Origin of the sequence: Streptomyces sp. NPDC058145 (assembly GCF_042884245.1) — a bacterium.
Lineage (GTDB): Bacteria > Actinomycetota > Actinomycetes > Streptomycetales > Streptomycetaceae > Streptomyces.
In genome coordinates, this window is the sequence record NZ_JBHVUH010000001.1 from 687013 (window position 1) to 913837 (window position 226825).

At 71.0% G+C, this 226825-nt stretch carries 202 protein-coding genes, 2 tRNA genes, 2 pseudogenes and 1 riboswitch (2 of these 207 running past the window's edge); of the genes and pseudogenes, 123 read left to right on the top strand and 83 right to left on the bottom strand.

Annotated elements, in window-relative coordinates; all coding sequences use genetic code 11:
- On the top strand, window positions 1–545 hold the 3' portion of the coding sequence (gene dapE / locus ACFVVO_RS03200) for a succinyl-diaminopimelate desuccinylase (protein ID WP_390051242.1). The gene continues 535 nt to the left of window position 1, outside the view; 545 of the gene's 1080 nt are visible here — the last part of the coding sequence; its start codon lies beyond the left edge, outside the window; it ends in the stop codon at window positions 543–545.
- A 97-nt stretch (window positions 546–642) separates the two neighbouring features.
- Window positions 643–1401, top strand: a complete 759-nt coding sequence (locus ACFVVO_RS03205) for a TIGR00730 family Rossman fold protein (RefSeq protein WP_390051243.1) — start codon at window positions 643–645, stop codon at window positions 1399–1401.
- Window positions 1402–1517: 116 nt separating this feature from the next.
- Here ACFVVO_RS03205 and folP read toward each other — a convergent pair whose 3' ends face one another.
- Window positions 1518–2378 (bottom strand): dihydropteroate synthase, encoded by an 861-nt coding sequence (gene folP, locus ACFVVO_RS03210; protein WP_390051244.1) that lies wholly within the window; start codon window positions 2376–2378, stop codon window positions 1518–1520.
- A gap of 137 nt (window positions 2379–2515) precedes the next feature.
- Between folP and ACFVVO_RS03215 the strand changes: the two genes are divergently transcribed.
- Both ACFVVO_RS03215 and ACFVVO_RS03220 read left to right on the top strand, forming a co-directional pair.
- A complete protein-coding gene (locus tag ACFVVO_RS03215) occupies window positions 2516–2866 on the top strand; it encodes a DivIVA domain-containing protein (RefSeq protein WP_390051245.1) in 351 nt (116 codons plus the stop codon).
- Window positions 2863–3456 carry a DNA-3-methyladenine glycosylase I gene (locus ACFVVO_RS03220; RefSeq protein ID WP_390051246.1) on the top strand — a complete coding sequence of 198 codons (594 nt, stop codon included), beginning with the start codon at window positions 2863–2865 and terminating at the stop codon, window positions 3454–3456. The genes ACFVVO_RS03215 and ACFVVO_RS03220 overlap by 4 nt, the downstream gene beginning before the upstream one ends.
- Window positions 3457–3523: 67 nt before the next feature.
- On the opposite strand, the gene ACFVVO_RS03225 is transcribed toward ACFVVO_RS03220, so the two are convergent.
- Window positions 3524–4327 carry an enoyl-CoA hydratase/isomerase family protein gene (locus ACFVVO_RS03225; RefSeq protein ID WP_390051247.1) on the bottom strand — a complete coding sequence of 268 codons (804 nt, stop codon included), beginning with the start codon at window positions 4325–4327 and terminating at the stop codon, window positions 3524–3526.
- A gap of 377 nt (window positions 4328–4704) precedes the next feature.
- Here ACFVVO_RS03225 and ACFVVO_RS03230 point away from each other — a divergent pair, with 377 nt between their 5' ends.
- Window positions 4705–4872 (top strand): DUF3117 domain-containing protein, encoded by a 168-nt coding sequence (locus ACFVVO_RS03230; protein WP_018544333.1) that lies wholly within the window; start codon window positions 4705–4707, stop codon window positions 4870–4872.
- An 87-nt stretch (window positions 4873–4959) separates the two neighbouring features.
- On the opposite strand, the gene ACFVVO_RS03235 is transcribed toward ACFVVO_RS03230, so the two are convergent.
- Window positions 4960–5658: an O-methyltransferase gene (locus tag ACFVVO_RS03235; RefSeq protein WP_390051577.1), complete on the bottom strand. Its 699-nt coding sequence runs from the start codon at window positions 5656–5658 to the stop codon at window positions 4960–4962.
- A gap of 225 nt (window positions 5659–5883) precedes the next feature.
- Between ACFVVO_RS03235 and sigE the strand changes: the two genes are divergently transcribed.
- The 4 genes from sigE (at window position 5884) to ACFVVO_RS03255 (ending at window position 8944) form a co-directional block, all read left to right on the top strand.
- Window positions 5884–6588 (top strand): RNA polymerase sigma factor SigE, encoded by a 705-nt coding sequence (gene sigE / locus ACFVVO_RS03240; RefSeq protein ID WP_390051248.1) that lies wholly within the window; start codon window positions 5884–5886, stop codon window positions 6586–6588.
- On the top strand, window positions 6585–7550 hold the full coding sequence (locus ACFVVO_RS03245; RefSeq protein WP_390051249.1) for a zf-HC2 domain-containing protein: 966 nt from the start codon (window positions 6585–6587) through the stop codon (window positions 7548–7550). The genes sigE and ACFVVO_RS03245 overlap by 4 nt, the downstream gene beginning before the upstream one ends.
- Window positions 7551–7632: 82 nt before the next feature.
- Entirely contained in the window at window positions 7633–8064 is a 432-nt protein-coding gene (locus ACFVVO_RS03250) for a sec-independent translocase (protein ID WP_390051250.1), read from the top strand.
- 208 nt (window positions 8065–8272) lie between these two features.
- Window positions 8273–8944: a hypothetical protein gene (locus ACFVVO_RS03255; RefSeq protein ID WP_390051251.1), complete on the top strand. Its 672-nt coding sequence runs from the start codon at window positions 8273–8275 to the stop codon at window positions 8942–8944.
- Window positions 8945–9068: 124 nt separating this feature from the next.
- Here the strand turns inward: ACFVVO_RS03255 and ACFVVO_RS03260 are convergent, their stop codons facing one another.
- From ACFVVO_RS03260 to ACFVVO_RS03270, 3 genes are read right to left on the bottom strand one after another with little or no spacing between them, the layout of a single operon-like run.
- On the bottom strand, window positions 9069–10202 hold the full coding sequence (locus tag ACFVVO_RS03260; protein ID WP_390051252.1) for an Mrp/NBP35 family ATP-binding protein: 1134 nt from the start codon (window positions 10200–10202) through the stop codon (window positions 9069–9071).
- Window positions 10203–10245: 43 nt separating this feature from the next.
- A complete protein-coding gene (locus ACFVVO_RS03265) occupies window positions 10246–10851 on the bottom strand; it encodes a DUF1003 domain-containing protein (protein WP_390051253.1) in 606 nt (201 codons plus the stop codon).
- Window positions 10841–12130: a magnesium transporter MgtE N-terminal domain-containing protein gene (locus tag ACFVVO_RS03270; protein ID WP_390051254.1), complete on the bottom strand. Its 1290-nt coding sequence runs from the start codon at window positions 12128–12130 to the stop codon at window positions 10841–10843. Before ACFVVO_RS03270 ends, ACFVVO_RS03265 begins: the two co-directional genes overlap by 11 nt.
- Window positions 12131–12328: 198 nt before the next feature.
- Between ACFVVO_RS03270 and ACFVVO_RS03275 the strand changes: the two genes are divergently transcribed.
- Window positions 12329–13051, top strand: a complete 723-nt coding sequence (locus ACFVVO_RS03275) for a hypothetical protein (RefSeq protein ID WP_390051579.1) — start codon at window positions 12329–12331, stop codon at window positions 13049–13051.
- A gap of 7 nt (window positions 13052–13058) precedes the next feature.
- Here ACFVVO_RS03275 and ACFVVO_RS03280 read toward each other — a convergent pair whose 3' ends face one another.
- Both ACFVVO_RS03280 and ACFVVO_RS03285 read right to left on the bottom strand, forming a co-directional pair.
- Window positions 13059–13574 carry a hypothetical protein gene (locus tag ACFVVO_RS03280; protein WP_390051255.1) on the bottom strand — a complete coding sequence of 172 codons (516 nt, stop codon included), beginning with the start codon at window positions 13572–13574 and terminating at the stop codon, window positions 13059–13061.
- A 23-nt stretch (window positions 13575–13597) separates the two neighbouring features.
- Window positions 13598–14722 (bottom strand): magnesium and cobalt transport protein CorA, encoded by a 1125-nt coding sequence (locus ACFVVO_RS03285; protein WP_390051256.1) that lies wholly within the window; start codon window positions 14720–14722, stop codon window positions 13598–13600.
- Window positions 14723–15201: 479 nt separating this feature from the next.
- Between ACFVVO_RS03285 and ACFVVO_RS03290 the strand changes: the two genes are divergently transcribed.
- Window positions 15202–15798 (top strand): suppressor of fused domain protein, encoded by a 597-nt coding sequence (locus ACFVVO_RS03290; RefSeq protein WP_390051257.1) that lies wholly within the window; start codon window positions 15202–15204, stop codon window positions 15796–15798.
- A gap of 30 nt (window positions 15799–15828) precedes the next feature.
- Here the strand turns inward: ACFVVO_RS03290 and ACFVVO_RS03295 are convergent, their stop codons facing one another.
- Window positions 15829–17052 carry an MFS transporter gene (locus ACFVVO_RS03295; RefSeq protein ID WP_390051258.1) on the bottom strand — a complete coding sequence of 408 codons (1224 nt, stop codon included), beginning with the start codon at window positions 17050–17052 and terminating at the stop codon, window positions 15829–15831.
- Between the two features lie 168 nt (window positions 17053–17220).
- On the opposite strand from ACFVVO_RS03295, the gene ACFVVO_RS03300 reads away from it, so the two are divergent.
- The 3 genes from ACFVVO_RS03300 (at window position 17221) to ACFVVO_RS03310 (ending at window position 19496) form a co-directional block, all read left to right on the top strand.
- The gene (locus tag ACFVVO_RS03300; RefSeq protein WP_390051259.1) at window positions 17221–17862 is read left to right on the top strand and encodes a DUF6758 family protein; all 642 of its coding nucleotides are present in this window, start codon (window positions 17221–17223) and stop codon (window positions 17860–17862) included.
- Window positions 17863–17967: 105 nt separating this feature from the next.
- On the top strand, window positions 17968–18825 hold the full coding sequence (locus ACFVVO_RS03305) for a PHP domain-containing protein (RefSeq protein ID WP_390051260.1): 858 nt from the start codon (window positions 17968–17970) through the stop codon (window positions 18823–18825).
- Between the two features lie 65 nt (window positions 18826–18890).
- On the top strand, window positions 18891–19496 hold the full coding sequence (locus tag ACFVVO_RS03310; RefSeq protein ID WP_390051261.1) for a MarC family protein: 606 nt from the start codon (window positions 18891–18893) through the stop codon (window positions 19494–19496).
- A 46-nt stretch (window positions 19497–19542) separates the two neighbouring features.
- Here ACFVVO_RS03310 and ACFVVO_RS03315 read toward each other — a convergent pair whose 3' ends face one another.
- Window positions 19543–19695, bottom strand: a complete 153-nt coding sequence (locus ACFVVO_RS03315) for a hypothetical protein (protein WP_390051262.1) — start codon at window positions 19693–19695, stop codon at window positions 19543–19545.
- Window positions 19696–19899: 204 nt separating this feature from the next.
- On the opposite strand from ACFVVO_RS03315, the gene ACFVVO_RS03320 reads away from it, so the two are divergent.
- On the top strand, window positions 19900–20796 hold the full coding sequence (locus ACFVVO_RS03320) for an NYN domain-containing protein (RefSeq protein WP_390051263.1): 897 nt from the start codon (window positions 19900–19902) through the stop codon (window positions 20794–20796).
- Window positions 20797–20819: 23 nt separating this feature from the next.
- Here the strand turns inward: ACFVVO_RS03320 and ACFVVO_RS03325 are convergent, their stop codons facing one another.
- A complete protein-coding gene (locus ACFVVO_RS03325) occupies window positions 20820–21707 on the bottom strand; it encodes an alpha/beta fold hydrolase (RefSeq protein ID WP_390051264.1) in 888 nt (295 codons plus the stop codon).
- A 514-nt stretch (window positions 21708–22221) separates the two neighbouring features.
- Here ACFVVO_RS03325 and ACFVVO_RS03330 point away from each other — a divergent pair.
- Window positions 22222–23370, top strand: a complete 1149-nt coding sequence (locus tag ACFVVO_RS03330) for a hypothetical protein (protein ID WP_390051581.1) — start codon at window positions 22222–22224, stop codon at window positions 23368–23370.
- Here the strand turns inward: ACFVVO_RS03330 and ACFVVO_RS03335 are convergent.
- A pseudogene (locus ACFVVO_RS03335) lies at window positions 23367–24443 on the bottom strand (DEAD/DEAH box helicase); the annotation flags it as partial. The gene ACFVVO_RS03330 and the pseudogene ACFVVO_RS03335 overlap by 4 nt on opposite strands.
- A 331-nt stretch (window positions 24444–24774) precedes the next feature.
- Here ACFVVO_RS03335 and ACFVVO_RS03340 point away from each other — a divergent pair.
- Window positions 24775–25521, top strand: a complete 747-nt coding sequence (locus tag ACFVVO_RS03340) for a ferritin-like domain-containing protein (RefSeq protein WP_390051265.1) — start codon at window positions 24775–24777, stop codon at window positions 25519–25521.
- Window positions 25522–25576: 55 nt separating this feature from the next.
- On the opposite strand, the gene ACFVVO_RS03345 is transcribed toward ACFVVO_RS03340, so the two are convergent.
- From ACFVVO_RS03345 to ACFVVO_RS03360, 4 genes are all read right to left on the bottom strand, one after another.
- Window positions 25577–25849 carry a hypothetical protein gene (locus tag ACFVVO_RS03345; protein WP_390051266.1) on the bottom strand — a complete coding sequence of 91 codons (273 nt, stop codon included), beginning with the start codon at window positions 25847–25849 and terminating at the stop codon, window positions 25577–25579.
- A 219-nt stretch (window positions 25850–26068) separates the two neighbouring features.
- Complete coding sequence (locus tag ACFVVO_RS03350; RefSeq protein ID WP_199211899.1) at window positions 26069–26296, bottom strand: DUF3107 family protein; 228 nt, start codon at window positions 26294–26296, stop codon at window positions 26069–26071.
- 133 nt (window positions 26297–26429) lie between these two features.
- On the bottom strand, window positions 26430–27071 hold the full coding sequence (locus ACFVVO_RS03355; RefSeq protein ID WP_390051267.1) for a TetR/AcrR family transcriptional regulator: 642 nt from the start codon (window positions 27069–27071) through the stop codon (window positions 26430–26432).
- A 168-nt stretch (window positions 27072–27239) separates the two neighbouring features.
- Window positions 27240–27476, bottom strand: a complete 237-nt coding sequence (locus tag ACFVVO_RS03360) for a hypothetical protein (RefSeq protein WP_390051268.1) — start codon at window positions 27474–27476, stop codon at window positions 27240–27242.
- 253 nt (window positions 27477–27729) lie between these two features.
- On the opposite strand from ACFVVO_RS03360, the gene ACFVVO_RS03365 reads away from it, so the two are divergent.
- The 12 genes from ACFVVO_RS03365 (at window position 27730) to moeZ (ending at window position 42527) form a co-directional block, all read left to right on the top strand.
- A complete protein-coding gene (locus ACFVVO_RS03365; RefSeq protein ID WP_390051269.1) occupies window positions 27730–28725 on the top strand; it encodes an alpha/beta fold hydrolase in 996 nt (331 codons plus the stop codon).
- A 6-nt stretch (window positions 28726–28731) separates the two neighbouring features.
- Window positions 28732–30306, top strand: coding sequence for a DUF3152 domain-containing protein (locus ACFVVO_RS03370; protein WP_390051270.1), 1575 nt, complete (start codon window positions 28732–28734; stop codon window positions 30304–30306).
- A 56-nt stretch (window positions 30307–30362) separates the two neighbouring features.
- Window positions 30363–30458, top strand: coding sequence for an Ms4533A family Cys-rich leader peptide (locus ACFVVO_RS03375; RefSeq protein ID WP_358927507.1), 96 nt, complete (start codon window positions 30363–30365; stop codon window positions 30456–30458).
- Between the two features lie 179 nt (window positions 30459–30637).
- The gene (locus ACFVVO_RS03380) at window positions 30638–32356 is read left to right on the top strand and encodes an ABC transporter substrate-binding protein (RefSeq protein ID WP_390051271.1); all 1719 of its coding nucleotides are present in this window, start codon (window positions 30638–30640) and stop codon (window positions 32354–32356) included.
- Between the two features lie 4 nt (window positions 32357–32360).
- Complete coding sequence (locus ACFVVO_RS03385) at window positions 32361–33410, top strand: ABC transporter permease (RefSeq protein ID WP_390051272.1); 1050 nt, start codon at window positions 32361–32363, stop codon at window positions 33408–33410.
- Window positions 33407–34405 carry an ABC transporter permease gene (locus tag ACFVVO_RS03390; protein WP_390051273.1) on the top strand — a complete coding sequence of 333 codons (999 nt, stop codon included), beginning with the start codon at window positions 33407–33409 and terminating at the stop codon, window positions 34403–34405. The genes ACFVVO_RS03385 and ACFVVO_RS03390 overlap by 4 nt, the downstream gene beginning before the upstream one ends.
- Window positions 34402–35994 (top strand): dipeptide ABC transporter ATP-binding protein, encoded by a 1593-nt coding sequence (locus tag ACFVVO_RS03395; protein WP_390051274.1) that lies wholly within the window; start codon window positions 34402–34404, stop codon window positions 35992–35994. Before ACFVVO_RS03390 ends, ACFVVO_RS03395 begins: the two co-directional genes overlap by 4 nt.
- A 202-nt stretch (window positions 35995–36196) precedes the next feature.
- Entirely contained in the window at window positions 36197–37912 is a 1716-nt protein-coding gene (locus tag ACFVVO_RS03400) for a DUF3492 domain-containing protein (RefSeq protein WP_390051275.1), read from the top strand.
- Window positions 37913–38070: 158 nt separating this feature from the next.
- Complete coding sequence (locus ACFVVO_RS03405; RefSeq protein ID WP_390051583.1) at window positions 38071–39378, top strand: hypothetical protein; 1308 nt, start codon at window positions 38071–38073, stop codon at window positions 39376–39378.
- A gap of 210 nt (window positions 39379–39588) precedes the next feature.
- Window positions 39589–40548, top strand: a complete 960-nt coding sequence (locus ACFVVO_RS03410; protein ID WP_390051276.1) for an NAD-dependent epimerase/dehydratase family protein — start codon at window positions 39589–39591, stop codon at window positions 40546–40548.
- Entirely contained in the window at window positions 40536–41285 is a 750-nt protein-coding gene (locus ACFVVO_RS03415; RefSeq protein ID WP_390051277.1) for a spherulation-specific family 4 protein, read from the top strand. Before ACFVVO_RS03410 ends, ACFVVO_RS03415 begins: the two co-directional genes overlap by 13 nt.
- A gap of 63 nt (window positions 41286–41348) precedes the next feature.
- Complete coding sequence (gene moeZ, locus ACFVVO_RS03420) at window positions 41349–42527, top strand: adenylyltransferase/sulfurtransferase MoeZ (RefSeq protein WP_390051278.1); 1179 nt, start codon at window positions 41349–41351, stop codon at window positions 42525–42527.
- A 180-nt stretch (window positions 42528–42707) separates the two neighbouring features.
- On the opposite strand, the gene ACFVVO_RS03425 is transcribed toward moeZ, so the two are convergent.
- From ACFVVO_RS03425 to ACFVVO_RS03440, 4 genes are all read right to left on the bottom strand, one after another.
- Window positions 42708–43223: a lamin tail domain-containing protein gene (locus ACFVVO_RS03425; protein WP_390051279.1), complete on the bottom strand. Its 516-nt coding sequence runs from the start codon at window positions 43221–43223 to the stop codon at window positions 42708–42710.
- Window positions 43224–43672: 449 nt separating this feature from the next.
- Entirely contained in the window at window positions 43673–45232 is a 1560-nt protein-coding gene (locus tag ACFVVO_RS03430; RefSeq protein ID WP_390051280.1) for an alpha/beta hydrolase, read from the bottom strand.
- Window positions 45233–45365: 133 nt separating this feature from the next.
- Complete coding sequence (locus ACFVVO_RS03435; RefSeq protein WP_390051281.1) at window positions 45366–46910, bottom strand: alpha/beta hydrolase; 1545 nt, start codon at window positions 46908–46910, stop codon at window positions 45366–45368.
- Between the two features lie 138 nt (window positions 46911–47048).
- Window positions 47049–49877 (bottom strand): lysylphosphatidylglycerol synthase domain-containing protein, encoded by a 2829-nt coding sequence (locus ACFVVO_RS03440; RefSeq protein WP_390051282.1) that lies wholly within the window; start codon window positions 49875–49877, stop codon window positions 47049–47051.
- 186 nt (window positions 49878–50063) lie between these two features.
- On the opposite strand from ACFVVO_RS03440, the gene ACFVVO_RS03445 reads away from it, so the two are divergent.
- The 5 genes from ACFVVO_RS03445 to nudC all read left to right on the top strand — a co-directional run bounded on the left by ACFVVO_RS03445 (window position 50064) and on the right by nudC (window position 60439).
- Window positions 50064–50450, top strand: coding sequence for an MGMT family protein (locus ACFVVO_RS03445; protein ID WP_390051283.1), 387 nt, complete (start codon window positions 50064–50066; stop codon window positions 50448–50450).
- Window positions 50451–50725: 275 nt separating this feature from the next.
- Entirely contained in the window at window positions 50726–54118 is a 3393-nt protein-coding gene (locus tag ACFVVO_RS03450; RefSeq protein WP_390051285.1) for an ATP-dependent helicase, read from the top strand.
- Window positions 54119–54231: 113 nt separating this feature from the next.
- Window positions 54232–57882: a UvrD-helicase domain-containing protein gene (locus ACFVVO_RS03455; protein WP_390051286.1), complete on the top strand. Its 3651-nt coding sequence runs from the start codon at window positions 54232–54234 to the stop codon at window positions 57880–57882.
- A 47-nt stretch (window positions 57883–57929) separates the two neighbouring features.
- Window positions 57930–59333 carry a dipeptidase gene (locus tag ACFVVO_RS03460; RefSeq protein WP_390051287.1) on the top strand — a complete coding sequence of 468 codons (1404 nt, stop codon included), beginning with the start codon at window positions 57930–57932 and terminating at the stop codon, window positions 59331–59333.
- A 161-nt stretch (window positions 59334–59494) separates the two neighbouring features.
- Window positions 59495–60439: an NAD(+) diphosphatase gene (nudC, locus tag ACFVVO_RS03465; protein ID WP_390051289.1), complete on the top strand. Its 945-nt coding sequence runs from the start codon at window positions 59495–59497 to the stop codon at window positions 60437–60439.
- A gap of 75 nt (window positions 60440–60514) precedes the next feature.
- Here the strand turns inward: nudC and ACFVVO_RS03470 are convergent, their stop codons facing one another.
- Window positions 60515–60757, bottom strand: coding sequence for a mycoredoxin (locus ACFVVO_RS03470; protein ID WP_390051291.1), 243 nt, complete (start codon window positions 60755–60757; stop codon window positions 60515–60517).
- Between the two features lie 214 nt (window positions 60758–60971).
- On the opposite strand from ACFVVO_RS03470, the gene ACFVVO_RS03475 reads away from it, so the two are divergent.
- The 4 genes from ACFVVO_RS03475 to ACFVVO_RS03490 all read left to right on the top strand — a co-directional run bounded on the left by ACFVVO_RS03475 (window position 60972) and on the right by ACFVVO_RS03490 (window position 64513).
- Window positions 60972–63167, top strand: a complete 2196-nt coding sequence (locus ACFVVO_RS03475) for an ATP-dependent DNA helicase UvrD2 (RefSeq protein ID WP_390051293.1) — start codon at window positions 60972–60974, stop codon at window positions 63165–63167.
- 200 nt (window positions 63168–63367) lie between these two features.
- Entirely contained in the window at window positions 63368–63649 is a 282-nt protein-coding gene (locus tag ACFVVO_RS03480) for a hypothetical protein (RefSeq protein WP_390051585.1), read from the top strand.
- A 175-nt stretch (window positions 63650–63824) separates the two neighbouring features.
- Window positions 63825–64193, top strand: a complete 369-nt coding sequence (locus ACFVVO_RS03485; RefSeq protein WP_250403421.1) for a WhiB family transcriptional regulator — start codon at window positions 63825–63827, stop codon at window positions 64191–64193.
- Window positions 64190–64513 carry a hypothetical protein gene (locus ACFVVO_RS03490; protein ID WP_390051295.1) on the top strand — a complete coding sequence of 108 codons (324 nt, stop codon included), beginning with the start codon at window positions 64190–64192 and terminating at the stop codon, window positions 64511–64513. The genes ACFVVO_RS03485 and ACFVVO_RS03490 overlap by 4 nt, the downstream gene beginning before the upstream one ends.
- Window positions 64514–64615: 102 nt before the next feature.
- Here ACFVVO_RS03490 and ACFVVO_RS03495 read toward each other — a convergent pair whose 3' ends face one another.
- Window positions 64616–65986, bottom strand: coding sequence for an ABC1 kinase family protein (locus ACFVVO_RS03495; RefSeq protein WP_390051296.1), 1371 nt, complete (start codon window positions 65984–65986; stop codon window positions 64616–64618).
- Window positions 65979–67208 carry a TOMM precursor leader peptide-binding protein gene (locus ACFVVO_RS03500; protein ID WP_390051297.1) on the bottom strand — a complete coding sequence of 410 codons (1230 nt, stop codon included), beginning with the start codon at window positions 67206–67208 and terminating at the stop codon, window positions 65979–65981. Before ACFVVO_RS03500 ends, ACFVVO_RS03495 begins: the two co-directional genes overlap by 8 nt.
- Before the next feature lie 302 nt (window positions 67209–67510).
- Here ACFVVO_RS03500 and ACFVVO_RS03505 point away from each other — a divergent pair, with 302 nt between their 5' ends.
- From ACFVVO_RS03505 to ACFVVO_RS03520, 4 genes are all read left to right on the top strand, one after another.
- Entirely contained in the window at window positions 67511–68107 is a 597-nt protein-coding gene (locus ACFVVO_RS03505) for a M48 family metallopeptidase (protein ID WP_390051299.1), read from the top strand.
- A gap of 134 nt (window positions 68108–68241) precedes the next feature.
- Window positions 68242–69945, top strand: coding sequence for a TerD family protein (locus ACFVVO_RS03510; RefSeq protein ID WP_390051301.1), 1704 nt, complete (start codon window positions 68242–68244; stop codon window positions 69943–69945).
- An 11-nt stretch (window positions 69946–69956) separates the two neighbouring features.
- Window positions 69957–70637, top strand: a complete 681-nt coding sequence (locus tag ACFVVO_RS03515; protein ID WP_390051302.1) for an AIM24 family protein — start codon at window positions 69957–69959, stop codon at window positions 70635–70637.
- Window positions 70638–70654: 17 nt separating this feature from the next.
- Window positions 70655–71410 (top strand): AIM24 family protein, encoded by a 756-nt coding sequence (locus tag ACFVVO_RS03520; RefSeq protein WP_390051304.1) that lies wholly within the window; start codon window positions 70655–70657, stop codon window positions 71408–71410.
- A gap of 52 nt (window positions 71411–71462) precedes the next feature.
- On the opposite strand, the gene ACFVVO_RS03525 is transcribed toward ACFVVO_RS03520, so the two are convergent.
- Together ACFVVO_RS03525 and ACFVVO_RS03530 are read right to left on the bottom strand one after the other, a co-directional pair.
- The gene (locus ACFVVO_RS03525) at window positions 71463–71984 is read right to left on the bottom strand and encodes an NUDIX hydrolase (RefSeq protein ID WP_390051306.1); all 522 of its coding nucleotides are present in this window, start codon (window positions 71982–71984) and stop codon (window positions 71463–71465) included.
- Window positions 71981–73417, bottom strand: a complete 1437-nt coding sequence (locus ACFVVO_RS03530; RefSeq protein ID WP_390051308.1) for a zinc-dependent metalloprotease — start codon at window positions 73415–73417, stop codon at window positions 71981–71983. The genes ACFVVO_RS03525 and ACFVVO_RS03530 overlap by 4 nt, the downstream gene beginning before the upstream one ends.
- Window positions 73418–73608: 191 nt before the next feature.
- On the opposite strand from ACFVVO_RS03530, the gene ACFVVO_RS03535 reads away from it, so the two are divergent.
- The 4 genes from ACFVVO_RS03535 (at window position 73609) to ACFVVO_RS03550 (ending at window position 76820) form a co-directional block, all read left to right on the top strand.
- Window positions 73609–74769 (top strand): SDR family oxidoreductase, encoded by a 1161-nt coding sequence (locus ACFVVO_RS03535; RefSeq protein ID WP_390051310.1) that lies wholly within the window; start codon window positions 73609–73611, stop codon window positions 74767–74769.
- 135 nt (window positions 74770–74904) lie between these two features.
- Entirely contained in the window at window positions 74905–75366 is a 462-nt protein-coding gene (locus tag ACFVVO_RS03540; protein WP_390051312.1) for a molybdenum cofactor biosynthesis protein MoaE, read from the top strand.
- 128 nt (window positions 75367–75494) lie between these two features.
- Window positions 75495–75671 carry a hypothetical protein gene (locus ACFVVO_RS03545; protein ID WP_359545689.1) on the top strand — a complete coding sequence of 59 codons (177 nt, stop codon included), beginning with the start codon at window positions 75495–75497 and terminating at the stop codon, window positions 75669–75671.
- 51 nt (window positions 75672–75722) lie between these two features.
- Window positions 75723–76820: a PDZ domain-containing protein gene (locus tag ACFVVO_RS03550; protein WP_390051314.1), complete on the top strand. Its 1098-nt coding sequence runs from the start codon at window positions 75723–75725 to the stop codon at window positions 76818–76820.
- A gap of 72 nt (window positions 76821–76892) precedes the next feature.
- Here the strand turns inward: ACFVVO_RS03550 and ACFVVO_RS03555 are convergent, their stop codons facing one another.
- Window positions 76893–77435, bottom strand: coding sequence for a PPA1309 family protein (locus tag ACFVVO_RS03555; protein WP_390051316.1), 543 nt, complete (start codon window positions 77433–77435; stop codon window positions 76893–76895).
- Between the two features lie 163 nt (window positions 77436–77598).
- On the opposite strand from ACFVVO_RS03555, the gene ACFVVO_RS03560 reads away from it, so the two are divergent.
- The 4 genes from ACFVVO_RS03560 to ACFVVO_RS03575 all read left to right on the top strand — a co-directional run bounded on the left by ACFVVO_RS03560 (window position 77599) and on the right by ACFVVO_RS03575 (window position 82781).
- Entirely contained in the window at window positions 77599–80496 is a 2898-nt protein-coding gene (locus ACFVVO_RS03560; protein ID WP_390051587.1) for a UPF0182 family protein, read from the top strand.
- Window positions 80497–80537: 41 nt separating this feature from the next.
- A tRNA-Met gene (locus ACFVVO_RS03565) sits at window positions 80538–80611 on the top strand.
- A 208-nt stretch (window positions 80612–80819) separates the two neighbouring features.
- Entirely contained in the window at window positions 80820–82640 is a 1821-nt protein-coding gene (locus tag ACFVVO_RS03570; protein ID WP_390051318.1) for a tetratricopeptide repeat protein, read from the top strand.
- A gap of 67 nt (window positions 82641–82707) precedes the next feature.
- A tRNA-Met gene (locus ACFVVO_RS03575) sits at window positions 82708–82781 on the top strand.
- Between the two features lie 131 nt (window positions 82782–82912).
- Here ACFVVO_RS03575 and ACFVVO_RS03580 read toward each other — a convergent pair.
- The gene (locus tag ACFVVO_RS03580; RefSeq protein ID WP_390051320.1) at window positions 82913–83329 is read right to left on the bottom strand and encodes a Fur family transcriptional regulator; all 417 of its coding nucleotides are present in this window, start codon (window positions 83327–83329) and stop codon (window positions 82913–82915) included.
- Window positions 83330–83473: 144 nt separating this feature from the next.
- Here ACFVVO_RS03580 and ACFVVO_RS03585 point away from each other — a divergent pair, with 144 nt between their 5' ends.
- Window positions 83474–84928: a catalase gene (locus ACFVVO_RS03585; RefSeq protein ID WP_390051322.1), complete on the top strand. Its 1455-nt coding sequence runs from the start codon at window positions 83474–83476 to the stop codon at window positions 84926–84928.
- 85 nt (window positions 84929–85013) lie between these two features.
- On the opposite strand, the gene ACFVVO_RS03590 is transcribed toward ACFVVO_RS03585, so the two are convergent.
- Together ACFVVO_RS03590 and hisN are read right to left on the bottom strand one after the other, a co-directional pair.
- The gene (locus tag ACFVVO_RS03590) at window positions 85014–85409 is read right to left on the bottom strand and encodes a cyclic nucleotide-binding/CBS domain-containing protein (protein WP_390051323.1); all 396 of its coding nucleotides are present in this window, start codon (window positions 85407–85409) and stop codon (window positions 85014–85016) included.
- Between the two features lie 150 nt (window positions 85410–85559).
- Window positions 85560–86366 (bottom strand): histidinol-phosphatase, encoded by an 807-nt coding sequence (gene hisN / locus ACFVVO_RS03595; protein ID WP_390051325.1) that lies wholly within the window; start codon window positions 86364–86366, stop codon window positions 85560–85562.
- Between the two features lie 144 nt (window positions 86367–86510).
- On the opposite strand from hisN, the gene ACFVVO_RS03600 reads away from it, so the two are divergent.
- Entirely contained in the window at window positions 86511–87116 is a 606-nt protein-coding gene (locus tag ACFVVO_RS03600; RefSeq protein WP_390051588.1) for a TetR/AcrR family transcriptional regulator, read from the top strand.
- A gap of 393 nt (window positions 87117–87509) precedes the next feature.
- Here ACFVVO_RS03600 and ACFVVO_RS03605 read toward each other — a convergent pair whose 3' ends face one another.
- From ACFVVO_RS03605 to ACFVVO_RS03620, 4 genes are all read right to left on the bottom strand, one after another.
- Window positions 87510–87833: a DMT family transporter gene (locus ACFVVO_RS03605; protein WP_385840092.1), complete on the bottom strand. Its 324-nt coding sequence runs from the start codon at window positions 87831–87833 to the stop codon at window positions 87510–87512.
- Between the two features lie 84 nt (window positions 87834–87917).
- On the bottom strand, window positions 87918–88928 hold the full coding sequence (rsgA, locus tag ACFVVO_RS03610) for a ribosome small subunit-dependent GTPase A (protein ID WP_390051327.1): 1011 nt from the start codon (window positions 88926–88928) through the stop codon (window positions 87918–87920).
- A gap of 16 nt (window positions 88929–88944) precedes the next feature.
- Entirely contained in the window at window positions 88945–90261 is a 1317-nt protein-coding gene (aroA, locus tag ACFVVO_RS03615) for a 3-phosphoshikimate 1-carboxyvinyltransferase (protein ID WP_390051329.1), read from the bottom strand.
- 28 nt (window positions 90262–90289) lie between these two features.
- Window positions 90290–91012, bottom strand: a complete 723-nt coding sequence (locus ACFVVO_RS03620) for a M50 family metallopeptidase (RefSeq protein ID WP_390051330.1) — start codon at window positions 91010–91012, stop codon at window positions 90290–90292.
- A gap of 50 nt (window positions 91013–91062) precedes the next feature.
- Here ACFVVO_RS03620 and ACFVVO_RS03625 point away from each other — a divergent pair, with 50 nt between their 5' ends.
- The 10 genes from ACFVVO_RS03625 to ACFVVO_RS03670 all read left to right on the top strand — a co-directional run bounded on the left by ACFVVO_RS03625 (window position 91063) and on the right by ACFVVO_RS03670 (window position 100980).
- Window positions 91063–91878 (top strand): SOS response-associated peptidase, encoded by an 816-nt coding sequence (locus ACFVVO_RS03625; protein WP_390051331.1) that lies wholly within the window; start codon window positions 91063–91065, stop codon window positions 91876–91878.
- A 10-nt stretch (window positions 91879–91888) separates the two neighbouring features.
- Entirely contained in the window at window positions 91889–92518 is a 630-nt protein-coding gene (locus tag ACFVVO_RS03630) for an alpha/beta family hydrolase (RefSeq protein ID WP_390051333.1), read from the top strand.
- Window positions 92519–92772: 254 nt separating this feature from the next.
- The gene (locus ACFVVO_RS03635; protein ID WP_390051334.1) at window positions 92773–93474 is read left to right on the top strand and encodes a sigma-70 family RNA polymerase sigma factor; all 702 of its coding nucleotides are present in this window, start codon (window positions 92773–92775) and stop codon (window positions 93472–93474) included.
- On the top strand, window positions 93471–93791 hold the full coding sequence (rsrA, locus tag ACFVVO_RS03640) for a mycothiol system anti-sigma-R factor (RefSeq protein WP_390051336.1): 321 nt from the start codon (window positions 93471–93473) through the stop codon (window positions 93789–93791). Before ACFVVO_RS03635 ends, rsrA begins: the two co-directional genes overlap by 4 nt.
- 125 nt (window positions 93792–93916) lie before the next feature.
- The gene (locus ACFVVO_RS03645; protein WP_390051338.1) at window positions 93917–95230 is read left to right on the top strand and encodes an HD-GYP domain-containing protein; all 1314 of its coding nucleotides are present in this window, start codon (window positions 93917–93919) and stop codon (window positions 95228–95230) included.
- Window positions 95140–96456, top strand: coding sequence for an HD-GYP domain-containing protein (locus ACFVVO_RS03650; RefSeq protein ID WP_390051590.1), 1317 nt, complete (start codon window positions 95140–95142; stop codon window positions 96454–96456). Before ACFVVO_RS03645 ends, ACFVVO_RS03650 begins: the two co-directional genes overlap by 91 nt.
- A 111-nt stretch (window positions 96457–96567) precedes the next feature.
- Window positions 96568–97548, top strand: coding sequence for a tetratricopeptide repeat protein (locus ACFVVO_RS03655; RefSeq protein WP_390051340.1), 981 nt, complete (start codon window positions 96568–96570; stop codon window positions 97546–97548).
- Between the two features lie 70 nt (window positions 97549–97618).
- Window positions 97619–98269: a peptide deformylase gene (def, locus tag ACFVVO_RS03660; protein ID WP_390051342.1), complete on the top strand. Its 651-nt coding sequence runs from the start codon at window positions 97619–97621 to the stop codon at window positions 98267–98269.
- Window positions 98270–98527: 258 nt separating this feature from the next.
- Window positions 98528–99613, top strand: a complete 1086-nt coding sequence (gene cyc1, locus ACFVVO_RS03665) for an epi-isozizaene synthase (RefSeq protein WP_390051343.1) — start codon at window positions 98528–98530, stop codon at window positions 99611–99613.
- Entirely contained in the window at window positions 99610–100980 is a 1371-nt protein-coding gene (locus tag ACFVVO_RS03670; RefSeq protein ID WP_390051344.1) for a cytochrome P450, read from the top strand. The genes cyc1 and ACFVVO_RS03670 overlap by 4 nt, the downstream gene beginning before the upstream one ends.
- Window positions 100981–100999: 19 nt before the next feature.
- Here the strand turns inward: ACFVVO_RS03670 and ACFVVO_RS03675 are convergent, their stop codons facing one another.
- The gene (locus tag ACFVVO_RS03675) at window positions 101000–101965 is read right to left on the bottom strand and encodes a helix-turn-helix domain-containing protein (RefSeq protein ID WP_390051346.1); all 966 of its coding nucleotides are present in this window, start codon (window positions 101963–101965) and stop codon (window positions 101000–101002) included.
- A 92-nt stretch (window positions 101966–102057) separates the two neighbouring features.
- Here ACFVVO_RS03675 and ACFVVO_RS03680 point away from each other — a divergent pair, with 92 nt between their 5' ends.
- Entirely contained in the window at window positions 102058–102312 is a 255-nt protein-coding gene (locus ACFVVO_RS03680) for a hypothetical protein (RefSeq protein WP_390051347.1), read from the top strand.
- On the opposite strand, the gene ACFVVO_RS03685 is transcribed toward ACFVVO_RS03680, so the two are convergent.
- The 6 genes from ACFVVO_RS03685 to nagB all read right to left on the bottom strand — a co-directional run bounded on the left by ACFVVO_RS03685 (window position 102225) and on the right by nagB (window position 109854).
- Window positions 102225–103235, bottom strand: coding sequence for a ribonucleotide-diphosphate reductase subunit beta (locus ACFVVO_RS03685; protein ID WP_390051348.1), 1011 nt, complete (start codon window positions 103233–103235; stop codon window positions 102225–102227). The two genes, ACFVVO_RS03680 and ACFVVO_RS03685, sit on opposite strands and share 88 nt — an antisense overlap.
- A 56-nt stretch (window positions 103236–103291) precedes the next feature.
- Window positions 103292–105682, bottom strand: a complete 2391-nt coding sequence (locus ACFVVO_RS03690) for a ribonucleoside-diphosphate reductase subunit alpha (protein WP_390051350.1) — start codon at window positions 105680–105682, stop codon at window positions 103292–103294.
- Between the two features lie 123 nt (window positions 105683–105805).
- Window positions 105806–105960, bottom strand: a riboswitch (cobalamin riboswitch).
- Between the two features lie 117 nt (window positions 105961–106077).
- A complete protein-coding gene (gene mctP, locus ACFVVO_RS03695; RefSeq protein WP_390051351.1) occupies window positions 106078–107706 on the bottom strand; it encodes a monocarboxylate uptake permease MctP in 1629 nt (542 codons plus the stop codon).
- A complete protein-coding gene (locus tag ACFVVO_RS03700; RefSeq protein WP_390051353.1) occupies window positions 107703–107966 on the bottom strand; it encodes a DUF3311 domain-containing protein in 264 nt (87 codons plus the stop codon). The genes mctP and ACFVVO_RS03700 overlap by 4 nt, the downstream gene beginning before the upstream one ends.
- Before the next feature lie 137 nt (window positions 107967–108103).
- Window positions 108104–108868, bottom strand: a complete 765-nt coding sequence (locus tag ACFVVO_RS03705) for a GntR family transcriptional regulator (protein ID WP_390051355.1) — start codon at window positions 108866–108868, stop codon at window positions 108104–108106.
- A gap of 200 nt (window positions 108869–109068) precedes the next feature.
- Complete coding sequence (gene nagB / locus ACFVVO_RS03710; RefSeq protein WP_390051357.1) at window positions 109069–109854, bottom strand: glucosamine-6-phosphate deaminase; 786 nt, start codon at window positions 109852–109854, stop codon at window positions 109069–109071.
- A 189-nt stretch (window positions 109855–110043) separates the two neighbouring features.
- Here nagB and ACFVVO_RS03715 point away from each other — a divergent pair, with 189 nt between their 5' ends.
- Both ACFVVO_RS03715 and ACFVVO_RS03720 read left to right on the top strand, forming a co-directional pair.
- A complete protein-coding gene (locus tag ACFVVO_RS03715) occupies window positions 110044–110673 on the top strand; it encodes a TetR/AcrR family transcriptional regulator (protein WP_390051358.1) in 630 nt (209 codons plus the stop codon).
- A 335-nt stretch (window positions 110674–111008) separates the two neighbouring features.
- A complete protein-coding gene (locus ACFVVO_RS03720) occupies window positions 111009–112484 on the top strand; it encodes a sensor histidine kinase (protein ID WP_390051360.1) in 1476 nt (491 codons plus the stop codon).
- Window positions 112485–112648: 164 nt separating this feature from the next.
- Here the strand turns inward: ACFVVO_RS03720 and ACFVVO_RS03725 are convergent, their stop codons facing one another.
- Both ACFVVO_RS03725 and ACFVVO_RS03730 read right to left on the bottom strand, forming a co-directional pair.
- Window positions 112649–112906, bottom strand: coding sequence for a WhiB family transcriptional regulator (locus ACFVVO_RS03725; RefSeq protein ID WP_003992873.1), 258 nt, complete (start codon window positions 112904–112906; stop codon window positions 112649–112651).
- A gap of 320 nt (window positions 112907–113226) precedes the next feature.
- A complete protein-coding gene (locus ACFVVO_RS03730) occupies window positions 113227–114195 on the bottom strand; it encodes a diacylglycerol/lipid kinase family protein (protein ID WP_390051361.1) in 969 nt (322 codons plus the stop codon).
- A 160-nt stretch (window positions 114196–114355) separates the two neighbouring features.
- Between ACFVVO_RS03730 and ACFVVO_RS03735 the strand changes: the two genes are divergently transcribed.
- Window positions 114356–114808: a hypothetical protein gene (locus tag ACFVVO_RS03735; protein ID WP_390051363.1), complete on the top strand. Its 453-nt coding sequence runs from the start codon at window positions 114356–114358 to the stop codon at window positions 114806–114808.
- A 19-nt stretch (window positions 114809–114827) separates the two neighbouring features.
- Here ACFVVO_RS03735 and ACFVVO_RS03740 read toward each other — a convergent pair whose 3' ends face one another.
- From ACFVVO_RS03740 to ACFVVO_RS03750, 3 genes are all read right to left on the bottom strand, one after another.
- Window positions 114828–115925 (bottom strand): RNA polymerase sigma factor SigF, encoded by a 1098-nt coding sequence (locus tag ACFVVO_RS03740; RefSeq protein WP_390051365.1) that lies wholly within the window; start codon window positions 115923–115925, stop codon window positions 114828–114830.
- A complete protein-coding gene (locus ACFVVO_RS03745) occupies window positions 115922–116335 on the bottom strand; it encodes an anti-sigma regulatory factor (RefSeq protein ID WP_019058277.1) in 414 nt (137 codons plus the stop codon). The genes ACFVVO_RS03740 and ACFVVO_RS03745 overlap by 4 nt, the downstream gene beginning before the upstream one ends.
- Before the next feature lie 261 nt (window positions 116336–116596).
- The gene (locus ACFVVO_RS03750) at window positions 116597–116857 is read right to left on the bottom strand and encodes a UBP-type zinc finger domain-containing protein (RefSeq protein WP_390051367.1); all 261 of its coding nucleotides are present in this window, start codon (window positions 116855–116857) and stop codon (window positions 116597–116599) included.
- 62 nt (window positions 116858–116919) lie between these two features.
- Between ACFVVO_RS03750 and ACFVVO_RS03755 the strand changes: the two genes are divergently transcribed.
- Window positions 116920–118515 (top strand): Na+/H+ antiporter, encoded by a 1596-nt coding sequence (locus ACFVVO_RS03755; protein ID WP_390051368.1) that lies wholly within the window; start codon window positions 116920–116922, stop codon window positions 118513–118515.
- 194 nt (window positions 118516–118709) lie between these two features.
- Here the strand turns inward: ACFVVO_RS03755 and ACFVVO_RS03760 are convergent, their stop codons facing one another.
- Window positions 118710–119603: a 1-aminocyclopropane-1-carboxylate deaminase/D-cysteine desulfhydrase gene (locus ACFVVO_RS03760; RefSeq protein WP_390051370.1), complete on the bottom strand. Its 894-nt coding sequence runs from the start codon at window positions 119601–119603 to the stop codon at window positions 118710–118712.
- 34 nt (window positions 119604–119637) lie between these two features.
- Complete coding sequence (locus ACFVVO_RS03765) at window positions 119638–120231, bottom strand: N-acetylmuramoyl-L-alanine amidase (protein WP_390051372.1); 594 nt, start codon at window positions 120229–120231, stop codon at window positions 119638–119640.
- A gap of 290 nt (window positions 120232–120521) precedes the next feature.
- On the opposite strand from ACFVVO_RS03765, the gene ACFVVO_RS03770 reads away from it, so the two are divergent.
- The 4 genes from ACFVVO_RS03770 to ACFVVO_RS03785 all read left to right on the top strand — a co-directional run bounded on the left by ACFVVO_RS03770 (window position 120522) and on the right by ACFVVO_RS03785 (window position 124276).
- A complete protein-coding gene (locus ACFVVO_RS03770; protein WP_390051374.1) occupies window positions 120522–121928 on the top strand; it encodes a family 2B encapsulin nanocompartment shell protein in 1407 nt (468 codons plus the stop codon).
- Window positions 121929–122040: 112 nt separating this feature from the next.
- On the top strand, window positions 122041–123171 hold the full coding sequence (locus ACFVVO_RS03775) for a family 2 encapsulin nanocompartment cargo protein polyprenyl transferase (RefSeq protein WP_390051376.1): 1131 nt from the start codon (window positions 122041–122043) through the stop codon (window positions 123169–123171).
- Window positions 123172–123646: 475 nt separating this feature from the next.
- Window positions 123647–123871 (top strand): hypothetical protein, encoded by a 225-nt coding sequence (locus tag ACFVVO_RS03780; RefSeq protein WP_390051377.1) that lies wholly within the window; start codon window positions 123647–123649, stop codon window positions 123869–123871.
- Between the two features lie 72 nt (window positions 123872–123943).
- On the top strand, window positions 123944–124276 hold the full coding sequence (locus tag ACFVVO_RS03785) for a DUF952 domain-containing protein (protein ID WP_390051379.1): 333 nt from the start codon (window positions 123944–123946) through the stop codon (window positions 124274–124276).
- Between the two features lie 273 nt (window positions 124277–124549).
- On the opposite strand, the gene ACFVVO_RS03790 is transcribed toward ACFVVO_RS03785, so the two are convergent.
- From ACFVVO_RS03790 to ACFVVO_RS03800, 3 genes are all read right to left on the bottom strand, one after another.
- Window positions 124550–125299 (bottom strand): VOC family protein, encoded by a 750-nt coding sequence (locus ACFVVO_RS03790; RefSeq protein ID WP_390051381.1) that lies wholly within the window; start codon window positions 125297–125299, stop codon window positions 124550–124552.
- A 43-nt stretch (window positions 125300–125342) separates the two neighbouring features.
- Window positions 125343–125771, bottom strand: coding sequence for a VOC family protein (locus ACFVVO_RS03795; RefSeq protein WP_390051383.1), 429 nt, complete (start codon window positions 125769–125771; stop codon window positions 125343–125345).
- 80 nt (window positions 125772–125851) lie between these two features.
- A complete protein-coding gene (locus tag ACFVVO_RS03800; RefSeq protein WP_390051385.1) occupies window positions 125852–126250 on the bottom strand; it encodes a helix-turn-helix transcriptional regulator in 399 nt (132 codons plus the stop codon).
- A gap of 39 nt (window positions 126251–126289) precedes the next feature.
- On the opposite strand from ACFVVO_RS03800, the gene ACFVVO_RS03805 reads away from it, so the two are divergent.
- Together ACFVVO_RS03805 and ACFVVO_RS03810 are read left to right on the top strand one after the other, a co-directional pair.
- Window positions 126290–126805 carry a GNAT family N-acetyltransferase gene (locus ACFVVO_RS03805; RefSeq protein ID WP_390051387.1) on the top strand — a complete coding sequence of 172 codons (516 nt, stop codon included), beginning with the start codon at window positions 126290–126292 and terminating at the stop codon, window positions 126803–126805.
- A 47-nt stretch (window positions 126806–126852) separates the two neighbouring features.
- The gene (locus ACFVVO_RS03810) at window positions 126853–127290 is read left to right on the top strand and encodes a VOC family protein (protein ID WP_390051389.1); all 438 of its coding nucleotides are present in this window, start codon (window positions 126853–126855) and stop codon (window positions 127288–127290) included.
- 129 nt (window positions 127291–127419) lie between these two features.
- On the opposite strand, the gene sodN is transcribed toward ACFVVO_RS03810, so the two are convergent.
- A complete protein-coding gene (sodN, locus tag ACFVVO_RS03815) occupies window positions 127420–127815 on the bottom strand; it encodes a superoxide dismutase, Ni (RefSeq protein WP_004983535.1) in 396 nt (131 codons plus the stop codon).
- Window positions 127816–127959: 144 nt separating this feature from the next.
- Here sodN and sodX point away from each other — a divergent pair, with 144 nt between their 5' ends.
- The gene (gene sodX, locus ACFVVO_RS03820; RefSeq protein ID WP_390051391.1) at window positions 127960–128394 is read left to right on the top strand and encodes a nickel-type superoxide dismutase maturation protease; all 435 of its coding nucleotides are present in this window, start codon (window positions 127960–127962) and stop codon (window positions 128392–128394) included.
- Here sodX and ACFVVO_RS03825 read toward each other — a convergent pair.
- Window positions 128298–128927, bottom strand: a complete 630-nt coding sequence (locus ACFVVO_RS03825) for a CGNR zinc finger domain-containing protein (protein ID WP_390051393.1) — start codon at window positions 128925–128927, stop codon at window positions 128298–128300. The two genes, sodX and ACFVVO_RS03825, sit on opposite strands and share 97 nt — an antisense overlap.
- A gap of 100 nt (window positions 128928–129027) precedes the next feature.
- On the opposite strand from ACFVVO_RS03825, the gene ACFVVO_RS03830 reads away from it, so the two are divergent.
- The gene (locus tag ACFVVO_RS03830) at window positions 129028–129792 is read left to right on the top strand and encodes a class I SAM-dependent methyltransferase (RefSeq protein WP_390051395.1); all 765 of its coding nucleotides are present in this window, start codon (window positions 129028–129030) and stop codon (window positions 129790–129792) included.
- A 78-nt stretch (window positions 129793–129870) separates the two neighbouring features.
- On the opposite strand, the gene ACFVVO_RS03835 is transcribed toward ACFVVO_RS03830, so the two are convergent.
- Genes ACFVVO_RS03835 through ACFVVO_RS03845 form a run of 3 tightly spaced genes read right to left on the bottom strand, consistent with a single transcriptional unit; the run spans window position 129871 to window position 132609 of the window.
- Window positions 129871–130674: an amino acid ABC transporter ATP-binding protein gene (locus ACFVVO_RS03835; RefSeq protein ID WP_390051397.1), complete on the bottom strand. Its 804-nt coding sequence runs from the start codon at window positions 130672–130674 to the stop codon at window positions 129871–129873.
- The gene (locus tag ACFVVO_RS03840) at window positions 130671–131612 is read right to left on the bottom strand and encodes an amino acid ABC transporter permease (protein WP_390051398.1); all 942 of its coding nucleotides are present in this window, start codon (window positions 131610–131612) and stop codon (window positions 130671–130673) included. The genes ACFVVO_RS03835 and ACFVVO_RS03840 overlap by 4 nt, the downstream gene beginning before the upstream one ends.
- Before the next feature lie 37 nt (window positions 131613–131649).
- The gene (locus tag ACFVVO_RS03845) at window positions 131650–132609 is read right to left on the bottom strand and encodes an ABC transporter substrate-binding protein (protein WP_390051400.1); all 960 of its coding nucleotides are present in this window, start codon (window positions 132607–132609) and stop codon (window positions 131650–131652) included.
- A gap of 567 nt (window positions 132610–133176) precedes the next feature.
- On the opposite strand from ACFVVO_RS03845, the gene ACFVVO_RS03850 reads away from it, so the two are divergent.
- On the top strand, window positions 133177–134397 hold the full coding sequence (locus ACFVVO_RS03850) for an NADP-dependent malic enzyme (protein WP_390051402.1): 1221 nt from the start codon (window positions 133177–133179) through the stop codon (window positions 134395–134397).
- A gap of 209 nt (window positions 134398–134606) precedes the next feature.
- On the top strand, window positions 134607–135572 hold the full coding sequence (locus ACFVVO_RS03855) for a zinc-binding dehydrogenase (protein ID WP_390051403.1): 966 nt from the start codon (window positions 134607–134609) through the stop codon (window positions 135570–135572).
- Between the two features lie 71 nt (window positions 135573–135643).
- Here ACFVVO_RS03855 and ACFVVO_RS03860 read toward each other — a convergent pair whose 3' ends face one another.
- Window positions 135644–136717, bottom strand: a complete 1074-nt coding sequence (locus ACFVVO_RS03860; RefSeq protein WP_390051404.1) for a PadR family transcriptional regulator — start codon at window positions 136715–136717, stop codon at window positions 135644–135646.
- Between the two features lies 1 nt (window position 136718).
- A complete protein-coding gene (locus ACFVVO_RS03865) occupies window positions 136719–137600 on the bottom strand; it encodes a DUF4097 domain-containing protein (RefSeq protein ID WP_390051405.1) in 882 nt (293 codons plus the stop codon).
- Window positions 137601–137852: 252 nt separating this feature from the next.
- Here ACFVVO_RS03865 and ACFVVO_RS03870 point away from each other — a divergent pair, with 252 nt between their 5' ends.
- From ACFVVO_RS03870 to fxsT, 8 genes are all read left to right on the top strand, one after another.
- Window positions 137853–138032 carry a DUF6104 family protein gene (locus tag ACFVVO_RS03870; protein WP_003992906.1) on the top strand — a complete coding sequence of 60 codons (180 nt, stop codon included), beginning with the start codon at window positions 137853–137855 and terminating at the stop codon, window positions 138030–138032.
- A gap of 78 nt (window positions 138033–138110) precedes the next feature.
- A complete protein-coding gene (locus tag ACFVVO_RS03875) occupies window positions 138111–138521 on the top strand; it encodes a CU044_2847 family protein (protein ID WP_390051406.1) in 411 nt (136 codons plus the stop codon).
- Window positions 138522–138535: 14 nt separating this feature from the next.
- Window positions 138536–140953, top strand: a complete 2418-nt coding sequence (locus ACFVVO_RS03880) for a trypsin-like peptidase domain-containing protein (protein ID WP_390051592.1) — start codon at window positions 138536–138538, stop codon at window positions 140951–140953.
- A 252-nt stretch (window positions 140954–141205) separates the two neighbouring features.
- Entirely contained in the window at window positions 141206–142222 is a 1017-nt protein-coding gene (locus tag ACFVVO_RS03885; RefSeq protein ID WP_390051408.1) for an AAA family ATPase, read from the top strand.
- A gap of 7 nt (window positions 142223–142229) precedes the next feature.
- On the top strand, window positions 142230–145664 hold the full coding sequence (locus ACFVVO_RS03890; RefSeq protein ID WP_390051410.1) for an SAV_2336 N-terminal domain-related protein: 3435 nt from the start codon (window positions 142230–142232) through the stop codon (window positions 145662–145664).
- 91 nt (window positions 145665–145755) lie between these two features.
- On the top strand, window positions 145756–146028 hold the full coding sequence (locus tag ACFVVO_RS03895; protein ID WP_390051412.1) for a hypothetical protein: 273 nt from the start codon (window positions 145756–145758) through the stop codon (window positions 146026–146028).
- Window positions 146025–147314: an aKG-HExxH-type peptide beta-hydroxylase gene (locus ACFVVO_RS03900; RefSeq protein WP_390051413.1), complete on the top strand. Its 1290-nt coding sequence runs from the start codon at window positions 146025–146027 to the stop codon at window positions 147312–147314. The genes ACFVVO_RS03895 and ACFVVO_RS03900 overlap by 4 nt, the downstream gene beginning before the upstream one ends.
- A 74-nt stretch (window positions 147315–147388) precedes the next feature.
- Window positions 147389–150391, top strand: a complete 3003-nt coding sequence (gene fxsT / locus ACFVVO_RS03905) for an FxSxx-COOH system tetratricopeptide repeat protein (RefSeq protein ID WP_390051414.1) — start codon at window positions 147389–147391, stop codon at window positions 150389–150391.
- Between the two features lie 183 nt (window positions 150392–150574).
- Here fxsT and ACFVVO_RS03910 read toward each other — a convergent pair whose 3' ends face one another.
- From ACFVVO_RS03910 to ACFVVO_RS03925, 4 genes are all read right to left on the bottom strand, one after another.
- The gene (locus ACFVVO_RS03910; RefSeq protein WP_390051415.1) at window positions 150575–154402 is read right to left on the bottom strand and encodes a multifunctional oxoglutarate decarboxylase/oxoglutarate dehydrogenase thiamine pyrophosphate-binding subunit/dihydrolipoyllysine-residue succinyltransferase subunit; all 3828 of its coding nucleotides are present in this window, start codon (window positions 154400–154402) and stop codon (window positions 150575–150577) included.
- A gap of 302 nt (window positions 154403–154704) precedes the next feature.
- Complete coding sequence (locus tag ACFVVO_RS03915) at window positions 154705–155820, bottom strand: ATP-binding protein (RefSeq protein ID WP_390051417.1); 1116 nt, start codon at window positions 155818–155820, stop codon at window positions 154705–154707.
- The gene (locus ACFVVO_RS03920) at window positions 155817–156557 is read right to left on the bottom strand and encodes a response regulator transcription factor (protein ID WP_351662751.1); all 741 of its coding nucleotides are present in this window, start codon (window positions 156555–156557) and stop codon (window positions 155817–155819) included. Before ACFVVO_RS03920 ends, ACFVVO_RS03915 begins: the two co-directional genes overlap by 4 nt.
- Window positions 156558–156666: 109 nt before the next feature.
- Window positions 156667–157344: a spermidine synthase gene (locus ACFVVO_RS03925; protein ID WP_390051419.1), complete on the bottom strand. Its 678-nt coding sequence runs from the start codon at window positions 157342–157344 to the stop codon at window positions 156667–156669.
- Window positions 157345–157482: 138 nt separating this feature from the next.
- On the opposite strand from ACFVVO_RS03925, the gene lon reads away from it, so the two are divergent.
- Window positions 157483–159903: an endopeptidase La gene (lon, locus tag ACFVVO_RS03930; protein WP_390051421.1), complete on the top strand. Its 2421-nt coding sequence runs from the start codon at window positions 157483–157485 to the stop codon at window positions 159901–159903.
- Window positions 159904–159985: 82 nt separating this feature from the next.
- On the opposite strand, the gene ACFVVO_RS03935 is transcribed toward lon, so the two are convergent.
- Window positions 159986–162358 carry a SpoIIE family protein phosphatase gene (locus ACFVVO_RS03935; RefSeq protein ID WP_390051423.1) on the bottom strand — a complete coding sequence of 791 codons (2373 nt, stop codon included), beginning with the start codon at window positions 162356–162358 and terminating at the stop codon, window positions 159986–159988.
- Between the two features lie 130 nt (window positions 162359–162488).
- Window positions 162489–163313, bottom strand: coding sequence for a lysozyme (locus tag ACFVVO_RS03940; protein WP_390051424.1), 825 nt, complete (start codon window positions 163311–163313; stop codon window positions 162489–162491).
- A 230-nt stretch (window positions 163314–163543) separates the two neighbouring features.
- Between ACFVVO_RS03940 and ACFVVO_RS03945 the strand changes: the two genes are divergently transcribed.
- The gene (locus tag ACFVVO_RS03945; protein WP_390051425.1) at window positions 163544–164035 is read left to right on the top strand and encodes a MarR family winged helix-turn-helix transcriptional regulator; all 492 of its coding nucleotides are present in this window, start codon (window positions 163544–163546) and stop codon (window positions 164033–164035) included.
- 9 nt (window positions 164036–164044) lie between these two features.
- Here ACFVVO_RS03945 and ACFVVO_RS03950 read toward each other — a convergent pair whose 3' ends face one another.
- Window positions 164045–164833, bottom strand: a complete 789-nt coding sequence (locus ACFVVO_RS03950; protein ID WP_390051427.1) for a hypothetical protein — start codon at window positions 164831–164833, stop codon at window positions 164045–164047.
- A gap of 384 nt (window positions 164834–165217) precedes the next feature.
- On the opposite strand from ACFVVO_RS03950, the gene ACFVVO_RS03955 reads away from it, so the two are divergent.
- The 6 genes from ACFVVO_RS03955 (at window position 165218) to ACFVVO_RS03980 (ending at window position 171704) form a co-directional block, all read left to right on the top strand.
- Complete coding sequence (locus ACFVVO_RS03955; RefSeq protein WP_390051429.1) at window positions 165218–167935, top strand: nitrate- and nitrite sensing domain-containing protein; 2718 nt, start codon at window positions 165218–165220, stop codon at window positions 167933–167935.
- A complete protein-coding gene (locus ACFVVO_RS03960; RefSeq protein WP_390051431.1) occupies window positions 167932–168429 on the top strand; it encodes a roadblock/LC7 domain-containing protein in 498 nt (165 codons plus the stop codon). Before ACFVVO_RS03955 ends, ACFVVO_RS03960 begins: the two co-directional genes overlap by 4 nt.
- The gene (locus ACFVVO_RS03965) at window positions 168426–168836 is read left to right on the top strand and encodes a DUF742 domain-containing protein (RefSeq protein ID WP_390051433.1); all 411 of its coding nucleotides are present in this window, start codon (window positions 168426–168428) and stop codon (window positions 168834–168836) included. The genes ACFVVO_RS03960 and ACFVVO_RS03965 overlap by 4 nt, the downstream gene beginning before the upstream one ends.
- On the top strand, window positions 168817–169464 hold the full coding sequence (locus ACFVVO_RS03970) for an ATP/GTP-binding protein (protein WP_390051435.1): 648 nt from the start codon (window positions 168817–168819) through the stop codon (window positions 169462–169464). Before ACFVVO_RS03965 ends, ACFVVO_RS03970 begins: the two co-directional genes overlap by 20 nt.
- A gap of 24 nt (window positions 169465–169488) precedes the next feature.
- A complete protein-coding gene (locus tag ACFVVO_RS03975) occupies window positions 169489–170742 on the top strand; it encodes a styrene monooxygenase/indole monooxygenase family protein (protein ID WP_390051437.1) in 1254 nt (417 codons plus the stop codon).
- A 650-nt stretch (window positions 170743–171392) separates the two neighbouring features.
- Window positions 171393–171704 (top strand): ArsR/SmtB family transcription factor, encoded by a 312-nt coding sequence (locus ACFVVO_RS03980; protein WP_390051439.1) that lies wholly within the window; start codon window positions 171393–171395, stop codon window positions 171702–171704.
- 76 nt (window positions 171705–171780) lie between these two features.
- Here ACFVVO_RS03980 and ACFVVO_RS03985 read toward each other — a convergent pair whose 3' ends face one another.
- The 4 genes from ACFVVO_RS03985 to ACFVVO_RS04000 form a co-directional block, all read right to left on the bottom strand.
- Window positions 171781–172839, bottom strand: coding sequence for an NlpC/P60 family protein (locus ACFVVO_RS03985; protein WP_390051441.1), 1059 nt, complete (start codon window positions 172837–172839; stop codon window positions 171781–171783).
- Window positions 172840–172950: 111 nt separating this feature from the next.
- Complete coding sequence (locus ACFVVO_RS03990; protein WP_390051443.1) at window positions 172951–173253, bottom strand: hypothetical protein; 303 nt, start codon at window positions 173251–173253, stop codon at window positions 172951–172953.
- 11 nt (window positions 173254–173264) lie between these two features.
- The gene (locus ACFVVO_RS03995) at window positions 173265–173918 is read right to left on the bottom strand and encodes a TetR/AcrR family transcriptional regulator (protein WP_390051445.1); all 654 of its coding nucleotides are present in this window, start codon (window positions 173916–173918) and stop codon (window positions 173265–173267) included.
- Window positions 173919–174656: 738 nt separating this feature from the next.
- Window positions 174657–175595, bottom strand: a complete 939-nt coding sequence (locus ACFVVO_RS04000) for a diiron oxygenase (protein ID WP_390051447.1) — start codon at window positions 175593–175595, stop codon at window positions 174657–174659.
- 120 nt (window positions 175596–175715) lie between these two features.
- Between ACFVVO_RS04000 and ACFVVO_RS04005 the strand changes: the two genes are divergently transcribed.
- Both ACFVVO_RS04005 and ACFVVO_RS04010 read left to right on the top strand, forming a co-directional pair.
- Window positions 175716–176825 (top strand): ferritin-like domain-containing protein, encoded by a 1110-nt coding sequence (locus tag ACFVVO_RS04005; protein ID WP_390051448.1) that lies wholly within the window; start codon window positions 175716–175718, stop codon window positions 176823–176825.
- A gap of 234 nt (window positions 176826–177059) precedes the next feature.
- Window positions 177060–177701 (top strand): hypothetical protein, encoded by a 642-nt coding sequence (locus ACFVVO_RS04010; protein WP_390051449.1) that lies wholly within the window; start codon window positions 177060–177062, stop codon window positions 177699–177701.
- Here the strand turns inward: ACFVVO_RS04010 and ACFVVO_RS04015 are convergent.
- From ACFVVO_RS04015 to ACFVVO_RS04035, 5 genes are all read right to left on the bottom strand, one after another.
- Entirely contained in the window at window positions 177685–178170 is a 486-nt protein-coding gene (locus ACFVVO_RS04015) for a DUF3291 domain-containing protein (protein WP_390051451.1), read from the bottom strand. The two genes, ACFVVO_RS04010 and ACFVVO_RS04015, sit on opposite strands and share 17 nt — an antisense overlap.
- Window positions 178171–178214: 44 nt before the next feature.
- Window positions 178215–179672: a penicillin-binding transpeptidase domain-containing protein gene (locus ACFVVO_RS04020; RefSeq protein ID WP_390051453.1), complete on the bottom strand. Its 1458-nt coding sequence runs from the start codon at window positions 179670–179672 to the stop codon at window positions 178215–178217.
- 52 nt (window positions 179673–179724) lie between these two features.
- A complete protein-coding gene (locus tag ACFVVO_RS04025) occupies window positions 179725–181086 on the bottom strand; it encodes an FtsW/RodA/SpoVE family cell cycle protein (protein WP_390051455.1) in 1362 nt (453 codons plus the stop codon).
- 156 nt (window positions 181087–181242) lie between these two features.
- Window positions 181243–182484 carry an ATP-binding protein gene (locus ACFVVO_RS04030; RefSeq protein WP_390051457.1) on the bottom strand — a complete coding sequence of 414 codons (1242 nt, stop codon included), beginning with the start codon at window positions 182482–182484 and terminating at the stop codon, window positions 181243–181245.
- On the bottom strand, window positions 182481–183254 hold the full coding sequence (locus ACFVVO_RS04035; RefSeq protein ID WP_390051459.1) for a hypothetical protein: 774 nt from the start codon (window positions 183252–183254) through the stop codon (window positions 182481–182483). Before ACFVVO_RS04035 ends, ACFVVO_RS04030 begins: the two co-directional genes overlap by 4 nt.
- 279 nt (window positions 183255–183533) lie before the next feature.
- Here ACFVVO_RS04035 and ACFVVO_RS04040 point away from each other — a divergent pair, with 279 nt between their 5' ends.
- Window positions 183534–184337, top strand: coding sequence for a nuclease-related domain-containing protein (locus tag ACFVVO_RS04040; protein ID WP_390051593.1), 804 nt, complete (start codon window positions 183534–183536; stop codon window positions 184335–184337).
- A 204-nt stretch (window positions 184338–184541) separates the two neighbouring features.
- Here ACFVVO_RS04040 and ligD read toward each other — a convergent pair whose 3' ends face one another.
- Window positions 184542–185423 (bottom strand): non-homologous end-joining DNA ligase, encoded by an 882-nt coding sequence (gene ligD / locus ACFVVO_RS04045; protein WP_390051460.1) that lies wholly within the window; start codon window positions 185421–185423, stop codon window positions 184542–184544.
- Between the two features lie 79 nt (window positions 185424–185502).
- Here ligD and ACFVVO_RS04050 point away from each other — a divergent pair, with 79 nt between their 5' ends.
- From ACFVVO_RS04050 to ACFVVO_RS04070, 5 genes are all read left to right on the top strand, one after another.
- Window positions 185503–186621, top strand: a complete 1119-nt coding sequence (locus ACFVVO_RS04050; protein ID WP_390051462.1) for a Ku protein — start codon at window positions 185503–185505, stop codon at window positions 186619–186621.
- 106 nt (window positions 186622–186727) lie between these two features.
- Window positions 186728–187795, top strand: coding sequence for a hypothetical protein (locus tag ACFVVO_RS04055; protein WP_390051464.1), 1068 nt, complete (start codon window positions 186728–186730; stop codon window positions 187793–187795).
- A gap of 136 nt (window positions 187796–187931) precedes the next feature.
- A complete protein-coding gene (locus ACFVVO_RS04060; protein WP_390051466.1) occupies window positions 187932–188183 on the top strand; it encodes a hypothetical protein in 252 nt (83 codons plus the stop codon).
- 284 nt (window positions 188184–188467) lie between these two features.
- Window positions 188468–190510 (top strand): TerD family protein, encoded by a 2043-nt coding sequence (locus ACFVVO_RS04065; protein WP_390051468.1) that lies wholly within the window; start codon window positions 188468–188470, stop codon window positions 190508–190510.
- Between the two features lie 237 nt (window positions 190511–190747).
- On the top strand, window positions 190748–191101 hold the full coding sequence (locus ACFVVO_RS04070; protein ID WP_390051469.1) for a VOC family protein: 354 nt from the start codon (window positions 190748–190750) through the stop codon (window positions 191099–191101).
- Window positions 191102–191265: 164 nt separating this feature from the next.
- Here the strand turns inward: ACFVVO_RS04070 and ACFVVO_RS04075 are convergent, their stop codons facing one another.
- On the bottom strand, window positions 191266–192018 hold the full coding sequence (locus tag ACFVVO_RS04075; RefSeq protein WP_390051470.1) for a DUF3592 domain-containing protein: 753 nt from the start codon (window positions 192016–192018) through the stop codon (window positions 191266–191268).
- Window positions 192019–192245: 227 nt separating this feature from the next.
- Here ACFVVO_RS04075 and ACFVVO_RS04080 point away from each other — a divergent pair, with 227 nt between their 5' ends.
- A complete protein-coding gene (locus ACFVVO_RS04080) occupies window positions 192246–193175 on the top strand; it encodes a phosphotransferase family protein (RefSeq protein WP_390051472.1) in 930 nt (309 codons plus the stop codon).
- Window positions 193176–193716: 541 nt separating this feature from the next.
- On the opposite strand, the pseudogene ACFVVO_RS04085 reads toward ACFVVO_RS04080, so the two are convergent.
- Window positions 193717–194678: pseudogene (locus ACFVVO_RS04085) on the bottom strand (hypothetical protein).
- A 391-nt stretch (window positions 194679–195069) separates the two neighbouring features.
- Here ACFVVO_RS04085 and ACFVVO_RS04090 point away from each other — a divergent pair.
- The 3 genes from ACFVVO_RS04090 to ACFVVO_RS04100 are packed head-to-tail and all read left to right on the top strand — an operon-like array spanning window position 195070 to window position 196266.
- The gene (locus ACFVVO_RS04090) at window positions 195070–195621 is read left to right on the top strand and encodes a bifunctional DNA primase/polymerase (protein ID WP_390051473.1); all 552 of its coding nucleotides are present in this window, start codon (window positions 195070–195072) and stop codon (window positions 195619–195621) included.
- Entirely contained in the window at window positions 195621–195941 is a 321-nt protein-coding gene (locus ACFVVO_RS04095) for a hypothetical protein (RefSeq protein WP_382031259.1), read from the top strand. Before ACFVVO_RS04090 ends, ACFVVO_RS04095 begins: the two co-directional genes overlap by 1 nt.
- A gap of 4 nt (window positions 195942–195945) precedes the next feature.
- Complete coding sequence (locus ACFVVO_RS04100) at window positions 195946–196266, top strand: hypothetical protein (protein ID WP_390051475.1); 321 nt, start codon at window positions 195946–195948, stop codon at window positions 196264–196266.
- A 516-nt stretch (window positions 196267–196782) separates the two neighbouring features.
- On the opposite strand, the gene ACFVVO_RS04105 is transcribed toward ACFVVO_RS04100, so the two are convergent.
- The 4 genes from ACFVVO_RS04105 to ACFVVO_RS04120 all read right to left on the bottom strand — a co-directional run bounded on the left by ACFVVO_RS04105 (window position 196783) and on the right by ACFVVO_RS04120 (window position 201332).
- Window positions 196783–197202 (bottom strand): roadblock/LC7 domain-containing protein, encoded by a 420-nt coding sequence (locus tag ACFVVO_RS04105; RefSeq protein ID WP_390051477.1) that lies wholly within the window; start codon window positions 197200–197202, stop codon window positions 196783–196785.
- Window positions 197199–199187: a nitrate- and nitrite sensing domain-containing protein gene (locus ACFVVO_RS04110; RefSeq protein ID WP_390051479.1), complete on the bottom strand. Its 1989-nt coding sequence runs from the start codon at window positions 199185–199187 to the stop codon at window positions 197199–197201. The genes ACFVVO_RS04105 and ACFVVO_RS04110 overlap by 4 nt, the downstream gene beginning before the upstream one ends.
- Before the next feature lie 847 nt (window positions 199188–200034).
- Window positions 200035–200457: a DUF4231 domain-containing protein gene (locus ACFVVO_RS04115; RefSeq protein WP_390051481.1), complete on the bottom strand. Its 423-nt coding sequence runs from the start codon at window positions 200455–200457 to the stop codon at window positions 200035–200037.
- A gap of 413 nt (window positions 200458–200870) precedes the next feature.
- The gene (locus ACFVVO_RS04120; protein ID WP_390051483.1) at window positions 200871–201332 is read right to left on the bottom strand and encodes a MarR family winged helix-turn-helix transcriptional regulator; all 462 of its coding nucleotides are present in this window, start codon (window positions 201330–201332) and stop codon (window positions 200871–200873) included.
- A gap of 62 nt (window positions 201333–201394) precedes the next feature.
- Here ACFVVO_RS04120 and ACFVVO_RS04125 point away from each other — a divergent pair, with 62 nt between their 5' ends.
- Window positions 201395–201766: a hypothetical protein gene (locus tag ACFVVO_RS04125; protein ID WP_390051485.1), complete on the top strand. Its 372-nt coding sequence runs from the start codon at window positions 201395–201397 to the stop codon at window positions 201764–201766.
- Between the two features lie 316 nt (window positions 201767–202082).
- Here the strand turns inward: ACFVVO_RS04125 and ACFVVO_RS04130 are convergent, their stop codons facing one another.
- Complete coding sequence (locus ACFVVO_RS04130) at window positions 202083–202625, bottom strand: transposase (protein ID WP_390051487.1); 543 nt, start codon at window positions 202623–202625, stop codon at window positions 202083–202085.
- Window positions 202622–203203, bottom strand: coding sequence for a transposase (locus ACFVVO_RS04135; protein WP_390051595.1), 582 nt, complete (start codon window positions 203201–203203; stop codon window positions 202622–202624). Before ACFVVO_RS04135 ends, ACFVVO_RS04130 begins: the two co-directional genes overlap by 4 nt.
- A 1422-nt stretch (window positions 203204–204625) precedes the next feature.
- Here ACFVVO_RS04135 and ACFVVO_RS04140 point away from each other — a divergent pair.
- The 7 genes from ACFVVO_RS04140 (at window position 204626) to ACFVVO_RS04170 (ending at window position 211865) form a co-directional block, all read left to right on the top strand.
- Window positions 204626–206104, top strand: coding sequence for a hypothetical protein (locus tag ACFVVO_RS04140; RefSeq protein ID WP_390051489.1), 1479 nt, complete (start codon window positions 204626–204628; stop codon window positions 206102–206104).
- A complete protein-coding gene (locus ACFVVO_RS04145; protein WP_390051490.1) occupies window positions 206101–206625 on the top strand; it encodes a hypothetical protein in 525 nt (174 codons plus the stop codon). Before ACFVVO_RS04140 ends, ACFVVO_RS04145 begins: the two co-directional genes overlap by 4 nt.
- A 46-nt stretch (window positions 206626–206671) precedes the next feature.
- The gene (locus tag ACFVVO_RS04150) at window positions 206672–207346 is read left to right on the top strand and encodes a VWA domain-containing protein (protein WP_390051492.1); all 675 of its coding nucleotides are present in this window, start codon (window positions 206672–206674) and stop codon (window positions 207344–207346) included.
- An 8-nt stretch (window positions 207347–207354) separates the two neighbouring features.
- Window positions 207355–208584 carry a protein phosphatase 2C domain-containing protein gene (locus tag ACFVVO_RS04155; RefSeq protein ID WP_390051494.1) on the top strand — a complete coding sequence of 410 codons (1230 nt, stop codon included), beginning with the start codon at window positions 207355–207357 and terminating at the stop codon, window positions 208582–208584.
- Window positions 208581–209525, top strand: coding sequence for a hypothetical protein (locus tag ACFVVO_RS04160; protein ID WP_390051496.1), 945 nt, complete (start codon window positions 208581–208583; stop codon window positions 209523–209525). Before ACFVVO_RS04155 ends, ACFVVO_RS04160 begins: the two co-directional genes overlap by 4 nt.
- Before the next feature lie 139 nt (window positions 209526–209664).
- Complete coding sequence (locus ACFVVO_RS04165) at window positions 209665–210321, top strand: DUF6308 family protein (RefSeq protein WP_390051498.1); 657 nt, start codon at window positions 209665–209667, stop codon at window positions 210319–210321.
- 107 nt (window positions 210322–210428) lie between these two features.
- Entirely contained in the window at window positions 210429–211865 is a 1437-nt protein-coding gene (locus ACFVVO_RS04170) for a DNA phosphorothioation-associated putative methyltransferase (RefSeq protein ID WP_390051499.1), read from the top strand.
- A 6-nt stretch (window positions 211866–211871) separates the two neighbouring features.
- Here the strand turns inward: ACFVVO_RS04170 and dndA are convergent, their stop codons facing one another.
- The gene (gene dndA / locus ACFVVO_RS04175) at window positions 211872–213026 is read right to left on the bottom strand and encodes a cysteine desulfurase DndA (RefSeq protein WP_390051501.1); all 1155 of its coding nucleotides are present in this window, start codon (window positions 213024–213026) and stop codon (window positions 211872–211874) included.
- Window positions 213027–213269: 243 nt separating this feature from the next.
- Between dndA and dndB the strand changes: the two genes are divergently transcribed.
- The 10 genes from dndB to ACFVVO_RS04225 form a co-directional block, all read left to right on the top strand.
- A complete protein-coding gene (gene dndB, locus ACFVVO_RS04180; RefSeq protein WP_390051503.1) occupies window positions 213270–214409 on the top strand; it encodes a DNA sulfur modification protein DndB in 1140 nt (379 codons plus the stop codon).
- The gene (gene dndC, locus ACFVVO_RS04185; protein ID WP_390051504.1) at window positions 214406–215986 is read left to right on the top strand and encodes a DNA phosphorothioation system sulfurtransferase DndC; all 1581 of its coding nucleotides are present in this window, start codon (window positions 214406–214408) and stop codon (window positions 215984–215986) included. The genes dndB and dndC overlap by 4 nt, the downstream gene beginning before the upstream one ends.
- The gene (gene dndD / locus ACFVVO_RS04190; protein ID WP_390051506.1) at window positions 215973–218000 is read left to right on the top strand and encodes a DNA sulfur modification protein DndD; all 2028 of its coding nucleotides are present in this window, start codon (window positions 215973–215975) and stop codon (window positions 217998–218000) included. Before dndC ends, dndD begins: the two co-directional genes overlap by 14 nt.
- Window positions 217990–218367: a DNA sulfur modification protein DndE gene (gene dndE, locus ACFVVO_RS04195; protein WP_390051508.1), complete on the top strand. Its 378-nt coding sequence runs from the start codon at window positions 217990–217992 to the stop codon at window positions 218365–218367. Before dndD ends, dndE begins: the two co-directional genes overlap by 11 nt.
- Before the next feature lie 898 nt (window positions 218368–219265).
- Window positions 219266–219952, top strand: coding sequence for a hypothetical protein (locus tag ACFVVO_RS04200; RefSeq protein ID WP_390051510.1), 687 nt, complete (start codon window positions 219266–219268; stop codon window positions 219950–219952).
- A gap of 7 nt (window positions 219953–219959) precedes the next feature.
- Window positions 219960–222188 carry a hypothetical protein gene (locus ACFVVO_RS04205; protein ID WP_390051512.1) on the top strand — a complete coding sequence of 743 codons (2229 nt, stop codon included), beginning with the start codon at window positions 219960–219962 and terminating at the stop codon, window positions 222186–222188.
- An 83-nt stretch (window positions 222189–222271) separates the two neighbouring features.
- Window positions 222272–224239 carry a hypothetical protein gene (locus ACFVVO_RS04210; RefSeq protein WP_390051514.1) on the top strand — a complete coding sequence of 656 codons (1968 nt, stop codon included), beginning with the start codon at window positions 222272–222274 and terminating at the stop codon, window positions 224237–224239.
- On the top strand, window positions 224239–226383 hold the full coding sequence (locus ACFVVO_RS04215; protein WP_390051515.1) for a DEAD/DEAH box helicase family protein: 2145 nt from the start codon (window positions 224239–224241) through the stop codon (window positions 226381–226383). Before ACFVVO_RS04210 ends, ACFVVO_RS04215 begins: the two co-directional genes overlap by 1 nt.
- Window positions 226384–226429: 46 nt before the next feature.
- A complete protein-coding gene (locus ACFVVO_RS04220) occupies window positions 226430–226594 on the top strand; it encodes a hypothetical protein (protein WP_019524112.1) in 165 nt (54 codons plus the stop codon).
- Window positions 226591–226825 carry the beginning of an AAA family ATPase gene (locus ACFVVO_RS04225; RefSeq protein WP_390051516.1) on the top strand. The gene runs 1823 nt beyond the window's last position, so 235 of the gene's 2058 nt are visible here — the first part of the coding sequence; the start codon lies at window positions 226591–226593; the stop codon falls past the right edge of the window. Before ACFVVO_RS04220 ends, ACFVVO_RS04225 begins: the two co-directional genes overlap by 4 nt.

Here is a 226825-nt window from a genome sequence, read left to right on the forward strand (position 1 = left end):
GGGGCGAGCGGGCGCACTCGGCGCGCGGCTGGATGGGCTCCAACGCCATCCACGCGGCCGCCCCGATCCTGGCCCGGCTCGCCTCCTACGAGCCCCGGTGGCCGGTCATCGACGGCCTGGAGTACCGCGAGGGCCTGAACGCCGTGGGGATCTCCGGGGGAGTGGCGGGCAACGTCATCCCCGACGAGTGCGTGGTGACGGTCAACTTCCGCTACGCCCCCGACCGCACCGAGGAGGAGGCGATCGCGCACGTCCGTGAGGTGTTCGCGGACTGCGGGGTGGAGGAGTTCGTGATCGACGACCACAGCCCCGGCGCGCTGCCCGGCCTCTCCCACCCGGCCGCGGCGGCCTTCATCGAGGCGGTGGGCGGCACCCCGCAGCCGAAGTACGGCTGGACGGACGTCTCCCGCTTCTCCGCGCTCGGCGTGCCCGCCGTCAACTACGGCCCCGGCAACCCGCACCTGGCACACAAGCGGGACGAGCGGGTAGAAGTGGCGAAGATCCTCGCGGGCGAGGAGCGGCTGCGGTCCTGGCTCACCGCATAGCGGGGGCCGCCGGGCGCCGGACATGCTCACGTCCCCCGTCCGAAACCCGCGTGGATCTAGGCTGAGGCCGTACTACCCGCAAGTGGAGGGAGCGCACATGGCGACCGGCAACCCCCTGGGGAAGAAGCAGCCGCCGGACGAGCAGCGGCTCGGACCGGTGCTCCGGCGGCGGGGACAGGTGACGGCCAGCACGACCGACCAGCGGCTGCTGGACGAGCGCGCCCCCACGGACTGGGTCCACACCGACCCCTGGCGGGTCCTGCGGATCCAGTCGGAGTTCATCGAGGGCTTCGGCACCCTGGCCGAGCTCCCGCCCGCGATCAGCGTGTTCGGCTCCGCGCGGACCCCGGCGGACTCCGCGGAGTACGACGCGGGCGTGCGGCTCGGACGCGGGCTGGTCGAGGCCGGCTGGGCCGTGATCACCGGCGGTGGCCCGGGCGCCATGGAGGCGGCCAACAAGGGCGCGTGCGAGGCCGGCGGCACCTCGGTCGGGCTCGGCATCGAGCTGCCCTTCGAGCAGGGGCTGAACCCCTACGTCGACATCGGCCTGAACTTCCGCTACTTCTTCGTCCGCAAGATGATGTTCGTCAAGTACGCGCAGGGGTTCGTGGTGCTGCCGGGCGGCCTCGGCACCCTGGACGAGCTCTTCGAGGCCCTCACCCTGGTCCAGACCCAGAAGGTGACCCGCTTCCCGATCGTCCTGTTCGGCACCGAGTACTGGGGCGGTCTGGTGTCCTGGCTGCAGAACACGCTGGTGGCCCAGGGGAAGGCGACGGAGAAGGACCTGCTGCTGTTCCACGTGACCGACGACGTGGAGGAAGCGGTGGCACTGGTGTCCAAGGAGGCGGGGCGCTAGACGCTCGGGGCCCGGGGCCGCGCCCCGGCCCCCTTTTTCTCACCCGCCCGCCCACCCGTCCCGGTCGGCCGGGAGGCGAGAAGCGGGGGCCGGCGGCGGCATTCCGGTCCGGGTGGTCAGGCCAGGCCGCGGCGGGCCACCGCCGGTGGGCGATGGCCCGCGATGGACGCGACCATGTCCAGCACCTGACGGGTCTCGGCGACCTCGTGCACGCGGTACACCTGTGCCCCGAGCCACGCCGACACCGCGGTCGTCGCCAGCGTGCCGATCAGCCGTTCCTTCACCGGCCGGTCCAGCGTCTCGCCCACGAAGTCCTTGTTGGACAGGGACACCAGCACGGGCCACCCGGTGGCGACCATCTCGTCCAGCCGCCGCGTCGCCTCCAGGCTGTGCCGCGTGTTCTTGCCGAAGTCGTGCCCGGGATCGATCAGCACCGACTCCCGGGGCACCCCCAGGGCGACGGCGCGCTCCGCCAGCCCCACGGTCACCTCCAGGATGTCGGCGACGACGTCGTCGTAGGTCACCCGGTGCGGGCGGGTCCGGGGCTCGGCCCCGCCCGCGTGCGTGCACACCAGCCCCGCCCCGTGACGCGCGGCGACCTCCGCGAGGGCGGGATCGACGCCGCCCCACGCGTCGTTCAGCAGATCCGCGCCCGCCTCGCACACCGCCTCGCCGACCTCGGCCCGCCAGGTGTCCACGCTGATGATCACATCCGGGAAGCGGCGGCGTACCTCGGCGACGAACCCCACCGTCCGCCGTGCCTCCTCCTCCGCCGTGACCTCCTCGCCGGGCCCCGCCTTCACCCCGCCGATGTCGACGATCGCGGCGCCCTCGGCCACCGCCCGCTCCACGCGCGCGAGGGCCGCCTCGTCGTGGAAGGTGGCTCCCTGGTCGTAGAAGGAGTCCGGGGTCCGGTTCACGATCGCCATGATCACGGGCTCGTGCGACCCGAATTCCCGCTTGCCCAGCCTGAGCATCCGCTGTGACCTCTCCTAGTACGTCCCTCGGTACAGCCGCCTGCGACCCTAACCGTCCGACTCGCATGGCACGATCGGAGCCTGACAGTTTCGTCTTCCGGCACAGCGTCCGGTACCGAGCGTGGGGACCCCTGGCGATGGTTATGTTCTTGTTCCTGGTCGTCGCCCTGGCCGTCGTGGTGGCCGCGGTGACCCTCGCCGTGGTGAGCGGCGGTGAGCGCGGCCCGTTGCCGGAGGCCGCCCCGGAGCGGCTGCGCGACCCCCTGCCCCCGGACCGCCCGGTGGGCGGCCAGGACGTGGAGAACCTGCGCTTCCCGCTCGCGCCGCGCGGCTACCGCATGTCCGACGTGGACGACGCCCTCGGCCGGCTCGCCGCCGAACTCGCCGAGCGGGACGCCCGTATCGCCGACCTGGAGTCCGCGCTGGCCGGCGCCCGCGCCGCCGCGCACGCCCGGCTGGACAAGCCGGGCCGGGAGGACCAGCGATGAGCGCCGGAGCCGCCCTCGCCGGTCCCGACGGCAGGGCGCGTTGCCCGTGGGCCCTGTCCGCCGAGGACTACGTCTCGTACCACGACGAGGAGTGGGGCCGACCGGTCCACGGCGACGACGCCCTCTTCGAGCGGGTCAGCCTGGAGGCCTTCCAGTCGGGCCTGTCCTGGATCACGATCCTGCGCCGCCGCCCGGGCTTCCGCGCCGCGTTCGCGGGCTTCCACATCGAGAAGGTCGCCGCGTTCACGGACGAGGACCGCGAGCGGCTGCTGGCCGACCCGGGCATCATCCGCAACCGCGCCAAGGTCGACGCGACCCTCGCCAACGCGCGTGTGCTCGCCGGCTGGGCCGAGGGCGAGCTGGACGAGCTGATCTGGTCGCACGCCCCCGACCCTGCGGGCCGCCCGGTGCCGCGGACCCTGGCCGACGTCGCCGCCGTCACTCCCGAGTCCACGGCCCTGTCCAAGGCGCTGAAGAAGCGGGGCCTGAAGTTCGTCGGCCCCACGACGGCGTACGCGCTGATGCAGGCCTGCGGGCTGGTCGACGACCACCTGGAGGGGTGCGTGAGCCGCACCGCTCCGGCGGTCTAGGGCCTGTCGTCGAGTTCCCGTGATCCGCCCGCGAGGCAGACGGGAATTCGACGACGGACCCAGCGGCTCAGCGGCCCAGGTACTTCGGCTTCTCCTTGTTCACGAAGGCCTGCACCGCGATCGCGTGGTCCTCGGAGCTGCCGGCGCGGGTCTGCAGCTCGTCCTCCTTCTCCAGGGTCTCGGCGAGGGAGTGCGTCAGGCCGTAGGCCACCGCTTCCTTGAGCGCCGAGTACGCCACCGTCGGGCCCTCGGCCAGGGCCCGGGCCACCTTCTCGGCCTCGGCCCGCAGCTCGGCGGCGGGCACGAGCCGGTTGGCGATGCCCAGCTCCAGGGCGTCCTGCGCGCTGATGTTGCGCGGGAAGAGCAGCAGGTCGGCGGCGCGACCCGGGCCGACCACCCGGGGCAGCGTCCAGGAGATGCCGGAGTCGGCGGTCAGCGCGACGCCCGCGAACGAGGTGTTGAAGGCCGCCGTGTCGGCCACCACCCGGTAGTCGGCGGCCAGCGCGAAGCCGAACCCGGCCCCGGCGGCGACCCCGTTCACCGCCGCGACCACCGGCTTCGCCGCTCCGGCCAGCGCCCGCACGATCGGGTTGTAGTGCTCCCTGACCGTGGTCATCGTCTGCCCGGACCCGGTCTCGCGGTCCGACATCAGCAGCCCGATGTGCTCCTTGAGGTCCTGGCCCACGCAGAACGCCCGGTCCCCGGCCGCGGTCAGCAGGATCGCCCGTACGGCGCTGTCCCCGGCCGCGGATTCCGCCGCCTCCCGGAGGGCGACCTTGGTCGCGACGTTCAGCGCGTTCATCGCCTCCGGGCGGTTCAGCGTGATCGTCGCGAGTCCGTCGGTCACCTCGTAGAGAACGGTGTCGGCCATGGGGCATCCCCTCCGGTCAGAAATGGTGACGTACCGCTCGGTACGCCACGGTCCGAAGGACAGCATGGCGGAGATCGCCGCCCGGGGGCCGGACCGGACGTGTGACCTGCGTCAAACGAAAACGGAGCGAGGCCGCTCGCGGGGCCTCCGGGTGGTGGCGCAGTATCGCAGCCACATCGCCGAATTGAGTGGTTTTGCTCGCGCGCGTTGCGCAAGCGATGCCGACTGATGTTGGTCATCGGGTCCTGCGATGCGGGATAATGGCCTGGAAGCAATGTGTTCGATGCCGGTGTCGCGTGTCCGGTACTAGGACCGCGGGGTGCCCTTCGTTGGGGCTTCGGCAGACGATGAGCCTGGTTTCAGGAAGGGGAACGAGCATGGCGGCCATGAAGCCGCGGACGGGTGATGGCCCGCTCGAGGTGACCAAGGAGGGGCGGGGCATCGTCATGCGCGTTCCGCTCGAAGGCGGCGGTCGACTCGTCGTCGAGCTGACCCCTGACGAGGCCGAGGCGCTCGGCGACGCCCTCAAGAAGGTCGTCGTCTGACGAGACGGCGATCCTGTCCTTCCGTCCGCCCCGGCATCGTAAGCGGTGCCGGGGCGGACGTGTGTCCGGGCCCTCCGGGTGCCCGGGTCACCGCTTGACGGCGCACAGCAGTCCGTCGCCCACCGGCAGCAGCGACGTCACCAGCTCCTGGCTCTCCCGCACCGTGCGCAGCAGCTCTCGCAGCCGCAGCACCTCCGAGGGCTGCGGTCCCGAGTCGACCGTACGGCCGTTGGCGAAGACGCCCTCGAAGACCACCAGGCCGCCCGGCCGCAGCAGGCGCAACGATTCACCTAGGTAGTCCGAGTACTCCTGCCGGTCCCCGTCGCAGAAGACGAGGTCGTAGCCGGCGTCCGCGAGACGGGGCAGCACGTCCAGCGCGCGGCCCGGGATGAACCGGGCCCGGTTGCTGGCGAAGCCGCAGGCCCGGAAGGCCTGCCGGGCGAACTGCTGGTGCTCCGGCTCCGGGTCGACCGTGGTGAGCACCCCGTCCGGGCGCATGCCGTGCAGCAGATGGATTCCGGACACCCCGCAGCCGGTGCCGATCTCCGCGACCGCCTTCGCGTCCACGGAGGCGGCGAGCAGGCGGAGCGCGGCACCCGTGCCGGGCGACACCGAGCGCAGCCCTGCCTCGCGGGCCCGGTCACGGGCCCAGTGCAGCGCTTCGTCCTCGGCGACATAGGCGTCGGCGAACGCCCAGCTCGTCTGCCGGTTGCCGGTAATGACGCTCTCCTGTCCCCGTGGGTGCCTGGGCGTGACTGTATCCGTTGGCGTCGGGAACCCGCAGATGGGACCGCGCGTTTACAGGGTTGAGACGAAGGGCCCGGACGCGATGGGGGGCGAGCGGTGGATCGGGACGCCGAGCACATGCTGACGCAGCCGTATCAGCCCAGATCAATTTCTCGTAAAACCGCTTATCCGGTCCTAACGGGCGAGGTGGCTATGGTAGGGGCTCCACTGGACACCACCAGAGCTGACAGGGGAGGTGCGGCTGCGCCTGTTGACCGGAGAGGGATGCTGAGGCGTCTTCTCGGGTCGGTGGGGAAGCCGAAATCCGTGACCGACACTGCTGCTGACCACAGCCGGACCGCCGGCGACGCCCCGACCGCGACCTTCTCCACCGACGCGGACGGGCAGGCGTGGACTCCGCCCACCTGGGAGGAGATCGTCAGCACGCACAGCGGCCGGGTCTACCGCCTGGCCTACCGCCTCACGGGCAACCAGCACGACGCGGAGGACCTCACCCAGGAGGTCTTCGTCCGTGTCTTCCGTTCCCTGTCGACGTACTCGCCGGGCACCTTCGAGGGCTGGCTGCACCGCATCACCACCAACCTGTTCCTGGACATGGTCCGGCGCAAGCAGCGCATCCGCTTCGACGCCCTCGGCGATGACGCGGCCGAGCGCCTGCCCAGCAAGGAGCCGACCCCGCAGCAGGTCTTCAACGACGCGCACTTCGACGCCGACGTGCAGCAGGCGCTGGACACCCTCGCGCCCGAGTTCCGCGCCGCCGTCGTGCTCTGCGACATCGAGGGGCTGTCGTACGAGGAGATCGCCGCGACCCTCGGCGTGAAGCTCGGCACGGTCCGTTCCCGCATCCACCGTGGCCGATCCCAGCTGCGCAAGGCCCTCGCCCACCGGTCGCCCGAGGCCCGCAGGGCCGAGCGGCGCTCCTTCGTGGCCCGTGTCCCCGCTCTGGGGGGAGGGGGCGCGACCGCGTGAACGGATCCCGTCCGAAACCCGCTCAGTCGCACCTCGCCGAGCAGCACCTGGGAGACCGGCTGTCCGCCCTGGTGGACGGGGAGCTGGGTCATGAGTCGCGCGAGCGCGTCCTCGCCCACCTGGCCACCTGCGCCCGGTGCAAGGCGGAGGCGGACGCCCAGCGCCGGCTGAAGAACGTGTTCGCCGAGGCGGCCCCGCCGCCCCCCTCCGAGAGCTTCCTGGCCCGTCTCCAGGGCCTTCCCGGGGGAGGTGACCTCGACGGCGGCGGCACGCCGGCGCCCGGGGGAGGCTTCCTCGGGCGAGGTTCCGACACCGGGGTCTTCGGCGTGAGGCGCGAGGAGCGTTTCGAGTTCGGCTACGAGCGCGGTTTCCGCATCCATCCCGTCGGCCGCCCGGACGCCGACCGCTCCGCCTCGCGCGGACTGCGGTTCGCGGCCGCCGCCGCCGGGGCGGTGTCGCTGGCCGCGGTCGCCCTCGGCGGCGTCACCACCGCCATCCCCGGCGACCTGGCCGCGGACGCCCGCGGCGGCTCCGGCACCGGCAACGTGGTCCCGGCCCGCTCGGCCGGCGCGGCCGCGGGCACGGTCACGGGTGCGGCGACGCCGGACGGGCAGCGCCGCCGTGCGGTGGGACCGCTGCTCGCCCAGGGCAGCAGCCTGCTCGGCCCGAGCCCGGCGGCGCCGACCTCCCTGTCGGCCCCGCTGCTGCCCGGCGCCCAACCGCCCCTCGCCGGGCAGGTCCAGGACGTTATGCGCGACCTGACGACGCCGGTGATGGCCGGCGCGGCCGCCGTCTCCCCGCTGATACGCCCGCTGGACGACATCACGCCGCTGCCCCTGACCTCCTGGCCCGCCCCGCCCCGGCTGAACGGACCGGACACGCTGTCCGCCCCCGTTCCCGACACGCCCTCGGCCTCCAACACCCCCTCGGCCGCCCCTCCGTACCCGTCCGGACGGAACTGACGCAAGTCTCACCACCGGGCGGTACCCGTCCGACAGGTGAGCCGGGTACCGTTGAGCGACCTAGGATCGCAAGGAGCGTCAGGTGTTCAATGACATAGGACCACTCGAGCTGGTGACCATCATTGTTCTCGCCGTGCTCGTCTTCGGTCCGGACAAGCTCCCCAAGGTCATCCAGGACGTGACGCGGACGATCCGGAAGATCCGCGAGTTCTCGGAGAGCGCCAAGCAGGACATCCGCACCGAGCTCGGCCCGGAGTTCAAGGACTTCGAGTTCGAGGACCTCAACCCCAAGACCTTCATGCGCAAGCAGCTGGACAACGAGGACCTGGGGCTGAAGGAGATCCGCAACGGCTTCGACCTGAAGAAGGAGATGGCCGAGGTCACGGACGCGGTCCACCACCGCGACAACCAGGCCTCGTCCTCCTCCTCGTCGGGCGGGCGCATCGACATGACCAAGAAGCCCGGGGATCCCGGCAAGGACGGCCCCCCGCCGTTCGACGCGGACGCCACCTGATCCGAACCGGGCTCGAGTGACGCACCTCACAGCCCGCTCGCGTCGCACAGGCCCCCGGCGGGCCCTCCGCGCGACCCGCGCGCCGGGTGGTTTCCCTGCTGCCCTCACCGGTGTGGATATGCTGCCGAGTTGTTGTGCGGACCGGACGAGTACGCCCGAAGGGGGGCGGGCCTCCCGGTCCGACGAGAACGAGGAGGCGTCCGGGCAGATGGAGACGACAAGTCGGGTGGGCGCGCAGACGCCGGCCGCGGAGAGCGGGCAACGGGCCCCCTCCGCCCCGCGCACCATCGACGGGTACCTGCGGGCGCCCTTCCCCTGGTACGGCCTCGACGAGGCCTTCACGGGGCCGCGTTGGCTGATGCAGGTCGGTACGGCGGCCGACGGCGCCGTCGAGCACGGGTCGATCGGGCACGGTGACGAGCCGTCCGTGCGCAACGAGCACATGGCCGCGGCCACGGACGAGCCGAGGGAGAAGTTCGCGGTCGTCGTCACCGTGGCCGCGAACCCGTCCCGCAGGAGCGCCGACGGCACGGGACTGCTGGAGGCGACGTCGGTCTCCTCGGCGGCCTGGCTGGCGGGCGTGGGACTGCTGTCCTTCACCTGGCCCGGCCAGATGGACCACAGCCTGCGCGACGACTGGCTGGACCAGCAGACCGAGACCGCGTGGGCCTTGGCCGACGATCTCGAGGGACCGGAGTGGTCGAAACTCTCGCTGCCGGTGGACGGGGTGCCCATGCCCTTCTACTACCGGGAGTCCGAGTTCGGCTGGGTGCTGGCCGGCTCCACCGGGTCCGGCGTGCACGTCGGCGCCTACGGGCGGGGGATGAGCGCGTACGGACTCGGCTTCGCGATCGTCAAGGACGTCGCCGCGTACGCCTGAGGACCCCGGCGGCGTACGTACGAGGAATCGCCGCGTACGCCTGACGGACCCCCATGCACATGAGAAAGGGGCGCCAGTACCTCCCGGCGCCCCTTCGTCCCGGGCCGTGCGGCCGCGAGAGCCCTCAGAACTTGTTCCTGGGGGTCAGCCCCAGCGACAGGCCCGACAGGCCACGCTGACGGCCGCCCAGCTTCCCCGCGATCGCCCGCAGGGCCGAACCCGCCGGGGAGGCCGGGTCGGTCAGGACCACCGGCTTGCCCTCGTCGCCGCCCTCGCGCAGCCGGACGTCGATCGGGATGCTGCCGAGCACCGGGACCGTCGCGCCCGTGGTGCGGGTGAGGCCGTCCGCGACCATCTGGCCACCGCCCGTGCCGAAGACGTCGACCATCTCGCCGCAGTGCGGGCAGGGCAGGCCGGACATGTTCTCCACCACGCCGACGATCTTCTGGTGGGTCTGCACGGCGATGGAGCCGGCCCGTTCGGCGACCTCGGCCGCCGCCTGCTGAGGCGTCGTCACGATAAGGATCTCGGCGTTCGGGACAAGCTGCGCGACCGAGATCGCGATGTCACCGGTGCCGGGCGGCAGGTCCAGCAGCAGGACGTCCAGGTCGCCCCAGTACACGTCCGCGAGGAACTGCTGCAGCGCGCGGTGCAGCATCGGGCCACGCCAGACGACCGGCGCGTTGCCCGGGGTGAACATGCCGATGGAGATGACCTTCACGCCGTTCGCGGACGGCGGCATGATCATGTTCTCGACCTGGGTCGGACGGCCGTCGGCGCCCAGCATGCGCGGCACGCTGTGGCCGTAGATGTCGGCGTCCACGACACCGACCTTCATACCGTCGGCCGCCATCGCCGCGGCCAGGTTCACCGTCACCGAGGACTTGCCGACGCCGCCCTTGCCGGAGGCGACCGCGTAGACCCGGGTGAGGCTGCCCGGCTTGGCGAACGGGACCTCACGCTCGGCCTGGCCGCCGCGCAGGGCGTTCGCCAGCTCCTTGCGCTGCTCGTCGCTCATCACGTCCAGCGACACGTCGACGCGGGTGACGCCCTCGAGCCGGGAGACCGCCTCGGTCACCCGCTGGGTGATCGTCTCGCGCATCGGGCAGCCGGAGACCGTCAGGTACACGGTGACCGCAACCGCGCCGTCCTCCCCGATCTCCACCGATTTGACCATCCCCAGCTCGGTGATGGGTCGGTTGATCTCGGGGTCGTTCACCGTCGCCAGTGCCTCGCGCACCGCGTCTTCCGTAGCCATAGAGACGATGGTACGGCGCCCCGAGGGGCCTGCGGGTAGCCCCTCAGCGGTCGTCTGCGTCACGTCCGGGCGACCGTTCCGCCCGCTCTGCCGGGAATAGGACATGCCCGTCGTGGCGCCGCCGTTCCTCCAGTTCCTTCATCACGTCCTGCAGCTCCGAGCGGATCCAGTCGCGGGTGGCCACCTCGCCGAGGCCGGTGCGCAGCGCGGCGACCTCCCTGGTCAGGTACTCGGTGTCGGCGATGGAACGCTCGTTCTGCTTGCGGTCCTGCTCGAGGTTGACCCGGTCGCGGTCGTCCTGCCTGTTCTGCGCCAGCAGGATCAGCGGGGCCGCGTAGGAGGCCTGCAGGGACAGCATCAGGGTCAGGAAGATGAACGGGTACTGGTCGAAGCGCAGCCCCGCGGGCGCGGCGATGTTCCACAGCACCCACAGGATGATGACGATCGTCATCCAGACGATGAAGCGTCCCGTGCCGAGGAAGCGGGCGATCCGCTCCGACAGCCGGCCGAACGCCTCCGGGTCCCACTCGGGCAGGATCCGGCGCCTCGGCGGGCGCGGCTGGTCCAGACGCGGGGCGCGGGGCCGGGTGGCGGCCGTGGCGCCCACCGGGTTGCGCTCGCGGGTCGCGGTGTCGCGCTCAGGAACCATGAGTGGCCGCCTCCTCTCCCTCGTCCAGGTGGAACTCCGTCTCCCGCCAGTCGTCGGGCAGCATGTGGTCGAGGACGTCGTCCACGGTCACCGCGCCGAGGAGCGAGCCGGACTCGTCCACCACGGGAGCGGCCACCATGTCGTACGCGGCGAAGAACCCGGCGACGACCGGCAGGGCGGCGTCGGGCTCCAGGGGCTGCAGGTCGTCGTCGAGCAGCGAGCTGACCAGGGTGTACGGAGGATCGCGCAGCAGCCGCTGGAAGTGGACGGTGCCCAGGTACTTGCCGGTCGGGGTCTCGTCGGGCGGGCGGCAGACGTAGACCTGGGCGGCGAGCGCGGGGGAGAGGTCCTGGTTGCGGACCCGGGCGAGCGCGTCGGCGACGGTGGCGTCCGGGCGCAGCACGATCGGCTCGGTGGTCATCAGACCGCCCGCGGTGTGCTCCTCGTACGACATCAGGCGCCGCATGTCGGCCGCGTCGGCGGGTTTCATCAGGCTCAGCAGCCGTTCCTTGTCCGCCTCCGGCAGCTCGGCCAGCAGGTCGGCCGCGTCGTCCGGGTCCATGGCCTCCAGGACGTCCGCCGCGCGCTCCTCGGCCAGCTTGCCGAGGATCTCGATCTGGTCGTCCTCCGGCAGCTCCTCGAGGACGTCGGCCAGACGGTCGTCGTCCAGGGCCGCGGCGACCTCGGCGCGGCGCTTGGCGGACAGGTGGTGCAGCACGTTGGCCAGGTCCGCGGGGCGCAGTTGCTCGAACGTGGCGAGCAGGCTCTCGGCGCCCTGTCCGTGCTCCTCCAGGGAGAAGCCGGTGACGGCCGACCACTCGACGGTCAGGGTCTCGCCCTTGGCCCGGCGGAAGGCACCGCCCTTCTTCCCCCTGCGGACGAAGACACGGTCGATCTCCCAGTCCCGGCGGGCGGGAAGCTGCTGCACGGACAGGTCGAGGACGGTGACCTCCTCGTCGCTCTCCACCATGTGCACCCGACGGTCCAGCAGCTCGCCGAAGACCAGCCGCTCGGTGGGCCGCTGTTCGAAGCGGCGCACGTTGAGCACGCCGGTGGTGATGACCTGGCCGGACTCGATGCCGGTCACCCGGGTCATGGGCAGGAAGATCCGGCGCCGGGTGGACAGCTCGACGACCAGCCCGAGGACGCGCGGGGGCCGTCGCCCGACGCGCAGCATGACCACCAGGTCGCGGACGCGACCGACCTGGTCGCCGGTCGGATCGAAGACGGGGACCCCGGAGAGGTGCGAGACGAAGATCCGGGGGGCGCCGGCTGCCATGGCTGTGCTTCCTTTGCTCGCCTTGCGTGGGATTGCTGTTCTCTGCCCGCTCGCGTGCGCTTCAGGCTAGCCCGTCCCGATCCGATACGCCCTGGTGGGCGGTCCGGACGGACTGGCTCCGCCGGGCGGGCGGGGCCCCGGTACGCTGCCGTACGCCGCTCGGAAACCGTCAGAAAGGCAGCCCCACCTGTGACTGCTATGCCCCTGGGCCGTGTTCGCCGGGCCGCGCTGGTGACCGCGACATGCGCGCTGGCCGTGACGGGAGCGACGGTGCTGACGGGGTGCAGCGACGATCCGGACGCCGGGACCAACGGGGTGGGCAAGCTGCCCGCCGGCCGGATCCAGGCGAAGACCCGCGCCGCCGCGGACGCCGCCCCCACGGTGCGGCTGGCCGGGACCGTGGTCACCAGCGGCCGTACGTACCGGCTGGACATGCGGCTGAAGGATGACGGCGGCACCGGCTCGGTCACCTCCCAGGGCGCGACCTTCGGACTGCTGCGGATCGGCGCCCAGCTGTATCTGAAGGCAGACGCGGAATTCTGGAACGGCGGCGACAAGTCCGCGGCGGGCAAGCTCGACGGCAAGTACGTGAAGGTGCCCCAAGGAGACCCGGCGTACAAGAAGTTCAGCGGCTTCACGGACAAGGACCTCCTCCTCGACGGTCTGCTGACCCTGCACGGTTCGCTGGCGACCGACGGCCACCACGAGGCGGCGGGTACCCGCACCATCCGGATCACCGGCGACGGCGGCGACGGCGGCACCCTGGAGGTCTCCCTGGAGGGCCGGCCGTACCCGCTCCGCCTGGAGCGCGCCGGTTCCGCGGGCACGCTCACCTTCTCGGACTGGGGCAAGGACTTCACCGTCACCCGGCCCGCGAAGGGTGAGACGGTCGACTACGGCAAGCAGCTTCCGGCGTCGTAGCCGGCCGCTACTTTCTCTTCCGGCGCCGGGCCAGCAGCCGGGGCAGAGCGGCCGGGACCGGCCGGCGCGTGGTCGCCGGGGAGGGCACCGGACGCTCCGCCAGACTCCCGGCGGGCAACGGAAGCGAGGACCCGGCCGGCACCAGACGGAGCACCCTGCACTCGCGGGCCCACCGCGCGGGCATCTCCTCACCGTCGGGGGCGTTCAGCCGCTTGCCCTTCAGCTCGGCCACCGCGGCCTCCCACTCCGGTGAGCCGGAGTTCAGCTCGGACACGGTGGCCCGCCAGGTCACCAGCCGGCCGCCCTTGTCCTTGCTGCGCACGCTCACCTCGGCCGAGCCGCCGTCGGCGAGGCCGGTCAGCGGCTGCTCCCCGGGCCCGTCGCCGACCAGGTACACCGCGCCCTCGTGCCACACGTGCCACAGCGCACGCGCCGCCGGGGCCCCGGCGCCCTTGACCCAGATGAGGCCGGACTTCTTGGTGGCCTCCTCGACGAGGGCCTGGTCGAGCAGCTCGCTTGTCATGCGCCCAGCCTAACCAGGGCGGCCTAGAGCCAGCCGTTGCGCTTCAGGGTGCGGTGGATGCCCAGACAGAGGGCGACCGTGATGCCCATGATCACCGGGTAGCCGTACCGCCAGTGCAGCTCGGGCATGTACTTGAAGTTCATGCCGTACACCCCGCACACCATCGTCGGCACGGCGATGATCGCGGCCCAGGCGGTGATCTTGCGCATGTCCTCGTTCTGCGCGACGGACGCCTGCGCCAGGTTGGCCTGGAGGATGGAGTTGAGCAGTTCGTCGAAGGCCAGCACCTGCTCCTGGACCCGGGCGAGGTGGTCGGCGACGTCCCGGAAGTACTTCTGGATGTCCGGGTCGACCAGCCGCATCGGCCGCTCGCTCAGCAGCTGCATGGGCCGCAGCAGCGGGGCCACCGCCCGCTTGAACTCCAGCACCTCACGCTTGAGCTGGTAGATCCGCGCCGAGTCCACACCACGCGAGACACCGCCCCGGCGGCCCGGCGAGAAGACCTCGGTCTCCACCTCGTCGATGTCGACCTGCACCGCGTCGGCCACCGCGATGTAGCCGTCCACCACGTGGTCGGCGATCGCGTGCAGCACGGCCGAAGGGCCCTTGGCGAGCAGTTCGGGGTCGTCCTGCAGCCGGTGCCGCAGCGCCCGCAGCGAGCCCTGGCCGCCGTGCCGGACGGTGATGAAGAAGTCCCGGCCGGTGAAGCACATGACCTCGCCGGTCTCCACCACCTCGCTGGTCGCGGTGAGCCGGTCGTGCTCGACGTAGTGGATGGTCTTGAAGACGGTGAACAGCGAGTCGTCGTACCGCTCCAGCTTGGGCCGCTGGTGGGCCTGCACCGCGTCCTCCACGGCCAGTGGGTGCAGCCCGAACTCGCGTGCGATACCGGCGAATTCGGACTCGGTCGGCTCGTGCAGGCCCATCCACACGAACCCGCCGTCGCGGCGCACCAGCCGCATCGCCTCCTGCGGGCTCAGCGGCTCCGCGCTGCGCACCCGGGCGCCGTCGCGGTAGACGGCGCAGTCGACGACGGCCGAGGGCGTCGCGGGGTCGCGCGTGGTGTCGTACGGCGCGCTCTGCTCCTTGCGCAGCGAGACACGGGACGACGGGCGGACCACGGCGCGCAGGTCGCGGATCATCGACATGGGCAGGCTCCTTCGCGGGCGGGCAGCGAAAGCGCGCGTCGACGGGTGGAACTACCCGGAATGGGGACGTCCTGCGTAAGTCTTCCCGGCCTCGGGCGGGGAAGGATGTTTGGCACGTCCACAAAGCGGGGAGCACCGCACCGTCGCGGTGGCGACTTCGCTACTGATGCAGAACTGATTCAGGTCAGGCAGATCAGGCAAAGCGAGACGAAGTGCTCTTCCGAACGACGACGCGAAAGGGAAGGCGGCGGCCAGCCGGTAACTAGATCAGCAGCCGGAAGAGCGAGTGGTACTGCACGGTCGACTTCGATCCATGACAGCCCCACCTCCTCCGGCCGGTCCCTCGTAAGGGAGTCTCAGCGTCGGGACTCGATAGCGACGCTTCTGCGTGCTGCCCCGAACCACCGGCTCAGCGTAGCAGCAGCGTGTGGTGTCAAGGCGCCGCTTTGCCCGGTGCTGACGAGTTCTATGCTCACCGCATGGTTGATGTTCTTCCTCTGGTCGAGGCACGGTTGAGCACCGCGCTGGGCGAACCGGACGCACGCGCCGCGGTCACCTTCCTCGGTACCGACCGCATCGAGGTGCTCCGGTTCCACGAGGGGGACGTGGTCCGTTACGCCACGCTCGGCATGTCCGCGCACCCCATGACCGACCCGACGGCGATGCTCGCCGACCCCGTCAAGGGCCCGCGCGTCGAGCTGGTCCTGTCGGTCCGCGCCGGCCTCGCCGACACCGACAAGGTGCTCCGTCCGCTCGCCGTGCTCGCCGCGTCCCCACAGGTGGAGGGTGTGGTCGTGGCACCCGGCGCCTCCCTGGACGTCGGTGAGCCGCTGTGGCCCGGCGCCCCGTTCAGCTCCGTGCTGGTGGGTGAGCCGGGCGGACTCGTCGAGGACCTGGCGCTCGACGACCCGATGGACCCGGTGCGGTTCCTGCCGCTGCTGCCGATGACCCCCAACGAGGCCGCCTGGAAGCGGGTGCACGGCGCCCAGGCCCTTCAGGAGCGCTGGCTGGCGAACGGGACGGACCTGAGGGATCCCGCCCGCAGGTCCGTCCCGCTGGATGCCGCACCCGAGTGAGCAAGCTCACCAAGGCCCTTTCCTGAACGGTCAGTTGGCGAAGACGCCGACACCGTCCTCGGTGGCGTGCCGCGGCTCGAGTTCCTCGGCCTCGTTGGTGAGGGCCTTGCGCCGGACGAGCACCACGACCGCGCCGAGCACGGCGGTGACCGCCGCGACCACGAACGGGATGTGGATGTCGGTCCACTCCTCGATCTTCGGCGCGAAGTAGGGCGCGGCGGCGGCCGCGAACCAGCGGACGAAGTTGTAGCCCGCGCTCGCCACCGGGCGCGGTGCGTCCGACACGCCGAGGGCCAGTTCGGTGTAGACCGTGTTGTTCACGCCGATGAAGGCGCCGGACAGGATCGTGCAGACGACGGCCGTGGTGTGGTCGCCGTAGCCGAGCACGAGCACGTCCACAGCGAGCAGCACCAGCGAGCCGCCGAGCACCTTCAGGGAACCGAACCGCTTCTGCATGCGCGGGGCCACGATCACCGAGAAGACCGCGAGCAGCAGGCCCCAGGCGAAGAACACCGCGCCGGAGCGGTACGGGGTCATGTTCAGCACGAACGGCGTGAAGGCCAGCACGGTGAAGAACGTGTAGTTGTAGAAGAACGCCGAGACGGCCGCCGAGGCCAGGCCGCCGTGGCCGAGCGCCTTGATCGGGTCCAGTATCGAGGTCTTCCGGGCCGGCTTCGGCTGTTCCTTCAGGAACGCCGTGATGCACAGGAAGCCGATCGCCATCAGCGAGGCCGTGCCGAAGAAGGGGTAGCGCCAGCTCGCGTTGCCGAGGAGCGCGCCGAGCAGCGGGCCGCAGGCCATGCCGAGGCCGAGGGCGGACTCGTAGAGCAGGATCGCCGCCGCGCTGCCGCCGGCCGCCGCGCCCACGATCACCGCGAGCGCGGTGGAGACGAACAGCGCGTTGCCGAGGCCCCAGCCCGCGCGGAAGCCGACGAGCTGGCCGACCGATCCTGAGGTGCCGGCCAGGCCCGCGAAGACGACCACGAACGCGAGGCCGAGCAGCAGGGTCCGGCGGCCGCCGATGCGGCTGGAGATGAAGCCGGTCAGCAGCATCGCCACCGCGGTGATCAGGAAGTACGAGGTGAAGAGCAGGGACACCTGGCTGGGTGTGGCACGCAGGCCCTGTGCGATGGACGGCAGGATCGGGTCGACCAGGCCGATGCCCATGAAGGCGACGACCGAGGCGCCCGCCGTGGCCCACACCGCCCTGGGCTGTCGCAGGATGCCACCGGCTCCCGCGTCGAAGGGGTCCATGCGCTGCTCCCGTCTGCGTAGATAGTTGGTTTATGCACATACTAAGTTAGCGGAGCTAATTAATGCAAGATGCATCTAATTCCTCCTGGTGGGGCGGGCCGCGCGACTTCCGCCCGGACGGGTGATCGTCCTTGACGCGGGCCGGTCGGGGTAGGACCGTGGAGCCCTATGAGGGGCGAACCCAGTTGCCCGAAGTGTGGTGGCCGGGTCAGGGCTCCCGGCCTCTTCGCCGATTCCTGGCAGTGCGACGCGCACGGGACGGTGTATCCGCTGCAGCCCGTGATCCCGCCCAGCGTCGAGGCGCTCAACGTCGTCGTGCATCGCACGCAGGTCCCGGTGTGGATGCCGTGGCCGCTGCCGGTCGGGTGGCTGTTCACGGGCGTGGTCTACGCGGGGGACGACCGCAGCGGCGGCCGTGCCACCGCCGTGGCGTGTTCCGGTCCCGGCCCGCTGGGCGGCGTGGGCGAGCTGATCCTCGTCGCCGAGGAGCTGGGTGTCGGTCTCGGCGCGCACTACGCGGGCCTCGACGGCCCGGACCCGGGGCCGTACATGAACGTCGAGAAGCCGCCCCAGGCCAAGGTTCTGGCCGCCGGGCGACCCACCCCGCTCTGGCATGTCTCCGGCGGTCCCGACGACCGCGCGGTCTTCGCCGGCGAGGCGCTGGGGCTGTGGCTGTGGGCGGTGGTGTGGCCCGAGCAGTCCGGTCTGCTCATGTACGACGAGCTGGTGCTGGCCGATCTGCGGGACGCGGGCGCCGAGATAGACCTGGTGCCGTGCGGCGCGCTGTCGCCGAGGCTGTTGAAACCCTGAGTGCCGGCTGTAGGGGGCGCTGGGCGGTTGCGGGTGTGACAGGGCATCCGGTTCCTGCCGCTATCCTTAGGTGTCCCCACCGTCCCGTCACCGCCTGGAGCAGCCGTGCGCATCGACCTGCACTGTCACTCCACGGCCTCCGACGGTACGGACACCCCGGCCGAGCTGGTGCGCAACGCCGCCGCGGCCGGTCTGGACGTCGTCGCGCTGACCGACCACGACACGACCCGTGGATACGCCGAGGCGATCGCCGCGCTGCCCGAGGGGCTGACCCTGGTCACCGGCGCCGAGCTGTCCTGCCGTGTCGACGGCATCTCCATGCACATGCTGGCCTACCTCTTCGACCCCGAGGAGCCCGCGCTGCTCGCCGAGCGCGAGCTGGTCCGGGACGACCGGGTGCCGCGGGCCCAGGGCATGGTCGCCAAGCTGAACGGGCTGGGTGTGCCGGTCACCTGGGAACAGGTGGAGCGGATCGCCGCCGGCGGTTCCGTGGGGCGGCCGCACGTCGCCACCGCACTCGTCGAGCTGGGCGTGGTGCCGACCGTCGGTGACGCGTTCACCGAGGAGTGGCTTGCCGACGGCGGCCGGGCGTTCGTGGAGAAGCACGAGACCGACCCCTTCGAGGCGATCCGGCTGGTCAAGGGCGCGGGCGGGGTGACCGTCTTCGCGCACCCGGCCGCCGCCAAGCGCGGCCGCACGGTGCCGGAGTCCGTGATCGCCGAGCTGGCCGCGGCCGGTCTGGACGGCATCGAGGTCGACCACATGGACCACGACGCCGACGCGCGGGCCCGGCTGCGCGGCCTCGCCGGGGATCTGGGGCTGCTGGTCACGGGGTCCTCGGACTACCACGGCAGCCGCAAGACCGTCTCGCTGGGCGCGTACACGACCGACCCCGAGGTCTACGGCGAGATCACCCGGCGGGCCACCGGGGCGTTCCCGGTGCCGGGGACCGGCGGAGCCTGAGGCGGCCGGCCCGCCTCACCCGATCGTCCCCGTATCTCTCTCCCAGCAAGGCCTGTAGCACCACCATGTTCGACCTCGCCGTCTTCGGCTCTCTGTTCCTGACCCTTTTTGTCATCATGGATCCCCCCGGGATCACCCCGATCTTCCTCGCCCTGACCGCCGGCCGTCCGGCCAAGGTGCAGAAGCGCATGGCCTTCCAGGCCGTGTGCGTGGCGGGCGGGGTCATCGCCACCTTCGGCGTCCTGGGCCACCAGATCCTCGACTACCTGCACGTCTCCGTCCCCCCGCTGATGATCGCGGGCGGTCTGCTGCTTCTGCTGATCGCGCTGGACCTGCTCACCGGCAAGACCGACGAGCCGAAGCAGACCAAGGACGTGAACGTCGCCCTCGTGCCGCTGGGCATGCCGCTGCTGGCGGGGCCTGGTGCCATCGTGTCCGTGATCCTCGCCGTACAGAAGGCCGGCAGTGTGGCCACGCAGGTCTCGGTGTGGGCCGCGATCGTCGCGATCCATGTCGTGCTGTGGCTGGTGATGCGTTACTCGCTGCTGATCATCCGGGTGATCAAGGACGGCGGCGTGGTCCTGGTGACACGGCTCGCGGGCATGATGCTCTCCGCGATCGCCGTGCAGCAGATCATCAACGGGGTCACTCAGGTGATCCGGGGGAGCTGAGAAGCGGGCCTCGGCTCCCCCGGAAAGCTTGAGTGAGCGCCGGGTGTTACGAGGCCCGGCTCTCGGCCGGGCGGATCCAGAGGCGCTGTCCTACGGCTGCGGCCTGCTGAACGATCCGGTTGACGGAGGCGGCGTCCACGACAGTGCTGTCCACGGTGGTGCCGTCGACCTCGTCGAGTCGCATGATTTCGAAGCGCATGGCTTCTCCCTTCGTCTGGTCATCCTCCTGCGGAGAACTACTGGTGTGACGTGCTGTCGTAGGTATCCAACGAGCTGCGTGTTACAAACATTCCCTACGCTAAATAAATTTTTCGAACGGCTAAATACTGACCGGTAAGCGGCATCCGTGGGACTGACCGAGAGCGGTTGTGTTCGCAGCGTGATCGCCAGGACAATGAAGGCGATGAACGACGACCTGGCGGCCCTCGCCGCCCGCATCGACCACACCAACGAGCTGCTGCAGCGCATGCTCGCCGAGGTGGCGAAGACGCCCTCGACCCACGCGATCTTCGTCGACGCGGGGTACCTCTACGCGGCCGCGGGCCGGCTCGTCGCCGGGACGGAGGACCGGCGCGCATTCGACCTCGACGCCGAGGGCCTGATCGACGCACTCATCGACAAGGCCCGCACGATCTTCGCCGACAGCCGGCTGCTGCGCGTCTACTGGTACGACGGCGCCCGCCGCCGCATCCACACCGCCGAGCAGCAGACCATCGCCGAGCTGCCCGACGTCAAGGTCCGCCTCGGCAACCTCAACGCCAACAACCAGCAGAAGGGCGTCGATTCCCTCATCCGCAGCGACCTGGAGTCACTGGCCCGGCACCGTGCCATCAGCGACGCGGCCCTGCTGGGTGGCGACGAGGACCTGGTGTCGGCGGTGGAGGCGGCCCAGGGCTACGGCGCCCGCGTCCACCTCTGGGGCATCGAGGCGGCCGAGGGCCGCAACCAGGCCGAGCCGCTGCTCTGGGAGGTCGACAGCCAGCGCACCCTCGACCTGGAGTTCTTCAAGCCCTACGTCTCCCGGCGCACGGCCGCCGCCTACGAGCCCGCCGCCGGGACCCGGCCCACCCGCGAGGACGTCCGCTTCGTCGGCGCCCGGATCGCGGCCAAGTGGCTCTCCGCGCGGGGCCGCGAGGCACTGGTCGAGCTGCTGCCCGGCCACCCCTACCTCCCCGGCTCCGTCGACCAGGACCTGCTGATCGAGGCCGAGGGCATGCTCCAGTACTCCCTACGCGGCCAGGCCGACCTCCGCCGCGCCCTCAGAGACGGCTTCTGGGAGCACCTGCGGACGCAGTACTAGAACCGGCCGGGGCGCCTGACCCGTCAGTCGGTGGGCGCGGGGTGGGCGTCCCAGAAGTCGGCGAGGGCACGGGCCGTGGCGAGGGGCCGGTCGGTGTTGGGGGAGTGCTCGGCGCCCTCGACTACCGTCCGCCGGGCCCCCAGCCGCGCCGCCATGTCGTCGAGCAGCGCCAGCGGCCAGGTGTCGTCCAGCGCGCCCGACAGCACGTGGAACGGCAGCGGCACGGCGGCGAGGCCGGCGACGCGGTCCGGCTCCGAGCACAACTGGCGTCCAGTGGCCAGGAGTTGGGCGGGCCTGTTGCCCATCCAGCGGCGCCGCAGGTCGTCCCGGTTGTCGAGGCCGCCGTCCAGCCCGCCGGTGGCGGTCTCCTCCGGTGCCTCCATCGCCTGGATCGCGTCCCACACCTCGGCCATCGTCATCACCGCGAGCGCGTCCCGCAGCAGCTTCACGCGCTGCTGCTGGGAGACCGAGATCTGCGCCGGGCCCGAGGCCATCAGGGTGAGCGACGCGAAGGGGGAGTGGTCGAGCAGTACGGCCGCGCGCGAGACCTGCCCGCCCAGCGAGTGTCCCAGCAGATGCACCCGCGCCGTCTCGACGGCCGCCACCTGCGCGAGCACGTCCCTGGCCAACTCCTCCTGAGCGTAGGCGGATTCGTCGTGCTCGGGCCCATCCGACTCGAACTGCCCACGCCCGTCCACGGCCACGGTCCGGTATCCGCGCTCGGCCAGCGGCACGTGCAGCGGGTTGAAGTCCTCCTTGCTGCCCGTGAATCCCGGCAGCAGCAGCGCGACCCCTCTGGGCTCGACCCCGTCGGCGACGGGCGCGTCGACCACGGCGAACTCACCGCGCGCGGTCCGCAGGGAGTACGCACGGGCACCGGCGGGCGGAACGAAGGTGGCAGGCCTGCTCATGGGGAGAGGCTATCGGGCGTGGCCGGGCGGCGGGTGACGGGCCGTGCACCGGGCGGAGACGGGGAGGGAACGCCGATGGCCCGGCCCACCGAGGTGGGCCGGGCCATCAGGTTGACGCCGTCGTGCTGTCCGGCTGATACGCCGATGCGCCGATCAGGCTTCGGGAGCCTCCACGGACGCCGTCGCCTTCCGGGTACGGCGTGCCTTCGGAGCCGCCTCGGCGGACTCGGCGGCGGGCGCCGTCGCCTTGCGGGTGGTCCGGCGGCGCGGCTTGGCCTCCGGCTCCTCGGTGGCCTGCGCCGGAATCTCCGGGACGACCGCCTCGGCGACGGCCTTACGGGTCCGCCGTGCCTTGGGCGCGGCCACCTCGGCCCCGTCCACGGCGGCCTCGGCGGCGGCAGCGGTCTTGCGGGTGCGACGCGGCTTGGCCTCGGCCTCGGGTGCCTCGACGGTCTCCGGTGCGGCGACGGCCTTCTTGCGGGTGCGGCGGGGCTTGGCCTCGGTGGCTTCCGCGGTGTCCACGGCGGCCTCGGCTGCCTCGGCGGCGGCAGCGGTCTTCCGGGTCCGGCGCGGCTTGGCCTCGGCCTCCGCCTCCGTCGCCTCCGGGGCGGCGGCGGCCTTCTTGCGGGTGCGGCGGGGCTTGGCCTCGGTGGCTTCCGCGGTGTCCACGGCGGCCTCGGCGGCGGCAGCGGTCTTCCGGGTCCGGCGCGGCTTGGCCTCGGCCTCCGCCTCCGTCGCCTCCGGGGCGGCGGCGGTCTTGCGGGTCCGGCGCGGCTTGGTCTCCGTGGCTTCCGCGGTGTCGACCGAGGCCTCGGCGGCCGGTTCGGCCGTCTTGCGGGTCCGGCGGCGCGGCTTCGGCTCGACGGCCTCCACCACGGCCTCGGGCGCTGCCGCCACGGGCACGGACTCGGCCACGGGTGCCTCGGCCACGGGTGCCTCGGTCACCGGTGCCTCGGCCACGGCGGTCTCGGCCGGCTGGGCCTCGGGGGCCTGGGCCGCCTTCCGCGTGCGGCGGCGGCGCGGCTTCTCCGGAGTGTCCAGCGTGGCCGGGCCCTCCGCCGTGTCCACCGTCTCCACGGCCGCCGTCTCGACGGTCACCGGCGCGGCAGCGGCCGTCACCGGCTCAGCCGCGGCCCCGCCGCGCGTGCGGCGGCGACGGCGCGGGGTACGGGTCCCCGTGGGCTCCTCGGCGGTGCCGGACTCGGCGGCCGGCGCCGGGGCGGTGGAGGCGTCCATCCCGGCCCCGCCGCGCGTGCGGCGGCGACGGCGCGAGGTGCCGGCCGGGCGCTCACGCTCGGCCGACGGGGCGGCACCGGACTCGGCGCGGCCACCATGGCCGCCCCGGCCACGGCCGCGTGCTCCGCGGCCACCGGTCTCGCCCAGGTCCTCCACTTCCTCCGCGTCGAGCCCGGCGCGGGTCCGCTCCGAGCGCGGCAGTATGCCCTTGGTGCCCTCGGGGATGCCGAGGTCGGAGAACAGGTGCGGGGACGTGGAGTACGTCTCCACCGGGTCGCCGAAGTTCAGCTCCAGCGCCTTGTTGATCAGCTGCCAGCGCGGGATGTCGTCCCAGTCGACGAACGTGATCGCCGTACCCTTGGCGCCCGCGCGGCCGGTGCGGCCGACGCGGTGCAGGTACGTCTTCTCGTCCTCGGGGGACTGGTAGTTGATGACGTGGGTCACGCCCTCGACGTCGATGCCGCGCGCGGCGACGTCGGTGCACACGAGGACATCGACCTTGCCGTTGCGGAAGGCCCGCAGGGCCTGCTCGCGGGCGCCCTGGCCCAGGTCGCCGTGGACCGCGCCGGAGGCGAAGCCGCGCCGCTCGAGCTGCTCGGCGATGTCGGCGGCGGTGCGCTTGGTGCGGCAGAAGATCATCGCGAGCCCGCGGCCGTCGGCCTGCAGGATGCGGGCGATCATCTCCGGCTTGTCCATCGAGTGACCGCGGTAGACGAACTGCTTGATGTTCGCGACCGTCGCGCCCTCGTCGTCCGGCGCGGTGGCGCGGATGTGCGTGGGCCGCGACATGTAGCGGCGCGCGAGGCCGATGACCGCGCCCGGCATGGTCGCCGAGAACAGCATGGTCTGGCGGCTCACCGGGAGCATGGCGATGATCTTCTCGACGTCGGGCAGGAAGCCCAGGTCGAGCATCTCGTCGGCCTCGTCGAGGACCAGGGACTTGATGTGCTTCAGGTTCAGCTTCTTCTGGCCCGCGAGGTCGAGCAGTCGGCCCGGGGTGCCGACGACCACGTCGACGCCCTTCTTGAGGGTCTCGACCTGGGGCTCGTAGGCCCGGCCGCCGTAGATCGCGGTGACGCGCACGTTGCGCACCTTGCCCGCGGTCAGCAGGTCGTTGGTGACCTGCTGGCACAGCTCGCGCGTGGGGACGACGACGAGCGCCTGCGGGGCGTCGGTCAGGGCCTCGGGGGCGGCGCGGCCGGCCTCCACGTCGGCGGGGACCGTCACGCGCTCGAGGAGCGGGAGGCCGAAGCCCAGCGTCTTGCCGGTGCCGGTCTTGGCCTGGCCGATGACATCCGTGCCGGAAAGGGCGACGGGGAGCGTCATCTCCTGGATGGGGAAGGGGGTGACGATGCCGACGGCCTCCAGGGCCTCGGCCGTCTCGGGAAGGATTCCGAGGTCTCGAAACGTCGTAGTCAGGGTGCTGCCTCTTCTGTGTGGCGCGGCGCGAGGCGAGCGCGGGGGTCTTTGACGGACCGTGCCGGGGACGTCGGCTGCCATACGGGCGAACCACTCGGGTCAGCCGTAAAGCACGGGACCTCTGCCGACGCTCTAGCGCTCGTACCGCTGAGGGTGTCCCTCCGGTCGACGTACGTATGTGCCGTACGGCCGGGGAGGGCTGTCGGGTCGGAGCCGATCGGGCCACCGACCGGGCATCCTCATGCGTGCGGCCTGTCGGGACGCGTCGATCACCGTCGACGCACTCAGCCAGGCGCATTACCACCATACCCCGGATTCGCGCACATGCGATGGCCGATTTGCTCACGTAGTCGTGGTCACACTGGTTGGCCAGGGGCTTCCGGGGCAGGGTGAGCGGACTATTGTGCGCCTCATGACTAGCTCTGACAAGCCTGAGAACGCGCCCGCCGCCGCTGCCGGACCCACCGGTGTCGCTGCCCAGGACTGGACCCGGGCCTCCGCCGACCCGCAGTACCGCGCCGCGGTCGTGGACCTGCTCGGAGCGCTCGCGTACGGCGAGCTCGCGGCGTTCGAGCGGCTCGCGGAGGACGCCAAGCTGGCGCCGACGCTCGCGGACAAGGCGGAGCTGGCCAAGATGGCCTCGGCCGAGTTCCACCACTTCGAGCGGCTGCGCGACCGGCTGACCGAGATCGGTGAGGAGCCGACCGCGGCGATGGAGCCGTTCGTCGCGGCCCTGGACGGCTTCCACAAGCAGACGGCGCCCTCGGACTGGCTGGAGGGCCTGGTCAAGGCGTACGTCGGCGACTCGATCGCCAGCGACTTCTACCGGGAGGTCGCGGCCCGCCTGGACGCCGACACACGCGAGCTGGTCCTGGCCGTTCTCGACGACACCGGGCACGCCGGCTTCGCGGTGGAGAAGGTGCGCGCGGCGATCGACGCGGACCCGCGCGTGGGCGGGCGGCTGGCGCTGTGGGCGCGGCGGCTGATGGGCGAGGCGCTGTCGCAGTCGCAGCGCGTGGTCGCCGACCGGGACGCGCTGTCCACGATGCTCGTGGGCGGTGTGGCCGACGGGTTCGACCTCGCCGAGGTGGGCCGGATGTTCTCCCGCATCACCGAGGCGCACACCAAGCGGATGGCCGCGCTGGGCCTCGCGGCCTGAGGCCGAGGCCCCGGCGTCCGGGGGGCGATACGCGCCCCCTTGACGGCGTCGCTCGCTACGCCGGGATCGATCGTCGGCGCAGCCGGCGGCCGGCCGGGCGGAGCAGCAGGGACAGGGAGGCCGCCGAGACGACCGCGGCGCCCAGCAGGCTCAGCAGTGCGGTGCCGGGACCGAGTGCGCTGTGGGTGACGAAGTCACCGAAGAGGGCACCGGCGACGCCCGTCGCGAAGACCAGGGCAGGGGTGGGCAGGCGGTGTGCCAGCCGCTGTGTCGCCGCCCAGGCGAGGAGCAGACCGACCAATGCGGATCCGAGTGCTTCCAGGATCATGTCGGGGTCCCTCCCACGGCCGGCCGGTGCTTCACGGTCGTAGCCCGTCCTACCCGTGACCTGCGGAGTGCAATCCTCCCCTGTGGACGACTTGTGCCGCGTCTGTGCGCGTGCGCCGACGGACACCACGCAGGCACGGGCACCTCGGCAGCACGGGCGCGGAAGACGGAAGGGGCCCGGCGGCACAGTGCCGCCGGGCCCCTTCCGTTGAAGCGGGACCTACAGAGTGCCGAAGCCGACCTTGCGGACGGTCGGCTCGCCGATCTCCACGTACGCCAGACGGTCCGCCGGCACCAGGATCTTGCGACCCTTCTCATCCTCGAGGCTGAGCAGCGGCGTCTTTCCGGCCAGGGCCTCAGCCACCACGCGCTCGACCTCGGCGACGCTCTGACCGCTCTCCAGAACGATCTCGCGGGGCGCGTGCTGCACGCCGATCTTGACCTCCACGGCTATGTCCCTCCGACGGTCAGTGCTGTGCGCGATCTTCCGCGCCGTACCAGCACACATTAGCCCGGTGAGGGGACGTACACGTTGCGGGCCGGAACGCCATCAGCGAACACCGCGGGGGAACAAATGACCGTCAGTGGTGGTCGATGCCGTGCAGCGGGAAGCCGGCGATGCCCCGCCAGGCCAGCGAGGTCAGCAGCTGCACCGCCTGGTCGCGCGGCACGCTGCGGTCGCTGTGCAGCCAGGAGCGCGCCACCACCTGGGCGAGACCGCCGAGGCCGGAGGCGAGCAGCATCGACTCCGCGCGCGAGAGACCGGTGTCCTCGGCGATGACGTCGCAGATGGCCTCGGCGCATTCGTTGGTGACCTTGTCGACGCGCTCGCGCACCGCGGGCTCGTTCGTCAGGTCGGACTCGAAGACCAGACGGAAGGCGCCGCCGTCGTCCTCCACGTAGGCGAAGTAGGCGTCCATGGTGGCGCGGACGCGCTGCTTGTTGTCGGTCGTCGAGGCGAGCGCGTTGCGCACCGAGTGGATCAGCGCCTCGCAGTGCTGGTCCAGCAACGCGAGGTAGAGGTCCAGCTTGCCGGGGAAGTGCTGGTAGAGCACCGGCTTGCTGACCCCGGCCCGTTCGGCGATGTCGTCCATCGCCGCGGCGTGATAGCCCTGTGCGACGAAGACCTCCTGGGCGGCGCCCAGAAGCTGGTTCCGTCGGGCTCGGCGTGGCAGCCGTGTGCCACGCGGGCGTGCTGCCTCAGTCTGCTCGATGGCTGTCACGCCGCCTCCCAAAGTCGTCCACGTGCGGTGTAGGCCGCGCGGCCATCGTACTTTTCGGTAACCGTGCTGTGCGCGGTGCGAGCGCAGAATTTCACGTACCGGACGGCGATGAAAGCGGTTGACGCCCCCCTGGCGCGGCCGAACGGGTTCCGCGTGGTGGCCGCGAGTTCAGCGGTAGTCGTCCTCGTCGAGGGAGACGACGCGCCTCTGTTCGAGGAGATCGGCCTCGTTGCCGCGGGCCGGGTCCACGTTCGTCAGGGGCTCGTCGCGCTCCGGGGTGACGTCCGTGTGCTGCTCGGTGGTGTCCGCCTCGGGGGCCTCGACGTCGATCTCCGGGGCGCTGTCGTTCTCCCGGTCCTCGATCGCGTCGGGTTCGATGGGGTCCTCGATGGAGTCGTGGGTCATGGTGGGCTCCCTTCCTACGAACGTCCCTGGAACCAGCAGGGGCCACATTCGGGTGCCCTCTGTATGAGCCTAGGAGACACCCGGTCCCGGTGCCATGCCATGGACGCCCGCCGGCCTTGTGGTTGCGCGGTTCGCGGGGGGCGCGGCCCCGTCCGTCCGCGCCGCGTTCCCGGTCCTGTGTCCGTCACGGACCGACGCAATCTGTGACGGCGAACACATGAGCCGCTACGTGATCGTCTCGTAACATTGCCGCATGTCTTCGACCGAGTCCCCGTCCGTACCGGCCGCAAGTGTCCTTCCCAGGGTCGCGCCCGTCCGGGTCGGTGAGGGCGAGCGGCTGAGGACGGTGGGGCTGCCGGGGGTCACCCTGTCGCTGCGTTCGCGGCCTCCCGCGCGCGAGGGGCTGCCGCCCGCGTTCTACGTCCACGGGCTCGGCGGTTCCTCGCAGAACTGGTCGTCGTTGATGGCGGAACTGGACGGCGTCGTCGACGGTGAGGCGGTGGACCTGCCCGGCTTCGGCGACTCCCCGCCGCCGGACGACGGTGACTACTCCATCACCGGGCACGCGCGCGCGGTCATCCGCTGTCTCGACGCGGCCGATCGCGGCCCGGTGCACCTCTTCGGAAACTCCCTCGGCGGCGCGGTCGCCACGCGCGTGGCCGCCGTTCGGCCGGATCTCGTCCGGACGCTCACCCTGGTGTCGCCCGCCCTGCCCGAGCTGCGGATCCAGCGGACCGCGGTGCCGACGGGGCTGCTGGGCGTCCCCGGCATCGCCGCGCTGTTCACCCGGCTCACCCGGGAGTGGACGGCCGAACAGCGGGTGCGTGGGGTCATGGCGCTCTGCTACGGCGACCCGGGACGCGTGTCGGCCGAGGCGTTGGGGCACGCCGTGGAGGAGCTGGAGCGCCGGCAGCAACTGCCGTACTTCTGGGACGCGATGGCACGCTCCGCGCGCGGTATCGTCAACGCCTACACCTTGGGCGGACAGCACGGGCTGTGGCGCCAGGCCGAGCGCGTGCTCGCCCCGACCCTCCTGATCTACGGCGGTCGCGACCAGCTGGTCGGCTTCCGCATGGCCCGCAAGGCCGCCCGCTCCTTCCGCGACTCGCGTCTGCTGTCGCTGCCGGAGGCGGGGCACGTGGCGATGATGGAGTACCCGGAGGTGGTGGCGGGGGCGTTCCGGGAACTCCTCGCGCAGGCCGGGACGCCGGACGGCGATCCGGACGCGGACACGGACACGGAGAGCTGAGGGCCGGTGGGACGCCACAGTCGCCGAGGGGCCGCCCCCAAGGGCGACTCCGCGGACATAAACGCACAGGGAGAGGCACGGGGCGCGGCCCCCGGGGCCGGACGCGAGACCGCCGGACGCGAGGTCCGGCTGCCCGGCCAGCGGCAGGCCCCGGCGGGCGGCCCGGGTACCCAGGGGACGGCGCCGCGCCCGGCGCCGGGGGTACCCGGCTTCCCGCCCGGCACGCCGGCTCGTGGGGTGCCGCGTTTTCTGGGCGGCACGCCGGCTCCTGGGGTGCCCAGGCTTCCGGACGGCACGCCCGCTCGTGGTGTGCCGGGTCTCGCGAACGGCACGCCGGCTCGTGGCGTTCCACGACTGCCCGACGGCACGCCCGCGCAGGGTGTGCCGCGGGTCGGTGGTGGTGCCTCCAGGGCCCGTGGCGGGCATCCCGAGCAGCGTGAGGCCGGGGGCGGCTGGGGTGAGTTCAAGGGGGCGGCCGGCGGCGGCGCCGGGATCGCTCCCAGTGGGCCCGGGGCGCCCGGGGGACCGGCGGCGCCCGCGGCTCCCGGTGCCAGGCAGGGCGCGGGCGGCCCGGGCACGGCCCTCCCGCGGCAGCGCCGGCGGCGGCAGGGCGGCCCCCGGCAGGACTACCTGGACGCCTTCGACGAGGACATCGACGTCTTCGAGCCCGGCTCCGGCCGCCGCGCCGAACCAGGCGGCGGGCAGGAGCCGCACAACCCCGACGCGGACTCGGCCGCCACCGGAGCCGGTTCCGGGCTCGGCGGCGACGGGCCCGAGGCCGCTGTGCCCGCACAGCGCTCCGGCGGCAGGAGCCGGGCCTTCACCGGTATCGCGGCCGCCGCCGTGACCACCGCCCTGGCGATCGTCGTCGCCGGGCAGGTCGCCGACGGCCACGACGGCAGCGGCGTCCAGGCGCAGTCCGCCCCCGGCCGGGCGGGCGACGCCCTCGCCCCCGGCGGCACCGCACCCAGCGTGGCGGCGCTGACGTACGACCAGAAGATGGCTCGGACGTACCCGCTCGGCGCCGAACTGAAGGGCTCCGGGAAGTTCGACGCGGTTCCGGGCCTCGACAAGGCGCCCGGCAAGGGGCAGAAGTACACCTACCGGGTGGACGTCGAGCAGGGACTCGGCCTGGACGGCGAGCTGTTCGCCGAAGCCGTGCAGAAGACGCTGAACGACGACCGCAGTTGGGCCCATGACGACGCCCGTACCTTCGAGCGGATCTCCTCCGGCAAGCCGGACTTCGTGATCACGCTCGCCAGTCCGGGCACCACCGCCAAGTGGTGTGCCAAGTCCGGCCTGGACACCACGGAGGACAACGTCTCCTGCGACTCGGCGGCCACCGAACGCGTGATGATCAACGCCTACCGGTGGGCGCAGGGCAGCGAGACATACGGCGACAAAATCCATGCGTACCGGCAAATGCTGATCAATCACGAAGTGGGTCACCGGCTCGGCCACGGCCATGTGACCTGTGACAAGGACGGCGAACTCGCCCCGGTCATGCAGCAGCAGACCAAGTTCCTCGACCACGACGGAATCCACTGCCGGCCCAACCCCTGGCCGTATCCCAGGAGTTGACAGGTGGCGCTTATGTCACATTGACATGAGTCGTATGTTCGTTCATATTTCTCAGCATGTGGTCCCGTCATACCGTCTCGCACAGCGCCGCCATCGAGCTGGCGCTGTTCGGTGTGACCGCGCTCTGCGTGGCCGACATCCACTGTCGCTGACGCCGCCTCCCTGGCGTTCGCGTCGCGACTTCTTCCCTCTTTTTCGTCCGTGACCGTGTCACGGGTGTTTTCGACGACCCGACGCCGGGGCCGACGTCTGTCCGCAGCCGTCTCACTCCTCGTCCATCTGTCTCACTTGTCGAGAAATCCTCGATCAGTCCCGAGAGGTCGTCATTCCGATGCGTCAACCGTCCGTCATAGCGCGCCGCGTGGCAGCGGCATCCGTCAGCCTGGTCGTGGCAGCGGGCGCCGCCGCCTGCGGTCCGAAGGACAACGATGCCAAGGGCTCAGCCGGCGACTCCGCGCCGCACAAGGGCGGCACGCTCACGGTGCTGAACTCCAACCCGCAGCAGGACTTCGACCCCGCCCGCCTGTACACCTCCGGCGGCGGCAACGTCCCCTCGCTCGTCTTCCGCACCCTCACCACCCGCAACCGCGAGAACGGAGCGGCCGGCGCCGAGGTCGTCCCCGACCTCGCCACCGACACCGGGCGTCCCAGCAAGGACGCGACCGTATGGACGTACACCCTGCGCAAGGGCCTCAAGTACGAGGAGGGCACCCCGATCACGTCCGCCGACATCAAGTACGGCATCGAGCGCTCCTTCGCGCCCGAACTGTCGGGCGGTGCGCCCTACCTGCGGGACTGGCTGGTCGGCGCCGCCGACTACCAGGGTCCGTACAAGGACAAGAAGGGCCTGTCGGCGATCGAGACGCCGGACGAGCGGACCATCGTCTTCCATCTGAACAAGCCCGAGGGCGAGTTCCCGTACCTGGCCACCCAGACCCAGTTCGCGCCCGTGCCCAAGGCCAAGGACACGGGCACGAAGTACGAGGAGCATCCGGTCTCGTCCGGCCCCTACAAGGTGGTCGGCAACGAGAACGACGGCGAGCACCTCGTCCTGAAGCGCAACACGTACTGGTCCACGGCCGTCGACGCCGAGCGCAGGGCCTACCCGGACACCATCGACGTCCGCTCCGGCCTCGACTCCTCCGTGATCAACCAGCGGCTGTCCGCGTCCCAGGGAGCGGACGCCGCCGCGGTCACCACGGACACCAACCTCGGCCCGGCCGAACTCGCCAAGGTCACCGGTGACAAGGAGCTGGCCGCGCGCGTGGGCACCGGCCACTTCGGCTACACGAACTACATCGCCTTCAACCCGAAGGTGAAGCCGTTCGACGATCCCAAGGTCCGGCAGGCGATCTCCTACGCCGTCGACCGGTCCTCGGTGGTCAACGCGGCCGGCGGCAGCGCGCTCGCCGAACCCGCCACCACCTTCCTGCCCGACCAGAAGTCCTTTGGACACACGCCCTACGACCCGTTCCCGGCGGGCAGGTCCGGCAACGCGGCCAAGGCCAGGGAACTGCTGGCGCGGGCCGGCCACAGGAACGGCCTCACCGTCACGCTGACCCACTCCAACAGCAAGGACTTCGAGACCAGCCCCGAGATCGCGACCGCGGTCCAGGACGCCCTCAAGAAGGCCGGCATCACGGTCAAGCTGCAGGGCCTGGAGGAGAACGACTACTCGGACAAGATCCACGATGTGAAGACCGAGCCCGGTTTCTTCCTCGCCCACTGGGGTGCCGACTGGCCCTCCGGCGGCCCCTTCCTCGCCCCGATCTTCGACGGCCGGCAGATCGTCAAGGACGGCGCGAACTTCAACACGGGCCTGCTCGACGACAAGTCGGTCAATGACGAGATTGACGCGATCAACAAGTTGACCGACCTCGACGCGGCCGCCGAGCGCTGGGGCGCGCTGGACAAGAAGATCGGCGAGCAGGCCCTCGTGGTCCCGCTGTTCCACCCGGTCTACAAGCGCCTGTACGGCGAGGACGTCCGGAACATCGTCATCAGCGACTGGACCGGCGTTCTCGACATCTCCCAGGTCGCGGTGAAGTAAGGCCGTGAGCGAGGCACTTGTCGCCACCCAGGCCCCCGGGACGGACACCACCGTCCCGGGGGCGTCGGGGGCCCGTCAGTTCTGGCGGCGGCTGCGGGCGCAGCGCGCCGCCCTGGTCGCCGCGGCCGTCGTCGCGCTGCTCGTCCTGGTCGCGCTCGCCGCGCCGCTGCTCACCGCCCTGGAGGGCCAGGACCCCACCACCTACCACCCGTCCCTGATCGACTCCGCGCGCGGGGGCGTCCCCATCGGCTCGTTCGGCGGCGCCGGCGGCGGCCACTGGCTGGGCGTCGAGCCGCAGACCGGGCGCGACCTGTTCGCCCGGCTGGTGTACGGGGCGCGGGTGTCGCTGGGGGTCGCGCTGGCCGCGACCGCGATCCAGGTGACCCTCGGCGTGCTGATCGGAGTCGCCTCGGCGCTCGGCACCCGGCTCATTGATCAACTGTTGAGCCGGATCACGGACATCATCATCGCCCTGCCCCTGATGATCATGGCGCTGGCGCTGCTCGCCATCGTTCCCACGAGCTTTCCCCGGCCCGTCCTGGTCACCTTCGTGATCGGCCTGATCGCCTGGGGCAACATCGCCAAGATCACGCGCGCGCAGACGCTCACCCTCAAGGGGCTCGACCACGTGGCCGCCGCCCGGCTCAGCGGCTGGGGCACCTGGCGGATCGCCCGCCGTGAGCTGCTGCCCGGGCTCGCCGCACCCGTCATCACCTACGCCGCCCTGCTCGTCCCCATCAACATCTCGATCGAGGCGGCCCTGTCGTTCCTCGGCGTGGGCGTGAAGCCGCCCACGCCGTCCTGGGGACAGATGCTCACCGCCGCCGACGTCTGGTACCAGGCGGCGCCGCAGTACCTGCTGCTGCCCGCCGGAGCCCTCTTCGTCACCGTCGTCGCGCTGACCGTCCTCGGCGACGGGGTGCGCACCGCACTGGACCCGCGCGCGGCCTCGCGGCTGCGCGTCGGCACGGGCGCCAAGGGCGAGGGCAGGGCGGCCGGGGCCGCCAAGGGCGACGACGGCACGCCCGGAGCCGGCAAGGAGGGCGCCGCATGAGCGGGTTCGGCGGTTTCGTGCTGCGCCGCACCGTCGGCGCCCTGGTCACCCTGCTCGCCATCTCGGTGATCATCTACGTCGTCTTCTACGTCACCCCCGGCAACGTCGCCCAGATCAGCTGCGGCCCGCGCTGCTCGCCGGCCCAGGTCCACCAGGTCGCCCAGCAACTCCACCTGGACGACCCCCTGTACCAGCGCTACTGGCACTTCCTGGAAGGCCTCTTCGCCGGCCAGGACTACTCGACCGGCACCTCGGTGGCACACTGCCCGGCGCCCTGCCTCGGGCTCTCCTACCAGAGCGACCGGCAGGTGACGGACATCATCCTGACCAAGCTCCCGGTCAGCCTGTCGCTGGTGTCCGGCGCGATGGTGATCTGGCTGGTCCTCGGCGTCGGCACCGGAGTGCTCTCCGCCTGGCGGCGCGGCCGGTTCACCGAGCGGGCGCTGACCGCGGTCACCCTCGCGGGCACGGCCACGCCCGTCTTCGTCATCGGCCTGGTCCTGATGATCGTGGTCTGCGGGGAGCTGCGGCTGCTGCCCTTCCCGCAGTACGTGAAGTTCACCGACGATCCCGAGCAGTGGGCGTGGAACCTGCTGCTGCCCTGGCTCTCGCTCGCCCTCATCGAGGCGGCCGCGTTCGCCCGCCTGACCCGGGCGGCCATGCTGGAGACCCTCGCCGAGGACCACGTACGGACGTTCCGCGCCTACGGCGTCTCCGAACGCTCGGTCGTCGGGCGGCACGCCCTGCGCGGGGCGCTCGCGCCGGTCATCGCGCTGAACGCCAACAACTTCGGCGGAGCCGTCGGCGGGGCCGTCCTCACCGAGACCCTCTTCGGCCTCCCCGGCATCGGACAGGAACTGGTCCACGCGGTCAAGGTGGTCGACCTGCCGGTCGTCGTCGGCATGGTCCTGGTCATCGGCTTCTTCGTGGTCATCGCCAACGCCGTCGCGGACGTCCTGTACGCGGTGGCCGACCGACGGGTGGTACTCGCATGAGCCTGGTCGAAGTCACGGACCTGACCGTGGAGTTCGGGTCCCTGCGCGCCGTGGACGGCCTCTCCTTCCGGCTGGCGCGGGGCGAGGCCCTCGCGCTGGTCGGCGAGTCCGGTTCCGGCAAGTCCACCGTCGCCGGCGCCCTGCTGGGTCTGCACCGGGGCACCGGGGCGCGGGTCGGCGGCTCGGTCCGCGTCGCGGGCACCGATGTACGGCAGGCCTCGGACGAGGAGCTGCGCAGGCTGCGCGGCGCCAAGGCGGCCATGGTCTTCCAGGACCCGCTGTCCTCGCTCGACCCGTACTACGCGATCGGCGACCAGATCGCCGAGGTGCACCGCGTGCACACACGCGTGTCGCGCCGCGCCGCACGCGTGCGGGCCGTCGAGGTACTGGAGCGGGTCGGCATCCCGGACGCCGTGCGGCGGTCCCGCTCCCGCCCGCACGAGTTCAGCGGCGGCATGCGCCAGCGCGCCCTGATCGCCATGGCGCTCGCCTGCGAGCCGGACCTGCTGATCGCCGACGAGCCCACCACGGCCCTCGACGTCACCGTCCAGGCCCAGATCCTCGACCTGCTGCACACGCTGCGCGAGGAGACCGGCATGGGCCTGCTGCTCGTCACCCACGACGTCGGGGTCGCCGCCGAGAGCGTCGACGAGGTGCTGGTCATGCGGCACGGCAGGGCCGTCGAACACGGCCCGGTCGGCACGGTCCTGGCGTCGCCCGGGCAGGCGTACACCCGCGAGCTGCTCGACGCCGTCCCGCGCGTGGACGCGCCACGAGCCGCCGCACGGGCGTCCGAGGAGGCCGTGCTGGAGGCCACCGGCCTTCGCCGCGAGTTCGGGCGCGGCAAAAGCGCGTTCAGGGCCGTAGACGACGTCTCGCTGACCGTCAACCGGGGCGAGACCCTGGGCGTCGTGGGGGAGAGCGGCAGCGGCAAGACGACGCTGGGCCGCATGCTGGTCGGGCTGCTGGAGCCGACCGCCGGCGGGATCCGCTACGCGGGACGCCCGCACACCGGCGTGGACCGGGCCGTCCAGATGGTCTTCCAGGACCCGGTCTCCTCCCTCAACCCCCGCCGCAGCGTGGGCGAGTCCATCGCCGACCCGCTCCGCGCGCGCGGAGAGCGCGACGAGCGGCGCATCCGGGGGCGGGTGAGCGAACTGCTGAAGCGCGTGGGGCTCGAGGCGGCGCACTACGACCGCTACCCGCACGAGTTCAGCGGTGGCCAGCGCCAGCGCGTGGGCATCGCACGGGCGCTCGCCGCCGACCCGCGGGTCATCGTCCTGGACGAGCCGGTCTCCGCGCTCGACGTCACCACGCAGGCGCAGGTGGTCGCGCTGCTCGGCGAACTGCAGCGGGAACTCGGCCTCGCGCTCGTGTTCATCGCGCACGACCTCGCCGTGGTCCGCCAGGTCAGCGATCGGGTCGCGGTGATGCGCCGCGGACGGATCGTGGAGTCCGGTCCGGTGGACGAGGTCTACGACGCCCCGCGCGAGCCGTACACGAAGCAGCTCCTGGCCGCCGTGCCCGCGCTCGATCCGCAGCTCGCGGCCCGGCGACGGGCCGCCCGGCGGGAGCTGGCCGCGGCGTAACGTTTCACGCGTGGAGGATCACCTTCCGCAGTCATAGCGCGACAGAACGCTACCCGCACCGGAAAGTCACGCCCGTTCACCCCTTTTGGTGGCGCGATGGACAACCGTCCATCGCGCCACCGCTCTGTCCGCATACGTTCGTCCCGCTGCGAGCCGCCGGGACGAAGGCGGCTTCCCACTCACGGAGATCGGGGGTGCACACGTGCGCATCGGATTGCTTACGGAGGGTGGCTACCCGTATGTGGGCGGTGACGCCGGGCTCTGGTGCGACCGGCTCGTGCGAGGGCTCGCCCAGCACGAGTTCGACGTCTACGCGCTCAGCCGCGGCCGACAGGAGGAGGACGCGGGCTGGGTCCCGCTTCCGCCGCAGGTCGGCCAGGTGCGTACCGCTTCGCTGTGGACGGCCGAGCACGACGGGGTCACCTATGGCCGGCGCGCGCGCCGGCGCTTCAGCGAGTCTTACGGCGAACTGATCGAGGCCCTGAGCAGTGGGCCCGGCGCCGCCTCCGGCTCATCCGCCGGAACCGAGCCCGCTCACCAGGCGGACCGTTTCGGCAGCGCGCTGTACGGCCTCGCCGAACTCGCCCGTGACGAGGGCGGACTGGTCGGCGCACTCCGCTCCGACACCGCCCTGCGTACCCTGGAGCGCGCCTGCCGCGCCCCCGGCGCGCCGCGCACGGCGCGCGGGGCGCGCGTGGCCGATCTGCTCACGGTCACCGCCCACCTCGAACGCGCCCTGCGCCCCCTCTCCCTGGACTGGTACGGCGACGACGGCCTCGGCGCCGCCGACCTCTGCCACGCCACCGCAGGCGGCACGGCCGCCCTGCCCGGACTGCTCGCCCGGCACCTGTGCGAAGTGCCCCTGCTGGTCACCGAGTACGGCGTACAGCTCCGTTCGCACTACCTGGCCCTCGGCCCCGACGCCGCCGCCCCCGCCGTACGCGCCCTGCTCGCCGCCTTCCACGGTCTGCTCGCCACCGAGGTCTACCGGCACGCCACCCTCCTCACGCCCGGCAACGCGCACGCCCGCCGCTGGCAGGAACGGTGCGGCGCCGACCGCGCCCGGATCCGCACCGTGCACCCCGGCATGGACGCCTCCTGCTTCACCGAGGTCGGCGAGTCCCCGGACCACGCCGATCCGTACACGCTCGGCTGGGTGGGGCGCGTCGAACCCGCCAAGGACCTCGTGTCGCTGCTGCACGCCTTCGCCGAGGTCCGGAAAGAGGAGCCGAAGGCCCGGCTGCGGATCGTCGGCACGCCCGTGGGCCCCGAGGGCGAGGCCTACCTGGGCCACTGCCGGGTGCTCGCCGCGCAGCTCTTCCCGGACGAGGCGGAGGGCGTGCACGCGGTCGGCGACAACCCGGTGTCCTTCGAGGAGATCGGGGGCCCCGAGGTGCCGACCCTGCCCGACGCGTACGCGGGCGGCGCCGTCATCGTCCTCTCCAGCGTCGTGGAGGGCTTCCCGAACACCCTGGTGGAGGCCATGTTCAGCGGCCGAGCCACGGTGTCCACCGACGTCGGCGCGGTGGTGGAGGTCATCGGCGGCACCGGCCTCGTCGTACCGCCGCGCAACCCCCGGGCGCTCGCCGAAGCGTGCGTGGCGCTGCTGCGCGACCCCGAGCGCCGTGAGCGCCTCGGCGCCGCCGCACGCGCCCGCGCACTCGAACTGTTCACCGTCGAGCAGAACATCGCGGCGTTCAACGGCATCTACCTGGAGATCGTCTCGCGCTGCCCGGTGCGCCGGGTCGTCCTCGACGAGGCCGGCGACCCGCTGCCGTTCGCCGCCCCGGCCGAGACCCATGTGCCCGTCCACTGGACCGGCCCCACGGCCCGGGAACGCACCCGGGAAGCATCCGGCCGGGAACCCGGCGACCCGGTCCGCGCGACCTCGGGAGCGGCATCGGAGGGGGCGCTGTGAGCGGCACGGAGGGCGGAGCCCCGAGTGGTTCCAGCCGGGCGGAGGGCATCGACGGTGACAGGGACATCATCCACGAACCGCACGGCACGGACGCGCTGAGCGGTATGGACGGGTCGAACGGAACGGACGTCCTGAGCGGCACGGACGCGCTGAACGTCATGGACCGGCTGAGCGAACTCGACCGCCCCGGGATGCCGACCGGTGGCACGGCCTGGGACGAGCGGTCGCGGGAATGGCTCACCGGTGCCGTGGCGCACGCCGGAGCGGCCGCCGGGGGCCCCGCGGACGCGGGCGCCGCCGGTTCCGCGCCCCGGGCCCGGACGGGCGCGGACACCGCGCCCGGCGGGACCCGTACGACCCCGTTCCGGCGCGGAACCGCCGACCCCGTCAAGACCCTGTTGCACCGTCACCGGGAGCTGTGCGAGCGGGCCGTGGACCCGCTGGAGATCGCCGCCGGACTGGAGGCGCACGGCATCACCGACCGGACCGCCGCCCGGTTCCGCCACCGCGACGTCTTCTCGCTCGCCGAGGAGCTGTACGCGCGCGTGCCCCGCGACGGCGCCCCGCACCCCCGTCCCGAGCCGGGGCGGGGACCCCGTATCCGGGCCGGCTGGGTCCTGCTCACCATCCTTCCCGGAGCGCTCGCTGCGGCCGCCCTGACCGGACTGCGCCTCACCCACGGCCAGTCCCGCCCGCTGGTGGCCGCCGCCGGCCTTCTCACCCTGGCCGCCGCGACGCGCGCCGCCCTGCGGCGCGGCCCCCTCGCAGCCGAGCCCGGCACGGTCCCGTGGCACAGGGCGGCCGGCACCCGCGTGTGGACCCTCTGGCTGCTCGGCTACGCGCTGCTGGGCGACGGACTCCTGGAAGCCGTCATCGCGGGCGGCCCCGACGCCCTGCCCACCGGCGCTCCCGACGGCCCCTGGCCGATGACCGCCGCACCCGCCCTGGCGCTCACCCTGGCCTGCGCCCCGGCCGCCTGGTGCGCCCACCTCCTCGCCGCCGGCGCCCGCCGCAGGCTCGCCGGAAGCCGGGGACTCGAGGACTTCACCAGCGCCGCCCGGCCACTGCTGGCCGGTGTCCTCGTCCTGTTCCTGGGCGCCCTCACCGGCCTGCTCGCCCTGTGCGGCACGGTTCTGCACGAGAGCGCGGCCTACCCGCAGGGTGTGGCCCTGGGCGCCCTCCTGCTGCTCGCCCGCCTCCTCGTCGCGCACCGCCGGCGGCACGCCCCCGCGCTCGCCCTGGGAGCCGCCGCGGTCGCCGAGGCGGCGGCGCTCGCCCTGCTGCTGGCCGCCCGGCTGCCCGGCTGCGCCTTCCTCGCCGCGCCCGTCCAGACCCTGGTGGACGTCTGGGGCCCCGCCACCGTGCCGACGCTCGCCTGCGGCGCCGCCGCGCTCGCCCTGCTGGTCCACGCGCTGCGCACCCTCACCCGGGCCTCGGCCCACGCCCCGGCGGGAGCACCTGAGTGAACCTTCCGCCACCGGCCCCGGCCGCGTCCGCCGCCACTCGCCCCGAGCGCGCGGCGCCACCCGGCCAAGGCCACGGCGTCCGGCCCCCCACCGTAGGCCACCGCATCACCCCTTCGAAGGAGAAGACCAGATGACCACCTCCCGACACGGAGCGCCCGGAGCGTCCGGAGCCTTGGGAGCCGCCGGAGCGCACACCCCGGGAGGCGCCCGATGAGGGTCCTGCTGATCGGAGCCAACGGATACATCGGCCGCTTCGTCGCCGACCGCCTGCTCGCCGACCCGGCCGTCCAGCTCACCGTGCTCGGCCGCGGTGACGACGCCGACGTCCGCTTCGACCTCGCCTCGGGCAGCCCCGGAGCGCTCACCCGCTTCCTGGACGCGGTCCACCCCGGAGTGGTCGTCAACTGCGCCGGCGCCACCCGGGGCGGCGCCCGCGACCTCGTCCGGCACAACACCGTCGCCGTCGCCACCGTCTGCGAGGCCCTGCGGCGCAGCGGCTGCGGGGCCCGGCTGGTGCAGGTCGGCTGCGGCTCCGAGTACGGCCCCAGCCAGCCCGGCTCCTCCACGGCCGAGGACGCCGTGCCCCGCCCCGGCGGCCCCTACGGCGTCAGCAAACTCGCCGCCACCGAACTGGTCCTCGGCTCCGGCCTCGACGCCGTCGTGCTCCGCGTCTTCTCGCCCGCCGGACCCGGTACCCCGGCCGGCTCCCCGCTCGGCCGGCTCGCCGAGGCCATGCGCCGCGCCATGCAGTCCGGCGACGGCGAACTCAAGCTCGGCGGACTCGGCGTCCAGCGCGACTTCATCGACGTGCGCGACGTCGCACGCGCCGTGCACGCCGCCTCGCTCTCCGCCGCGCAGGGCGTCATCAACATCGGCTCCGGCCGCGCCGTCCGCCTCCGCGACGCCGCCGCCGTCCTCGCCCGGGTCGCCGGATACGGCGGCGCCCTGCACGAACTCGACGCGCCCCCCGGTCCGCTGCGCAGCGCCATCGGCCACCCCCGCGTCGACTCCGAGCACGCGGCCCCGGTCGCCTACCCGTACCCGGACGGCTGCGGCAGCTGGCAGCAGGCCGATGTGCGCACCGCCCGCGACCGGCTCGGCTGGCGCCCCCGGATCAACCTCGAGGAATCCCTCGCCGACATCTGGATGGAGGCGGCATGCCGCATCTGACCAGCACCACAGCGAGCACCACCGGCACCGGCGTCCGCACCGGCCTCGGCATCCCCGGTTACGCCCATCCGCTGGTCGCCCCGGCCCAGTGGACCGAACTCGCCCGCCCCGGCACGCCCCTCGACTGGGTGGTGCTCAACGTCGCCGCCGGGCCCGGCAGCTGTCCCGACCCGCACTGCCTGGAGGCCGCGGACCGGCTGCGCAACGGGGGCGTGCGGGTCCTCGGACACCTGGACCTCGCCCATGGCGTCCGCACCTTCGGTGACCTGCTCTCCGACGCGCACCGCCACCTCGAGTGGTACCGCGTCGACGGCTTCCTGCTGGACCGGTGCCCCACCGAACGCGGCGCGCTGCCCGAGGTCCGCCGGGCGATCACCACCCTGCGGGCGATCAGTGACACCGCCCACATCGTCCTGGGCCACGGCAGCCACCCGTACCCGGGATACGCGGAGAACGCCGACCAACTGGTGACGTTCTCGGGTTCCTGGTCCGACTACCGCTTCTCGCAGGCCGCCGAGTGGACCGCCGACTATCCGCCCGACCGTTTCTGCCACTTCGTGCACGGCGTGCCGCGCGGCCACCTGGAGGAGGCGCTGCGCATCGCCCGCTGGCAGGGTGCGGGCACGATCTACCTCACCGATCGCACCGACCGCGGCGGCCGGGCCGACCCCTGGGAGACGATGCCCGGCTACTGGGACGAGATCGTCTCGCGGATCGGAACAGGTGTCTCGGAATGAAGAAGCCCGTGGCAGTGTTACAGGGAGAACAACCGTAGTGATCGACCGACCAACGGAGTCCCCGTGTCGCTGCCACCCCTGGTCGAGCCAGCCTCTGAGCTCACCGTAGACGAGGTCCGCCGGTACTCCCGCCACCTGATCATCCCCGACGTGGGGATGGACGGGCAGAAGCGGCTGAAGAACGCCAAGGTGCTCTGTGTGGGCGCCGGCGGCCTGGGCTCGCCGGCGCTGATGTACCTGGCCGCTGCGGGCGTCGGCACGCTCGGCATCGTGGAGTTCGACGAGGTCGACGAGTCGAACCTGCAGCGCCAGATCATCCACAGCCAGGCGGACATCGGCCGCTCCAAGGCCGAGTCCGCGCGTGACAGCGTCAAGGGCATCAACCCGTACGTGAACGTGATCCTTCACGAGGAGCGGCTCGAGGCCGACAACGTGATGGACATCTTCAGCCAGTACGACCTGATCGTCGACGGCACGGACAACTTCGCGACCCGCTACCTGGTCAACGACGCGTGCGTGCTGCTCAACAAGCCGTACGTGTGGGGTTCGATCTACCGCTTCGACGGCCAGGCCTCCGTCTTCTGGTCCGAGCACGGCCCCTGCTACCGCTGCCTCTACCCGGAGCCCCCGCCCCCCGGCATGGTCCCCTCCTGCGCCGAGGGCGGCGTGCTGGGCGTGCTGTGCGCGTCCATCGGCTCCATCCAGGTCAACGAGGCCATCAAGCTCCTCGCCGGCATCGGCGAGCCGCTAGTCGGCCGCCTGATGATCTACGACGCCCTGGAGATGCAGTACCGCCAGGTCAAGGTCCGCAAGGACCCGGACTGCGCGGTCTGCGGCGACAACCCGACCGTCACCGAACTCATCGACTACGAGGCCTTCTGCGGCGTCGTCTCCGAGGAGGCCCAGGCGGCGGCGGCCGACTCGACGATCACTCCCAAGCAGCTCAAGGAGTGGATCGACGACGGCGAGAGCATCGAGATCATCGACGTCCGCGAGCCGAACGAGTACGAGATCGTCTCCATCCCCGGCGCCCGTCTGGTCCCGAAGAACGAGTTCCTCATGGGCACCGCCCTGGAGAGCCTCCCGCAGGACAAGAAGATCGTCCTGCACTGCAAGACGGGCGTCCGCAGTGCGGAAGTCCTCGCGGTCCTGAAGTCCGCGGGCTTCTCCGACGCGGTCCACGTCGGCGGCGGCGTGATCGGCTGGGTCAACCAGATCGAACCGGACAAGCCGGTGTACTGAGCACCCCTTTCGCCGATCGGCGACCACACCCGAAGCCCACGGCTCTGACCAGCTCAGATGCCGTGGGCTTCGGGGGTTTTCGGGCGGTGTGCGGTGGGCGTGGCACTCTCCCGGGGGCGAGTGCCACGCCCACCTGTTCAGCGGGAACGCGAGTCAGCGTTCACCGGCTTGGGGAGATGGTCAGCGGTCGCCGCGGTGGTCACGGTCGCGGTGGTCGCGGTCGCCGCGGTGGTCACGGTCGCGGTGGTCGCGGTCGCCGCGGTGGTCGCGGCCCCAGGAGGCGTCGTCGACGAAGCGGCCGTGGTCGTTGCGCAGGGTCGCCGTGTCGGAGCGGTCCCAGACGGACCGGTTGCGGTCCTGGAACACGTCGCTGCGGGTGTCGTGGCCGTAGCCGGTGTGGACGCGGACGGTGCCGCGTCCGGCCAGCCGGTAGTGGTGGAAGGTGTAGGTGTGGCCGTCCCTGTCGGCCAGGGTCCAGCCGCTGAGGTTGACCGGGCGGCGCGAGTTGTTGGTGACGTCGACCCACTCCCGGTTCAGGGCGCGGTTGGAGCGGTCGTCGCGTCCCGGGGCGTCGTACCGCACGCTGCTGATGTAGACGGCGTCACGGTGATGCCGGCCGGGGTGGTGGTCGGCGGCCGAGGCCGGCAGGGCCACGGCTCCCACGGCGGCGGCCGACACGGCGGCGACAGCGGTCATGCGACGCACGGATGCGGAAACGGTCACGAGGATCCCCCTACAGGAGTCCATAGCACCCCCCTTACGGGTCTGCGGACGCAAGAACGCCGCAGGCCAGTGGTGGTGCGTTGTACGAGTGGCGACCGGCTGGCCGCGCACTCACACTGTGCAAGCCGTGCGCCCGGTTTGTGGGGGAGATGTGCGTGGCATTACGGGTTCAACATATTCCTGTGACTCTCTGCTGCAACGTCCATGTATGACTCCAACACACCGAATTGAACTTTCGTCAGGAAAACGGCCGCTTCAGTACTGGCCTGTCCGGCTCGCGATGCCGGCCCGCCGTCCTGCCGCACCACGCCTGGGTCACCCGAAAGTGAGTAACAGGAACCACCCCGACCGATCGGACTAGTCCGTTCCGGCACGGTCGTGTCCCGTGCCGGAACGCCTCTTCCCGGCTCCGCCGGCCGTCGTCAGGAACAGACCTTGCCGTCCTTCGGCACCCTTCCGTCGAGCAGGTAGGCGTTCACCGTCGAGTCGACGCAGTCGCTGCCGTTGCCGTACGCCCCGTGGCCCTCGCCCTTCCAGGTGAGCTCGACACCGACGCCCTTGCCCAGCTCGTCGGCCATCCTGCGGGCGCCCTCGTAGGGGGTCGCCGGGTCCCTGGTGTTGCCGACGAGCAGGATCGGCGCCGCACCCGGTGCGCTCACAAGCGGGGTGTCGTACTGCCCGGCCACCGGCCAGTCGTGGCACCAGCCGGCCGTGTCCCAGCCGAGGTAGTCCCCGAAGACCGGCGATATCCGCTCGAACTCGGGCAGTAGCCTCTTCGTCCGGGCGAGCGTGGGCCGCTGCTTGTCGTCCAGGCACGATATGACCCGCTGGGCGTGGCTCCTGGTGCCGTAACGCCCGGAGGAGCCCCGCTCGTTGTACTGGTCCGCGAGTGCGAGGAGCTTCGAGCCGTCGCCCTGCTCGGCCGACTTCAGCGCACTGGTCAGTCTGGGCCAGCCGGCCTCGCTGTACAGCGGCAGGATGATGCCGGTGAGGGCGAGCGTCTGGGTCAGCTTCCGTCCGGACGCGGTCGGCAGGGGTCGGGCGTCGATGCTCTTCAGCAAGGCCGCGATCTTCCGTGTGCCCTGTTCCGGGTCCTGACCGGTGGACCTCAGGTAGTCCTCCAGCGCCCGCTGGAAGCCTCGCGTCTGGTTCTTCGCGTGGCCCACCGTGTCCGCGGTCGCATCCACCACCGCGTCGAGGATCATCCGGCCGACGCGCTTGGGGAACAGGTGGGCGTAGACGCCGCCGAGTTCGGTGCCGTAGGAGATGCCGAAGTAGTGCATCGTCCGGTCGCCCAGCACCTGCCGGAGCAGATCCATGTCACGTGCGGTGTCGGTGGTCGAGACGTGCGCCAGCAGCCGGCCCGCGGCCCGTTGGCATCCCTTCCCGAAGTCGGCGGCGTCCTGGAAGTACGCCTTCTCCTCGGCCGGACCGTCCGGCGTGGCGTCCACGGCCTCGGCGGCCTCGATGTCCCGGTCGCTGCGGCAGCGCACGCCCTCACTGGCGCCGACCCCGCGCGGATCGAAGCTCACCAGGTCGTAGCGCTCGCGCAGCGTGGGGACGGTGGCGCCGTAATACGGCATCATCGGCACGCCCGAGCCGCCGGGGCCGCCGAAATTGAACAGCAGAGAACCGATCCGGTCGTTTCCGGTCGCCCGCGCCCGGATCAGCGCGAGGCCGATCGTCGGACCGCCGGGCTTGGACCAGTCCAGCGGCACCTTGAGCGTGGCGCACCGCCATTCGTCGCCCGGCGCCGCGGAGTTTTCGGTGGCCCCGCACCGGTGCCAGTCGGGCTGTTGCGAGGTGAGCGAGGCGGGCGGGTTCGCCGGGGACGGCGCCGCCGTTGCCGAAGCCGGGCCGTTCCGTCCGGCCGGGTCCGTCCCCTTGCCCTCGTCATGGCTCCCGCCCGAGCCACCGCCACCGCACCCCGCCACCAGCAGCGCCGCGGCCACCCCGGCCGTCCACCGCAGAACCCGAAGCATGCGCACCCCCCTCGCAGGCCCTCCGCGTCGTGCCGCGGCAGGCGTTCACGTCATGGTAGGCGGCTGGCCGCAAGCCCGTGACGGGCTGTGGATAACCGCCTGACCTGCATGTTCGTCGAGGTGTGCGGGTTCTTCAGGAACAGACCGTGCCGGCCTTCGGTACCTTCCCGTCCAGGAGGTATCCGTTCACCGCGCTCTGCACGCACTTGTTCTTGCTGTCGTACGCCCCGTGCCCCTGGCCCTTGTACGTCAGCTCGACACCGACGCCCTTGCCGAGCGCGTCCACCATCTTCTTCGCGCCCTCGTACGGGGTGGCCGGGTCGCCGGTGTTGCCGACGACGAGGATCGGCGCCGACCCCGGTGCGCTGACGTCGGGATGGTCGGCGGCGCCCGGTACCGCCCAGTCGGTGCAGCTGAGCATGCCCCAGGCCAGGTAGTCCCCGAACAGCGGGGAGACGGCCCGGAACTGCGGCACCCTCTGCCGGACCTCGTCAGCGGTGTAGCGCGGTTTCTCGTCGGCGCAGTTGATGGCGATGTTCGCCGCGGTGATGTTGCTGTACTCGCCGTTCTCGCTGCGCCCGTTCATCGAGTCGGAGAGCAGCATCAGGATCCTGCCGTCGCCCTCGTACGCCTGCTGCAGCCCCTCGGTGAGGTACTCCCAGAAGTCCTTCGAGTACAGGGCCTGCGCGATGCCGTTGGTCGCCGCGGTCTGGGTGAGCTGCCGCGGGAACGCACCGGGGATCGGCTTCTTCTCCAGGTCCTTGAGCAGTTTGGCGATGCGGTCCTTGACGTCTTGCGCGGTGTCGCCGATCGGGCAGTCCTCGGTCTTCGACGTGCAGTCCTCGGCGAAGTTGTCGAGCGCCAGCTGGAACCCCTGGGCCTGGCCGAGCGCGCTCTGTTCGGGGTCCTTGGTGGGGTCGACGACCGCGTCCAGGACCGCGCGGCCGACGTGCTTGGGGAACAGGTGGGCGTAGACGCCGCCGAGTTCGGTTCCGTAGGAGATGCCGAAGTAGTACAGCTTGTCGTCGCCGAGTACCTGGCGCATCAGGTCCATGTCGCGGGCCGCGTCGGTGGTGCGCACGTGCGGCAGGATCCTCTTGGAGTGCTTCTCGCAGTTCGCGTTGAACTCCTTGGTGCGGTCGACGAGCTGGGTCTGCTCGGCGCTGTCGTCGGGTGTGGCGTCCTGCTGGAAGTACTGGTCGAGCTGGGCGTCGCTCTCGCACTCCACCGGCACGCTCCGGCCGACTCCGCGCGGGTCGAAGCTCACCAGGTCGTACCGGGTGTTCAGGGTGGCGTAGTCCTGGCCGAACGCGGGGAGCGTGGTGACGCCGCTGCCGCCGGGGCCGCCGAAGTTGAAGATCAGCGAGCCGATCCGCTTGCTCGCGTCGCCGCTCGCCTTGGCGCGGATCAGGGCGATGCCGAAGGTGTTGCCCTTGGGCTTGCTCCAGTCCACGGGCACCTTCATGGTGGCGCACTGCCACTGGGTGCCGTCCGGCAGCGGGGACGGGGAGGAGCCCCCGCCCTCCGCGGCGGACGGGGTCGGGCAGTCCTTCCAGTCCAGCTTCTGCGCCGTCAGGTCCCCGTTCCCGGCTCCGTCGCCGCACCCGGCCAGCAGGGCGGCCAGCAGCACGGCGCTGGTGGTCAGGGCAGCGGCACGCAGCCTGGAGGGGTTCGCCATGCTCCCATCGTGCGCGCGTGCGGGCCGGGGCGCGCGGGGCACGGGCCGTACGAGCTACGGTCGGCCCCGATCCGTAGAGCTACGACCGACCCCCGCTCCGTACGAGCTACGACCGGGCCCCGGTCCGCGGGAGAGCGCCTACAAGGCGCCCTTGCGGGTGAGCTGGTTGAAGGCGAGCCAGCCGGGCAGCACCGGCAGCCACAGCGTGAGCAGCCGGAACAGCAGGACGGCCGGTGCGGCGACCTCCTTGGGGAGGCCGACGGCGATCAGGCCGAGCGTGAGGCTCGCCTCGACCGCGCCGACGCCGCCAGGGGTGGGCGCCGCGGAGCCGAGCGCGTTGCCGGCGAGGAAGACCACGGCCACGCTGGCGATGCTCAGCGAGGTCGATCCGTCGCCGAAGGCACGGATGGAGGCGTCCAGGCACATCACGAAGCAGGCGGTCAGCAGCAGCATGCCGCCGATGCCGGTGACGAGTTTCTGCGGCCGCTGGAGCACGTCGAGCATGCGCGGTACGACACCGGCGAACAGCGACCTCACGCGCGTGACGACGAACTTCCGCAGGAACGGCACCGAGGTGGCCACCAGCACCAGCACCGCCACCGTCAGCAGGCCGGCGATGACCGTCCGGGACGGCGACAGCGACGGCGTCTTCTCGGTGCCCGTCAGGTAGCCGAAGGACAGCAGCATCAGGATGTGGCAGCCGAGCCCGAACAGCTGCGAGGCACCGACGCTGGCGACCGCGAGCCCCGGGCGCACCCCGGCGCGCTGCAGGAAACGCGTGTTGAGGGCCACCCCGCCGACCGCCGCCGGCGCCACGATCTTCACGAACGATCCCGCGACCTGGGCCCCCACGGTCCTCGGGAACGGCACCCGCTCCGGTACGAATCCCAGCAGCGCCATCGCGGCGGCCACATAGCTGAGCGCGGAGAAGAGCACCGCCGCCAGCACCCAGCCCCACTGGGCGTTGGCGATCAGCGGACCGAACTCGATGTGGGTGAGCTGCGTCAGCAGGAAGTACGCGCCGATCGCGCCGGCGATGAAGCTGATCAGCGTGCGCGGCCGCACCCGCTCCAGGCGGGCCGGCTCCACAGGAGCCTGGGGCCTGATCCGGAGCACCTCGTGCCGGATCTGGGTGAGCAGGTCCTCCTCGCGGGCCTCGTCCAGGGCCTCGTCGATGGCCCGCTTCTCGGCCCGCTGTTCGGCCCGGACCGTCTTCTTGTCGGGCTTTCCGGGTGCGGGGCCGGCCGTCGCTGAGGCCTCCTCCGCCCGGGCCTGCTTGGCCTGCCGGGAGGCCTCGAGCACCGCCTCGCGTTCGCGCTGGGCCCGCTCCCGGCCGAGGCGGCGCAGCGTCGCGCGCGTGGAGCGCGTCAGGGCGATGGGCTGCAGCATCGGCAGGCAGTCCGCGACCGCGTCCGGGCCGAGCACACCGACGGCCGAGGCCACCGCCCGTTCGGCGCCCGCCCGCAGGCCGAGCGTGGTGATCAGCTGGGCGACGTCCATGCGCAGCAGCAGGTCACCGGCCGCGATCTCGCCGCCGCGCAGCTCGGTGAGGATCACCCTGCCGGAACGATCCACCAGAATCGCGTCACCGGCCAGCCTGCGGTGTGCGATCCGCCGGGACTGCAGCGCCTGCGCCTGACGCCAGGTGTTGCGCAGCAGCTCGTCCGTGATCTCCTCGTCCGCCAGGGAGTCCAGCGTGCGCCCGCCGGTGTGCTCGTAGACGAGCATGACCGCGTCCGGACCGAGCTCGGAGGTGGCGATCAGCTTGGGCGCGTTGGCGCCCGCCGCGATCGCCGCGTACGCCAGCAGTGCCTCCTGCTCCAGGGCCTGGCGCAGCGACTGCAGGCTGGAGCGGGTGGCGAAACCACGCAGGGTCAGGTTGCGCCAGGCCCGGTAGAAGAAGCCCTGGGCCTGCTGCTCCCGGTCGACGACCGTGACGTCCAGCGGACGGCCGTCCTCCAGGGTGACGAAGTAGCGCCGGCCGCGGTCGCCGTTCTCCGACTCCACCGTCTCCTCGCGGGCCGCGGCGACCGGGTGGAAGCCGACGTGCCTGAGGCCCGCCATCAGCGTCTGCCCGGTGGGGCGGACGTTCGGCGAGCCGACCGCGTACAGCGTGCCGTAGGCGACGGTCCAGCCGATCAGCACGGTCAGGATGATCGAGAAGGGCGTCGTGTAGCCGGTGACGAGCATCGAGAACGCGTCGAGCAGCAGCACGATCCACAGCACCGCGCGCCACCGGGGTCTGCGCGACATCCCGACGGCCGTCATGTAGGCGATGACGGGCGCGAGATAGCCGTGCACCGGGTCGGTCAGGGCGTGGATGTCGCCGGGCGAGGGCTGGGTGAGCGCCTCCTGGATGGAGCCGGGTGCGGCCCGGGCCACCCACAGGTCCGTGGCGAGGGTCACTCCGTGCGCGAGGACGGCCGCGAGCACGCCGTCGGCGATCCGCAGCCCGTCCCGTTTGATCAGCCGTTCGATCGCGAAGGCGACCGGGACCAGCAGGATCGCGATGCTGGAGGCCAGCCCCGCGATCTTGATCAGCAGGTCCGGGGCCTGCCCGGTGCCCTTGTTGATGTCCTGTTCGAGGCCCGAGGTGGTGCCGTGCGCGAACGCGGCGACCGCGAGCAGCACGACGATGGCGAGCACGCCCACGAGCAGCCGCATGAGGTCGGAGGGACGGTGCACGCGCGCGGGAAGCAGCGGTTCGTCACCCTCCACCTCCTCCGGGTGGGCACCGTCACCGGAGCCCTCGCCCGGCTGCGGGGCACCGGGGGACGTCCCCTCGGCGGCCTCCGCGTCGTTCTCACGCGCGCGTGTGGCGTCCTCGCGCGTGCCCTCGTCGGGCACGGCGCCGCCGTCCTGGGCCGCCGCGCCGGTCCCCTCCTGGCCGGAGGTGGCGGCGTCGGGACGCGCGGACGCGTCAGGGGTGCCCGCCGCGCCTTCGGGGTGCACACCCTGCTGCTTCATCGTCTCTTCTTGGTCTCGTATCACCGGTCACCGCCCGCACGATGGTGGCATGCCCCACCGGCACTCGCGGGCATCAGGGTGCAGATGCGGGGTCGGACAGTCTGCCGGAAGCGCCGCCCGAGGGCGAGAGGCCCGCCCCCGGCCTTCCGCGCCGCGTTGTCGGTGGGGTGCGGCAGGATGGGGCGAATGAGCGAGCGGAGCCCTGCCGAGGACACCCGGGACGGATGCGAGGACGCGCTGCCGGAATACGCGGAGCGGGTCCTCGAGGTCGCCGAGCTGATCCCGCCGGGGCGGGTCATGACATACGGCGATGTCGCCGAGTGGCTGGAGGAGGGGGGACCGCGCCAGGTCGGCCGGGTGATGTCCCTCTACGGGGGCACCGTCCCGTGGTGGCGCGTGGTCCGCGCCGACGGCGTGCTGCTGCCCGGCCACGAGCTCGGCGCGCTCGCCCACTACCGGGCGGAGGGCACCCCGCTCAAGGCGGCGGGCAGGAGCGCCGAGGGCCATCTGCCGCGTCTCGACATGAGACGGGCGCGATGGGACGGCGGTACGGGCACGGACGGTCACACCTGACAGCTTCCGCCATCGGATGCCCCCGAGGGGAATCGGTGGCCCGTACGAGGGACACGGGGGACGTCCGTTGCATGACGTACGTTCGTTAGCCGAGGGACGCGCGTGACATCGGGGCCCCGAGGGGCCCGGGTGCCACGAGGGAAGAAGCGGAAGCCCTGCTTCAGTCCGATGGGGCGGCGTAGCGTCGCCTGCACGTGTCCCCCTCCCCCCGCGGCCACCGCCTCGCACGCGTGACCGCCCGCCCACCAGCACAACCACCAGGACCGGCGAACCACGTGAGCTCCTCCTCCACCACCAGCCGTCTGCCGCACCCTCCGGTGCGGCAGGGGAACCGTGGCGCCTACCGGCTGGTCCGTATCCCGCCTGCCGAGCCCGATCCCCCTCGTCTGGACGCCGCCCAGCGCGCCGTGGTTGACCATGGCACCGGACCGTTGCTCGTCCTCGCCGGACCCGGCACCGGGAAGACCACCACCCTCGTGGAGTCCGTGGCCGCGCGCATCGCCCGCGGCGCCGACCCCGAACGCATCCTGGTGCTGACGTTCAGCCGCAGGGCCGCCGTCGACCTGCGCGACCGCATGGCCCTGCGCATCGGCGCGGCTCGCGCGCCCCGGGCGACCACCTTCCACTCGTACTGCTACGCCCTGCTCCGCGCCCATCAGGACAGCGGTCTGTTCGCGGAGCCGCTGCGCCTGCTCTCCGGACCCGAGCAGGACGTCACCGTCCGCGGGATGCTCGCCGGGCAGCCCGATCTGGAGCGGCTCGGCCTGAACCACGTGCGCTGGCCCGACGAGCTGCGCGCCTGCCTGACCACCCGCGGCTTCGCCGACGAGGTCCGCGCCGTCCTCGCCCGCAGCCGTGAGCTGGGCCTCGGCCCCGGCGCCCTGGACGCCTTCGCCCGCCGCATCGGCCGCCCCGACTGGCGTGCCGCCGCCGCGTTCCTCGCCGAGTACCTCGACGTCCTCGACCTCCAGGGCGTCATCGACTACGCCGAACTCGTCCACCGCGCGGTGCTGCTCGCCCACCGCCCCGAGGTCGCGGCCCGGCTCGCCGCCCAGTACGACGCCGTGTACGTCGACGAGTACCAGGACACCGACCCGGCCCAGGTACGCCTCCTGCACGCCCTGGCCGGCGGCGGCCGCACCCTGGTGGCCTTGGGCGACCCCGACCAGTCGATCTACACGTTCCGGGGCGCCGACGTGAACGGCATCCTGGACTTCCCGGCGGGCTTCCCGCGCGCGGACGGCCGACCCGCACCCGTCGAGGTGCTGCGCACCGCCCGTCGCTCCGGCGCCGCCCTGCTGGCCGCCACCCGCCTGATCACCCGGCGCATGCCGCTGACCCGGCTGCCCGCCGAGAAGGTGCGCGCCCACCGGGAGCCCGAGGCCGTACGCGACGGCGGCCGGGTCGAGGTCCACACCTACCCGACACCCGGCACGGAGACGGACAACATCGCCGACATCCTGCGCCGCGCGCACCTGGAGGACGGCGTCCCCTGGAGCGACATGGCCGTTCTCGTACGCGCCGGCTCCCGGAGTATCCCGACGCTCCGCCGGGCCCTGACCGCGGCGGGCGTCCCCCTGGACGTCGACGGCGACGACCTGCCGCTGCGCCACGAGCCCGCGGTGGCACCCCTGCTCACCGCCCTCAGGACGGTGGCCACGGCCGAGTCACGGCCCCCGGGGCAGGAAGCCGAGGCAGGGCCCGCGGGAGAGGCAGCCGAGGCAGGGCCCCCAGGGGAGGAAGACGAGTCACGGTCTCCGGGAGAGGGAGCGGCCGACGAGGAGCGCGACGTCCGCTGGCTCGACGCCGAGACCGCGCTCACCCTGCTCGCCTCCCCGCTCGCAGGCATGGACACCGCCGACCTCCGCCGCCTCGGGCGCGCCCTGCGCGAGGAGGAACGGGCCGCCGGGAACCCGCTGCCGGCGCCCTCCGACGAACTGCTCGCGCGGGCGCTCGCCGAACCCGAGCGTCTCGTCGTCCACGATCCGGCCTACGCGCGCGGGGCACAGCGTCTGGGCGCGCTGCTCCGCACGGCCCGCGAGCGCCTCGCCGCCGGCGGTACGGCCGAGGAGGCGCTGTGGGACCTGTGGCAGGGCACGCCCTGGCCCAGTCGGCTGGAACGCGCCGCCCGGCGCGGCGGCGCGGCCGGCCGCAACGCCGACCGCGACCTGGACGCGGTGTGCGCGCTGTTCGCCACCGCCGCGCGCGCGGAGGAGCGCATCGGCGGCCGCGGCGCCCTGAACTTCCTGGAGGAGATCGAGGCCCAGGACATCGCCGCCGACACCCTCACCCGCCGGGCCGTCCGCCCCGACGCCGTCCGCCTGATGACCGCGCACCGCGCCAAGGGCCTGGAGTGGCGGCTCGTCGTCGTGGCGGGCGTCCAGGAGGGACTGTGGCCCGATCTGCGCCGCCGCGGCTCCCTGCTGGAGGCCGACCGCATCGGCCGCGACGGCCTCGCCGAACCGCTCACCCCGGGCGCGCTCCTCGCCGAGGAACGCCGCCTGTTCTACGTGGCCGCCACGCGCGCGCGTGAACGTCTCGTCGTCACCGCCGTGAAGGCACCGGCCGACGACGGTGACCAACCCTCCCGATTCCTGACCGAGCTGGGCGTCGAACCGCGGGACGTCACCGGCCGCCCCCGCCGGCCGCTGTCCGTGGCCGCGCTCGTCGCCGAGCTGCGCGCCACCACCGTCGATCCGGGCGCGTCGGCCGCGCTGCGGGAAGCGGCCGCGCGCCGCCTGGCCAGGCTCGCCGCCCTCGCCGACGAGGACGGCCGGCCCCTGGTGCCGTCCGCCCACCCCGACCGCTGGTGGGGCATGTTCGAGCCGACCGAGAGCAAGGCGCCGCTGCGCGACCGCGACCAGCCCGTCGTGCTCTCCGGCAGCGCTCTCGACCAGCTCGCCAACACCTGCGCCCTGCAGTGGTTCCTGGGCCGCGAGGTGAAGGCCGACGCGCCCGCCACCGCCGCCCAGGGCTTCGGCAACGTCGTCCACGTCCTGGCCGACGAGGTCGCCTCCGGCCGCAGCCCCGCCGACCTCGACGTCCTGATGGAACGCCTGGACTCGGTGTGGAACGCGCTCGCCTTCGACGCGCCCTGGAAGTCGGCCCAGGAGAAGGACAACGCGCGCGCGGCCCTCGAACGCCTCCTGAACTGGCACGTCCTGGACCGCACCGGCCGCACCCCGGTGGCGAGCGAGCAGGACTTCGACATCACCCTCGCGGCGGGCGACTACCAGGTCCGCATCCGCGGCCAGATGGACCGGGTCGAGGCGGACGGCGAGGGCCGCGCCTACGTAGTGGACTTCAAGACCGGCAAGCAGGCACCCAGCGCCGCCGATGTGGCCCGCCACCCGCAGCTCGCCGTCTATCAGCTCGCCATCCGCGAGGGCGCCGCCGACGGCGCCTTCGACGGCGTACGCCCCGAGGCCGGCGGCGCCGAACTGGTGCACCTGCGACAGGGCGCAGCCAAACGCGACGGCGGCGAGACCCTGCCCAAGGTGCAGACCCAGGAGCCGCCCGCGGGGGAGTGGGTCGGCGACCTGCTGGCCACCGCCGCCGGGAAGGTCCTCGACGAACGCTTCACGCCCACCACCGGCCAGCACTGCACCCACTGCGCGTTCCGCGCCTCGTGCAGCGCCCGTCCGGAGGGGCGGCACGTGGTGGAATGACCTCTCACGAGGCAGCGTGACGCACGGCACCACACGCGCTGACCTGCTGTTCTTCCTGTCCGGGTGGCCGAGGCGTCCGCAGTTGTCAGTGCCCGCCGCTAGCCTCTGACGACATGCCCGCCCGTATCACCGACCCCGAGCAGCTCAAAGAGCTCCTCGGCATCCCGTTCACCCCGGAGCAGACGGCCTGCATCACCGCGCCGCCCGCCCCGCAGGTGATCGTGGCCGGAGCCGGCTCGGGCAAGACCACGGTGATGGCTGCCCGCGTCGTCTGGCTGGTCGGCACCGGCCAGGTCGCCCCCGAACAGGTGCTCGGCCTGACCTTCACCAACAAGGCCGCGGGCGAACTCGCCGAACGCGTCCGCACGGCGCTGATCAAGGCCGGTGTCACCGACCCCGACGCCCTCCCGTCGCCCGGCCGGCTCCCCTCGCCGACGGCGCCGCCCGCCGATCCCGCGTGGCCGGACCCGGACAACCCACCGGGCGAGCCCGTCATCTCGACCTACCACGCCTTCGCCGGCCGGCTGCTGACCGACCACGGCCTGCGCATCGGGCTCGAACCCACCTCCCGGCTGCTCGCCGACGCCACCCGCTACCAGCTCGCCGCGCGCGTACTGCGCGAGGCCCCCGGCGCCTACCCCGCGCTCACCCGCTCCTTCGCCGACCTCGTCAGCGACCTGCTCACCCTCGACTCCGAACTCGCCGAACACCTCGTCGACCCCGAGGAACTGCGCGCCTGGGACGCCGGCCTGCTGCACACCCTGGCCGACGCCAAGCTGACCAACGCCGAGCTGCGCAAGGTCCCCGAAACCGCGGCCGCCCGCCGCGAACTGGCCGGCCTCGTCCTGCGCTACCGGGCCGCCAAACGCGAACGCGACCTGCTCGACTTCGGCGACCAGATCGCGCTGTCCGCCCGCCTCGCCGGCGTCCCCGAGGTGGGACGCCTGCTGCGCGAGGAGTTCCGCGTCGTGCTCCTGGACGAGTACCAGGACACCTCCGTCGCCCAGCGCGTCCTGCTGTCGGGCCTGTTCGGCGGCGGCACCGGCCACCCCGTGACCGCCGTCGGCGACCCCTGCCAGGCCATCTACGGCTGGCGCGGCGCCTCCGTCGCCAACCTCGACGACTTCCCCGAGCACTTCGCCCACCGCGACGGCCACCCCGCCACCCGCCAGGCGCTCAGCGAGAACCGCCGCAGCGGTGGCCGCCTCCTCGACCTCGCCAACGGCCTCGCCGAACCGCTCCGTGCCATGCACGCGGGCGTGGAGGCCCTCCGCCCCGCCCCCGGTGCCGAGCACGACGGCACGGTCCGCTGCGCCCTGCTGCGCACCCACGCCGAGGAGACCGAATGGATCGCCGACTCCATCGCCCACCTCGTCCGCACCGGTAGGGCGCCCGGCGAGATCGCCGTGCTGTGCCGCACGGCCACCGACTTCGCCGAGATCCAGGGCGCCCTCGTCGCCCGTGACATCCCCGTGGAGGTGGTCGGCCTCTCCGGGCTGCTGCACCTGCCCGAGATCGCCGACCTCGTCGCCGTCTGCGAAGTCCTCCAGGACCCCGGAGCGAACGCCTCCCTCGTCCGCCTCCTCACCGGCCCGCGCTGGCGCATCGGCCCCCGCGACCTCGCCCTCCTCGGCCGCCGCGCCCGTCTGCTCGTCGCCCACGCGCGTGCGGACGGCACCGACGACCCCGACCGCAGGCTCGCCGAGGCCGTCGAGGGAACCGACCCCTCCGAGGTGATATCGCTCGCGGACGCCCTGGACACGTTCCTGGAGTCACCTCTGCACGAGGACGGGCGGGACGACGACGCACTGCCCTTCTCCCCGGACGCGCGCGTGCGCTTCGCCTACCTCGCCAGAGAGCTTCGTGATCTGCGCCGCTCCCTGTCCGACCCGCTCATGGACGTCCTGCACCGTGTCCTCGCCGTCACCGGCCTGGAGGTGGAACTGTCCGCCTCCCCGAACGCGCTCGCCGCGCGCCGCCGCGAGACCCTGTCCAACTTCCTCGACATCGCCGCCTCCTTCGCGGCCGGCGACGGCGAGGCCACCCTGCTGGCCTTCCTCGGCTACCTGCGCACCGCCGCCCAGTACGAGAAGGGCCTCGACAACGCCCTGCCCGGCGGTGAGAACACCGTCAAGGTGCTCACCGCGCACAAGTCCAAGGGCCTGGAGTGGGACGTCGTGGTGGTCCCCGGACTGGTGAGCGGCACCTTCCCGAGCGCCCAGGGCCGCGAGAAGTGGACCGCGCAGGCCAAGGTGCTGCCGCACGTCCTGCGCGGTGACACCGACACCCTGCCCGACATCGGCTCCTGGGACTCCCGGGGCATGAAGGCCTTCCACGAGGCCATGAAGGAACACCAGCACACCGAGGAACTCCGCCTCGGATACGTCACCTTCACGCGCCCCCGCTCCCTGCTCCTCGGCTCCGGCCACTGGTGGGGGCCCAGCCAGAAGAAGCCACGCGGGCCCTCCGACTTCCTCCAGGCCCTGCACGACCACTGCGCCGCCGGCCACGGCGAGATCGAGGCCTGGGCCGACGAGCCCGCCGAGGACGAGGAGAACCCCGCGCTGCACACGGCCGGCGCCGAACAGGCGTGGCCGCTGCCGCTGGACGACACCGCCCTGGCCCGGCGCCGCGCGGCCGCCGAGACCGTCCGCGCCCACCTGGACGCCCTGGCCACCCGGCAGCACACCCGGCCGCCCGCCGACCACGACCCCGGCACCTTCGACGACCCGGACTGGCCGACGCCACCGGACGACGAGGACTTCCCGTACCCGGACGACGAGGACTTCCCGTACGAGGAGGAGATCCGGTACGGCGAGGACCCGTACGACGACGACCTGCCCTACGAGGCGGAGTCCCCGTACGACGAGCACGCACCCTCCCCGGAGGAGCCCGGCGGCCGGGACTCCTGGACCGCCGAGCGGCCGGCCGTCCCCCACCAGGCGTCCGCCCCCGACGAGCGGACCCACCGCCGCGGGCACGCGCACCCCGCCGAACCGGCGCATCCCGCGTCCCGCATCCCGGACGAGACTCGCGTCACACCCGAGGAATCCCGCGCCATCGCGTCCTGGGACCGCGACCTCGACGCGCTCACCGGCGAGCTGCTGCGTGCCCGCCGCGGCATCACCGACGTCCCCCTGCCGGCCACCCTCACCGCGACCCAGCTGATGCGCCTCGCCCAGGACCCCGACGGGCTCGCACAGGAACTCGCGCGCCCCATGCCACACCCCCCGCAACCCGCCGCACGCCGAGGCACCCGCTTCCACGCATGGGTCGAAGCCCGTTTCGAGGAACTCACCCTGCCCATCCTCGAACCGGACGAGCTGCCCGGCGGCGAGGCCGAGATCACCGACGAACGCGACCTCGAAGCCCTCAAGGAGGCCTTCGAACGCACCGAGTACGCCCACCGCACCCCCTGCCGGATCGAGGCCCCCTTCCAGCTCACGCTCGCCGGCCGAGTCGTACGCGGCCGCATCGACGCCGTCTACAAGAACGGCGACGGCGACCGGGCCACCTACGAGATCGTCGACTGGAAGACCAACCGCGCCCACACCGCCGACCCCCTCCAGCTCGCCGTGTACCGGCTCGCCTGGGCCGAGCAACAGGGCGTGCCGCCCGATTCCGTCACGGCCGCCTTCCTGTACGTGCGCACCGGCGAGGTGGTACGCCCCGAGGCCCTGCCGGACCGCGCCGCCCTGGAACGGCTGCTCACCGACGATCAACCGGACCACCCGCGAGAGGCAGCCGAGGGCACCCGAGTGTGACGTACGGCCCGCCGAGGATGCCCCCGCGGGCCGATAGGCTCGTGAGCATGAGCCAGACCCCGGACAGCGCCGTCCGCACGTACATCGAAGAGCACCGCGCCGCCTTCCTCGACGACCTCACCGCATGGCTGCGCATCCCCTCCGTGTCGGCCCAGCCCGACCACGCCCCCGATGTACGGCGCAGCGCCGACTGGCTCGCCGCCAAGCTCAAGGCCACCGGCTTCCCGACCGCCGAGGTCTGGCCGACCCCGGGCGCCCCGGCCGTCTTCGCCGAATGGCCCTCCGGCGACCCCCAGGCGCCCACCGTCCTCGTCTACGGCCACCACGACGTGCAGCCCGCCGCCCTCGAGGACGGCTGGGACAGCGAGCCCTTCGAGCCCGTCGTCCGGGGAAACCGCCTCCACGCGCGCGGGGCCGCCGACGACAAGGGCCAGGTGTTCTTCCACACACTCGGTGTCCGCGCCCACCTCGCCGCCACCGGCCGCACCGCCCCCGCGGTCAACCTCAAGCTGCTGATCGAGGGCGAGGAGGAGTCCGGCTCCCCGCACTTCCGCGACCTCGTGGAGGAGCGCGCCGAACGGCTCGCCGCCGACGCCGTCATCGTCTCCGACACCGGCATGTGGTCCGAGGACACCCCGACCGTCTGCACCGGCATGCGCGGCCTCGCCGAGTGCGAGATCCGCCTGTACGGCCCCGACCAGGACATTCACTCCGGTTCCTTCGGCGGTGCCGTACCCAACCCGGCCACCGCCGCGGCCCGACTGGTCACCGCCCTGCACGACGAGCACGCGCGCGTGGCCGTCCCCGGCTTCTACGACGGCATCGTCGAGCTGACCGACCGCGAACGCGAGCTGTTCGCCCAGCTGCCCTTCGACGAGGCGACGTGGCTGCGCACCGCCAAGTCACGCGCCACCCACGGCGAGGCCGGGCACACCACCCTGGAACGCATCTGGGCCCGCCCCACCGCTGAGGTCAACGGCATCGGCGGCGGCTACCAGGGCCCCGGCAGCAAGACGATCATCCCGTCCTCCGCCACGGTGAAGCTCTCCTTCCGCCTGGTCGCGGGCCAGGACCCCGACCACATCGAGAAGGCCGTCCGCGTCTGGGTTGCCGAGCAGCTGCCCGCCGGCATCCGGCACGAGATCGACTTCGGCTCCGCCACCCGCCCGTGTCTGACCCCCCTCGACCACCCCGCACTGCAGTCCGTGGTCCGCGCCATGAGCCGCGCCTTCCAGGGGCCGGTCCGCTACACCCGCGAGGGCGGCTCCGGCCCCGCCGCCGACCTCCAGGAGGTCCTCGGCGCCCCCGTCCTCTTCCTCGGCATCTCCGTCCCCTCCGACGGCTGGCACGCCCCCAACGAGAAGGTCGAGCTCGACCTCCTCCTCAAGGGCGTCGAGACCAGCGCCTACCTGTGGGGCGACCTCGCCGAGAACTGGCGGCACGCCCCCTGACCGGCAAGCGCCGTACGGGACGGCACCGCGCGCGGGGCACACTGGAAGAACCGCCCGCACGCCCCGCCCGCGCCCGGCCCGGTGCCCTCACGCCCCACGCCCGCCGAACCGCCCGCCGAAACGAACCGTTGCACCTTGCACTGGGGGAGTTGGAAGCACCCGTGACCACCTGGACCGACCAGACCGCCGACCGCCCCATCTCGCTGACCGCCCCGAGCGGCATCGACCGCGCCGCCCACCACCGGCTCGACGAAGCCTGGCTCGCGGCGGCGTGGAGCCACCCCACGACCCGCTGCTTCGTGGTCTCCGGCGGCCAGGTGCTCATCGACGAGACGCCCGACGGCCGCACCGAACTCGTCATGACCCCCTCCTTCGAGGCGCCGCTCACCGAAGCCCACCGCTACTTCCTCGGCAACGACGAGGAAGGCGTCAGCTACTTCGCGCTCCAGAAGGACGCCCTGCCCGGCCGTATCGACCAGTCCGCGCGTCCGGCGGGCCTGCGCGAGGCCGGACTTCTGCTGTCGCCGAGGGACGCGGGCCTCATGGTGCACGCCGTCGGCCTGGAGAACTGGCAGCGCACCCACCGCTTCTGCTCCCGCTGCGGCGAGCGCACGGTCATCGCCGCCGCCGGCCACATCCGCCGCTGCCAGGCCTGCGGCGCCGAGCACTACCCGCGCACCGACCCGGCGGTGATCATGGCCGTCACCGACGAGGAGGACCGGATCCTGCTCGGCCGGCAGGTCCACTGGCCCGAGGGCCGCTTCTCCACGCTCGCCGGTTTCGTCGAGCCCGGCGAGTCCATCGAGCAGTCCGTGCGCCGCGAGGTCTTCGAGGAGGCCGGCGTCAACGTCGGCCCGGTCGAGTACGTGGCCAGCCAGCCCTGGCCCTTCCCGTCCAGCCTCATGCTGGGCTTCATGGCCCGTGCCACCTCCACCGACATCACCGTCGACGGCGACGAGATCCACGAGGCCCGCTGGTTCTCCCGCGAGGATCTGCGCACGGCCTTCGAGACCGGCGAGGTGCTGCCGCCCTACGGCATCTCCATCGCCGCCCGCCTGATCGAGATGTGGTACGGCAAGCCGTTGCCGACGCGGAGCGTCATCTGAGACATGAGACAGGGCGGCCCCCGAGTGATCGGGGGCCGCCCTGCTGTGTGTCTCACCGCGGAAACCCGCGGAGCGTCACGCCGCCAGCTTCTGCTTCACCTGGGCCAGCGACGGGTTCGTCAGCGTCGAGCCGTCAGCGAAGCGCACGGTCGGGACCGTCTGGTTTCCGCCGTTCGCCTTCTCCACGAAGGCGGCGGACTCCGGGTCCTGCTCGATGTTGATCTCGGTGTACGCGATGCCCTCGCGCTCCATCTGGCTCTTCAGTCGACGGCAGTAGCCACACCAAGTCGTGCTGTACATCGTCACAGTGCCCTGCATGTCTCTCGCGCTCCTCAGGCAGCTCGGGGAAGGACGTCCAGGGGAAGAACGTAAGGGATGGGGCGGGCATTCCCCGCCCGGGGTCCCGGTCGCGGTGCGCCGGGGGCCGCCGCTCCCGCCCTCGCCTGTGACGCCTGCCGCATTGGTACGACCGCGGGCCCCCGCCTGTGGACAACCGGCACAGTGGTCCCGGGCGACCTGGCAGCATGGCCATGTGACAGCAGCAACGCACTCCACCCTCTTCCCGCAGGTACCGGGCACAGCCGACGCGGTGCTCGAAGGGCTCGACCCCGAGCAGCGCGAGGTGGCCACCGCCCTGCACGGCCCGGTGTGCGTCCTGGCCGGAGCGGGCACCGGCAAGACCCGGGCGATCACCCACCGCATCGCCTACGGGGTCCGGGCAGGCATCCTCCAGCCGTCCAGCGTGCTCGCCGTCACCTTCACCAACCGCGCCGCGGGAGAGATGCGCGGGCGCCTGCGACAGCTCGGCGCCCAGGGTGTCCAGGCCCGCACCTTCCACTCCGCGGCACTGCGGCAGCTCCAGTACTTCTGGCCGAAAGCCGTCGGCGGCTCCTTGCCCCGGCTCGTCGACCGCAAGATCCAGCTCGTCGCCGAAGCGGCCGCCGCCTGCAACCTCCGCCTCGACCGGGGCGAGCTGCGGGACGTCACCGCCGAGATCGAATGGTCCAAGGTCACCCAGACCGTTCCCGCCGACTACGCGTACGCGGCTGCGAAGGCAGGCCGGGAGGTCCCGCGCGACCAGGCGGAGATCGCCCACATCTACGCGGCCTACGAGGACCTCAAGCGGAACCGCGCGGTCATCGACTTCGAGGACGTCCTGCTGCTGACCGTCGCCGTCCTCCAGGACCGGCACGACATCGCCGAACAGGTACGCGCCCAGTACCAGCACTTCGTGGTCGACGAGTACCAGGACGTCAGCCCCCTCCAGCAGCGGCTCCTGGAACTCTGGCTCGGCGACCGCGACAGCCTCTGCGTCGTCGGGGACGCCAGTCAGACGATCTACTCGTTCACCGGAGCAACGCCCGACCACCTCCTCGACTTCCGTGCCCGCCATCCACGCGCCACGGTCGTCAAGCTGATCCGTGACTACCGCTCCACCCCGCAGGTCGTCCACCTCGCCAACGGCCTGCTCACCCAGGCCCGCGGCCGCGCCGCCGACCACCGGCTGGAACTGGTCTCCCAGCGCGCCCCCGGTCCCGAGCCCGTCTACAGCGAGTACACCGACGAGCCCGCCGAGGCCGAAGGCGCCGCCCGGCGTATCCGGGAGCTCATCGACGCCGGCGTCCCGGCCTCCGAGATCGCCGTCCTGTTCCGTACGAACTCCCAGTCCGAGACCTACGAGCAGGCCCTCGCCGACGCGGGAGTCCCCTACCAGCTGCGCGGCGCCGAACGCTTCTTCGACCGGCCCGAGGTCCGCAAGGCGGGCGTCGCCCTGCGCGGCGCGGCCCGCTTCGGCGGCAACGACTCCCTGCTGGACGACGTCGTCGACCTGCCCTCACAGGTACGCGCCGTGCTGTCCGGAGAGGGCTGGACCAGCACACCCCCGGCCGGGTCCGGTGCCGTCCGGGAGCGCTGGGAATCCCTGGCCGCCCTGGTCAACCTCGCCCACGACTTCTCCGCCGCCCGCCCCGGTGCCACCCTCGGCGACCTCGTCGCCGAACTCGACGAGCGGGCGGGTGCCCAGCACGCCCCGACCGTCCAGGGCGTCACCCTGGCCTCCCTGCACGCGGCCAAGGGCCTTGAGTGGGACGTGGTCTTCCTCGTCGGCATCGCCGAGGGCATGGTGCCGATCACCTATGCCAGGACCGACGAACAGATCGAGGAGGAGCGCCGCCTCCTCTACGTCGGTGTGACCCGTGCCAGAGAACGGCTCCACCTCTCCTGGGCCCTGTCCCGCGCACCGGGCGGACGGCCCAGCCGCAGGCCCAGCCGCTTTCTCGACGGCCTGCGCTCCGGAACAGCCGCCACCGCCGGCCGCACCGGCTCCGGCGCCGGCGGAGGCATCGAGCGGGGCGCGGCGGTCCGCACCCCGGCCGTCCCCCGGCGCACCCAGCGAACCGTGGCCCGCTGCCGGGTCTGCGGCCGCACCCTCACCGACGCCGGTGAGATGAAGCTGATGCGCTGCGAGGACTGCCCCTCGGACATGGACGAAGGCCTCTACGAGCGGCTGCGCGAATGGCGTGCGGTCCAGGCGGAGCGCAGCGGGCAGCCGGACTTCTGCGTCTTCACCGACCGCACCCTGATGGCCATCGCCGAGGCACGGCCCGAGGACCCCGCGGGACTCTCCCGCATCCCCGGTGTCCGCGCCCGCAAGCTGCAGCGCTACGGAGCCGATGTTCTGGCCATCTGCGCAGGCCAGGAGGTCGGGACGGACGAGGGGCGTGACTGATGCGAACTCGTCGGAAAAATAGTTTGCGCATGCCCCGGCAATCCCCATAGGTTCTAGGCACGGAAGCGGCGGCCTTCTCCAAGGCCCTGACTCCGTGTTGTACTTGCATATCCGAATGGATCGGTTCACCCCGGTCCTCAAGACGCCGAGAGGAGGCGAGTCCAGTGATCAGCATCGAAACCAACATCAGCACGGCCAAAATGACCGATCGCTCGGCCGTCTCCACGTGCATGCTCGGCGCCTCGAACCAGGGCACCGGTCTGTCCGGCATTCGTGCCGTCCGTCCGGCGTCCTCCCCTGCTCTCGCGGTCCTTCCCGTCCGTGAGCGCAATGAGCGACCGACGAAGGCACTGGAAGCGGTAGTGGCACAGGCACATGCCTATGCCTTTGCGGCGGCCGGTGCCGGATTCCGGAAGCAGACGACGCAGCACCACCTGATGTGGGCCTTCCGTGGGCCAGAACCCTGGAGTGATCCAGCCTGATCGCCGATCAGGCCGGCGCCTTCAGGGCCGCGGAACCCCACCCGGGATCCGCGGCCCTTCTGTTTTCCCCGAACGGGGACGACGGAGCGAAGGGGCCTCGGGACAGGAACTGAACCCGGTACCAAGCCGACGCCCGGTCAACCGGCCGGAACGACCAGACGAGGAAGACCGAATCGTGCAACTCGAAGCGCACGCCCCGTCCGTACCGCCTTCACGAACGATCCCCCCGCCCGGCCTCACGGAGGACTCCACCTTGATCCCGCTCACCGCGCTCACCGCGCTCGACGACGCCATCGAGAACCTCGGCGTACCCGTCCCCTGCCGTTCCTACGACCCCGAGGTCTTCTTCGCCGAGTCGCCGGCCGACGTCGAGTACGCCAAGTCCCTCTGCCGCACCTGCCCGCTGATGGAGGCGTGCCTCGCCGGTGCGAAGGAGCGGCGTGAGCCCTGGGGCGTCTGGGGTGGCGAGCTGTTCGTCCAGGGTGTCGTCGTCGCCCGGAAGCGGCCGCGTGGCCGCCCGCGGAAGAACCCGGTCACAGCATGAACACCGCCGGAACCATCGACCGTCCCCTCACGCACGACCCCAAGAAGCAGGCCCCGATGAAGCCGTCCGCCAGCGAGCCCGCAGGCTCCGCGACCCCAGACTTCACCACCACCGGCGCGAACGACTCGCGTCAGAACAGGACCCGAGAGATGCAACTCATCCCAGAAGCCCTGGCTCGTGCGCATATGCACGACCTGCTGCACGGCGCCGAGCAGGAACGCCGGGCCGTGCGCCTGGCGACCGCCCGCCGTATGCAGCGCCGGGCGGAGCGCGCCTCCATGCGCGCTCGCCGTGCGCTGGCCATGGCCGTCATGCAGTGATCCAGCACACCTGAAGCGGTGGCCTCCCGGTACCGGGAGGCGAAGCCTTCACCGGGGGCCGGTCCGTCCGAACGGACCGGCCCCCGCGGTGCGTTGCGGCCATCACGCCTCCGCCGCCGACTCCTCCTCGTCCAGTTCGTCCGCGGGGACGAAGCCGGGCAGCCACTCCTCCAGCTCCTCACGCAGCCGCACCGTGGCTCCCAGCTGGCAGAGCACACCGATGGTGCTCAGCGTCACCCGGTGGATCAGCAGGTAGGCCGGTGGCAGGTTGAGCTGCTTGCCCAGTTGGTAGGCGGGGGAGCGGACGTCGGCGATGCGGGCGGCCTGGCTGCGCATCCACGAGCGGGTGAAGGTGAACGCCTCGACCCGGGCCGGTTCGATGATCGGCAGCAGGTAGCCGAGGACCGCGTCGGGGTCCAGCTCTATGGACTCCTTGACGAACCCCTCGGTGCACAGCAGCTCGTAGACCGGATCCGCCTCGCCGTCCAGGGTCATCCGCAACGAGACGCCTATCGGCTCCGGCAGGCCGCCCGGGAGCCGGTCGACGGTGCCGAAGTCCAGAACGCCCAGGCGCCACTCGCCGTCACCGTCCGGGTCGCCGGGCAGCAGACGGAAGTTGCCAGGGTGCGGATCGGCGTGCAGCAGACCGGTGCGGGCCGGGCCGGAGAACAGGAAGCGGGCCAGGAGCTGGCCGGCCCGGTCGCGCTGCTCCTCGGTGCCGTCGTTGATGATCTCCGACAGCGGGATCCCGTCGATCCACTCCGTGACCAGGATCTGATCGCACTGGTGCACCACCGCCGGGACCACCACGTCCGGGTCGTCCGCGAACTCCTCCGCGTGCGCCTGCTGGGCCTGCGCCTCCAGCGCGTAGTCCAGCTCCTCGGAGACCCGGTCCCGCATCTCCGCGATCAGCGGCTTGATGTCCATGCCGGGGATCAGCGGCCCCAGCAGCCGAGCGAAGCGGCTGAGTTGGGTCAAATCGGACAGTAGGGCCTCGCCCGCCCCCGGGTACTGCACCTTGACCGCCACCTCACGGCCGTCGTGCCACACCGCGCGATGGACCTGCCCGATGGAGGCCGCGGCCGCCGGCTTGTCCTCGAACTCCAGGAACAGCTCCCGCCACTCCGCGCCCAGCCGCTCCTCGAGCACCGCGTGGACCGTGCGGGTCGGCATCGGCGGCGCCGCGTCCTGGAGCTTGGTGAGCGCCGCGCGGTAGGGGCCGGCGATCTCCTCGGGCAGGGCGGACTCGAAGACGGACATCGCCTGCCCGAACTTCATGGCACCGCCCTTGAGCTCGCCGAGGACCTTGAACAACTGCTCAGCCGTGCGCTGTTGCAGCTCCCGGCCGACGATTTCCGCGGACTCGCCCACTATCCGTTTGCCCAGCCCCCAGGTCGCCCGGCCGGCGAAGCCGAGCGGGAGCGCGGCGAGCTTGGCGGTTCGGGTGACCGCCTTCCGGGGAAGATCAGACATGCGCCCTCCAGGTCCCAGTTGGCCGCAACGCGCCTGCCTCGCGTCGTTGCTCCGGCGACGGCCGTCGCACCGCCATTGTCGCGCGTGGCTCCCCGTTCATGGAGGAGTGCTCCCCCTTACCTCTCTCCGCTGCCCCGCATCCGCATGCCGGGTGCGGCCAGATCGGCCGGGAATGCCAGGTCAGGCCGGGTAGGGACGTCTCCCAGCGGGTGCCGGCGCTGGACGGCGACTCCCCGTCGAGGAAGGCGAGGGCGTGGGCTGCGGCCAGTCCGGCGACGGCCGTGGCGAGAGCCAGATCACAGGCCCCCACCCGGCGGGCGTTGCCGGAGCGCCACTGGGCGACCAGCCGGGGCCAGGCCGGATCGCGGTCCGTGCGGTCCTGCTGCAGACAGCCCGCACAGCTCGTGCCACCCGGCAGGACGAGGGGCCCGACGACGCCCGTCCCCTCCACGACGCCCGCGTACAGATGGGGCGTGCCGGAGGCCATGAGCGGTTCGGCGGCGAACGGGTCCGGCGCGTGCACGGCGACGTCGTCCCGCGGGGCGAGGATCACGAGGGAGAGGCCAGGCTCGTCGGTTCCGGCGCCGGTGCCTGCGGCGGCCGCGGCGCGGGTGCGGCGCGCGGGTCGGCCCGGGGCCGCGCGGCGGACCGCCGCCCGTGCCGCGTCCTGCCGGCGTTCACGCAGCGAGTCGGCGGGGAGCCCGGCCGGGGCCACGTCCCACGGTTCGACACGTCCCACATCGCGCACGTCGACCTCCCCGACCCCGGCCCCGGACAGCACCGACGCCAGCACGGCCCCGACCCGTCCCGCCCCCCGCACCTGCACGCGCAGCGAGCCGCGGGCGGCGAGCCGGCCGAGCGCGTCGCCCGGTTCCGGAGTGGTCAGGGACAGCGAGGCGAGGTCGGGGCGCAGCCGCTCCAGGACGTCCGTCCGCTCCCGCAGGGCGTCGGCGGCGGGGCCGCCGCCGCGTGTGTCGTCGAGCAGGCCCGCGCGGGCCAGCCGTTCGAGCAGCGCGTCGACCTGGCCGTCCGGCAGGTCCATGCGCCGGCCCTCGTCCCGCAGCAGAGGCAGGCCGCGGGTGCCGTTGAGCAGGTCCAGGAAGCTGCCGGTCGCCGTATCCATCGGTCCCAGTGTCATGGCGTGCGCCGGGGTCATCCCGAACTGCACGGTGTTGAGGTCGCGCCAGCCGCGCCGCAGCGCGGGTTTCACCATCGGATGCATGACAGCCCCCGTGTCCGTCGTATTCTCCTGAATTGTTCCCCGGGTGGGCAAACATCCCGTGGCCGGGTCGTCCCTTGTCCCGTGGGCCGGTGGAGCCGGTCACGCTCTGCCGACCTCCGCCAGCATCCCGGTTGCTGCCGGATCGGTGCCCGAAGTTGTCCACAGGCTGTGGGTGTTCGTCGTACTAACCGACGGTGCCTCTCGGGCATATCGGTCGTACAAATCAAACGCATGGTGGGGCATCAACATCCGAGCGCCCCGGAGCCGGGACTTCGGGCCGCCCCAGCGGGTAACGTCGGGGCGTGCCCGCCGACCCCCTGCACCGCGCCGGACAACCACAGCGCAGCACGACGAGCCAGCCGCCGAGCGGCTCGGGGGCGAGCGCGATCGAGGTCCGCAGGAGTACCCGGCGCCGCCGGACGGTCTCCGCGTACCGCGAGGGCGATCGCACCGTCGTGCTGATCCCCGCCCGGATGTCCGAGGCGGAGGAGCAGCGCTGGGTGACCCTCATGCTCGACAAGCTCGCCGCCCAGGAGAGCAAACGGGTGCTGGGCGACGCCGAACTGACCGGGCGTGCCGAGCGGCTGTCGGCCCAGTACTTCGACGGCCGGGCGCGCCCCGCGTCCGTGCGCTGGGTCACCAACCAGAACACCCGCTGGGGCTCGTGCACTCCGGCCGAGGGCAGCATCCGCCTCTCGCACCGGCTGCAGGGGATGCCGGAGTACGTCATCGACTACGTCCTCTGCCATGAGCTGGCGCATCTGCTGGTGCCCGGTCACGGGGCCGACTTCTGGCGGCTGCTGGAGTCCTACCCGCGCACCGAGCGGGCCCGCGGCTATCTCGAAGGGGTGGTGGCGGCCGAGCGGCTGCCGCACGTGCCCGGCGCCCGAGGCGAGTGACGGACCGCCAGCGGGGCGCGCGGCCGGTTGTGTACCGGGTCTGTACCGACTCGTACCGGCCGCGTCCTTTGCCGAAGTTTGCGGTTAGCCTGGCGCGACGCACTCGCATTCGGGATGGGGGACGGTCGTAACGCATGGCCAGGGAATTCCAACGCGGCCACAAGGCCAGGATCAGTGACCTCACGGCGGGCACCGATCTGTACGTAGGCGTGCAGATCTCCGCCCCCGGACTGACCTTCGACATCAGCTGCTTCGGTCTGGACGCCGACGAGCGCCTCTCGGACGACCGGTACTTCATCTTCTTCAACCAGCCGAAGTCACCGGAGGAGTCCGTCCAGCTGCTGGGCGCCCAGGCCGGCGACACGGAGTCGTTCCGCGTCACCCTGGACCGCGTCCCGGAGGGCATCCGGAAGCTGTCCTTCACGGCGACCGTGGACGGCGCCGGGCAGATGTCGCAGATCGGCCCCGGATATCTGCGCATCGTGGCCGGCGGCGAGGAGGTCGCGCGGTACTCGTTCGACGGCTCGGAGTTCTCCACCGAGCGGGCCGTCATGCTCGGTGACATCTACTTCAAGGACGTCTGGCGGTTCGCCGCGGTCGGACAGGGCTTCGACGGCGGTCTCGATGCGCTGCTGAAGAACTTCGGCGGCGAGGTGCTGGAGGAGGAGGCGCCGGCCGCCCCGCAGCAGCCGCAGTCCACGGCCGCCCCCGGTTTCGCCCCGCCCGCCCAGGCCGTCGCCCCGCCCGCGTTCGGCGGCCCCGCCGCCCCGGCACCCGCCCCCGCGTCCGCTCCGGCCCCGCAGGGATTCACCCCGCCCCCGGCCCCGGCGCCCGCCCCGAACGTGCACGGCGCGCCGACGGTCATCGCACCCCTGACCCCGCCCGCCGGCGGCACCGTCCCGCCCCCGGCCCCGGCGCCCGCGCCCTTCGGCCAGCCGCCGCAACCGCCTTACGGTGGCCGGCCCGGCGCACCGATGCCTCCGGGTTACGGCCAGCAGCCTGCCCACGGCGGCCAGCCCGGCGCACCGATGCCCCCGGGCTACGGGCAGCAGCCCTCCCACGGCGGGCAGCCCGGCGCGCCCATGCCTCCGGGTTACGGGCAGCAGCCGCCGTACGGCCAGGTCCCCGGCCAGCAGGCCGCCGGTTACGGCGTCCCGCAGGGCGCCCCCCAGGGCGGTGTCGGAGTGACGGCCGCGCTGCAGAAGTTCAAGGAGACGCCCACCGGGCAGCGCTGGACGCCGCAGAACTCCAAGCTCATCCGCGTCGACCTCGGCATCGGCGGCCAGCCCGTGCTGGCCCGGCAGGGCAGCATGGTGCTCTACCAGGGCAAGGTCGACTTCAGCTACAAGGGCGCCGGGTTCGCCGGGCGGATCGTGGGCAACGCGACCGGCCAGGAGATGCAGCTGATGCGCTGCACCGGTCAGGGCCAGGTGTTCCTCGCCGAGAACTCCACCCATGTGCATCCCGTCGAGCTCCAGGGCGACGCGATCTGCGTCTCGGCGGAGAACGTCCTCGCCTTCGACGAGAGCCTCCAGTACGAGGTCCGGCGTATCGAGGGCCACGGCATCCCCGGCGGCGCGCTGTTCACGATGCAGTTCCAGGGCACCGGCACGATCGTCGTCAAGACGCACGGCACCCCCGTGGTGCTGCCCGTGACGCCGACGACGTTCGCCGACTGCCACGCGGTGGTCGCCTGGTCGGCAGCCTCCCAGGTGATCGTCTCCAGCCAGGTCCGGATGCGCCGCAACGCCTACCCGGGCGACACCGGGGAGAGCGTCAACCTGCAGTTCCGGGGCGCTCCCGGCAACTTCATCGTCGTCCAGCCGTACGAGGTCTGAGGGAGCCCGTCATGAACCAGCCGCTCGCGGGCTACGCCCCCGCACCCGTCACCGCCCGCATGGAGAACCACGGCAACCACATGCTGAAGGTCGCCATGCAGACCGGCAGCGACCTCCTCGCGCGCGTGGGGTCGATGGTCGCCTACGAGGGCTTCATCCAGTACGAGCCCAACCCGCCCGCCGTCCGCCAGATCGCCCGCGACTGGATGACCGGTGAGGGGGCCCCGCTGATGAAGTGCTCCGGCGACGGACTGCTCTACCTCGCCGACTACGGCGCCGACGTCGTCGTGCTCAACCTCAACGGCGACGGCATCTCGGTCAACGCCACCAACCTGCTCGCCTTCGACGCCCACCTCAGCTGGGGCGTGGAGCGGGTGAAGGGGCTCGCCAAATTCGCCGGGCAGGGCCTGTGGAACACCAAGATCTCCGGGCAGGGCTGGGTCGCGCTGACCTCGCGGGGCAAGCCGATCGTCGTCGACTGCGGCGGCGGTGAGGACGAGACGTACGTCGACCCGGACGCGCTCGTCGCCTGGTCCCCGAACCTGAAGGTGAAGGGCAAGCGCAGCTTCAAGGCGCAGTCGCTGATCGGCCGGGGCAGCGGTGAGGCCTACCAGATGGCCTTCTCCGGCCAGGGCATCGTCGTCGTCCAGCCCAGCGAGGACAGCACCGACCGCCTTCGGTTCCGGGGCTGAGGGGGAGTCAGAACATCATGCAGAGCCCGCTTTTCGCCCACAACGACCAGCAGACCCAGGAGCGCTGGAGCCTGCAGAACAAGCAGATGCTCCGCGTCACCCTGGAGGGCCACGACGACCTCCTCGCCCGCAAGGGGACCATGGTCGCCTACCAGGGCCTGGTCGAGTTCGACGCCGAGTACCGCAGCAACGGCCAGGCACGCGCGCGCAGGCACACCGGTGAGGGCGTGGACCTGATGCGCTGTCACGGGCAGGGCACCGTCTACCTCGCCAACCTCGCCCAGTACGTGCACGTCATGGACGTCGAGCAGGACGGGCTGACCGTGGACAGCTCCTACGTCCTCGCCATGGACTCCTCGCTGCACCACGAGGTCATCGCCGTCGACAGCCTGTACGGCATCTCCGGCTCCGGGAAGTACCAGCTGAACATCACCGGGCGCGGCAAGGTCGCCCTGATGACCTCGGGCGCGCCGCTGCTGATGCAGGTCACGCCCGACAAGTACGTCAACTGCGACGCCGACGCGATCGTCGCCTGGTCCACCGGGCTGCGGGTGCAGATGCAGGCCCAGACGCACTCCTCCGGCGTCTGGCGGCGGCGCGGCAGCACCGGTGAGGGCTGGGAGCTGAGCTTCATGGGCGCCGGCTTCGCGCTGGTGCAGCCCAGCGAGCTGCTGCCGCCGCAGAACGCGCAGATCGGGCAGGGGCTCGCCGCGCAGTTCGGCATGGGACAGCAGGGGGCGCGCGGACAGAACCAGGGCAACGTCTGGAGCTGAGCGCGGGCGAACCGGCAAGGGGTGACCGCCCGGGGCGGTCACCCTTGTGCGTTCACAGCCTGGCGCGCGCCGCCTCCAGCAGGCGTACGACGGACTCGTCGGCCACGCCGGCCACCTCGTCGTACCCGAACCAGCGCAGGTCCAGTGACTCGTCGCTGATCTCCTGGACGGCTCCGGGCGGGGCCAGTACCGCGTACTGGACGTCGAAGTGCCAGTGGCAGGGCGGCGGGATCGGATGCCGGTCCAGGCGGACCGGGCCGCCGGGCACCAGGGACAGCCCCGCGATCCCCGACTCCTCCGTGGCCTCCCGCAGGGCGGCGTCCCGCAGGGTGGCGTCGCCGGGCTCGCAGTGGCCGCCCATCTGCAGCCACATCCGCAGCTTTCTGTGCAGGGTCAGCAGGACCCGGCCGCGCTCGGGGTCGATCACCAGCGCGCTCGCCGTGATGTGACCGTCCCCGCAGGCCTTCCACATGCCGTCCGGATGGGCCGCCAGATGATCCAGGTAGGCCTGGCGCAGCTCCGCCTGGCCCTCGTACCCCTTCAGCACGAGGACCGCGTCGTCGTACAGGCTCACTCGGTGTCGTCGCCCTCGGCCTCGTCGTCCTTCTTCAGGTTCGGCTTCTCGCCGGCGCCGCCCGCCGCCTCGCCGAGCATCTTGTCCAGCTCGGAGAAGTCGAGCTGCTCGCGGTGCACAAAACCGTCGGGGTCGTCCAGGTCGGTGGCCGTCGGCAGCATGTCCGGGTGGGCCCACAGGGCGTCCCGGCCGTCCACGCCGCGCGCGTCCGTGAGCGAGGCCCACAGCCGGGAGGCGTCCCGCAGCCGGCGCGGGCGCAGCTCCAGGCCGATCAGCGTGGCGAACGTCTGCTCCGCCGGGCCACCGGTTGCCCGGCGCCGGCGCAGGGTCTCGCGCAGGGCGTCGGCCGACGACAGACGCGGTTTCGCGGCCGCGTGCACCACCGCGTCCACCCAGCCCTCGACGAGCGCCAGAGCGGTCTCCAGACGGGCCAGCGCCGCCTTCTGCTCGGGCGTGTCCTCCGGCTGGAACATGCCCTGCTGAAGGGCGTCCTGCAGCTGCTCGGGGTTCTGCGGGTCGAACTGCCCGACCACGTCCTCAAGCTTGGCCGTGTCGACCTTGATGCCGCGCGCGTAGCCGTCGACCGCGCCGAACAGGTGCGAGCGCAGCCACGGCACGTGCGCGAACAGGCGCTGGTGAGCCGCCTCGCGCAGGGCCAGGTAGAGCCGGACCTCCTCCTGCGGCACGCCGAGGTCCTTGCCGAACGCCTCCACGTTGGCGGGGAGCAGCGCGGCCTTGCCGGCCGGGCCCAGCGGCAGGCCGATGTCGGTGGAACCGACGACCTCGCCCGCGAGCACGCCCACTGCCTGCCCGATCTGCGTGCCGAACATGGCGCCGCCCATCGAGCGCATCATGCCGATCAGCGGGCCGGCCATGGCCTGCATCTCCTCCGGCAGGACGTCACCCATGGCCGCGCCGACCCGCTCGGCGACCGGGTCGACCAGCTCCTGCCACGCGGGCAGGGTCGCCTCGACCCACTCCGCGCGGGACCAGGCCACCGCCGAGGCGGCGCCCGACGGCAGGGACGTCGCGTCGTCCAGCCACAGGTCGGCCAGACGGACGGCGTCCTGGACCGCGGAGCGCTCGGCACCGCCGACGCTCTCGTCCTTCACGCCGTCCGGGGTGCCCTGGGAGACCGTCTGGCGGGCGATCTGCTTGGCCATGTCCCAGTTCACCGGGCCGCCCTCGTAGGAGAGCATCTGGCCGAGCTGCTGGAACGCGGCGCCCAGGTCGGTGGGGTTCAGGGATCCGAACATCGCTGCGAGCGGGTTGTCGGCGCCGGGGCCGCCAAAGCCTCCGGCTCCGGGCCGCCCGAAACCGAACGGGTTGGCCGGTCCCTCCTCACCACCGCCCTGCTGGTCCCTCTTCTTGCCCTCGTCGCCGTCTTCCGGCTCCTCCGGCGGAAGGCCGAATCCGAATGGGGTGTCACTCACGGGATTCCTCGGCTGGTAAGGCCACCGGTTCTCTCCGGCGGCGCGGCTGCCCGACGTCACCACCCAGCGTAGACACCCGGACCCGATCGGGCCTCGGTGCTTCGCCCACGGAAAGCCTGCGGCAGGATGGATGCACCTGGTACGTGCGCCTCACTCGCGCCCGTACCGAAGACAACCACTGGAGACGCCCGGTGAGTTCCCCAGATCCGCAGGTTCGCGCAGCGCGAAACCATTCAGACCGCCCGTCGCCCGACCATCGCCCCTCGACCACGGCGCTGGGCGCCGGCGGGACGACCGCCGTGCACGGGCCCGTCGTCGCGGTCACCGGCGCGGCCGCCGGGGTCGGCGCGATGCTCACCGAGCGGCTCGCGACCGCCGAGGAGATCAAGCAGGTCATCGCCATCGACGAGCGGCGCGGGGAGTGTGCTGCCGCACAGTGGCACATCCTTGACGTGCGCGACCCGGCGATCGCGGACAAGCTGCGGGGCGCGGACGTGGTGGTGCACCTCGCGCTCGACCTCGACCTGGAGACCGATCCGGCGGCCCGCACGGCCTACAACGTCCGGGGGACGCAGACCGTGCTGACCGCCGCAGCGGCGGCCGGAGTGCACCGGGTGGTGCTGTGCACCTCCGCGATGGTCTACGGGGCGCTGCCGGAGAACGAGCTTCCCCTGTCGGAGGACGCCGAGCTGCGGGCGACGGCCGAGGCCACCGGCGTCGGGGACCTGCTGGAGATCGAGCGGCTGGCGCGGCGCGCCCCGCGCGCGCACCCGGGGCTGAACGTGACCGTGGTGCGGCCCGCGGTGCTGGTGGGAGGCACCGACACCGCGCTGACCCGGTACTTCGAGTCGCCCCGGCTGCTCGTGGTCGCCGGGTCGCGGCCCGCCTGGCAGTTCTGCCATGTCGAGGACCTGTGCGCCGCTCTGGAGTACGCCGTCCTGGAGAAGGTCGACGGGGAGCTGGCCGTCGGCTGCGACGGGTGGCTGGAGCAGGAGGAGGTCGAGGAGCTGACCGGGATCCGGCGGATGGAGCTGCCGTCGGCGGTCGCCCTGGGCGCCGCCGCCCGGCTGCACCGGATCGGCCTCACCCCGTCCCCGGCGGGTGACCTGGCGTACACGATGTACCCCTGGGTGGTCAGCGGGAGCCGGCTGCACGACGCCGGATGGCGGCCCCGCTGGACCAACGAGGAGGTGCTGGCGGAGCTGCTGGAGGAGGTCTCCGGGCGGCACACGGTCGCCGGACGCCGGCTGGGACGCAAGGACGCCACGGCCGCGGGCGCGGCGGGGGCGACGGTGGCGCTGCTGGGCGCCGCAGCGGTGGTACGGCGGGCCCGCAAGGCCCGCCGGCGGTGAGGCGAGGAGCTTCGGCGAGGATCTCCGCGAGGGGCCGCGCCCCGCGCACCCTGTAGGAGGCTCCAAGGCACCCCGCGCGCGTGCCTGGTGAAAGTCGTATTCCGGGATGCCGGAGGTGTGCGGCACGATGGGGGCATGGCACCCACGAACGATCACCCCGGTGAGCAGGCGGCGCAGGACCCCATCAAGCTGATCGGCGTCCGGGAGACCCCGCTCTCCGTGGACGAGGTGTTCGCCGCCGTCGGGGACGACGCCGCCGGCGGCGTCGCGCTCTTCGTGGGGACGGTGCGCAACCACGACGAGGGCGCCGACGTCGACGCGCTCGGGTACTCCTGCCACCCCAGCGCCGAGGCCGAGATGCGGCGGATCGCCGAGAAGGTCGCCGCCGAGTTCCCGGTGCGGGCGCTGGCCGCCGTCCACCGGGTGGGGGACCTCCGGGTCGGGGACCTCGCCGTCGTCGTCGGCGTGTCGTGCCCCCATCGGGGTGAGGCGTTCGAGGCCTGCCGCAGGCTCATCGACGACCTGAAGCACGAGGTGCCCATCTGGAAGCACCAGCGGTTCTCCGACGGGACCGAGGAATGGGTCGGCGCCTGCTGACCGACGTCACCGCCGGCGCACCGGCCCGTCCGGTTGCGTAACCACCCCCCTCGCGTGAGCGTTGTCAGTGCGGATGGTTAATCTGCTGATCAGTCAGTCGCGGACGCTCATGGGGTTGGGAGGTCGGCATGGCGGCGCTCGCCTGGTTGCTGATTCCGCTCGTTGCCGCGGTCGCGGCTGGACTGTGGGGTGGTTGGGCCAATCGGACCCGGAGAATCCGCAGCGACGGTCCCGAACTGGACGGATACGCCCGGTTCCGCGAGGCCATGGAGAAGAAGTCCCACTCCGGCGCCCCCGGCGCCTGAGGAGAGGTGCCCTGACGGTGCGCTGACAGAGGCGTCCCGTACTGTCGTGGCATGCCACGCCGCACCGCGACGATGCTCGCCTCCACCCTGATGCTGATCGCGCTCCTGTGCGCGGGAGTGCTCATCCCCGTGCCGTACGCGGAGATGTCCCCCGGGCCGACCGTGAACACGCTCGGGGAGCACGACGGCGAGCCGGTGCTGCAGATCTCCGGCCACAAGACGTACGCGACGGACGGTCACCTGAACATGACCACCGTCCGGGTCACCAGCGCCGACTTCCGGATGAACCTGGTGGAGGCTGTCTACGGCTGGCTGGCGCACGACAGCAAGATCGTGCCGCACGACACCCTCTACCCGGACGGCAAGACCGAGCAGCAGTCCACCCAGGAGAACGCCGAGGAGTTCAGCCAGTCCCAGGAGAGCGCCAAGGTCGCCGCCCTGAAGGAACTGGGCGTCCCGGTGACGTCCTGGGTGATCGTCTCCACCGTCGTCAAGGGCTCCCCGGCCGAGGGCCGGCTGCACGCCGGGGACGTGATCAAGGCCGTGGACGGGACGGCCGTCAAGCAGCCGTCCGACGTCGCCGAGTTCGTCACCCGGCACAAGCCCGGCCAGAAGGTCGTCTTCACCGTCGTCCCGGCCAAGGAGCAGGCAGCGGCCGCGAAGCAGCGCAAGACGGCGACGAAGACCCGGGACGTCGGCATCACGACGGCGACCTCCCACGACAGCGGCGCCCGGCGCGCCATCGTCGGGATCTCCGCCGGGACCGACCACACCTTCCCGTTCAGCATCGACATCAAGCTCGCCGACGTCGGCGGGCCCAGCGCCGGACTGATGTTCGCGCTCGGCATCTACGACAAGCTCACCCCGGGCAGCCTCACCGGCGGCAACTTCGTCGCCGGCACCGGCACCATCGACGACAAGGGGACGATCGGACCGATCGGCGGCATCGAGATGAAGACCGTCGGCGCACGCGGCAAGGGCGCCCGGTACTTCCTCACCCCCGCCGACAACTGTGCGGCAGCCGCCAAGGACACCCCGAGCGGGCTCACGCTCGTCAAGGTGAAGACCATCGGCGACGCACTCGACGCCCTGAAGGACATCCGCGGCGGCGACACAGCCGCTCTGCCGAAGTGCACCACCAAGAGCTGACCGGCGGTCCCGAAGACGCGGCTGGGGGCGCTCCCGATCACCGGGAGCGCCCCCACGCCGTACCGGAGGGAATCAGTCCGCGAAGGTCGCCGCCAGCGCCTCGGCCAGGCCCGGCACCAGCTCCGGCCCCGTCAGGACCTCCGTCGCGGAGTCCTTCTCGCGCAGGCGCAGCGCCGACTCGCGGCCGCCTTCGCGCAGCACCGCGACCGTCATGCGGACCTCCTGGCGCTCGGGGTGCTCCGCCACCCACTTGGCCAGCTTGGCCTCGCTCAGGCCCTGCGGCACCTGCGCCTCGGCGGACGGCGGCAGCATCAGGCGCTCCACGGTGAGCGCGCAGCCCACCACCGCGTCCGGCCAGGCGATGGTGCCGAGGAACTCGTCGAGCGGCTTGTCCGTCGGAACCTCGTCCTGCTCGATCGGGGTGAGACCGGCCGTCTCGGACTCCTCGTCGAGGCCGAGCTGGGTGGCGAGCGAGGGTTCCTGAACCCGCAGTCGTGCGGTGTCTACGAGGGCGAAGAGGCGGGCGGGCTGGTCCCAGCCGAGGCCGGAGGTGTACTCGTCGATCTCGAGTACGGCCCGGGTGAGCGGGCTCGCTGCCATGGGAGTGTTGGACATGGTCACAATCCTGCCTCGTTCCCGGCCGGAATCGGGAACCGAGTGAACCGTGAGTAAGTTGCATAGGTGTGGCCCGCGATCACGGGGGGCCTCGGCCGGCCCGTGAAAACGGGGGCCTGACGTATCGACAGCGAACTTCGAGGTGCGCACCTTGGCTTTCCAGATGCCGGACCGCGGCGGAGGCCCGACGGGGCCACGGATCAGAGCGGGACGCCCGTCCCGGCGGGCCCGGGCCCTGCTCATGACACTGGGCGTCCTCGCCGTCCTCGGCATGGTGTTCACCATGTTCGCGGGCTTCTGGACGGACTGGCTGTGGTACCGGTCGGTGCACTACTCGTCCGTGTTCACCACCATGCTGTGGACCAAGATCGGGCTGTTCTTCGTCTTCGGTCTGCTGATGGCCGTCGCCGTCGGCCTCAACATCTGGCTGGCGCACCGGCTGCGGCCCCCGCTGAGCGCCATGTCCATGGAGCAGCAGAGCCTGGACCGCTACCGGATGGGCATCGCGCCGTACAAGACCTGGCTGCTGCTCGCCGTCGCCTGCCTCGTCGGTCTGATCGCCGGCGCCTCCGCGGCCGGCCAGTGGCGCACCTGGCTGATGTGGGTCAACGGCGTGCCCTTCCAGCAGAAGGACCCGCAGTTCCACCTCGACGTCTCCTTCTACGCCTTCGACCTGCCCTGGTACCGGTTCCTGCTGGGCTTCGGCTTCGCCACCGCGATCCTGTGCCTGATCGCCGCCGCGCTCACCCACTACCTGTACGGCGGGCTGCGCGTCACCAGCCCGGGCGCGCGCGCCACCGCCGCCGCGACCGGGCATCTGTCGGTGCTCCTCGGCATCTTCGTGGCGCTGAAGGCGGTCGCCTACTGGCTCGACCGGTACGGGCTCGCCGTCAAGTCCAGCGACTTCAAGGCGACCGGCAACTGGACCGGCCTGCGCTACGTCGACGCCAACGCCTACCTGCCGGCCAAGACGATCCTGTTCTGCATCGCCGTCATCTGCGCGCTGCTGTTCTTCGCCACCCTGTGGCGGCGCACCTGGCAGCTGCCCGTGATCGGCTTCGGCCTGATGGTCCTCTCCGCGATCCTGATCGGCGGCCTGTACCCGGCCATCGTGCAGAAGTTCCAGGTGCAGCCCAACGAGCAGGCCAAGGAAGCCCCGTACGTCCAGAAGAACCTCAAGGCGACCCGTGAGGCGTACGGCATCGACGACACCAAGGTCACCGAGTACGCCGGCAAGTCCACCACCGCGGACAAGACCAAGCTGCGTGACAAGGTCGGCGACACGGCGAGCATCCGCATCATGGACCCGAACGTCGTCTCGCCGACGTTCCAGCAACTGCAGCAGATCAAGGGCTACTACGGGTTCCCGGCCAACCTGGACGTCGACCGGTACGCCAAGGACGGCAAGGAGCAGGACACCGTCCTCGGACTGCGCGAGCTGAACCTGGCCGGCATTCCGAAGAACAACTGGATCAACGACCACTTCCGCTACACGCACGGCTACGGCGCGGTCGCCGCCAAGGGCACCGAGGCCGACGCCGAGGGCCGCCCGGTCTTCACCGAGAAGAACCTGCCGTCCGAGGGCTCCCTCGGCAGCTACAAGCAGCAGATCTACTACGGCGAGAAGACCACCACGTACTCGATCGTCGGCGGCCCGCAGAAGGAGGTCGACTACTCCGACAACGAGCGCGAGAAGACCACCAGCTACCAGGGCAAGAGCGGGGTCAACCTCGACAACCCGGTCAACCGGGCCGCGTACGCGGTGGCGTTCAACGAGCCGCAGATCCTCTACTCCGGTGCGATCGGCAAGGGGTCGCGGATCCTGTACAACCGCACCCCCAAGGAGCGCGTCGAGGCGGTCGCTCCCTGGCTGACCATCGACGGCGACGCCTATCCGGCCGTCGTGAACCACCGCATCCAGTGGATCGTCGACGCGTACACGACCACCAACGGCTATCCGTACGCCTCCCGTACCACGCTCGGTGACACGACGGCCGACTCGCAGACCGCGACGAACAACTCCCGCGCGGTGGTGGCCCAGCAGAACCAGGTCAACTACATCCGCAACTCGGTGAAGGCGACCGTCGACGCGTACACCGGCGAGGTCAAGCTCTATCAGTGGGACACCGCGGACCCCGTGCTGAAGACCTGGATGAAGGCCTTCCCCGGTACGGTCCAGCCGCGCGCGGACATCTCCGCCGACCTGACGGAGCATCTGCGCTACCCGCAGGACCTGTTCAAGGTCCAGCGCGAGCTGCTCACCCGCTACCACGTGACCGACGCGCAGACCTTCCTCAGCGGCAGCGAGGTGTGGGAGGTGCCCGACGACCCGTCCAACGACTCCGGCAACGCCGTGCCGCCGTACTACCTGAGCATGAAGATGCCGGACCAGAGTGCCCAGGCGTTCTCGCTGACGACGACGTTCACGCCGAACGGGCGGGACAACCTCAGCGCCTTCATGGCCGTCGACTCCGACCCGGGCACAAGCGACTACGGCAAGATCAGAGTCCTGAAACTGCCGGCGAGCACCACCGTTTACGGCCCCAAGCAGGTCCAGAGCCAGTTCAACTCCGAGTCGGACATCGCCGAGACCATCAGCCTGCTGAGCAGAGGCCACTCCAAGGTCGAGTACGGCAACCTGCTGACCGTGCCCCTGGACGGAGGACTGCTCTACGCGGAGCCCGTCTACGTCCGTGGTGGTTCGCTGAAGTACCCCTTGCTGCGCAAGGTGCTGGTCACCTATGAGGGCAGGACCGCCTTCGAGGACACCCTGGACGAGGCGCTCAACAAGGTGTTCGGCGTACAGGGTTCGACCACACCGCCGAAGACCGGGAACAACCCGCCCGACACGAGCAACCCGACGGTCAGGCAGGCGCTCGACGACGCCCAGAAGGCGTTCGGGGCCGGGCAGGAGGCCCTGCAGAAGCCGAAGCCCGACTGGTCCGCGTACGCCAAGGCGCAGGACGATCTCGAGGCGGCGCTGAAGCGGGCCGAAGAGGCGCAGGCCAAGGCTGACAAGGCCGCCGGCGGTGACAAGACCGGCGGCGGCGACAAGAGCTGATCAAGACCGCCCCGCGCCGTGATACGGTTGCTGAACAACGGCGCGGGGTGGAGCAGCTCGGTAGCTCGCTGGGCTCATAACCCAGAGGTCGCAGGTTCAAATCCTGTCCCCGCTACTGATGACGAAGGCCCGGATTCCTTACAGGGATCCGGGCCTTCGTGGTGTGCGAACTCATGTACAGATCGGGAGGGACGGCCGCGCCGCCGTGGGGAGTTGGGCTGTCTGTGTTTGACTTGTCTCTCTGTGGGCAAGTCGACAAAACGCTGAAGTGACCTCACGGGCTGCGGTATACCGGGTGTACCCAGGTTGCAGGTGGTGCGACGATGGACGTTATGGGGGACAAGGCGACTCTGTTCGGGACAGGGCGATTTGTGCAGTCTCCGGGTGATGGACCGGCCCGGGACGAAATGGGCGACATGGGGGATGTCGCCGAGGACGTACGCCTCCGGCTCGCCGCGCGGACCGGCGACACCGAGGCGATGAGCGTCCTCGGCGCCATGCTCCTGCGCAGCGGAGACCTCGACGAGGCCGAGCCCCACCTGCGTGCCGCCACCGCGGCCGGCGACCGCGCCGCCGCCAACAATCTCGGTGTCCTCCTGCACCAGCGCGGCTATGCCGAGGAGGCCGCCGGCTGGTGGCGGATCGCCGCCGTGGCCGGCTCGGCCGCCGCCGCACACGCGCTGGGCCGCCACCACCGAGAGCGCGGGGACGAGCCCGCCGCCGAGTACTGGCTGCGCCAGTCCGCCGAGCAGGGCCACGCCCTGGGCGCCTACGCGCTCGCCGATCTGCTGGAGCACCGCGGGGACGCCGCGGCCGGGGACTGGATGCGGGCCGCCGCCGAACGCGGGCACCGTGAGGCCGCCTACCGGCTGGCGCGCGCGCTCGACCGGAAGGCCGCCGCCGAGGACGAGGCCGGGTCCGACAACGCTGTCGAGGAGACCGAGCAGTGGTACCGGCAGGCCGCCGCGCGCGGTCACCGGCGGGCCGCGCTGCACCTCGGGGCGATCCTGGAGAAGCGCGGAGACCTCAAGGAGGCCGGACGCTGGTACCTGACCTCCGCCAAGGACGGGGAGGCCCGGGCCGCCTGCGCGCTGGGATTCCTGCTGCGCGACGCCGGGGACACCGAGAGCGCCGCCGTGTGGTGGCTCAGGGCCGCCCAGGACGGCGACGGCAACGCGGCCAACGCGCTGGGCGCGCTGCACGCCGAGCGCGGCGAGACGCAGACCGCCGAGCGCTGGTACCGGGCCGCGCTGGACGCCGGGGACGACAACGGGGCCTACAACCTCGGGCTGCTCTGCGCCGAGCAGGGCCGGACCGTGCAGGCCGAGCAGTGGTACCGGCGGGCGGCGTACGCCGGGCACCGGGAGGCGGCGAACGCGCTGGCCATCCTGCTGCTCCAGGGCGATGACCCGGCCGGTGCGGAGCCCTGGTTCTCCAAGGCTGCCGAGGCCGGCAGCGTGGACGCCGCGTTCAACCTGGGCATCCTGCACGCCGGGCGGGGCACCGAGGAGGACGCCGGGATCGCGCTGCGCTGGTACGAGCGCGCGGCCGCCGCCGGGCACACCGAGGCCGCCCTGCAGGTCGGGATCGCCCGGCTGCGCGAGGGCGACGAGCAGGGGGCCGAGCGGCACCTGCGCTGCGCGGCCGGCGGCGGCAACCCGGAGGCGGCGTACCGGCTCGCGACCCTGCTGGACGCGCGGCGGCCCCCGGAACCGGCGCATGAGCTGGGCGAGATCGTGCACGAGAAGACCGAGTGCGAGGAGTGGTACGAGCGGGCGGCCTCCCAGGGGCACCGCCGTGCCCAGGTGCGGGTGGGCATGCTCGCCGCGGCCCGGGGCGACGTGGTCGAGGCCGCGCGGTGGTACCGGGCGGCGGCCGAGGCCGGATCGCGCAACGGGGCGTTCAACCTCGGCCTGCTGCTGGCCCGGGAGGGCAGCGAGCCCGAGGCGGCGGTGTGGTGGACACGGGCCGCCGACGCCGGGCACGGGCGGGCGGCGCTCCGGCTGGCCCTGGTCTACGCGCGTCGCGGTGAGCTGGCGGAAGGCCAGCGATGGGCCGACCGCGCGGTGGCGCTGGGGCCGGCGGAGGTGTCCGAGCGGGCGGGCCGGCTGCGGGACGCCCTGCGGGAGGAGCTCTCGGCGTGACCCCGGCCACTCACCGGTAATGGATTTGCTTCCGCGGGCTTGCCTCCCGTAGTGTCGTGTTCACCGACGCGGGGTGGAGCAGCTCGGTAGCTCGCTGGGCTCATAACCCAGAGGTCGCAGGTTCAAATCCTGTCCCCGCTACTGAAGGCCGAGGGCCGGAATCCAGAAATGGGTTCCGGCCCTCGGTCGTTTTCGCTTCCCAGGGGTGGGCGCGCAAAAAGAAGAGGGGCCGCAGCCCCTCTCCTCGTATGCCTCGCGTCACATGCCCTGTGTCACGCGCCCGCGCAGTTCGGGCAGAGTCCCCGGTACGTCACCTCGACGTCCGACACCGTGAAGCCGAAGCGCTCGGTGTCGGGGAGGTCGGCGAGCGGGTTGCCCGTGGGGTGCACGTCACGGATGGCGCCGCACTGGGCGCAGACCAGGTGGTGGTGCGGCTGGTGCGCGTTCGGGTCGTACCGCTTGGCGCGCTTGTCCGTCGTGACCTCGATCACCTCGCCGAGGGTCACCAGCTCGCCCAGCGTGTTGTAGACGGTCGCCCGGGAGATCTCCGGCAGCTTCGTGACGGCCCGCGCATGGACCTCGTCGGCCGTCATATGGACGTGCTCGCCGTCGAGAACCTCGGCCACCACGCGTCGCTGTGAGGTCATCCGCCATCCGCGTCCGCGCAGCCGTTCCAGTAGGTCGCTCATGGAAGCAGCGTAACAGCAAGAGGACCAGATCCCGAATAGGTGTGACTTTGGAACGACATTTGACTTGGACAATGTCCAATGTAGGATCGAAGCCGGGCTTTGAACAATGGACAGGACTGGTCGGTAATGACGCAGGAGGCGTACGTGACGCAGGGACCGCTCACCACGGAGGCCGGTGCACCGGTGGCCGACAACCAGAACAGCGAGACCGCAGGCGTCGGGGGCCCGGTGCTCGTGCAGGACCAGCTGCTCCTGGAGAAGCTGGCCCACTTCAACCGTGAGCGCATCCCGGAGCGCGTCGTGCACGCCCGGGGCGCGGGGGCGTACGGCACCTTCACGGTGACCGCCGACGTCACCCCGTACACGCGCGCCGCCTTCCTCTCCGAGGTCGGCAAGGAGACCGAGACCTTCCTGCGCTTCTCGACCGTGGCCGGCAACCTGGGTGCGGCGGACGCGGTCCGTGACCCGCGCGGCTTCGCGCTGAAGTTCTACACCGAGGAGGGCAACTACGACCTCGTCGGGAACAACACGCCGGTGTTCTTCATCCGCGACGCGATCAAGTTCCCGGACTTCATCCACACCCAGAAGCGCGACCCGTACACCGGTTCCACGGAGGCGGACAACGTCTGGGACTTCTGGAGCCTGAGCCCGGAGAGCACCCACCAGGTCACCTGGCTGTTCGGCGACCGGGGCATCCCGGCGTCGTATCGGCACATGGACGGCTTCGGCTCGCACACCTACCAGTGGAACAACGAGGCCGGCGAGGTCTTCTGGGTGAAGTACCACTTCAAGACCGACCAGGGGATCAGGAACCTCAACGCCGCGGAGGCCGAGGCCCTCGCGAGCAAGGACCCCGACTCCCACCAGCGCGACCTGCGCGAGGCGATCGAGCGCGGCGAGTTCCCGAGCTGGACCGTGGGCGTGCAGATCATGCCCGCGGCGGACGCGGCGACGTACCGCTTCAACCCGTTCGACCTGACCAAGGTGTGGCCGCACGCGGACTACCCGGTCATGGAGATCGGCAGGCTGGAGCTGAACCGCAACCCGCGGAACGTCTTCGCCGAGGTCGAGCAGTCGATCTTCTCGCCCGCGCACTTCGTGCCCGGTATCGGCCCCTCGCCCGACAAGATGCTCCAGGGCCGCCTGTTCGCGTACGGCGACGCGCACCGCTACCGCGTCGGCATCAACGCCGACCACCTGCCGGTGAACCGGCCGCACGCCGCCGAGGCGCGCACCAACTCCCGGGACGGCTACCTCTACGACGGCCGGCACGGCGGTGCGAAGAACTACGAGCCGAACAGCTTCGGGGGTCCGCGGCAGACCGGCCGGCCGCTGTGGCAGCAGTTCGACGGCTTCACCGCCGGCACCGGCAGCCACCCGACGCCACTGCACGCCGAGGACGACGACTTCGTGCAGGCGGGCAACCTCTACCGGCTGATGTCCGAGGAGGAGAAGGAGCGCCTGGTCGCCAATCTGGCCGGGGCGATCTCCCAGGTCTCGCGCGAGGACATCGCCGAGCGTGCGATCGGCAACTTCCGCGACGCCGACGCCGACTTCGGCAAACGGCTGGAGGCCGCGGTGCAGGCGCTGCGCGGCTGAGCCGCGCGGGCCGAGTCACTTGTGCTGACGTGAGCAGCGATCAGGGCGGGCCGGATCCCGAGGGGTCCGGCCCGCCCCTGTGTGCTCAGAGCGCCGGTGCCGGCTCCCGGGCCGGGACCCAGCAGCGGATGATGTCGCGGACCGACACGATGCCGACGGGCTCGCCGCGGTCGAGGACCACCAGGTGCCGGAAGCCGCCGCGGGTCATGGCCCGGGCCGCCTCCTGGAGGGTCCAGGTCGGGGTGGCGAAGACGACGTCGGTGGTGGTGTGGGCGTGGGTGCGTTCCGTGTCCGGGTTCTGGCCGAGGCCGACGGAGTTGAGGATGTCGCGTTCGGTGAGGATGCCGACGCCGCCGGCGTCCGGGTCTAGGACCACGGCCGCGCCGACGTGACGGGCGGACATCAGGGCGGCTGCCTGACGGAGGGTGTGGGCGGGGCCGACGGTGAGGACCACCGTGCTCATGGCGTCTCGGACGAGCATGGGATGAGGCCACCTCCTAGGAATCCATGACGTTGTGCATGGATTCACAAATTCACAAGTGAGGGTCGACCTCAGAGTGCCCGGTAAAGAGCGGGTCAACAAGAGGGCGCGCGCGGCCAGTTGAGGGCGCGCGCGGAACTCGCTGGGTACTCAGGGGCGCCGGCGCCGGTCGAGATGGTCCAGCAGGACGTCGTGCAGCAGGCCGTTGGAGGCCGCCGCGTTGCCGCTGTGCGGGCCCGGACGGCCGTCGAGCCCGGTGAAGGTGCCGCCGGCCTCGGTGACGATGATCGCGTTCGCCGCCATGTCCCACAGGGACAGCTCCGGCTCGGCGCAGATGTCGACGGAGCCCTCCGCGACCATCATGTAGGGCCAGAAGTCGCCGTACGCGCGCGTGCGCCACACGTCGCGGGTCAGGTCGAGGAAGCCGTCCAGACGGCCCTGCTCCTCCCAGCCGGAGAGCGAGGAGTACGCGAAGGACGCGTCCGCCAGATCGCCGACCTGGGAGACGTGGATGCGGGACGCGGAGGTGAGACTGCGGCCGGTGAAGGCGCCGTGGTCCTTGGCGGCCCACCAGCGGCGGCCGAGGGCGGGGGCGGAGACGAGGCCGACGACCGGGTGGTAGCCGCCCTCGCCCGCCTCCATCAGCGAGATGAGGGTGGCCCAGACCGGAACGCCCCGGACGTAGTTCTTGGTGCCGTCGATCGGGTCGATCACCCAGCGGCGGGGCCCCGTGCCCTCGACGCCGTACTCCTCCCCGAGGACCGCGTCCCGTGGTCGGGCGCGCTTGAGGTGGCCGCGGATGAGTTCCTCCGCCGCCTTGTCCGCCTCGCTCACCGGGGTCATGTCCGGCTTCGTCTCCACCTTCAGGTCGAGAGCCTTGAAACGGTCCATGGTGGTGGCGTCGGCCGCGTCCGCGAGTACGTGGGCGAAGCGGAGGTCGTCGAGGTAGTCCGGCATGCCTTGAACCGTATCCGCCATGGACGCCGCGGGGCCACAAGGGGCCGGGGCCGGGCAGCGCGGAACGGTGGCCCGCGCACCCTTGACAGTGCATGGGAGCGCGTCAAATCTGGGCGCAGAGTTGTCCGCCCCAGGGAGGCGATGATGCCTGCGGCCCGGGAATCCCTACTGGACGCCGCCGCCATGGCGCTCGCGCGCCGGCCGTGGTCCGCGGTGCGGATGGTCGATGTGGCCGCGGCGGCCGGGGTGTCCCGGCAGACGCTGTACAACGAGTTCGGGAGCAAGGAAGGGCTCGCCAGGGCGCTGGTGCGGCGGGAGGCCGACGGATATCTCGCCGGGGTGGAACGGGCCCTCGCCGCGCACACCGACCCGCGCGACCGGCTCACCGCCACCGCCGAGTGGATGGCGTCGGCGGCCCGGGACAGCGCGCTGGTACGGGCCCTGCTCACCGGATGCTGGAGCGAGAGCCTCCCGGCGCCGGCGCTCGCCGCGGTGCGGTCCTCCTCCGTCGTACCCGCGCAGCGCCGGGCGGACGGGCCGCTGCCCTCGCCCGGCGACTTCGTGCGGCTGGTGCGGGACCGGGCGGTGACCGTGCTGGCCGGACCCGCCGCGGCCGCGGAGGACACCGCCGACCTGACCCGCTCCTGCGAACTGGCCGTACGCCTCGCCCTGTCCTGCGTCGCGGCACCACCGGGGGAGGACGGCGTGGCGGAACTGGTGCGCGGCGTCCTGATCCGGCACCTGGTGTGACCTTCGGCCTCCCGGCCGGGGGCGCGGGAGAACTCCCCGACAGGGGCCCGAGCGGCGACACGGCCGAGGGACGTGAACGGCGGGGCGGCCAGGGGCCGTCGGCGATGGCCGGCCCAAGGGTGCGAGCGGGTGGCCAGGGGACGTCAGCGGCGGCGGGCCGGCGTCTGGGGAGGACATTGGCCGGACGGCTGGAGGATGTCGGCGGCGGCTCGGCCCGAGAAGTGGGCGCTGGTCGAAGGACGGCGGACCGAGCAGAGGGGTCGGCGCGACCACGACGAATCAGCCGGGGCCGGCCAGAAAAGGTGTCAGCGGCGGCCCCGTCGGCGAATTCGGCCGAGGCCGCCCACAGGGTGCCGGCGGCGCCCCGGCCCGCACACGCGAGCCGTCGCTCCCCTAGTGCGCCGAGCCCGACAGTTGGAGGCCGATCACGCCCATGATGACCAGGGTGATCGAGACGATCTTCAGGGTCGACACCAGGTCGCCGAGGAAGACCATGCCGTAGATCGCGGTGCCCGCCGCGCCGATCCCGGTCCACACGGCGTACGCGGGGCCGACGTCGAGCTTCTTCAGGGACAGGGTCAGCAGGCCGAAGCTGCCCAGGGCGAAGGAGGCGAAGGCGATCGTCGGCCACAGCCGGGTGAACCCGTGCGAGAGCTTGAGGCACACGGCGAAACCGGTCTCCAGAATCCCGGCCACTATGACCAGCAGCCACGCCATGTGCGGTCCTCCCGTAGGTCCGGATCTCCGGCTCGGTGCGATTATGCACTTACCGAACGCGACCCCCGGCAAACCCCGCGGCGCTCAGTCGCCCTCCCTGCGGTCCCGCGTGGCCAGCAGCCGGCGCAGCGAGTACAGCCGCGCCGGGTCGGCGTGGCCCTCCGCCACGTACGCGTCCAGCGCGCAGTCCGGCTCGTCGTGGCTGCACGCGCGCGGGCAGCCCTCGGTGCCCGGCTCCAGGTCCGGGAAGGCGTGGATCACCCGGGAGGGATCGATGTGCGCCAGGCCGAAGGAGCGCACGCCCGGGGTGTCGATGACCCAGTCGGCCGCCCCGGTGAGGGGCAGCGCGAGGGCGGAGGTGGTGGTGTGGCGGCCGCGGCCCGTCACTGCGTTGACATGGCCGGTCGTACGCCGCAGGTCCGCCGGGACGAGCGCGTTGACCAGGGTCGTCTTGCCCACGCCCGAGTGGCCCACGAACGCGGTGACCCGGCCGGCCAGGTACTCGCGCACCCGGTCGGCGGCGTCCTCGTTCCGCAGTTCCTCCCGGCTGGTGACGACGTACGGGATGTCGAGCGCGCCGTACAGCTCCAGCAGCTTGTCCGGCGGGGCCAGGTCGGACTTCGTCATCACCAGCAGCGGCTCCAGGCCGCCGGCGTAGGCCGCCACCAGGCAGCGGTCGATCAGGCGCGGGCGCGGCTCGGGGTCGGCGAGGGCCGTGACGATCGCCAGCTGGTCGGCGTTGGCCACGACCACCCGCTCGAAGGGGTCGTCGTCGTCCGCGGTGCGGCGCAGCACCGAGGTGCGCTCCTCGATGCGCACGATCCGCGCGAGGGTGTCCTTGTTGCCGGACAGATCGCCGACCAGGGCCACCCGGTCGCCCACGACGGCCGCCTTGCGGCCCAGTTCCCGGGCCTTCATGGCCATCACGGTCCGGTCCTCGACCAGGCAGGTCAGCCGGCCCCGGTCGACGGTGAGGACCATGCCCTCGGCGGCGTCCTCGTGCTTGGGCCTGATGTTGGTACGCGGCCGGTTGCCCTTGCGGTTGGGACGGCTGCGGATGTCGTCCTCGTCTGTGTGCTTGCCGTAGCGGCGCATGATCCCAGTCCGCCCGTCAGTTCCCCAGCATCCCGGTCCACAACTCGGGGAAGTCCGGCAGGGTCTTCGCCGTCGTCGCCACGTTCTCGATCCGCACGCCCTCGATGACGAGGCCGATGATCGCACCGGCGGTGGCCATGCGGTGGTCCTCGTAGGTGTGGAACACCCCGCCGTGCAGCGGGCGCGGGCGGATGTGCAGGCCGTCGGCCGTCTCGGCGACGTCGCCGCCGAGTTCGTTGATCTCCTTGGTGAGCGCGGCCAGCCGGTCCGTCTCGTGCAGCCGCAGATGGGCCACGCCCCGCAGGGTCGAGGGGGAGTCGGCGAGCGCGGCGACCGCGGCGATGCCCGGGGTCAGCTCACCGACGTCGCTCAGGTCGACGTCGATGCCGTGCACGGCGCCCGAGCCGGTGAACACCAGCCCGAACTCGGTCAGCTCGCAGGAGCCGCCCATCTCGGTGAAGATCTCGCGCAGTCGGTCACCGGGCTGGGTGGTCCGCTCCGGCCAGTCCGGGATCAGCACCTTGCCACCGGTGACCAGGGCCGCCGCCAGGAACGGCTGGGCGTTGGACAGGTCCGGCTCGATCGTGAGGTCCCGCCCGAGCAGGGCACCCGGCGTCACTCGCCACACGTTCGGCTCGCCGCCCGACTCCGGGGTGTCCACCTGGGCGCCTACCGCGCGCAGCATGTCCACGGTCATCCGGATGTGCGGCACGGAGGGCAGGGAGGCCCCGGTGTGGCGGACCTCGACACCCTGGTTGAAGCGCGGGCCGGACAGCAGCAGCGCCGAGACGAACTGGGACGACGAGGAGGCGTCGATCGACACCGGACCACCGTCCAGCGCCCCGGCGCCGTGCACGGTCAGCGGCAGCGCGCCCCGGCCGTCGTCGTCGATCCGGGCGCCGAGCACCCGCAGCGCGTCGATCACGCCGTTGAGGGGACGCTCGTACGACCGCGGGTCCCCGTCGAACCGGATCGGGCCGTCGGCCAGCGTGGCCACCGGCGGCAGGAAGCGCATCACCGTGCCGGCGTTGCCGACGTCGACCGTGGCCGGACCGTGCAGGCCGGTGGGCAGCACGCGCCAGGCCTCACCGGAGCCGTCCGGGCCGACCCCCTCCTCGATCTCCACGCCCATGGCCCGCAGGGCGCCGGCCATCAGCAGGGTGTCGCGGGAGCGCAGTGGACGGCGCAGCCAGCCGGGCTCGGAGGCGAGGGCGGCCAGCACGAGGGCTCGGTTGGTCACCGACTTGGACCCGGGCACGTGGACCGTCGCGTCGACGGCTCCGCTCGCGTGCGGGGCGGGCCAGAGGGCGGGGTGGGCGGTGTTCGGGGCCATGGGGCCACTTTATAAGGAGGGCCCGGTATCAACCTTCCAGCAGCCAGCGGCCCCCGCCGATCAAGGAGCACAGGGACACCGCGTGGAACAGGAACAGCCACAGGCCGGCCGGTACGTGCGTCAGGCGGGACAGCTGGTCGGCGTCGGAGTCGCCCGCGCCTCCGCGCATCCGCTTGGCCTGCAGCTCGAACGGCGGCCGTACCCCGCCGAGCAGCAGGAACCACACCACCGCGTACGCGAACGCCGCCTGCACCTGCGGCCCCGCGAGCCACGACACCAGCAGGAAGGCACCGCCTGTCAGCACCACGGTCAGTACCCCGTAAGCGTTGCGGATCATCACCAGCATGACGACCAGCAGGGCGGTCGCCGCCCACAGCAGCAGGGTGATGCGGCCGGCGGCCAGCAGCGCGGCACCGCCCAGGCCCAGCAGCGAGGGCGCCGTGTACCCCGCCGCCGCGGTGAGGATCATGCCCAGGCCGTACGGCCTGCCCCGGCTGACCGTGAGGCCGCTGGTGTCGGAGTGCAGGCGGATGCCGGTGAGCTGCCGGCCGGTGACCAGCGCCACCAGACCGTGTCCGCCCTCGTGCGCGATGGTGATGGCGTTGCGCGCTATGCGCCACAGAGTGTGCGGTACGACGACGGCGAGCGCGGCGACGCCTGTGGCCAGCACCACCCACAGGTCGGGATCGGGCTGGGTGCCGGTGAGCCGGTCCCAGAGGCCGGGCAGCGCGAGGGCGGCGAGGCTGTCCATGTGACTGAGTGGCTCCCTGTAGTGGTACGGAGTCTGGCAGTGTGGCACGTATGTGCGGACGGTATGCATCCAGTCGTGGGCCCGAGGATCTCGCGGGAATCTTTGAGATCGAGAAGTGGGAGCCGAAGGAGACCCTGGAGCCGGACTACAACGTGGCTCCCACCAAGGAGGTCTACGCCGTCCTGGACCGTCCGTTGAAAGACGCCGCGGACCCGCGTCCGGTTCGGCAGCTGCGCAGGCTGAAGTGGGGCCTGGTGCCCTCCTGGTCCAAGACGCCCGAGGGCGGCGCCCGGATGATCAACGCGCGCGCCGAGACCGTGCACGAGAAGCCCGCCTACCGCCGCGCCTTCGCCGCCCGGCGCTGCATCCTGCCCGCCGACGGCTACTACGAGTGGGTCACCGGCACCCAGGAGCGCGAACTGGAGGTCGAGGGGAAGAAGAAGCGGCCGCGCAAGCAGCCGTACTTCGTGCTGCCCGCCGACGGCTCGGTCTTCGCGATGGCCGGCCTGTACGAGTTCTGGCGGGATGGGACCCTGCCCGACGACCACCCGCGCGCCTGGTGGGTCACCTGCTCGGTGATCACCACGGAGGCGGAGCGGACCCCGCTGGCCGTCGCCCCCGCCGAAGGACCGCACTCCCTGGCCGACATCCACCCCCGCATGCCGCTCATGCTCACCCCGGACCGCTGGGACGCCTGGCTCGACCCCTCCCGCACGGACCCGGACCGCCTGCGCGAGCTGCTCGACCCGCCCCCGCACGGCCTGATGCGCGCCTATCCGGTCTCCACCGCCGTCAGCAACGTCCGCAACGGCGGCCCGGAGCTGCTGAAGGAGCTGGAGGCCCCGGAAGTCGGCACACTCTTCTGACGTGACCACCATGACCACACAGACCGTCCCCACAGCCGCCGGCGACGCCCGGATCACCTGGCACCGGGCGGACGGGCCCCGGCTCGTCCTCGCGGTGAGCCATGGCGCCGGGGGCGGCATCGAGGCCCGCGACCTCCAGGCGCTCGCCCGGGTGCTCCCCGGGCACGGAGTGACCGTGGCCCTCGTCGAGCAGCCCTGGCGGGTGGCCGGCAAGAAGCTCGCGCCCGCACCGAAGACCCTGGACACCGGCTGGCGCGGCCTGTGGCCCGCGCTGGCGGCGCCAGGACTGCCCGTCGTCTCCGGCGGCCGCAGCGCGGGCGCCCGGGTCGCCTGCCGCACCGCCGCCGAGCTGGGCGCGCACGCCGTGCTCGCGCTGAGCTTCCCGCTGCACCCGCCGGGCAGGCCGGAGAAGTCCCGCGCCGCGGAACTGCTCGGCGCCGGGGTGCCCACCCTGGTCGTGCAGGGCGGGAACGATCCCTTCGGCAGGCCGGCGGAGTTCCCCGAGGGAGCCCATCGGTTGATCGAGGTGCCCCGCGGCGATCACGGGTTCGCCGTCCCCAAGCACGCGGAGATCACCCAGGAGCGGGCGCTGGAGATCATCACCGACGGCGTCGTGGAGTGGGTCGGCTCACTCAGGTGACCCGGGAATGCCCGGCGACGGGGCGCTGTTGAGGCGGACAGAAGTGCTGAGGGATCAGCGCCGACGTCGTAGGAGAGGAAGTCCGCCGCATGGGTTCGACGTACTGCCCGAGCCGCAGCAGCCGCGCTGACCTGGACTGGACGGTGCTGCACGCGGCCAGGACCGCTCCTATTCGAGCGGCGGCAGGTACGGGTCGTGTTCTATCCTCCGAAACAGGTGGGACCGGTTTCGGTCCCGCCCGGGAACTTGAGGAGGTGGGTCCGGTCACCGGTACCGACGCAGGGACCGACAACGGCCAGGCGGAGCAGCCCGAGGGCCAGGGCATGAGCGCGGCCTCGGAGACCGGCTCCGAGTCGACCGCGGAGCGCAGCGCGCGCTTCGAGCGGGACGCGCTCGAATACCTCGACCAGATGTACTCGGCCGCCCTGCGCATGACGCGCAACCCGGCCGACGCCGAGGACCTGGTGCAGGAGACCTACGCCAAGGCGTACGGGTCCTTCCACCAGTTCCGCGAGGGCACCAACCTCAAGGCGTGGCTGTACCGGATCCTGACCAACACCTTCATCAACTCGTACCGCAAGAAGCAGCGCGAGCCCCAGCGCAGCGCGGCCGAGGAGATCGAGGACTGGCAGCTCGCCCGCGCCGAGTCGCACATGTCGACGGGTCTGCGCTCCGCCGAGTCGCAGGCGCTCGACCACCTCCCCGATTCGGACGTGAAGGAAGCGCTGCAGGCGATCCCCGAGGAGTTCCGCATCGCCGTCTACCTCGCGGACGTGGAGGGCTTTGCGTACAAGGAGATCGCGGACATCATGGGGACACCCATCGGTACGGTGATGTCCCGGCTGCACCGGGGCCGCCGTCAGCTGCGCGGCATGCTGGAGGACTACGCCCGCGAACGCGGACTGGTCCCGGCGGGCGCCGGAGAGTCGAACGAAGCGAAAGGCTCGGGCTCATGAGCTGCGGAGAGCCGCACGAGACGGACTGCAGTGAGGTCCTCGACCACCTCTACGAGTTCCTCGACAGCGAGATGCCGGACATCGATCGCGACAAGTTCCAGCACCACTTCGAGGAATGCTCGCCGTGCCTGGAGAAGTACGGCCTGGAGCAGGCCGTGAAGAAGCTCGTCAAGCGGTGCTGCGGCCATGACGACGTGCCCGCCGACCTGCGCGCCAAGGTCATGGGGCGGATCGACCTGATCCGCTCCGGGCAGACCGTCCCCGAGCACGACGTCACCAAGGCGCCCGCCACCCCGGTGACACCGCAGGAGTCCTGACCCGCGCCCTCCGGCCGGTCGCCCTTGTCACCCGAACGTGCTAATCCTCGGGTCATGGGCCCCCGGACCCCCCGAATCCCGCCCTAGGCTCCGAGCCTGCACCGGCACGGTCGGGGGAGGGCGCGATGGAGGCGGCGGTTCCGGCGAGAGCGCAAGGCTATGTGGCCTGTGTCGCCCTGCTCGCCGCGCTCTGTGTCCTGCCCCTGCACGCCACCCGCACGCCCTGGTGGGCGCTGGCCCTGCTCGCCGCGCTGTACGCGGCCTGCGAGCACGTCGTACGGCGCCGCTTCGGCGGAACGTTCTACCCGGTGCTGCTCGCCGGCGCCTTCCTGCTGCCGCCGACCGCCGCCGCGCTGGTCCCGCTGCCGGCCGCCCTGCTCGCCCATGTCGAGCACCGGCCGGTGCTGCCCCGGCGCGTCTGGCGGGCCGCGCAGCCGGTGCTCGCCGTGTGGGCCGCGGCCCAGGTCCACTGGGCGCTCGGCGGCCGGGACGCCGTCGTGGCCCACGCCTTCCCCTACGCCCTCGTACCCGCGGGGGCGGCCGTGCTCGCCTTCTGCGTGGTGCTCACCACGCTCGACGGCGGCGTCCTCGTCGTGGCCGAGCGGGTGCCGGCGCGCAGGGCCTGGCGCGGGCTGCTGTCCCGCTCGCTGGCACCGGTCGCGGTGCACGGGCTCGCCGGGCTGATGATGGCCGTGCTGTGGCGCAGCCGGTACGGCCCCGTCTCCGCGCTGCTCGTGCTGCTGCCGATGTGCGTCTCCTGCTGGGTCTTCGCCCAGTACCACCGGGAGCGGGCCGCCCACCAGGCCACCATCCGCGCCCTGGTGCAGGCCGTCGACATCAAGGACGGCTACACCCGCGGCCACAGCGAGCGGGTCGGCCGGGCCTCGGTGCTGATCGCCCGCGAACTCGGCCTGGACGACGAACGCGTCGAGGTGCTGCGCTTCGCCGGCATCCTGCACGACGTCGGCAAACTCGGCGTCCCCACCCGGCTGCTGCGCAAGGACGGCCCGCTGACCCCCGAGGAGCGGCGGATCATCGAGCTGCACCCGGAGTACGGCCACGAGATGGTCCGCGGGATCTCCTTCCTCGGCGAGGCCCGCGCGGCGATCCTGCACCACCACGAACGGCTCGACGGCAGCGGCTACCCGTACGGGCTGGCGGGCGGTCAGATCCCCGAGTGCGCCCGTGTGGTCGCCGTCGCCGACGCCTTCGACGCGATGACCTCCACCCGGTCCTACAGCAGGGCCCGCCCGGTGGAGGCGGCGGTCAAGGAGCTGGAGCGCTGCGCGGGCACCCACTTCGATCCGCGCATGGTCACGGCGCTCGTCCGGGCACTGCGCCGGCACGGCTGGCACCCGGCCGTCACCGCCGACGACGCCCCGCACACGGTCCCGGCCCAGCAGCGGGCCGCCGGCCGCCGCAGCGGGGCACACCGGTGACCGCCCTCCGGCTCATCCACGCCTGCGCCGCCCTCACCGCCGCCGTCTGTCTCGCCCTCACCCTGTGGACCGGCATCGACGACCCGGGCGTCGCGCTGGCCTTCGGCGTGCTCATAGCCGTCGGCGAGCTGACCCGGTGGTCCGGCACCGGGGCGCGCCGGACCGCGCCGCTGGGCACCGCCGGGTCGCTGTCGTACGCCCTGCTGGGGCCCGACGCCGGGCATCCCACCGGGCACGGCGCCGCGCAGGTCGTCACCGTCGTCCTCGCCGCCTCCCTGCTCGGCGGCGTCCCGCACATCTGGTGCGGCCGCACTCCCACCCTCGACCACCTCGCCCGCCGCGTCCTCACCGCCGGCTTCGCCGCCGTCTGCTTCCAACCCCTCTTCAACAGGGGTGCGTTCCGGAGCTGGGACGGTCCCGCCTACGCCCTGCTGCTCGTCGCGCTGCTCGTCCTCACCGCGCTCTGCGACGCCGTCCTCGCCGCCGCCCTCGCCCACTCCCGCACCCGCTGGCGCTTCGGCCCGCTGCTGCGTGAGGAACTGCGCGGACTGCTCGGCATCGGCTCCGCCGTGTGCGCGACCGGCGCGGTGATGGCGCTCGCGGTCGCCGTCGCCGGGCTGTGGGCGCTGCCCGTGTTCTGCCTGCCGCTGCTGCTGACCCAGCTCTCGGTCCGCCGCTACGCCGCCGTGCGGGCCACCTACCGGCAGACCATCGCCTCCCTCGCCCGGGCCACCGAGGTGGCCGGCTGCACCCCCGCCGGGCACGCCCGCCGGGTCGCCACGCTCAGCCGGGCCGTCGGCCGCGACCTGGGCCTGTCCCGGCCCGAGCTGACCGTGCTCGAGTACGCGGCGCTGATGCACGACATCGGCCAGCTCAGCCTCGTCGACCCGGTCCCGGCCGGAGCCACCGCCACACTTCCCCGCGAGGCGCAGCGGCGCATCGCGCTGCTCGGCGGCGCCGTCGTGCGGCAGACCGGGGTGGACGCGGCGGTCGCCACGGTCGTGGAGCGGCAGGCCGACCCGTACGCGGAGCAGCCGCTCGCCGCGCGGATCGTACGGGCCGTGAACGCCTACGAGGAGAAGGCCCGCGACGCCGGACCCGAGGGGCCGCTCATGGCCCTGGAGGAGCTGCGCCTGGCCACCGCCGGGGATTACGCTCCCGAGGTTGTCGAATCCCTTGCCCGGGTACTCTCCCAGGCGCTGTCTGACCCTGCGCGTGATGGGTAACCCATGGGTAATGAGCGCCTTTGAGGCCGTACGTGGTTGGATGCGATGGAGAGGGTGTCCGGGGGCACAAGCCAGCCCACTGTGCGGAACTGGAACTGGCAGGCGGGAATCGTGAGGATCTTCGGAAAGGGACGGCACCGGCCCTCCGCCTCCTGGCGGCAGGCCACCGACCGGGCGTTCACGCTCATCGGCGACGGCCGGTACGAGGACGCGGGCGAGCTGCTGACACGCGCCGCCGACCTGGAACCCTGGCTGGCGGAGTCCTGGTTCAACCTCGCCCTGCTGCACAAGTTCCGGCACGACTGGGAGCAGGCCCGCGCCGCCGGTCTGCGGGCGGTGGCGCTGCTGGACCGGGAGAGCGGCGCCCCGGACTGGTGGAACGTCGGCATCGCCGCGACCGCCCTGCAGGACTGGCCGCTGGCCCGCCGCGCCTGGCAGGCCTACGGGCTGCGGGTGCCCGGGGGCGCCACCGCCGCCGGCGAGCCGCTCGGCATGGACCTGGGCAGCGCGGCCGTACGGCTCTCCCCGGAGGGCGAGGCCGAGGTCGTGTGGGGCCGCAGGCTGGACCCGGCGCGGATCGAGGTGCTGTCCATTCCGCTGCCCTCGTCCGGACGGCGCTGGGGGGAGGTCGTGCTGCACGACGGCGTCCCGCACGGCGAGCGCACCACGTCCGCCGGGCATTCCTTCCCGGTGTTCGACGAGATCGAGCTGTGGGCGCCCTCGCCCGTGCCCACCTGGGTGGTGCTGCTGGAGGCGGCCACGGAGGCCGACCGGGACGCCCTGGAACAACTGGCGGCGGATGCCGGGTTCGCCGCGGAGGACTGGTCCTCCTCGGTGCGGCTGCTGTGCCGGATGTGCTCGGAGTCGCGGATGCCGTCGGACGAGGGCGACGGCGTGCACCTGGATCCCCACGACCACAGTGAACCCGGTCACCCCGGGCCGCTCGGGCACCGTACCGACGGTCAGCTCTGGGTCCCGGAGCGGGAGTGCGGGGTCGCCGCGCCGGCGCCCCTCGTCCGGGGGCTGCTCGACGGGTGGGTCGCGGACAGCCCGGACTCCAGGGACTGGCGCGATCTCGAAGAGGTGTGCTGACCACCGGTGACCGGCCACCTTTAGGCTGTACCCAGGATTTCCAAGGCTTGCAGGAAGGCATACGTCGGTCATGGCGCAGCAGGACACCGATCAGCAGCACGCGGGCGTGCTCCCCGTCGACGACGAGGGCTACGTCGTCGACACGGGGGACTGCGAGGAGCGCGAGGGGACCTGGCACGAGCGCGGCACCTCGCGGCCGATCACGGTCGTCGGCAACCCGGTGCTGCACAAGGAGTGCAAGGACGTCACCGAGTTCGGCGCGGAGCTGGACCAGCTGGTCGCCGACATGTTCGCCAGCCAGCGCACCGCCGAGGGCGTGGGCCTGGCCGCCAACCAGATCGGCGTCGACCTGAAGGTCTTCGTGTACGACTGCCAGGACGACGAGGGTGTCCGGCACGTCGGCGTGGTGTGCAACCCGAAGCTGGTCGACCTGCCCGCCGACCGGCGCAGGCTGGACGACAGCAACGAGGGCTGCCTGTCCGTGCCCACGGCGTACGCGGCGCTCGCGCGTCCCGACTACGCCGAGGTGACCGGCCAGGACGAGAAGGGCAACCCGATCAAGGTCCGCGGCACCGGCTACTTCGCACGCTGTTTGCAGCACGAGACCGATCACCTCTACGGCTACCTCTACATCGACCGCCTGTCCAAGCGTGACCGCAAGGACGCGCTGCGGCAGATGGCCGAGAACGAGCCACGCTACCCCGTGGTCGCCAACGACTGAGCCGGTCGGCCGGAACCCCGGCCACCGCGCAGAGCAGCGACGACGTCCGTCACGACGCCCGTTCGGGATCCGTCCCGAACGGGCGTCGTTCATTTGTTCGTCGTACGAATCCCGGCAACCTGGGGTGGTGATTGAAGCAAATCCGTTCCCTCGACGGTCAGTTGTGGTGCTGAATGGGAAGTGCGGGGATACGCAACGGCGCACGCCCGGCACGACAAGGAGGGCTGTGCGCGCCTGGCGGCTGAGAGGGGACAGTTCGTGCACGCTTTCTCACGCGGCACCACATCGACGACCTCGGTGGCGGTACCGCCGTCTCTCGCACTTCCGGTGATCGAGGACTCCTTTCCACGACAACTCCACCCGTATTGGCCGAAGCTCCAGGAGAAGACCCGGCAGTGGCTGCTCGAAAAGCGGCTCATGCCGGCGGACAAGGTGCGGGAATATGCCGATGGCCTGTGCTACACCGACCTCATGGCGGGGTACTACACCGACGCCCCCGACGAGGTCCTGCAGGCCATCACCGACTACAGCGCCTGGTTCTTCGTCTGGGACGACCGCCACGACCGTGACATCGTCCACGGCCGGGCCGCCGACTGGCGGCGCCTGCGCCACCGGCTGCACGCGGCCCTCGACGCGCCCCGGCAGCACCTGGGCCATCCCGACCCGGTGGTCGCGGGACTCGCGGACAGCGTGCTGCGGCTGTTCTCGTTCCTGCCGCACACCTGGAACCAGCGCTTCACCCGGCACTTCCACACGGTGATCGACGCCTACGACCGCGAGTTCCACAACCGCACCCGGGCATATGTCCCGCAGGTCGAGGAGTACCTCGCCCTGCGGCGGCTCACCTTCGCCCACTGGATATGGACGGACCTCCTGGAACCGAGCGCCGGACTCGAACTCCCTGACACCGTACGGAAAAACCCGTCCTATCGCCGTCCGGCACTGCTGAGCCAGGAATTCGCCGCCTGGTACAACGACCTCTGCTCACTGCCCAAGGAAATCGCGGGCGACGAGGTGCACAATCTCGGAATCAGTCTCGTCACACATCAGGGGCTGACCCTCGAGGAGGCGGTGGAGGAAATCAGGCGGCGCGTCGAGGAATGCATCGACGAATTCCTCGGCGCCGAACGCGAGGCACTGCGGTTCGCCGACGAACTCGCCGACGACGGCACGGTCTCCGGAAAGGAACTCGGCGCCGCCGTCCGCGCCTGTGTCGGCAATATGCGGAACTGGTTCAGCTCCGTCTACTGGTTCCACCACGAGTCGGGCCGGTACCGGGTCGACAGCTGGGAGGACCGGTCCACGCCCCCGTACGTCAACAACGAAGCGGCAGGTGAGAAATGACCGTCGAGTCCGTGAAGCCCCAGACAGTCGAGACGGCGGAACCGCGCGAGGCGCCCCTGGCCGGCGGCGCCGTCCCGGTCCTCGGCCACGGCCTGAAACTGGTCCGCGACCCGCTCGCCTTCATGTCCGGGTTGCGCGCGCACGGTGACGTGGTGCGTCTGAAGCTCGGCCCCAAGACGGTGTACGCCGTCACCACCCCCGCGCTCACCGGCGCGCTCGCGCTCAGCACCGACTACCGGATCGACGGGCCGCTGTGGGAGTCCCTGGAGGGCCTGCTCGGCAAGGAGGGCGTGGCCACCGCCAACGGCCCCCGGCACCGGCGCCAGCGGCGCACGATCCAGCCCGCGTTCCGGCTCGACGCGATCCCCGCGTACGGGCCGGTCATGGAGGAGGAGGCGCACGCGCTGACCGAGCGCTGGCGGCCCGGCGAGACCGTCGACTGCACCTCGGAGTCCTTCCGGGTCGCGGTGCGCGTCGCCGCCCGCTGCCTGCTGCGCGGCGAGTACATGGACGAGCGCGCCGAGCGGCTGAGCGCCGACCTCGCCACCGTCTTCCGCGGTATGTACCGCAGGATGGCCGTCCCGCTCGGACCGCTGTACCGGCTGCCGTTCCCGGCCAACCGTGAATTCAACCGGGCATTGGCCGATTTGCATCTCCTGGTCGACGAGATCGTCGCCGAGCGGAGGGCATCTGGTCAAAAGCCGGACGATTTGCTGACGGCATTGCTGGAGGCGAAGGACGACAATGGCGAGCCCATCGGGGAACAGGAGATCCACGACCAGGTGGTGGCGATAGTCACCCCGGGCAGCGAAACGGTCGCCTCCACGATCATGTGGCTGCTCCAGGTGCTCGCGGAACACCCGGAACACGCGGAGCAGGTGCGCGCCGAGGTCGAATCCGTGACCGGAGGCCGACCCGTCGGATTCGAGCACGTCCGCCGGCTCACGCACACCAACAATGTCGTCGTCGAGGCCATGCGGCTGCGGCCCGCCGTATGGATTCTGACGCGGCGCGCGATCACCGACACCACGCTCGGCGGCTATTCGATTCCGGCGGGCGCGGACATCGTCTACAGCCCGTACGCCATCCAGCGTGACGCCCGCTCCTACGGCGACCACCTCGACTTCGACCCCGACCGCTGGCTGCCGGAGCGGGTCAAGGAGGTGCCGAAGTACGCGATGAGCCCCTTCAGCGTCGGCAACCGCAAGTGCCCGAGCGACCACTTCTCCATGGCCCAGCTGACCCTGATCACCGCGGCGATCTCGGCGAAGTACCGCTTCGAGCAGGTCGGTGGGTCGAACGACACCACCCGGGTGGGCATCACGCTCCGGCCGCAGAAGCTGCTGCTGAAGCCGGTGCCCTGGTAGGCCGCCGCTGCCGGCGCGCTCAGGCGGCCTCGGGGCCGCGGAACGCGCGCCGGTAGGCGTTCGGGGTCGTGCCGAGGGCGCGGACGAACTGGTGGCGCAGCGCCGCGGCCGTACCGAAGCCGGTGCGGTAGGCGATGGCGTCCATGGTCTCGTCGGTGCCCTCCAGCAACTCCTGTGCCAGCAGCACCCGCTGGCGCAGCAGCCAGCGGTAGGGGGTCGTCCCCGTCTCCTGCTGGAAGCGGCGGGCGAAGGTGCGCGGGGCCATGTGGGCGCGGGCGGCGAGCTGTTCGACGGTCACCTCCTGGTCGAGGTGCTCCTCCATCCACACCAGCACCTCGCCCACCGTGTCGCACGGGGTCTCGGGCAGCGGCCGCTCGATGTACTGCGCCTGTCCGCCGTCCCGGTGCGGTGGCACCACCATCCGCCGGGCGATCTTCTTCGCCACCTCCGGGCCCTGCTCCTTGCGCACGAGGTGCAGACAGGCGTCGATGCCGGCCGCGGTGCCGGCGGAGGTGATCACCGGGTCCTCGTCGACGTAGAGGACGTCGGGTTCGATGAGCGCCCGGGGGTTGCGCAGCGCCAGCTCCCTCGCCTGCCGCCAGTGCACACTGCACCGCCGCCCGTCGAGCAGTCCGGCGGCGCCGAGAACGAACACGCCCGAGCACACGCTGAGCACCCGGGTGCCCCGCTCCACGGCCCGCACCAGGGCGTCGAGCAGGGCGGGCGGGTACTCCCGGGTCACGTAGTCGCTCCCGGCCGGCACCGCGATCAGGTCGGCCTCCTCCAGCCGCTCCAGACCGTACGGCGTCGACACGGTGAGCCCGCCGACATGGGTGCTCAGCGCCGGGCCCTCCGCGGAGACCACGGCGAAGTCGTACACCGGCAGCCCCTCGTCACTGCGGTCGATGCCGAACACCTCGCACACCACCCCCAGCTCGAAGGGATGCACGCCGTCCAGCAGCACTGCCGCCACGTTCCTCAGCATGCCGCCAGTGTGCCCCGAAGCTGGCAGTAAATCGAGGGTGTGCGGCAGTCCTGCCACTGTCGGTAAGGAGCATCACGCGTGACAGTGGTGTCATGACCGGAAACCAGATCGAAGGCCTGATCGGAATGCTCACCACCCTCGGCATCCTGGTCCTCCTGATCCTCCCGTCCGTCCTCGGCATCGCCCGCGACAGGCGAGTCGACCGACAGCTCAGGGAGGCTCAGGAGGCCCGGGGTGCGAAGAGCCGGGAGAAGGAGGCTCAGAAGTCCTCGTCCAGGTCGACCGTGCCCTCCACGGCCACCTGGTACGCCGACGGGCGGCGCTCGAAGAAGTTCGTCAGTTCCTGAACGCCCTGCAACTCCATGAACGAGAACGGGTTCTCCGAGCCGTACACCGGAGCGAAGCCCAGGCGCGTCAGGCGCTGGTCGGCGACGCACTCCAGGTACTGCCGCATCGACTCGGTGTTCATGCCCGGGAGGCCGTCACCGCACAGGTCGCGCGCGAACTGCAGCTCGGCCTCGACGGCCTCCCGCAGCATGTCTGTGACCTGCCCGCGCAGCTCGTCGTCGAACAGGTCCGGCTCCTCCTTGCGGACGGTGTCGACCACTTCGAAGGCGAACGACATGTGCATCGTCTCGTCGCGGAACACCCAGTTGGTGCCGGTGGCCAGACCGTGCAGCAGACCCCGGCTGCGGAACCAGTAGACGTACGCGAAGGCGCCGTAGAAGAACAGGCCCTCGATGCACGCGGCGAAGCAGATGAGGTTCAGCAGGAAGCGGCGGCGGTCGGCCCTGGACTCCAGCCGGTCCAGCTTCTCGACCTCGTTGATCCACTTGAAGCAGAACTCGGCCTTCTCCCGGATGGAGGGGATGTTCTCCACCGCCGCGAACGCCGCCGTCCGGTCGTCCGGGTCGGGCAGATAGGTGTCCAGCAGCGTCAGGTAGAACTGGACGTGGACGGCCTCCTCGAAGAGCTGGCGGCTCAGGTAGAGCCGGGCCTCGGGGGAGTTGATGTGCTTGTAGAGGGTCAGCACCAGGTTGTTCGCGACGATCGAGTCGCCCGTCGCGAAGAAGGCGACCAGACGGCCGATCAGATGCTGCTCGGCCGGCGTCAGCTTCGCCAGGTCGGCGACGTCCGAGTGGAGGTCGACCTCCTCGACGGTCCAGGTGTTCTTGATGGCGTCCCGGTAGCGCTCGTAGAAGTCCGGGTAGCGCATCGGGCGGAGAGTCAGCTCGAAGCCGGGGTCGAGCAGGTTGGTGTTACGAGTCATCACAGTCGGCGCGGAGCGCCGTCCTCCGGGGGTGGTGGTCGGGTGGTGGGCGGGAACTACTGGCAGGCCTCGCAGGACTCGGGGTTCTCGAGGGAGCAGGCGACCGCGTCGGGGTCGGTGACCTGCTGGACGGGGAGGGACGCCTGGGGCCGCGCCTGTCCCTGGGCGGCGCGGGCGATCCGGGTCGCCGGGCGGGAGCGCAGGTAGTACGTCGTCTTCAGGCCCGACTTCCAGGCGTACGAGTACATCGAGGAGAGCTTGCCGATGGTCGGCGTCTCCAGGAACAGGTTCAGCGACTGCGCCTGGTCGAGGAACGGGGTCCGCGCCGCCGCCATGTCGATCAGACCGCGCTGCGGGATCTCCCACGCCGTGCGGTACAGGGCCCGTACGTCCGCCGGGATCCAGGCGAAGTCCTGCACCGAGCCGTTGGAGTCGCGCAGCGCCTCGCGGGTGCGGGCGTCCCACACGCCCAGCTCCTTCAGGTCCTTCACCAGGTATGAGTTGACCTGCAGGAACTCGCCGGACAGCGTCTCGCGCTTGAACAGGTTGGACACCTGCGGCTCGATGCACTCGTACACGCCCGCGATGGACGCGATGGTGGCCGTGGGCGCGATGGCCAGGAGCAGCGAGTTGCGCATGCCGACCTCGGCGATCCGCTCGCGCAGGGCCGCCCAGCGCTCCGGCCAGGTGAACTCGACGCCGTAGTGGTCGGGGTGCAGGACGCCCTGGGCGGTACGGGTCTTCCGCCAGGCCGGCAGCGGGCCGTTGCGCTCGGCGAGGTTCGCGGAGGTCTCGTACGCGGCGAGCATGATCCGCTCGGCGATCCGGCAGGACAGGGCCCTGGCCTCGGGGGAGTCGAAGGGCAGCCGCAGCTTGAAGAAGACGTCCTGCAGGCCCATCGCGCCCAGGCCCACTGGACGCCAGTTGGCGTTCGACCGGCCCGCCTGCTCGGTCGGGTAGAAGTTGATGTCGACCACGCGGTCGAGGAAGGTGACGGCCGTGCGGACGGTCTCGTCGAGCCGCTCCCAGTCGAGGTCGCCGGTCGCCGTGTCCACGAAGGCGCCGAGGTTGACCGACCCCAGGTTGCAGACCGCGGTCTCGCCGTCGTCGGTGACCTCCAGGATCTCGGTGCACAGGTTGGAGGAGTGCACGACATGGCCCGCGGTCGCCGTCTGGTTGGCGGTGCGGTTGGCGGCGTCCTTGAAGGTCATCCAGCCGTTGCCGGTCTGCGCGAGGGTGCGCATCATGCGGCCGTACAGGTCCCGGGCGGGCATCGTCTTCTTCGCGAGCCCGGCGGCCTCCGCCCTGCGGTACGCGGCGTCGAACTCCTCGCCCCACAGGTCGACCAGCTCCGGCACGTCCGCCGGGGAGAACAGCGACCACCGCTCGTCGGCGTTGACCCGGCGCATGAACTCGTCCGGGATCCAGTGCGCGAGGTTCAGGTTGTGCGTACGGCGGGCGTCCTCACCGGTGTTGTCGCGCAGCTCCAGGAACTCCTCGATGTCGGAGTGCCAGGTCTCCAGGTACACCGCGGCCGCGCCCTTGCGCCGGCCGCCCTGGTTCACCGCGGCCACCGAGGCGTCCAGCGTCTTCAGGAACGGCACGATCCCGTTGGAGTGCCCGTTGGTGCCCCGGATCAGCGAACCGCGGCTGCGGATACGGGAGTACGAGAGGCCGATGCCGCCGGCGTGCTTGGAGAGGCGGGCTACCTGGTGGTAGCGGTCGTAGATGGAGTCCAGCTCGTCCAGCGGGGAGTCGAGGAGGTAGCAGGACGACATCTGCGGATGCCGGGTGCCGGAGTTGAAGAGGGTGGGGGAGGAGGGCAGGTAGTCGAGCCGGCTCATCAGCCCGTACAGCGCGGCGACTTCGTCCACGGAGCGGGCGGTGTCGTCCTCGGCCAGTCCGGCGGCGACGCGCAGCAGGAAGTACTGGGGCGTCTCGATCACCTCGCGGGTGATGGGGTGGCGGAGGAGGTAGCGGCTGTGCAGCGTGCGCAGGCCGAAGTAGCCGAAGCGGTCGTCGGCCGCCGTGTCGACCAGCGTGTCGAGCCGTTCGGCGTGCAGCCGTACGAACTCCGCGGTCCGGTCGGCGACAAGGCCCTCACGGTGGCCCACGGCGACGGACCCGGTGAAGGACGTGACGCCCTGCGAGGCGGCCTCGGCGCGGATGGAGATGGTCAGCAGCCGGGCGGCCAGCCGGGAGTAGGCGGGGTCCTCGGAGATGAGGCCGGCGGCCGCCTCGGTGGCCAGCTCGCGCAACTCCGCCTCGTCGGCCCGGGCGGACCGGCCGCGCAGCGCGGCCGCGGCGACCCGGCCGGGGTCGGCGTGGGGGAGGTCGGCGGTCAGCTCGGTCAGGGTCCGCAGCAGCGCGGCACCGGGACCGTCGGTCTCCACCGGGGCTCCGCTCGCCGGGATGACTGAAGCCGGGTCGGCTGGCGCGATGGTCACGTGGGGCTCTCCCTCGCTCGGCACGGGGCCTTGCGGAGAGCAGGGGGCAGCGCGAGCGCGCACGGCGTCGCGTCCCCGGCCCATTCCGCGAGGCCCGGACGTCGATGAGCACCCGGACCGGACGGCCGGGCGCGCGCTGCCGACAGGTCCTCGGACTGAAACAGGCGTGCGGAAACACGCGAGTACACCGTTGCGGGACAGTTCCGGATTCGCACCGGATTCCCCTGGGCGACAGCGAGGATGAGCATACATCTTGTGCCAGCCTGCCGTGTCACCCCCACATGTTGTGCCTGTTGCGTGTTGTGGTGGCTCCGCAGGGTCAACTCGCATGACAGCGGGCCGCCGGGGGTCGTGCCCTCGGCGGCCCGCTGTCGGGTGGTTCGTGACCGGTCGCGCTAGTGGGTGCTTCCCGCGGTGGCGGGCGGGAGTTCCACCTCGACCCCCGGGTCGCCCGCGTCCGCCGTGTAGTCCTCCGGCCTGGTCTCGTCGAGGCCCTCCGGGGCCTTCACGGCCTTCAGGACGAAGGTGAGCACCACGGTGACCACGACGTTGAGCACGAACGCCGTGAGGCCGATGTAGCCGATCTCCCCGATGCCCGGGATCTCCTTCGCGGAGCCGCCGAAGTGCTTCTGGGTCGGCGAGGCCACCCCGTACGCGGCGAGCGTGCCGTACACCATGCCGACCGCCCAGCCGGCGAGCAGTGCCCAGCGGTGGAACCAGCGGGTGAACAGGCCGCCGACCAGGGCCGGGAAGGTCTGCAGGATCCAGATGCCGCCCAGCAGCTGGAAGTTGATGGCGACCGTCTTGTCCATCGTCAGGACGAAGACCAGCGCGCCCACCTTCACCAGCAGCGACACGATCTTGGAGACCCGGGTCTCCTCCTTCGGCGTGGCGTCCGGCTTGATGAAGTCCTTGTAGATGTTGCGGGTGAACAGGTTCGCCGCCGCGATGGACATGATGGCCGCGGGCACCAGGGCGCCGATGCCGATCGCCGCGAAGGCCACACCCGCGAACCAGTCCGGGAACATGTCCTCGAAGAGCTGCGGGATCGCCAGCTGACCGTTGGTGACCTTGACCCCGGCCGCGATCGCCATGAAGCCGAGCAGGGCCAGCAGACCCAGCATCAGCGAGTACAGCGGCAGGAGTGTGGTGTTGCGGCGGATCACCTCACGACTCCTGGACGACAGGGTCGCGGTGATCGAGTGCGGGTACATGAACAGGGCGAGCGCGGAACCGAGCGCCAGGGTGGCGTACGTCCACTGGCCCGCCTCCGGCGGGGCGAGCGCGCCGCGCGGCTTGCCGGTCGCCGGGTTGACCTGGCTGAAGGCGTCGCCCGCCTTGGCGAAGACGTCGTCGAACCCGCCCAGCTTGATCGGGATGTAGATGATCGCCACCGCGATGACGATGTAGATCAGCGTGTCCTTCACGAACGCGATCAGGGCGGGGGCACGCAGCCCGGACGAGTAGGTGTACGCGGCCAGCACGCCGAAGGCGATGAGCAGCGGCAGGTCCTTCACGAACCAGTTGGTGCTCTCGCCGCCGCCGACGCCCATCACGTCCAGCACCGCCTGGATGCCCACGAGCTGCAACGCGATGTACGGCATCGTCGCGAGGATGCCGGTGACCGCCACGGCCAGCGACAGGCCCTTGGAGCCGAACCGGCCGCGCACGAAGTCCGAGGTCGTGACGTAGCCGTGGCGGTGCGAGACCGACCACAGGCGGGGCAGGAACGTGAAGATCAGCGGGTAGACGAGGATCGTGTACGGGACCGCGAAGAAGCCGGCCGCGCCCGCCGCGTAGATCGCCGCCGGTACGGCGACGAAGGTGTACGCCGTGTACAGGTCGCCGCCGAGCAGGAACCAGGTGATCCAGGTGCCGAACGACCTTCCGCCCAGGCCCCATTCGTCCAGGGAGTGCTCGTTGTCGGCCCTGCGCCAGCGTGCGGCCAGGAAGCCCATGACCGTGACGGCCAGGAAGAAGAAGATGAAGACGCCGAGCGCGACGCCGTTGACGCCGTCCTTCACTTCGCCGCACCCCCGTTCCGGGCACCGCGGCTGCGCTGGTCACGCTGCCACAGCTGGTACGCCAGCATCGTGAGCGCGGTGGAGATGACCACCCACAGCATCTGGTACCAGTAGAAGAACGGGATCCCGATGAACGTGGGGTCCGTCTTGGAGTACGAGCCGACCCACAGCATCGCCACGAAGGGCGCGACGAGGCACAGGCCGATGATCACCCGGACCGGTGTCACGACCGGTGGTCTCACTTCTTGCGTTTCGGACATGCCACGGCTCCGTCCCCTCGCTGATCACCTGTGTAATGCGCAGGCAATCTAGGTGACGCCGTCCCGGCAGCGGAAGACCTCGTCCGCATATCGGCATATCGATTTCGCGTGCGGAGCGTGAAGGTTTCCGGCGCCGGTCAGTCCTGGGGGCGCTTCAGGCGGGCGACGAACTTGTACCGGTCACCCCGGTAGACGGACCGAACCCACTCCACCGGCTGGCCGTCGCGGTCCAGGGAGTGGCGGGAGAGCATCAGCATCGGCAGACCCACGTCGGTACCGAGCAGACCCGCCTCGCGCGGGGTGGCCAGCGAGGTCTCGATGGTCTCCTCGGCCTCGGCGAGATGGACGCCGTAGACCTCGGCGAGCGCGGTGTACAGGGACGTGTACTTCACCAGCGACCGCCGGAGCGCGGGGAAGCGCTTGGCCGACAGATGGGTGGTCTCGATGGCCATGGGTTCGGCGTTGGCCATACGCAGCCGCTCGATGCGCAGCACCCGGCCGCCGGCCGTTATGTCGAGCAGCTCGGCGAGCCGGTCGTCGGCCGTGATGTACCCGATGTCCAGCAGCTGCGAGGTGGGCTCCAGGCCCTGGGCGCGCATGTCCTCGGTGTAGGAGGTCAGTTGCAGCGCCTGGGACACCTTCGGCTTGGCGACGAACGTGCCCTTACCCTGGATGCGCTCCAGCCGGCCCTCGACGACGAGCTCCTGCAGGGCCTGCCGGACGGTGGTGCGGGAGGTGTCGAACTCGGCCGCCAGCGTGCGCTCCGGCGGGACCGGCGTGCCCGGCGCCTGCGTCTCCGTCATGTCGAGCAGGTGCTTCTTCAAGCGGTAGTACTTGGGCACGCGCGCGGTACGGACGGTCGTGCCGGCCTCGTGCTCCGCACTGCTGACGTCGGTGCTCATGCTCTGCCTTCCCGGCTCCGGATGCCGAAAGCGACCGACCGACCGTCGGCCACGGCTCACATCGTGGCACGGCTTCGTGTGTCAGGCTCCACCCGCACGCTCCGTGATCCCCTTTGTATACCGGCGCGCCCTCTGCTGGTCTAGTCCAGCGGCCCCGGCGTCACGCCCCGGCGCGCCGGGGCAGGCGCGCCGGACGTCCCCTATATGCCCTGCCAGTCCGGCTTGTGGGCGTAGGTGTGGCGGAAGTAGTCGGCCAGCTTGAGCTTGGACGCGGCGGCCTCGTCGACGACCACCGTGGCGTGCGGGTGCAGCTGGAGCGCCGAGGCCGGGCAGACGGCCGCGACCGGCCCCTCGACGGTGGCGGCGACCGCGTCCGCCTTGCCCTCGCCGGTGGCGAGCAGCACCAGGTGGCGGGCCTCCAGGATGGTGCCGATGCCCTGGGTGATCACGTGGTGCGGCACCTGCTCGATGTCACCGTCGAAGAAGCGCGCGTTGTCGATCCGGGTCTGCTCGGTCAGTGTCTTGATCCGGGTGCGCGAGGCGAGCGAGGAGCACGGCTCGTTGAACCCGATGTGCCCGTCCGTCCCGATCCCAAGGAGCTGCAGGTCCACCCCGCCGGCCTCGGTGAGCGCGCGGTCGTAGGCCTCGCAGGCCGCCTGGACGTCCTCGGCGGTGCCGTCCGGTCCGATGAAGGCCTCCATCCCGATGCCGAGCGGCTCCAGCACCTCCCGGCGCAGCACCGAGCGGTAGGACTCGGGGTGGTCGGCGGGCAGCCCCACGTATTCGTCGAGCTGGGCTATGCGCGCCCCGGAGGTGTCCACCGCACCGGAGCGCCACTTGAGGGCCAGTGCCTGGTAGATGGGCAGCGGAGTGGAACCGGTGGCCATACCGAGCAGCGCGTCGGGCTTGCGTCGCAGCAGTTCGGCCATGGCCTCGGCGATCAGCTCGCCGCCCGCCGCGGCGTCCGGAACGATGACAACTTCCACGCTGGGCCTGCCGTTCTCAAGAGGGCTTGAAGTCTGGGAAACTTGCCATGTGGTTTAGACCAATCTAACAGAACGAGGGGCCGAGAGCAGGGGTGCGTAAGTCGCTCGCCCTGTTGTCTAGCGATCGCTACATTAAAAATGTACTACGCGAGGGCCGCATTCTCTAGGGGTCGCTATAGAATGCCCTCCATGGTGACCGGTCAGGAGACGAACCCGCAGGCCAGGCCGTTGCGATCGCGAGGGCGCCCGCGCTCCTTCGACCGGACGACCGCCCTGGAGAAGGCGCTGACGGCCTTCTGGCAGCACGGCTACGAGGCCACCTCGGTCTCCGACCTCACCCGGATCATGGGCATCGGCGCCCCGAGCCTCTACGCGGCCTTCGGTGACAAGCGGACCCTGTTCGAGGAGGTCGTCCGGGTCTACGTCGGCACCCACGGCGCCTTCGCCGACCGGGCCCTGGCCGAGGAGCCCACCGCCCGGGCCGCCGTCGGGCGCACGCTGCGCGAGGCCGCCGCCCGGTACACCGACCCCGAGCACCCCTACGGCTGCCTGGTCGCGCACGCGGCCACCAACTGCACGAGTCCCGAGGTCGAGCGGCTGCTGCGGGACCGGCGCGACGCGTCCCTGGCCGCCCTGGAGTCCCGGATCCGGGCCGACGCGGCGGCCGGCCCGCTGCCCGCCGGTACCGACGCCGCGGCCCTGGCCCGGCATGCGACCGCGGTGCTCCACGGCATGTCCCAGCAGGCCCGGGACGGCGCGACCCGGGCGGAGCTGGAGGCGCTCGCCGAAATTGCCATGGCCATCTGGCCCCGCGGCTGAGCCGGGCGGGCTAGGCTGCGTGGCATCGCGTGCCGTCTCAACGCATGCCCTCACGCGCATGGACACACCCTCGTGGTCTAGTCCACAATGCGTAAGAGGATCTCATAGGGAAAAATGCACAGCTTCCGTCTTCCCCGCACAGGAAGGCGGACCGAGGACCCGGCGCTCTCTGCCCTGACTGCCCCGGCTCCTCGACCTTCGGCCGACCGGGACCGCACACCCCGCGGCCGATGATGCTCCGGGCTGCGGTGCCGGAAGGGCTGAGGGTCCCTTCCAGGCGCCGCGGCCCGCGGGTGTTTTTCGGTCACCCGTGCGGCCCCGGGTACGCTCGCATCGTGCCCTCCATGAACGAACTCGTACGCCAGCACACGGCCCTCGACGACTCCGACCTCGAGTGGCTCCACCTGCTGGTCTCGGAGTGGCAGCTGCTCTCCGACCTCTCCTTCGCCGACCTGGTCCTGTGGGTCCCGACCAGCGACGGCACCCGGTACGTCTCGATCGCCCAGATGCGCCCCAACACCGGCCCGACCTCGTACCAGGACGACATGGTCGGCCATCTGGTCCCGCGCGGCCGGCGGCCCATGCTGGACGCGGCGCTGGACGAGGGCCGGATCGTGCGCGAGGGCGACCCGGAGTGGCGCGAGGAGGTTCCCGTCCGGGTCGAGTCCATCCCCGTACGGCGGGCCGGCCGCGTCCTCGGCGTCATCGCCCGCAACACCAACCTGCTCACCGTCCGCACCCCGAGCCGGCTGGAGCTGACCTATCTGCAGAGCGCCTCGGACCTCGCGCAGATGATCGCGGCCGGCTCCTTCCCCTTCCCCGACCAGCAGGTCGACATGGACGCCTCGCCGCGGGTCGGCGACGGACTCATCCGGCTGGACGCGGACGGCATCGTCCAGTACGCCTCACCGAACGCCCTGTCCGCCTACCACCGGCTCGGCCTCGCCGCCGACCTGGTCGGTCACCACCTGGGGCGGACCACCGCCGAACTCGCGCCCACCCGGGGTCCGGTGGACGAGGCGCTCGCCAAGGTGGCGAGCGGCTGGGCGCCGCGTGAGTTCGAGATCGAGGCACACGACGGGGTCATCCAGTTCCGGGCCATTCCGCTCAAACCCAAGGGCACCCGCATCGGTTCGCTGGTGCTGTGCCGGGACGTCACCGAACTGCGCCGTCGCGAACGTGAGTTGATTACCAAGGACGCGACGATCCGGGAGATCCACCACCGGGTGAAGAACAACCTGCAGACCGTCGCGGCCCTGCTCAGGCTGCAGGCCCGGCGCATTGGTTCCGAGCGTGGCCGGGAGGCCCTGGAGGAGGCCGTCCGCCGGGTCGGCTCGATCGCGATCGTGCACGAGACGCTCTCTCAGAACCTCGACGAGCGCGTTGAGTTCGACGACATCGCCGACCGCGTGCTCGCGATGGTCGCCGAGATCTCACCGGGCAAGGTGGCCGGCCGGCGCAGCGGGCGCTTCGGCATACTCGACGCCGAGGTCGCCACCCCGCTGTCGATGGTGCTCACCGAGGTGCTGCAGAACGCCCTGGAACACGGCTTCCGCGAGGGCGACACCGGCACGGTCGAGGTCTCCGCGGTCCGCGGCGGCACCACCAAGGAGGCCCGCCTGCTGGTCACGGTCCAGGACGACGGCGTCGGCCTGCCCGAGGGATTCGACCCGCACCGCTCGGGCAACCTCGGCCTGCAGATCGTACGGACGCTGGTGGAGGGCGAGTTGGGCGGCACCTTCGACATGGTCCCGGCGCCGGAGCGGGGGACCCGGGTGATCCTCGACATCCCGGTGCGCGCGCAGAAGTGAGCCCGCCCGGCCCCGAACAGCATTGAGCCCCGGACCACTTGGTGATCCGGGGCTAAAGCTCGAAGCTATGCGCATCGGGGGTACTGCGCGCTGCGGCTCGGGGGCGGGAGATGCGTACGCGGTGTACGCGCCGCCAAGCTCAGGCTGTCAGCAGGGGTGGGGTGTCAGGCGGAGGCCTGACGGGCCCGGTTGCGGGCGGCGCGGCGCTTCATGGCGCGGCGCTCGTCCTCGCTGAGACCACCCCAGACGCCGGAGTCCTGACCGGACTCGAGCGCCCACTGCAGGCACTGCTCGATAACCGGGCAGCGACGGCAGACGGCCTTGGCTTCCTCGATCTGCAGCAGCGCAGGACCGGTGTTGCCGATGGGGAAGAAGAGCTCGGGGTCTTCCTCGCGGCAAACGGCGTTGTGACGCCAGTCCATGGCTGCTACCTCTCCTTGGTATTACATGCAAGTTGCTTGTGAATGTGAACGCTTTCACGAATCCCTCAACAAGTGAAGGGCCGATCGCCGAGTCTTCCCCGGCGTGGTCCTTGGTTTGAAGAGGGGTTCCGGTGATCAGTGGAGGCCGGTGTTGCGGGCCGTCCCGATCGCCACGTAGAGACTCGCAAACCTCAGCGGCGGATACAACCCCTTCAGGAAAGTTTTTTTTGATTCCTCGGTGTCGACTAGGTCACAGCCGTACTTCCATGGGGTGGACCCTGGTCTAAACGTTCGAGTGAAAGGACTTTTGCGTTTTCCGCTCACACAATCACACGCAGTGCACGGCGTACGCCTGTGAACGTCACGCTCGTACGCAGCCCCAGGTGGTCACCGTCCATCTGAAGGGGCAGGGGCACCTTCGAATGCAAGGTGAACCGGTCCAGATCATGGAGTGAGACGGCATGCTTCCCATGAGGTCCCCGCTCGGGGGACGAAGTGAGCAACTGGGTGCCATACCGGGCAACGGCGGCCGTGGACAGACGGCTGAGACCGAGTACGTCGAGGCCCGTGTCGAACGAGGCCTTGGGTGACGTGTACATAGGGCGATTGCCGAGATACGTCCAGGGGGACGTGTTCGAGGCTATGGCGACCACCAGATCGGTGACCGAGGCCTCGCCGGCCCGTTCGAGCGTGATCGTGCCGTGCCGTCGGTGCTGCTCGCCGAGGAACTGGCGCATCACCTGACGTACGTACAGCGCGTGCGTCGACTTCTTCCCGCGCTCGCGCTGCTGCTCCACCCGGCCGACCACACCCGCGTCGAAGCCCAGCCCCGCGTTGAACGTGAACCAGCGCGCCGGCACCGACTCGTCCTCGGTGCCGGGCGTGCCCGAGGTCAGGCCCAGGCCGACGACCCGCTCGCTGCTCTCGCGCAGGGCGTCCAGCAGGGCGCCGGTGGCCTCGACCGGATCGTTGGGCAGGCCGAGCGCACGGGCGAAGACATTGGTGGAGCCGCCCGGCACCACGGCGAGACCGGGCAGCCGGTCCGGGTCGGGGCCCGCGTGCAGCAGGCCGTTGACCACCTCGTTGACGGTGCCGTCGCCGCCGAGGGCCACGACCATGTCGATGTCCGAGCTCTGCGCGGCCTGCCGGCCCAGGTCGCGGGCGTGGCCGCGGTACTCGGTGGTGACCGCCTCGAGCTTCATCTCGCTCGCCAGCGCGTGGATCAGCACGTCACGTCTGCGTGCGCTTGTGGTGGTTGCCGCCGGATTGACCACGAGAAGTGCACGCATGGATGGCAGCGTACCTACTGGGGGGTACCCGGCCCAGACCGAGGTAGGGATCCGGTAAGAGGAGGGGGCGTGACCCTGCCCACGCGGGCCCTCGGAGCGGCGGACCGCGCGCGGTACCTCCCCGCGGCCGCCCCGAGCGGCCGGCCGATACCCTTCAGGGGTGAGCAGTGAGCAGAACCCCGCCCCGGACACCGCCGAAGCCCCCGCGAGTGCCGAGCCGCGCCCGCGCCGGCTGACGTACGCGGCGGCGCTGGCCGCGCTGGAGGGGGTCGCCCTCGTGATCGGCGGCGTGTGGATCCTGGTCCTCGGGCTCACCGGCGCCCCGGACGACCGTCAGCAGGCCGTGACCGGCGGGATCACCCTGCTGGTGCTGGCACTGCTGCCGCTGCTCGCCGCGCGCGGCCTGCTGCTGCGGCGCGGCTGGAGCCGTGGCCCCGCGGTGATCACCCAGCTCATGGCCCTGCCGGTGGCCTACAACCTGCTCCAGGCCGACAGCATGGCCATTCCGGGCGGCATCGCCCTGGCCGTCGTGGCGGTCGCCGCTCTGGTGCTGCTGGTGAGCCCCGCGACGACCCGGGCGCTCGGGATCAAGGGTCCGGGCCGGGCCGAGTAGGCGGCCCGCCCGGGTCCGGTCACTCCTCCACCAGCAGCTTCTCCCGCAACTGGGCCAGGGTGCGGGCCAGCAGCCGGGAGACGTGCATCTGGGAGATGCCGACCTCCTGCGCGATCTGCGACTGGGTCATGTTCCCGAAGAAGCGCAGCAGCAGAATCCGCTTCTCGCGGGGCGGCAGGTCCTCCAGCAGGGGCTTGAGGGACTCCCGGTACTCCACGCCCTCCAGCGCCTCGTCCTCGGCGCCGAGGGTGTCGGCCACCGCGGGGGACTCGTCGTCGGTGTCGGGGACGTCCAGCGACAGCGTGGAGTACGCGTTGGCGGACTCCAGGCCCTCCAGGACCTCCTCCTCGGAGATGGCCAGCTTCTCGGCCAGCTCGTGAACGGTGGGCGAGCGGCCGTGCAGCTGGGACAGCTCGGCCGTGGCCGTCGTCAGCGCCAGGCGCAGCTCCTGCAGCCGTCGCGGCACCCGGACCGCCCAGCCCTTGTCGCGGAAGTGCCGCTTGATCTCGCCGACGACGGTCGGGGTGGCGTACGTGGAGAACTCCACGCCGCGCTCCGGGTCGAAGCGGTCGACGGACTTGATCAGGCCGATGGTGGCGACCTGGGTGAGGTCGTCCAGCGGCTCGCCCCGGTTGCGGAAGCGGCGCGCGAGATGCTCGACGAGCGGCAGATGCATACGGACCAGCTGGTTGCGCAGTTCCGCGTACTCCGCGCTGCCCGCGTTCAGCCGGCGCAGTTCGAGGAACATCGCACGCGCCCCACTGCGGTCGTGGGGAGCGTGATGGGTGGCCTGCTGCACGGCCTCGGCGCCCACCGCGTCGTCCTCCGCGTTTCGCTCGTGCTCGCTCATCGTCCCGCCCGTTGCCCTTCCCCGAGCCCTCGCCTCCTCGCGGGCGGCGGACCCGGATCCGCCGCGTGCCTTCGGAGGCGCGCTCTGCACGGCACCGTCGCCGGCGGCCTCGGCGGAGTCGTCCTCCGGGTGCGGCCTGGCCTGCTCGGGGATGCCGTCGATGCCGTCCGCCATGCGTCGGGCGCCGTCCGTGGGGCCTCCGCCCTCCGCCGGCAGCTCCCGTGTGCCGCGCTCTTCGTCCCGCACCGGCCCGTCCCCGTTCCTCACGCCGGCCCGGGGCCCGCGCCGCGCTGCTTGTAGAGGCTGATCGACACGGTCTTGTCCTCGTCGACGGCGGACGAGACCTTCCCCGCCAGTGCCGAGAGCACCGTCCAGGCGAAGGTGTCCCGGGCGGGGGCGTGGCCGTCGGTGGTCGGCGCCGACACCGTGACCTCGAGCGAGTCGTCGACCAGCCGGAAGACACAGCTGAGCACGGAGCCGGGCACGGCCTGCTGCAGCAGGATCGCGCAGGCCTCGTCCACGGCGATCCGCAGATCCTCGATCTCGTCCAGGGTGAAGTCCAAGCGGGCCGCCAGACCGGCCGTGGCCGTCCGCAGCACCGACAGGTAGGCACCCGCAGCCGGCAGCCGGACTTCCACGAAGTCCTGGGTCGCGGGCTCGCCTGCGATCTGGGACACCCTCACCTCCATGGTGGTACAAGCTTTACGGGGCCGAGGGTCGCCCCCCGGGGTAACGCATACGTGGTTCCGCGGTGACGCTATCGCGCTCCGAACGTTTCTGTCCCCGGGGCCCCAACCCCCTGGCGTCACTCACAGTAAAGCTGCGGATACGCTCCGTGTCTAGAGGGTTAGCGGGCCCAAATGGGAAGAGCGCGCGCCGGGTTGACGTACCCCGGCGTCACACGCCCGAACCGTCGGCGGTGGCCGCTCCCTGAAGTGTCACACGAGTACGTGGTCGATGAAGCACCAGCGCCAGTCCTCGCCGGGCTCGAAGGTCCGCATCACCGGGTGGCCGGTCTCCGTGTGGTGCCCCGTGGCGTGCCGTCCCGGCGAGGAGTCGCAGCAGCCGATGTGGCCACAGGTAAGACAGAGTCGCAGCTGCACCGGATGCGTGCCCTGCGCGAGACACTCCGGGCACGTCTCGCTGAGCGGCTCGGGTTGGGGGTGCGGCAGCGCGTCGGAGTGCGTGCACTGTTTCATGATTGCCAGGTTACGACGGCTGTGCGGGTGGCCGCGCGGAAAAACGAGGGTGGGCGAGGACCATGGACGTGATGCCGCTGCTCCTGCTGGTGGCGGGGAGCGCCGCGGTCGCGGGGGCGGCCCGGCGTACCCCGCTGCCGGCGCCACTGCTGCTGGTCGCGGTCGGCCTTGCGGTCTCCTACACCCCGGGCGTGCCGGACTACCGGCTCGACCCCGAGGTGGTCCTGCCGCTCGTGCTGCCGCCGCTGCTGTACACCTCGGCGAGCGACAGCTCCTACCTCGACCTGCGGGCCCAGCTCAGGCCGGTGGCGCTGCTGTCGGTGGGGTACGTGCTGTTCGCGACCGTCGTCGTCGGCTGGGCCGCCTATCTGGTCATCCCCGGGATGCCGCTGCCCGCCGCCCTGGTGCTGGGCGCGGTGGTGGCGCCGCCCGACGCGGTCGCCGCCACGGCGGTCGCCCGCCGGGTCGGGCTGCCGTCCCGGATCACCACGATCCTGCAGGGGGAGTCCCTGCTGAACGACGCCACCGCGATCACCGCCTACAAGGTGGCGCTGGCCGCCGCCATCGGCGAGGGCGCCACCTGGGCGGGCGGCATCGAGGAGTTCCTGATCGCGTCCGTCGGCGGTGTCGGTGTCGGCCTCCTGCTCATGGCGCCCCTGCACTGGCTGCGCACGCACCTGAGGGAACCGCTGCTGCAGAACACGCTGTCCCTGCTGATCCCGTTCGTCGCCTACAGCGTCGCCGAGCAGGTGCACGCCTCCGGCGTCCTCGCGGTCGTGGTCGTCGCCCTCTACCTCGGGCACCGCGCGTGGGAGGTCGACTTCGCCACCCGCCTCCAGGAGGAGGCGGTGTGGAAGATGGTCGCCTTCATCCTGGAGTCCGCGGTCTTCGCCCTGATCGGCCTGCAGCTTCCGGTCGTCCTGAGGGGCCTCGGCGAGTACGAGGGCGTCACGGCCGCCTGGTACGCGATCGCGGTCTTCGTGGTCGTCGTGCTGGCCCGGTTCGTCTGGGTCTACCCGGCGGCCTTCGTGCCCCGCCTGCTGTCGGAGCGGATCAGGACACGTGAGGAGAACCCCACCTGGCGGGGGGCGATGGTCACCTCGTGGGCCGGGATGCGCGGAGTGGTCTCCCTCGCCATCGCCTTCTCCATCCCGCTGACCGTGCACGGCGGCCACCCCTTCCCGCAGCGCAACCTGATCCTCTTCCTGACCTTCACCACCGTCATCGGCACGCTGGTACTCCAGGGGGTGACCCTGCCGCCGCTGATCCGCCTGCTGAAATTCCCCGGCCGCGACCGGCGGGCCGAGACGCTGGCCGAGGCCAACGCCCAGGCGCAGGCCTCCCTGGCCGCGGAGAGCCGCCTCGAGGAACTGCTCTCCGACGAGCGCAACGCCCTGCCGCCGCCGCTCGCGGACCGCCTGCGCTCGGTGCTGGAGCGCCGCCGCAACGCCGTCTGGGAGCGGCTCGGCCAGGTCAACCAGGTCACCGGTGAGTCCGTCGACGACACCTACCGCCGTCTGGCGCGCGAGATGATCAGCGCCGAGCGCGAGGTGTTCGTCAGGCTCCGCGACCACCGCTACATCGACGACGAGATGCTCCGCGTGCTGCTGCGCAGGCTCGACCTGGAGGAGGCGGCCGCCTACCGGGAGGCCGCCTAGTGCTGCGACCGGAAAGGTGCACCGGCTCGCGACGCCCGGCACGGCACCTCGCCGCGTTGTCGCATCACCCGAGTACATCCAGTACCCGGTGCGATGCTTCGCCTTGCGACGCACCGCACCGGACGCCGCGGGCTTCCCGGCAGACCGTTCCGGCCACAGCACCAGCCCGGGCCTCTCGTTCGGATCATGCCGGGCTACGGGAAGGGCCGCCCGGTGACCACCGCCGTGACCGTCGTCCCGCGCGCGAAGGCGCCCTCCTCGGCCAGGGAGGCGAGTCCGTAGAGCATCTTGGCGACATATAGACGCTCCACGGGCAGGGAATGCCGCTGCTCGAAGTCCTGTGCGAAGGCGTCGAGCGCGGGCGTCGTGCGGGCGTAGCCGCCGAAGTGGAAGCGGTCGTCCACGGACCAGCTGCCGCTGCGGGTACCGAAGGCCGCTTCCTGCAGGGCCTGTACGTCGGCTGCCAGGAAGCCGCCCTTGAGCACCGGTATGCCGAGCGCCCGGCTGCCGTGGGGCAGCCCGGCGGCGAGTCCGGCGAGCGTGCCGCCGGTGCCGCAGGCCACCGCGACGACATCGGTGTGTCCGCCCAGCTCCTCACCCAGGGCCCGGCAGCCGCGCACGGCCGCGGCGTTGCTGCCCCCCTCGGGGACGACGTACGCGTCCTCGGCGCCGGCGGCGCGCAGGATCGCGGCCCGGGTCTCCGGCTCGTGCTTGTGCCGGTATGTCGATCTGTCGACGAAGTGCAGCCGCATGCCGTCGGCCGCGCACCGGGCCAGCGACGGGTTGAGCGGCCGGCCGGCCAGCTCCTGGCCCCGGACCACGCCGGTGGTCGGCAACCCCAGCAGCCGGCCCGCCGCGGCGGTCGCGCGCAGATGGTTGGAGTAGGCCCCGCCGAAGGTGACCAGGGCCCGGCCTCGTGCCGCCTCGATGTTGGGGGCCAGTTTGCGCCACTTGTTGCCGATCAGCTCCGGGTGGATCAGGTCGTCCCGCTTGAGGAGCAGGCGCAGGCCGCGCCGGCCGAACCGGTCGTCCCGTACCTCCCGCAGGGGCGAGGGCAGGCGCGGGGCGAGCGGGCCGGTGCTGGTCACGCCCTCATTGTCGCCCGGTGGCGGCCGCGGACGGCTACGACTTCAGGCGATCCCCCACCCGCTCCCGCAGCCACGCCATCGAGAAGCCGCGCGGGTCCACCTTGCCCGGCTGCCACTCCAGGTGGCCGATGACCGACCTTTCCGTCCAGCCGTGATGGCGGCACACGGCCGCCGCGGCCCGTGCGATCGCGTCCAGCTGCGCCTCGGGCCACGGGTCGTCGCCGTCGCCCAGGTTCTCGCACTCGAAGCCGTAGAAGTGCCGGTTGCCGTCGGTGTTCGCCTCGTTGTCCGGCGGCAGCCGTTTCTCCGCGATCACGGCCCGCAGCACCTCGTCGTCGCCGAGACCGGCGTGGTTGGCGCGGCCGTGGCCGACCAGGTGGATCATGCCGTCCTTGGTGATCACGCCGTGGCACAACGGGCCGGGGAGCCCCGCGTGTCCGTCGCGGCAGATCTCGACGGTGTGGGCGCTGCCCCGGGTCACCGTGTGGTGGATCATCACGCCGTGGACGGGGCCCCACGGGCCCTTGTGGTTGCGGTTGTGGTGCTGCCAGTCGCCGACCTCGACGACCGTCGCGCCCTCCGCTCGCAGCGCGGCCAGAAACCCGCTCGCGGACATGGGTGGGGCCATGGCCGCCTCCTTCGTGCTGTGCCCGGTCGGCCGCCGGTCGCGGCCCACTCGTACAGCTGCTTCTACCGAAACCGGACGTCCCGGACTACCTCGCTCGCACATTGTGCGAGCCGATCCGGACAGGCGGCACATCCCGGGTGGCGCTGGACAAGGTCCCACTTTCTGCCCAGTAGTGCGATGATCCATTCCCGCTCTTTCGGGTAATGGCACGGCCACGTTACGTGATGGAAGCTTGCTCGTGAGACCGGTGTGCGATTCGGCGCCGGGCATACATGAGAGGGCATAGCCATATGTCGGTAGGCGAAGAGGTCCGCACGGAGCAGGGCAAGCCGCAGCAGTCTCTCGGCACGGCGGCAGCGCGGAACCTGGCCACCACCACCAAGTCCGTTCCGCAGATGCAGGAGATCAGCTCCCGCTGGCTGCTGCGCACGCTGCCCTGGGTGGACGTCCAGGGTGGCACGTACCGGGTGAACCGGCGGCTGACGTACGCCGTCGGCGACGGCCGCATCACCTTCGTGAAGACCGGGGACCAGGTGGAGGTCGTCCCGGCCGAACTCGGCGAGCTGCCGGCGCTGCGGTCGTACGAGGACGACGAGGTCCTCACCGAGCTGGCCCGGCGCTGCCGCCAGCGGAACTTCGCGCCGGGAGAGGTCATCGCCTCCTTCGGCGCCCGGACCGAGAAGGTCTACCTGCTGGCCCACGGCAGGGTCGCGAAGATCGGCTCGGGCCCGTACGGCGACGACGCGGTCCTCGGCGTCCTCGCCGACGGCGCCTACTTCGGCGAGGCGGCGCTGCTGGACCCGGACGTCATCTGGGAGTACACCGCCCGCGCGGACACCGCGTGCACGGTGCTGGTCCTCGGCCGCGAGGACTTCGAGCAGGTCGCCGAGCGCTCCGACTCGCTGCGGGAGCACCTTCGGCGGCTGCGCTCCATCCCCGAGCAGCGGACCAACAAGTTCGGCGAGAAGGAGGTCGAGCTGGCGGCCGGCCACAGCGGCGAGCCGGACATCCCGCACACCTTCGTCGACTACGAGGCCCAGCCGCGCGAGTACGAACTGAGCATCGCCCAGACCGTGCTGCGCATCCACTCCCGCGTGGCCGACCTGTACAACCAGCCGATGAACCAGACCGAGCAGCAGCTGCGGCTGACGGTCGAGGCGCTGAAGGAGCGTCAGGAGCACGAGCTGGTCAACAACCGGGACTTCGGGCTGCTGCACAACTGCGAGTACGACCAGCGGATCCAGCCGCACGACGGCGTACCCGGCCCGGACGACATGGACGAGCTGCTCAGCCGCCGGCGGGGCACCAAGCTGTTCCTCGCCCACCCGCGTGCGATCGCCGCGTTCGGGCGTGAGCTGAACAAGCGCGGACTGGTCCCGGAGACCATCGACCTCGGCGGCAACCGCATCCCCACCTGGCGTGGTGTGCCGATCTATCCGTGCAGCAAGATCCCCGTCACCCCCGAGCGCACGACCTCGATCATCGCCATGCGAACCGGAGAGGCCGACCAGGGCGTCGTCGGGCTGAGGCAGTCCGGCATCCCGGACGAGATCGAGCCGAGCCTGTCCGTCCGGTTCATGGGCATCAACGAACAGGCGGTCATCAAGTACCTGGTGACGGCGTACTACTCGGCCGCGGTCCTGGTGCCCGACGCGCTCGGCGTCCTGGAGAACGTCGAGATCGGCCGGTGGAGGTGACGTCCGCGCACCGCGCACCCGTGTCCCCGCCCCCCGGGGCGGGTACATCCTCGGGGTACGCGTTCACCCCGGGTGGAAGCGCCGCCGTCCGCGGGCATCGCGAGGGGGAGCCATGGCCGATTTCATGACGGAGACCAGACAGCGCGCACCCGGACCGCGTGAGCCACGCGAGTCCACCGGTGGCGCCGCGGCCGGCCCGCCGGACGGGCAGGAGGCGACGGTGCTGCTGGAGCGGACCCGGGCCGTCGTGGACCCGGAACTGCGCGCGGCCGTCGACTCGCTGCCCGGTTCGATGCGCCGGATCGCCCGTTACCACTTCGGCTGGGAGCAGGCGGACGGCACCGCGGCGGCGGGCAACGCGGGCAAGGCGATCAGGCCGGCGCTCGTCCTCGCCGCGGCCGCGGCGCTCGGCGGCCCGAGAGCGAGGGCGGCGGCCGTCCGGGCCGCCGTGGCGGTCGAACTGGTCCACAACTTCACGCTGTTGCACGACGACGTGATGGACCGGGACACCACCCGAAGACACCGGCCCACGGCCTGGACCGTGTTCGGCGACGCCGACGCGATCCTCGCCGGGGACGCGCTGCAGGCGCTGGCCCTGCGGCTGCTCGCCGCGGATCCGCACCCGGTCTCCGGACAGGCCGTCGCCCGGCTCGCCGACTGTGTCGTCGAGCTGTGCGCAGGACAGCACACCGACACGGCACTGGAGCGGCGCGCTCCCGGGGAGGTGACCCTGGACGCGGTGCTGGCCATGGCCGAGGCGAAGACCGGCGCGCTGCTGGGCTGCGCCTGTGCGCTCGGTGCGCTGTACGCGGGCGCCGGGGAGGAGGACGTGGCGGCGCTGGACGGCTTCGGACGCCAGGCCGGGCTCGCCTTCCAGCTGATCGACGACGTGATCGGCATATGGGGCGATCCGCTGCGCACCGGCAAGCCGGCCGGCGCGGATCTCGCCGCCCGCAAGAAGTCCCTGCCGGTGGTGGCGGCCCTGACCTCCGGTACCCCGGCGGGAGCCGAACTCGCCGCGCTGTACGGGAAGCCGTACGCCGAGGGGGAGGACGGGGACTGCGGGGAGATCGCGCGTACGGCCCTGGCGGTCGAGCGGGCCGGCGGCCGGGACTGGGCGCAGGCCGAGGCGGCCGACCGGATGGCCCGGGCGGTACAGGAACTGGCCCGCGCCGTCCCCGCGCCGGAGACGGCGGGCGGACTGCTGGCCCTGGCCGAGTTCGTGACCCGGCGCAGCAGCTGAGCCGGCCGTCGTCCGACGGCCGGCCGAGGAACCCGGAGCCACCGGGACCGTGCGGCTCCTGACCCCGCACGGTCACCGGGGCTCCGGCCTCGGGCGGGCCCCGCGCACCCCCACCGCGCGCGGGACCCGCCGCTTGTCCGTGAGGGGTGCTCTGCCTGCCCGCGGGTGAGTGGGCCGCCGGAAGGGGCTACGCCTCCGGCACGACCGTCCTCACGGTCCTCTCGACGGGCCCTCCGGCACGGCCACGCCCTCCAGGGCTCCGTTCAGGACGGCGGGGAGGGTGGCTCCGTCCAGGACCGCCGGGGAGGGTGAGGTGCTCCGGGAGGAGGCCGAGCGAGGAGGCCGAGTATCGCGAGGTGGAGCACGGCGACGGCACGGAGTTCGCCCTGGACTCGGTCCGCGCCTTCGGCAACGGGGGGATCGTGCGGACGTACCGCGGGGAGCGCTGAGCCCCCGCCCGCCCTACCCTGAGGACATGGGCAGCGAGAGCCACGTCTGTCCCGTCTGCGGGCAGCCCGTCGAAACGGTCGTCGGCCGGTACAAGACGCTGGGCGCCTGGGTGCCGAAGTGGGGTCCCGGCCCCTGCCACAACCCCGACTGCGCATCCCGCGGGGAGCACACCGAGCCCGCCGTACCGGCCACCCCGGACACCGGGACCGAGCCCGGGCGGCCCGCTGGGCCCTCCGCGCCACAGCCCTGAACCCGCGCCGAGCCTGCGCACCGGCTGCTTTCCCCGGTGTGCGCGGCCCGGCGGGCGCCGTAGCGTGGCCGCATGCCGAAGCTTCCGCACATCGTCCACATCACCGAACGCGCGCTGTGGGACGAGGCCCGCGCACGCGGCGCCTACGAGGTGTCCACCCGTGGCCGCACCCTCCAGGAGGAGGGATTCGTGCACTTCTCCACCCGCGAGCAGCTCCCGCGCATCGCGGCCTTCCTGTACGGCGAGTACGAGGGCCCGGACGAGCTGGTCGTGCTGGTCGTGGACCCGGCCCGGCTCGGCGTGCCGGTGAGGTACGAGGCCATGCCGCCGAACGGCGAGGAGTTCCCGCACGTGTACGGGCCCGTCCCGGTCGACGCCGTGGTGGACGTCGAGCCCTGGGGGTGACCGGAGAGGGGGTCGCGCCGTCGACACCGGTGGGGCCGGGCCGTGACGGTGGCCGCGGGGGGCCAAATCGCATGGTGGTCGCAGGACTCGATCCGGCCGCAGGAGCCGTACGTCTGGCGCGACGGGGACGGGACGGAGCCGGGCAGCGAGCACGGGGGCATGTCCGGCCGACCTGCCCGGCCTCCGGGGCCGGACGACGGCGACTGCCCGCCGGTTTCGGAGCCCGGTCCGGAGCGGTCGGCGGGCACGGTGATGTTCGTCTGCGCGTATCGACTACGGCTCCCTGACCGCCGTCGGTAGCCCGCCCGTGCCGGGGTCGCGGCCGGTCAGGCAGTATGTGCCGCCGGCCGGGTCGCGCATCACCGTCCAGTGCGGCCCGTCCTGGACATGGGTGGCGCCCAGCCGCTCGTGCCGAGTCCGGACCGCCGCGATGTCCGCGCAGGCGAGGTCCAGGTGGGCGGAGGCCGGGCCGTCGTCGTCGAGCCGCTGGAGCAGGATCCGTACCGGCTGACCGGCCGGCGGCCTGAGCACCCGGAACTCCGGCCTGGACCCCGTCAGCAGGTCCCAGCCGGTCAGCGCCGCCCAGAAGGCGCTCTCGGTGTCGTACCCGGAGGGCGGGATGTCCAGGCACACCTGGTCCAGACGGCTGCCCGCGACCACCGGCGGCCGCACCTTCTCTCCCTGCCAGACCCCGGCACAGAACGGCTGCCCGCCCGGCGAGCGCAGCACGGCCCAGTCCGAGTGATCGGCGGCCGTCACCGCGCCGAGTCCGGCGGCCGTCGCCATGAACGCCCGCACGTCGTCGACGAAGAAGTCGAGATGGGCCCCGCCGTCCCCGTCGAGGACCCCTTGCAGCTTCAGGCAGGGATCCGCGCCGTCCGGCAGTAGCGTCACGAACTCCTGCCGTACGCCCCGGAATTCGGAGAGGCGGGTGCCCGTGACGGCCGTCCAGAAGGCATGGGCCTCGGCGAGGCGTCCGAAGGGGCGATCGGCGAATGCGTACGTCCAGCGGATGGTGTCCATGGCCGGGATCGTAGGGCGACGGCCGCGGCGAACGCGGGGAGTCTCAGCCCGCGTCCGGGTCCGCGGGCCGCTGGAGGAACCGCAGCATGTTCCCGGCCGGGTCCCGGAACGCGCAGTCCCGTACCCCGTACGGCTGGTCCGTCGGCTCCTGCAGCACATCACCGCCGGCCTCCCGGACCCGCTCGTACAGCGCGTCGCAGTCGGCGGTGGTGAAGATGACGCCGCGCAGCAGCCCCTTGGCGAGCAGTTCGGCGATCGCCTGCTTGTCGGCCCGGGAGATGTCCGGGCTCGCGCCCGGCGGCTCCAGCACGATCTCCACGTCCGGCTGCAGCGGCGAACCCACGGTGACCCACCGCATCCCCTCGAAGCCCACGTCGTTGCGGACCTCCATACCGAGCACGTCACAGTAGAAATGGAGCGCCTTGTCGTGGTCGTCCACGGCGATGAAGCACTGCTTGAGTTTCAGGTCCATGGCCTCACGCTAGGCGCCGCCGGACCGCCGTGCGCGGAAGTCCCGGCCGAAGCGATCGCCGAAGTGCGGGCCGGAGCGGTTCAGTACGGCCGGCGGCGCGGCCTGGTGAACGAGCGGGCCACGCAGGACGGGATCACCGCGCTCTCCTCGTGGGAGCCGGCCCGGTAGGCGCTCGGTGTCTGCCCGACCAGCTCGGTGAACCGGGAGCTGAAGGAGCCGAGAGAGGTGCAGCCGACGGCGAAGCACACCTCGGTCACCGTCAGATCGCCGCGCCGCAGCAGCTCCTTGGCCCGCTCCACCCGGCGGGTCATCAGATAGCTGTACGGAGTCTCCCCGTACGCCTTGCGGAAGCTGCGCTGGAAATGGCCGGGCGACATGTGGGCGCCACGGGCCAGCTCGGTCATGTCGAGCGGCTCGGCGTACTCACGGTCCATGCGGTCGCGCACCCGCCGCAGCCGTACCAGATCCTCCAGGCTCACCCCGACAGCTTGGCACGGCGCGACTGCGATACTCCAGCCATGAACACCGGGGCGACAGTGGGCCATCCGCGGGCGGACACGGCCGAGCGGGAGGGGTCCGCGGGCTGGTCGACGCGGCCCGCGACGACCGCCGACATCGAGACCATCGCCGAGCTGCGGGCCGAGGTGATGCGCCCGGACCTGGAACGCCTCGGACGCTACGACGAGCACCGGGTCCGGCAGCGGCTGCGGGACTCCTTCTCCACCCGGTACACGTCGGTAGTCATGAGCGGCGGCGAACTCGCCGGATGCGTCACTGTCCGGCCCGACGGGGACGGACAGTGGCTGGAGCACTTCTACCTCGCCCCGCACCATCAGGGCCGGGGGCTGGGCTCCGCCGTCCTGCGCACCGTACTGGAGCGCACCGACGACCAGGGGGCGACCGTCGCCCTGAACGTCCTGCGGGGCAGCGCCGCCCGCAGGCTCTACGAGCGCCACGGCTTCGTCGTGGAAGCCCAGGACCCGGTCGACGTGTTCATGGTCCGCCCGCCCGGCGGTATCGGTCTCCCGCTGTAGGTCCGCGGCCCGATCCGTCTTCCGCCGGCGCGTGCCAGCCTCGTCCCATGACACACTCCTGGCCCGGTCACCTCGATGTGGGAGCGGTCCGGTTCGCCCGGCCGACCGCGCACTACGAAGACGTCGTGGTCTTCTACCGCGACGTCCTCGGCCTGCCCGTGCTCGCCCAGTGGCGCGGCCACGCGGGCTACGACGGCATCGTCCTCGGCCTGCCCGGCACCCCGGTGCACATGGAACTCCTCCAGCACGGCGATCCGCCCCGCATCCCCGAGCCGCACCCGGAGAACCAGCTCGTGCTCTACCTGCGCGGCCCCGAGGCCGTCACCGTCGCCGCCCGCCGGCTGGCCGGGCACGGCCACAGCCCGGTCCCCGCCGCGAACCCCTACTGGACCGAACGCGGCGCCGTCCTCTTCGAGGACCCGGACGGCTGGCAGGTCGTGCTGGCACCCTGGGTCTTCGGCGAAGATCCGCCACCGGCGGGCTGACAGCGCGACCGGCGCGCGAAAGACCGCACCCGAACCGTTTGGACGCCCTCGCGGGCATGCTGACGATCCGGGTGCGGGGAGGCGGACCTGGCGACCTGGAAAAGCGGGTCACAGGGCGTGATCGTGAGATCAGGCCTTCTTGGTCTCCCAGAAGATCTTGTCGATCTGCGCGATGTAGTCCAGCGCCTTCTGGCCCGTGGCCGGGTCGGTGGACGCCTTGGCGGCCGAGAGGGCCTTCAGGGTGTCGTTGACCAGCTGGTGCAGCTCCGGGTACTTCTCGAAGTGCGGGGGCTTGAAGTAGTCGCTCCACAGCACGGAGACGTGGTGCTTCGCAAGCTCGGCGCGCTGCTCCTTGATGACGGTGGCACGCGCCTGGAAGTGCGGGTCGTCATTGCCGGCCATCTTCTCCTGGACGGCCTTCACCGACTCCGCCTCGATGCGGGCCTGGGCCGGGTCGTACACACCGCAGGGCAGGTCGCAGTGCGCGCTGACCTTGACCTTGGGGGCAAACAGGCGGGAAAGCATGGAGCATTCCTTCCTCGTGATCGTCTTCTCAGGTGCGACATTACTCCCTGGGGGACCTGTTTTCGTGAGTGCCCCCTAGGGCTTAGGACAAAAGTCCAGGGTCACACTGAGACTGGTGGAGGAACGGACCGGGGAGGTGCCGGGATGCCGGAGCTGTCGCAGGAGGGCGAGCGGGGGAGAACCGGGGCGCCCTTCGGGCTGGCCGAGGTGACGGGTCCGTCCATGTTGCCCACGCTGCACCACGGGGACCGGCTGCTCCTGCGATACGGGGCCGCGGTCCGGCCGGGGGACGTCGTGGTGCTGCGGCATCCCTTCCAGCAGGACCTGCTCGTCGTCAAGCGTGCCGTGGAGCGGCGCGAGGGCGGCTGGTGGGTGCTCGGGGACAACCCGTACGCCGGCGGCGACAGCACCGACTACGGGGTGGTGCCCGACGAGCTGGTCCTGGGGAGGGCGTGGCTGCGCTACCGGCCGCTGCGGCCCGGTCAGCGGTCGCCGCTGGCGCTCGCGCGCTGGGTGTTCTCGGCGGCGAGGCCGCTGCTCACCGACCGGTCGGCCTCCAGGCGTTTGCGGGCCCGGTAGGCGGCCACGTTGGCGCGGGTCGCGCAGCGGTCGGAGCAGTAGCGCCGGGAGCGGTTCGTGGACGTGTCGAGGTAGGCGTTGCGGCACGGGGCCGCCTCGCACAGGCCCAGCCGGTCGACGCCGTGCTCGGTCAGGTGGAAGGCCAGGCCCATCGCCGCGATGGCCGCGTAGCCGGCGGTGGCGTTGGAGGGGTGGTCGGCCAGGTGCATGTGCCACAGCGGGCGGCCGTCCTCGTCGCGGTGGTCGTGACCGGAGATCTGCGGGCTGACCGGGAACTCCAGCAGCAGTGAGTTGAGGAGGTCGACGGCGAGGGTCTCGTCGCCCTTGTCGGCCGCCTCGAAGACCGAGCGCAGGCGGGACCGCACCGAGCGGAAGCGGGTCACGTCGGCGTCGGTGGCGCGGCGGGCCGCCGAGGCGTTGGCGCCGAACAGGTCGCGGACGGCCTCGACCGAGGTCAGGGAGTCCTTGCCCCGGACCGGCTCCTCGCTGTTGACGAGGCGTACGGCGTAATCCGAGTAATAGGCCAGTTCCACTTGTAGTCCTTACAGAGGCGCTCTATGGTCGTGTCTGCGGTCGGGTAACAGCCGGTCGTGCTTCCAGGGTATTACGCGTGTGTGAGGAGACGGGGTTTCCATGACCACCAGTACCAGCACCGGAACCGACTGGGCCGCCTGGCAGGAGAGCTGGGACCGGCAGCAGGAGTGGTACATGCCGGACCGCGAGGAGCGGTTCCGGATCATGCTCGACATGGTCGAGGCGCTCGTCGGCCCGGCACCGCGCGTGCTCGACCTCGCCTGCGGCACCGGCACCATCACCGCCCGGCTGCTGGCCCGGTTCCCCGACGCCACCAGCACCGGGGTCGACCTCGACCCGGCCCTGCTCGCGATCGCCCGCGGCACCTTCGAGGGCGACGACCGCGTCTCCTTCGTCACCGCCGACCTCAAGAACCCCGACTGGCCGGCGCGGCTGCCGTACGACTCCTACGACGCGGTGCTGACCGCCACCGCCCTGCACTGGCTGCACAGCGAACCCCTCGCGGCACTCTACGGACGGCTCGCGGAGCTGGTGCGCGCCGGCGGTGTGTTCATGAACGCGGACCACATGATCGACGAGAGCACCCCGCGGATCAACGCGGCCGAACGCGCCCAGCGGCACGCCCGCATGGATCAGGCCAAGCGGGACGGCGCGCCGGACTGGGCCGAGTGGTGGCGGGTGGCCGCCGAGGACCCGGTCCTGGCCGAGCCGACGGCCCGCCGCTTCGAGATCTACGGCGAGCACGCCGACGGCGACATGCCGTCCCCGGAGTGGCACGCGCACGTACTGCGTGAAAAGGGCTTTGGGGAGGCACGGCCGGTGTGGTGCTCGCCCTCGGACACGCTGCTGCTCGCGCTGAGGTGAGCCGACGCCGGACGACGGAAGAGGGGCGGTACGGAGAAGTCCGTACCGCCCCTCTTCCTGTCGAGGCTCCGCGGAGTCTCAGAGCACCTTGGACAGGAACGACTGGGTCCGCTCGTGCTGGGGATCGGTCAGGACGTCGCGGGGATGGCCGGATTCGACCACCACGCCTTCGTCCATGAACACCAGGCTGTCTCCCACCTCGCGGGCGAAGCCCATCTCGTGGGTGACGACGACCATCGTCATGCCGGACTCGGCGAGGTCGCGCATGACGTCCAGGACGTCACCGACCAACTCCGGGTCCAGGGCCGAGGTCGGCTCGTCGAACAGCATCAGCTTCGGGTCCATCGCCAGCGCCCGGGCGATCGCCACCCGCTGCTGCTGGCCACCGGAGAGCTGCGAGGGGTAGTTCCCGGCCTTGTCGGCGAGGCCCACCCGCTCCAGGAGCTGCATCGCGCGCTCCTTGGCCTGGGCCCTGCCGACGCCCTTGACCTGGACCGGCGCCTCGATGACGTTCTCCGCGGCCGTCATGTGCGGGAACAGGTTGAAGCGCTGGAAGACCATGCCGATGTCCCGGCGCTTGAGCGCGACCTCGCTGTCCTTCAGCTCGTACAGCTTCTCGCCCTTCTGGCGGTAGCCGACCAGCTCGCCGTCCACGTAGAGACGGCCGGCGTTGACCTTCTCGAGGTGGTTGATGCACCTCAGGAAGGTCGACTTGCCGGAGCCGGAGGGGCCGATGAGGCAGAACACCTCACCCTGCTTGACCTCCAGGTCGATGCCCCTGAGCACCTCGACATGGCCGAAGGACTTGTGAACGCCCTCCGCCTTGACCATCGGGGCCGTCCCCGTGCGGACGGCGTCGCTCTTGCTCAGCTTGTCGGTCATGCGCCCACCGCTCCCCTCGGGCCACCCAGCGACAGCACGTTCGCCTTCACCTTCTGCCACGGCGTCGGCGGCAGCTGGCGGCTGGAGCCGCGGGCGTAGTAGCGCTCGATGTAGTACTGGCCCACGCTCAGCACCGAGGTCATGATCAGGTACCAGGCCGCGGCGAGGAAGTACATCTCCACCGGGGCGCCGGAGTTCTGGCCGATGTCCTGGGCGAAGCGGAACAGCTCGGGATACTGGACGGCCGCCACGAGCGAGGTCGTCTTCAGCATGTTGATCACTTCGTTGCCCGTCGGCGGCACGATCACGCGCATCGCCTGAGGGATGACGATCCGCCGCAGGGTCTTGCTGTGGCTCATGCCGAGGGCGTGCGCCGCCTCGGTCTGGCCCTCGTCCACCGCGAGCAGACCGGCCCGGCAGATCTCCGCCATGTACGCCGCCTCGTTCAGACCCAGGCCGAGCAGCGCCGTCAGCAGCGGCGTCATGAAGTTCGACCAGTGGTCCTTGTAGAACGGCATCAGGTTGATGTACTCGAAGACCAGGCCCAGGTTGAACCAGAGGAAGAGCTGGACCAGGACCGGGGTGCCGCGGAAGAACCAGATGTAGAACCAGGCGATCGACGAGGTCACCGGGTTCTTCGACAGCCGCATCACCGCGAGGGCGATGCCGCCCACGATGCCGATCAGCATCGACAGGACCGTCAGCAGAAGGGTCTTGCCGACACCCTTCATGATCCGGTCGTCGAAGAAGTAGTCCGGTACCGCGTGCCAGTTGATCTGGCCCTGGCTGAACGCGTAGATGATCGCGACGAGTAGCGCGATGGCGATGACGGCGGTGACGTACCGCCCGTAGTGCCGGACCGGGATCGCCTTGATGGCCTCCGGGCCGGCCGGGGGAGTGCGCTGCTCCCCGGCCGCCGACTTGTCGATGTCAGTCACGGGTGTTGCCTCTCAGTGGCCGCTTCGGGTCCGCGGGTCACTTGCCGCCGTTGATCACGGACTGCTTGACGGCGCCGTCCTGCGCGCCCCACTTCTCCAGGATCTTGCCGTACTCGCCGTTCTTGATGATGGCGTCCATCGCGGCCTGGAGGGCGTCCCGCAGCTGGGTGTCCTTCTTGGCCACGGCGATGCCGTACGGCGCGGCCTCGACCTGGTCACCGACGACCTCGAAGTCCTTGCCGCCGCCGGAGGTCTTCACCGCGTACGCGGCGACCGGGAAGTCGGCGGACACCGCGTCCGCGCCGCCCGAGCGCAGACGGGTCTGGGCCTGCTGGTTGTCGTCGAAGGCCTCGATGGCGAGCTTCTTGCCGCTCGGACACTTCTTGGCCTGCTGCTTGGCCAGGTCCTCCGAAGTGGTGCCGCGCTGGACGGCGAGCTTCTTGCCGCAGAGGTCTTCCCAGGTCGTGATGGACTTGGTGTCGCCCTTGCGGGTGTAGATGGAGACACCGGCGGTCAGGTAGTCCACGAAGTCGACGCCCTCGCCGACCTTCTTGCCGGTGTCGGGGTCGACGCCCTCCTGACGGTTCTTGTTGTCCGTCATGGCCGACATCGCCATGTCGTAGCGGTCCGAGCGCAGACCGGTGAGCAGGCCGTCGAAGGTGCCGTTCTCGAACTGGAACTTCACCCCGAGCTGCTTGCCCAGGGCCGCCGCCAGGTCGGGGTCGAGACCGACGACGTTGCCGGAGTTGTCCTTGTACTCGACCGGGGCGTACGCGATGTCCGACCCGACCCTGACGACGCCGCTGCTGCGGATGTCCTTGGGCAGCTTGCCGGCCAGCGGGGCGCTGCCGGCGGACGAGCTGCCGGAGTCGTTGCCGCTGTCCTTGGTCTGGTCACCGCAGCCGGTGAGCAGCAGGGCGCCTGCGACCGCGATCGCACCGACCGCAGCTAGCCGGGAGCGCGCGGCGGTCGTACGACGGGTGGAGCTTGCGGTCATGGTGGTTCCTCCGGCGGGTGGAAAGAGGTGCCGATGGGTCGACGGAAACACACAGCTTCGGGTGTCGCGACCTCGTGGGTTTACGGCATCTTGCCATTCGGGTTAGCCCATCCAGGGGAGTCGCAATGTCAAAATCGGATAACGGGTGATCCTCCAACCCCGTCAGGACAACCCCTCCCCGGCCCAACACCCCGGACCATCTGCGGGGATCCCGGCCTCCGGCCGCAAGAATTTCTATCCGTCTCACCATGTGGTCGGCGAAGATCGTGGCATTTCCCATCCAGCAGGGCTCTTGCCAACGGCGTGACCGTCCTGTCAGCGGCGTGTCACCCCCGTGTGGCTTTCTGGTTCCCAGATGTGACCTTGCACCTAATGGACTCGTCGTCAGCACCGTCCGTCCGGTAAGAAGGTTCTTTACACCCCTCATCCGGGGCTCAGGGCGCGTGTGCGGCGCGCCCGTCGCGCAGCCGCTCGTACGTATCGGTAACCGGGCCTGCGCGGTGCCCGCCCACCCCTCACCAGGAGTGGTCGACCCTCAAACCATGCATACCTAAGGGGTAAGACAAAGTGGCAGCGGAGATCGTCAATCCTCGCAGCGACAACACAACGGATCAGGACGGGGCCGAGCCCCTCGATTCCTTCGATCCGGCGTTCGCGCTCCATCGCGGCGGCAAGATGGCCGTGCAGGCCACCGTTCCGGTCCGCGACAAGGACGACCTTTCCCTCGCGTACACGCCCGGCGTCGCGCGCGTGTGCACCGCGATCGCGGAGCAGCCGGAACTGGTCAACGACTACACATGGAAGTCCTCGGTGGTCGCCGTCGTGACCGACGGCACGGCCGTGCTCGGCCTCGGGGACATCGGTCCCGAGGCGTCCCTCCCCGTGATGGAGGGCAAGGCGATCCTGTTCAAGCAGTTCGGCGGAGTCGACGCGGTGCCCATCGCGCTCGCCTGCACGGACGTCGACGACATCGTCGAGACCGTGGTCCGGCTCGCTCCCTCGTTCGGCGGAGTGAACCTCGAGGACATCTCGGCGCCCCGGTGCTTCGAGATCGAGCGCCGGCTGCAGGAACGCCTGGACATCCCGGTCTTCCACGACGACCAGCACGGCACGGCCGTCGTGACACTCGCGGCGCTGCGCAACGCGGCCCGGCTGAGCGGCCGCGAGATCGGGCAGCTTCGGGCCGTCATCTCGGGCGCCGGCGCGGCCGGTGTCGCCATCGCCAAGATGCTGGTCGAGGCCGGCATCGGGGACGTGGCGGTGGCGGACCGCAAGGGCGTCGTGTCGGCCGGCCGGGAGGACCTGACGCCGGTCAAGCGCGAGCTCGCCTCCTTCACCAACAAGGCCGGTGTCACCGGGTCGCTGGAGGACGCCCTGGCGGGTGCGGACGTGTTCATCGGCGTCTCCGGCGGTACGGTCGCGGAGGCGGCGGTCGCCTCCATGGCCGAGGGTGCCTTCGTGTTCGCGATGGCCAACCCGAACCCGGAGGTGCACCCGGAGGTGGCGCACAAGTACGCGGCGGTCGTCGCGACCGGGCGCTCGGACTTCCCGAACCAGATCAACAACGTGCTGGCGTTCCCCGGGATCTTCGCGGGCGCGCTGCAGGTGCGGGCCACGCGGATCACGGAGGGCATGAAGATCGCCGCCGCGGAGGCGCTGGCCGCCGTCGTGGGCGATGATCTCGCCGCCGACTACGTCATCCCGTCGCCGTTCGACGAGCGGGTCGCTCCCGCGGTGACGGCGGCGGTGGCGGCCGCCGCCCGGGCCGCGGGCGTCGCCCGTCGCTGACGTCGCGTCGGATGGCCCCGTCCGTTCGGGCGGGGCCATTCTTCTGCCCGGCCTCCGGGCCTCCGGCCGGGTGCTCTTCAGGGCGGTGCCGGTGGTGCTGCCCGTAGCCGCGCGCCGGGCTGCGCCGGTCGGGTGCCCTTGCGCAAGAGGGCATGTGTCACAGCCCCCCGCGGTTCCGCCGGCTGCACGGCGCACCTATCGTCGAGCCCATGTTCGCTGCCTACGCCGCCCGAATCGACCGCGACCAGCCGCTCACCGGACTCGAGTTGGGGGAGCGTCCGGCCCCCGAGGCCCGGCCCGGCTGGAGCACCGTGAACGTCCGCGCCGCCTCCCTCAACCACCACGACCTCTGGTCCCTGCGCGGTGTGGGCCTCGTCGAGGACAAGCTGCCGATGATCCTCGGCTGCGACGCCGCCGGGATCGACGAGGACGGCAACGAGGTCGTCCTGCACTCCGTCATCGGGCAGAGCGGCCACGGGGTCGGCCCCAAGGAGCCCCGCTCCATCCTCACCGAGCGCTACCAGGGCACGTTCGCCGAGCAGGTCGCCGTGCCGACCTGGAACATCCTGCCCAAGCCGAAGGAGCTGTCCTTCGCCGAGGCCGCGTGTCTGCCGACGGCCTGGCTGACGGCCTACCGGATGCTGTTCACCAACGCCGGGGTACGGCCCGGTGACTCGGTCCTCGTGCAGGGCGCCGGCGGTGGTGTCGCCACGGCCGCGATCGTGCTGGGCAAGGCAGCGGGACTGCGGGTCTTCGCGACCAGCCGGGACGAGGCCAAGCGGAAGCGGGCGCTGGAGCTCGGCGCGGTCGAGGCGGTGGAGTCGGGAGCCCGGCTGCCGCATCGCGTGGACGCCGTCATCGAGACCGTGGGCGCCGCCACCTGGTCCCACTCGGTGAAGTCCCTGCGGCCCGGGGGCACGCTCGTGATCTCCGGCGCCACCAGCGGTGACCGTCCCTCGCACGCCGAACTGACCCGGATCTTCTTCCTCGAGCTGAAGGTCGTCGGCTCCACCATGGGGACCAAGGACGAGCTGGAGGACCTGCTCTCCTTCTGCGCCGCCACCGGCGTACGCCCCGTCATCGACGAGATCCTGCCGTTGGACCGGGCCCGTGAGGGCTTCGAACGGCTGGCGTCGGGAGAGCAGTTCGGGAAGATCGTCCTGACGAACGAGTGATCGTGCCCGCCGGCGGCGTGGCCCGGTGAGGGCCGGGGCACGCCACCGTGCGGGCCCCGGCCGCCGGCGGGTCAGACCCTCGGGCGGCGCAGTATCGCGCCGATGCGGGCCGCCGCCGCCGACAGGTGCCGGCGGGCGTCCTGGAGCTGGTCTGCGGTGACGCCGTGGTCGCGGGCCGCGTCGCGGATGTCGTCGCGGAAGCGGTCCAGCAGGCGGTCCAGGTCGCGGGCCGGGTCGCCGGTGGGGGCCTCGTGCGCCCAGGACGGTTCGTACTCGGCCGGGAAGTCCTCCGGGGGCATGGAGTACTCCGGCGCCGCGGCGGCCGACTTGCGCGGACCGGTGCCCGCGCCCTCCGCGGTGCGGCCGAAGCCCCGGTCCTTGCCGAACTCCTTGCCGTACTCCTTCCCGAACTCACCGAACTCCTTGGCGAGTTCGGTCAGGCCCTCGCGTACACCGGTCGGCCAGTCGCCGCGGGTGAAGTGGTCCTGCACGCGCTCCTGGACCCGGTGAGCGATGCGCTGCACCTCCTCCTGCGCCTGGGCCCGCGCCCGCGCCTGGGCCTCCTGGGCCTGGTGGCGGGCCCGCTGGGCCTCCTCGCGGGCCCGGCGGCTCTCGTCCTTGGCGCGGCGGGCCTGTTCCTTCCACTCCTGCTTGACCCGGCGCATCTCCTCCTTGGCGGCCCGCCAGGCCTCCTTGTCACCGAGGTCGCCGCTCTCTCCGAGGGGCCCCGCCTCGCCGCCGTTCTGCCCGGGGCCCCGGCGGGCCTCGGAGGCGGCGGCGCGCATCTCGCGCCGCAGATCGCCGGCCGCGCCGCGCACGTCGGCCTTTATCTCGGCGGCGAGCTCCGCCACCGATTCACGGATCTCCAGCTCCAGGTCGGCCAGCTCGCCGCTGCGGTCGGCGAGTTCGGCGCGGCCGGCGTCCGTGATGGCGTACACCTTGCGGCCGCCCTCCGTGGTGTGCGTGACCAGGCCCTCGGCCTCCAGCTTGGCCAGCCGGGGGTAGACCGTGCCCGCCGAAGGGGCGTACAGGCCCTGGAAACGCTCCTCGAGGAGCCTGATCACCTCGTAGCCGTGGCGCGGGGCCTCGTCGAGCAGCTTGAGCAGATACAGGCGCAGGCGGCCGTGGGCGAAGACGGGAGGCATGTCAGAGCACCTTCTTGTCGGTCGTGCCGTCGGCCGGGGAGCCGGTGCCGGCCTCGCGGCGGGTGTCGGGCTCGTCCTCGCCCGGTGGGCGGCGCAGCAGGGCGATGGAGCCGGACACCGTCGTGGCCCTGAGCTTGCCGTTGCCCGCGCCGAGCCGGCCGGTGATCTTGTGGGCGCCCCACTGGCCGTGCACGCGCAGCCCGTCGAAGGAGTTGGAGATCGTGCCGCTCGCGGTGTTGGCCTCCACCTCCGCGTCCGCCGGGTGCGGCAGGCGGATCGCGATCTCGCCGGAGACGCTGGTCAGGCCGATGTCGGTGGGGCCGTCCGGGTCCAGGTCGATGATCATGGAGCCGCTGACCGAGTCGGCCCGCACGGAGGAGCCCGAGCCCTCGACCACGGTCAGGTCGCCCGAGACGGAGTTGAACCGCAGGTCGCCCGTGACGGCCTGGGCCTCCAGGTTGCCGGACACGGTGTCGGCGCGGACCTGGCCGGAGAGACCGACCAGGGTGGTGTCGCCGGTGACGCCCTTGATCACCGAGGGGCCGCTTATCCCGGAGACGACCGCGCCGGCGCCGACCACGCCCACCTCCACCCGCGTGTCGGCGGGGACCGCGAGGGAGACGACCGCGCTGCGGCGCCAGCCCTTGCGGTCGAGCCACTTGAGGAAGCCCTTCCATGGCAGGTCGTCGTAGGCGACGGTGAGGGTGCCGCCCTGGTGGGTGACGATCAGGGGTGGGCCCTCGATGTCCGTGACTTCCAGGCGGGCGGAACCTTCGTCCGTGCCGACGACGTTCACCGTTCCGTTGACGATGCGGACGTGCAGGTCGCGTACCGGGGTGTCGAAGGTCAGCTTCTGGGGGTCGGCGATGGACCACTCGGACATGGGGCCTCCTTGGCCGGACACGGACACGCCATATCGCGTCTTCCGTGAAACACGATATATCGTGGATGGGGAAAGTCAAGACGCCTTTTGGCGTCAGGCGGGGCCTGCTGGGCGGGGGCTCGTGAGCCGCCCAAGGGGTCCCCCAGGCCCGTGAGGCGCTGGGGGAGGCGCGCATGCCGGCAGCCACCGCGGCATTGCATAGGCTGTAGGTGGACCCACAGGGGCTGGGTGGATTTGCAGGAGAGGTAGTTCATGTACTTCACCGACCGCGGGATCGAGGAACTGGAGAAGCGGCGCGGCGAGGAAGAGGTCACCTTCGAGTGGCTCGCCGAGCAACTGCGCACGTTCGTGGACCTCAACCCGGACTTCGAGGTGCCCGTGGAGCGGCTCGCGACCTGGCTCGCCCGGCTCGACGACGAGGACGACGAGTAACCCGTATCGTCCATTGCCCCTCCCCCTCACCTGTCACCGGCGTTAGCCTTCTTCTCCCATTCGGTGAACGGGGGCGTCATGGGTGGAGGAGTCGAACGCATACGGCTCGACGACGGAACGGTCGTCTGGGCCAGGATCGGCGGGCGTGACGAGGGAGCGCTCGACGAGGGCGGCTACTGGGACACGGGGCTCGGTGACCGTGTCGTCGACATGGCGGGCGGGCTGGCCGGCACGGTCGGTGGCGTCGTGCGCTCCTTGCGCGCCGGTCTGGACACGCCCGCCGCGGTCGAGGTGTCCGTCAGCTTCGGAATCGAACTGACGGCGCAGTCCGGCAGGATCGTGAGCGCCATAGCGCAGGGCGGCGGCACGTCCTCCCTGACGGTGTCCCTGACCTGGACCGAACCGGCGACGGCCGCGGACGGCGCGGATCCCGCGGCACCCGGCGACGGAGCGGTACCGCCGCACCCGCCGGCCTCCGGCTCCGTATGAGCGCCTTCGACGAGATGGTGCGCCCCTCGCTCGCGCGCATCGACGCAGCGGGTGACGGGTATGCAACGGACCGTGACCCGTACTGGGGATCGGGGTTCTTCATAGCCCCGGGCTGGCTGTTGACCTGTGCCCATGTCGTGGGGAAGGGGGGAGCCGCGGTGTGCCGAGGGGAGAGCGCCTTACGCGTGACCTGGCAGGAACGCACCACCGAACCCACCGCCACCGACGCCTGGGAGGAACGCTCGGGCCCCGGGACCGCCGTACTCCTGGCACCCCGGCCCGAGGAACCGGAGTCGCTCCGTGACCCCTGGCCGTTCCCCGACCTCGCGCTCGTCCGGGTCGAGGGCGCGGACGACGTGCGGTGTCTCTGGCTGGGCGACCGGGAGCCCGGTGCCCGCGCCCCGATCGGGCTGTACGGCTGGTCCCTGCAGACCGGCGAGCTGGGCGTCCGCCACGGCACCGGCGAACTCGCGGGTTCCGACGCCCGCGCGCTGCTGCTCGGCGGCAGCCTGCCGATCGGCGGACTGTCCGGCGGACCCGTGCTCGACCTGCGGCACGGCTCGGTCGTCGGCGTCATCAAGGGCCGCCGGCGGGAGGAGGGCGTCGCCGTCCCGGTCACCGCGCTGCACGAGCTGCTGGACCGGCGCGACACGTCCGGGGTCCTGCGCGAGGTACTGCGCGCACACGACCGGCATCATCTCCGGCTCCTCGACGACCCGTCGCCGTACGCGAACTGGACCACGCTCCAGGCCGCGCTGCCCGCACTGGCGCCGCCCGTCTCCGGGATCACCGCCGAACTCCGCGCCCGGCTCTACGGCCACCTCGCCGAGCTGCCGCCGCCCGCCGGAGCGGGCGAGATCGTCCACCTGGTGGAGGAGGTCAAGGAGCGGGTGCGCGGCGAACGGCTGCGCTCGCTCGTGCCGCGGAACGTGCGGACCTGGCGTGAGGGCGCGGCCCTGCTGTACGGACTGCGCACCCTGGACGCGGAGGGTGGCGGGTCGCTGGTCGATCTCGACGCCGTCCTGCTGTACGCGGCGAAGGTGGTGCGGAAGACCGCGCGGGAGCGCCCCGGTGAGATCGATCCGGCCCGGCTCGGCGCGTTCACCGAATGGCTCGGCGCACAGGCCGGGCGGCATCGGCACTGGGCGGTGAGCGGGGCCATCCGGGGACTGCTGAACGGGATCGACGGCCGCGGGCCGGACGGAGGACCCGACGGAGTGACGGGCCGAGTGACGGGTGGAGGTCCGGACGCCGGCCGCACCGCCGCGATCACGCCCGTGACCGCTGCCGCGACCACGGCCGCACCCGCTCCCGTAACCGTGCCTCTCCCCGCCTCCGAGCTCCAGGGCCCGTCCGGGCTCCCGATCTCGCCCGTGCTCCCCACCGCGTCCGAGCTCAGGGCCCCGCCCGAGCCGCCGATCATCCCCGAGCCCCGGGTCGCCCCCGGGCCTCCGGCCGTGACCGCCGAGGCGGTGACCACCGCCCGTACCGACGTCCTCGTCAGGGTCGGCGCGTCCATGTACGGCGGGCTGCACCCCTGGAGCGTGGAGCTGATCCACGACGGCCTCGACGTCACCCCGGTCGCCGCCGACGACCGGGGGGTGCGCGTCGACGAGCTCGCGGCGGTGCTGCGCGCGCCGCTGGACCGTGCGCTGAACCTCGGGGACCACGGCGAGCATCTGGCCGGGATCGAGGTCTTCCTGCCCCGCAAGCTGTTCGACCTGCCGGTGGACGAATGGCAGTTGCTGCCCGACCACGCGGGCGCCTTCCGCGACGACCACGGCGACCGTGACCGCGACCATGGCGACGGGGACGGCGAGGACCACGATGACGACGAGGACGACGACGACTTCGTGGACGAGCGCTCCATGCCGCTCGGCATGCGCCGCACCGTCGTCATCCGGGACCTGCGGCGCAACGAGCGGCCGCCCTCCCCGGAGTGGCGCAGGCGCTGGCGGGGCGTGGCCCGCGGGCCGCTCACGCACGAGCCGCTGCACGGCCGGGCCCCGGCCGACGGCCACGTCGCCATGTCCCGCTCCGGGAGCCGCTACCTGTACTACGGCACCCTGTCGGCGCTGGACGACACCTGTGTTCCGGTCTATTGCGGTCCGGTCACGAGCGGGGAGGGGCAGGCGGCGATGAGGGACGCGCTGATGGCGGGCCATCCGGTGGTGCTGTGGCGCCGGGACCGACACGACCACGACGAGTGCAAGGACTTCTATGAGCAGGCCGCCCATGCGGTGGGCGCCGCCCCGCACGCCGAGGGCCTGCATGAACCGGTACGTGATCTGCGTATCCGGCTGCACGACCCCGAGTCGGCCCGGGCCCAGGGCCTGCGCGGGAAACTGGCCGTGCTGTTCGATCCGCCGGACCGCCCACCGCGCGCCGCCGGGACGATGCGGCCGCCACCACTGGCCGCTCCCGACGGCTGATCCGGCGGATGGACCGGCGGCCGGCCCGATCGCCCGCCCGAACCGATCGCCGATCCGACGGCCGCTCCCGCGGCCGATCCGTCCGCCACGCCCGGACGCCCCGTCAAACCCAGCCCGATACAAGGCTGTTAGGAGGTCCGGAAGTGAACGCCGGGCCGTTCGAACCTCGGCAGACACGGCCGCCTGACGGTAGCCTCGTAGGTCAAATGGCCGGGCCCGCTGCATGATCACCGGATTTGGGAGGAGCCCAAGGTGAACGACTGGCGGATCTACTGCGGAGTGGGTCAGCCGCACGACGGCATGCGGCGGTTGCCGCCCCCGCCGCCCTGGCGCGACTTCACGGCCTCCCGGGGTGACGATGCGGAGGCCGGCCCCGAGGACCCCAGCAGCGCCCGCCGGCTCGGCGTCCGCCGCCGTCTGGTGGAGAGCTACGCGCCCCGGCCGGCCGAGGTGGACGCGGTCAACGCGGCCCTGTATCTGCGCCGGCCGCTCCTGGTCACCGGCAACCCGGGCACGGGCAAGTCGACCCTGGCGTACGCCATCGCCCATGAACTCGGGCTTGGCAAGGTGCTGCGCTGGCCCATCGTCAGCCGCACCAGCCTCCAGGACGGGCTGTACCGGTACGACGCCATAGGCCGTCTCCAGGACGTCCAGCTCGAGCGGGCCCGCGGCGGCGAGGGCGACACGGCCGCGCCCGGTATCGGTTCCTACGTCCGGCTCGGCCCGCTCGGCACCGCCCTGCTGCCCGCCGAGCAGCCCCGCGTGCTGCTCATCGACGAACTCGACAAGAGCGACCTCGACCTGCCCAACGACCTGCTCAACACCCTGGAGGAAGGCGAGTTCTCCATCCCCGAGCTGGAGCGGCTGGCCGACCGCGAACCCGTCGTCGAGGTGCTCACCCACGACGGCGACCGGGTCGCCGTGCACGGCGGACGGATCGCCTGCACCGCCTTCCCGGTGATCGTCCTGACCTCCAACGGCGAACGCGACTTCCCCGCCCCGCTGCTGCGGCGCTGCGTCCAGCTCGAGCTCGACCCGCCCGGCGAGGAGCAGCTCACCGCGATGGTCGAGGCACACCTCGGCACGGACGGTGTCGTCGGCGGAGCCGATCTCATCCGCAGGTTCCTGGAGCGCGAACCCGGCGAGGTGCTCGCCGCCGACCAGCTCCTCAACGCCCTCTTCCTCACCCGTCACGACCCTCGCGCGCAGAGCCTCACCAGGGAGCGGATCGCCGAGATGCTCATGCAGCCGCTCGACCGTACGAGGTGAGGGACGGATGCCCGGGATGCGCCTGGACGAGCTGATCGGCAAGCTGCGCCAGGGCGGGCTCGACCTCACCGCGGAGGACGTGGCCGACGCGGTCTGGCTGGCCCGGCGGCTCGGCGCGGCCCCGCCCCGCGACGCGCCCGGACAGCAGTCCGGCACCGGCACGACGGACCCGCCCGCCGCGGGACCGGACGCACCACCCGCCGGTGCCGACGCGGCGACGCCGGCCGCCGAACCGCCCCGGCCCCGGGCGGACGCCCCCGCCGCCCCGGTGCCACTGCTCACCCCCGGCCTCCCGGCGCGCCCGCACGGCGACGCCGGCACCCCCACCGCCTTTCCGGTCCGGGCGCCCGCCGCCGGCGCCCTGCCCGGGCTGCTCGGCCTGGAGAAGGCGCTGCGCGCCCTGGGCCGCTACCAGGTCGCCGCCGCCCCGCCCCGGGACGAGCGGATCGACGAGGAGGCCACCGCCGAGCGTGCCGCCGCCAGCGGCATCATGCTCCCGGTCACCCGGCCCGGCCGCCGCCGGCGCTGCGACGTCCAGCTCCTCATGGACACCGGGCCCAACATGGCCGTCTGGGGGCAACTGGTCGAGGAACTGCGGCAGGCCTGCCAGCAGTCCGGCGCGTTCGCCTCCGTCCGCGTCCACCACCTGTACGCCGACGACTCCGGCGCCCTCCTCGTCGGTACGACCACCGGTCCCGGACGGCACACCCGGCTGCGTCCGGCCGACGAACTGCACGATCCCACCGGCCGCCGGCTCACCTTCGTCATCAGCGACTGCGTGGGCCCGCTGTGGCAGAGCGGCAGCGCGCAGCGGCTGCTGCACCAGTGGCCGCGCACCGCCCCGCTGGCCGTCGTCCAGCCGCTGCCGCCCCGGCTGTGGGGCCGTACCGAGCTGCCCGCCGAGCCGGGCCTGCTGGTGCGCCCCTACGGGGTGGCCGGGCGACTGGCCTTCGAGCCCGACGACGAGCCCTGGGAGGAACCGGCGCCGCACGCCCGGCCGGTGCCGGTGCTGCAGCCCACCCCGGAGGCCTTCGAGGCCTTCGCCCGGCTGCTCGGCGGCAGCGGTCCCGTCACCGAGCGGGCCTGGGCGGCGCTCACTCATCCGGGTACGGCTCCGGCGCCCCCGGGTTCCGCCGGCGCGGCCCCGCACGGCGCCGGTCCATCGCACGGCGACGGCCAACCGCACGGCGACGACCGATCGCACGTCCACGACGAGCCGCGCAGCGACGACGAGCTGCTGCGGGCCTTCCGCGCCGGAGCCTCGCCCGGCGCCGTACGGCTGGCGGTCTATCTGGCCGCGGCCCCGCTCACCCTGCCCGTGATGCAACTGGTCCAGCGGGCGATGCTGCCGGACACCGGTCCCATGGAACTGGCCGAAGTGCTGCTCGGCGGGCTGCTCAGGCAGCTCCCCGGCACGGGGGAACAGCCCTGCTTCGCCTACTCGGGCCGGGTGCAGAACCTGCTGCTGTCCTCCCTCGACCAGGACACCGCCGGGCTCGTCCTCAAACACTGCTCGGCCTACGTCGAACGGCACTTCGGCCGGGGCACCCGCAACTTCGCCGCCCTCGCCGCGGCCCGGCTCGCCGACCACGACCCGTCCGCCGGCGCCGGTCGCCTCCCGCCGGACGGCGTCCCGCCGGAGGACGGCGGCAGTGTCGAAGCCGAGCTGTTCGCCCGTATCCCGGCCCGCGTCCTGCGCTTCTACCTGCCGGACCTCGTCACGCCCGACCCGCTCACCGAGGCCGAGCGCCTGCTCGACCAGTGGCACCACCTGGCCGACCCGGAGGTACTGCGCCGCGCCCGTGAACAGGCCCGCGCGGCGAGCGCCCCGGCCCCCACCGTCCTCCCGGGCGCCGGCGCCGCCGCCCGGCCACACCTGGTCCTCGGCCGTATCCTGCGCGCCGAGGCGGGCACGGCGGCCGCGCGCACGGCGGGACGCCGCGCCGAGCTGCTGCGCGAGGCGGCGGCCGAACTCGCCGCCGCGTACGCCGTGGCCGGCGTCGGTAGCCGCGAACGCGTCGACGCCGCCCTGGAACTCGCCGCCTGTAAACGGGAGTTGTGGCACCTGACGGCGGAGAGCGACCAACTCGGCGCCGCCCTGGACGTCCTGGACGCCGAGACCGCCCCCTGGCCGTCCCTGACCGAACGGGCACGGGCCTGGTCCCGCGCCGGGCACCGGGACGACCAGGACACCTCCGCACGGCTCGACGACACCGGGGAGAGCGCCCGGCCCGGTCCGGACAACGGCGACGGGACGGCCGGCGGGACGGCGCCGGCTGCCGAGGCCGGGGCGGACGAGACGGCTCGCGGCGGAACCGCGGCACAGCACCGCGTGCCGACCGATGTCGACCAGGTGCCCTGGCCCGTCACCGCCCACCGGTCCCGGCTGCTGCTGCGCGGCCGGATCCTGCTCGACCTGCGGCACCCCGCCGCCGCCATCGGTGAACTCCGCGAGGCCTGCGCGACGCTGGACCTGGAGGGGGCCCCCGACGCCGTACGCGGGCCCGCCCTGCTCGACCTGGCGCGGGCGCTGCGGGAGGCCGGGGCCGAGGACGGCGAGACCCGGCAGGCGCTGCTGCGGGCCCGCCGGGCCGCCGGGGACGACCCCGGACTGCTGCTGCCCAGCCTGGCCGCGCTGGCCGCCTTCCACGACACGGCGGGCGAGGCCCCGGAGGCCGACGAGGCCTACGAGCGGGCCGCGCTGCTCGCCCCCGCCGACGGCGCCCTGCGCTGTCAACTCCTCACCTCCTGGGGCGAGTCACTGCTGCGGCGGGCCTCGACGGGGGACGGCGCGAGAATCGTGGACCGGGCCGAGTACGTACTGCGTGAGGCGCTGCAGGCGCTGCCCGCCCGGTCCGCGCACCGCGGGCGGTTGCAGGGCCTGGTCGGCAGCGCGCTCGCCCAGCGTTTCCGTCACCTCGGTTTCCTGCCCGACCTGTACGAGAGCCGGCACCTGCTCGGCCAGGCGGTCCGCGCGGCCGCCGACGCGGCCGTACGGGCCGAGGTCTGGCTGCAGTTGGGACGGGTGCGGCTGGAGGGCTGGCGCCGGGCCGGGGCGCCGGTGCTGGTGGACGCCCTGCAGGCGTACGAGAACGCGGATCGGGAGGCGCGGGCCGCGCACGGGGAGGACCCGGGCTCGGTGACCTCCGCCCGGGCGCGGCACGGCAGCGGGGTGGTGCTGGCCCTGATGGGCCGGCCCGCCGCGGCGCACGGGGCCTACCGGGCGGCCCGGGAGCAGTGGCAGCGGCTGGTCGGGGCGCTGCGCCAGGTCGACTGGGCGGACGTCGAGCTGACACGGCGGGCGGAGACGGAGCTGGTGACGGGGGAGGGACAGACGCGTGCGGTACGGGGACTGCCCGACGAGGAATGGGAGCAGATCGCTCCGCCTTGGTGGCCGTGGACCGGAGAGTGGGCGAACTGGTCAGAACTTGACCGGAGTTGATCTGGTCAGGGTTTCCACTTCCGGGCTGTCGGGAAGAACTGGGCAGCCATGGCGACGGAGCGGGCCGTTCGCGGGCAGGGAGGAGCCGAGTGTGGCGGAGCAGTGGAGCGGGGTGGCCGCCCCCGGTCGGGACGCCGGGCGTGCCACGCGCCTGCCCGACCTCACCGACGTCGACCTGCGTACCCTGCGGCTTCTCGATGATCCCGCCCTGACCGCCGCCGTCGACCGTGTCCTGCGGGATGCCACCGAGTGCCAGCAGGTCTGGCAGAGCGGAGAGGGCGAGGGCGAGGTGCAGCCGTCCACCGTGGATATGTTTTCGGCCGGACTCGCCGAACCCGGCCGGCTCCCGGACGAGCGGAGATGACCTCGGGGCCGATACCCGCCGAGGTCTTCGGGGCGCTCGCCGGCACCCGCCCCACACCCCGGGGTACGCAGACACTGCGTGCCGCGATCCACGCGCGTCGCATGCTGCTCCTCAAAACCCTCCTGGTGCGCACCGACCGGCAGCGCCAACTCATGGGTCCCGCCGCGCGCCGGGACTTCGAGCGGGCCTGGGCGCTGCTGACGGCCGCGGAACGGACCGGCCCCGCCGCGGTCCGTGAGGTGCTCGACTACCCGACGACCGGCGCCTGGCTGGCCGCCGCGCTCGCCGCGCCCCAGGGTGCCGCGTTCGAACGGCAACTGGCCCACCTGGCCGGCGTCGCCGTCGCCGCGGCCGTCCGCGCGGGCCACCCGGTGACCGGGACCCTGACCGTGCCCACCGGCCTGCTGGTGCTGCCCGGCCTCGGCGTGCTGCGCTGCCCGTCGGGCCGGGTCCGGCTGGGCGGCGGACCCGGCGGGGCGCGGATCGCGGACGACGGCGGACACACCGAGGCGGTCCTGCCGCACCCGGTGGCGCGGGGCGGGCCCGGCGCGTCCCGGTGGACCGACGAGGGGACCGGCTGGAGCGCGCTGCGCACGCTGCCCGGCGGCACCGTCCGCCTCGACGACCTCGATCCGTACCGGACACCCTCGCCCGGCACCGGCCCGGGATCGCTGCGTGCCGCCGACCGTCCCGACTGCCCCTGGGGCACCTGGGCCCGGCGCTGGCGCCGCACCCGCGAGCTGCTGACCGCGGTCGACGGGCGGCGCGCCGCCGAGACCGGCGCCGTGCTGCGCGCCGTCGTCCCGCTGGCCGCCGCGGATACCGGTGCCACCCCGATGGGAGCCACGCTCAGGTCAGCGCCCGGCGCCGCGCTCATCCAGCTCCCGGCCACCGCGCGGGAACTCGCCGAATCACTGGTGCACGAGACCCACCACACCAAGCTGGCGGCCCTGGACGAGCTGGTCCCGCTGTGCGGGCCGGGCGGGAGCACGGTGCACCGGGTCGGCTGGCGCCCAGACCCCCGTCCGGTACCGGCCGTGCTGCAGGGCGCCTACGCCCATCTGGCGCTCACCGACCTGTGGTGGAGGGTGCGCACCGGCGCCGGGGCCGCCCCGGCGTGGCGGCGCCGGGCCGGCGAGCGGTTCGAGGCGTTCCGCGAGGAGGTGGGGCAGGCCTTGTCCCTCCTCCTGGAATCCGATGAACTGACCCCAGCGGGAAGGGAGTTCGTTCAGGGCATGGAACGCCACCACGCCGGCCTCGGCGTGACGGCCCAAAATGTACTGTGACGCTCCGCAGGGGCGTAATTTCTGTGCGTTAGCGTGTGCCGTGAGAGTGCGGTGGCGGGAACAGGGAGCGTGCGATGGCGGAACAGCGGCGGTCGGGCGGGGACGGGGCCCCGGCATCCGAACGCGTCCTGGTGGTCTTCCCCGGCTACCACCGGGCCTGGGCGGCCTGGATCGCCCAGTGTCTGGAGAGCCACGGGCACCAGGCCACACTGCAACGCTGGGACCCCCCGCGCGAGACCCCGCTGGAGGACTCCCTCGCCGACCTGCTGCTGGCCTCCGGCCCGGTGCTGCTCGTCCTGGACGACTGGTTCTTCGAACTCGGACCGCGCCCGGCGGGGGAGTGGAACGACGCCCTGCGCGGTTTCGTCGCGGCGAACGCCGACCGGTTCGCCGCCGTCAACCTCACCAACCGCTCACTGCTGCCGGCCACCGCGGTCCTCGAACCGGCCAGCCTGTGGGGCCTGAGCGAGGAGGCCGCCGAGGAGCGGCTGCTGCGCCGGCTGGGACTGGAGCGCCGCCGGGTGCCGCGGCCGACCGCCCACCGGGCCCGCTACCCGGAGAACCGGTGCGAGATCTGGGGCGAGATCCCGCGCCGCAACCCGCGCTTCACCGGCCGGGACGACCTGCTCACCAGCCTCCACCAGCAACTCGCAGACGCCGATCGGGGCGCCGCCGTCTGCACGCTGCTCGGCATGTCCGGCATCGGCAAGACCCAGCTCGCCGCCGAGTACGCGCACCGGTTCAGCACCGACTACGACGTGGTGTGGTGGGTCAACTCCGACGACCGCAACATCCAGCGCGACCGGCTCGGCGAACTCGCCGTCGAACTGGGCCTGCGGGTCGGCAACGAGCCCGGCGAGCGCATCCGGGCCGTCCGGGAGGCCCTGCGCCGCGGCGAGCCCTACGGCCGCTGGCTGCTGATCTTCGACGGCTGGGACGACACCGAGGGCATCGACACCCTGCTCCCGCAGGGCGCGGGCCACGTCCTCGTCACCTCCCGCAACCGCGGCTGGGGCGAGCACACCGACATCCTCGAGATCCCCGCCTTCCTGCGCGCCGAGTCCACCGCCTACCTGCTGCGCCGCGCACCGCACATCAGCGCCGCCGAGGCCGACGAGGTCGCCGCCGAGTTCGGCGACGTGGCACTGCCGCTCGTCCAGGCCGCCTCCTGGCTCGGCGAGTCACGCATGGAGGTGCCCGAGTACCTGCGCATGGTCCGCGAGCGCCGGCTGTCCACCGTGGACGAGCCCGCCACCGGCGAGGGCTTCCCGCGATCGTCCATGACGTCCTGGTCGATACTGCTCAACCGGCTGCGCGGCGCCCAGCCGCAGACCATCGACATCCTCGGCCTGTGCACCTCGTTCGCGCCCGGACGCATCCCGCTCGGCCTCATCCGCGCCTACCCGCACGCCGACCTGCCCGAGCAGCTGCGCTGGATGTCCAGCGACCTGACCGCCTGGACCCGGGCCCTGGACACGCTGGTCAACTACTCGGTGCTGACCCGGGAGACCCGCGGGCCGGTGGGCGTCGAGATGGGCCCGCACCAGGAGTCGGTCCACATGCACCGGCTGGTCCACGACATCGTCTCCAAGCTGACCAGCGAGGACAGCCGGGTCGTGCACCGCCAGGCGGTCCGCACCCTGCTGGCCCAGGCCGACCCCGGCAACCCGCTGGACAGCCGCAACTGGCCCCGGTACGCGGAACTGCTGCCCCACCTGGAACCCTCGGGCGCCCTCAGCAGCGCCCAGCCGCGCGTCCAGGAGACCGTGCTGAACTGCCTGCGCTACTGCTACCGCAGCGGTGAGTACAAGGGCGGCCTCGACCTCGCCCGGCGGATCCGCGACCACTGGTCCCGGATCATGGACCCGCTGGCCCAGCCCATGCTCGACCTCACCACGCAGGAGAGCAACATCCTGCGGGCCAGCGGCCGGTTCCGCGACGCCTACGAGCTCGACCGCGCCGTCCACCAGCGCCTCGGCGCCGCCGAGTCGCGCTCCGAGCTGGCCGAGCTGTCCACCAAGGGCGCCATGGCCGCCAGCCTGCGCCACCTGGGCCGCTACGACGAGGCGCACGACCTGCAGAGCGAGGTCCTCGACGGCTACGGCAGACTGCTCGGCCCGGACGAGGGCCCCGCCCTGATCGCCCGGCACAACCACGGCGTCGGACTGCGGCTGCTCGGCCACTACCAGGAGGCGTACGAACTCGACCTGGACACGCTCGCCAGACGGGACAACGTACTGCGCGCCCGGCACATCAGCACCCTCAACTCGGGCGGCGCCGTCGCCCACGACCTGCGGCTGCTGGGCCGGTACCGGGACGCGCTGGCCCGCCAGGAGACCGTGGTGCGGCTGAGCCTGCAGGTGCTCGGCGCACGGCATCCGCAGACCCTCTCGGCCCGCGGCCAGCTGGTCATGTGCCGCCGCCGGGAAGGCGGCCACATCCAGGACCTGGGCCCCGAGATGGCGAACCTCCTCGAGCAGCTGGCGCAGGTGCACGGCCGTGAGCACTACCGGACCCTGGCCTTCACCACCAACTTCGGCAACTACCTGCGGGAGCACGGCGACCTCGCCCAGGCCCGGGAGCTGATCGACCGGGCCGAGGCCGGCTACCGCGCGCTGCTCGGCCCGGCCCACCCGGTCGCCACCGGCATGCTCTCCAACACCGGCCTCGTCATGCAGGCCGCCGGTGAACGCGCCGAGGCCCTGGCCATGTTCGAGGCGTCCTTCGCGGGCCTCACCGCCACCCTCGGCGCCGACCACCCCTGGGTCCTCGGCTGCGCCCTCAACGCGGCCAGCGCCCGCAACCTGGGCGACCGGATCGCCGACGCCGTGGAGCTGAGCCGGGAGACCCTGCGCCGGGCCCGGCACACGCTGGGGCACGAGCATCCGCTCACGCTCTCCTGCCAGGTGGCGCTGGCCGCCGATCTGCGGGCCGCGCGGGAGCACGAGGAGGCCGGAAAGCTGGAGGAGGACGGCCTCCTGGGCCTCACCCGCACCCTGGGCGCCCAACACCCCCACACCATCTCGGCCCGCCAACGAACCCGCCCCTACTGGGACTTCGAGCCCTACCTCGGCTGACCAGTGGCGTCCCGCTCACCCGCACCCGGGAGCGCCCCCAAGGGGCGCGGGGAACTGCGCGACCAGCCCCCACACACCCGCAGCCGCACACACTCTCAACAACCCCACCCCATAGGCGAAGGGCCCGGCTCCGAGTCACAGTGACTCGGAGCCGGGCCCGACATCCGGCTGACCGCCAAAGGCCTACGCCTCGAACACCTCACGCATCAGCTGCTCCTGCTCAGCCTGGTGACGCTTCGCGGAGCCCACCGCCGGGGACGAGCCGTGCGGACGCGAGATGCGCCGCAGCCGCTCGCCGGCCGGGATGTCCGCGCCGACCGCCAGATCCAGGTGGTCGATCAGGTTGAGCGCGATGAACGGCCAGGCGCCCTGGTTCGCCGGCTCCTCCTGCGTCCACAGGTACTTCTCGGCGTTCGGGTACTTGTTGACCTCCGCCTGGAGCTCCGCACCCGGCAGCGGGTACAGGCGCTCGATGCGGATGATCGCCGTGTCCGTGGCGCCGCGCTTCTTACGCTCGGCCTCCAGGTCGTAGTAGACCTTGCCGGTGCAGAAGACGACCTTGCGGACCGCCGCCGGGTCGGCCGTGCTGTCGCCGATGACCGGACGGAACTCGCCCGAGGTGAACTCCTCCGCCTTCGAGGCCGCCGCCTTCAGGCGCAGCATCGACTTCGGGGTGAAGACGACCAGCGGCTTGTGGTGCGGGTTGTGCACCTGCCACCGCAGGAGGTGGAAGTAGTTCGCCGGCGAGGTCGGCATCGCGACCGTCATGTTGTTCTGCGCGCAGAGCTGCAGGAACCGCTCCGGGCGGGCCGAGGAGTGGTCCGGGCCCTGGCCCTCGTAGCCGTGCGGCAGCAGCAGGGTGACGCCGGAGGTCTGGCCCCACTTCTGCTCGGCCGAGGAGATGAACTCGTCCACGACCGTCTGGGCGCCGTTGACGAAGTCGCCGAACTGGGCCTCCCACATCACCAGCGCGTCGGGACGGGCCAGCGAGTAGCCGTACTCGAAGCCCATCGCCGCGTACTCGGAGAGCAGCGAGTTGTAGACGTTCAGGCGGGCCTGGTCCTCGGAGAGGTACTGCAGCGGCGTGTACTCCTCGCCGGTGCTGCGGTCGATCAGGACCGCGTGGCGCTGGCCGAAGGTGCCGCGCTGGGAGTCCTGGCCCGCGAGGCGGACCGGGGTGCCCTCCAGCAGCAGCGAGCCGACGGCGAGCGTCTCGCCCATGCCCCAGTCGATGGTGCCGTCCTCGACCATCGCCGCCCGGCGCTGCAGCTGCGGCTGCAGACGCGGGTGCACGGTGATGTGGTCGGGGACGTTGACCTGGGACTCGGCGATCCGCTTCACGACCTCCGAGGAGATCGCGGTCGGGACCGCGACCGGGAAGCCGTCCTGCGGCGCCTGGACGTCACCGGCGGCCGGCTGCGAGGTGGCCTCGCGGACCTCGGTGAAGACCTTCTCGAGCTGGCCCTGGTAGTCCTGCAGCGCCTGCTCGGCCTCCTCCAGGGTGATGTCGCCGCGACCGATCAGGGACTCGGTGTAGAGCTTGCGCACCGAGCGCTTCTTGTCGATCAGGTCGTACATCAGCGGCTGGGTGAAGGCCGGGTTGTCCGACTCGTTGTGACCGCGGCGGCGGTAGCAGATGAGGTCGATCACCACGTCCTTGTTGAACGCCTGGCGGAACTCGAAGGCGAGCCGCGCCACGCGCACGACGGCCTCCGGGTCGTCGCCGTTCACGTGGAAGATCGGGGCCTCGATCATGCGGGCCACGTCCGTCGCGTACATGGAGGAACGCGAGGACTCGGGGGCCGCGGTGAAGCCGACCTGGTTGTTGATGACGATGTGGACCGTGCCGCCGGTGCGGTAGCCGCGCAGCTGCGACATGTTCAGGGTCTCGGCCACCACGCCCTGGCCCGCGAAGGCCGCGTCGCCGTGGATCGCCACCGGCAGAACGGTGAAGTCCGTGCCGCCCTTGTTGATGATGTCCTGCTTGGCGCGGGAGACGCCCTCCAGGACCGGGTCGACGGCCTCCAGGTGCGAGGGGTTCGCGACCAGCGACACCTTGATCTGCTCGCCGTCCAGGCCGGTGAAGGTGCCCTCGGCGCCCAGGTGGTACTTCACGTCGCCGGAGCCGTGCATCGACTTCGGGTCGAGGTTGCCCTCGAACTCGCGGAAGATCTGCGCGTACGACTTGCCGACGATGTTGGCGAGGACGTTCAGGCGGCCGCGGTGGGCCATGCCGATGACGACCTCGTCCAGGCGGGACTCGGCCGCCGAGTCGATGACCGCGTCCAGCAGCGGGATGACGGACTCGCCGCCCTCCAGCGAGAAGCGCTTCTGGCCGACGTACTTCGTCTGCAGGAACGTCTCGAAGGCCTCCGCCGCGTTCAGCCGGCGCAGGATGCGAAGCTGCTCCTCGCGCTCCGGCTTGGAGTGCGGGCGCTCGACGCGGTCCTGGATCCACTTGCGCTGCTTGGGGTCCTGGATGTGCATGAACTCGATGCCGGTGGTGCGGCAGTACGAGTCGCGCAGCACGCCGAGGATGTCGCGCAGCTTCATCATCGACTTGCCGGCGAAGCCGCCGACGGCGAACTCGCGCTCCAGGTCCCACAGGGTGAGGCCGTGCTCGGTGATGTCCAGGTCGGGGTGCTTGCGCTGCTGGTACTCCAGCGGGTCGGTGTCGGCCATGACGTGGCCGCGGACCCGGTAGGAGTGGATCAGCTCGAAGACCCGGGCGGCCTTGGTGACGTCGTCGTCGTGCGAGGCGTCGATGTCCTTGAGCCAGCGGACCGGCTCGTAGGGGATGCGCAGCGCCTCGAAGATGCCGTCGTAGAAGCCGTTCTCGCCGAGCAGCAGGTTCGCGACCTGGCGGAGGAACTCGCCGGAGGCGGCGCCCTGGATCACCCGGTGGTCGTAGGTCGACGTGAGCGTCATGACCTTCGAGATGCCGAGCTTGTTGAGCGTGTCCTGGCTGGTGCCCTGGAACTCGGCCGGGTAGTCCATGGAGCCGACGCCCATGATCACGGACTGGCCGGGCATCAGACGCGGCACGGAGTGCACGGTGCCGAGACCACCGGGGTTGGTCAGCGAGACCGTCACGCCGGTGAAGTCGTCCATCGTCAGCTTGCCGTCACGGGCGCGGCGGACGATGTCCTCGTAGGCCTGCCAGAACTCGAAGAAGTTCAGCGTCTCGGCCTTCTTGATGGCGGCCACGACGAGCTGGCGGTCGCCGTTGGGCTTCACCAGGTCGATGGCCAGGCCGAGGTTGACGTGCGGCGGCTTGACGAGGGTCGGCTTGCCGTCCTTCTCGCCGAACGCGTAGTTCATCGACGGCATGGCCTTGATGGCCTGCACCATCGCGAAGCCGATCAGGTGCGTGAAGGAGATCTTCCCGCCCCGGGCGCGCTTCAGGTGGTTGTTGATGACGATCCGGTTGTCGAACAGCAGCTTCACCGGGACCGCGCGGACCGAGGTGGCCGTCGGCAGCTCCAGCGAGGCGTTCATGTTCTTCACGACGGCGGCGGACGGACCGCGCAGCGTCACGTACTCCGGGCCCTCGGGGGCCTCCGCGGCCGGGGCGGCCTTGGGCTTGGGCTGGGCCGGCGCCTGTGCGGGCGTCGCCGGCCTGGCCGGAGCGGGGGCCGGCGCCTTCGCCGCGGGGGCGGCCGCGGGAGCCGGAGCGGCGGCCGGGGCCGCGGCGGGCTTCGGAGCGGCCGCCGGCGCCGGTGCGGGAGCGGCCTGGGCCGGAGCGGCCGGCTGGGCCTGGGGAGCCGGAGTGGTGGTCCCTGCGGCCCCCGCGGCCGCAGTACCCGCCGGAGCCGACGCGGCAGGCGCGCCCGGCTTGTAGTCGGCGAAGAAGTCCCACCAGGCACGGTCTACCGAATTCGGGTCCTGGAGGTACTGCTGATAGATCTCGTCGACGAGCCACTCGTTGGGACCGAACGCGGCAGCGGGGTTGTTCCCCGCTTGGTCGGTGTCGGTCGAGATGCTCGAGTTACTGGGGGACTGTGGCGACACGGCGGCAACCGCCCTCTTCCGCTTCACAAGGTGATGGACAGCGGGAATCAAGGCTACGCCTCCAAGACCGTGAAGGTCAGGTCGGGCCCGTCCAACGTCGCGTAAGTCACATCAGAAATCTTGTTTCAGGGCTTGATATGGCGGGAAACAAGTGTGGTTCCGGATGCGTGAGTGGATGTGCGGGATCGCCGGGCGGGGCCCTGCGCCGCTCGCCGGCACGCGTCTTCGGGGCCCGCCCCTGATCACACGTGTCCGGCAGCGCGGACGCTCGTGGATCTTGAGGTTCCGATTCGGACCCTACGTCAACTTCGGACGGAAGTCTCTCCCGGAAGAGTGACGATGATCCGGCAGCCCCGCTCGGATTCGGCCACACCGATCCGGCCGCCGTGCAGATCGACGGCCCACCGGGCGATCGCCAGGCCGAGGCCCGTGCCGCCGTCGCTGCCCGGACCGTGCGGCCGGGTCATCGCGCCGCGGTTGAACCGCTCGAACACGCGGTGCCACTCCGACCGCGGGATGCCCGGGCCCTCGTCCAGGATCTCCAGCTCCAGCGAGTCCGGCTGCGCCCCGCGCCGCGCCTTCACGGTCACCCGCCCGTGCGCCGGGCTGTGCTTGACCGCGTTGTCGATCAGATTGGCGACCACCTGGTGGATGCGCTCGGGGTCCGCGTGCGCGGTCAGCTCCGGCGGGGAGACGTCGAGGTGCAGATGTACGTCCGTCCGGGTGTGGCTGCCGGAGCCCGAGGCGATGCCCGCGCGCGCGGAGGCGACCATGTTGGCCTCCTTCAGCACGCCCGACAGGTACGGCCACACCTCGAAGCGCCGCATCTTCAGCGGTACGACGCCGTTGTCCAGCCGGGAGAGGTCCAGCAGGGTCTCCACGAGCCGGCCGAGCCGCTCGGTCTGCTTCAGGGCCGTCCGCATGGTCTCCGGATCGGCCTCGGTGACCCCGTCGACGATGTTCTCCAGCACCGCGCGCAGGCCCGCGATCGGGGTGCGCAGCTCGTGCGAGACGTTCGCCACCAGCTCCTTGCGCTGGCGGTCCTGGGCCTCCAGCTCGTCCGCCATGACGTTGATCGTCACGGCGAGGTCGCCCAGCTCGTCCCGGCGGCCCTCACTCACCCGGCGGGTGTAGTCGCCCTGCGCGATCGAGCGGGCGACCGTGTTCATCTCGTCCAGCGGAGCGGTGAGCGAATGGGCCACGAACTGCGTTATCAGCAGTGTGGCGATCATCGAGAAGACCGTGATGAAGCGCAGCTCCGTCTTGGTGTGCACCGCGATCATCGACAGACCGGTGGTGATCAGCACCGAGATGACGACCAGCGCGCCCAGCTTGGTCTTGATCGAGAAGGGGCGTACGCCGCCCCAGGGCTCCTCCGTCCCGGGGCTCCTCCGTGCGGCCTCCCGCCCTTCGCTCATGGCGTCGGGGTCTCCAGCGCGTATCCGACTCCGTGCACCGTGCGGATCCGCTCGGCGCCGATCTTCCGGCGCAGCGCCTTGATGTGGCTGTCCACGGTCCGGGTGCCGGAGGCGTCCGCCCAGTCCCACACCTCGGCCAGCAGCTGCTCCCGGGAGAGCACCGCGCGCGGGGTGTTCGCCAGGCACACCAGCAGGTCGAACTCGGTGGGCGTGAGGTGGACGTCCTCGGACCGCACCCGTACCCGGCGCTGCGCGTGGTCGATCTCCAGCTCGCCGAGCCGCAGGATGCCGGAGCGGGGCGTGGAGGCGGCGACGGCCGCCCGCTCCACCCGCCGCAGCAGGACGTGCACCCGCGCGGCCAGCTCCCGCATCGAGAACGGCTTGGTCATGTAGTCGTCGGCGCCGACCCCGAGCCCGACCAGCATGTCGGTCTCGTCGTCGCGCGCGGTGAGCATCAGCACCGGCACCGGGCGCTGGGCCTGCACGCGGCGGCAGACCTCCAGGCCGTCGAAGCCGGGCAGCATGATGTCGAGGATCAGCAGGTCGGGCTGCCAGGCCTCGGCCGTGTCCACCGCGGCCGGCCCGTCGGCCGCGGTCTGCACGAGGAATCCCTCCGCGCGAAGCCGGGCCGCGATGGCGTCGACGATCGTGGGATCGTCCTCGACCACCAGCACCCGGCGCTGTGCGCCGGGGGTGGTCGTGGCCGCGCCGGTCTGGGAGGTGTGTGTCTGCTCCATCGCCCGCCCCTGTTGCTTTCCGGAATCAGTGGGGTGATCCCATGACTGCGATTGACGCTTGAATGATCCGCGTCAGGGCAGCACATTACGGGGACAGGCCGCGCCGTCGCTATCCAGGGCGGACGGCGAGGTGTACGGCGTCCGGAACGCCCCGGGCAACGGGGACCTCTTCGGTACGCACCTGACGGAACCCGGCATTCCGCAAGGTTCCTTCAAATTCCGGAGAGGGCTCGGCCGACCATACTGCAAACACCCCGTCCGGCTTCAACACCCGTGCGCACGCGGCGAGTCCGGCCGGGGAGTAGAGACCGCCGTTGTCCTCGGTGACGGTCCAGCCCGGCCCGTTGTCGATGTCGAGGCACAGGGCGTCGAACGTGTCCGATGTCTCCTTGAGGTAAGTGAGGAGATCCGCCTCGACGATCCGGGTGCGCGGATCGGCGAGCGCCTCGGCGGACAACTCCGCCAAGGGTCCGTCGCGATGCCAGTCGATGACGGCGGGCTCCCGTTCGGCGACCGTGATCCGCCCCCACCGTCCGTCGGCCGCGGCGTGCGCGAGCGAGAATCCCACGCCCAGCCCGCCGATGAGTACCTCGGGCGCCGCGCGCCCGTCCAGCGCGTCGTACGCGGCGTCCACCAGCAGCCGCTCCGAGCGGCCGTCGGAGGTGTCCATCAGGAAGCAGCCGTTGGCGATGATCTGCAGCAGCGCGCCGTGCCTGCGCAGCACCACCTCGCCGTAAGGGCCTTCGCGTCGGTCCAGGACCACGGGGGAGTCATGCACGGCAGTCATGCGCCCATCCTGCTCTGATCGGGCGTCAGGGGCACCCCGATTCTGGTGATCGCTCACAGCGAACAGCGAGCCGGGAACAACAGCGAGGCGTCGGACATTGAGTCGGCATAGCTCAAGTTGACTGCCTAAGGGGAGATCATGGCTGCTGAGTCCACGGCGTTCACGCTCGTACTGCCGGTGCTGCCGCTCGACGACGAGGTCGTGCTGCCCGGCATGGTGGTCCCGCTGGACCTGAGCGACGCCGAGGTGCGGGCCGCGGTGGAGGCGGCGCAGGCCGCCGCCCGTTCGGAGCCCGGCAAGCCCAGGGTCCTGCTGGTGCCGCGCGTCGACGGCACGTATGCCAGGACAGGTGTGCTCGGTACCGTCGAGCAGGTCGGCCGGCTGGCCGACGGCGACCCGGGCGCGCTGATCCGGGGCCGCGGCAGGGTGCGCATCGGTGCCGGTACGACGGGCCCGGGCGCGGCCCTGTGGGTGGAGGGTGCGCGGATCGACGAGACCGTGCCGGAACCCCTGCCCGGCCAGGTCGCCGACCTGGTCAAGGAGTACAAGGCCCTGGCCACCGCGTGGCTGCGCAAGCGCGGCGCCTGGCAGGTCGTGGACCGGGTCCAGGCCATCGACGACGTCTCCGCGCTCGCCGACAACTCCGGGTACTCGCCCTTCCTGACCATCGAGCAGAAGGTCGAGCTGCTGGAGACCTCCGATCCGGTGGCCCGGCTGAAGCTCGCCACCCAGCAACTGCGCGACCACCTCGCCGAGCAGGACGTGGCCGAGACCATCGCCAAGGACGTCCAGGAGGGTGTCGACAAGCAGCAGCGCGAGTTCCTGCTCCGCCGCCAGCTCGAGGCCGTCCGCAAGGAGCTGCGCGAGCTGAACGGCGAGAGCGACGGCGAGGAGTCGGACGACTACCGCGCCCGCGTCGAGGCCGCCGACCTGCCGGAGAAGGTCCGCGAGGCCGCCCTGAAGGAGGTCGACAAGCTGGAGCGGTCCAGCGACCAGTCGCCCGAGGGCTCGTGGATCAGGACCTGGCTGGACACGGTCCTGGAGATGCCGTGGAACGAGCGCACCGAGGACGCCTACGACATCCAGGGTGCCAAGGCCGTGCTCGACGCCGAGCACGCGGGGCTCGAGGACGTCAAGGAACGCATCACCGAGTACCTGGCCGTGCGCAAGCGGCGCGGTGAGCGCGGCCTGGGCGTGATCGGCGGGCGGCGCGGGGGTGCCGTGCTGGCGCTCGTGGGCCCGCCCGGCGTCGGCAAGACCAGCCTCGGCGAGTCCGTCGCGCACGCCATGGGACGGAAGTTCGTCCGGGTCGCCCTCGGCGGCGTACGCGACGAGGCCGAGGTCCGCGGTCACCGGCGCACGTACGTCGGCGCGCTGCCCGGCCGGATCGTCCGGGCCGTCAAGGAGGCCGGGTCCATGAACCCGGTGGTGCTGCTCGACGAGATCGACAAGGTGGGCTCCGACTTCCGGGGCGACCCGGCGGCGGCCCTGCTGGAGGTCCTCGACCCCGCGCAGAACCACACCTTCCGGGACCACTACCTGGAGGTCGAACTCGACCTGTCCGACGTGGTCTTCCTCGCCACCGCGAACGTCCTGGAGGCCATCCCGGAGGCGCTCGCGGACCGTATGGAGATCGTCCGCCTGGACGGCTACACCGAGGACGAGAAGGTCGTCATCGCCCGTGACCACCTGCTCCCGCGCCAGCTGGAGCGGGCCGGCCTGGACCGGGACGAGGTCACGATCGACGAGAGCGCGCTGCGCAGGCTCGCCGGTGAGTACACCCGCGAGGCGGGCGTGCGGACCCTCGAGCGGTCCCTCGCCCGGCTGCTGCGCAAGGTCGCGGCCCAGCACGAACTCGGCGAGCGCGAGCTGCCGTACACCGTCCGGGACGAGGACCTGCGCGCGCTGATCGGGCGCCCGCACCACGTGCCCGAGTCCGCCCAGGACCCGGCCGAGCGCCGTACCTCCGTCCCGGGCGTGGCGACCGGCCTCGCGGTCACCGGCGCCGGCGGGGACGTGCTCTTCGTGGAGGCGTCCCTCGCCGACCCGGAGACCGGCGCGGCCGGGCTGGCCCTGACCGGTCAGCTGGGCGACGTGATGAAGGAGTCGGCGCAGATCGCGCTGAGCTTCCTGCGCAGCCACGGCGCCGAACTGGAGCTGCCGGTGGGCGACCTGAAGGACCGGGGTGTGCACATCCACTTCCCGGCGGGCGCGGTCCCGAAGGACGGGCCGAGCGCGGGCATCACCATGACCACCGCCCTCGCGTCCCTGCTCTCAGGCCGGCTGGTCCGCACCGACGTGGCGATGACCGGCGAGGTCTCGCTGACCGGCCGGGTGCTGCCCATCGGCGGGGTGAAGCAGAAGCTGCTCGCCGCCCATCGCGCCGGGGTGACCACCGTGATCATCCCCAAGCGCAACCAGCCCGACCTGGACGACGTCCCGGCCGAGGTGCTGGACAGGCTCGACGTCCACACCGTGACCGACGTCCGCCAGGTCCTGGAGCTGGCCCTCGCGCCCGCCGCGAACGGCGCGGAGCCGGAGGTTCCGGTGGCGGCGTGACGGACGCCCCCGGATGAGGGAGGGCCCGGGCCCCGCAGGGGGCCCGGGCCCTCACCGCGCCCGGAGGCGGGGCGGCGCCGTCTCAGCCCGATGCGAGCGACTGCTCCGCCCACACGGTCTTGCCCACCCTGTCGTGCCGGGTGCCCCAGCGTTCGGAGAGCTGGGCGACCAGCAGCAGGCCCCGGCCCCCCTCGTCGTAGATCCGGGCGCGCCGCATGTGCGGGGTGGAGCCGCTGGCGTCGTAGACCTCGCAGATCAGGGTGGAGTCATGGTGGATCAGCCGCAGCCGGATGGGCGGCCGGCCGTAGCGGATGGCGTTGGTGACCAGCTCGCTGACCATCAGCTCGGTGGTGAAGACGGCCTCCTCCAGCCGCCATGCGGAGAGCTGGTCGCTCGCGTACCTGCGGGCCTGGGCCACCACCGTGGGATCGCTCGTCAGCTCCCAGGAGGCCACCCGGTCGGTGTGCAGCGCCCGGGTGCGGGCGACGAGCAGGGCCACGTCGTCGTCGGGGTGGTGGCTGAGCAGTTCGGTCAGGACCCGGTCGCAGACCGCGTCCAGCGTCGGCGCGGGCCGGACGAGAGCGTCGAACATCTTGTCCAGCGCCTCGTCGATGTCGTGGTCGCGGGCCTCGAGCAGTCCGTCGGTGTAGAGGGCGAGCAGGCTGCCCTCGGGCAGCTCGGTCTCCAGGGCCTCGAAGGGCAGCCCGCCGAGGCCGAGCGGCGGACCGGCGGGCACGTCGAGAAAGCGGACGGCGCCGTCCGGGGTGACCACGGCGGGCGGGGGGTGACCGGCCCGGGCGAGGGTGCAGTGGCGCGAGACCGGGTCGTAGACCGCGTACAGACACGTGGTCCCGATGCCTCCCGCCGTCTCGGCGGCCGGGGCCGCGCTGCCCTCGTCCGCGGCCAGACGCAGCACGAGGTCGTCGAGATGGGTGAGCAGTTCGTCCGCCGGGAGGTCGACGTCGGCCAGGGTGCGCACCGCCGTGCGCAGCCGGCCCATGGTGGCGGAGGCACGCATCCCGTGGCCGACGACGTCGCCGACGACCAGGGCGACCCGTGCCCCGGACAGCGGGATCACGTCGAACCAGTCACCGCCCACCCCGGCCCGGGTGGCGGCGGGCAGATAGTGGCCGGCGATGTCCAGTGCCGCCTGGCCGGGCAGCGTGTGCGGCAGCAGGGTGCGCTGCACGGCCATGGTGGTGATGTGTGTCCGGGAGTACCGCCGCTCGTTGTGCAGGCCGGTGGCCGCCCGGGCGGTCAGCTCCTCGGCGAGCCGCAGATCCTCGGGGCCGAACGGCTCCGTGCGCCGGTCGCGGCCGAAGAGGGCGACGCCGAGCGTGCTGCCCTCGGCGAGCAGCGGCACCACGATCAGCGAGTGCGTGTCGGACGCGCTCAGCCACGCGGCGCCCGGGTCCACAGCCGCCCACCCCGAGATCACCGGGTCCGAGGCGTCGTGCAGGACGGACCGGCCGGTGGTCAGGGACTCGGCGGGAGGCGACCCCGGCTCGTAGGCGACCGTCCCGCCCACCCCGGGCCCGGCCCGGGGCCCGCCGTTGTCGGACTCGGCCCGCACCGCGGCGCGGCGCAGGACCACCGGCCGGGTGCCGGTGCCGGACGTGTCCTCCGGCCCGCCGGAGCCGCGCGGGGAGTCGAACAGGTCCACGGCCATGAAGTCCGCGAGCCGGGGGACCGTGGCGTCGGCCAGTTCCCGCGCGGTGCGCTCGAGGCCGGGGGCGAGGGGATCGTGCGCGGCGGTCTCGTCCGGGGCGCGCTGCCGGGCCGCGGGGTCGGGGGCGTGCCGGTGGGTCGCGAGACAGACGGCGCGCACCGCGCCGGTCCCGTCCTTGAGCGGGGTGAGGACGGTGGGCCGGTCCAGGTCGGGGCCGAGGACGGCCAGCACCTCGCGCGGCTCCCCGGTCTCCAGCACCTGGCGCATGGTCCGCTCGGCCTCGTCCCGCGTCGGCCCGGGCGCGATGTGCGTCAGCCGCAGCCCGCGCATCGCCGCCTCGGGCAGGGACAGCGCCCGTTCCAGACGGCGGTTGGCGCGCATCAGCCGCAGCTCGGTGTCGAAGATCGCCAGCGGGAAGGGGGACTGGATGAAGGTCCACTCCTCCAGCGGCTCACCGCGCGGCGGCTGCGGCCGGTCCGCCACGGCGGTGACCACGAGCCAGTCGGACTCCCCGGCCCGCGAGGTCCGGCGGTGGGCGAGCAGCCCCTGATCCAGCCGCCGGCCGTCCTGGTGCCGCAACGGAACCGTGCCGTGCCAGCGGTCCCGCCCGGCCAGGGTGCGCCGGACCGCCGGTCCGTCTCCGGTGGCGAGCAGCGCGGCGGCCGGCCGGCCGACGACCGCCGCGGCCTCGTGGCCGAGCAACCGGCGGGCACCCTCGCTCCAGCCGGTGAGGATGCCCTGCTCATCGATGGTGGCCGTGGCCGTGTACGTCGACTGTCGCTCCATCGCCGCTCATCTCGCCCTTGTCCGGCAGGCTCTCCCTGACCAGCATGATCCCGGGCGGCGCGGAGCACCAACGCAGCGAGACGGCGGCCGTCCGGGGGGACGGCCGCCGTCTCGGAACACGGGGAGAGGATCAGCCGTTGGCCAGCGCCTGCACCCGGTCCAGTGCGCCGTTGAACTTGTCGTGGTCCCCGACCGTCGGACCGGACGAGGTGTACTGCCACATCGTGTAGTACGACCATCCCGCCGGCAGCGTCCCCACGGTCGAGGCGTAGCGGGCGATCCACAGCGGGTTGTTGGCGGCGAAGCCGCCGTAGTTGCCGGTGCAGTCGGTCCACCAGCTCGTCGCCGTGTAGATCACGGCGTCCCGGCCGGTGCGCGCCTTGTAGGTGTTGAGGAAGTCGGCGATCCAGCTGACCATCCCGCCGGCGGTCTTGCCGTAGCAGGCGGCGCCGTACGGGTTCCACTCGATGTCGAGCACGCCGGGCAGGGTCTTGCCGTCCCGCGACCAGCCGCCGCCGTGGTCCACGAAGTAGTTGGCCTGGGTGGCGCCGCTCGTGGTGTCCGGGGTGGCGAAGTGGTAGGCGCCGCGGATCATGCCGACGTTGTACGAGCCGTTGTACTGCTGGGCGAAGTACGGGTTCGTGTAGTACGTGCCCTCCGTGGCCTTGGTGTAGGCCCAGCGGACCCCGCTGCTCCACAGGGTGGACCAGGCGACGTTGCCCTGGTAGCCGGAGACGTCGACACCCTCGGTCTGGGTGGCGTCACCGGTGCTGGGGGTGCCGTGCTGGCCGTCGTGGGCGGCCACCCCCATGCCCATGGACGCCGAGCCGCGGCTGGGGGTGGTCGCCGCCTGGGCGGAGGTGAGCGGAAGGGCGAGGCCGAGCGCCACGAGGAGGGCCGTGACGAGGACGGCGAGCGGGTGCGGACGGAGGGAACCAGGTCTGTGCACGGGCATGACGTGCCTCCGGGGGAGTGAGGTGGGGGGATCGTGGGGTGACCGCTGAACCACTGGCGTGGGCATGTCATCGGTTGCCTGATAAAGAAGCTACGCACGTAGATGACACCGTGGGAAGGGGATCCGGATGCTGCCGTTGGTCTAAGCCTGCGAAATACTTGAAGAGCTGCGGCTATGACGGCGGTTGGCAAAAACTTTCAGGACCGCGAAACCGGATCAGGGGTACTGACGTGCACGAGGACGCAAACGGCGACGGACGCCGTGTCACCGGACAGGTGACGCCCAGTGGTGCAGACCAGGAATTCCTGGCACTGGAACGTGAGTTGACCGTGCTACTCAGGCGGGCCCGGGCCAATCAGGGCGAGATGGCCCGCGAGGTCCATCCCGACCTGGAGTCCTCCGCGTACGGGCTGCTCATCCGCCTCGACGAGCTCGGCGGCCAGCGCGCCACCGAGCTCGCCGCCTACATCGGCGTCGGCAAGGCCACCATGTCCCGCCAGCTGCGCGCCCTGGAGGAACTGGGGCTGATCGCCCGCGCGCCCGACCCGGCCGACGGCCGCGCCTGGCTGGTCACCCTGACCGACGAGGGCCGCGGCCGCGTCGGCACGGTCCGCGAGGCCCGCCGCGCCCGCTACGTCAGCCAGCTCACCCACTGGGACCGCCGCGAGGTGGCGGAACTGGCGCGACTCCTTCACGAGCTGAACGGCGTCATGGAGCGCTGAGCGCCGCGCTCACAGCTCGGCGTACACCACCGTCGCGTCGTCGTGCGTCTTGCCGCGGCCCAGGAACGCCCGCTCCTCCCGGTCCGCCGACTCCAGCCCGCGCACCCGGTCCACCAGCGAGCGGGCGCCCTCCTTGGCGAGGAGGGCGAACAGGTCCGCCCAGTCGCCCTCCCGGAACCGCTCCGTCCAGCGGGCCGCGCCGTCCGACAGCGCCGCCAGCGCGCGGACCCGGCCGCGCGGGAGGGTGCCGGCGACCGCGCGGGCGGCGACCGAGGGGTCGGCGGCGGCCGTGAAGAAACCGCCCTCCCGGTTGCGGAGATTGGCGTCGACCAGCGCGTCGGTGGCCAGGGCGGAGCGGGGCAGCCGGGCCAGCCGGTCGTCCAGCACCGCGGTGACCGTGCCGTCGGGGGCCTGCAGGAGCAGTGCCGCGTCGGACAGCACCAGGTACTCCACCAGATCGGCGGACCAGCGGGTCAGGGCCACGGTTGCCTGCGGAGTGCGCGGGTGAGAAAGGTCACAGGTGCCCGCGTGGGCCCCGGCGGTCCGGGCGATACCCCGCGACAGGATCTCCGGCAGCGTCAGATCTCGGCCGGAAACAGCCAGTTCGGTCAGTGCGCCGCCGAGCCGTGAGGTGAACCAGGGGACGGAGTGTGTACAGCCTGTGGCGCCGCGCGGCGGTGTCACTCCGTCCAGCAAGATCACACAACCACCCTGACCGGAGGCGGGTAGTCCGACGCCCGCGAAGTCCTCGTTGGGGCGGTTCGCGTCGCCGGGTTCCGAGACGAGATCGGTTCGCATTCGGCCAGTCTGCACCAGCCCTTCACAGCCTCCGCCAAAGGCTGGCAACCATCGCCGAATTGCCACGGTCTCGCAGGTCAGGCGCCTGCTTTGGGAGAAAATGACTTACTCGGGCAACGCGTGGTGGCGAATACTGCCAAAGCCTGCCGCGCGCGTCCAACCGGCCCGCCGCGCCCGCGTGGCGCAAGCGCCGCCGGAACTTGCCCGCCAACTCCCCTCCGATGTTCACTCCTTCGAGTGGCGGGTCAGGTGATGCGCGACCCCTGCCCACCGGCGCTGGGAGGGTCGGGAACCGTATGAACCGGGTGTACGCACCACTTGGCCCCGAGACAACGGGGCGCCACCCGGGCCCTTGAGCAGACGAGTTCAGGAATGCGAGCACCGGTGCAGAAGAAGTGGCCTCGGCGCACAGGCAGGCAGACGGCTCCCGAAGGAGGCGTCGAACAGACCCCCGTGGGCACCGGCCGCCGCCGTCACGTGCGGACCCGGCTGATCGTGGCCGTGGCCGTGGTGGCCGCCGCCATCGCCGGGGCGGGAGCACCCTCGCTGCTCACCGCCTCCCAGGACGTCAGCGACTCCCAGGACCTGGTCACCCTGTCCGTCCGCACCCAGGACGCGCTCGCGCTCGCCCACTCGCTGGCCGACGAACGCGACGAGGTCACCTCCTACATAGCCGCGGGCCGCCCCAAGTCCAAGGCCCCCACCGAGCAGCGCAGCGCCCGCGTCGACCGGCAGGCCGAGGACCTGCGCGCCGACCCCGACACCCCGGCCGCCCTGCGCACCGCCCTCGACCGGATCGCCGCCGTCCGGCACGCCGCGCTCACCGGCAAGTCCGACGCGCTCGAGACCCACCAGGCGTACTCGGGAATCATCACGGAACTGCACCGGCTCGCCGGTGAACTGGCCGAGCGGATGCCGCCGCGGGCCGGCTCCGGCGGCCACGCGCTCGCCGAACTGGACTCCGCCACCCAGCAGTCCGCCGCCGCCCGGGGACTGCTGCTGGCCGCGCTCGGCATCCCGTCCACCACCCGGACGGTGATCGACCCCGCCACCGGCCTGCCCACCACGACCAGCGCGCCCACCGAGGACGGCCGCAAGCAGCGCGACGCGCTCACAGCCGCCGCCCAGCAGGCCCGGCTGCGCGCCGACGCGGCCCTCGCCGACTTCCGGGAGACCGCCCCCAAGGCGTCCGTCGCCTCCTACGACTCCACGGTCACCGGCCCCGAGGTCAACTCCGCCGACAAGTACCTGGCCACCCTCACCGACCAGCCCGCCCTCACCGGCAGCGAGCCCGCGACCAGCACCAGGAAGCTGGACGCGGCCCTGTCCGCCCGGGTGGACCTGATGCGGGGTGCCGAGTCGGCCCTCTACGACCACCGCACCAAGGACCTCGAAAAGCTCCGGGACGACGACGTCACCGCGCTGGAGATCCGCATCGCCGTCCTCGGCGCCCTGATGCTGCTCACCGTCGGCATCGCCACGGCCATGGCCCGCACCCTCACCCGCCCGCTGTCGGTGCTGCGCCGCGGCTCGGCCCGGCTGGCCGAGGCGGAGGACCCGGTCGGCCAGGAGCCGGTCGCCTTCACCGGCCGCAACGACGAGTTCGCCCAGGTCGTCCGCTCGGTCAACGCGCTGCACGCGCGCGCCGCCGTCCTGCAGGAGCGGGTGGCCACCCTGGAGGCCGACCGCAAGCACCTGGTCGGGCAGCGGCAGAAGATGGCCGACGCCCGCGAGGAACTGCGCGCCGAACTCGACGCCTCCGCCGCCCAGCTGGAGCGGCTGCGCACCAGCATCGGCGGCACCTTCGTCAGCCTCGCCCTGCGCACCCTCGGCCTGGTCGAGCGGCAACTGGCCGTGATCGAGGGCCTGGAGGAGCGCGAGCAGGACCCGGACCGGCTCGCCACCCTCTTCAAGCTCGACCACTTCGCCACGGTCATGCGCCGGCACAGCGAGAACCTGCTGGTCCTGGCCGGCACCGAGCACGTCCAGCAGTCCCACGGCCCGGTCCCGCTGGTGGACGTGGTCCGCGCGGCGGTCAGCGAGATCGAACGCTACGAGCGCGTCGGCATCGCCGCCCTGCCCCCGCACGCCCATGTGGTCGGCTTCGTCGCCGACGACCTCTCCCACCTGCTCGCCGAAGTCATGGAGAACGCGGCCTCGTTCTCCCCGCCGGACCTGCCCGTCGAGGTCTCCGGCTGGCTGCTGGAGTCCGGCGAGGTGATGCTGTCCGTCCAGGACGAGGGCATCGGCATGACCACCGACCGCCTGGACCGCCTCAACTCCCGCCTCGCCGCATTCGACCCCGAGTCGCCGTACGACCAGGAGGGCGACGACGGCCTCGGCCTCGGCCTGTACGTCGTGGCCCGCCTCGCCCACCGGCACGGCATCCGCGTGCAACTGCGCGAGCAGAAGCAGGGCGGGGTGGCGGCGGTCGTCGTCCTGCCCCGGACGCTGCTCGCCGAGGCCCCCGCGGCAGCGGCCCCGCGCCCGGCCACCCTCTCGGACACCCAGAGCTTCTCCCTCCCCGGCGCCAACGCCGAGGTCAACTCCAACGTCCTGCACGCCCGCACCAAGGACGCCGACCCCCTGGTCGCCCTCGCCGAGAAGGCGGCCCGGGAGGCCGAGGCCGGTCCGGCGGAGGACTCCGAGGTCCACGCGCGGGCAGAGGCGCGGGAGACGACCGCCGAAGAGACCATGACCCGGCCGAAGGAGCCCGCGGAGACCTTCGCCGAGACGACGATGGAGCTGCTGCTCCCGGAGGTCGCCACGCAGTCGGCGGCCGCCGACGGCGAGGACGCCCCACCGGTGCCGCCCGCACCCGACGACGAGAACCGCCCGGGCGGTGCGGGTGAAGACGAATCCGCCGATGCCGAAGGTGAGGCGCTCACCAGCAAGGGCCTCCCCAAGCGCACACCCAAGATCACCGCTCCCGCCGCCGACCAGCCCCGCCGGCGCGGCACGTCCGTCGACGCCGACGCCCTCCGCCGCAGGCTCGGCGGCTTCCGCCAGGGAGCGCAGGCCGGCTACCGGGACGTGGCGGCGGAGATCACAGAACGAACCGAAGACACCACGGGGGGCACCGTCGAGGAGGCAAGCAGTTGACCGCGCCCAGTACCTTCGGACTGAGCAGTGAGGCCCGCAACCTGCACTGGCTGCTGACCAACCTGGTCGAGGAGGTCCCCGGCATCCAGTCCGTCGCCGTGGTCTCCTCGGACGGCCTGCTGCTCCTGTCGTCCGACCCCGGCCACGCCGAGCAGTCCCGCAGGTCCCGCCCGGCGAAGGGCCCCAAGGGCTCCGCCGCCGACCTCGCGACCATCGTCTCCGGCATCGGCAGCCTCACCGTCGGCGCCGCCAAGCTGATGCAGTTCGGCGGGGTCAAGCACACGATGGTCGCGATGGAAGACGGCAGCCTGTTCGTGATGTCCATCAGCGACGGCTCGCTGCTCGGCGTGCACGGCTCCGCGGAGTGCGACATGAGCGTCGTGGCGTACCACATGGCGCTCTTCGTCGGCCGGGCCGGCCATGTCCTGACCCCCGAACTCCGCAGCGAGCTGCGCAAATCACTGGAAGCCGAGTCGACGGGGAGCGCCCGATGAACGGCACACCGAGGAAACTTCCCGTGCGCGGCGGCGAGCGCAAACCCGCCCGCGTCCGCCCCTACTCGCTCACCGGCGGGCGCACCCGCTTCGGCCACGTCCTCCTCGTGGAGACCTTCGTGGCCGCGCTGGAGGCCCCCGAGGAGCGCAAGGAACTGACGAATGGTTCCCTCGCCACCCGGGTCATGCCCGAGCTGCGGGCCATCGTCGAACTGTGCCGCCGTATGCGCACGGTGGCCGAGATCGCCGCGCTGCTGAAGATGCCGCTCGGCGTGGTCCGCGTGTTGCTGAGCGACCTCGCGGACCAGGGAAAGATCCGTGTGTACGGCACCGGAACCGGTCACGGCACCGGCCGCCCGGACCGCGCTCTGCTGGAAAGGGTGCTGAGTGGACTCCGCCGTCTCTGACGCCACGGGCGTCGCCCCCCTCGTCGCCGGGTTCAGCGAACCCGACGAGGACCTGAAGGCCTGGCAGCAGGACCGCACGCAGGCCCCGGTAGCCACGAAGATAGTGGTGGCGGGCGGCTTCGGCGTCGGCAAGACCACGCTGGTCACGGCCGTCTCGGAGATCACGCCGCTGCAGACCGAGGCCCTGATGACCGAGGCGAGCGAGGGCACCGACGACCTCACCGCCACACCGGGCAAGTCGACCACCACCGTGGCCATGGACTTCGGCCGCCTCACGCTCGACGACGACCTGGTGCTCTACCTGTTCGGCACGCCGGGCCAGCAGCGGTTCTGGTTCATGTGGGACGACCTGGTACGCGGCGCGATAGGCGCCGTCGTGCTGGCCGACACCCGCCGCCTGAAGGACTGTTTCCCCGCACTGGACTACTTCGAGAGCTGCGGACTGCCGTACGTCGTCGCGGTCAACCACTTCGACGACAGCGAGCTGTTCGAGCCGGATGACGTACGCGAGGCGCTGACCATACCCGCGCACATCCCTGTCATGATCATGGACGCGCGGCGCCGGATCTCGGCGATCGAGACCCTTCTGGCCCTCGTGGGCCACGCGCTGGACGAAACCCCCGAGTAGTCCCGACCTAGGAGCACCACCCGCATGCGGAAGATACTCGTCGTCGGAGCCGGCCAGTCCGGACTCCAGCTCGCCCTCGGCCTGCAGTCGCACGGTTACGAGGTCACCCTGATGTCGAACCGGACCGCGGACGAGATCCGCTCCGGCCGGGTCATGTCGACGCAGTGCATGTTCGACACGGCCCTGGGACACGAGCGCGACCTCCAGCTCAACTTCTGGGAGTCCCAGGCTCCGAAGATCGAGGGCCTCGGCGTCTCGGTGGCGGCCCCCGGCTCCTTCGACCCGGGCCCCTCCCAGCGCGCGATCGACTGGGTGGGCAAGCTGAACGGGTACGCGCAGTCCGTCGACCAGCGGGTGAAGATGGCCGGCTGGATGGAGACCTTCGCCCAGCGCGGCGGTCAGCTCGTCATCCACGGCGCGGCCGTCGGCGACCTCGACTACTTCTCCCGCACCTACGACCTCGTGCTGGTCTCCGCCGGCAAGGGCGAGCTGGTGTCGATGTTCGGCCGCGACCCCGAGCGCTCCCCGTACAGCGAGCCGCAGCGCGCCCTCGCGGTGGCCTACGTGCACGGACTCGGCCCGCGCCCGGAGCACCCGGACTTCGACGCGGTCCGCTGCAACCTCGTCCCCGGGGTCGGCGAGCTGTTCATCATGCCGACCCTCACCACCTCGGGCCGCGCCGACATCCTGTTCTGGGAGGGCGTCCCCGGCGGCCCGCTGGACGTCTTCAACGGCGTCAAGGACCCGGCCGAGCACCTCTCCCTGACCCTCAAGCTCATGGAGAAGTTCACGCCCTGGGAGTACGCGCGGGCGACGAAGGCCGAGCTGACGGACGCGGGCGGCACCCTGGCCGGCCGCTACGCCCCGACCGTGCGCAACCCCGTCGGGCGCCTCCCCTCGGGCGGTCTGGTCCTGGGCGTCGCCGACGTGGTCGTGGCCAACGACCCGATCACCGGGCAGGGGTCCAACTCCGCGTCCAAGTGCGCCGCCGCGTACCTCGCCTCGATCCTCGAACAGGGCGACAAGCCGTTCGACGAGGACTGGATGCGCGCCACCTTCGACCGTTACTGGGCCACGGCCCAGCACGTCACCAAGTGGACGAACGCCATGCTGGCGCCGCCGCCGGAGCACATCCTGAACCTCATCGGCGCGGCCGGCCAGCTCCAGCCGGTCGCCGACCGGTTCGCCAACGCGTTCAACGACCCGGCCGACTTCGAGAACTTCTTCTACGAGCCCGAGAAGACGGCCGCCTACCTGGCCTCGGTCGCCGGAGCATGACGGGCCTCTGACCTGGGATCCGGCCGTCGTCGTCTGTCGTCGTCGGCCACCCTCGGACGGCCCGCTGACGGCCCCGGCTCACCGGGGCCGTCTCTGGTTGGTCGGCGGTGTCTCACGAGCCCAGTCGAAAGGCATCGGCGCGCCCTGCGGGATCACCCACGGGTGGCGATAGCGAGCCTTGCAACCGGTGCAGCGCGCGACGAACGGACCGGCCTCCGGGTTCGTGAGAACGCTGTAGTGGCTGGAGGGCTGAGCCGGGAGTGTGTACCCGTTCGCCGCCGTCTCCAGGCCGGGCCACTGCGGCGAGCATCGGCATGGGCGCTCCACCGCGAACGGCTCGCCGTCAGGAGTCTTGGCCGTGCTCCTGAAGAGCTTGGCGAAGTTCTCGCGTATCGACACGGCGGCGGCCTCCCCTTCGCTGCGCCCGTCTCTTGGGCTCCCAGACAGTATCCGGGGCCGGCGGAGTCAGAGAGTCATGAACGGTGAGTGCTCGGCGAGAAGGAGCTTGCGTAGCGTCGAGCGAATGCGTGACAGGACGCGACGACGTGGCGATGCGGGTGCGGGCATGGCTCCCCCGGGAGTAAGGTACGCACAGTCGCGTACCTCCAGGAAGGTACGCGCCCTTGCGTACCTTGTCGAGAGGTGGAGTGATGGACGCTGGTGAGTTGGTGCACCCTGGCGTCGAGGAGCTGGAGGTGGGTCCCATCCTTCTGGCGCTTGCGGACGAGAACCGCCGTCGGGTCGTAGCCGAACTGTCCGCACGACCCGACGATGAGCGGCTCTGCGCCTCGTTCGACCTGCCGCTGAGCAAATCCAGTCGCACACGGCATTGGCGAGTGCTGCGTGAGGCAGGCCTGGTCTACCAGCGCAACGCTGGAAACGGGCTGTACATGCGCCTGCGCAAGGAGGACTTGGAGCGCCGGTTCCCGGGCCTGATCCAAGCCGTTGTAGCTGCTGGCTAGATCCCCCTCCCAGCCGGCGCTCCCTCACATCGGGAAGCGCCCGCTCGGATCGTTCGAGGCCCGAGAAGACGGCCGCCTACCTGGCCTCGGTCGCCTGGTCCCGCGGGGGATCGTCCGGGCGTACGGCACCCAGGACCGGGGCGGACGCCAGCGGGGAGACCTCGATCCGCCGGCCGGGCCTCGGTGCCTGCACGACCCGGCCGCCCCCGACGTACAACGCCACATGGGTCGCCCCGGGGAAGTAGACGACCAGGTCACCGGGGCGCAGCCCGTTCAGCGGGACCTTCCGCAGCCGGGCCCACTGCTCCTGGCTGGTGCGCGGGATCGGGGTGCCGGCGTGGTCCCAGGCCTGCGAGGTGAGTCCCGAGCAGTCGTACGACGCCGGGCCCTGCGCTCCCCACTGGTACGGCTTGCCGACCTGGGACAGGGCGTAGCGGACGGCCCGGTCGCCCTCGTCGGACGGCGGCTTGTCGTCGCCGAGGGCGCCGGAGGTCGTGAGCCGCTGCTGGGCCTCGGCGACCCCGGTCCGCTCCAGCGCGGCCACCGAGGCAAGCTGCTGCGGGGTCAGTGAGGCGAGGAGCCGCTCGACGTCGCCGAGCCTGGCCGTGACGTCGTCGCGCTGCTTGCGCTGCTTCCCGGTGAGGGTGAGCTGCTCGTCCAGGGCCTTGCGGGCCGCCCTGGCGAGCGCGTTCCGCTTCCGCTCGGTGCCGGTGAGCCGGTCCACCGTCTCGGCGCGCTCGTGGGCGAGCCGGCCGATGACATGGCCCTCGTCCAGCGCGTGCTGCGGGTCGCGGGCGAGCAGCAGACGGACGTAGGGGGAGAGGTCGCTGCTGTTCTGGTACTGCTGCCGGGCCAGGCGCCCGGCGTCGCTTCTGCCGCCCTGCAGCGCGAGCCGGGCGCGGGCCAGTTCGCCGTCGAGGCGGGTCACCTCGGCGCGCTGCCGCTTCAGCCGCTCCGCGGTCGCGTTGTAGGACTCGGTGGCCTCCTCCGTCTGCCGGTACACCCGCTGAAGGTCCGTCAGCAGTTGGGAGACGGACCGTGGCGGTGCGGGTTCGGCCACCGCTGGCACAGGCGCGAGGACGGCCTGGGCCGCCACCGCGGCCGTACAGGCCAGGCGCAGGAACACTGCTGACACGTCATCACCTCCGGTACGGGGCGGACGGTCCCTCCGTCCGCATCCGCACGGTGATATTCAGACGTGTTCATGGGCTTGTGTGCCGATTGTGGGCGAGACGGCCCAACGCTCTCACCCGGTCGTGTCATCCGGCTTGCGGGACTGCGCGCTGTCCGGCTTGGACCACGGCCACCTGAGCCGCTCACCGGCCCCGCCCTCCGGGTCGTACCGGTACTTCCAGCCCCGCACCAGACCGAGCCGTTTGCTGTGCCCCCTCGGCACGCGCCGGTAGACGTGCACGGTGGGCGGGCCGCCGGCCGCGTCCGGCACCGGAACGCTGTACGTCTTCGGGGGATGGCCGGTCAGGCCCAGCAGCACCGGCAGCACGCGCCCGTCCAGGGGCCCGCCCTCGAACGGGGTGTCCTCACTCTTCACGGGTCGGTTCCTCAGCCTTCCTCGGCGAGCGCGCCGACCACGCCCGCCGTCTGCGGGTCACGCCCGGCGGTCACGGTCAGGACGGCCACGAACTGCTCGACCAGCCAGTCGCGCAGCTCCTCGACCGGCGGCTGCTTGTCCTCGTCCAGCCAGATCAACGAGGCCGCCTCCACCGCCGTGATCCACGTCCGGACCGTCATGCGCAGACGCGGCCCCGGCGTGGATACGCCGAGGTGGCTGTAGATGTGCTCGGCCGCGGCCCGCCGCACGCCGTCCACGATGGCCGTCGTGCGGGAGGTCTCCACCACGCTGCCGCCCTGCAGCAGTGCGCTGAAGCCGGTGTCGTGCAGGTCGACGAAGGCCAGATAGCGGTCGAGCGCGCGGGACAGGCGGGGCAGCAGGGGACCGAGCCGGGGCTCGTCGAAGCACTGCTGGAGCTCCTCGCCGGCCGACCTGAGCGCGGCCTCGTAGAGCTGCTGCTTTCCGCCGGGGAAGTACCGGTACACCAGCGGGCGGGAGACCCCGGCCGCCTCGGCCACGTCGTCCAGCGACACGTCCTCCGGCGCACGGTGTGCGAAGAGCGAGAGCGCGGCGTCGAGGAGCTGACTGCGCCGCTCCTCGACACTGAGACGGCGATAGGCGGGGGTGGCGGCCTGCGGGGTCATGCCAAGCAGCGTAATCGGACCGTGAAGAAGCCGCGCAGGCACGGCCACACCCGGCCGTGCCCGCACCCCGCGCGCGAGCGGGCGCGGCCCGCCCCGGCGCCCGCTTCCCGCCTAGGCCAGCAGCCCCGACGACTTCCACAGCCGCCGGCCCACGCCCCGCAGCACGCCGATGTCGTCGAGGCTGTGTCGATGTGCGGCTCCGCCGCGTGGCGGTGAGCCGCTTCGCGGTCGGTCCCGGGCGGGGAGGGCTGCCGGGGCGGCGGGTCGCGACTTCGGCACTTCGGCCTTGGACCCCCGACGACTGCCCGGTCGCTCAGACGTCAGGCCAGCAGCCCGGACGACTTCCACAGCCGCCGGCCCACGCCCCGCAGCACGCCGATGTCGTCGAGGCTGTGTCGATGTGCGGCTCCGCCGCGTGGGGGTGAGCCGCTTCGCGGTCGGTCCCGGGCGGGGAGGGCTGCCGGGGCGGCGGGTCGCGACTTCGGCACTTCGGCCTTGGACCCCCGACGACTGCCCGGTCGCTCAGACGTCAGGCCAGCAGCCCCGACGACTTCCACAGCCGCCGGCCCACGCCCCGCAGCACGCCGATGTCGTCGAGGCTGTGTCGATGTGCGGCTCCGCCGCGTGGCGGTGAGCCGCTTCGCGGTCGGTCCCGGGCGGGGAGGGCTGCCGGGGCGGCAGGTCGCGACTTCGGCACTTCGGCCTTGGACCCCCGACGACTGCCCGGTCGCTCAGACGTCAGGCCAGCAGCCCGGACGACTTCCACAGCCGCCGGCCCACGCCCCGCAGCACGCCGATGTCGTCGAGGAAGTCGGTGAGCCGCTTGGCGCCGGTCTGCATGACCTCCCGCCGGTGCCCGCTCGCCTTCACCTGCGCCATCGCCTCCCGCTTGTCCAGTCCCACGTTCGTGTAGACCTCGGGGTTGATGAACGCCACCGAGAACACCCGCGCGAACTCGCCGGACGTGACCCGGGTGAACTCCTGCGACCACTTCGGCGCCGTCAGCATCTGGCGCCTCAGCTCCTCACGCGCGTACCGCACGTGCCGGGCCTCCTCCACCACGTGGATGCGCGTGACGCCCCGGATCAGCGGCTGCACCCGCTCGTCCGGGAAGGTCAGCCGCTGCATCCAGTCCAGCACCTCCTCGCCGAGCAGCGTGGCCGTGAAGGAGCCGGGCGTGGTGGAGACGGTCTTGAACAGCCGGCCCAGGTTCTGGTGGGCCCGGCTCACCGGGTACCAGGGCGTGTCGCCGTGCGAGATCAGCCGCGCGAACATCTTCGAGTGCCGGCACTCGTCCTCGATCTCGGTGAGGGCGTACCGCACGTGCGCGCTCGTCGCCGCCTTGTCGTAGATGTGCCGGACGAGGAGCTGCATAAGGATCAGCTCGAACCAGATGCCGAGCGAGGCCAGCGCCGCGGCCTCGTGCTGGGAGAGCAGGATCCGCTGCTCCTCGCTCATCCGCCGCCACATCGGGGTGCCGTACAGCGAGACGAGCTCCGGCGGCCAGAACCACTTGCCCTCCTCGAAGGGCGCGTCCCAGTCCAGCTCCTTGTCCGGGTCGAAGGAGTGCTTGGCGGAAGAGACGAGCAGCCGTTCGGCCACCTGTTCACGGTCCTTGAGCAGGCCGAGCGCGTCGCGCAGTCCGTCCAGCGCGTCCGCTTCCGTCAGGGTCGTCATGGCTCCCTCACCTCGTTACCCGGGGGTAGTTCCGCTTCTTATGAGACTGCCTGTCAGCAAGCCCGTCAATCCCCCGCGCATGACTTGTTGACTCGGCGTCTACGTGTGAGCCTGCGAAGTATGCCGACGCATGACCTGTACACCAACGAGCCGGGAGACTCCCCCTGGCAGGTGCCCGCGAGCGGGGCGGCCAGGTTCAGCTGGGAGTACGACGAGGGCCGTGACCGCCTGCTCGCCCTGTACCAGAAGGGCAAGGACAAGCAGTGGGACGGGCAGCGGCGCATCGACTGGGAACTGGAGGTCGATCCGTACGACCCGCTCGGCACCCCCGAGGAGGCGATGTCCCTGTACGGCACCCCTCACTGGGCCAAGCTCACCGACCGGGACAAGGGCGAACTGCGCAAGCACTACGCCTCCTGGCAGTTCAGCCAGTTCCTGCACGGCGAGCAGGGCGCGATGATCTGCGCGGCGCGGATCGTGGAGTCCGTGCCCGACATGGACGCCAAGTTCTACTCGGCGACCCAGACCATGGACGAGGCCCGGCACGCCGAGATCTACGGCCGCTTCCTGCACGAGAAGATCGGGATGCTCTACCCGATCAACGACAACCTCCAGTCCCTGCTCGGCGACACTCTCCGCGACAGCCGCTGGGACATGCCCTACCTCGGTATGCAGGTCCTGATCGAAGGGCTGGCGCTCGCCGCCTTCGGCATGATCCGGGACACCACGAACAAGCCGCTGCCCAAGCAGATCCTCGCCTACGTCATGCAGGACGAGGCCCGGCACGTGGCCTTCGGCCGCATGGCCCTGCGGGACTACTACAAGCAGCTCACCGACGCCGAACTGCGCGAACGCGAGGAGTTCGTCATCGAGGGCTGCTATCTGATGCGGGACCGGCTGCGCGGCGTCGAGGTGCTGGAGAACTTCGGCATCCCGCGCGCCGAGGCCGAGCGGATCAGCGAGGACTCCGAGTTCCTCCAGCTCTTCCGCAAACTGCTGTTCAGCCGCATCGTGCCCTGCGTGAAGGACATCGGCCTGTGGGGCAGGCGGCTCCAGCAGGCCTATGTCGACATGGGCGTCCTCGAGATGGGCGACTCGAGCCTGGACCTGCTGATGGCGCAGGACGAGGAGATCGCCGAGCGGCTGGACGCCGAGCGCTTCGCCGCGGAGGAGCGGGAGCGGGTGGCCGAGGTGGGGGAGGCGATCGAGACGGGGGCGGCCGAGGCCTGAGCCCCACCTCCTGTGCAGTACGGTTCTGGCGTGTCCATGCCTCCGCCGCCTCAGCAGCCGCAGTACCCGTACGGTCAGCAGCCCCCGGGGCCTTACGGGCAGCAGCCTCCGGGGCCCTACGGCCAGCAGGCTCCGCCGGCCCCGGGCCCTTACGGCCCCCCGTACCCGCAGCAGCAGCCGTACCCTCCCCAGCCCCACCCCCAGCAGCCGTACCCCGCCTGGGGTGTGCCGCCGATGGGTCCGCCCCCGAAGAAGCGCGGGGCCGGTCTGGCGCTGGGGATCGTGGGCGGGGTCATCGGTCTGGTCGTGCTCGGCTCCGTCGGCGTCGGGACGGTGCTCCAGACCGGCTTTCCCGCCGCCGAGCACGAACTGGCCCTGCCCCACAAGCTGCTGGACGAGAAGTACGAACTCGCCGAGGACCTCTCCGACACCGAGGGGCAGAAGGTCGAGGACGAGGCCGACGGCGCCTGGGACGCCAAGGACATCAACGCCGTGGTCGGCCGCTACAGCCCGGGCGGCGACGACACCAAGGGCATGCTGCTGGTCTCCGGCATGTACGGCCGGTTCAAGAACGAGTCCGACGTCCGGAGCGGCATGCTCAAGGGCGCCGGCGGGGCCGACGGCGTGACGGTGGCCGAGCCCGCGCGGGACGTCACCCCGGCGGGCGCGGACGTCACCGTCTCCTGCGAGGTGCTCACCCAGAAGCAGGCCCTGGTGACGATCACCTACCCGGTCTGCACCTGGGCGGACGGCAACACGGCGGCCGTGGTGGGCGAGGTCGACCTGCAGCGGAAGGACTCCGCCGACATCGACCTCGACACCGCCGCGCGCAACACCCTGAAGATCCGCTCCGAGATGATCAGGCCGATCGGCTGACCGCCACCCCCTCCTGCGCGGGGAACGAGGTCCGCAGCGTGAAGGCGTACGGCGTCGGGCCGTGCGCCCTCAGGTGCAGCAGCCGCTCCTCCGCCTCCGCGACATCGGGCCGGTGCCCCGCCGGCACCCACCACAGGGCGGTCACCGCGTCCCCGGGACGCTCGAACCATTCGCGGCGCCGGGCCAGCAACTCCCGGTGCCGCCCTCGGTACATGAACGCGGTGAGCGCGTCGATGTCCCGCCACACCGACATGTTGACGATCAGCCAGGCGTCCCCGAGGAAGGGGATGTCGGTCGCGTTGCCGGAGTCGCTCTGCAGCCGCCAGACGAAGCCGTCCGAGGCGTCCGCCACGGCGTTCACCGGGTCGAGACCGTCGACGAAGGCCTTCAACCGGGGTGAGTCCAGCGGGTACTTGAGGCGGGCGATGTTCACCTGGGCGAGGTGGTGCACGGTCTCCGAATCCGTCATGACCGGACGTTAGGTCGGCCGGTGGCGCTCCCGGTACCCCCGTCTCACAGGCCGAGAACCGCCCGCATCACGTCCTTCGCGATCGGTGCCGCGTCCCCGCCGCCGCTGATCTCCCCCCGGTCCGCCGAGGCGTTCTCGACCACCACCGCGACCGCGACCTTCGGCTCCAGGTCGTCGTCGGCCTGCGCCCAGGAGACGAACCAGGCGTACGGCACACCGGCGTTGCCGAGGCCGTGCTGGGCGGTGCCGGTCTTGCCGCCGACCGCGGCGCCGGGAATGGCCGCGTTGGTGCCGGTGCCCTCCCGGACCACGTCGGTCATCAGCTCCTTCAGCCGCGCGGCCGTCGACGGGCGCATCACCTGCCGGTCCGGCCGCATCCCACCGCCCGTGAGCGTCTCACCGCCCCGGCGCGTGGTCGACTCCACCAGATACGGCGTCCGCAGCCGGCCTCCGTTGGCGACGGCCGCCGCCACCATCGCCATCTGCAGCGGGGTCGCCCGGGTGTTGTACTGCCCGATCGAGGACAGTGCCAGTTGCGCCTTGTCCACACGGGTGTCGAAGGTGCTGGGGGAGACGGCGAAGGGGACGCGCAGCCGGGTGTCGTTGAAGCCGAACGCCTGCGCGGTGGCCGACATGCCCGGCACCCCGACGTCCACGCCCAGCTTGGCGAACACCGTATTGCACGACCACTCGAACGCCTCCCGCAACGAGGCGTCCTTGCAGCCGTCGCCCTCGTTGGTCAGCCGGGTCCTGGTGCCGGGCAGCCGATAGGGGTCGGGGGAGCGGGTGAGCGCGTCCAGGTCCCTGACCACCCCCGCGTCCAGCGCCGCCGCCGCGGTGACCACCTTGAACGTCGACCCGGGCGGATAGGTCTGCCGCACCGCCCGGTTGAGCATCGGCTTCTCCGGGTCGTGGTCGAGCCGGGCCCACGCCGAGGCCGCCGCCTCACTGTTTCCGGACAGCTCGGCGGGGTCGTACGACGGCGTCGACACCAGTGCCAGGACGCGGCCCGTGGCCGGCTCGATCGCGGCCACCGCGCCCTTGCGCCCGTGCAGTCCGTCGTACGCCGCCCGCTGCGCCTCCCGGTCGAGGGTGGTGACGACGTTGCCGCCCGGACTGGCGCCCCGCGTCACGTCGTTCCACAGCGGCAGCGGCGCCAGCATCGGGTCGGCGCCGGAGAGCACCCCGTCCTCGGCGTCCTCCAGGAACGTGGTGCCGTAGAGCTGCGAGGCGTGCCCGGTGACCGGGGCGTACAACGGGCCGTCGCGGTAGGTGCGTTCGTAGCGCAGTTGCTCACCGGTGTCGGTGGAGCCGGTGACCGGCTCGCCGCCGACCAGGATGTCACCGCGCGGCTGCTGGTAACGGGCGATCGTGGCACGGCGGTTGGCCGGGTTGGCCTCGTAGGAACCCGCCTGGATCACCTGCACCCGGGCGGCGTTGACCAGCAGCGCCGTCAGCAGCAGGGCGCAGAACCCGGAGGCGTGCCGGATGTACCTGGTCATGGACCGCCCACCGCCGTACTCGGTCACGACGTCTCCTGCTCTTCGTGTCCGGTCACGACGCCTCCTGGCCGTCGTACTGGCTGCGGGCCGAGTCGCTGACCCGGATCAGCAGCGCCACGATCGCCCAGTTGGTGACGACCGAGGAGCCGCCCTGGGCGAGGAACGGCATCGCCATGCCGGTCAGCGGGATCAACCCGGTGACCCCGCCCGCGATCACGAACACCTGCAGCGCCAGGATCGAGGCCAGCCCGACCGCGAGGAGCCGCCCGAACGGCTCGCGCAGGGCGAGACCGGCCCGGTAGCCGCGCTCCACGAGCAGGGCGTACAGCAGGAAGATCGCCGCGAGGCCGGCGAGGCCCAGCTCCTCCCCGGCCGTCGCCAGGATGAAGTCCGACTTGACGGCGAAGCCGATGAGCACGGAGTGGCCGAGCCCCAGCCCGGTGCCGAGGACCCCGCCCGCCGCGAAGGCGAACAGGGACTGCGAGAGCTGGTTGGGCCCCTGCCCGGCCTCGATGGTGGCGAACGGGTGCAGCCAGTCCTGGATCCGGCCGCCCACATGCGGTTCGAGCCGGCCGACGGCGACCGCGCCGAGCACGGCGAGCAGCAGGCCCACCGCGATCCAGCCGGTGCGGCCGGTGGCGACGTACAGCAGGACGACGAACAGACCGAAGAAGAGCAGCGAGGTACCGAGGTCCCGCTCCAGGATCAGCACGCCGACGCTCAGCAGCCAGATCGCCACGATCGGGCCGAGCACCCGCCCGGTCGGGAACTGCATCCGCCACAGCCGCCGGCCCGTGAAGGCGAGCGCGTTGCGGTTGGCGGCCAGATAGGCGGCGAAGAACACCGCGAGCAGCACCTTCGCGAACTCGCCCGGCTGGATGGAGAATCCGCCGATCCTGATCCAGATGCGCGCGCCGTTCACCGCGGGGAAGAGGATCGGCAGCAGCAGCGCGACGAGGGCGGCGACCACGCACACGTAGGAGTACCGCTGCAGCACCCGGTGGTCGCGCAGCATCAGCACGACGAGGATGAACAGCCCCACCCCGAGCGTCGACCACACCAGTTGGGCCGGTGCCGCCCGGTCGCCCGGGGTCTCCAGGTCCAGCCGGTAGATCAGCACCAGGCCCAGCCCGTTGAGCAGCACACCGATGGGCAGCGGGAGCGGATCGGCGTACGGCGCCCGCTTGCGGACCACGAAGTGCGCGAACAGGGCGAGCACGCAGAGCCCGGCACCGTAGCCGGCGGCCCCCGGCGGGACGGTGCCGCTCCTGGCCAGACCGACCGCGCAGTAGCCGTACACGGACAGCAGGACGGCCAGCACGATCAGCGCGAGCTCGACGCCACGGCGCCGGGGCAGGCGTACGCCGTGCGCGGATGCCCGCGGCTCGGCCACGGCGGTTCCGGCCTTGGTCATGTCCGGAACTTACCCAAACAGGACAGTCCGGCTGGGCAGGCGCCCCGGGCCGCGGAGCGCCCCAGGGGCGCGGGGCCGTGACATCAGCGGCTCCGCCGCGTGGGCGCGGACGACCCGCGGCCCGCGGAATCCCGCGGTCCAGAGCTCCCATCGGCCCTACGACTCAGGCAACGTCAGCCTCGCCGCCGCGCCCCCGTCCACCGCGTTGCCGAACGTCAGCCGGGCGCCCAGCACCTCCGCCTGCCCGGCCGCGATCGTCAGCCCCAGCCCGTGGCCCTTGGCGCCGCCCTCGGTCCGGAACCGCTGCGGGCCGTGCGCCACCAGGTACTCCGGATAGCCGTCCCCGTGGTCCCGCACCGTCACCACCGGACCGTCCACCGTCAGTACCACCGGCGCCCGCCCGTGCTTGTGCGCGTTCGCCACCAGGTTGCCCAGCACCCGCTCCAGGCGCCGCCGGTCCGTCTCCACCCGGGCGTCCCGCACGATCCGCACCTCGGTGTCCGTCCTCGAGGCCCGCACCACCCGCCCGGCCAGCGCGCCCAGCTCCTCGAAGTCCAGCTCACGACGCTCCCGCCGGGTGTCCAGGCGGGAGATCTCCAGCAGGTCCTCGGTGAGCGTGCGCAGCGCCGCCACCCGGTCCCGGACCAGCTCGGTCGGCCGGCCCGGCGGCAGCAGCTCGGCCGCCGCGTGCAGCCCGGTCAGCGGAGTGCGCAGCTCGTGCGCCACGTCCGCGGTGAACCGCTGCTCGCTCAGCAGCTTGCCCTGCAGCGACGACGCCATGGAGTCCAGCGCGGCGGCGACCACGGCCACCTCGTCCTGCGGCCGCGTCGGATCCTTGGCACGCGGGTCGTTCACCCGGGCATCCAGATCGCCCGCGCTGATCCGCCGGGCCACCCGCGCGGTGCCGTGCAGCCGCCGTGTCACCCGGGTCACCGCGAACGCGCCCACCAGCACAGTCGCCCCGATCGCCAGCGCCGACGACCACAGGATGGACCGGTCGAGATCGGCGATCGTCCGGGCCTGCTGCGAGTAGTCGACCGCCACCGTGAGCGCCCGGTGGCCGTTGGCCGGACCCGCCGCCCACATCGTCGGCCGCCCCTGGTGCGAGGAGACCATCGTGCCGCGCTTCCCGGCCACCGCCAGCGCCCGCAACCGCCCGGGCAGCCCCTCGGGATCCAGTCCCGCTCCCGGCAGCAGCGCGTCCCCGGCCTCGTACGCCGCCGTGGCGTCGTCCAGCCGGGACAGCGCCAGGTCACGGGCTCGGCCGACCGTCTGATTGGTGACCGACACATGCACCAGAACCCCGAGCAGCGCGGCCAGCGCACAGCTCATCACCGTGATGAACGCGGCCGTCTTCACCGCCAGCGCCCCGGCCCACCGGGGCAGCGCGAGCCTCATGAGCCGCTCGCGGACGCGCCGGGGGACGCCGTCGCGGACACCGGCGGGGCCGCCGATCCGGACGCCGACGGGGACGGCTTACGGCCGTGCGGGCCCCTGCCGGTACGCAGGAACTCGTCCCGGGAGAGCACCATGGCGCGCCGGTCCGGATCCCAGATCCAGGTGGTCCGGTACTCGTACCCGGCGATCCCGGCCGGAGAGCGCTCGATCAGGGCCCGGCCGGCCAGCTCCACCCCGATGATCGCGTCGTTGTCGGCCAGCACCTGCACGAGCCGGTGCTTCTCGACCGTGTAGACCCGCACCGCCGTCTGGTTGGTCGGGTACAGCCGGAAACCGAGCGTCATGTCGTCCCGGCCGTCCCCGGTCAGATCCCGGTGGTACGCCCTCAGCAGCGGACACCGCGCCCGAACCCCGCCCGGCTCGCACTCCCGCACCCGGTCCACGGTCGCGTGGTACGCACCCTTCGACCCGTAGTCGTCCGGGTGCGCGGCGATCTCCGCCCGCACGACGTCCACCGGATCGACCTTCCGGATGTCGTCGCCGGGCACCGTGACGCCCTTGACGGTCACCCGGGTCGCCACGGCGTACGGGTACGCGGGGCTGGACGCCGGCCGCAGATCCGGCCAGAGCCGCGCCGGACTGACCGCGGTCGGTGTCGCCCCGGCGCCCTCGAGCCCGCCGCGGTCCCCGCAGCCCACCGCCGCCACCGACAGCAGGGCGACGACGGCCGCGGCGCGGGCGCTGCGACGGGCTGGCCTGCGGGCTGACACGGGGCTCCTGGTGCTTCAGGGGACAGTGAGGGCGACGGTGACGATCGGGGCCGGTACACCCTATGCGCAACTCGTAGGAAGGTCCTTTTTGCACACCTGGGGCCCCCGACCGGCCACAGACGCCGTCCACCCCCGGAACCGAAGCCTTCCCGCCTGCCCCGACCGGGCCCCGCCCTCCGAGGCCGACCTTGTCCTTGCCGTCACCGCGCCCGCCTGTTCCCATGGTCAGGGGGTGATGCACGCATGAGCGGCACGAGCGGCATGGGCGGCGAGGGCGGCATGAACGGACTGCGCGTGGTGCCGGCCCGGCAGCAGGGCCACGAACGCCTGTACGTGTGCGGCCCGGACGGAACGAACGCCGCCTGGTACGACCGTGACACCGGCCGGGTGAACCTGATCGCGGCGGACCGCGAGGCGGACGTGATGGACGCCCTCAAGCCGTTCCTGGCCGGCCCGGTGACCGTGGGCCCGCCCCCGGTGCCCACCCCCGCCGAACTGGCCCGGCTCACCCTCCACCCCGACGACGACCTCGCCCCCAACCGCCCCGGCGAGGCCCTGCTCGTCGCCCTCGACCGCGACCCCGGCCCCGCCCGCCGCCTCCGCCCCGACCCGCGCCGCCGCGCCCTGACCGCCGAGCAGACCACCGGCGAGGCACTGGACCGCCTGGAGGGGGCCGGCTGGCACACCCTGCACTCCCTCCCGCTCCCCGGCGGCGACCGCATCCACCACCTGCTCATCGGCCCCGGCGGCCTCTTCGCCGTACACGCCCTGTACGCCCGCAAGCGGCGGGTTCTGGTCGCCGACCCGATGATCACCCTGGGCCGCAACGACCCCGAGCCGGTCCTCCGCCGCCTCCGCGCCGACGCCGACCGCGCCTCCTACGCCCTGACCGCCGAGGTCCACCCCCTCCTGGCCCTCCTGGACCCCACCGACATACGCACCCCCACCCCACCCCGAGGTGTCCACATCCTCCGCACCACCGACCTCCCGACCCTGGCCCACCTGGGCGCCGTACTGAAGCCGGCGGACGCCGAGGCCCTCCACGCGATGGCCCGCGACAGGAGAACGTGGGCGGCGTTGTAACCGGCGGAGGACACAACAGCCCGTCCGGCGTTCGAGGACAAGGCCCGCGAGACCGAAGCGGGGGCCCGGGGGCGGCAGCCCCCAGCAGGGGTCACAGGGGACGGAGGCCCCTCCCGGGGACGGGAAGGGGCGGTGCCGGGGGATGCGGGGGATGCGGGCGCGAAAGAACCCGCCAAGCCACCCCCGCATCCCCCGGCACCGCCGCTAGGGCAACTCCCCAACCCCCCGCCCCTCCACCAGCCCCCTCATCAGATCCCCCGACTCCCGCACCCGTCCCACGACATCCCCCGCCAAGAACTCCAACTCCTCCGCCCCCCGGCACCCCTCCACCTCCCCCCACGTCACCGGCGCGGAAACCAGCGGAGCGACCCGGGCCCGAACCGTGTACGGCGCCGCCGTCGTCTTCCGCCCCGCGTTCTGACTCCAGTCCACGAACACCTTCCCCGGCCGCAGACTCTTCGTCATCCGGTGCACCACCAGCCGCGGCATGGCCCGCTCCGCCTCCACCGCCAGCGCCTTCGCGTACTCACTCGTCCGCTCCGACGAACTCCCCCGTACCGCGGCCAGCAGATGCAGCCCCTTCGACCCGGCCGTCTTCGCGTACGCCTCGATCCCGTCCGCCGCCAGCCGCTCCCGCAGCCACAGCGCGACCTCGCAGCACTGGACGATCGTCGCCGGCGCCCCGGGATCCAGGTCGAAGACCAGCCGGTCGGCCTCCTCGGGCGACCGCACCAGCCACTGGTGCGTATGGAACTCGGCGACCAGGTTCGCCGCCCACACCAGGCTCGGCAGGTCCCGCACCACCACCATCCGCGCCGGCCCCTCCGACCGGGGCACCTCGGCGGTCATGACCCAGTCGGGGGTACCCGGCGGAACGTTCTTGGTGAAGAACACCTGCCCGTCCGGCCCGTCCGGATAGCGCAGCAGGGACACCGCCCGGTCCCGCAGATGCGGCAGCATCACGTCGGCGACGCTCGCGTAGTAGTGCAGCAGCTCCCCCTTGGTGAAGCCGGTCTCCGGATACAGCACCTTGTCCAGGTTGCTGAGCGCGACCCTCCGGCCCTCCACCTCTGTGATTGGAGTCATAGGATGACAATCCCAGACAAACACCCGCATATCGCAATGCAGCACACGTAACGCCCAAACGGAACGGAGGCCGCGGCACGTGCGATCCATCTGGAACGGCGCCATCTCCTTCGGGCTCGTCAGCATCCCGATCAAGCTGGTGAACGCCACCGAGAGCCACTCGATCTCCTTCCGCCAGATCCACACCGAGGACAGCGGCCGCATCCGCTACCGCAAGGTGTGCGAGCTGGAGGACCGCGAGGTCAGCCAGGCGGAGATCGGCAAGGCGTACGAGGACGCCGACGGCACGATCATCCCGATCTCCGACGAGGACCTCTCCCACCTCCCGATCCCGACCGCCCGGACGATGGAGATCGTCGCCTTCGTGCCGGCCGACCTGATCGACCCGCTCCAGATGGACGCGGCGTACTACCTCGCCGCGAGCGGAGCCCCCGCCGCCAAGCCGTACACCCTGCTGCGCGAGGCCCTCAAGCGCAGCAACAAGGTCGCCATCGCCAAGTACGCCCTGCGCGGCCGCGAACGTCTGGGGATGCTGCGCGTGGTGGGCGAGGCCATCGCCATGCACGGACTGCTCTGGCCGGACGAGGTACGCGCCCCCGAGGGCGTCGCCCCGGACGGCGACGTCACCGTCCGGGACAAGGAACTCGACCTCGCGGACGCCCTGATGGACACCCTGGGCGAAGTCGACCTGGAGGACCTGCACGACGAGTACCGCGAGGCGCTGGAGGAGGTCATCGCGGCCAAGGCGGCAGGCGAAACCCCGCCCGAGGCCCCCGAGCCCGCCCAGGGCGGCAAGGTGCTGGACCTGATGGCGGCCCTGGAGAACAGCGTCCGCGCCGCCCGCGAGTCCCGGGGCGAGCGACCGGCCACCGAGGAGACGGAGGAGGCCGAGGTCAGGTCCCTCACCCGCCGCCGCTCCGCCCCGAAGGAGACGGGCGGCAAGAAGTCCACGGCCACGACCTCGAAGAAGGCCCCCGCCAAGAAGACCGCGGACTCGAAGAAGTCGACGGCCAAGTCCACCCAGAGCGCGAAGAAGGCCACGCCGGCGAGGACGACGTCCAGGTCCACCGCCGGATCCACGTCCGGGTCCACCGCCAAGTCCACCGCCAAGTCCACTGCCAAGTCCGCCACTTCGGCCGGACAGACGGCGAAGAAGACCACGGCGAAGAAGACGGCGTCCCGCAAGCGCTCGGCCTGACGGCGGGGCGGGCGCGGGGCCGGAGCAGGCCCGGAGCAGGGCCCAGGACAGGGAATGGACCGGTATTCCCGCCCCCGAGGTGGGACGACTCGGGCACGATGTGGGCGTGACTTACGTGGTGACCGTGACCATGGCCCCTGCCAAGGGCGCTCCGGAACTCGACACGCTGCAGCGGGAGGGCGTGATCTTCCTGCTGCGGAAGGGCTTCGACTCGCTCGAAGCGGTCGAGGGACCGGACGGCATGGAGATCGAGCTGATGGACGACGTCATAGCCGCCCATCCCGGAGGTGCCCTGCTCAAACTCTTCGTGGACGCACCGGCGCTGGAGTTCGCGGAGGACGCCGCGCGCGAGGTCGTGGCAGAACTCCTGGAACGCACCGAACCGCTCGCCGACTGGCAGATCGCCCGCTGCGCGGTGGAACTGAACTCCGCGCTCCTGCAGGAGAGCCTCGACGCCGCCGACGGCCCCGACGCCCCGCCCGCCGACCCGGCGGAACGCGCCCGCCGCCACGCGGCGGCCGAACCCGCACCGGCGCAGGGCCGCCTCGACCGGGCCGAGGTCGAGGCCATGCGCACCAGACTCCGCACCCTGGCCCCGGCCCTGAGGGCCTTCCCCCTCGACCTCTTCGGCTTCTCCGACGACGAGGACGAGCGCACCGTGTCCCGCGAAGCAGCCGAAATCGCCGCGGGCGCGCTCGTCTTCGCCATCGACCTCCTGGTGGACGAACTCTTCACCGACCTGGCCGGCCTGGAGGAGGACGGCCCCACGGTGGCCGAGAGCGACGCCACCTTCATGCTCCTGGACGACCTGCCCTCGCAGTACGCCGACGAGTACACCGTCCTCTTCGCCCGCCGCCTCACCGTCACGGCGGTCACCCTGACGGCCCGCCTCACCCAGCCCCACTTCACCGGCCCCCACTGCGTGGCCGAGGACATCCTGCTGAGAGTCCTGCTCACCCAGGCCGAGGTCGCGGCCGACCTCTACGACCTCCTCACCGACGAGGTCACCACAGCCTTCGAGACCCTCACTGACACTCTCGACGAGGACCCCACCCACGACCCCCTGGACCACGCCCCACCCGGAGTGGAGAACTGGTTCACGCCCTTCGACGCCGAGAGCCCCGTCCACCCGTACGCCACCAACGACGACGAGGAGTCCCTGCAGGGCCGGTGACCGCAGCCGAGTGAGGGACTGGACCCCCCGGATGGCTTTCCCGATGAGCGCCGCGCGGAAAGTCGATCTAGCTTCGAAACGAGCGCCGAGTGGATCTTCTGATGGTGCGCTCTTCTGATTCGAAGGAGGACGACGAATGCGCAAGCTCCGAACGGCCGTTGCCGCGGCCGCCATCATCGGTGGCGTCGGCTTCATGGGAGCCGTCCCGGCCACCGCCCAGCCCATGGGAGGAGGAGGTCATGGCGGCGGTTGCAAGTCCCACGACTTCAACATCGACATCCTCGGCAATGTGAACGTCGGCGGCGGCGCGCTCGGCAACCTGTTCAACGGTGAGGGCAGCCCGGGCGCCCAGTACACCGATGTCGGCTCCGACTGCGGAGGCTGGTAAGACCACCTCCAAGCGCACCCGAATAGGTCCGGGCATCCGGCTGACGAAGCCCACGCCCACTCCACCATCTGTGGCAGAGAGTCTCATCTCAAGGTGGATACCAAAGGCCCCGCACCGTCACCGGTCCGGGGCCTTTGGGTTGGTGTACCGAGATTCCGGATCCAGGAGTCCGCCGACTCCATGGGCACTACAGTCACATGTGTGCGACGCGTCACGTTGCGTCGTACGTCGGGCGGTTGGGGCCAGCCACCTTCGCGCCTGACTCGCGCCGGTTGGGGGGCAGCATGAATGAAATGATCAAGGGCTCGAATGTGGCTCTTGCATCCCTGAGCGAGAACGTCGGATCGGTCATCGTCAGTCTGGGCTGGGGGAGCCCGACCGGCGAAGGCGACGCGGATGTCTCCGTCCTGTTGCTGGACGTGAACGGCAAGGTCCGCGGCGACACCGACTTCTACTTCTACAACAACCCGGTCGCCGCCGACGGGAGCGTGCAGCTACTGGGCAAAACCCCGACGGCGGACGGAAACGAGGACCGGATCGGCTTCGACCTCGCCGCGGTCCCGGCCGACGTCGACCGCATAGTCGTCGCCGCCAGCCGCTACAACGGAGCGCGCTTCGGCGAACTCGAGGACGTCCACCTGTCATTGGCCGACGGGGCCGGTGACGGCCTCCTCCGCTTTCCCATCGACGGTGTCGACTCGATGAGCGCGATCATCTTCGGCGAGCTGTACCGGCGCGGAGAGGAGTGGAAGTTCCGCGCTGTCGGTCAGGGCTACGACACCGGTCTCGCCGGCCTGGCCACGGACTTCGGCGTCGACATCGAGGACGACGCGGAAGCGGTGGAGGCACGGGACGACGCGGCGGCCGACGACCAGGAGGCCATGACCGCACCGGCCCCCGCCGACGAACCGGGCCCGCGAAGCACGCCGGAAGCCGTCCCGTCTCCCCGCCGGCCCTCCGAAGCCGACGAGTCACGGAAACCGGCCACTCGGCCGCGTACCGCCAAGAAGAAGATCACCCTGCCCAAGGTGGCCAGGAAGACGCTGGCGGAGAACGAGTCCTGGAGAGAGGCCCGGCTCTTCCCGGTGTCGGCGCTCAAGAGCGACCGGGAGCGGGAAACGCGAGCCACCTCGGTGCTGCTGTCGGTGATGGCACAGGTACCGGAGTTCGGCAGGAGACTGACCGCGGCGTTCGGAGCGCCAGCGGGCCGCATGGAGACCTTCGCCGAGGTCACCCTGCCGCACGGCGACTCACCGCGACGCCCCGACGGAGTGATCCGCGTCGAGCGGGCCGGCAAACTGTGGACGGCCCTGGTCGAGACGAAGACCAACGGCAACGCCCTCAAGGCCGATCAGGTGCAGGCGTACATGGACATCGCCGCACGCCGCGGGTACGAAGCCGTGATCACGCTCTCGAACGACGTCGCGCTGGAGGGCAGCCCGCTCGTCGACGTCAAGATCGACCGACGGCGCAAGCACAAGGTGGCGCTCCGGCACCTCTCCTGGGCGGAGGTCACCCACCAGGCCCAGCTGCTGATCCGCCACGAGGGCGTCGGGAACGCGGCACACGCCTGGCTCCTCCAGGAACTGCTGCACTACCTCCAGCACGACAACTCCGGCTGCCACGGCTTCCAGAACATGGGGCCGGCCTGGGTCCCCGTACGCAACGGAATCGACGACGAGACCCTGTGCCAGGGAGACGGGCGCGCCTTGGAGGTCGTCGAGAGCTGGGAGCGGCTCATCCGGCAGGTGTGTCTCGGCCTGGGCGGCGAACTGGGCCAGAAGGTCCTGCCCGTCCAGCGCGCCAGGCGGGGAACGGACCCGGGCGAACGCCGCAGCCGCCTCGCCGATCAACTCTGCCAGGACGGCAGGCTGGACGCGGAACTGCGCATCGACGGAACGCCCGGCGTCCTGGCGGTCAGCGCGGACCTCCGCACAGGCAAACTGCGCACCTCCATCGAAGTTCCGGCACCCGAACAGGGCTACCCCCTGTCATGGGCGAAGCGGCTCGTACGCCGCCTGGCCGACGCCCCCGCGGACCTCCACATCGAAACCCTCGTCGAGGGTGAGACAGGCGGCCCCCGCGGCACCCTGGAACGGCTTCGCCCCGAGCCCGCGGACCTCCTCCCCAAGGACGGCGGCACCCGCATCACCGGCTTCCGCCTGACCTTGCTCAAGGGCATGGGAAGCGGCCGCGGCAACGCGGAGACCGGCTTCATCCGCAGCGTCGACGAAGCGGTACACCGTTTCCACAAGTCCGTGGTGATCCACCTGGACCGCCCGGCACCCCGCCGAGCCCCGTCCGGGGAACCGGTCACGACGAGTTGAGGGCGGGCGCACGCCTCAACCGTCCCGCCGGACTGCGCCAGCCGATGCCACGAGGCCCCGGGTACTGCCCGGGGCCTCGTGTGCCGGCCGCCGGGCCCATGGACGCGAGCTCTCCACCCGAGCCGGAACGAATCGGCGGGCAGCGCAATCCGCCCACGCCGTGCCGCCTTGAACACGGCCGAATCGGGCGATCACATATCGCCCGTGCTTCGATCGCCGTCCTGGCAGGATGGCGCCATGGAACGTGTGCTTGGAATCGGTGGGTACTTCCTGCGGGCCGCCGACCCGGCAGCCCTGAGTGCGTGGTACCGCGACTGCCTGGGCCTGGACGCGGATGAGCACGGTATGTGGCGCCAGTCAGCCGGCCCAACGGTGTTCGCGACGTTCGAGCCCGAGACCGACTACTTCGGCTCCCGCGCCCAGCGAACCATGCTCAACTTCCGGGTCCGCGACCTGGACGCCATGCTCGCCCAATTGCGCGCCGGGGGCGCTGACGTGGCAGACGAGACACAGGACATGGAGGGCGTCGGCCGATTCGGCTGGGTCACCGATCCCGAGGGCAACCGCATCGAACTGTGGCAGCCCGCCTGACCTTGCCCTCGGCGGAGCCGTGCTGGTGGCCTACCAACTGGCCAAGAAGCGAGCCTCGGCCAGGTCCGCGCGGTCACGTCGGAGCGTCGGCGTCGAGGCCGTGCCGATCGCTGCGCACGGTGCCTGGACGGACGACAAAACGTCGCCGGCCGGAGTACCGAGGACTACTCGGCGAGCCCGGTGTCCTGCACCTCTTCCGTTCGCCGCCCGGCACGGAACACCTCCGTGGCCGTCCCCACCAGAAAACCCGCGGCGAGCAACCCGATCACGATCGCCCCCTGCCGTGCTCCGTCGGCGTCACGTCCGTCGAGGTAAGCAACGTTGCGCACCTCGGTGGGGCGGGCCGGGTTGTATGCGACGGGTATGTTCGCCCCGGGCTTCGCGTCGTTTGCCGAGCCAGACGGGACATCGACATCCGCGCGCACGGAACCGGACGGCGTACCGAAGCGCACGGTCACCGAGGTCACCCAGCCCTCCTCCGACCGGCCGGTGATCTCGACTACGGTCGCGTCGGTCCTGAGGCCCTGGGCCCGGAGACCCGCCAGCACCTGGTACTCCTGAGCGGCTCGCCACCCCATGACTCCAGCAATGGTGGAGAACACCAGGAAACCCGCGGCGGCCAACCGAACTTTGGCCCAGCGGGGCGCCACCAGCCAGGACTCCGGTCCGAGCCGCAGCAGCCCAGCCATCAGCCGACCCGGCGAAGGAACGTCCAGGCCCTGGTGTCGCACCAGCCTGAAAACACCGTCCGCTGCAGCCAGTGCGGCCGCCCAGCCGAGAAGGTAGACCCACAAGGGCCCAAGCGGCCCGAAGACCACCCACACCACGAAGGCAACCACAACCGCGAGCACTCTCCACCCAACGGCAGAGCCGTACTCGTCCCGGCCGTCGCCCAGTACGGATTCGCGCTCGTCCATCTGAGCCTCCACACCCCGTCACGACAAGAGACTCATCGGTTGCCGTACCGGTTGTAGGAGCACCTGGCTGTCCCATGTCGGCAGCCTCGCTCGCTTGCGGGATTCCCCCTGCGCGGAAGCCCTCACATCCCGTCCACAGCCGCCCGCGAACCCTGACAAGGCCGCCCTACGCCCCTATTACGTGGGCGCTCTGTCCGGCGGTGGGGCTGCGCCGTATCGTCGGAGACATGATCTCGGGCAGCGGCGGGGAAGTGCACGGCGGCGGTACGGAGTTCACGGCAGAGGGGATGGAAGTCGTCCTCCGCGAGGCGTGCGAGGCGGCCGGACTGGATTCGACCGGGGCAGAGCTGCTGCGTCTGGGATCCAATGCGGTCTACCGGCTGGAGTCCTTACCGGTCATCGTCCGCATCGCGCGTGACCCGGCCGTTCTTGCCGAGATGGAACGGGCCGTGGACGTCGCCCGGTGGCTGGAGACGGTCGACTTCCCGGCAACACGTGTCCTGGCCAGCGTCGCTCAGCCCATTGCCGTGCGCGGACTGGTGGTGACCTTCTGGGAGAGCGTCCAGGAGCGCGAGGAGTACGCGACGATTGGAGAGCTGGCCGACCTGCTCCGCCGGTTCCACTGGCTCGAAGAACCCGAGTCGCTGCGCCTCCCGTACTTCGACCCCTTGGCCAAGCTGTCGGCCTCGCTGGACGGTCTGACTGATGTCTCCGAGGAGGATCGGTCCTTCCTGGACGAGCGGGCGGCCAAGCTCGCTAAGGAGTACGACAGATTGGACTTCGTCCTTCCCTTCGGCCTGATCCACGGGGACGCCAACATCGGGAACCTCCTCCGCCACCGGGACGGCCACGCGGTCCTGATCGACCTCGACGGCCTCGCTCTCGCCCCGCGCGAATGGGACCTGATCCTGACCGCGATCTACTACGAACGGTACGGCTGGCACACCAAGGCGCAGTACGCCGAGTTCGTCCATCGGTACGGCTTCGACCTCATGAACTGGCCCGGATACGAGACCTTGGCCGACCTGCGAGAACTGATGATGGTCGCGTGGATCGGCCACCGGGTGGGCACGAGTGAGCGTTTTGCCGCCGAGTTCGCGCGACGCATGCGGTCTCTGCGAACGGGCGAGGGCCGCGACACTTGGGGTGCTTTCTAGCGGCTCCTCTTGGCAGAGGGTGATCCGAGCTGCGTCGCACTGCCCTGAGGCTGCGGAGCAGTCCGCGCCTGCTTCTTTCGCCGTCGCAGACTAAGGAGGTGCTGGGTGTCTATGAGGAGGGGAAGGGGTCCCTGGCGACGGGGGACGCACCAGGGAACCCCCCTGATCAGCGCCTGCGCCTCACCTCGTCCTTGACGGCACGAACCGAGCGCACAGCTTTGATCATTTTGTTCGACAGTCCTGGGACTTGATCGGCGAGGTAGCCGAGAACGGTCACACCTCCCGCGATCGAGCCGACAGCCACTGCCGCCCAACCCGCCACTTCCATATGCCCTCCGAGGGTGTCGTGATGACGGGCCGGAAGACCGGAGCCTTCCGACGCCCCCGAGAGCCCTCGACTATGAGGACTACGGACGTAACAGGAGAATCCACTGTAGCCACTGGAATGGTGACGGCATAGACCGTCAGACAAGCCATAGGCGCGGCGGGTAGTACAACCCTCAGCACTGCACCAATGGGCTCCAGGGGCCTGCTGGAAGAACTACGCTCCCGCGGCAACCCACAACCGGTGCTCTCGCGCCTCTTCTGCAAGGTCACGCGCTGCTGCACTGGGGCCGGCCGCGGTCAGGTTCTGGCGAAACTCGGCGAGATAGCTGATGCACCGCGCAGACTTCAGCTGCTCGCCGAGATCCATGGCGTCGAGAGCGACGCGGCAAGCCTCCTCGACGTCACCGGCGCGCAAGTGAGCGTCGGCGAGAACCATGGTCGCGAAGAAGTCGCTTCGTACGTGGCTGCCACTCATGGCGTTCTCGGCATGGGCTACCGCCTGGCGGGCCCTGTTGACGTCTCGGAAGCAGTGGGCGGCTTCTGCGGCAAGCTCTGCCTCATCGAAGTAGCTGATCCACTCAGGTTCGTCCTCGCTGTTCCGACTCTCAAGCGCCTTGGTTGCCGCGCTCAGGGCGGCCTCGCAGGCGGCGACATCCCCGGTGCGGGCAAGGGCGCGGGCATCCATCGCATGGAACTGGGCTCGCAAAGTCGGCGTGGCTACGGGGGAAATGCCCATGAGCGCTGCGCGGGCGAGAGTGGCGGCCTGGGTGTATCGGCCGAGGAAGGTTGCTTGATGACTCATCGCTGACAGGATGCTGCCCGCTAACCGTCGGTCGTTGGCGTCCTGAGCGAGGCGGAGCGCCTGGAGGAAGTATCGCTGGGCGAGCCCAAGACCAGCCAACGAAGGGACGCTTCGTTCCACGCAGGCTCGGACGGCTCTGCCCTGAGCAGCGGGTCGTACTGATTCAGATCCGCGCGCCACAGCTGGCTGACCGTCTGAATGGCGTCATCGGGGCTGGCGGGATACGCGGCGTCGAGCACGGGAGCGTCTTTCGCCTCTCCGTGATTGAGTCCGAGTTCTGCCGCACTTACGTCGAAGGCATCGCAGAGCAGCGGGCCGTAGAAGTCGTCGGGGGCGCTGTGGTCGTTCTCCCAACTGGCAATGCGGCGCTTCACGCTGGTGTCCGACGGGAGCTGATGTCCACGCTGTGTGGCCGCCTGGCGTAATTCCCTCACCAGCCGCGGCTGGCTCCAGCCCCGGCTGATACGAGCCTCGCGTAGGCGGGCACTGGTCGGCTTCATGAAGACGTGACCCTTCACTCCCGTGCGCATGCGCCGGCGTGGCAACTCGGCCTGTCCGATCGAATGTACGCGCTGGTGATTGCTTCTTGCAGTCAGTAATCGGAGATCGTCCACGCATTGGGGGTGACGAAGGATGACGTGGCGCGCGTGGACGCGTCATCCCCCGTCACCCGTCGTCATCTGCCCTGGGCAGGGGCTGGACCGTGAGTCTGGATTCACGGCGGCACCGGGGCCGCACGGTATCTCCGACTGAGGGTGAGACGACGTGCAGAGGATGACGAGGCGGGGCATCGAATGGCTGTCCGCGGCGGCGCACAACCCGGCTGAGTGCCGACAGGTCTGGGCGGACGACCCGCGGAGGCCCAGCCTGCTGCCGACCGGCCGCTTCTTCGACGTGCTGAGCGTGGAACAGCGCCTCGGGATGGAGATGTTCGACCGCCTCCAGCGCAGCGGAATGCCGTTCGGACCTGCGATCGCCGACCGCAAGGCGCAGCGAGTCGGGTTCTTCCTCGGCTCGGTGGCCCGTGAGACGTTCCTGTTCTACCTGGGACGCGAGACGTCCTCCCCACCGCCGTACCGGTACCTCGGAGAGGGCTGCGCGGTCGTGGTACCGGGCCCCATTCCGCTGTCCGACGACCGCTACCAGTGGCTTCGCGCCCCGATGCGTCGGCCGGAGGCCAACCCGCTCCGCCCGGTCGCCCTCGCGACCGCGCTGGTCGCCTCCGCGGAGCTCCTGGCCAGGATCGACCGCTTCGACGAGAGGTACCCGACCCCGTACGCGGCGGTCGCTGCCCTTCCCGAGGAGACAGACCACTGATGCCGAATGAGCCGACCGACGGACGCGACGCCGCCGCGTGGTCGCCTCTCGACAGCGAGGGCTGGTACGCGGCCCGAAACGCGACCACGGCAGTGCGGGACGCCCTCGTGCGCGCCGGCCTGGAGAAGGACTTCCCGTACCTGCGCGCGGACTTGAACGCCTTCGGGCACGGGCTTGTCGAGCTGGGCCGGGTGTCCCCCGACACGGCCGAGCGCCTGGCGGAACTCCTTCGCCTGGCCCTGGCGAGCGGACTCCGCCGAGACAGTGAGGGCGTCGAGCACGCACAGACCACCGCCGAAGAACACAAGGGAAGGATCTGAAACCATGACCGACCGGCGAGGAGTGGTGGCCAAACGGGCAGAAGACTTGGTACCCGGTGTGCCCTACGTCCGCGGCTGGAACCGTGCACGACAAAGCGCCGGCGCCTTGGCCGATCAGCTCGTCCTGCTGGGACTGGACTCCGACTTCCCCGGCATGGTGGCGGACGTGAACGTCGTCGGTGACGGACTGGTGCAGCTCGGGACCGTACGTCCTGAAGCGGCCGAACTGCTGGCGGCGCTGATCGCGGCAGGACTGCGAGCGGAGCTGCACGGCACGACGGCTGAAACGCCTGCGACCGCTCGACGGGAAGCACCTGCGGCCTGAACCGCTCCTCGAACGCCGGTTGGCCGCGGTCCGAGCGTGCTCCCGCGATCAGCTGGTCTCGCCCCGTACGACATCGTCCCCCAGCGCTGTCGTACGGGGCTACTTGCTGTCCCGGTGTACCTGGCCTGCCGCTCGGCCGGGACCGGCGCCCCAGCGCCGCAGCCCGGACGAAGCGGCAGGCCGACGGGTGACATCAGCTTGGGAAGCAACGGCGCTTGCAGGGACAGACAGCTTCTGACCTGGGCATATACGCTCCGGCGTGGCGTCCGCGGGCGCTGGGCGCACCGCTGTTGACCGTGGTCCACCGATCTTACGGGCACGCTACGGGCACGCCGTCCGACGGGAGCCGCCTGGCCGGCACGGCGACGACGGGTGACCGGTGTGAGCCGCACAGCGACGCGCGGGGTGATCGTCAGCTTCAGGCGGGAACCCGAGCACGGTCGCACCGGACGGCAGAGCGGTCCTCAGGCGTAGTGCGAGACCCTTGAAAACCCAGAGCTGACGGCCGCGTTGCGCCTATCGTGCGGCGACAGGCGCGGAGTGGAGTTCGTGGACCAGCTGCGGGGTGAGCAGCTCACCCGTGCGGTCGGCGAGGACGGCCATTTCGTAACCGACGAGGCCGACGTCGCATCCTTCGGCGGCCAGGACGCCGAGGCAGCTTCCGTCGCGGATGCGGCCGATCATGAGGAAGCCTCCGAGCATTTCGATCATGACGAGTTTCATGCCTTTGAAGCCGTGGGCGGTCGCCGCGTTCTGGGCGAGGCTGGTGATGCCGGAGACGACGGCGGCGAGGTGGTCAGCGCGATCCTGGCCGAGACCGTCCGAGGCGGCCATGAGCAGGCCGTCGGATGAGACGGCGACGGCGTCGGTGACGCCGTCCGTAGTGCGTACGAACTCCGAGATGAGCCAGCCGAAACTCTGGACGGCGGTGGTCACGATGACGCTCCTTGAGTGGTGCGGGCTTCAATGGCACGGGCTTCGGCGCGGGCGACACCTGCTCGGAAACCGTTGAGCAGGCAGGAGACAGCGGGCGGGGCCGGCGGGAGCGGGGCGGCGGGTTCCTGTGCGGGGGCGAGCAGGCGCCCGGGGAGGGCGAGGAGGGCGGACAGGCCGCCGCCGGGAGTGTCGAAAAGGTGGACCTGGGCGCCTTCACCAAGGCGGTGGGCGAGCCGGCCGACGACGAGGTGGCCGAGGAACCGGGTGGGAGAGGTGAGGAGGGCCTCGTCCCCGGAGCCGGAGAAGCGGGCGTGGGCGCGTTCCTTGTCGGCTTCGGACACGCCCACGCCGTGGTCGACGACGGCGAAGCAGTACGTGCCGTCCTCGGTGTCGTACCAGCCGTGCACCTCGACGGGTTCGGTCGGCGGCGAGAAGATCAGCCCGTTCTCGATGAGTTCGGCGAGAAGGTGGGCGACATCGGCGACGGCGTGCCCCCGCACCTGTACCGGCTCCACGGCCGCGATCAGCACCCTCCGGTACTGCTCCACCTCGGCGATGGCGGACTGGACGACCTCCAGGCCGCCGGCCGGCGCTGCTGTGGGCCGCGGCGGGTTCTGCCCGGCCAGGACCAGCAGGTTCTCGGCGTTGCGCCGCATGCGGGTGGCGAGGTGGTCGAGCTCGAAGAGCTCGGCGAGGGCATCCGGGTCGAGTTCCTGCCGTTCCAGGCGGGTGATGAGACTGAGCTGACGACGTACGAGGTTCTGGTTGCGGCGGCCGAGATTGGCGAGCGATTCGGTGGTGGTGCGGCGCAGGGCGGCCTGCTGGGCGGCCAGGTGGAGGGCGGTCTGTTCCACCTGGTACAGGGAGGCCGCGACCTCGGCGATCTCGGCTGTGCCGCCCAGCAGCCGTGCATCGGGGTGGTCCGGGGTGTCCGCCGCCGGCAGTAGTTCCCCGTGGTTGGGTGGAGACTGTTGGATGCGGGCGACGGTTGCGGGCAGCCGGTGCCGTGCCACGTCGTGGGCGGCCTCGGCGAGTGCACCGAGCGGGCGGGTGAGAGAGCGGGAGGCGAAGGCGGCGAGACCCGCGACGAGGGTGGCCACGAGCGCTCCCGCGACGAGGTAGGCGGCGAGGCCCGTCTCGGCGTCGTGGCTGAGCCGGTCGGCCCGGTCCCGCACATCGTCACCGACCGACTGCTGGACGGCGTACAGATCGTCGACGAGTACGGTCATCGCGTTCCACCAGGCGCCGGCGTCGGCATGGAGTGCCGAGCCGTCGGCGGCGTCCTCCGCCTGATTCTCGTAGGCGGTGGCGCGTCTGGCGTACTCGGTCGCGAAGGCGTGCTCCAGGGTGGTGCGTTGGGATGAGGTGGCGACCTGCCGGAAGCGGTCCAGGGCGGTGATGCGCCTGGCTCGCACGTCGGTGAAGGTGAGGTACTCGCGGCCCTGGAAGGCGCCTTCGGCGAACACGCCGTTGAGCAAGCCGCGTTCGAGGGCGAGGGATTCCTTGGCGGCGGCCAGCTCCCTCAACGCCGCGAGCCCATCGCTCAGTTGGTGGTCGGCGCGCGTTGCAGTCTCCGCCACCGGGTCGACGGCGTCGAGGGCGTCGATGGCGGTGGTGTAGAAGGTGAGGGTCGCGGCTCTGCCGGCGCCTCCCCTGTCGGCGGAGGCACGGATACCGGACAGGCGTCCCAGCTGCCTGCGGATGACACCCTCGATGGCGTTGTCATCCCTCATTCCGGCCAGCGCCGCATCCACGCGCTCGCGGGTAGCGGCCAGCTCCGGCCGAAATGCCTTCCTGCCGCCCAACAGGCCGTTGGTCAGGCCGCGTTCGCGTTGCAGCTGGTGCACCAGGGCCTGGACCCGGAGACTGAGGTCGACTTCGGCACGGGTCGTCCGGGCGTCGCCGAGGGCCTCGGCGCGGCCGTCCACGGCGAGGCCGGTCACCGCCAGCAGCAGGCAGACCGGGACCGTGATGACCACTGCCACCCGGCCCCTGATGCTGCGCCAGCCAGGCACCGGGCGACCGCCGGATGCGGTTCGGCCACCGCGGCGCCGTAACGAACCGCCCCGACCCGGGCTCCCCTTGTCCGGGCTCCCCGTGTCCGGGCTTCCCGCGTTCGAGCCCAGCTTGCCGATCGCGCCCAGCCTGCCGAGCAGTGGCCGTACCGGCTTCCATACCCTCATACGTCACGAAGCTAGTCCGACCGCCGTGCCCGCCGGTTTCGGACCCGTTAGACCGCGTGGGAAGTTCCGTTGCGCCACTCTCACACCGCGGGCGAGGAAACTGTGACGGTGGACGACAGGGCCGGTGATCCGCGTCGGAGGCGGGTGCCTGTCAGACACGAAAGCCGCCATGACCGTTCCCGGCGGAGTCGCGTGGCGGACGCAGCTTCGGCTTCCCCGACACCGGGGGCGAGGCACAGATCGGTTACCGGTCCGATCCGCCCGGCGCGCGCCCGGCCGTTGCCGCCCGTGGGAGCGATCGCTATCGCGCCTGTCTCCTTCGGCACGGTCAACGAGTGGGGCAAATGGCCTAGACATCTAACAAACCCCAGGCCGCTGACCTGGGGTTTCGCTCTGGAGCGGGTGACGAGAATCGAACTCGCGCTCTCAGCTTGGGAAGCTGAGGGGATACATCGTCGATTCGGTCCCTGAGCTGGGCGAACGGCCGCTTCGTGGCCTCGGTCAGCGCCGTCGCTGTCACCGTAGTTCCCCGCCATATCTGGTGCGCTTGTGGTGCGTCAGGAGCTCTGGACGTCCCGGCCGCAGTAGGTGATCTTGATCGGGCACCAGGTGTGTTTGACCGCGCCGCAGCCGGTGGATACGCGCACTTCTAGGCATTGGTCGACGGCGCGAGTTCCCGACGATGTTCCAGCCATGTGCGGCTTAGGTCGCCCCAGATCGCCTGATACTGGCCAAAGATCTCGTTCAGCTGATCGAACGTGAGCTCGTCGGCGGCCGCCGATGCCACGAGGTATTCGAGGTCATCGGCAAGTCGCTGGAACCGGTACTGCGCTTCCTCCGTCAGAACCCACCGGGAGCGCCAGTTGAAGAACGGTTCGACGGCTCCCAGCAACGTCACCAGCGCCACACACGCCAAGGCCAGACCAGCCCACGCGTTGAGGTTCTGCAGGCCCAGGATGACGGTGGACCCAGCGGACAGTACAAGCGTCGCCACCTTGGTGACGGCGGCACTTCGACTGAACCGCTTCTTCTTGCCGCGGGCGTAGCCGTAGCCCTGACGAATCTTGTCCAACAGGAGGGCGGCTGCCTCCCTCGGGCTGAGACCAACGCCCAGGCCACTGTCCGGCTGCACTCCGCCCCCAAGCTCTGTCGCCACCTTGCAGCACGCTGCCTTGGCAATCGCGCGCCTAGCGTAGCCGCTCAAGGCTGCTACAACGGAAGGTGATCTGGCGGTCTAAGTGGCTCTGACCTTGTATTTCTGAGTCAGGGTGGCGGGACTTGACCCGCGATCTCTTCGTCCCGAGACAACTTGAGCAGGGACGCCGACTTGGGCCAGGGCACTGCTCACCCGCGGCGATCGTCCGTGGGCGTCCATGGGTGTCCGCCGCTGTGCGCGGACGTTGTCACGCAGTTACTGGCTTCGGCGCTTCAGGGTGACGACGGCACGAGGCCGAGCGAGTAAGCCGTCCCCCTTTCCCTCGTCCTCTACGGCAGGCCGACGCGGTTCGCCATCACACGCAGCACCTCATCCAGTGCCTTACGTTGCTTCCCGGTCAGCCCGGCCACGAACTCCTTGTCCAGGGTCCGTGCCAAGGATGTGCAGCGGTCCAGCAGGCCTCGCCCCTCCTCGGTGAGTGTCAGTACCTGTCGTCGGCGGTCCTGCGGATCCCGGACCCGCTGAACCGCGCCGAGACCCTCCAGGTGGTCGGCCAGCGACACCATCAGGCTGGGCGCGACCCCCATCCGCGCGGCCAGTTCCTGCTGGGACGCCACGGCAGCAAGGCTGAGCGCGGCCATCAGGCCGACGTGCTTCGGTTTGAGACCCAGCCCCTCGATCTCCTCTGTGAACCGGTCGGTGACCGCCGTGCCGAGAGTGCCGAGCCGGAACACCACGGTCGAGGTCAGGCCCGAGGCATCGCCGGCCGTCGCCCCGTTGACATCGCTCATGTCGAGAATGATAGCGTCAAAAAACCATTCACAATCAGAATGATTCACGGGGAGACGTAACAATGAACTCGTCCACCGCCGAGGCCATCCTCATTGCCGCCAACAGCCTCGCCTCCCTCACCTCGGCCGGCTTCTGCATCGCCGGAATGATCAGGCCCGGCCTCGCCCTGCCCAAGGGCATGGCCGTCAACGGCGGCACACATCTCTACGCGAACGCCTACGGAGCCCGGGCGATCCCCCTCGCCTGCGTCACCCTCGCCCTGTTCGCCATGGGCAACCGGTCTACCGTCGCCCCCGTTCTCGTCGTCGCCGGTCTGGCCCAGATCGGCGACTCCGTGATCGGCGTACAGCAGCGCAACAGGGGCGTGACCGTCTCCGCCGGCCTCCTTGGTGCTCTTCACCTCGCGTCAGCGTGGTGGTTCCACATGCGCTGAAGGCTCAGCGGCCCGCATCTCAAGCGAGCTTGAGCCGGTTGCGTACGAGTGCTTCGGGTCCGCCAAGCGCGACAGAAGCGAGGTCCGCCAGGCTGTGCTTCCCGTCAGCCACTGCCGCTCCTCGGTCAGGCACCGCATTGCGAGGGAGACGTGTGTTCGGCCGGGTCTCGCACCAGCACGATTGGCGTCTTGGCAGAGCCGGGTCCTGGAGCCAGGCCGCATCACGGTCAGTTCGGCGACCGAGACCCGCCCGGGGGCGCGAGCGCCAAATCCAGCCGTCGCAGTCCGCCCGGACGCTCTTACTGACTTCGGCGTATTAGAGTCCGTCCCGTCTATCGAGAGCGAGCCCCGTCCCGGCCAGGAATCCACCGAGAATGTCATGCCGGTACTGCAGCGCCTTGAGCCGACTGCGGAGCAGAGTCTCCAACTCGCTCAGGGTGCGGGCGGCCAGGTTGGCCAGGCTCCGCTTGATGTGTGCCCACAGGCCCTCCACCGGGTTGAGGTCGGGCGCATACCCGGGCAGCAGGACCACTGTCAGCCAGTCCCGCTCGGCAACGAGTGCCTTCATCGTCTTGGAGATGTGGGTGCTCAGCCGGTCCCACACCATGATCAGCGGGGCCTTCAGCAGTTGGTGGGCGCCGTCCAGCAGGCGGATGTAGTCCGTCTCGCCCAGCGAGCGACGCTCGCCCTTGCGGGCGGTGTGCCGACGCAGCCGGTAGCACAGACGGGTGGGCAGGCCGGGCCGGTAGCACAGCAGCCCGGCCACGGAGAGCCGTCCCCGGCTGCGGCCGGAGACCTTGACTCTCGGGGTGATGCCGCGTCGGCCCCAGGTGCGGCCCTTGGGCGGACGGCCGGTCACGCCCGCTTCGTCCTCGAAGCAGATGAACGCGCCGGTCGCCGCCCTAAGGCTTTTACCTCCTGCCAGGTCGCCTCCCGCCAGGCGGTGATCGCGTCCTCGTCGCGTTCGGTGGCGGGCCGGGCGGGCATCTGCACGCTGTAGCCCATCCGGTGCAGCAGCCGGGTGACCCCGGAGACGCTGTGGAACTTGCGCCCGATCAGCGTGCATACCCTTGCCGCGGTCCACACCTGGTCGTCCACCCAGCCGTGCGCGGCCGGCCCCTCCCCGAGCCACGTCGCGAGCTTGGCCTGCAGGTGGGGGCCGAGCCTGCAGCCGTAGCCGGAGGGACCTCTGGAACGCAGCGCCTCGCGTCCGTCCGTCCTCCAGGTACGGCGCCACTGGTAGACCGACTTCTCACTCACCCGTAACTCCCGGGCGATGCACGGGACTTCCACGCTCTCCTCGAAGAGGTCAACGGCTCGCATCCGTACCTCTTCGCGGCGCCTGCGCTGCTCGGAGGTCAGCCCGCCCCCGTCCGGATACCGGATGCCGCCGGCGTACCAGTCTGGATGGACCGCGTCACCGGTCCCGACACAGATCCAGACCCTAAAACGCCGAAGTCAGTAGGCACTCACCCCACAGTTTCGGAGGGCCCGGCAACTGTCCCAGAGATCTGGCGCGCCAACTCCTCAACCATCTGGGGTACGACGCGTTGGGCGCCCTCGTCTCGCAGTGCTTCGGCCAATGCCTGATGGACCGCAGCGAACGGCTGCCCCGCATGTGAGGCACGGGTCCGGCTAACCGCCCGCTCGATCTTTGCGAGGTGGGCTGCCACGATCGGCATTGCCTTGGCGTATTCGCTGGGGTCCACGGCCATGGGCTAATACTCCAGAAGCTGAGGTGATCTGGGACCTGTCGTTGACCTGACCTGACCTGACCTGACCTGACCTGACCTGACCTGACCTGACCTGACCTGACCTGCGGCGGAAGGCGTTGGCGGCCGGTAGGCGGGTCCTTTGGTTTCCCCGGTGTTCCCCGCGGTTCCCTACACGATCTGGCACGCATCTGGCATGACCTCTTCGTCCCGAACTATCGGCTGCAGGATCATTGAGGTCCGCTGGGCTGGTTAGCTCGGCCGCTGACGGTTCATAGCGGTCGGCTGCGGTCGCGGTGGTTGCTGTACTTCGCTGCTGTACTGCAACGGCTCCGGAGGCCCTTGGTGTGCCAGGCATTTCTCCTGGTCAGAGGCTCGTTACATGACGAGCGATAAGACCCAGTCCACGAATGGTCCGCGCGATGCCTCGAGCGACCGGTGCGGTCGTCCTGATCGAGCTTCAGGTAGGGCCAGTGATCGAAGGAGCCGAAGTTGGCACCCAGCGGCTGGATCGCGCCGCCTCGACCGTCCCGCGTACGTACCATGCACCTGAGGCCGAGGTCCGCCTTGGCTGCGGCCGACCAGTTGAGGTTGACCTGCAGCTGTCCGTGCCCCGCGATCCGGGCCTGCGGCGACCAATCGCTCAGCTCGACCGGACTCCCGTTCACCCTCGATGTCTGCTGCGGCTCCCGCCGAGATTCCGGCACCGGCTCCGGCTCCGGTTCGATGATCACCCCCGGGGACGCCCCTTCGTCGACTTCAGTTGGACGGCCCCTCGCTTACGACCGTCCCCGCTCATCCGCATCACGCCCCCTCAACTGCGTGTCACGTCAGTCCCGACCGGATTCACAGAGCATCACACTTTCACTACAACCCTGCACTGCTCTCGACCGTCTCTTGTGGAGGATGTGAAGATCCATCCGATCGACGCCCATGCGGCTTGGGGGCCATGCGCGCTCCGATCAAACTCGCCGGTGCCGCCAGTGCATCGATCCGTCATACGACCTGGCGACAGCCATGGGCAGGATAGGGGAGCCCTGTGGGGGTTTTGCACGACAGATCGGTGACTGCCCGTCACCTTGAGGACCAGGCCCAGGATCCTGCGCTTGCCCCACGAGCTGAGGAACTACGGGCGCTCGCCCGTGCGATGGACTCTCGCGAACTCGACGCGCTGGACGCCTGGGCCGACCTCGACCTGATGGCCAACTTCGCCCGCCCCGAGAGCATGGTGTGCGACGTGACGCCGGCGACTAGCCGTCGGGCCGCCCTGGTATCGAAGACCGTCGACGGGCTGGACTGGGTCCTCGGCGCACTCGTCTTCATGCCGCTCATCTTTACCTGGTCCGGTCTCGCGATGGCGACCAGCGCCTATGGCGATCTCACGACCGCGGACTCGAAGGCGGCCACGCGCCCCTTCCTCCAGCTGTGGCAGACCGGCTTCGAGGGGCACCTCAGCGGATGGTTCGAGTTCGGCCACGTCGCCGAGGTCGGCAGCGTCGCTCTTCTTGCCCTACTCGCGCTAACGCTGCTCCACGGCAATCGTCGTGCCGCCGCGGACCGCGCAGAGCAGAGGGCGGAGCAGGAGACCCGTGCCGCGATGGCCCGCCTGGTGCCCGTACTGACCGAAGCCCAACTGATCCTCAACGCGCACCGCTTTGCTTCGCCGGGAAGGTTCGCGGAGGAGCTCAACAAGGCAGGCGGGAAGATCCAGCGCATGCACTCCAAGGCGCTCGCCGCACAGAAGCATCTCGTCGACGCCGCCGAGGTGGTCCGTGAGGCGTTGGAAAAGGCGGAAGAACGCCTCGCGAAAGCCGACGATTCGGTTCGCCCCCTCGAGACGGCGGTGGCGCGGATGGCTGACACCGTCCGGGACAGCGGCACCGCGATCCGCACGGCCGTACGCGACTTGGACCAGCCGCTCACGCAGGTCGGCGACGAGCTCCGGCATGCCGTCAACGGCCACCGCGAGGCCCTCGATCGTAGCCGCGACAGCCTGATCACCGCCACAAACGATCTTCGGAACCTCCTCTCCCGCACCACAGACAGGCTGGAGGCCACTGTCTCCGGCAACGGTGACGACGTCCGTACCGCGCTCACGGACGCGGCTCAGCGCGTCGAGGACTCCGTTACGCTACTGGCCGCCACGCAGCGCTCTTTCACCACCAGCGTCGAAGTAGTCGGCGACCTGCACAGCCAGCTCATCGACGGCCTCAAGGCCATGGCCGAACACACCGAGCAGGCGGCTGGGGACTCCCGGCAGGCCGTCTCCGGCATCGCCGACCGCACGAAGGCGCTCGACGAGGCCGCGAAGCGGTTCACTGCCCTGATCGACGTCGTGGAGCGTGCCGCCAAGGACGGCGACGCGGCGCGTGCGGCCGCCGAAATCGAGCGCCGCATGGCGGAGGACGCCAGGAAACAGGCGCAGGAAGCGCTCGCGAGGGCCGAGGAGATCTTGCGCCAGGCCTCAGCGTCGACACCGCCGGTGCCTCCTGCGTCGTCCATGTCGCCGAGTAACCCGTTCCCCGCGCAGCCGCAGCAACGTGAGCGCTCGGATGCCAGGCCGCATTCCTCCTCCAACGCCGCCTATCCCCAGCGGCCGCCGGTAAGCCTGGACAAGGCCTCATGACCGCCTCGTCCGGGTCCGCGAGCGAGAGGCGCCGGTTGAGTCGGTTCAACCCGCTGCACCTCGCCGGCTGGCTCTTCGCCGACATGCTCCTCGTCCTGGCCCTGGTCTCCCTGGGGGACCGGGCCGATCCGCTCGCAGCCCAGTCGGCGGCGAAGCCGAAGCCGTCGCCGTCCACCTCGGCGTCTGCGTCCCCTTCGCCGTCACCGACGCCCACCGGGCCCCGGTCGCTTGAGCTGAAGCCGGTAAAGATCCGGGTGCAGGCGGCCGCAGGCGACCGGTCTGCCATGGTCGCGCAGGTGCGTGCGGCCACTGAGCGGTACGGGGACCGCCAGGCCGCTCTGGTCCTCACCTTCGGCGAGTCTCCGGAGACCAGTCAGGGTCAGGCGTACGCCGATGAGATCAACAAGGCGCTGAAGAAGGCCCGTCCGGACATGTTCGGCGAGTCCGTGGAGCGCCCGTTCTGGCAGGGCAGCCCGACCTCCGGCAGCGCCGCGCTCGAAATCTACTTCTACACCCGCTGACGGCCAGGCCGTCGTCCCCCACGTTCCATCGATTCAGGAGCAAGCAATGCAGCTTCTTCCCTTCTACCTGGTCTGCGACGAGTCCGCCTCCATGGCCGCCGGCGGCGTGGACGCCATCAACGACGCCCTGCCGGATCTGCACGACGAGATCAGCTCCAACCCGGCCGTCGCCGACAAGGCTCGCTTCGCGATGATCGGCTTCTCCACCAGCGCCACCCTGCTCCAGCCACTGGTCGACCTCAGCGAGATCGACTCTCTGCCGTCGCTGTCGGCGGGTGGCGTGACGTCGTTTGCCTCGGCGTTTCAGCTGCTCAAGGACACCATTCAGAAGGATGTCGACCGGCTGAAGGGCGAGGGCCACTCCGTTTTCCGCCCGGTCGTCTTCTTCCTGTCCGACGGTGCTCCGACTGACATGCCGGACACCCTCTGGCGCGATGCGCTCAAGGAACTCAAGGAGTTCTCCTACGCCCCGAAGATCATCTCCTTCGGCATTGGCACGGCCGATCCGATGACGATCGCTGAGGTCGCCAACTTCAAGGCGTTCATCCAGGAGAGCGACAATGTTTCTCCCGCTGTCGCCCTTCGCGAGTTCGCGTCGAGCTTGACAAACTCGATCGTCAACTCGACCACCAGCATCTCGTCTAAGGGGGGCGAAGGCTTCGAACTTAAGGTCGACGACCACGTGGACGGCTACACCAGCCTCTCCCTGGACAAGATGTGAGCGCGCCCATGAACCATGACGACCCGCGCGTCCCAATCAGCGCGGACGAGCAGATGGACCAGGCCGTGGCGCTGGTCAGCACGGTGCTGCCTGCGCCCTTTTCCGCTCCTCTTCCGACCGAGGCGGTCGCGGCCTCGGTGCCCCCGCTGCCCCAGGCGCTGCCGGCGCCCCACGTCCCTCAGAAACCGCAGGTCGAGCCGGATGCTTCAGGTCCCCACGAGACCTCGGAAACGCAGGTCCAGCCGCAGCCGCAACTGACCCCAGATCCCGCCCCGGTACGGGCCGCGCAGCCGACCCCCGATCCGTCGGCGGTGAACCCCGGCTGCGCGTGCGGCGGCACTGCGCGCACGTTTCCCGAGCACATTGGCAGGCGTCCCCCCGCCTATCCGCCGTTCCCGAAGAATAAGCCGGCCGTCGCTGAGGACGATTTCGCTGCCTTCACCCCGGATACCGTCGTCGATGGTCTCACCCTGCCCGGACTGGCCGTGCTGGGCGCGTCCATGCGGGGGGATTCCCATCGGTGGGAGGGGACCTGCCGCCAGGACGCGATGGTGTTGGCTCGGATTGGCGAGGGCAACGAACAGTTGCTGGTGCTCGCGGTCGCGGATGGTGTTGGTTCGTCGAAGCGGTCCCACGTCGCTTCGCAGGAATTGACTCACGCCGTGATCAAGGCTTTGGACACGATGGCCCGGGACCTCCACAGCCTGCTGGCGGCCCAGGACCATCAGATGCTCATCGCTGCCGTCAACAGCGCCATCGGCGAGGCCGTGCCCCACTGCCTTAAGAAGTGGGCGGCGAAGACCGTGGGGTTCGACGAGGGGGACTACGCCACTACTCTGCACCTCCTTCTGGTGCCCACGGACACCAAGATCCGGGACAGAGTGTGGGTCAGCATTGGTGACGGCGGTTTGCTACGTCTCGTCGATGGCGAGTGGCACGGGTTGGAAGGCCAGGACGGTGGAATCGCCAGCACGAGGACGACCGCCCTGCCTTCAACCCGTTATGCCGCGGTCGTCCTGCTTCGATCCGACCCGGGCGAAGTGCTGCTCCTCGGAACCGATGGAATCACCAATCCGATCAACCAGGAACCCGAGTTCCGTGCGCGTCTGGCCGCCTACTGGGGTACCGGCGAGGTCCCGACCATGTCTGAATTCCTCAGGCAGGCGCAGCTCCGCGCCAAGACGTACGACGACGACCGCACGGTCATCTGTGTGTGGGAGGGGGTGGCGGGCCGATGACGGCCGAGGACGGTCAGGATGTTGCGAAGTCATCGCTCACTCTCGGCGCCAAGATGGGCAGCGGCGGTCAGGGCGTCGTGTACCTAGCCAGCGATGGCCTGCTTTTCAAGGAATACAAGAACCCCGCCACCGTGAACGAGAGCGCCCTGGCGACTCTCCCCGCGTTCCGCCGGGCACTGTCTGACCCGGAGCGCGCCCATCTGGATCGGATCGCTGCTTGGCCGCTGTGCCGTGTGTCGGACGGAGGCCGTTCGGTCGGCTTCCTCATGCGCAATGCACCGGACGTGTACAGATGGCAGACGCCGAACGGCAAGTCCAAGCTCCTACAGCTGCAGCACGTGCTTTACCCGGAGAGGCCCGCGACGAAGAATGTTCGCCGCCCGTCTCCGGAGCAGCGGCGCGCACTGGCCATGGCCTGTGCAAAGGCCGTCGACTGGTTCCACAGCACCAGCATGGTCATCGGGGACATTTCCCACGCCAACATCCTGTGGTCTCTGCAGCCGGAGCCGATGGTTCACTTCATCGATTGCGACGGCTTCCGTCGTGTTGGAGGAGCGTCGGTGCAGATCCAGGCCGACACCCCGGAGTGGGGCGACCCGCACACCCCGTCCGCGCGGGCGAGCGTGGACAGTGACGCTTTCAAGACCGCCCTGGCTGTCGTACGGATCCTCGCCGAGGACCCGTACGTCGTCCCGGGTGACCCGCTCAGATTCGTCGCCGGCTGCCTCAACGACCGCCAAGAGTCGGCCGTCCGCAGCCTTTTCGAGCAGGCGGGCGGCCCGGCCGGCACTAGGCCAAAGCCGAGCGAGTGGTGTAACGCCATGAGCGACCGCGGCACCATCCAGCTCCGCGCGGCGCAGCCCAGACAGCGGCCCGTCGTCGATACATCCGTCCTGGACGGCGTCCGCGATCGCAGGCCGATTCAGTTGCGCCGTGGGTAGTGGCCGGGGGCTCAGGCGGGACCTCGACGGGCTGTTCCACGAGTATGGGTCCACGCATAGTCGACAGCTCGTAGCATAAGCATTGCTCTGATGAGAGCGGCGGCGCTGCCATGCGAAACGTCGAGGCTGCGGGGGCTATGTGAGGACCATTGGAGCACTGCATGGTTGTGCGGAGAAGCACCTGCAGACCTACACAGATCCCCGGGGGCCCAGAGCCTTCCGCACGTATGACTGGCAGGGCGATCCGGGCCGATTGAGCCCGTTGGACTGTCTGGCCCCGGCCCTGCTGAGCGTTCGCATGGGTTACAAGCAGGTAGTGCCGTTGTTCCACCCTGATGGCCCGGGTGCTGAAGTCCTGCAAGCCATGGAAGCGGTGCTTGCGAACAAGGGGTGTGCGACAGCCGACTTCTTGGACGTGACGCTGGATCCGTCGACGGGACCCTGGTCTCTGGTTGATCGAGCACTAGTGGCCACAGGTGAAGCCGGCGGTAAGGGGCTCTCCAGCTTCAAGGCCGTTGCCGTCACCAAGATCCTCCACCGCAAGCGGCCTAACCTAGTGCCGATTTTCGACAGCAGCATCTACCGGTTCTACCTCGGCCAAAAGCCAGTTCCCGGTGCCTATAAGGACACCCCCCGGCGCTTGTGGCCGCTCCTGCAAGCAGACCTACGCCGTCACCGGGGTTGGATCCAAGACCTCATCGTCCCCATTCGTACGCCTGACGAGAGGCCTCTTAGCCTTCTCCGAGCGGCAGACATCATAATTTGGGAACACACGGCCAGCGGATGCGCCGCGTGACGGTGCCTTGCTGACACTTGAGGGGCATGTTCGCCGTTGCGTGAGCACGCCGGACCACTGTCTTCTACCCTGCTGATCGTGTCGTTACCTGGATGCAGGTGCCTGTGATGCAGCAGATGTGGGGTAGTGAGCGTCGCCGAACGGCGATCGGGCGGATGGCGTTGTCGGTGCCCGCGCGTCAGGCGCTGGCGGACCGCCAATTGCTACCTGAGCGGACGATCCTCGACTACGGCTGTGGCCGTGGTGACGATGTTAGGGCTTTGGAGCAGTTGGACTGCCAGGTGGCTGGGTGGGATCCGTATTACCGCTCCGATACCCAGCTGGTCGCCAGCGACGTCGTGTTGCTGACCTACGTGTTGAACGTGATCGAGGATCCGGTCGAGCGTCGGCAGACCTTAAAGCAGGCGTGGGAGCTGACCTCGACGCTGCTGGTTGTCTCAGCCCGGCTGACCTGGGAGAAGTCAAAGGTCCAAGGTCAGCAGTTCGGGGACGGTCTGCTGACGAGTCGGCAGACGTTTCAGCATCTATATGCCGCGAGTGAGCTTCGGGAGTACGTGGAGCAGGTGACCGGCGCGCGGGTGGTGGCGGCCGCGCCCGGAGTCGTCTACGCGTTCCGGGACGAGGGCGCCCGTCTGAGCTATCTGGCGCAGCGTGTGATCCCGGATGCCGAGTGGCTTGCTTCCGAGGACACTGCCTCAGCGGTGAGTGCGGTGGTCGACTTTTTCGAGCGCAGGGGGCGTCCGCCGCGGATTGAGGAGATGCCGCGGACCGTTGCGGAGCTCTTGGCTCATCTGCGGCCTGGCGACGTCAAGCGCCTGGTGCGGGATGGTGCCGATCCTGAGCGGGCCTCTGCGGGGGCTAAGCGATCGACGTTGAACACGTTGCTCTACTTGGCGGTGGAGCTGTTCAACGGGCGCGGGCCGTTCGGGAGTCTGCCAGTGGGCTTGCAACAGGACGTGCGCACGTTCTTCAGTTCCTACAAGGAGGCTTGTCAGCGGGCTGACCGACTGTTGTTGAAGCTCCGCGACGACGGCTATGTGCGCAGTGCCATGAACGCCTCCGTTGCCGGCAAGGTGACACCGACGGCGCTGTACGTGCATCGACGCGCGCTGGAGCGGATCCCGACGGTCTTGCGCTTGTACGAGCACTGCGCGTCGATCGCTGCCGGTCGCCCGGAGCAGTGGACCGTGGCCAAGCTCAGGCACCAAGGGCGAGCTGTGTCGTGGCTGGACTACCCGGACTTTGACAAAGATCCGCATCCGCGGATCCGGTCCTCCTACATGGTGGACCTGCAGACGCTTGAAGCTTCCCATCTCTCATACGAGAGCTCGGCCAACCGGCCGCTGCTGCACCGCAAGCACGAGTTCCTGGCACCAGATGATCCGGACGTGCCGCGATACCGCCGGTTGACCGAGTCTGAGATGCGGGCGGGGTTGTATGAACAGCCGCACCTGATCGGGACCGAGAACGGCTGGGAGGCCGAGCTCGTCAGGTGCGGTCGGCAGCTGCGCGGGCACCGGCTGGTGCGTCGCTCGGAGGCGTAGGGCTGGTCAACCTTCCTGAGGCTGCATGCTGGCGATGGTCTCGGCGAGCGGGAGGGGATCGAAATCGGCTGCCTGGGAGGGGAACCAGGAAAGACGCAGCCCGTTCGCAGCCACCGCGTCGTCCAGGCCCATCGCCTGAAGGACATGGCTGGGGGTGTAAGAGGCGCTGGTGCAGGCCGAGCCGGTGGCGATGGCGACCTGGTCTTTGAGGCGGACGATAAGTGCTTCGGCATTCAGCTCATCGAAGCTGACGTTGAGGATGTGGGGGACGCTGTGCTCTGGGTCTCCGTTGAGGCGGAAGCGCGTCGCGCTGAGCGCAGCAAGGATCCGTTCGCGCATCGCCTTCGCCTCCCGCTCCCACGTTGCCCGGCTCTCGGTGAAGATCTTCGCGGCCTCGCACAGACCCATGATCAATGGAACAGCGAGGGTGCCGGGGCGCAGTTTGCGCTCCTGACCACCGCCGAACATGATCGGCTCCAGCGGCACCTTGTCCCATCCCCGCCGACGGGTGACCAGAGCCCCGACGCCCTTCGGGGCGCCGATCTTGTGGCCGGAGATGCTGATCAGGTCGATGGGCGCCATCAGGTCGGCGGGGACCTTGCCATAGCCCTGAGCGGCGTCGACGTGCAGATAGGTGGGCGTGACGCGCAGCTTCTCGGCGAGTTCGGCGACCGGCTGGATGACGCCGGTTTCGTTGTTGACGTGCATCAGCGACACCGCCAGGGTGTCCGGACGCAGCCGCTCCAGCACGGCGTCGGCAGTGATGCGGCCGCTGGGGCCGGGGGAGAGGAAGTCGACCTCAAAGCCGCGGGTGTCGCGTAGGTGCGTCAGCGGCTCCAGTACCGCCTTGTGCTCGATGGCGGAGGTGATGATGTGCTTGCGCCCCGTGAGCTCGCCGTGCGGCGCCAGTCCGAGCAGAGCGATGTTGTTGGACTCCGTCGCCCCGCTGGTGAAGATTACTTCTTCCGTTTTGGCGCCGACGGTGCCGGCGATGAAGGAACGCGCCTGTTGCACCGCCTTCTTGGCGCGTGCACCGTACTCGTGGGTGCGGCTGCCGGCGTTGCCGAAGTCTTCGGTCATCCAGTGCAGGACGACCTCGGCGACTCTGGGATCCACCCGCGTCGTCGCCGCCACATCCAGATACGCCACCACGGCGCTCACCCGCCTCTTTGCACGCTTCTACAACAGGTCGTACGTCAAGTGATTAACGTACACGGTGGGACCTCAGTGCATGAAGCCGCCACCTCGGCATCCGGACACCGTACTTGCGATGTCTGTTCCTGCCGCTCTGTGAGCTTCAGACGCACCGCCGGGGAGTGGGACGTCATCTTCCGCGCCTGGGTACGTCGAGACAAAGGTGACGTACGTTTCTCAGGAGACGTACGGGCACGCTAGAGTGCACGGGTGCAGACTGAAGTGGCGAGTAAGGCTGCGGGGCGGGTCGTCTCGCGAGTGTCGAATGGCTTTGAGTACACCTTCCCTGCGATCCGCGGGGTGCAGGCGGGGCGGGAGTTCTATGCGTCGATGTGCCCGCTGCGGCTCATCCCGAAGATCTTCCTCTTCGACGAAGATGATCTTTCCGCTGACCTGAGAGCTCAGCGCGTCCTGAACAAAGGACGCCTGCCGGCGCTCGCCCGCTACATCCTGGACAACCCCGAGGACTACGTGTTCAGTGCCCTGACCGCTTCCGTGGACGGGGACATGGTGTTCGAAAGCCAGGGCGCAGAAGGTGCCGCGCACCGGACGGGGCAACTGCGCATCCCGATGGATGCACGCTTCCTCATCAATGACGGGCAGCACCGCCGCGCCGCCATCGAGCTTGCGTTGAAGGAGAACCCCGATCTGGGGGACGAGACCATCGCCGTGGTCTTCTTCCACGACACTGGGCTCGCCCGCTCTCAGCAGATGTTCGCCGACCTCAATCGGCACGCCGTCCGCCCGGCGCGCTCCATCGGTGTCCTCTACGACCACCGGGACGTCAACGCGCAGATCACCCGTACCCTCACCGAACGCTCGGGCATCTTCAAGGGCTTTGTGGAGATGGAAAAGAGCACCTTGTCCGCCCGGTCCCGCAAGCTGTTCACCCTGAGCGCCTTGTACTTCGGCAACCAGTCCCTACTCCAGGGCCTCGAGTTGAAGCAGGAGGAGGCCAGCCGGCTGGTGCAGTCGTTCTGGGAGGCCATGGATGCGGCGCTGCCCGAGTGGGCGATGGTGCGCGACAAGCAGCTGTCCGCTCAGGAAATGCGCCGGGACTTCATTCACAGCCACGGAATCGCCCTGCATGCCCTCGGTCGTATCGGCAACTCCCTCCTGCGGGAGTCCACTAAGACAACCGCGTGGAAGAAGCGTTTGGCTCCCTTGAAGCACGTGGACTGGAGTCGAACCAACACAGACTGGGAGGGGCGCGCCATCGTCGGCGGCCGCGTCTCCAAAAGCCACCAAAACGTGACACTTACCGTTAACTACCTGCGCAAGCATCTGGGCCTGGAGCTGAGCCCAGAAGAACAGCGCGTGGAAGACGCATACCTGCGAGGCGAGGCATGACCACCATCCCCCTCAACCTCGGGCTCACCCCCGTACGCCGCAAGCCCTTCAACGGCCGCTCGCTGGACGAGGTCGTCACCGAGCTCACCGAGGAGATCCGCGAGCTCTACACCGCCGACCAGGTGCCCTGGGTCATCGGCTACAGCGGGGGTAAGGACTCCACCGCCGTCCTGCAGCTGGTGTGGATGGCCCTCGCAGACCTGCCCGCCGAGCAGCGCACCAAGACCGTGCACGTTATCTCCACCGACACCCTCGTGGAGAACCCGGTCGTCGCCGCCTGGGTCTCGGCTTCTCTGGGCACCATGCAGGACGCGGCGCAGACGCAGAGCCTGCCGATCGAGCCGCACCGCCTTACGCCGGAGATAAAGGACACCTTCTGGGTGAACCTGATCGGCCGCGGCTATCCCGCCCCGCGCCCCAAGTTCCGCTGGTGCACCGAGCGACTGAAGATCAAGCCGTCGAACAGTTTCATCCGCAGCGTGGTCGCTGCCCACGGCGAAGCGATCATGGTGCTGGGCATTCGCAAGGCAGAAAGCCAAGCCCGCGCACGCGCCATGGAAAAGCACGAGAAGCGACGCGTACGCGACCGTCTCTCCCCCAACGCCAACCTGCCCAACTCCCTCGTCTACAGCCCCGTTGAGGACTGGACCAATGACGATGTATGGGAGTTCCTGATGCAGAAGCCGAACCCCTGGGGCTACAACAATCAGGACCTGCTCACCATGTACCAGGGCGCCTCCGGGGACGGCGAATGCCCCCTCGTGGTCGACTCCACCACTCCCTCCTGCGGCTCCAGCCGCTTCGGCTGCTGGACCTGCACCCTCGTCGAGCAGGACAAGTCCATGTCCGCCATGATCCAGAACGACGAGGAGAAGGAGTGGATGCTCCCGCTGCTGGATCTGCGCAACAAGCTTGATGCCCCCTTCGGCCATTACCAGGAGGGCGACCCCGACCTCCCGCCCGGCCGCAAGGCACCCTTCCCGCGCCCAGACAAGCCGGCCCGTGACTTCCGTCGGATGAACGGCAAGGTGATGCTGTTCAACGACGGCGCCATCCACGGCCCCTATCTGCAGTCCTACCGCGAAGACTGGCTCAAGGAGCTGCTCCAGGCGCAAACGTGGATCCGTGCCCACGCCCCCGAGCACGTGCAGAACATCGAACTCATCACGCTCGACGAACTCCATGAGATCCGCCGGATTTGGGTGTTCGACAAGCATGAGGTCGAGGACAGCTTGCCGCGGATCTACCAGGAAGCCACCGGCGAGCCGTTCCCGGGTGGACCGTTGGATGAGCAGATTGTCATGGGCTCCGATGAGATGGACGTGCTCAAGCAAGTCTGCGACGGAGACGACCTGCACTACAACATGGTCCGCGAACTCCTCGCCGTCGAGCGGAAGTACCGCACCATGGCCCGCCGCTCCGGCCTTTTTCAGGCCCTCGAGCAAGCTGTGCAAAAGGGCTACTACGACAACCACGAAGACGCCGTGGAATTCGCTACGCGCAAGAAAAAGTGGCGTGACGACATCGCCGAGAACCTGACCTTCGACGACGAAAACGAACTCGATGCTCCTGCGTAAGATCACCCTCGAAGAATTCGGGGCCTACCGCGGCAAGCAGTCTCTCCACCTCACCCCCAAGAAGAACAAGCCGATCATCCTGATCGGCGGGCTGAACGGGTGCGGCAAGACGACCCTGCTCGACGCCATCCAACTGGCGCTTTATGGTAACCGTGCACGCTGCAGTGGGCGCGGAACCAAGGCGTACGAGACGTACCTGCGGGAGAGCATCAACCGCAAGGCTGACCCCAGCCGCGGCTCTGCCATCACCCTCGAGTTCACTGTCATGACCGGTGGACAAGAGCACTATTACCGTGTCGTCCGCAGCTGGCACATCAGCGGCAAAACGCTCAAAGAGTTCCTCAACGTCTACGTCGACGAGACCTACGGCGAGCGGGTGAAGACTCAGCGCAACGCGGCGCCGGAAGGGAAGTTCAACCGGCTGCTCAGCGAGGGCTGGGCCGACCATGTCGAGTCACTGCTGCCGCTGGAAATCGCCTCCCTCGCCTTCTTCGACGGCGAGAAGATCGAGTCGCTGGCCAACCCCGAACGGGCGGCGTCCGTCATCGAGTCGGCCGTGCACTCTCTGCTGGGTGTCAGCACCGTCCAGCAGCTGCGCAACGATCTTCTGGCCCTGCAGCGACGCCAGAAACTTTCCGACGAAGAACAGCACCTCCTGGACAACATTCGCACGCAGGAAACCGAACGCGATGCGGTGCAGTCCCAATACGACATCGCTCACCAAGAGCTCGCCCAGTCCCGCAGTGAGCTCAGCAAGGCGCTACGCAAGCTGGAGAGCCTGGAGAAGGCGTTCGCCAACGAGGGCGGGGAGCTGTTCACACGGCGCGTCGAGCTGGAGAACGACAAGAAGCAGGCCCTTGCCCAGCTGGCCCAAGTGCGTGCGGAGCTCACGCAGCTCGCTGCTGGACCGCTACCACTGCTGCTGGTCAAGCCTCTCCTGGACGACGTGCGCCAGCAAGCCATGAGCGAGCAGGAAGCCCAACAGTCAGCTCAGGTCCTCGATGTCCTGGAGGAACGGGACCGGTGGCTGCTGGAGCTGATGCCCGACACCGTCCGCGCCGAGGTCATCAAGAGTCTGGACGACGACCGCGCCGAGCGCGCCGCCAAGACGCGGCTGCCGGTGGATCTGCGCCTGCCACAAGATGCGCTGGCTCAGCTCACCGTCCTCGACGAACTGCTCCAGCGGGATACCCAGCGCTCCACACAGCTGTTGCACAGCGCCGCTGAACTAGCTGAACAGCTGGATCAGCTGGACCGGCAGCTCGCCGGCGTTCCCGCCCAGGACAAGGTCGAAGCCCTACAAGTGGCCCGCGACGAGCAGATCGTGGAGGTTGCCCGTTGTGAGGCCGCCTGCGACCGCGCCGCGGCCAAGCTGGATGACCTCAAGCGGCGTCGTGAGCACGTGACCACCCTGCTGGAGCGCGCCCATAAGGAGTTCGTCCGCACCAAGGTCAAGGCGGAAGAAGTCGAGCGGATCATCAAGTACTCCGAGAGGGCTCGCGACACCCTCGAACGCTTCGGTTCCGCGCTCCTTGGACGGCACATCAGCCGGCTTGAAGTGGCTGTCCTGCAAAGCTTCAGGGCCCTCATGCGCAAGCAATCTCTGGTGCATGATCTGCGTATCGACACCGACAAGTTCACGCTCACCCTCGCTGACGCTGAGGGCGAGGCCATCGACCCTGCGCGCCTCAGTGCGGGAGAGCGCCAGCTTCTGGCCGTCTCGCTTCTGTGGGGCCTGATGCGGGTTGCCGGCAACAGGCTGCCCAGCGTGATCGACACCCCCCTGGGACGTCTTGATAGCCGTCACCGTGAGCACCTCGTCGACCGCTACTTCCCCAACGCCAGTGACCAGGTCCTCCTGCTCTCCACCGATGAGGAGATCGACGAGTACCTGCTAGGCCGTTTGAAGAAGTCCGTCGCCCACACCTACACACTCGTCCACGACGATACTGAGTTCACCACCAGCGTTGTCGAGGGCTACTGGTGGAACGCAGGAGTGCAGCATGTCGGTTGACAACGTCCGCCTGTCCCAGCCTGCCAAGGACCGGTTGATTTATCTCAAGCGCACCACCGGCATCACTCAGTGGAACGTGCTGTGCCGCTGGGCGCTGCTGCTGTCGTTGAAAGATTCCTCCACGCCCTTGGTGAAGGACATCGTCACCGACTCCAACGTTGAGATGAGCTGGAAGACCTTCGCCGGCCAGCACGGTGACCTCTACCTGGCCCTGCTTAAACAGCGCTGCGTCGCCATAGGCGAGGAACCTACCGACGAGAACATCCAGCGCATCCTGACCGTTCACCTGCACCGTGGCATCGGCTACCTCGGTGCTGACAAGCAGATGGCCACGATCGAAGGAATGGTCGGCGCCGTCGTGACGTGACTGTCTGATGCGCCTCTTATCGATCCCCCCATGGAGTCCGTCCTGGGGGGATCGGCGTATCTGCCTTCCCGAGCGGCAGAGTGCTGCCGCTGTAGCGCTACCCCGCCCTGTTGTCGACGGCCCGTCCCGACAACCGGGGTCCAGGCGATGGGCTGGCGCTTCCTGCCTCGTGCCCAAAACTTGGCGACTCCTCCTGATATATGGCTTTCTCCCCGCAGGATCCGCAGATCATGCCGTTGCTCAGGTGTAACGCTCCTGGAACTGCGCCTGGCGCAGGCGACCTTCATGTGGTCATATTGTGAATGGTGTAATGCTCAAGCACTTCGAGGTGGGGTGAGGTGTTGCCGTCTCCGTCGGGGTACGGCAGGTACGCGAGTCGCACCGGGATTCGCAGGCAAGTCTGTCGAGGTCTGGGTGGAGCGGTTGGCGCCCCTGTGTGTACGGCAGTTGACGGCCGCCGTTCCCGCAGGTGCCAGGCCCTTAGGTGAGGTGGAAGGTTGCTGGCGTCGCCCGTGCTGCGCTGGAGGCGGCCCGGGGCGCCTAGGCGAGGCGGGCTAGATCACGAACCGGTATCCATGGGCAACCTTGCAGGAGCCCTGTGTGTCAGTGTGATCGCCTACGCTAATTTTTCACAAACGGCTGATGGTGCAACCTGCGGGGGTGCTGTCGCGTCCGGGGGAGAGGGTCAAGGATCAGTGCAGGTATACGCCAAGGTCCCTAGTGGTGCTCCGCTGCGATACGGCATCCATGCGCAGACGAGTTGGGTGGGCATTTCCTCGACCCGATCGCACCATGCGAGCGGTCTTGCTCAGGGAAGCGTGGTCGGGCTGAATAGTTCCCTACGCGTGGGTGAATGAGGACATTGGCCTTGAATACTCTCTCGCATAGCCGCTACTCCATGCTGGACGTCGATGAAGCACCTGAGGTTCCTGGTCTGTATGCCTGGTATGTGAGCTTTCGGGCGAGTCCGCATGACTGGAAGATGCAGCCGAGCCCACAGGGCGATCAAGCCATCGACGGCTTCCTGCGGTTGCTCAGAAGGTATGCGGGCTACTACGAACCGCTGCCCATCACCTTGCGCGGACGCGGTTCCTACGGCGCCGCCTGGGAGGGCGACCTCGAGCTGGATACGCCGCTGCGCCAACCCGATGAGGAAGCGGATGCCTCCTCCGCGGAAGAGGACAAGCGACTAGCGATACTCATGGACTCGCTGGACAGCCAGGAGCGACGGCGGGTGATGGCCACCATATTGGAGATGGCCTCCCCGGTGTTCTCCTCACCGCTGTACATCGGCGTGGCGGAGAACCTGCGCGAGCGTCTGCGCACCCACCGCCGTGACTTCACCAAGGCGTACGACTGGCTGCGTGAGCACCCTGAGGACGCCGCGGAGGTTCGCGCGAAGGGAAGGACGTTCGGCGCGCGAGCGGCTGCTCGCAACATGACCATGCGTCAGCTCGAAGCCTGGGTGATCGATCTGGGCGATCAGGAAGACGGCGCTGTGACGCTCAAGCATCTGCGCCACACTGCACAGTCAGCAGAGTGGCTGCTGCACCGGCTGTACGCGCCGATTCTCGGAAGGCAATAGGGAAACGATGTTCGGCTCTGGAACCAAGCTCACGTTCCGCGACTACGTGCAGGGGACGTGGGGCACGTTCACCACCCCGGCGGGCCGGGTGGACTACATCATGACCAAGGCACGGCTCGGCGAGGAGACCGACGATCCCGAGCGCCAGCTCACCAAGAGCCTCGCCCCCGTCCGTGAGGTCATGGAAGCCGGCGATCTGGACTTCAACCAGCTGCTGCAGCGTGACCTGGACGATCACCGCGTGGCGGTCAAGCTGATTCCCTACCTGCTGGATCTCAAGCCAACCGGACCCGCGTTTCTACCGCCCATCGTTGCCGTGCTGCTGCCCTTCCGCAGTAAGCGCCCCTCCTACTTCGAACCGTTGGGCCAGCCCAACGTGGTAACCGACGACGGCGCCCAGTGGCAGCAGGAGCAGGCTGGCACCGCGTTCCAGGTCCAGCGCCTGGTCGGAGCCAACGACCGTCTGCACCCGGCCAGCGTGGGCAAGTTGTGGTGGAACAAAACTGAGGCGCAGATGGTCGTCCTCGATGGCCAGCACCGCGCCATGGCTCTTTTGGCCATCGAACGTACGATGACCAAGAGTTGGCAGAACTCCGGTGGTGCCCGTTTTCGCTCCTTCTACGAGAACCAGGTACTCCAGGCACTCGATGACTTCGGCGATGTCGACCTCAGCCGCATCGAAGTTCCGGTGACCGTGTGCTGGTTCCCCGACCAGACCGGCGAGGACGCCCGGCCCCATGAGGCCGCACGCAAGCTGTTCGTGGACGTCAATAAGGAAGCGCGTCCGCCGTCCGAATCCCGGATTATCCTGCTGTCGGACGCCGAATTGAGCAATGTGCTCACCCGCCGAGTGCTCAGCGAGATGCGCAACGACAAAAGCGACTCGCTGCTGCCCATCTACGCGGTGGAGTACGACAACCCCGAGGTCAACTCCACCCGCCCGGCCCGGTGGTCCGTGCTGACCAACATCCACCTGCTGAAGTTCGCCGTCGATCGCTGCGTCTTCGGTCCCCCCAAATACCTGCGGAACGTTGCCCAGAAGATCGGCGGCCGGCTCAGTCAGACGGAGCTGGACGCCTTCATGCAGGAACAGCTCGACCTCGACCACCTCCTGCCCGACCAGCTCGAGGAAGGCGGCGTCACCTACCAGCGCGACAAGATCGGCAACACGGCGTTCCCCCTCGGCTGGATGGACGCCATCAGCGACCAGTTTGCCGCCACGTGGGGCCGGGCGATCCTCACCCTCCTCTCGCACACCGCGCCCTACGCCGCCCATGCCACGGCGCTGACGCAGCTGAAAGAGGACTGGCACATAGACGACACGGGTCTGACCCTTGCTCACGACGCCCTGTTCAGCGGTGTGGGTGTGTTCTGGACGCTGCGCGACAGTTATGAGCACTACCTGGACGAGAAGACCGCTGGCAGGAAGACGACCAAGTCCGATGTGATTAGGGCCTGGGAAGCCCTGAAGGGACGCGAAGAAATCTTCGAAACCTACCGGGCCCAGGCATATTTGGACTCTGGTCGCAACGCCGCGCTCAAGCAGTCGAAGGCTGCATACGCCGTGTTCAACACACATGCCTGCCAGCTAGGCATGATGATGACCCTGGGGTCGCTGTGGGAGCTGCGCAAGGCCCAGTCCGGCGGCGCTGACATCAAGGACCTGCCGCAGTTCGCGGAGGCGCTGGTGAAGGCGTGGAACGCTTACTTCGCTCTAGAGGCGGGTAAGGCCAAGGACCGCAGGCTCGCCTTCAACAAGATCGAGATCGCCCAGCCCCTGAACCAGATCGCCAACATGGACACCCCTCAGGCGGTCTACTTCCGTTACTTCTGGTTGCAGATACTGGACACCCCTCAGGCGTGGACGTACATCTCCGACTGGTTCACTGACCGGACCGAATTCGAACACAAGCTCGGCACCGCGCGAGCCCTGTACCTGAGTCTGTGCCAGGACCAGCAGCTGAAGGCCCTCAAGACCAGCCGACCCGGCGTCGCTGAGACGAAGCTGCGAGGAGAGGCGGAAAAGGCCGCCCGTGCCGCGCTCGGCCGCGCCCTCAAGGAGTGGTTCTACGGCTCTGACGAGCCGTACCAGAATTGGCTGGCACAGATCGACCAGCAGGGGGTGCCCGCGCAGGAGCCGCAGGACGCGGTCGCGGAAAGCGGAGACGGTGCAGCCGACGCCGAGGCGGCCGAAGACGGGCCGGTGACCAGTGTGAACGATCTTCTGAGTGAGTGAGTCGTGCCCGGCGGCTGGGACGAGAGGGAATTCTCTGTCGCCGGCACCGCAGCGGGTTCAGCGGCAGGAACAGGGTGGGAAAGATGTCAGCTTCGCTCTCGTTGGTCAAGCCAACCTGGCACGTCGTGCTGCCGTGGCTGGATCAGCTGGGGCCTGAGCAGTTGCTCGCACTTCAGAGCGTGGGAGGGCCAGCGCAATGGTGGCTGCACGAGACACCGGAAGAGACAAGTGCCCGCCGACCGTACATGGACGATGTCTTCGACCTGCTCGCCTCCTTCCTGGGCTGGGCCAGTGGGCCCGAGCTGGACACACGGCCCTTGCACCTGCTGCTTCCGTCGCTGCCTCAGCAGATGTCGACAGCTGAGCTGGAACTGGAACCGACTGCACTGGAGGTCTTGCAAGCCGTAGGCGGCAGGACCCTGGCTGACGTCGCTCGTCTGACGCCGTCGAAATTTGCCTGCCTTGCGAAGGTCCGTACAGAAACGAAGCGCGACATCCTCGCGGTTCTCGTGCGTGCTGCAGCCCTGTTTCCGCAGCCGGAGCCGTCGCTGGACGAGACTGCGAACGTGCCCTCGTTGTCGTCCGTGTACACGGAGCCGGATAGCCCCGACCATGCGGTCCAAGGATGGTTCATTTCTCTCGATGCCCGCCAGCAGGACCTGATCACCCAGCACGTGTGTGCATCGGACCCGATGCCGCTCGACGAACTGGCCGCCCGCTACCGCACCATGCGGTCATGGATGACACGGCTGCTGGAGGAGCTGCCCCAGCAATTGCAAAGCGCGGCACTGACGTCCCCCAACCTCGCTCGCGCATTGCAGCTATTTGAGTCCGCAACTCAGACTCCCGTCACTCGCTCGGACCTGATGGATTGCCATCCCTGGCTCGCCGAACGCTTGCCGGGCAGCGAGCTGCGAGTGCTTGAGCTCCTACTCGCCTTCCACTGGTCGGGAAGCACCGACGGGGACTGGTTGTTCAGCGGTTCGCTGGCGCACGCCCGCAAACTGACCCGCAGCGCGCTCGACCTGGCCCCGGGGGAGGCCGTGTCGCTACCCAGTGCCATGCGGCTGCTGAAGGACACCGGCCGTCCCCTTAAAGCCACCGAGCAGTGGCTTCACTATTGTGGCTTGCATATCGTCGGGGGCCGGCAGGTTGAACTCGCAGTCGACCAGCGGCCTCGCGGTGATGCAACGATGGATGGCGACTACGAACTGACGCCACCGCGTCCTGTCGCTCACCCCGACGACTCAGGTGCAGCTACAGCTGCGTCCTCTTCCACTTCCCTGACGTGCGCAGAGGTTGATCCGGGATGGGTACCAGTGTCGGCGCCGCGGTTGGAGGAGGTATTCGAACAACTCCGCGTTTACGCCTGCGCGCAGCACCCAGGCGAACAGCTGACCGACCTGCTACGGAACAGCGAAGAACTACCTGAACCGCTCAGGACGCTGGTGGCACGCGCCCTCGGTGCGATTGCCACCCCTGATGGCTGGCAGGTGCCCGATGACGCTCCGGGGCCCGCCACCGACGACGACGCAGCCCTGTCCGGCGAGGAGAGTGCCGCATCTGGCACTGCGCGGCGCGCACGGCTCGCCGACCGCGCCCTGGCCGTACTAGAGGAGCTCGGGCACCCTCTGAACTGGCCGTTCCTGGTCGACCGCATAGGGCCGGACGTGAATGCCCGCTCCTTGAAAGCCCAGCTGTCTAAGGACGACCGGTTCGTGCGCACTGACGTGAACTCCTGGGCGCTCGCCCAGTGGGGACTACGCCCCTATACCAGCATCAAGGAGCTGATCGCCCAGGAAGTGGACCGGGCCGGCGGTTCAATCCCCACCGACGAGCTGGTCGCTCTGTTGACCCGCGAGTTCACCATCGCCGCCGCCAGCGTTCGTGTGTCCGCCTCGTCGCCGCCGTTCACCGCACGCAACGGGGTGGTCCGCCGGCTCAGCGACGTCGGCAGCGAACAGGGCAGCGAGCAGCCTCCGACCGATGTCACCCGTCCCGACGACGACGGGCCGTCCACCGACGACCTGATCAATCTCATGGGGCTGTGATGACCCGGCACCATGACGGGCTGCGCGCCGCCGATCTGCACGCCGACTACCGCAGCGACCGCTGCGACATCGTCGGCGACTTCTACCTCCCCGCCCTGGACGCTGCCGCCTCCTACGATCGCGCCGTCGGATACTTCAGTGCCTCCGTGCTGGCCGTCCTCGGCCAGGGACTCAACGATTTCGCCGCCAGCGGCGGCACGATGCGAATCATCGCCTCACCGCAGCTCACCGCCGACGACGTGGAGCAGATCCGCGCTGGATACGAGCTGCGTGCTGTGCTAGAGCAGGCGGCCATGCGCGACATGGAGCAGGCGGCCCAGGACCCGCGCGCAGCAAGCGGGCTGGACCAGCTAGGGCTGCTCATTGCCGACGGCCGCCTCGACATCAAACTCGCCTACATCAGCTCCCACGACCGCATCGGGATCTACCACGAGAAGATCGGCATCTTCCGCGACGGCCAGGACATGGTCGCCTTCAAAGGCAGTGCGAACGAGACGATGCCGGGACTGGTCGGCAACTTCGAATCCATCGAGGTATTTCGCACCTGGGAGCCGAATGACCGCAGCCGGGCCGCACGCATCAGCCAGGACTTCGAAGACCTCTGGGAAGACCGCACCGACCTGCTGCGGGTGATCGACTTCACTGCCGCTGCCCACACGGTCATCCAGCGCTGCGCCCAGCCCACCACGCGCGACACCAAACTGCCGCCGCTGGACGGTGCCCTGATCACCCTGCCACGCCCGGAGACCTCCGGACGGCTAACGATCCCTGGCGAACTGGCCGTCCGTGACTACCAAAAACGAGCCGTCGAACGCTGGTTCGCGGCGGACGGCCGCGGCATTCTGCGTATGGCCACCGGCACGGGTAAAACCCTGACCGCCCTGTCGGCCGCAGCCCAGCTCACCCGCCTGCTGCACAAACGCGACCAATCACTGCTGACCGTCGTCATCGCCCCCTACCAGCACCTGGTCGATCAATGGTGCAAGGACATCGCTTGGTTCGGCGTGCAGCCCTTGCGCGCCTACGAATCCACCAGGAGCTGGTACGGCAAAGCCTCCTCGCTTCTGGATGCCCTGGCCCTGGGCAGCGCCCAGGGCGGAGTCCTGGTCACCACCAACGCCACCTTTGCCGCCGACCCGATGCAGTCGATCTTGGCCCGCCACCGTGGCCACCTCCTAGTCATCGCGGACGAGTGCCACAACCTCGGCGCCAAACGTCTGCGCCAGAAGCTGCCTACATCCGCCGCCTACCGGCTGGGTCTGTCGGCCACGCCAGAACGCTGGTTCGATGACCAGGGCACCGCAGCACTAACGGACTACTTCGGCGAGGTCGTCTTCGAGATGGGCATCGGCGACGCCATCCGTGAAGGCGCTCTGTGCCGCTACACCTACACACCCGTCCTAGTCGAACTGGACGACGAGGAGGGTTACCTCTATGCCGAGGTGACCGAAAAGATCGCCAAAATCATTGCGGCCGAGGGCCTGTCCCCCGATACGGACGACGACAGCCCCCTGGGCCAGCTACTGCGAAGGCGCTCCAACATCCTCGGACACGCCCACGCCAAACTGCCCGCCCTGCGCCGCGAGATCAATGCACGGCGCAACGACTGGTACCAGCTGCTGTACTGCGCCGAAGGCCGCCACCCCCTGTCCAACGAGGACGGTGACCCTCACGAGCCGACCCAGCTGCAGCAGGCACTGGCCTTGGTCGGCACCGAGCTGCGCATGCCCGCAGCCCCCTACACCGCCGAGACCAAGCGCCAGGAACGCCAGCACTTGCTGCGCCAATTCGCCACCGGTACCCAGCTGCAGGTACTGCTGTCGATGAAGTGCCTCGACGAGGGCGTGGACGTGCCGGCCGCGCGCACCGCTTACCTCCTTGCGAGCTCCTCCAACCCGCGCCAGTTCATTCAGCGCCGCGGGCGCGTCCTGCGTAAGGCACCGGGCAAGGAACGCGCGGACATCGTCGATTTCATCGTCGTCCCCCCCAGCGGTGCCAGCGATCTGCAGCACGAGACCGAGCGACGCATGGTGGCACGCGAGCTGGCACGGGTGACGGAGTTCGCCCGGCTTGCCGACAACGAGGCGCACACCCTCGACATCTTGCGCCCGCTGCGCCTGCGCTACGGGCTTATGGACACCTGACAGCACGTGCACGACCGACAGACAGCCTGACGTGTGGAGAAAGACCATGGGGACGACGGAAAGCCTGAAAGACATCATGGACGACCTGTCGCCGGAGGCCAGGAAGCTGGTGGCGAAGGTGTGGCAGCTCGAGCGTGAGCACCTGCATGTGAAGAATCCGACCCTGCTCACGGACGAGATCGTCCGCGCCACCAAGGAGCTGGCTAAATGAGACTGCTCAAGCTCACGTTGGACAATTTCCGCGTCTTCTACGGGACCCAGCAGCTTGATCTCGAGGTCACTCCAGACAAGCCGGCCATCCTCATCTTCGGCATGAACGGCGCGGGGAAGACGACCCTGCTGAACGCGTTCACGTGGGCGTTGTACGGCGCCTTCTCCGACGACGTCGAGCACCAGGAACGCGTGATCAACGATCACGCGTGGACGCAGACCCCCTTCGGCG

Excerpts from the sequence above, each read along its gene's own strand:
- ACFVVO_RS03205 (WP_390051243.1), top strand. The coding sequence starts at position 643 with ATGGCGACCGGCAACCCCCTGGGGAAGAAGCAGCCGCCGGACGAGCAG.
- folP (WP_390051244.1), bottom strand. The coding sequence starts at position 2,378 with ATGCTCAGGCTGGGCAAGCGGGAATTCGGGTCGCACGAGCCCGTGATC.
- ACFVVO_RS03215 (WP_390051245.1), top strand. The coding sequence starts at position 2,516 with ATGGTTATGTTCTTGTTCCTGGTCGTCGCCCTGGCCGTCGTGGTGGCC.
- ACFVVO_RS03220 (WP_390051246.1), top strand. The coding sequence starts at position 2,863 with ATGAGCGCCGGAGCCGCCCTCGCCGGTCCCGACGGCAGGGCGCGTTGC.
- ACFVVO_RS03225 (WP_390051247.1), bottom strand. The coding sequence starts at position 4,327 with ATGGCCGACACCGTTCTCTACGAGGTGACCGACGGACTCGCGACGATC.
- ACFVVO_RS03230 (WP_018544333.1), top strand. The coding sequence starts at position 4,705 with ATGGCGGCCATGAAGCCGCGGACGGGTGATGGCCCGCTCGAGGTGACC.
- sigE (WP_390051248.1), top strand. The coding sequence starts at position 5,884 with ATGCTGAGGCGTCTTCTCGGGTCGGTGGGGAAGCCGAAATCCGTGACC.
- ACFVVO_RS03255 (WP_390051251.1), top strand. The coding sequence starts at position 8,273 with ATGGAGACGACAAGTCGGGTGGGCGCGCAGACGCCGGCCGCGGAGAGC.
- ACFVVO_RS03260 (WP_390051252.1), bottom strand. The coding sequence starts at position 10,202 with ATGGCTACGGAAGACGCGGTGCGCGAGGCACTGGCGACGGTGAACGAC.
- ACFVVO_RS03265 (WP_390051253.1), bottom strand. The coding sequence starts at position 10,851 with ATGGTTCCTGAGCGCGACACCGCGACCCGCGAGCGCAACCCGGTGGGC.
- ACFVVO_RS03270 (WP_390051254.1), bottom strand. The coding sequence starts at position 12,130 with ATGGCAGCCGGCGCCCCCCGGATCTTCGTCTCGCACCTCTCCGGGGTC.
- ACFVVO_RS03275 (WP_390051579.1), top strand. The coding sequence starts at position 12,329 with ATGCCCCTGGGCCGTGTTCGCCGGGCCGCGCTGGTGACCGCGACATGC.
- ACFVVO_RS03280 (WP_390051255.1), bottom strand. The coding sequence starts at position 13,574 with ATGACAAGCGAGCTGCTCGACCAGGCCCTCGTCGAGGAGGCCACCAAG.
- ACFVVO_RS03285 (WP_390051256.1), bottom strand. The coding sequence starts at position 14,722 with ATGTCGATGATCCGCGACCTGCGCGCCGTGGTCCGCCCGTCGTCCCGT.
- ACFVVO_RS03290 (WP_390051257.1), top strand. The coding sequence starts at position 15,202 with ATGGTTGATGTTCTTCCTCTGGTCGAGGCACGGTTGAGCACCGCGCTG.
- ACFVVO_RS03295 (WP_390051258.1), bottom strand. The coding sequence starts at position 17,052 with ATGGACCCCTTCGACGCGGGAGCCGGTGGCATCCTGCGACAGCCCAGG.
- ACFVVO_RS03300 (WP_390051259.1), top strand. The coding sequence starts at position 17,221 with ATGAGGGGCGAACCCAGTTGCCCGAAGTGTGGTGGCCGGGTCAGGGCT.
- ACFVVO_RS03310 (WP_390051261.1), top strand. The coding sequence starts at position 18,891 with ATGTTCGACCTCGCCGTCTTCGGCTCTCTGTTCCTGACCCTTTTTGTC.
- ACFVVO_RS03315 (WP_390051262.1), bottom strand. The coding sequence starts at position 19,695 with ATGCGCTTCGAAATCATGCGACTCGACGAGGTCGACGGCACCACCGTG.
- ACFVVO_RS03320 (WP_390051263.1), top strand. The coding sequence starts at position 19,900 with ATGAACGACGACCTGGCGGCCCTCGCCGCCCGCATCGACCACACCAAC.
- ACFVVO_RS03325 (WP_390051264.1), bottom strand. The coding sequence starts at position 21,707 with ATGAGCAGGCCTGCCACCTTCGTTCCGCCCGCCGGTGCCCGTGCGTAC.
- ACFVVO_RS03340 (WP_390051265.1), top strand. The coding sequence starts at position 24,775 with ATGACTAGCTCTGACAAGCCTGAGAACGCGCCCGCCGCCGCTGCCGGA.
- ACFVVO_RS03345 (WP_390051266.1), bottom strand. The coding sequence starts at position 25,849 with ATGATCCTGGAAGCACTCGGATCCGCATTGGTCGGTCTGCTCCTCGCC.
- ACFVVO_RS03360 (WP_390051268.1), bottom strand. The coding sequence starts at position 27,476 with ATGACCCACGACTCCATCGAGGACCCCATCGAACCCGACGCGATCGAG.
- ACFVVO_RS03365 (WP_390051269.1), top strand. The coding sequence starts at position 27,730 with ATGTCTTCGACCGAGTCCCCGTCCGTACCGGCCGCAAGTGTCCTTCCC.
- ACFVVO_RS03375 (WP_358927507.1), top strand. The coding sequence starts at position 30,363 with ATGTGGTCCCGTCATACCGTCTCGCACAGCGCCGCCATCGAGCTGGCG.
- ACFVVO_RS03380 (WP_390051271.1), top strand. The coding sequence starts at position 30,638 with ATGCGTCAACCGTCCGTCATAGCGCGCCGCGTGGCAGCGGCATCCGTC.
- ACFVVO_RS03390 (WP_390051273.1), top strand. The coding sequence starts at position 33,407 with ATGAGCGGGTTCGGCGGTTTCGTGCTGCGCCGCACCGTCGGCGCCCTG.
- ACFVVO_RS03395 (WP_390051274.1), top strand. The coding sequence starts at position 34,402 with ATGAGCCTGGTCGAAGTCACGGACCTGACCGTGGAGTTCGGGTCCCTG.
- ACFVVO_RS03405 (WP_390051583.1), top strand. The coding sequence starts at position 38,071 with ATGGACCGGCTGAGCGAACTCGACCGCCCCGGGATGCCGACCGGTGGC.
- ACFVVO_RS03410 (WP_390051276.1), top strand. The coding sequence starts at position 39,589 with ATGAGGGTCCTGCTGATCGGAGCCAACGGATACATCGGCCGCTTCGTC.
- ACFVVO_RS03415 (WP_390051277.1), top strand. The coding sequence starts at position 40,536 with ATGCCGCATCTGACCAGCACCACAGCGAGCACCACCGGCACCGGCGTC.
- ACFVVO_RS03425 (WP_390051279.1), bottom strand. The coding sequence starts at position 43,223 with ATGACCGCTGTCGCCGCCGTGTCGGCCGCCGCCGTGGGAGCCGTGGCC.
- ACFVVO_RS03430 (WP_390051280.1), bottom strand. The coding sequence starts at position 45,232 with ATGCTTCGGGTTCTGCGGTGGACGGCCGGGGTGGCCGCGGCGCTGCTG.
- ACFVVO_RS03435 (WP_390051281.1), bottom strand. The coding sequence starts at position 46,910 with ATGGCGAACCCCTCCAGGCTGCGTGCCGCTGCCCTGACCACCAGCGCC.
- ACFVVO_RS03440 (WP_390051282.1), bottom strand. The coding sequence starts at position 49,877 with ATGAAGCAGCAGGGTGTGCACCCCGAAGGCGCGGCGGGCACCCCTGAC.
- ACFVVO_RS03445 (WP_390051283.1), top strand. The coding sequence starts at position 50,064 with ATGAGCGAGCGGAGCCCTGCCGAGGACACCCGGGACGGATGCGAGGAC.
- ACFVVO_RS03455 (WP_390051286.1), top strand. The coding sequence starts at position 54,232 with ATGCCCGCCCGTATCACCGACCCCGAGCAGCTCAAAGAGCTCCTCGGC.
- ACFVVO_RS03460 (WP_390051287.1), top strand. The coding sequence starts at position 57,930 with ATGAGCCAGACCCCGGACAGCGCCGTCCGCACGTACATCGAAGAGCAC.
- ACFVVO_RS03470 (WP_390051291.1), bottom strand. The coding sequence starts at position 60,757 with ATGCAGGGCACTGTGACGATGTACAGCACGACTTGGTGTGGCTACTGC.
- ACFVVO_RS03480 (WP_390051585.1), top strand. The coding sequence starts at position 63,368 with ATGACCGATCGCTCGGCCGTCTCCACGTGCATGCTCGGCGCCTCGAAC.
- ACFVVO_RS03490 (WP_390051295.1), top strand. The coding sequence starts at position 64,190 with ATGAACACCGCCGGAACCATCGACCGTCCCCTCACGCACGACCCCAAG.
- ACFVVO_RS03495 (WP_390051296.1), bottom strand. The coding sequence starts at position 65,986 with ATGTCTGATCTTCCCCGGAAGGCGGTCACCCGAACCGCCAAGCTCGCC.
- ACFVVO_RS03500 (WP_390051297.1), bottom strand. The coding sequence starts at position 67,208 with ATGCATCCGATGGTGAAACCCGCGCTGCGGCGCGGCTGGCGCGACCTC.
- ACFVVO_RS03510 (WP_390051301.1), top strand. The coding sequence starts at position 68,242 with ATGGCCAGGGAATTCCAACGCGGCCACAAGGCCAGGATCAGTGACCTC.
- ACFVVO_RS03515 (WP_390051302.1), top strand. The coding sequence starts at position 69,957 with ATGAACCAGCCGCTCGCGGGCTACGCCCCCGCACCCGTCACCGCCCGC.
- ACFVVO_RS03520 (WP_390051304.1), top strand. The coding sequence starts at position 70,655 with ATGCAGAGCCCGCTTTTCGCCCACAACGACCAGCAGACCCAGGAGCGC.
- ACFVVO_RS03540 (WP_390051312.1), top strand. The coding sequence starts at position 74,905 with ATGGCACCCACGAACGATCACCCCGGTGAGCAGGCGGCGCAGGACCCC.
- ACFVVO_RS03545 (WP_359545689.1), top strand. The coding sequence starts at position 75,495 with ATGGCGGCGCTCGCCTGGTTGCTGATTCCGCTCGTTGCCGCGGTCGCG.
- ACFVVO_RS03550 (WP_390051314.1), top strand. The coding sequence starts at position 75,723 with ATGCCACGCCGCACCGCGACGATGCTCGCCTCCACCCTGATGCTGATC.
- ACFVVO_RS03555 (WP_390051316.1), bottom strand. The coding sequence starts at position 77,435 with ATGTCCAACACTCCCATGGCAGCGAGCCCGCTCACCCGGGCCGTACTC.
- ACFVVO_RS03560 (WP_390051587.1), top strand. The coding sequence starts at position 77,599 with ATGCCGGACCGCGGCGGAGGCCCGACGGGGCCACGGATCAGAGCGGGA.
- ACFVVO_RS03570 (WP_390051318.1), top strand. The coding sequence starts at position 80,820 with ATGGACGTTATGGGGGACAAGGCGACTCTGTTCGGGACAGGGCGATTT.
- ACFVVO_RS03580 (WP_390051320.1), bottom strand. The coding sequence starts at position 83,329 with ATGAGCGACCTACTGGAACGGCTGCGCGGACGCGGATGGCGGATGACC.
- ACFVVO_RS03590 (WP_390051323.1), bottom strand. The coding sequence starts at position 85,409 with ATGCTCGTCCGAGACGCCATGAGCACGGTGGTCCTCACCGTCGGCCCC.
- hisN (WP_390051325.1), bottom strand. The coding sequence starts at position 86,366 with ATGCCGGACTACCTCGACGACCTCCGCTTCGCCCACGTACTCGCGGAC.
- ACFVVO_RS03600 (WP_390051588.1), top strand. The coding sequence starts at position 86,511 with ATGCCTGCGGCCCGGGAATCCCTACTGGACGCCGCCGCCATGGCGCTC.
- ACFVVO_RS03605 (WP_385840092.1), bottom strand. The coding sequence starts at position 87,833 with ATGGCGTGGCTGCTGGTCATAGTGGCCGGGATTCTGGAGACCGGTTTC.
- rsgA (WP_390051327.1), bottom strand. The coding sequence starts at position 88,928 with ATGCGCCGCTACGGCAAGCACACAGACGAGGACGACATCCGCAGCCGT.
- aroA (WP_390051329.1), bottom strand. The coding sequence starts at position 90,261 with ATGGCCCCGAACACCGCCCACCCCGCCCTCTGGCCCGCCCCGCACGCG.
- ACFVVO_RS03620 (WP_390051330.1), bottom strand. The coding sequence starts at position 91,012 with ATGGACAGCCTCGCCGCCCTCGCGCTGCCCGGCCTCTGGGACCGGCTC.
- ACFVVO_RS03625 (WP_390051331.1), top strand. The coding sequence starts at position 91,063 with ATGTGCGGACGGTATGCATCCAGTCGTGGGCCCGAGGATCTCGCGGGA.
- ACFVVO_RS03630 (WP_390051333.1), top strand. The coding sequence starts at position 91,889 with ATGACCACACAGACCGTCCCCACAGCCGCCGGCGACGCCCGGATCACC.
- rsrA (WP_390051336.1), top strand. The coding sequence starts at position 93,471 with ATGAGCTGCGGAGAGCCGCACGAGACGGACTGCAGTGAGGTCCTCGAC.
- ACFVVO_RS03645 (WP_390051338.1), top strand. The coding sequence starts at position 93,917 with ATGGAGGCGGCGGTTCCGGCGAGAGCGCAAGGCTATGTGGCCTGTGTC.
- def (WP_390051342.1), top strand. The coding sequence starts at position 97,619 with ATGGCGCAGCAGGACACCGATCAGCAGCACGCGGGCGTGCTCCCCGTC.
- ACFVVO_RS03670 (WP_390051344.1), top strand. The coding sequence starts at position 99,610 with ATGACCGTCGAGTCCGTGAAGCCCCAGACAGTCGAGACGGCGGAACCG.
- ACFVVO_RS03675 (WP_390051346.1), bottom strand. The coding sequence starts at position 101,965 with ATGCTGAGGAACGTGGCGGCAGTGCTGCTGGACGGCGTGCATCCCTTC.
- ACFVVO_RS03680 (WP_390051347.1), top strand. The coding sequence starts at position 102,058 with ATGACCGGAAACCAGATCGAAGGCCTGATCGGAATGCTCACCACCCTC.
- ACFVVO_RS03685 (WP_390051348.1), bottom strand. The coding sequence starts at position 103,235 with ATGACTCGTAACACCAACCTGCTCGACCCCGGCTTCGAGCTGACTCTC.
- ACFVVO_RS03700 (WP_390051353.1), bottom strand. The coding sequence starts at position 107,966 with ATGTCCGAAACGCAAGAAGTGAGACCACCGGTCGTGACACCGGTCCGG.
- ACFVVO_RS03705 (WP_390051355.1), bottom strand. The coding sequence starts at position 108,868 with ATGAGCACCGACGTCAGCAGTGCGGAGCACGAGGCCGGCACGACCGTC.
- ACFVVO_RS03715 (WP_390051358.1), top strand. The coding sequence starts at position 110,044 with ATGGTGACCGGTCAGGAGACGAACCCGCAGGCCAGGCCGTTGCGATCG.
- ACFVVO_RS03725 (WP_003992873.1), bottom strand. The coding sequence starts at position 112,906 with ATGGACTGGCGTCACAACGCCGTTTGCCGCGAGGAAGACCCCGAGCTC.
- ACFVVO_RS03730 (WP_390051361.1), bottom strand. The coding sequence starts at position 114,195 with ATGCGTGCACTTCTCGTGGTCAATCCGGCGGCAACCACCACAAGCGCA.
- ACFVVO_RS03750 (WP_390051367.1), bottom strand. The coding sequence starts at position 116,857 with ATGAAACAGTGCACGCACTCCGACGCGCTGCCGCACCCCCAACCCGAG.
- ACFVVO_RS03755 (WP_390051368.1), top strand. The coding sequence starts at position 116,920 with ATGGACGTGATGCCGCTGCTCCTGCTGGTGGCGGGGAGCGCCGCGGTC.
- ACFVVO_RS03765 (WP_390051372.1), bottom strand. The coding sequence starts at position 120,231 with ATGGCCCCACCCATGTCCGCGAGCGGGTTTCTGGCCGCGCTGCGAGCG.
- ACFVVO_RS03770 (WP_390051374.1), top strand. The coding sequence starts at position 120,522 with ATGTCGGTAGGCGAAGAGGTCCGCACGGAGCAGGGCAAGCCGCAGCAG.
- ACFVVO_RS03775 (WP_390051376.1), top strand. The coding sequence starts at position 122,041 with ATGGCCGATTTCATGACGGAGACCAGACAGCGCGCACCCGGACCGCGT.
- ACFVVO_RS03780 (WP_390051377.1), top strand. The coding sequence starts at position 123,647 with ATGGGCAGCGAGAGCCACGTCTGTCCCGTCTGCGGGCAGCCCGTCGAA.
- ACFVVO_RS03785 (WP_390051379.1), top strand. The coding sequence starts at position 123,944 with ATGCCGAAGCTTCCGCACATCGTCCACATCACCGAACGCGCGCTGTGG.
- ACFVVO_RS03790 (WP_390051381.1), bottom strand. The coding sequence starts at position 125,299 with ATGGACACCATCCGCTGGACGTACGCATTCGCCGATCGCCCCTTCGGA.
- ACFVVO_RS03795 (WP_390051383.1), bottom strand. The coding sequence starts at position 125,771 with ATGGACCTGAAACTCAAGCAGTGCTTCATCGCCGTGGACGACCACGAC.
- ACFVVO_RS03805 (WP_390051387.1), top strand. The coding sequence starts at position 126,290 with ATGAACACCGGGGCGACAGTGGGCCATCCGCGGGCGGACACGGCCGAG.
- ACFVVO_RS03810 (WP_390051389.1), top strand. The coding sequence starts at position 126,853 with ATGACACACTCCTGGCCCGGTCACCTCGATGTGGGAGCGGTCCGGTTC.
- sodN (WP_004983535.1), bottom strand. The coding sequence starts at position 127,815 with ATGCTTTCCCGCCTGTTTGCCCCCAAGGTCAAGGTCAGCGCGCACTGC.
- sodX (WP_390051391.1), top strand. The coding sequence starts at position 127,960 with ATGCCGGAGCTGTCGCAGGAGGGCGAGCGGGGGAGAACCGGGGCGCCC.
- ACFVVO_RS03830 (WP_390051395.1), top strand. The coding sequence starts at position 129,028 with ATGACCACCAGTACCAGCACCGGAACCGACTGGGCCGCCTGGCAGGAG.
- ACFVVO_RS03835 (WP_390051397.1), bottom strand. The coding sequence starts at position 130,674 with ATGACCGACAAGCTGAGCAAGAGCGACGCCGTCCGCACGGGGACGGCC.
- ACFVVO_RS03845 (WP_390051400.1), bottom strand. The coding sequence starts at position 132,609 with ATGACCGCAAGCTCCACCCGTCGTACGACCGCCGCGCGCTCCCGGCTA.
- ACFVVO_RS03855 (WP_390051403.1), top strand. The coding sequence starts at position 134,607 with ATGTTCGCTGCCTACGCCGCCCGAATCGACCGCGACCAGCCGCTCACC.
- ACFVVO_RS03860 (WP_390051404.1), bottom strand. The coding sequence starts at position 136,717 with ATGCCTCCCGTCTTCGCCCACGGCCGCCTGCGCCTGTATCTGCTCAAG.
- ACFVVO_RS03865 (WP_390051405.1), bottom strand. The coding sequence starts at position 137,600 with ATGTCCGAGTGGTCCATCGCCGACCCCCAGAAGCTGACCTTCGACACC.
- ACFVVO_RS03870 (WP_003992906.1), top strand. The coding sequence starts at position 137,853 with ATGTACTTCACCGACCGCGGGATCGAGGAACTGGAGAAGCGGCGCGGC.
- ACFVVO_RS03875 (WP_390051406.1), top strand. The coding sequence starts at position 138,111 with ATGGGTGGAGGAGTCGAACGCATACGGCTCGACGACGGAACGGTCGTC.
- ACFVVO_RS03880 (WP_390051592.1), top strand. The coding sequence starts at position 138,536 with ATGGTGCGCCCCTCGCTCGCGCGCATCGACGCAGCGGGTGACGGGTAT.
- ACFVVO_RS03890 (WP_390051410.1), top strand. The coding sequence starts at position 142,230 with ATGCCCGGGATGCGCCTGGACGAGCTGATCGGCAAGCTGCGCCAGGGC.
- ACFVVO_RS03900 (WP_390051413.1), top strand. The coding sequence starts at position 146,025 with ATGACCTCGGGGCCGATACCCGCCGAGGTCTTCGGGGCGCTCGCCGGC.
- fxsT (WP_390051414.1), top strand. The coding sequence starts at position 147,389 with ATGGCGGAACAGCGGCGGTCGGGCGGGGACGGGGCCCCGGCATCCGAA.
- ACFVVO_RS03915 (WP_390051417.1), bottom strand. The coding sequence starts at position 155,820 with ATGAGCGAAGGGCGGGAGGCCGCACGGAGGAGCCCCGGGACGGAGGAG.
- ACFVVO_RS03920 (WP_351662751.1), bottom strand. The coding sequence starts at position 156,557 with ATGGAGCAGACACACACCTCCCAGACCGGCGCGGCCACGACCACCCCC.
- ACFVVO_RS03925 (WP_390051419.1), bottom strand. The coding sequence starts at position 157,344 with ATGACTGCCGTGCATGACTCCCCCGTGGTCCTGGACCGACGCGAAGGC.
- lon (WP_390051421.1), top strand. The coding sequence starts at position 157,483 with ATGGCTGCTGAGTCCACGGCGTTCACGCTCGTACTGCCGGTGCTGCCG.
- ACFVVO_RS03935 (WP_390051423.1), bottom strand. The coding sequence starts at position 162,358 with ATGGAGCGACAGTCGACGTACACGGCCACGGCCACCATCGATGAGCAG.
- ACFVVO_RS03940 (WP_390051424.1), bottom strand. The coding sequence starts at position 163,313 with ATGCCCGTGCACAGACCTGGTTCCCTCCGTCCGCACCCGCTCGCCGTC.
- ACFVVO_RS03950 (WP_390051427.1), bottom strand. The coding sequence starts at position 164,833 with ATGCGAACCGATCTCGTCTCGGAACCCGGCGACGCGAACCGCCCCAAC.
- ACFVVO_RS03965 (WP_390051433.1), top strand. The coding sequence starts at position 168,426 with ATGAACGGCACACCGAGGAAACTTCCCGTGCGCGGCGGCGAGCGCAAA.
- ACFVVO_RS03975 (WP_390051437.1), top strand. The coding sequence starts at position 169,489 with ATGCGGAAGATACTCGTCGTCGGAGCCGGCCAGTCCGGACTCCAGCTC.
- ACFVVO_RS03980 (WP_390051439.1), top strand. The coding sequence starts at position 171,393 with ATGGACGCTGGTGAGTTGGTGCACCCTGGCGTCGAGGAGCTGGAGGTG.
- ACFVVO_RS03995 (WP_390051445.1), bottom strand. The coding sequence starts at position 173,918 with ATGACCCCGCAGGCCGCCACCCCCGCCTATCGCCGTCTCAGTGTCGAG.
- ACFVVO_RS04000 (WP_390051447.1), bottom strand. The coding sequence starts at position 175,595 with ATGACGACCCTGACGGAAGCGGACGCGCTGGACGGACTGCGCGACGCG.
- ACFVVO_RS04005 (WP_390051448.1), top strand. The coding sequence starts at position 175,716 with ATGCCGACGCATGACCTGTACACCAACGAGCCGGGAGACTCCCCCTGG.
- ACFVVO_RS04010 (WP_390051449.1), top strand. The coding sequence starts at position 177,060 with ATGGGTCCGCCCCCGAAGAAGCGCGGGGCCGGTCTGGCGCTGGGGATC.
- ACFVVO_RS04015 (WP_390051451.1), bottom strand. The coding sequence starts at position 178,170 with ATGACGGATTCGGAGACCGTGCACCACCTCGCCCAGGTGAACATCGCC.
- ACFVVO_RS04020 (WP_390051453.1), bottom strand. The coding sequence starts at position 179,672 with ATGACCAGGTACATCCGGCACGCCTCCGGGTTCTGCGCCCTGCTGCTG.
- ACFVVO_RS04025 (WP_390051455.1), bottom strand. The coding sequence starts at position 181,086 with ATGACCAAGGCCGGAACCGCCGTGGCCGAGCCGCGGGCATCCGCGCAC.
- ACFVVO_RS04030 (WP_390051457.1), bottom strand. The coding sequence starts at position 182,484 with ATGAGGCTCGCGCTGCCCCGGTGGGCCGGGGCGCTGGCGGTGAAGACG.
- ACFVVO_RS04040 (WP_390051593.1), top strand. The coding sequence starts at position 183,534 with ATGAACGGACTGCGCGTGGTGCCGGCCCGGCAGCAGGGCCACGAACGC.
- ligD (WP_390051460.1), bottom strand. The coding sequence starts at position 185,423 with ATGACTCCAATCACAGAGGTGGAGGGCCGGAGGGTCGCGCTCAGCAAC.
- ACFVVO_RS04060 (WP_390051466.1), top strand. The coding sequence starts at position 187,932 with ATGCGCAAGCTCCGAACGGCCGTTGCCGCGGCCGCCATCATCGGTGGC.
- ACFVVO_RS04065 (WP_390051468.1), top strand. The coding sequence starts at position 188,468 with ATGAATGAAATGATCAAGGGCTCGAATGTGGCTCTTGCATCCCTGAGC.
- ACFVVO_RS04070 (WP_390051469.1), top strand. The coding sequence starts at position 190,748 with ATGGAACGTGTGCTTGGAATCGGTGGGTACTTCCTGCGGGCCGCCGAC.
- ACFVVO_RS04075 (WP_390051470.1), bottom strand. The coding sequence starts at position 192,018 with ATGGACGAGCGCGAATCCGTACTGGGCGACGGCCGGGACGAGTACGGC.
- ACFVVO_RS04080 (WP_390051472.1), top strand. The coding sequence starts at position 192,246 with ATGATCTCGGGCAGCGGCGGGGAAGTGCACGGCGGCGGTACGGAGTTC.
- ACFVVO_RS04095 (WP_382031259.1), top strand. The coding sequence starts at position 195,621 with ATGCCGAATGAGCCGACCGACGGACGCGACGCCGCCGCGTGGTCGCCT.
- ACFVVO_RS04100 (WP_390051475.1), top strand. The coding sequence starts at position 195,946 with ATGACCGACCGGCGAGGAGTGGTGGCCAAACGGGCAGAAGACTTGGTA.
- ACFVVO_RS04120 (WP_390051483.1), bottom strand. The coding sequence starts at position 201,332 with ATGAGCGATGTCAACGGGGCGACGGCCGGCGATGCCTCGGGCCTGACC.
- ACFVVO_RS04125 (WP_390051485.1), top strand. The coding sequence starts at position 201,395 with ATGAACTCGTCCACCGCCGAGGCCATCCTCATTGCCGCCAACAGCCTC.
- ACFVVO_RS04140 (WP_390051489.1), top strand. The coding sequence starts at position 204,626 with ATGGACTCTCGCGAACTCGACGCGCTGGACGCCTGGGCCGACCTCGAC.
- ACFVVO_RS04145 (WP_390051490.1), top strand. The coding sequence starts at position 206,101 with ATGACCGCCTCGTCCGGGTCCGCGAGCGAGAGGCGCCGGTTGAGTCGG.
- ACFVVO_RS04150 (WP_390051492.1), top strand. The coding sequence starts at position 206,672 with ATGCAGCTTCTTCCCTTCTACCTGGTCTGCGACGAGTCCGCCTCCATG.
- ACFVVO_RS04155 (WP_390051494.1), top strand. The coding sequence starts at position 207,355 with ATGAACCATGACGACCCGCGCGTCCCAATCAGCGCGGACGAGCAGATG.
- ACFVVO_RS04160 (WP_390051496.1), top strand. The coding sequence starts at position 208,581 with ATGACGGCCGAGGACGGTCAGGATGTTGCGAAGTCATCGCTCACTCTC.
- ACFVVO_RS04170 (WP_390051499.1), top strand. The coding sequence starts at position 210,429 with ATGCAGCAGATGTGGGGTAGTGAGCGTCGCCGAACGGCGATCGGGCGG.
- dndC (WP_390051504.1), top strand. The coding sequence starts at position 214,406 with ATGACCACCATCCCCCTCAACCTCGGGCTCACCCCCGTACGCCGCAAG.
- dndD (WP_390051506.1), top strand. The coding sequence starts at position 215,973 with ATGCTCCTGCGTAAGATCACCCTCGAAGAATTCGGGGCCTACCGCGGC.
- dndE (WP_390051508.1), top strand. The coding sequence starts at position 217,990 with ATGTCGGTTGACAACGTCCGCCTGTCCCAGCCTGCCAAGGACCGGTTG.
- ACFVVO_RS04200 (WP_390051510.1), top strand. The coding sequence starts at position 219,266 with ATGCTGGACGTCGATGAAGCACCTGAGGTTCCTGGTCTGTATGCCTGG.
- ACFVVO_RS04205 (WP_390051512.1), top strand. The coding sequence starts at position 219,960 with ATGTTCGGCTCTGGAACCAAGCTCACGTTCCGCGACTACGTGCAGGGG.
- ACFVVO_RS04210 (WP_390051514.1), top strand. The coding sequence starts at position 222,272 with ATGTCAGCTTCGCTCTCGTTGGTCAAGCCAACCTGGCACGTCGTGCTG.
- ACFVVO_RS04215 (WP_390051515.1), top strand. The coding sequence starts at position 224,239 with ATGACCCGGCACCATGACGGGCTGCGCGCCGCCGATCTGCACGCCGAC.
- ACFVVO_RS04220 (WP_019524112.1), top strand. The coding sequence starts at position 226,430 with ATGGGGACGACGGAAAGCCTGAAAGACATCATGGACGACCTGTCGCCG.